This is a genomic window from Candidatus Tisiphia endosymbiont of Nemotelus uliginosus (assembly GCF_964264835.1).
In the GTDB taxonomy this organism is placed as follows: domain Bacteria; phylum Pseudomonadota; class Alphaproteobacteria; order Rickettsiales; family Rickettsiaceae; genus Tisiphia.
The window spans coordinates 1-230,686 of record NZ_OZ183485.1 but is presented as its reverse complement, the minus strand read 5'-3'; the positions used below and the strand labels follow the sequence as shown (position 1 = coordinate 230,686).

Sequence of the window (230,686 nt, the reverse complement as noted above, 5' to 3'; positions counted from 1 at the left end):
CAGTAGCAATTAATACTATGATTATCTCATTGCTTTATCGTTATACCCCGGAAGAGTGTCGTTTAATAATGATAGACCCCAAAATGTTGGAATTATCCGCTTATGATGGCATACCACATCTTTTAACGCCGGTAGTTACTGAAGCTGCGAAGGCAGTGGTAGCACTTAAATGGGCGGTCAAAGAGATGGAAAACCGTTATCGGGCAATGTCGAATATTGGCGTAAGAAACATAGCTGGTTATAACAGTAAAATCTCAGAAGCTATTAAGGCAGGAAAAGTCCTTGAGCGCACCATCCAAACAGGATTTGATCCAGATACTGGTAAACCAATTTATGAAACCATTGAAATCAATATGCAGAAATTACCGTTTATCGTCGTAATTGTTGATGAAATGGCTGATCTAATGTTGGTAGCTGGTAAGGATATAGAATTATCGATACAACGTCTTGCTCAAATGGCGCGGGCGGCAGGTATTCATATCATCATGGCTACTCAACGCCCTTCAGTTGACGTCATTACTGGCGTAATAAAAGCAAATTTTCCAAGTAGGATAAGTTTTAAAGTAACTTCTAAAATTGATAGTAGGACTATTCTAGGAGAACAAGGTTCTGAGCAGCTACTTGGAATGGGGGATATGCTATATATGGGTAATGCCTCAAAAATTAGTAGGGTGCATGGACCATTTGTTGACGATAAAGAGGTGGAAAAAATTACTGAATATTTAAGATCCACAGGCATCCCAGAATATATCTCAGCAGTAACGCAACAGTTAGAGGAAGATGAATCCAAGTTTGAGAATTTTGATAATGATGCAACAAGTGAGGAAGGGCTATATCAGAAAGCTCTACAAATAGTTCAAACAGAACGCAAAATCTCGATTAGCTATATTCAACGATGTTTAAGAATAGGTTATAATAAAGCGGCTACCATAGTTGATAAAATGGAACAACAAGGAGTCATATCCCCACCAAATCATGTTGGAAAAAGAGAAATATTATTACCAGAAAACTAGATTATGGAAATCTCACCCAATGATAAAGTCATTTTTTAACTATACCATAGTTAGAGTATATCTCATATTACAGCTTATTATTCGCGCGTCATTAAGCCTATATGCTTTATTAGAACAAGTAATAGGTTACTCTGATTTATTTGCCATTTTTATTGTTGGTATATTGAATGATTTGATATCGCTTGTTTATTTTCTGCCAGTAATATTAATTCTTTCTACTTTATTAGATAAATTTTTAAGCAAGTATAAAGTGCTATATTTAAGCGGCTGTTTTATTAGCTATTTTAGTATTATTACTCTATTTATTTTTATCGCAATTGCTGAACTAATTTTTTGGGATGAATTTGGTACTAGATTTAATTTTATTGCGGTAGATTATTTAATTTATACTCATGAGATTATTGGTACTATTAGGGAGTCAGTCCCTTATATTCCTATATCATTAGCTATTATATTACTGAGTTTGTTTATTAGCTTTTTCTCTAGGCATTATATAATTACTCAATTAAATAATATAAAAAAGCAAAATAATATTTATAGGGCGCTAATTTCATTAATACTAGCTCTTCTCGCTTTTAACTTATATAACCCTAATAAAATTAATTTTAGTGCTAATAAATATGCACTGGAGTTAGGAAAAAATGGTTATTATGAATTTTTTTCGGCTTTTTTTAATAATAGCTTAGATTATAATAGTTTTTTTCCGGTAATTGACAACCAGCAAGCCTTAAATATTGTGCGCACAAATTTAGCAAAGGAAGCGCCACTATTTCTTGATAATTCTACCATCAATCGCAGAATTACTGCTCGCTCTCCTAATATAGACAAATATAATGTGATTTTTATTACTGTCGAGAGCTTAAGTAGTGAGTTTATGGCAAAATTTGGCAATCAACAAAATATTACTCCAAATTTAGATAAATTAGCGGCAGAAAGCATATTTTTTACTAATATATATGCGGTAGGCACTAGAACAGTACGTGGTTTAGAGGCCATTACTTTGTCAGTACCTCCTACCCCTGGTTCTTCCATCATACGTAGGCCAAATAATCAATCATTATTTAATATCGCTACGATCTTTAAGCAGCAGGGGTATAATATTAATTTCATTTTTGGGGGATATAGTTATTTTGATAATTTACAAAACTATTTTCAAGGTAATGGTTATGACATAATTGATAGAAATAACCTAAAACGCGAGGAAATAAGCTTTGCCAATATTTGGGGGGTGGCAGATGAAGATATATTAAATAAATCTCTAGAGATTGCTGATCAAAATTACCAACAGGGTAAAGCTTTTTTTTCTTTGATCATGACTACTTCTAATCATCGTCCTTATACTTTTCCTAAAGACAGAATTGACTTACCCTCTGGTAGCGGGCGTAGTGCCGCTGTGAAATATACTGATTATGCTATTGGTAAATTTCTTGATATTGCTAAGACGCGTCCTTGGTTTGCAAATACTATATTTGTAATTACTGCTGATCACTGTGCCTCAAGTGCTGGCAAAACAGATCTTCCAATCAATAAATATCATATACCGCTACTAATATATGCTCCTGAAATACTCAAACCACAAGTAAATGATAACTTAGCGAGCCAAATTGATATCGCCCCCACTATCTTTGGGTTATTAAATTTTTCCTATAATAGTAAATTCTTTGGGCAAGATATATTAAATTCTGCTCCTAATAGAGCGTTTATTAGTACCTATCAATTACTTGGTTTTATGAAAGATAATCATCTAATAATTTTAGCTCCAAAAGCTCAAACTATTACTTATAAACTCATTGGAAACGATAGACAGAAAGTAAAAAATATTACAAGTTTAGTAGAGGAAGCTATAAGCTTTTATCAAACTGCTTATAATTTATATATTAAGAATGACCTGAGAGAATGACCATAATATGAGTAAAAGCTTTATATTTAAAATTAGTATTTTTCTCTCCATAATTTTTGGTATTTTCTATTGGACTTATAACCATTATCTGCAAGATGATGAGGAGATAATAACCATCTACCCTGACCCTGCGCCTACTAAGATTAAACCTGAAGAAAGCAGAGGAATAATAATTGCCAATACGCAAAATACGATTTATGAAAATTTACAGAAAAAGAAGATAGGCAAACAAATTGTGTTGCAGCCAGAGCCAGAAAAACCATTAAATATTAATCCTACCAAATCTCTGCGCAATGACGAAATTGACCCTATAGAGAATATTATATTGGAAATAGAGGAAATAGATAAAGCTATAACTCACAACCTAGATATTAAAGCAAAAGTAAAAGAAGGAGCAGGGCAGAATACAGTACCAACAGTTGGTATAAAAGAGAAAATTTTTGCAAGAGAAATGGTTACGGCAGAGATTAACCAGGTTAATCTTCCTAAAGCAGGGTTAAACATTATCAAAGTTGCAGAAAAACGTAAGGATTTTAGTGAAAAACAATTATTAAATAAGAAAAAAATCAACTATTATAAAATCCAGTTAGCCTCCGTTAAGACGGAAGTAGTGGCAAATCAAGAAATGGACAGAATCAAGAAAAAATACGCCAAACTGTTTAATAAAATACCATTATTCGTCCGTAAAATGCGCTCCGAGCAAGGAAATTTATTCTATTCAGTGATGGCTGGTAATTATGAAGATATAACGCAGGCTAAAGCAATATGTAAAAAATTGGATAATTCTCAAGGATGTTTAATTACTAACCGGTGATCTGATCTGCATTAGATATCACCATAAAAAAAACAATATCATAATCCTGAAAAAATAACATTTATGAACATTAAAGTTAATATTAAAAAGCTAGAACATGCCGCAGATATTTTACCTGTATATGCTACCAAGCATAGTAGTGGGATGGATCTAATTGCCGCCAATATTGAGCCAATAATTATCAAATCCAATAAGGTACAATTGGTTCCTACTGGCATTTGTATAGCATTGCCTGATTATTTAGAAGCGCAAATAAGGCCACGATCAGGTTTAGCTCTTAACCATGGGGTGACAGTATTAAATGCTCCAGGGACAATTGACGCTGATTACCGTGGCGAAATAAAAGTAATTTTAATTAACCATGCTCCCGAGGATTTTATAGTAATGCGAGGTATGAAAATTGCCCAAATGATTATTGCAAGGTACGAGCAAATATTATGGAATGAAGTAGATATATTAGATGACACAGCTAGAGGTGCGGGCGGATTTGGCTCAACTGGTAAATTTTAATGAGCCTTAAAGGTTAATAGAATATTTTAAGTTCATTAAGTAAGGCACAAGAGACATGTTATTATATATTATAGTACTCTCTATTACTATTGGAATCTTGCTATTGGCTTTATTAGCATATTTTTATTATCAGACTATTAAAATAAAAACTGAATTGAATTGTTTGTCAAATAGCTACCTGGAAATAACTCAGCAAAATCAACTGCTTCAGCAAGAAAAAATTACTTCTATACAAAAAATTGAACAATTAACTAGTAAGATAGAATACCAAAAACACGTGATAGAAGATTCCGAAAAAATTAGACAAGCATCCTATTTAGCAGCACAAAATAGTTTATTAGAGTTAGGAAACAAACTTTCGCAACAACTAATAGCAATTCATAAGAGAGAAAATCAAGAAGTCAGGGAATTAGCTGAAAAAAATATTGCAGTATCTGCTAACAAATTTAACAGCGAGTTTGAGCGCTTAATTAATATAGTAGGGGCGCTTAGTAGGGATATTGAACAATCGAAAGGAACTGTAGATATTATCAAACAATCTCTTCTTTCTCCATCAGGAGCCGGTTTACTTGCGGAAATTACTCTAGAAAATATTTTAAAATCTTCAGGTCTGCAACCTAATTTAGATTTTATTATCCAATATTCTGTCACAACTATAGATAATTTAAAACTGCGGCCTGATGCAGTAATTTTTTTACCAGCTGGTAATTTGATGGTGATTGATGCTAAAGCTTCCAAATTCTTAGTAGAACAGCAACAAGATAAAGGAAACCTTGGTAAAACCATGAATATCCATCTGAAAAACTTAAATAGTAAAGATTATGCAGAAAATATTTTAGCTAATTTACAAGATAAAAAAGAAGATTTTGCTAATATAGTGACCTTAATGTTTGTTCCTACTGAACAAGCGATTGAGAAGATTGTAGGAGCTGATCGTAACTTCTTACAAAAAGCCTGGGAAAATAATATTTTTCCCGTAGGGCCCAGTGGTTTAATGAATATGTTATCCTTTGCTAAGTTCCAAATTTCAGATTATCGGCGTTCGGAAAATCATAAGCTTATTATAGAAGAAGTAAGAAAATTATTAACTTCTATCTCTTCGCTTGCTGATTATTCTCAGAAGCTTGGTAATAATATTCAGCATATAGTCAATAATTATGATAAGTTTGCCGCTTCATTTAATAGAAATTTTTTAAGTAGAGCTAAGAATATACAAAAATTAGGGGTAGATATAGGTAAGAAGATTATCCAAAATCCTCTTGATCGCTATCAACTTGTCTCCTCCAAGTCTGAAATTATCGACGTTGAAGCAATAGATCCCTTAAATAAAATTGAAGAGTGGTAGATTTGATAAGCCAAATTTAGTATTTTTAGGTATGATATTGCATAGTACCCCACAGATTTTACAGGAGGGTTAAAATAATAAATTGAATAAGTGACTGAGAGTCACTAATCTCCGCTGAGAAACAAGCAACAGGAGGTATTAATGGACTCTCAATCACTATACCAAATATTATACATATTTTTAGATTGGCACCCAGCACGAATTAAAACATTTGCAGAATTAATTTGTGCAGTAGTAAAAGCTAAAACTGTGAGAATCAAAGAATTAGCACTGTATGTCGCTTCTAAAGGCAATTTGCATGCCAAGATTGTTAAAGTTGAGCGTTTGCTTTTAGAACAAAATATGTGCTTTATAAGTTTAGGGAAAATTATTGTTAAATTGCTCTGTCTAACAGGTAAAATTAGCCTTGCCATAGATAGAACCAGCTGGCAATTTGGTATTAAAAATTTGAATTTTTTTGTTGCAACTATCGTTTATGGTAATATTTCAATTCCTATAGCATGGTTGTTACTTGATAAAAAAGGCAACTCTTCTACTAATGAAAGAAAGAAATTGATTGAGCAAATTTTAACAATTATACCTAAGGAAATGATAGAGCTTATCCTTGCCGATCGGGAATTTGTTGGTGAGGAATGGTTGCAATATATGGGTGGAATCCAAAAATTACCTTTTGCTATCAGGCTAAGAAAAAGTGAGAAGGTCAAGCATTTCAACGGTGGCAAGATGAAGTTGAATAAATGTTTTGCCGATATGCAAATGGGTGACACTAAAACTATAGAAAGCAAAATTTACAATGGTATGGCAATTAAAATAACTTGTTTGCAATTAGAAAGAGAGCAACTATTTATTGCTAGTAATGTGCTTATTGGTGAATGTGCTTTGCTAGCATATAAGCAGAGGTGGAGCATTGAGCGACCTTTTCTGTCTCTCAAGTCATCTGGATTTAATATTGAAGATACCCACATTACAGATCAAAAAAAGCTGGAAAAACTATTTGCAATAGTATCTTTATCCTTAGCTATTTGCGTGCTTGCTGGTGACATTAAGAACAAAATTTATCCTATAAAGATCAAAAAACATGGTCGTAAATTATACTCATTATTTACTTACGGATTTGATTGGATAAAAGATTATTTTTATAACTCGTTAAGTGATACCCCTGCTATGTTGTTTTCATTACTACGAAAACACATTATGCATGCCTTTCAACTTCAACAATAAGTGTGGGGTACTATGATGATATTGTTGTAAAAGAGTTTAGCTTAAACTTACCTGCTATAACACGCTTTTTTTATGCTTTCTATTACGTCTTCTATAGTAGGTAAGGCTAATTTTTCTAAATTCACTGCATATGGTAGCGGTACATCTTTACCAGAAACGATCTCTATAGGAGCGTCTAGATAATCAAACGCATTTTTCATGACTAGACTTGCTATACTTGCCCCAACGCCTGAGAAAAACCAACCTTCTTCTATAATGACTAAACGGTTAGTTTTTTTCACAGACTCTATTATGGTTTCTATATCTAAAGGTTTTATAGTTCTTAAATCTATTACCTCACAATTAATCCCTAGTTCCTTTACGCTGCTAGATGCTTCTAATGCTAACTTAACTTGCAAAGAAAATGCTATGATCGTTACATCATCACCTTCTACCAGCCTTTTCGCCTCCCCAAATGGTATCGGTTCTACTGTGTCGGCTATTTCAAAACTATGACCATACAGAATTTCATTTTCTAGGAAAATTACAGGATTATCATCGCGAATTGCCGTCTTAAATAATCCTTTATGATCTTCAGCACTATAAGGCGTTACTACTTTCAGACCAGGGATATGACTATAACAAGCCGCATAATTCTGACTATGCTGAGCAGCCACCCTACTAGCAGCGCCATTTGGACCGCGAAACACTATAGGACATTTTATTATTCCGCCAGACATATAATGCGTCTTAGCAGCCGAATTAACTATTTGGTCCATTGCCTGCATTGCAAAATTAAAGGTCATAAATTCAACAATGGGCCGAAGGCCTGCGAATGCCGCTCCTACAGCAATTCCGGCAAAACCATGTTCGCTGATAGGAGTATCTATTACTCTTTTAGGACCAAATTGTTCTAATAACCCTTGCGTTACTTTATAAGCCCCTTGATATTCTGCTACTTCTTCGCCCATAATAAAGATTTTTTCATCTATTAACATTTCTTCTTGCATAGCATCACGCAATGCTTCACGTACGGTGATATGTAACATCTTTTTACTCATTAACATAAATATTAGTGTATAATTCTTTAGGATCAGGTAGAGGGGAGCTTTCTGCAAATTCTACGGCGCTAGCTACTATATCTTTTACTTTTTTCTCAATTTCTTTTAATGTTACTTCACTAGCATAATTATTGCTTAAGATTGTATTTTTTACTCGCAATAAAGGGTCTTGCTCTTTATAAGTTTCTACTTCTTCTTTAGTACGGTATTTAGCAGGGTCAGACATGGAATGGCCCCTATAGCGATAAGTATTTACTTCTAATATTATTGGACCGCCTCCTCCTCTGACAAATTCAGCAGCTTGCTGCGAATAATCATACATTGATTCTAATGACATTCCATCTGCTTTATATCCCTTAATACCAAAGGATTCACCTTTTTTATACAGATCTGTGATAAAAGTAGATCTCGCAACTGAGGTGCCCATAGAATATTGGTTATTCTCAATAATATATATTACAGGTAATTGCCATAACGCGGCGATATTAAAGGCCTCATAAACCTGTCCTTGATTCACTGCTCCATCTCCTAGAAAAGTGAAACAAATATTGGTAGTATTGTGATATTTTTCGGCAAAGGCTAACCCTGTCCCTATAGGGACTTGTGCGCCTACGATACCATGCCCTCCATAAAACTTATTTTTAAGGTCAAACATATGCATTGACCCACCCTTACCTTTAGAACACCCTGTTTCTTTGCCCATTAATTCTGCTAATACATATTTAGGTTCAGTACCAGCTAAGATAATATGGGCATGATCTCTATAACTGGTAATCATACTATCACCAGCTTGTTTCACTAAATCTATGCTAGTTATCACTGCTTCTTGTCCAATATATAGATGGCAAAATCCTCCTATTAAGCCCATACCATATAATTGGCCACATTTTTCTTCAAATCTTCTGAGTAATAACATTTTTTCATAAGATTCAAGATATTGAATATTATTTAATTTATATTTACCGGGAACAATCATCTATATACCGTATTTTTTATATAAAAGGGAAATATTAGCTTCTAGGCAGAAAATGTTGTAGAACCATTTATTAATCCATTTTCTAAGCAAAACAAGAGTTTAAGGAGCATATGCTAATTTATGTTTTAAGTTTACTAATTTAATGTGACAATTCACGCTGCAGGTAGCGTTTGCTACCTTCTTTTTAGCTAATGAATTTTCTTTAGGCCGCAGGGCAATATTTTGTAGAAATTCTTTTGTTTCTTTATGCAAATATTGAACTCTTACTTTGGTTATACCGCACCGTTTAAATCCTAAAACTTCGGCTGCCTTTTCTGAAACGTCTAAAATGCGATTTTTACAGAACGGACCTCTATCATTCACCATAACTATTAAAGATTTACGATTATTTAAATTGGTAACTTTAATTAAGCTAGGTAAAGGTAAGCTGGTATGAGCAGCAGTTAATAAATGCTTGTTATACCTATCGCCATTTGCAGTTTTCTTGCCATGAAAACCATCCTTGGCGCCGTACCATGAGGCTATACCAACCTGATCATAATTTATATCTTCAGTAGGTTGATAAGTTTTACCTTTAATACTATATTTTTTACCAATTTTATAGTGTCCTTTGTAATGAATATTCTTAGGGTCTTCTTTTGATAATTCTCTATAAGAACCAGGTTTCTTTCCTGTTGAACAAGCAGTAAGGGCTAGAGAAAGTATTAATAATAAAAAAGACCTAATATATACCATTTTCATTTAATCGTGCCTATTCTCTTCAATATTTTGTTGGATTTTAGCATGGCACACAACTCTTTCTACACCTTTTACTTGCGAAGCTATAATACTAACTTGTTCTAATTCTTCCTCAGACCTTGCCATACCAAATATATATACTACATCCTTCACCGTGACAATTGTATAATTAACAAACTTTATATTGCGGTTAAGGAAGGTTTTAGTTTTAATTTGGGTAGTAATCATAGTGTCACGGGTATATTGTCCTAAATCAAACTTATCACTCTTCTTATCAATGATTAACTCATTAATCACTTCTTCTACTCCGGCTATTGCCCATACCAGCTCGACAGCTTTTAGTGCATCATCTTCACTATCTATAATACCGGTAAACAGCACTCTAGCCTGTTCGACTTCTACTTTGATTTTAGTATATAATTCTCTAAAATTATTTTTTATGAAAGATGCTTTAATTTGTGCTGATATTTTCATATCATCCACTGTTTCTCCTAAGGTTTGGTCTTTAGCAGCTACTATAGTGGTGCTGGCGGCGCCAACAAACACGGCGGGAAGGCATCCCGTAAGACAAAAAGATAAAACTATTAAGATAATATTTGCATGTGGCATATGATGAGTAATTTGTTACGCTAGAATCAGGCTCATTCTAATAAATATTTAGAGTAAACACAACAAAATATAATATTATAGAGATTAATAGGGTGTTAATTCATGCGTTGTTACCTAATACCATTTACGAAAACTAATTATCTACGTTCGTCGTACTTCATAATCTTCTGCTCCTCACGTATACGTCTGTCACACTACTGGACAAAAATAGAAAATGGTTAAAAAAACATATTATTTTAAGTACAAAATGTTATTTTTGAGATAATAATTGCTAAAAACGAGCTTTAGCAGATAACAATTTTTGTACTTTTTCAACCATTTTCTATTTTTGTCCAGTAGTGTGATACGTCCGTACGCGCAGGTAGCGGGCACTCGTACTCCTAGTGCTAATTTAGTTCCCGGAAATGGTATTATAGCAAATTGCTTTCTTCACATTAGGTAGTTGTATTTCGGGATTCGTCGTGTCACCTAGATCTACTAGGTTCCGCGCGCCTTACCACTCATACTCCTGCTCCTACTACTGTCTTGAAAGCAACTTGGTATTAGTTAAAAATGATTGGCAATTCAGGTTAAAAAGATTATAATCGGACAATTCAAATTAATAGATACATATTATGGGAATGAGTTTCGCGCACTTATTAGTGATATTATTGATTATCTTACTATTATTTGGTGCCGGTAAGTTACCGCAAGTAATGTCTGAGCTAGCCAAGGGTCTTAAAGCTTTTAAAGAAGGGATGAAAGATATAGAGCACAAAAATGACAAGAAAGATTAATCTGTCTAGGTTCTATGAATATTTCTCTCTAATAATGGTTGATTTCTTTGTTATGTGCATTCTTGCATCCTCACAGACCTTGTATTACGCGGCAGTTCTGCGAGCGAAAACGTCTGTAAATCTACTCATCAGACCTCTTGCATAACCTAAAGATAATTGAGGAATTTTTAGGAAAAACGAAGTCGAGTACCGTAGCATACTTAAATTGTATGTGAGGAACGGAGATGAGTTTTGACAACAAAATTACCAATTAGATTAGGTTATGCAAGAGGTCTATTACATTTTTTTGGGGTTTCACATGTTCACCTCGCGTACTTACTCTTCCGCTCTGCGTGTTCGCCCCTTAAAATAAAATCCAACTCTTGAAATCCATTGAGTATATTATTACTCGTGCTTCTACCTGTGATAGAGCGGCAATATTACAAAATTATGTGCTCGTTAAATGATAGAGCCTGTACCCCCTTTCCACTGTTAGCTTATTAGGGTAGGGGGGCAAAACATTACTAACTATTAGAACTTAAATCCAACACCTAATGATACAACTAAAGGGTTGAGCTTGATTTTAGATGATACGCTGCGAGGACCTACTAAAGCGTTCTTATAATCAACTTTAGCTTTGAATAAATATTGTTTTATATCTAGGTTAATTAAAGTATCATCTTTAGCATAAAAATCTATACCAGCTTGTATTACTGGCCCAAAGGCATTTTTCATTTTAAATGCTTTAGATTTAGTTAACATATAGGACCCATGATATCCCGCTCCAACGTAAGGACTAATTGAGCCAAAAGGTGCAATATGATATTGCGCAAGTAGGGTTACAGGAATTGTATAGATTTGTTTTCTTTTGCCAATAGCCTTGATATTACCGTCATTATTAGCAGCAACATTTGCTAAATGATTAGCCTTAATACGTAATACATCAAAACCTAAAGATAATTCAGCAGCAATGTTAGTGGAAAAGAATATAGAGGTAGATGCCTCTACTCCATAACCAACTTCAGTAAAGCTACCAACTGCTACTGGATTGGGAACAATAGCGGAAGGGGGCGGCTTTGGGGTGCCTCTAGTTTTTATACCTGAAGCTCGGATTTTAAATATCAGATCTCCCTCATTCCCATAATAATCTATATTATCATTACTATTATCTTCATCTTGAGCAGCAAAACTATTAATGCTCACAAAACTTATCAATAAAAACACTATCAAATTTTTAGCGACTTTGATCATCATTGCAACCTTTCCTTGCTTTTAATATATTACTGTATTATACATACTCTTCCTGGCAAGAAAATCAAATAATATGTATAAATTTCTTGAAGCTTATAGTTCTCGGTGGTAATTATAGCACTAGTTTCTTCTGTATACAGAGGTTATTAAAAAAAAACATAGAAATTTGATATTACCAGTGACCTCGAATTAAGTTTATTGTCAATCCCAGAAGGATTATAAATAACAAAAACAAAAGGTAGATATAATGAACAATAAATTAACGAATTATTTTATTGGCATCGGGTGGTTTATATTAAGCTTATTAAGTAGCGCGACTAACGATATAATAGCAAAATACCTAGGAATTAGATTACATAGCTTTGAAGTGGCATTTTTCCGTTTTCTCTTTAGTGCAGTAACCTTAATACCGTTTATTGTATATTATGGAACACAAACTCTTAGAACTAACCGTCCATTCATCCATATACTCAGGGGGATTTTATTATTTTTTGGTATGACTTCCTGGACTTATGGGTTAAGTATTGCCCCGGTAACGACTGCTACGGTAATTGGTTTTGCTACTCCTCTATTTACTTTAAGTTTAGCAGTATTTTTCTTAAAGGAAGAAATTATTTGGCAAAGATGGGCAGTAACGTGCCTTGGTTTTATTGGTATTATCATTACTCTCAAGCCACATGCTACTGATTTTAATCCTCATATATTATTTTTTGTATTAGCAGCCATATCATTTGCAATGTTGGATATTATTAATAAAAAATTTGTCATAAAAGAATCAATGATTAGTATGCTATTTTACTCGGCATTGGTCACCTCTATCATATCGGTGCCGCCATCATTACTCTATTGGCAAACCCCAACTATAGCAGAGTTTATCTTACTATTTAGTTTAGGAGTGGGTGGTAGTTTAATCTTATTCTTCTTATTAAAAGCATTTTCTTTAGTTGATGCTACTGCTACGGCCCCTTATCGATATATAGAGTTGATGCTCTCAGCAGTAGCAGGATATGTCATTTTTAATGAGATTCCTGAACGGAATGTCCTATATGGGGCTTTAATAATCATTCCTACAACATTATTTATGATATATTCGGAAAAAAAACATATAACTCGATGAAAATAATATTCTAGATAAAAATAGACTTACTGCATAATGATAAATACAAAAACATTAAAAATTTATATTGATTAAAGGAAATATGAATAAACGTAAATTAGTTTTTGCTAGTGGTATAGCAAATGCATTTGAATGGTATGATTATGCATTATTTGCCCATTTTGCTCCAATAATAGGTATCAAGTTTTTTCCTGGCGATAGTTCTAGTGATTCCTTGTTACATGCTTTTATTGCCTTTGCTCTTGGTTATTTAATGCGACCAATAGGAGGCATATTCTTTGGAATATTAGGTGATAGATTTGGTAGGAAAACTGCTTTAAGTGCCTCTATATTTTGTATGGCGTTGCCAACAGCATTGATCGGCTTAATTCCTACTTATGATGAGATAGGCATTCTTGCTACTATCCTAATGATTTTAGCGCGAATGTTGCAAGGGTTATCAATGGGAGGAGCACTTACTGGCTCGATCTCATTCATTATTGAACATACTGAACCTGAATATCGTGGCTTTACAGGTAGTATATCTATGGCCAGTATTTGTGCAGGAATATTATTTGGTTCCATAATTGCTAGTCTAATTCAAATGATTTTATCGGTTGAACAATTTAATAATTGGGGATGGAGGATTCCTTTTTTACTTGGAATCTTTATTTTACTGGCTGGTCTTTATATCAAAAAATATACTAGTGAAACTCCTGTATTTCAAGGAATAAAGGTAGAGGGGACAATCTTAAAATCGCCTCTTAAAAAGGTCATATCTGGGCATTGGGTTGATATGTTAATCTCAATATTCATTAATTCTACCGGTTCGGTAATATTTTATTTACAGGCAATTTACTTAATGTCATTTTTAAGAATAAACCGTAATTTTAGTGATTCTGATGTTAGTAATCTAGCAAATTGTTGCTATCTAGTTATGATAGGTGCTACTTTATGTTCGGGGTATTTATCAGATATAATTGGCAGAAAACGATTATTTATTATTAACTTATTTCTAATTATTGTGATTACCCCATTTTTAATAAATATAATTGAAACTAAGGATTTTTATTTGATAATTGTAGCGCAAATTATCTTATCAATCTTAGCGGCTTTTTATATTGGACCTGAGCCTGCGCTGCAAGCTGAGATGTATCCGACAAATATAAGAAATACTGCCTTATCATTGTCATATAATATCGCAACTAGTCTTTTTGGTGGTACTACCCCTTTGGTCTTAGAATATTTAATACAAAAAACTGGCACTATTACTTCTGCCATTTATTATGTTATTACTTGTGGTATTGCTAGTCTAGTAGCGCTTGCTTTTTATAAGAATCGTGTAATATAGGTGAGTTGATTATTTAGAAATGTTCACAGCACCTAAATTTTAAAAGAAAATTTTGTGCATAATTTTCTAGCCATTTTTAGCAAAATTATCTATAAAATGAATAGCACTTATTATATTAAATGGTTTGGGTTCAATAATGACAATTTGTATATTGAACTTATAAGGGCCATAAAATAAGTATAGAATCAATTTTTTGTTAATTAATAAACTGTATTTGTATGTCAGAAGTAATAGCTAAAGAACAGTTAGCGCAATATATAAGTCAAATAGAACAACTTGAAGAAGAGAAAAATGAGTTGTCTACCGCAATCAAAGAGATATTTGATGCTGCTGCTTCTAGTGGGTTTGATAAAAAAGCTATGAAGGCTGTTCTTAGATTAAAAAAACTTGATAGAAATGAATTAGCCGAACAAGATGCAATATTAGATCTGTATAGACAAGCATTAGGTTTATAATTATATATTAAAAAATTTAGTGATGCAATTATATCCTTTAAGGCTTTTACCTGATAAAATCAACTTTGATTTTATCAAATTTACAAAAGTAAGTTATACTATCTCTATTATTCTCTCTCTTATCAGTATCATATGGATAGGTAAATATAAATTTAATTTAGGTATTGATTTTGCTGGAGGAGTGGTAATGGAAGTGCGTGTTGACCAGGAACCAGACTTAGTAAAAATGCGGGAAATTCTTAATAAACTTAAGATTGGTGAAGTAGCTTTATACAATTTTGGTACTAAGCGTGATTTATATATAAAGATTGGTAGTAACCAAGAAGGTGCGGTAATGCAAAATATTGATCAGATAAAATCAGCTTTACAACAATTTCCCTATAAATATGAATATCGTAAGATAGATTTTGTCGGGCCGCAAGTTGGATCTTACCTAATAAAATCAGGTATAACCGCTCTAGTGCTTGCTTTTGTTGCTCTAATGATTTATACTTGGGTGAGATTTGAATGGTATTTTGGGCTAAGTATCCTGGTCGCTTTATTGCATGATGTGATATTAAGTCTTGGCTTTATGAGTTTGACCCAGCTAGATTTTAACTTAAGCTCTATAGCGGGGTTGCTGACCATAATAGGTTATTCTGTTAATGATTCGGTGGTTATTTACGATAGGATTCGTGATAATTTGCGTAAATCACATCAGAAAATTACCCCTCAAATTATTAACCGAAGTATTAACGAGACTCTATCGAGGACTATTTTAACTGTTATTACAACTTTGTTAGCAAATTTGGCGTTAGTAATTTTTGGGGGAGAAGCTATCTATAGCTTTAGTGTATTAGTGTTTTTTGGTATAATAGTTGGGACATACTCCTCTATTTTTATTTCTGCGCCTATCTTACCTTTGTTTATTGTAAAGAAATTTCATGCTCGCGTAGGCGGTAAATAACCTTAAGTTTGTAATATGTTCACAGAACCGTAATAACACTTGAAAAAAACGTCTACGGTTGCTTTGTTAATTATAATGCCTGATATTTTTAATCTTATTATCTTGATTATACTATTTTTTTATTTTCTAATTAATGTTATATATTTAGCTGCATGAATACACAACAAAAATTACCTATATTACCAAGAGCAACAGCGATTTGGCTGATTGAAAATACTGCTTTGACATTTAAGCAAATAGCTGACTTTTGTGGAATTCATGAGTTTGAAATTAAAAGTATTGCGGATGGGGAGGTTTCTCAAGGTATTATGGGCTTAGATCCTATTGCAGGGGGGCAATTAACTAAAGAAGAGATTGTGCGTTGTACTAATGATGCGAATAGTAGTCTTAGAATTTCTACTAGTAATGCCTATGAACTAGTAAGTGCTAAGCGGAAACAGCAATCTAAATATACTCCTATTGCTAGGAGACAAGATAAGCCAGACGCAATATTTTGGTTACTTAAAAATTGCCCAGAGATTATAGATAGTCAAATTATCAAGTTAATTGGTACTACTAAGGCTACAATAGATACAATTCGTGATCGTAGCCACTGGAATATGAAAAACATTCGCTCCCGCGACCCAGTCTTGCTTGGAATTTGTAGCCAAATGGAATTAGATGCAGTAATTGAACAGATAAAGTTGACATCGCCGCTAGATAAGAGTCCTAAAGAATCATCTAATATAATATAGTTTGTTATATCGTACTTTAAATTACTTATAAACATAAACATCTTGTATAACTTAAGAAAAATAAAAGCATTTTCTACTTTATAAGTTATACAAGATGTTTATAATTCAATTAAATTGATTGATAAGAGTTAAATGAGTAAACCAAAATCTGTTTTTTTCTCTGCTATTTCAGGTAATATACTAGAATATTATGATTTTACTGTATATTCGGTATTTTACTCGGTTATTGGCAGTACATTTTTTCCAGTAAAGTCAGACTTTATCCGAATATTATTAAGCCTTGGTGTGTTCGCTGTCGGTTTTCTCACTAGACCTATTGGTGGTATATTTTTTGGCTATATTGGAGATAAATATGGGCGTAGAATCGCTTTAATTACTTCAATGCTTGGTATGACAGTGCCAACCTTCACTATGGGGTTAATTCCCTCTTACGCTGATATAGGGTTATGTGCGCCAATAATATTGGTCATAATGCGGCTTTTACAAGGACTTTGTATTAGTGGTGAAGGTGCAGGAGCTGCTATTTTTATTCTAGAACATCATCAGAATTTACGGCCGGGTTTTACGGCAGGATTAGTACACGGCTCCAATATCGCCGGCACATTAATTGCTACTATTATTGGAATCATTATTGAACAATATTTTCGTCACATAGATTTTGCTTGGCGTTTTGCATTCTTGCTTGGTGGATTTATGGGGCTTATAGGTTTTTATTTACGCTTGCGAGTAGCAGAAACACCGGTTTTTAAAATGTTAGCCCTTCAAAAGAAAACATTGAAGGCCCCTTTTGCTAATGTCGTTAAGACCGCGTGGAAAGCAATGTTTTTAACTTGTTGTGTTGGTTCAGTTGCTAGTAGTGTCTTATATTTAGTGAAAACTTTCATTACTGTTTATTATCATGATATTTTGCACCTTGATAAGACTACTGCCCTAGTATATCTATTATATACTTCTTGTATAGCTATGGTCACCATGCCATTATTTGGGGGGCTTGCTGATATTATTGGTAAATTCAAGATGATTACCTTAACAAGTATAGCTATATTGATCTTAGCTTTACCCACTTTATTTGCTATGTCATCACCAGAAATGTGGTGTCAAATTATCTCTTTAACTGTTCTAGGGTCGCTTGGAGGCGCAATCTCTGCTTCAGCCTATACATTCATCATAGCTTTATTTACTCCTGCACAAAAATTTTCCGGCGTGGCTTTTAGTTATAATTTAGGTATTGCGATATTTGGAGGAACGTCGCCTATTATCTCCAGTTGGCTTGTTAAACAAACGGGTTTATTTTATGCTCCAGCTTTTTATATTATGACTACTTCTAGTGTATTTTTGATAATTATTTATATTATGAGAAATGAAATAAGAAACATAATTAAAAAAGCTGCTTACTAGGTTCTGATACCATTTACGAAAACTAATTATCTACGTTCGTCGTACTGCAGGATCTTCTGCTCCTTACGTATATTTCTGTCACACTACTGGACAAAAATAGAAGATGGTTGAAAAAGTACAAGAATTGTTATCTGCTAAAGCTCGTTTTTAGCAATTATTATCTCAAAAATAACATTTTGTACTTAAAATAATATGTTTTTTTAACCATTTTCTATTTTTGTCCAGTAGTGTGATACGTCTGTACGCGCAGGTAGCGGGCACTCGTACTCCTAGTGCTAATTTAGTTTTGGGAAATGGTATTATATCTTATAACTATTTCTAACATATTTTTAAGATATCAGAACCTCAAAAAGTTTTTTTTAATTTATTCTAAAATGCTTATGTTTACTAATAGACAGAAAACTAGCAATTGGTTCAGCAGTTTACGTGATCAAATATGTATAGAGTTTGAAAAAATTGAGTTAGAATATAGTCAATTAAAGAATCTGGCACCCGCAAAATTTATGCGTTCCTCTTGGGATAGACCAGCGGGAGGCGGTGGCGTGATGTCGATAATGCGAGGGAATTGCTTCGAAAAAGTAGGAGTGAATATTTCCACAGTATTTGGTGAATTTTTGCCAGAGTTTAGTAAAAATATACCTGGTACAGAAAATAGTAGAGCATTTTTTGCTACCGGTATTTCGGTGGTTGCGCATATCAATTCACCTTTAATACCAGCCGCACATTTTAATACCCGTTATATTGAGACTGAAAATAGTTGGTTTGGAGGAGGAGGGGATCTTACGCCATTTTATCAAGATGAAGAGGAAAAAGTAACATTCCATAATGCTTTTAGGGTAGTATGCGATCAATATCATTCTTCTTACTATTCTAAATTTTCTAAGCAATGTGATGAATATTTTTATTTAAAACATCGCAAAGAGCGTAGGGGGGTAGGGGGAATATTTTACGATTATTTAAATACTGAAAATTTTGACAATGATTTTTCTTTTACTCAGGATGTAGGAAAAGCATTTTTGGCAGTATATCCTAAGCTTATCAGGCAAAAAATGTGGTTACCTTGGACAGAAGCAGAAAAAAACTATCAATTGATAAGACGGGGGCGCTACGTTGAATTTAATTTGCTATATGATAGGGGTACTATGTTTGGTTTAATGACAGGGGGGAATGTTGAAGCAATATTAATGTCCTTACCCCCTATAGTACATTGGTGAGGTTTTGATACCAAACGGCTTTCTTCACATTAGGTCGTCGTATTGCGGGATTCGTCGTGCTCACCTAGATCTACCAGGTTCTGCGTGGCTCACCACTCATACTCCTACTACTGTCTTAAAAGCAACTTGGTATGAGTTATGTTAAGAGCTAATTTTCGTTAAAAAAACAGCTCTTAACATAATTAATTTTTGTCTACAGAGTTTAGATTAATAATATAAGGATTAAGATTACCGATTTTAAAATATATTAGGTTATTTTGCAAAGCTAAAGGCAGGTATACTATATTAATATTTGATTCTAGTAACACTAAATATTCTTGCCGTTGATGAGAATTGATAAATTTTTCGGTATTAAAATTGCCTCGCGTCATATAGTCAATTTGATAGAGATGTTTGCCTATTTTTTGACAGTTTTTAAACTTAATAATTTCTTTCCCCCACCTAGCTAAGTTCCACTCATTATCCGTGACTTGATCAAAATTTGTACAAGAAATTATAATTTTTGATAATGTATCGATTTGTATATTATGCTCTTCTTCTAAACCTTCTTGCTTGCCTTCCGCGTGCATAGCCAAGTCTTTCAGACTTTTTGAGTATAAGTTCTCAAATGATATGACAGTAGCTATCACAGTATGTTTAGTTAGGGTAGCAATCTTATTATAATTATCGTCAGTTAATGAGGCATATAATGATTGATTAGTAGGACTTTGCAGAAAAATTGCAATATACGCGTTATTCTCCTCCTCAAGGCAAATAGGGGCAATAGATTTATATTTAGATAATTCCCCACCAGTCATGATAATATATTTTATCTCTGGCGAATCTATATATTTTGGTAGAGGTGTATTGGTGCTGATGGGAAAATGATAGGTGTCAATTTCATCAATAACGCCATGAATTTCTGCTGTCAATCTTGATAATTTGATAATAATAATTCTCATTTGGTAATGATAATGTAGGTAATGTAGGTTGATAAAATCTCCAGGATGGTTATTAAAAAGGCTAGCAGGAATAATGAATTTAAGAATTTTAGTTTCAGTAGAGGCATTTTTTAATATTAATTCTCCTAGTCTTATTGCGTCAAGGGATGACATAACAACTGGTAGTTTTAAAACGGGGATAGATTTATGAGTAAGATTTTCATTATTTACTCTACAAAAACCAGTATTATAGCTATTATTATGATTAATAAAATGTATTTCCAATTTACCAATAATATTAGTATTCGGAATAACTATTTGTTCCAAATAGCTATTGTCAGGGAGCTTCACGAGCATTTTAGTACTAATATGGCGCGGGATTTTACTGCTTCGTTTGTTGAGCTGGATATATTCTTGATAAGACGCAACTATATCAAAGAAATATATAATTCTTAAGGAATTGAGGATATCAATAGCTGTTAGTGCTTTATTAAATATTATCCCTTCTACACTTTCATCTAAGGTAGAAACATCAACAAATTTTAACGGGATATTACATCTATGAGATAATTCAAGAATTAGCGCAGCAAGGCTACAAGCACCAAACTTATTATTAACCCAGTGCCCTTTTGCCCATAATTTACTATCTCGCCAAATATTGCTATGTGGCCATGCTGGGTAGGGTCTTGCATCCCAAGTCCATAAAAACATTTGTTCTATATATTCTTGAGTTTTCCAATATTCAATAAAACTCCTGATACTTTTACGTTGAATGGATATATCAACTTCGCCGGTGGAATATCTTGGAAGTCCACTATCTTGGCATAAAGGATCAAAAAATATATTAGGTTGATTTGGGGCTTTATCGACTGAAGGAAAGCCAAATTCTGTAAACCAAATCTTCTTAGATTTTGGTTGCCATTCCGTTAAAGTGCCATCCGGATTACGATGATGATTTTCCCACCAATAGTTGATATTTTTCCAAGCATAATCTGGTGATAATGGTTGTTTGATATTATTCTCATCTATCCAATAATCATACCCTTCCCCTGATTGCCAACCTTTAATAATATCTTCAGATAAAATCCCAGAATGAGTTGTACGAGTTACCGGGAAATAAGCATCAATCCCTATAAAATCTATATGCTGCGAAGCAAATAATTTATCTAAATTATACCACCCACCTTTAGTATGGTGATATTCTGACCAGTCTGCTGCATAGGTCACGAGCACTTGGTCCTTAACAATTTCTTTCACTAATTTTGCTAATTTTAATAATTCATCTACTGCTGGAAAATGATTATTTTTATCCTTGATGCTTGTTAAGCCAATTAATTCTGAACCGATTACAAACGCATTAACATAATCTTTCACTAAACTTGCATAATGTAAAATAAAATCATTATACCCATCTGCTTTATTAAAAAAATCTTTCACTAGGTTAGCTTCTCCTGTGAGATGACCTCGCCAAGGTTTTTGGTCGATATCAAGAAAAAACATCGGATAAAACATGATTTGGTAATTTCTAGATCTTAATTCTTGTAAATAACGAATTAAGCTTGCATCATTAATGCTACCGCCATATTTAGGGCAACCAGCTTCATCTCGTGATATTAAGCGAGCACTGCTACGGCAATATTTACTGACTTGCCATTCTGTTGAATATGTTATATTACAGTCATTAAATTCTATCCCCGGCTTGATAGTGCATTTTTCAATATTTAAATTATCGCCAAACCAAGCTACTATGGGTGCTACCCACTTAATATTGGGGCAGATAATATTGAGCTGATCTAGATTATAAAGACTATTGGCAATATTGCGATAATTGTTGGAATTTATTGGCTTTTTACTGATAATTTCTCCTGTAGGCAGAGTAGTGGTTTGGTACTGTATTACTGTGTCATAAACGAATTCACCAGAGCCAGGGATGATATTAATGCTTTCCACTAGCTCTTCTACACTTACTCTTGGTGAACTATCTGGGATATTGGCTTTTCTGGTGACTTCAAAGGAAAAATTAGGGATAATATTATTAAAATCACTTAATGGTAAGTCTTCAAATACGGCGTAGCTTAAACCACGAAATGCTGGGGTGTTGCCAGTGCCGCAACTTCTTTCAATTAAGAGATCAGGTAATTGATGTTCGGAGCCCAAATATAATCTGAATTTATATTGCCCTAAGGTTAACAATTCATCATTAGCCCATACGCGGCTAATTTCTGCTACTTCTCCTTCACAAATACTCACAGCAAATGAAAAATAATATTCGCATTCGGTGATATTATGAATAGATTGCACCTTACTGCTATTTGCAGAATAGTGCGATGCAATATGGCAGTTTTGGACTTCTCTAATAGGGCTGGCCCAGATTATCTTGCCATTAACCCGGCTGGTGCCAAATATTAAAGTTATCGGTTGACCGTATACTGCTTTGGATATGCTAAAGCTTTCTTTGATGTTTTTAAAATGATAATATTCTTCCGGTGCATGATTTAAATGTTCTAAATAATTACCTAAAGCTTTACCGGCAAATCGGCCGATAGTAGATAATATTCCTCCGCCAAACATGTTTCCAATAGCGCTGCCAATCCCTCCTAAAATTTGCCCAAACATATTAATTTTCATAGTACCCCACACTTATTGTTGAAGTTGAAAGGCATGCATAATGTGTTTTCGTAGTAATGAAAACAACATAGCAGGGGTATCACTTAACGAGTTATAAAAATAATCTTTTATCCAATCAAATCCGTAAGTAAATAATGAGTATAATTTACGACCATGTTTTTTGATCTTTATAGGATAAATTTTGTTCTTAATGTCACCAGCAAGCACGCAAATAGCTAAGGATAAAGATACTATTGCAAATAGTTTTTCCAGCTTTTTTTGATCTGTAATGTGGGTATCTTCAATATTAAATCCAGATGACTTGAGAGACAGAAAAGGTCGCTCAATGCTCCACCTCTGCTTATATGCTAGCAAAGCACATTCACCAATAAGCACATTACTAGCAATAAATAGTTGCTCTCTTTCTAATTGCAAACAAGTTATTTTAATTGCCATACCATTGTAAATTTTGCTTTCTATAGTTTTAGTGTCACCCATTTGCATATCGGCAAAACATTTATTCAACTTCATCTTGCCACCGTTGAAATGCTTGACCTTCTCACTTTTTCTTAGCCTGATAGCAAAAGGTAATTTTTGGATTCCACCCATATATTGCAACCATTCCTCACCAACAAATTCCCGATCGGCAAGGATAAGCTCTATCATTTCCTTAGGTATAATTGTTAAAATTTGCTCAATCAATTTCTTTCTTTCATTAGTAGAAGAGTTGCCTTTTTTATCAAGTAACAACCATGCTATAGGAATTGAAATATTACCATAAACGATAGTTGCAACAAAAAAATTCAAATTTTTAATACCAAATTGCCAGCTGGTTCTATCTATGGCAAGGCTAATTTTACCTGTTAGACAGAGCAATTTAACAATAATTTTCCCTAAACTTATAAAGCACATATTTTGTTCTAAAAGCAAACGCTCAACTTTAACAATCTTGGCATGCAAATTGCCTTTAGAAGCGACATACAGTGCTAATTCTTTGATTCTCACAGTTTTAGCTTTTACTACTGCACAAATTAATTCTGCAAATGTTTTAATTCGTGCTGGGTGCCAATCTAAAAATATGTATAATATTTGGTATAGTGATTGAGAGTCCATTAATACCTCCTGTTGCTTGTTTCTCAGCGGAGATTAGTGACTCTCAGTCACTTATTCAATTTATTATTTTAACCCTCCTGTAAAATCTGTGGGGTACTATGAGATAAGATATATAAACGCTTTACGGAATAAGCTCCGTAGTTTTAGCCTTGTATGGATTGTATGGAATTTATGTTGAAACGACATACTGCAAGTGCGGGGTTTTGTTCCCAAAGTGGAATAATAAACTTATATAATAGACCTTTATAGTTGCAAATAATACCAAGTTGCTTTCTTCACATTAGGTTGTCATATTTCGGGATTCGTCGTGCTCACCTAGATCTACTAGGTTCTGCGCGCCTCACCCCTCATACTCCTGCTACTGTCTTGAAAGCAACTTGGTATAAAGTTAGCCAAGCTGATTTATAGAATCATTTAATCTTAGCCACAAACTGTCAGTGCTTTGTAAAACAATTTTAATGCTGGATAAGTAAAAAATAAAATATGAACTAAATTAAGTGTGAAATGAGTTAATATACTTGCTTCAATTCTTTTTGTCACTTTATATACCCAACCATATAACACTCCAGCAATTGTTGCCAAAAGTACATACTTACCTCCTCCAGGGAAATGAGCTAGACCAAAAAAGATTGCTGAAATTAGTAACGCTATATACTCAGAATATTGATATTTAAATTTTGTTAGGGATTCTTGTACAAACCCTCGCCACAGCGCTTCTTCAGCAATACATGTGAAAAATAAGTTATTAATTCCCCATATCCATAATAGTTGTGGGAATTTGAGTTCAAATTTAATATAATTAAATATAATCGATAAAATAATTATTAATATTATAGCAGGTACAATAATTGGTAATTCATACATTATTTGTTTAAACAATATTTTCCATTCTTGCCAAGAATTGACTAACTTTAGAGTGGTACCTAGGATAATTAGTCCTACCACTGCTTTGTCAAAGTTTAAATACATTGTGTAAGGTTTAGCATCAGGGGTAAATTGTACTGCATTTAGCACTAATAGATTATTAAATCCTGGAATCAAATGTGCTTGTAAAGCACAACAGAGTATCCACACTAAAGTCCATAAAAGATATTTTGGTGTGGAATTACTGCTTTGATATGTATTTACCAAATAATAAAGTAATAAAACCACAAGCATAGATATTAAATTAGTGATCCCGCTAAAAAAACAAGATACAATTAGAGAAAAGAAAAAAAATCCTTTCCATGGCTTGTAATTGATCTTATCTGGGATCCATAGTAAGAGAATACTAAAAAATAATGTTATATATGTAAAATATTTTAAATATAATGCAAAACCCACGCGAATTTTCCCACTAAATATTAGACCTCTTGCATAACCTAAAGATAATTGAGGAATTTTTAGGAAAAACGAAGTCGAGTACCGCAACGTACTTAAATTGTACGTGAGGAACGGAGATGAGTTTTGACAACAAAATTACCAATTAGATTAGGTTATGCAAGAGGTCTATTCAAATTAAGAATCAATTGCTTGGGTAAATGCCACCAGCATATGATTTGGTCCAGAAACGAAGTAGCAGCCTTTACTACAATTAAGGCTGCTATTAATAGCAATGATTGGTCTGCTAAGTAAGAAAATACTGTGCTTACAAGTCTTACAAAAGCAGCATAATGTCATACTAAATTGCTTTCTTCACATTAGGTCGTCGTATTTCGGGATTCGTCGTGCTCACCTAGATCTACTAGGTTCCGCGCGCCTCACCACTCATACTCCTACTACTGCCTTGAAAGCAACTCGGTAGTCAGTATTATATTGCATTTCCCATATATTATTTAACTGGAAAGTCAAAATAAGTATCGGGAAAAGGTTCATCTTTTAGAGTGTAGTGCCACCATTCTTCTTGATACTCATTAAAACCATGTTTTTTCATAATTGATCTTAAATAATTACGCCATTTTAAAAAATTTTGATCAATTATCTTACTATCGTGATGAGAGGCTGTATCAAGTAAATCAAAGGAACTACCCATATCAACAGTACCGTCGTCAAGATAAGGTACTATACTACCATCTTTCAACTTACGTTTTTCGAAGGCAATGCTTTTAAGTGGGCTATCTAGTTTTTTTATAGTTAAATCTACAGTACTACCACGGCTGTGACCGGATTTTTCGGCAACGTATCCTAACTTAAATACATCCTTTTTATCAATATTTGGGTAATATTTTTCTTTTTGTAATTGATCACTAACGTCCTTACTCCACCTTATAAACAGCTCTACAGTCCGCTGAGGACGGTACGCATCATAAATAACTAAAGAATATCCATCTTTTAGTAGTTCTTGTTGCACATTTGATAGCGCTTTAGCAGCGGCTGCCGATAGAATTACACGGTTTGCTTCATAGCCAACTAGTTTCCTGCCAATAAAATTTTCAGCTGAATGGTAACGAAGATTTTCGATAATAGTAGGATCTATTTCTTGTAAGTAAACAAAACCTTTTGGTAATTCTATAGCAAAAGAAGAATTGATAATAGCTATTAAGGAATAGAACAATAACAGCTTGCAGTACCTGTTCATTTTTATTTTCATATGATAAATTATATAATTTAATAACATCTACATTAAAATCAAAATAACACTTTCTCTATTAATAAGCAAATTAATCTATGTATAGCGGTTTGCTTTTGTTAGCAATACGATTAGTAATTAACTGCGACTATAAAGATTATTCGGTAAAAATTAAAGGTTAGATACAATTCAAGAACTATCAAAACTACTGCAGATTTGAACAAAGCCAAGTAATTATCATCTCATATGATCCTTATTAACAGCGCGGTGTCGTCTTGACTTTGATAGCATTTCTAGTAGTTTTTTGGTAAATTGAGATTGATTATGCTCTTTAGGATTTTGCACAATTCGATCATCATATCTGTTAATTTCCTGTTGCAATTTTTCTAATTGTTTTAACATTATAGTTCTTGACTTTAATTCTTCTTGATACAATTTAAGGTTTTCTATATTATGCTGCAGAGTTTCAATAGGATTAGCTATTACATTAGATTCAACATTTAAAGAGTTGACAACAAACTTAAGCGGGAGAGTGAGTAGTCTAAATGAATAAAATGATTACAGAATTATCAGAAATTAAACTGGTTGGTATTACTGCTGTTACATCCAATGCAGCTGAGATGAATCCTGAGACGGCAAAAATAGAAGCTGTGATGCAAAGATTTTTTGCAGAAAACTTGCAAGAAAAAATCACCAATAAAAAAACTCCTGGTAAAATATTTGCAGTCTATACAAATTATGAAAGCGATGCAAGTGGGGCGTACACCTATTTCCTTGGTGAGGAAGTCACTTCTTTTGATAAGAACAATGAAGAATTTGACACTCTTATTATTCCAGTGCAAACTTATGCAAAATTTACATCAAACCCTGGTCAAATGCCTAAAGTTGTTATCGATATGTGGCAAAACATATGGAAAATGGGAGTGCCTGATTTAAGTGGCGACCGAGCTTACATTGCTGACTTTGAAATTTATGACGAAAGAAGTAGAGATCCAAGCAATGCAATTCTTGATATCTATATTGGTATCAAGAAATGAAAAATATCATTGTAATGAAATACTGAGGCACTGCTGTAATAGTTCTGGATTTTCTAAAATTTCTGCCGGAACTTTCCAGTAAGACATTTTAATAATTTTATCCCTTTTCTTGTAAGAAAAAGGCTCGGAATCAAACTTTATCAAAAATTCCATTGCTTGATTACTAGCTTTAAAATAAAGTTCTTGTTTAGCAATTAAAGCAAAAATTTTGCCATTAATATAAAGGCCATATCCCCCAAACAGCTTGCGCGTTTTAACCTGGTATAGTGGACTTAATATATCTATTACATAATCTAAGAACTCATCACTTGTTATTTTTATGTTCACAAATCACTCATCGTAATTAGGGTATTTTCAATATTTCTGCAAAAATTCCGCATAAGACTACAAGGCAGTATTTATAGGATCTTTAGGTGTATTAGCCACATTTCAATGGATAAAGTTCAACTTAAACATGATATAATATTGTTTTTAAATGCCAAAAATAAAAACCTCTCTTTGCTTTTTTAGTATACTGCCTCTATAATAATCTTTGTACAAATAATTCTTAATATAAGAACAATGCAAATTAAAGTTAATATTATCGAATGAATAAAATATATTCTTCATCTACCTTAGCCTTGGCTGATTTATTACATGATGGCATGACTATTATGGCTGGAGGATTTGGTCTGTGTGGAATACCAGAAAATTTAATCAATGTTATATTAGAATCAAAGGTAAAAAATCTAACCGTAATTAGCAATAATTGTGGTGTAGATGAGTTTGGTCTTGGTATATTATTAAAGGCCCGCCAAATCAAGAAAATGATCTCTTCTTATGTAGGAGAAAATAAAAATTTTGAACAACAATATATCGACGGTTCTTTAGAAGTGGAATTAAATCCGCAAGGAACATTAGTAGAAAGAATTAGAGCAGGCGGGGCAGGAATTCCAGAATTTTATACTCGCACAGGAGTAGGAACTATAGTAGAAAATGGTAAAGAAGTACGAGAATTTAATGGTAAAAAATATTTGATGGAAACAGCTCTTGTTGCGGATTTAGCAATTGTAAAAGGCTGGAAAGCGGACAAAAGCGGCAATGTTATCTATAATAAAACAGCGCGTAATTTTAACCCAATAATGGCTAGTGCTGCTACAGTGACGGTTTGTGAAGTAGAAGAAATTGTGGAAACCGGTTCTCTTGACCCTAATAGTATTCATACTCCTAATATATTTGTAAATAGGGTAGTCTTAGGGGAGAAATATGAAAAACGTATAGAACGTAAGTTAACTAGAAAGTTACTGTAAAGTAGTTGATTACCTATATAAAATGTTGTAAAACAGGGATACCATAAATTTGTCAGTGAATTGTGTCAGCAATAATAAAATACATCGCATTTAGCACTAATTACTGCTCTAGAGGAAGATAAATTAATAATGGCTTGGTCTAAAGAACAAATGTGCCAAATAGCAGCACAAATGGAACTGAAACAAAATTTATATGTTAATCTGGGAATCGGAATACCTACAAATGTGGCCAATTATATTACGCCAGATATGAATATTATTTTACAAAGTGAGAATGGGATGCTTGGCATGGGTCCTTTTCCTTGGGAAGGAGAAGAAGACCCGGATCTAATTAATGCAGGCAAAGAAACTATTACTGCCATTCCAGAAAGCAGCTACTTTGATAGCGCCACCTCTTTTGCCATGATTAGAGGATCGCACATAGACCTAACTATTTTAGGGGCTATGCAAGTATCCCAAAATGGTGACCTGGCTAATTGGACAGTGCCTGGAAAAATAGTAAAGGGTATGGGAGGAGCAATGGATTTGGTAGCAAATGTTAAACGTGTGGTTGTGGTAATGGAACATATAACAAAGAACGGTAATGCCAAATTATTAAAACAATGTACTTTACCATTAACAGGTATTAATGTAGTAAATAGGGTAATAACGGATCTAGGTGTATTTGATATCACTAACAATATGTTGGATTTAATTAAAAAACCAGCAGACGTGAGTATAGAAGAAATAAGGGACAAGACCTTGGCAGAATTCACTGCATCATTATAGGTTCTGTGAACATTTTTATGTAATGAGTAGATTTATAGGCATTTTCGCTTGCAGCATCTCAGCGCCCTAGGGTGTATGTGAGGATTCGAGAACACAAATAACGACGAAATAGACCATTAGATAGAAATGTTTATAAAACCTAATTTAACTTTAATAATTAATTACGTATGCAAAAATATTTTCAACAAATTATAGGAATAATAACTCTCTTATTCTGTCTTAATAATCATGTTATTGCTATCAATAGGGATTATCCTCAGACCGAGGAAGAAAGAAAACTTCAGGATATGGGTTCTTTGGCTGGCAAAGAAGGTTTAACCTTTTCACCTAGTAAAATAAAGAATGAATCAACAAAGACTAAGGAGAGTCAAATTAATAAATATTTATGGCAAGCAGCAGTGGAAATATTAAATTTTATTCCTCTGGCTTCCACTGATTCTAATGGTGGGATCATTATTACTGAATGGTATAGCCCTAAAGAAAATAAAAATTTTAGATTTAAAATAAATATCGTTATTAAAGATAATATAATTAGCCCTGATTCAATTCAAGTTAGAGTATTTGAACAAACCCTTAAACAAGGTCAGTGGGTAGATCAGCATAATGCTTCCAATTTAGCGCTCAGTATTGAAGATAAAATTCTACGAAAAGCACGCGAGTTATATATTAGTGTTGAAGGAAAAGGATGAAATAATAGCATTTCTCGAAACTAAATTAGCACTTAGAGTACGAGTGTCGGCTACCTCCGCGTACATATTAGTACGTGAGGAGCAGAAGATCATGAAGTACGACGAACGTAGATAATTAGTTTTCGGAAATGGTATTATTTCTTAATAATTATAGTCAATTCAAGTTGGGCATTTTACTGTTAAACACATGAAAAATATTGATCAGAAGTGGCAAAAGATTTGGCACGAAGAAAAAGCTTTTACTACAATAAACGACAGCACAAAACCTAAATATTATGTCCTTGAAATGCTGCCTTACCCTTCGGGTAAAATTCATGTAGGGCATTTACGGAATTACTCTATAGGGGATTGTACTGCGCGTTTTATGAAAGCTCAAGGCTATAATGTACTGCATCCTATGGGGTGGGATGCTTTTGGATTGCCTGCAGAAAATGCTGCTATTAATAATAATTCTCATCCTAAAGAATGGACTTATCGCAACATCGATACTATGAGGAAACAATTACAGTCAATTGGTTTTTCCTATGATTGGTCACGGGAAGTCAATACTTGTGACCCAGCTTATTATCAACATGAACAAAAATTCTTTTTAGAATTATATGAAAGAGGACTAGCCTACCAAAAAGAATCATTAGTGAATTGGGACCCTGTGGATCAAACTGTGCTAGCTAATGAACAAGTAATTGACGGACGAGGTTGGCGTTCTGGAGCTATAATTGAAAAACGATACTTAAAACAATGGTTTCTAAAAATTACTAACTATGCTGAAGAATTATTAAATGAAATCCCAAAATTGACTAATTGGCCCGAGTCAGTAAAATCTATGCAGGAAAAATGGATAGGTAAATCTGAAGGTAGCAACTTTAATTGGTCTATTAAAGATAGTAATCATATTATTGAAGTATTTTCTACACGGCCAGAAACGATTTTTGGGGCAAGTTTTATAGCCATAGCTTATAACCATCCTATAATTGAACAATTAGTAGATAAAAATATTCAAATCCTCTCTTTTATTCAACAATGTGCTAATCTACATAGTAGTGTTGCAGTAGAAAAAGCTGAAAAAGACGGGGTCGTCACTAATCTCTCGGTTACCCATCCATTTAACCCTAGCATTACCTTACCTGTTATTATTGCTAATTTTGTTCTAATGGAATATGGAACCGGTGCCGTTTTTGGTTGTCCTGCCCATGATGAAAGGGATTACGAACTAGCTATCAAACTACAATTACCGATAAAACCAGTGGTTTCTCCTCAGAATATTGAGTTAAGAGTGGGGATGACTAATTTGGGTGCCTCTCTTCTACCTTACACTGGTGATGGCACAATGATTAATTCAGATTTTCTAAATGATCTAGATATTCATGAGGCTAGAACAAGAGTTATTAAAGAATTTGAGGCACGTAATATAGGTAAGCGTATCATTAATTACCGCTTAAAAGATTGGGGGGTATCGAGACAAAGATTTTGGGGTTGTCCTATCCCAATAATATATTGCTCAGTTTGTGGTATTGTGCCGGTACCGATCGCTAATTTGCCTGTAACGCTCCCAGACAATATTAAATTTGATGGACATGGTAATCCTCTTGATCTACATCCTACTTGGAAACATACTAACTGCCCAAAATGCCAAAAAGCAGCCTTTCGGGAAACTGATACATTGGATACTTTTTTTGAGTCTTCCTGGTATTTCACCCGCTATTGTGATAATTCGGCACCGAATATAACTAATAAAAACTCATGCGATTATTGGCTACCAGTGGACCAATATATTGGAGGGGTAGAACATGCGGTGATGCATCTTCTGTATGCTCGGTTCTTTACTAAAGTTATGAATGAGCAAGGATATCTTAGCGTGCGTGAACCATTTACTAGCTTATTAACGCAAGGGATGGTACTTCATGCTACTTATAAGGATGCTGACAATAACTGGCTTTATCCAGATGAAGTAGAAAAGCAGTCGGATAAATTGGTGAATAAACATACTGGGCAGCACGTATTCCAAGGGCGGGTAGAAAAAATGAGTAAATCTAAAAAGAATGTAGTGGATTTAGAAACAATATTAGCAAACCACTGCGCTGACGCTGTGAGATTATTTGTCTTATCAGATAGTCCTCCAGAAAAAGATTTTGAATGGTCAGCGACTGGCCTTGAAGGATGCACTCGCTTTTTAAGTAAACTTGCTAATATGGCAGCAATGCTAATTAATCATGACCAGCCTGTTACTTTGTTATCAGAAATTAACTCAAGTAAACTGCTCAAACTTACGCATTATACTGTCAAATATGTTACTGAGGAAATTAGGGAATTTAAACTCAATAAAGCTATAGCACGACTTCGAGAATTATTTAACGCATTATCCGGCGAGTTCTCTAAGGAAACCAAAAGAGATATTAACAGCGTTAAAGAAGGATTTGCTATCTTAATTCGGTTGTTTAATCCATTTATTCCTCATATTACCGAAGAAATTTGGCAAAAATTAGGGAATGAAGAGAGATTATACCAAATAGCTTGGCCTTCTTTTAACAAGCAGTTTTTAGAAGAAGAATCTTATATAATGGCGATCCAAATTAATGGTAAATTAAGGGCTACTCATGAATTTCATAATGTAACTACTGAAGACGAAATTAAGAATATTATATTTCAGCTAGAGCCATTAAAAAAATACTTAAATAACAGCCAACCACAGAATATCATTATCATACCCAAAAAGATAGTCAATATAGTCCTGTAAAGTAATCATTGCTTAAAAGTTAATATTTTAATAAAAAAGTTAAGATATTGCTTGCATAATATCTTGTATTTTACTATAATGCCTTCAAAACTATTATATGTTATAACAAACGTTAATAAATAAAGAGGTATAGAATGTTGGGATTACAAAGGCTACTAAGCCAAGGAGCTAAAGGATTACTATCGTCTGCAACAACTGGCTGGGCAGCAAGATCAATAGGGTCAAAAATGTTGGGGTCTACCGTAGAGCCGATAACTTCTAGGATTAAGGCGGCTTTAATAATTTCTAAAATTGGCTTAGGAGAAGCACAACCACAAACCTATAGATCATTACAAGAACAGGCTGAAAGCTACAAGTTGAATAAACAAGTAGCGATTGGTACTATTACTACTGGCAGTGCTATTAAGGCTATCACTACAACAAGCATACTAGAAAAGATGGTTTATGGGGGAATCACTGCTTTTGTCGCAGGTCTGTTCTTTAAAACAAGCAGAGATGATAGCGCTATGATTAAAACATATAAGGACATGTACCACGCTACCTCCAAAACAGTATGTATTGCAGAATCCAGTGTAGAAGTAAAAGAACCAAATGGACAAGTTGCTAAGTATCAATATGTAACTCTGGCGGATCAAAAAGGGCAAGATGTGTTGATTCAAAATCAACCCATGATTGGTAAAAGCCCTAAATTTGTAACACAACCCCTTACTGCAGAGGTTATAGTGCAGCAACAAAAAGACGGTGTTATTTTTGAAACTGGTAAATATAACTTGAAAGGAGGATATACAGAAGCCGTGTATGAATCACGAGGAGATACAAAATGCTATACTCCTGATTTGTATACATCAATCAATATGCCTATAGCTTTAACTGCAAGTGCTGGGGTACGGAAAGTATTAAATAGTCAATTTGATCCTCAGGATGTTGACGATGCATTAAATTTTATAAATACACTTCATTTCTTAAAAAATGAGCGTACAAATTATGAACAATCTTCTTCCTGTTTGACTAAATTTAAAGATTTCATAGGAATTAAAGGTAATACAACAGAACAATGGAATCAACGAGCAAATTACTTGGAAAAAATAAATGCTATGGCACATCAACTTCAGCTCTCTGAACAAGAGGATGATATTTCAGAAGACTATAGTAATAATTTTGTAAAAACCGGTGATATTAATCAAGAATATTACCAGAGAGAAGCAACTACTTTATCCGATAGCATATATTATGATGCCAATAATAGCCCAGAAGTAGCACCAACAGGGTTGAGTATGTTGGAAGCAGCAGACGCAGGATAGGAACTAGAAATTATTGAGGATTTGATACACATTACTTCTTCCAAACAATAATAGAGTTTAGAAGAAGTAATGCTATTTAGAAATTAAAACTTCAAGCACTAAAAGATTTTCCACAACCACAACTACCTTTTTGATTCGGATTAGTAAAAGCAAAACCTGTCTTAAATTTATCTTCTACATAATCCATTATACTACCTATAAGATACATTAAAGCTTTGGGATCAATCAGTATTTTCACACCGTGCACTTCTACTACTTCATCAAATTTATTCTTCTCAGCAGCGTACTCTATGTGGTATATTATACCCGAACAACCGCCAGACTTTACCCCAACTCTAATACCAAAAACTGGCTTATTAGGTTTAGCTAATAATAATTTAACTTGCTCTACTGCTCTATCAGTCAATGTTAAAATATTCTTATGCATAAGTATACTTAAGTTAAGTTTTTTTCTTTCTGTAATCAGCTATTGCCGCCTTGATCGCATCTTCTGCTAATAAAGAACAATGCAGTTTTACTGGTGGTAGGGATAATTCTTTAGCTATCTCAGTATTTTTTATTGAACCTGCTTCATCAATAGACTTACCTTTTACCCATTCTGTGACTAAAGAGCTAGAAGCAATTGCTGATCCACAGCCAAAGGTCTTAAATTTAGCATCAGTAATAATCCCTTCTTTACTCACTTTAATTTGTAGCTTCATCACATCGCCGCAAGCAGGGGCCCCTACAAGACCTGTGCCCACATAAACATCTGCCTTATCCAAGGATCCCACGTTGCGAGGATTCTCATAATGATCCATTAATTTGTCGCCATATCCCATCTTGTTCTCCTTAATTATATTTTTTGTCTCTTAAACCAATTTAGTGGGAGGCCCACTTGATCTGCTTCAAGTCTATTCCTTCTTGTACCATTTCCCAAAGAGGGCTTAAGTCCCGTAAGTTACCAATCTTAGATATGATTAATTTTACAGCATAATCTACCTCTGCTTGGGTAGTAAATCTTCCGATACCAAACCTGATGGAAGTATGTGCTAATTCTTCATCTACTCCCATTGCTCTTAATACATATGAAGGCTCAAGGGAAGATGAAGTACAAGCGGAACCAGAGGAGACTGCTAAATCTTTAATGGCCAAAATTAATGATTCGCCTTCAACATAAGCAAAGCTTAAGTTTAAATTGCCCTTATACCTAGCATTTTTATCACCGTTTAAATAAATGTCTGGTATTTCGTTATTAATATTGTCATAAAATCTATTAAAAAGCTCCTCTACATGCGCAGTATCTTTGTCCATCTCCGCTAAAGCTATTTCAGCACTCACTCCTAATCCAACAATTAAGGGAGTAGGCAAAGTACCAGAACGCATCCCTCTTTCCTGTCCTCCTCCATTAAAAATTGGTACTAATCGTACTCTTGGCTTCTTTCTTATATATAACGCTCCTACTCCTTTAGGGCCATAAATTTTATGCCCTGAAATACTTGCTAAATCTATATTATATTCATTAACATCGATTGGAATTTTACCATATCCTTGCGCAATATCCGAATGAAAAAACACTCCTCGTTCCCGACATATTGCTCCAATCTCTTTAAGGGGCTGAATTACCCCGGTTTCATTATTAACAGCCATAACTGATACCAACATAGTATTATCGTGTATAGCGTTCTTTAATATCTCTAAGTTAATTAACCCATTGGCTTGAATTGGTAAATATGTTACTTTAAAGCCTTCATCTTCTAGGTGCCTGCAAGCATCTAAAACACATTTATGCTCACTGACAGCAGTGATGATATGTTTCTTTTTACTCCCATAAAATCTGGCAATTCCCTTAATTGCTAGATTATTAGCTTCAGTTGCTCCAGAAGTAAAAATAATCTCTTTTGGGTCTGCATTAATGAGGTTTGCCACCTTTGCTCTTGCAATTTCTACTGCTTCTTCAGCTTCCCATCCGAAGGAGTGGCTTCTAGAATGAGGATTTCCAAATTTACTAGTAAAATAAGGTAACATCGCCTCTAATACTCTAGGGTCAAGAGGAGTCGTTGACTGGTAATCCATATAAATTGGTAATGATTTACCACTTGCTTTTACTTGTTCTCTTAATAGTTCTAGTTCATTCATGCTCAATTACTCTCAATAGCTAGAATATATTTCTTTAAATGCATTAATAAAAGTTATTACATCTTGGGTGGTTTGATCATAACTAAAGCTAACTCTAATTGAAGACTTCGCGTCCGTATCACTAAACCCCATAGCAGATAATACATGTGATTTACTTACTTTACCTGATGAACAAGCAGAACCTATGCTAACAGCTATCCCCTGTAAATCCAGCGATATTAATTTTGTATGCACCTCACCCTTTGAGAGTACCATAAGAGTAGTATTAGGTAATCTCGTGGCATTTTTTGAAGCTATAGTAAGGTTAGGGTATGCTCGCAGATTTAGTTCCAAATCCGCTTGCAGTTTGCTCATATTTTGGTATCTTTGCATTACTTCTTGTGCCGCTATTTCACTAGCGAAACCAAAAGAGGCAATTGCTACTACATTTTCGGTGCCAGGCCTAATATTTTTTTCTTGTCCTCCCCCTACGATCATAGCTTTAAGCATATGGTTTCGTCTCGCAATCAAAACACTACTACCTTGCATTCCTCCCAATTTATGAGAAGAAATAGTAGCAAAATCTAGCCCTAATTCTGGAATATTAACAGGAATTTTACCTACTGCTTGTACACAATCACTGTGGAAAATAGCGCCGTACTGCCTTGCAAGCATTGCTAACTCTTTGATATTTTGTATAACGCCGGTTTCATTATTTGCAAGCATGATAGAAACAAGCTTTTTACTGCTAGGGCTTGTCGATAATAATTTTGCTAAATGTTGAATATCAACAATACCATCGCTGTTAACGTTAATCACTTTAAAATTATCTCGATATTTAGTATGGGCAAAAATTGATAAATGTTCTATTCCAGAGATAAAAATTTCTCCATCCATATAACTATTGATCAACAGGTTATTACTCTCGGTCCCAGAAGAGGTAAAAATCAGTTCATATTCTCGGCTATTTATATCAATACCTACAGATTTTGCAATCTGCATTCTGGCAGTTTCTATTATATTTTTTGCAGAGCGCCCATTTGTATGAATCGAGGAAGGATTATATGCCCCGTCCAGTAGATTTATGACCAGCTCCTTAACTTTAGGATGTAGATGAGTAGTTGCATTATGATCTAAGTATAACATATTAGTTAACCTCCAAATTCAGGTTAGTTAATTTATACTAAATCTGTTTTATCATGTTTATTCGATACTAATACATCTGCTATTGAGATATTATTAAAATAATCCCTGATATGATTCCCTAAACCAAGCCATAAATAATGGGTATTACACTGTACTTTATTAGGCATACAGTAAATCTCAGGCTTACGCATACACCTAGTCATTTCAATATTCTCATCAACTGCATCAATAATATTAGAAATCTTGATGTCCCTTAAGGCTGAGTTAAGGACATACCCCCCCTTTGAACCTTTTACTGATTTCACTAAATTAGCTCTCCTTAACTTGGCAAAAATTTGCTCTAGATAATTAACAGGTATATGCTGATGCTGTGAAATTGCAGCTAAAGTAACCGGTCTGTCAGTCATTTGAGAGGCCATTTCTAAAATTGCCATTACGGCGTACCTTGCTTTAGTGGTCAATTGCATAGACAGATTATATTCGCTCCTTTTAACACTTTATAATATCCTACTAATTTAATCAAGTATTTTCTAACAAAAGACAATATTATACCCTAGAAGCAGTTGTGTTATGATAATAAAAGATGTAAAAGATAAAAGTTAGGATCGAGGGACAAGAATTACATCGCCCTGTTTTAGTTCTGTGTTCTACAAATTACTAAGATTTTATTGTAATTTATGGGAGATGTCTAATTCTGTATACGAAATAAGGAAGGGATGAGTAATGGGCTTTAAGAATAAATTGTTACAAAGCATCTTCTATATTATATTATGTTTCATGGTAATGGAGCCGGTAATAGCGGCTAAAGCAAATGATTTACGCAAGTTGCATATTAATTCAGATCATTTAGTCATTGATCAAGCGAAGCAGCAGGCTTGCTTTACCGGAGAAGTGGTTTTATGGTTCGAAGGTATGGTAGTTAAAACTACTTCCTTGCAAATTTTTTATAAAAAAGTGCATAATAAAACAGCTATTGACTATATAGTGATGCCCAACAAACTTATAGCTGAAAGAGCTCACACCCATGAAATATTAATTGCTGATTCAGCAAAATATTTAGTAGATACAGAAGAACTGATATTGTCTGGTAATATAATAATCCAACATAATGAAATTATTATAAAAACAAATAAATTAGTGTATTATATGAAACTTAATAAAGTGGATTTGTGAAAATTATTATTTAAGAGTGCGGATAATGAATAGGCTACAAGTAAATAATATTTCAAAATCTTATAATAAAAGGGTAATATTAAGCGATTTATCTTTATATTTACAGGCAGGAGAAATAGTAGGACTATTTGGTCCAAATGGCGCAGGTAAAACCACTTGTTTTAGCATTATTATAGGGCTAACTCATCCAGATAGCGGCACATTATTTTATAATGACTATAATATTACCCATTTACCTATTTACTTAAGAGCTAAATTTGGCTTCAGTTACTTACCACAAGAACCATCAATTTTTCGGGGTTTATCTGTAGGGGATAATATTAGGGTAGTACTAGAGATTTTAGAAACTGATCAGGAGATTATCGAACAAAAAACTTCGGATTTACTTAAAGAATTTTCGATTTTTCACCTCAAAGAATTATCAGCGATGGGGCTATCTGGTGGAGAAAGGAGGAGGTTGGAAATAGCAAGAACTCTAGCAGCGAATCCTAAGTTTATTATGCTTGATGAACCACTTGCTGGGATTGATCCTCTGGCAATTGAGGATATTAAAGATTTAATTTCTCACCTACGCGATCGTAATATTGGTATTTTAATTACTGATCATAATGTTAGAGATACCCTGAATATAGTAGATCGTGCTTATGTTATTTATAATGGTAAAGTATTATTAGAAGGTAATCCCCAAGAGATTGCTTCAAGCTGTCAGGTAAAAGAAGTATATTTAGGGCAATCCTTTTCTTTATGATAAACTGAATTCAGCCTAAATCAACGTGTTGATTAGTTTTCAGAAATGGTATAATAATGCTTACATCGAATAGTGCGTTAATCATTAAACTTCTTTTAAAACGCTACTCGAGATGGTAATTTTGACAATGAATCTAGGCTCAAAGCCTCACTATTACTGCCGTACACTGTGGTTTGAAGCGACGAGCCTTCTTCCAATTCCCTACCAGAAGCGATATCTAAAAGAAGTCTATTGTTGGATTTTTGCAAGAATTTGCTTAGCTATATTAGTAGGAGTCAAGCCAAAATAGGCATATAATTCTCTTGCAGGAGCAGAATGACCAAAATTATTTATACCGAAAAACATCCCATCTTCTCCAATAATTTGGTGCCATCCAAAGCTACAGCCTGCTTCTATAGCGACCTTAAGTTTGGTATTAGATAAAATATCGTCAATATAGGCTGCATTTTGTTTTAAGAATAATTCAAAACAAAATAATGATACTACCTTGATATTTAAGGTGTGTTCTTCAAGTAGCGCTTTTGTTGCTAAAGCAATTGCTAATTCTGAACCAGTAGCAAATATAGTAACGTCTGCTTTCTCCTTAGGCTTTGATGTTATTAGATAGCCACCTTGATTGACATTAAGATTGAATTTGGCCAATATTTGAGGTACCGCTTGTCTAGTTAACGCAAGAACAGAAGGTCCTTGTGTATGTGATAAGGCAAGGCTCCATGCGGCTTTTGTTTCAACATAATCAGCAGGCCGAAATAAAGTCATGCCAGGTAACGCTCTAAGGCTTGCTAGATGTTCAATAGGTTGATGCGTAGGACCATCTTCTCCTAAACCAATAGAGTCATGAGTTAAAATGTAAATAACTTGTTGTTGCATAAGGCAAGCTAGCCTCATACTAGGTTTCATATAATCAGAAAATACTAAAAAGGTGCCACCTACTGGCAGAAAGCCGCATAGAGATAAACCATTCATTATAGCAGCCATAGCATGTTCTCGGACGCCGTAATGGATATAATTTCCACTAAAATCATCTTTATTAATAGCGTGTGTTTTACTATTTTGAATATTGTTAGAAGGAGACAAGTCAGCTGAACCAAAAATAATTTTATCTGATTGTCCTGCTAATGCTTCAATAATTTTGCCTGATGAAGTGCGGGTAGCTTCATCCTGTGTGGGGGCAGAAATATTGTCAAGAAAGCTACAATCAATGTTAGGCTTAGCGAAATAATATTTTATATCCTCATTAATATTATCAAAATGCTTATACCATAGATCATAGCGTTCTTTATTTCTTAGCCATGCATCTTGCCACATCTCTTTTAACTCTTGCGGGATGTAAAATGCCTCGTCTTTAAACCGTAATTCTTCTTTCATTAATTTAATTTCTGCTGCCCCTAAGGGGGTTCCATGAGCGCTGGCGGAATTTATTTTATTAATGCAACCTTTACCAATTAAAGTGCGGCAAGCAATAAAATAAGGTTTATCAGAATTTTGCGCTTTACTCAATGCGACGTTGATATGGGCCAAATTATGGCCATCTATTACTGCGGTATTCCATCCAAAAGCTTTAAATTGCAGTATATGATCTTCTGCAGTCGTTAAGCTTACTGGACCATCAATAGTGATTTTATTATCATCAAATAAAACGATTAAATTATTTAGGCATAAATGGCCTGCAACTGACGCTGCTTCATAGCTTATCCCTTCCATTAGGCACCCATCTCCAACAATACAATAAATTTTGTGATCACTAATAGATTTACCTAACTTATTTTCATATTTTTTTTGAGCAATGGCCATACCTACCGAGTTAGCAAAACCTTGCCCTAGAGGACCAGTACTAGTTTCAATGGCCTCATATGCACCATATTCTGGATGGCCAGGGGTTTTTGAGTGAAGTGTACGAAATTGTTTTAAATCTTGTAAATGAAAATTCTTATAATTTGTTAAATAGTAAAAACTATACAATAACATAGAGCCATGGCCTGCTGATAAAACTAAGCGGTCGCGATTAAACCATGCAGGATCAGCTGGATTAAACTTAAGAAAATTAAATGTCAAAATAGTCATTACATCTGCCATGCCAAGTACCATACCAGGATGACCTGATTGAGCAAGCTCTATACTATCGCTCGCTAAAACTCTGATACAATTGCTTAATTGTGAATCTTTTAGTATTTTGTTAAACTTCATTATAATAAATATTGCCTTGATATGTTTAAAATAGGTGAAAAATTTTTATAAAAACTATATAAACTGATACAAAATAGACCTCAAGTAAAAATAGATATTATGACAGCAAAACTATTAATCGCTTTTCTGTGGATTAAAACATTATTTAGTCAATTATGGTTATCCATTAGTTCCATAAGATTTTATCAAGATGTATATAAGTTTTATCACGGTTATGGAACTAAATATTTATTTACTATATCTTTTTTGTCTTCTTTAATATATTGCTTTTTCATTTTGCATCATTTATTTACATTAAAAGATTATTTTACTGAGAATCTTGTAACTAAAAACGTTGCTACTATTGATTACATATTAAAGCAACTACCGGAAATATACTATGATGGACACAAAATTGTAGTAGACCAAAATGAGCCAATATATTTATTGGATCCAAATGGTAATAGAATTGCAGTGATAGACTCAAGAAACCAATTATCACATGGCGAAAAACTTAGTACCCCAATAATTTTTTCGAGTAACAATATAACTATTTCTACTATTGAGATGACTGATCATAAAAAGAGTAATGTTTCTATAGAATATTCTAAGTTATTAAATCGTAAAGCACAAACACTGACGGCAGAAGTAGTAAAGCAATATTGTGCTAAGATCGTAGATAGCGCTCCTAAAATATTTATTTACCTTATAACACCTTTAATAATAATTGTCGGATTTTGTTTTATTTTATTTGAAAAAAGCTTTACCATTTTATTAGTATATATCTTGACTAATTTTTTTGGCCTTAAATCTTCTATGCAAGTGTGTAGTAGAGTAGTGTTATTTGCTAGTGGTGTATCTCTTTTACTACAACCTCTGATTGTCTTATTTTTACCTGCATTAAATGGCATGATATTTTATATACAGATGTTTGCACACTTATTACTGTTTTTAGGACTTTTGAGAATACGTAATAATAATCATGCTGTATTATAACTTCAAGTAATGATTATGCAAAGATTGGCAAAAGTAATTAGTAATGCAGGAATATGCTCCAGACGTGATGCAGAAGATTTGATAAGAGATAATCAAGTGAAAGTGGATGGAATGATTATTACTTCACCTGCCATCAAAGTAACTAATATTTCAATTATTGAAGTATCAGGCAGAGTAATTCATCAAACACCACTGGCCCGTTTATGGCGATATTATAAGCCTGTTGGGCTCGTTACTACCCATAAAGATACGCATGATAGAAACACTGTATTTGCCAACCTGCCTGGTTTACCAAGAGTTATTTCAATAGGGCGATTAGATTTAAATAGCGAAGGGTTATTACTGCTTACTAATAATGGGGGTTTAGCACGACAATTTGAACTACCTTCTACTAAAATGGAACGTATATATAAAGTGAGAGCTTACGGCCGACCTGCGCTTTTATTACAAAACTATCAAAATATAACAATAGATCAAGTAAAATATTATGTTAAATCAATTAAATTAGTGAAAACCTCTAGTGCTAATAGTTGGTTTGAAGTGGCGCTTACTGAGGGAAAGAACCGGGAGATTAGGCGAATTTTTGAATATTTTGGCTTAAAAGTTAATCGGTTAATTAGAGTTCAGTATGGAGATTTTGTGTTAGGAAATTTGCAACCAAATGAGTATCAGGAAGTAGAACGTAGACAATTTATGCAATTCTTATGATTAGAATTATAGCTGGTAAGCATAAAAATCGCCTAATACCCACTTTAAAACACTCGAATTATCGCCCTTCTACTGCTAAAATTAGAGAGGCAATTTTTAGTATCCTCACTTCCGGAGAATTGGCTTGTAGGGGGCTATTTACTGGTAATGCTATGGTGCTGGATTTATTCAGTGGTACCGGTAGTCTGTCTTTTGAGGCGCTCTCAAGAGGAGCATGGCATGTAACATTAGTTGATATAAATGCTCATTATTTACGAACTGCTAAAGAATTTGCGGTGTTAATCGATGCAGTTGCGAATACTACTTTTTTAAATATTAATGCTTGCATTCTGCCAAAAGCCACTAAAGCATTTGATCTCGTCTTTGTTGATCCTCCATATTATAATAATTTGGTCATAAAATCAGTTAATAGTTTGAAAAAAGGGGGATGGTTAAAAGATGGTTCAATATTAGTGATAGAATTTGGCAAAACTGAAATATTTACTGATAATTGTTTTAAGTTGATTAAAGAAAAAATCTATGGAGATAGTAAATTATTAGTTTTAGAATATAGAGGTTGAGATTCGTGCATAGAATAACCCTTCTATTTGGAAAATTATAGTATATTCTTCGTCTTTCAAGGGTTGGATTTCATTGAGTATAATTGAGGTATATCACGTAAAATGAGTAAAATAAAAAAACAATATATCTGTACAAATTGTGGTAATACTAGCCCCAAATGGGCAGGGCAATGTTTTGATTGTGGGTTATGGGGAGTGGTGGAGGAAGAAGTCATTCATAATCTGCCATCAGTTAAATTAGGTAATAAGCTGGGAGTCGCGAGGCTTGATGGCGTAGTTGAAGAGAGGTTATATAATATCACCCCTATTCATGAGTTAAATAGAGTGCTGGGAGGCGGGTTAGTTGCTGCTTCCGTAACTTTAATTGGAGGGGAACCGGGTATCGGTAAGTCTACGTTATTATTACAATTAGCGTCTGCCTCTTTTCAAAAATCCATGAATTGTTTGTATATTACTGGTGAAGAATCAACTCAACAAATAAAGCTCAGAGCTTTAAGGCTTGGGCTTAATAATCCAGCTACCTCTATTTTAGCAGCCGTAAATATAGAAGATATTATTGCCACTATTGAAGCAAGTGAACAAAATATTGATTTAATAATCATTGATTCAATACAAACTATGGTCACGAAGGCTCTCTCCTCGCCTCCTGGTACGGTGTCACAAGTAAGGGCTTGTGCTAATGAATTAATCAGTTATTCCAAACATAATAATATTATCATGTTAATTAGCTGTCATGTTACTAAAGATGGTCAATTAGCTGGCCCTAAATTACTTGAACATCTTGTTGATACAGTATTATATTTTGAAGGAGATCATAATAGTCATTTTCGCATTTTACGTTCCATCAAAAACAGATATGGCGGGATAGGGGAGATTGGGGTTTTTGACATGACCTCTACTGGACTCCAAGAAGTGCCTAACCCTTCAGAATTATTTTTATTAAAAAGGGAAAAAAATGTTAATGGCGTGGCAGTATTTGCTGGTATTGAAGGTTCTAGACCGTTATTAATTGAGATTCAAGCCTTAATTGCGCCATCAACTATCCCTATACCACGACGTTCAGTAGTAGGGTGGGATTTAAATAGGTTATCGATGATAATAGCAGTACTTAATGTGCGGTTTAAGCTAAACTTATCCTGTAAAGAAGTATATTTAAGTGTTGCTGGGGGGCTAAAAATTACGGAGCCAGCTTCGGATCTAGCGGTAGCAGCAGCGTTAATCTCAGCAGCCACCAATAAAGCAGTACCAGAAGAAAGTGTTTTCTTCGGCGAAATTGGCTTATCTGGGGAAATAAGAAAAGTAAACGGCGCGGAAACCAGAATTAAAGAAGCAAAAAAGTTAGGGTTTAATAAAATAGTGTGTTCTAAGCTGGAAAAATTAGACCATGAATTAATGTACCCTATTAGTAATCTAAGAGAATTAGGGGCGTTTCTAGCAAAATGAATTTTCGGAAATGTTATTTTCTTATCATACTAGTTGGTAAAAAAAGAGAAATAATTAAGAAAAATTAATAAATCTTTATTATTTTAGTGCATAAGGTTTTATACTGTCAATATCTTAAAAAAATCAAGAGGTTATATGACCGAAAAGGATAGCACGGTTAACAAACTAATTGTTGCAATAGACCCAGGACCTCTCCCCCACCTAATAATGTTATTAGGTCTGAGCGATAAGGGAATAATTGATAAGAATGCACAGAATAAGTCAACAGGTAATACTATTTCCATAGTACCCCACAGATTTTACAGGAGGGTTAAAATAATAAATTGAATAAGTGACTGAGAGTCACTAATCTCCGCTGAGAAACAAGCAACAGGAGGTATTAATGGACTCTCAATCACTATACCAAATATTATACATATTTTTAGATTGGCACCCAGCACGAATTAAAACATTTGCAGAATTAATTTGTGCAGTAGTAAAAGCTAAAACTGTGAGAATCAAAGAATTAGCACTGTATGTCGCTTCTAAAGGCAATTTGCATGCCAAGATTGTTAAAGTTGAGCGTTTGCTTTTAGAACAAAATATGTGCTTTATAAGTTTAGGGAAAATTATTGTTAAATTGCTCTGTCTAACAGGTAAAATTAGCCTTGCCATAGATAGAACCAGCTGGCAATTTGGTATTAAAAATTTGAATTTTTTTGTTGCAACTATCGTTTATGGTAATATTTCAATTCCTATAGCATGGTTGTTACTTGATAAAAAAGGCAACTCTTCTACTAATGAAAGAAAGAAATTGATTGAGCAAATTTTAACAATTATACCTAAGGAAATGATAGAGCTTATCCTTGCCGATCGGGAATTTGTTGGTGAGGAATGGTTGCAATATATGGGTGGAATCCAAAAATTACCTTTTGCTATCAGGCTAAGAAAAAGTGAGAAGGTCAAGCATTTCAACGGTGGCAAGATGAAGTTGAATAAATGTTTTGCCGATATGCAAATGGGTGACACTAAAACTATAGAAAGCAAAATTTACAATGGTATGGCAATTAAAATAACTTGTTTGCAATTAGAAAGAGAGCAACTATTTATTGCTAGTAATGTGCTTATTGGTGAATGTGCTTTGCTAGCATATAAGCAGAGGTGGAGCATTGAGCGACCTTTTCTGTCTCTCAAGTCATCTGGATTTAATATTGAAGATACCCACATTACAGATCAAAAAAAGCTGGAAAAACTATTTGCAATAGTATCTTTATCCTTAGCTATTTGCGTGCTTGCTGGTGACATTAAGAACAAAATTTATCCTATAAAGATCAAAAAACATGGTCGTAAATTATACTCATTATTTACTTACGGATTTGATTGGATAAAAGATTATTTTTATAACTCGTTAAGTGATACCCCTGCTATGTTGTTTTCATTACTACGAAAACACATTATGCATGCCTTTCAACTTCAACAATAAGTGTGGGGTACTATGGGCAAAGATAAGCAAGTAATGCAATACATCAGCCCGCAATCAACAATAACCAAAAAAATCAAACATGAGTTAAACAATATAGTAGAAATACAAAAAAAGCAGGAGATATATAGGTAAGATGGTGGTACTTGAATCAGCAATTACATGATTTCATCACATCCAACTAATCCGCTATCTTGAACTTGATGTCTGATACAAAGAGTGTCTAGAGCTTCATTTTTTGGAGGAAAATCATAGTATTTCTCGTTGTTAATTTGGTCTGAGAATTGTATAATTATAGCAGTTTCTTGATTAAGGATTTCTTCATATAAACTTGCCGTAGAAGGCAACTCTTCTGGAGTAACAAATTCTTGATAAACCTTAATAGTATATTGCAGAATTTGTTCAATAAAGACTGAAAGTGTTTCGTCAATTAAACTACTGCTCTTAATGATTATTTTATCCTTCAGATTATAAGGCGAGAAAGATCCTCTATGTTTTATCAATTCACTTGTTAGATCAGATACTCCTTCTACTATTAATATATAAGCAACTTGGGTCATAAGAGGCAATAAACAAGGCAAGGCTTGTCCAGTCCTAAGTAAAGATAAACCGCTACTTACTTGTTTTTCTACATTTGAAAATGTTTTGGTAGAATGTTCTGGTATAATGTTTAACCCATATATATTTCCTAAACCAACATGTCCTAATTCCGCTACCTCAAAATTAGTAATTACCTCTTTGTTAGGATCAATTTTTTGAAAATATTCAGAGCTTTTACTGCTAATTACTACTTCTCCTGCAACATTACTGCTTAGAACCTTCATGAGTTCGTCTATATTGTTTTGCTGAACCTTTAAACATACTAATTTGGAGTATAAATGTTTTAATAACAAATTCTTGTGTAGTAATTCTGTTTGATAAACTTGTTTATTTTCACTGGAAGTAAATTCTTCTTGTATTACTTCTCCTTCAATTGGGACAATAGTACTTTCTTGGTCAGGAAATAACATTTTAGCTATTTGCTCTACTTGTTTTTGTTGGTTATAACAATATTTTGCAAACAACCATTTTATATTATATGGCATCTTATTACCTAAAGGGTCATCATATAATATGGTAATATGGTCATTATCTTTTGATAAAAAAATGGCTATAACATTGTCTATGTTCTCTATGTTTTGATTATTATTGCTCGTATTATAGTAGTGAATACAAAAAGGACTATTGTTGATGTCGTCTTGATATTGATTTAAAAATTCTTCTAGCTCTACTACATTATATATTTTATGAATAGCTCCCAATTGATCATATTTTTGTGACTTAAGGTGAAAATTGTCTTCACCCATAACTCTATACACTATTGAGGCTTTTAGGCTACTTTGGTTTAATATGTCTTGATTACTGTCTTTAGAAGATTCAGGTAATAATATTAGATCAAAATCATTATTGATTTTAAAGAACCCTTGTAGATAATTGGTTTCTTTCTCTAACAATCTTTTTGCTTTTTTAAGATACTCTCTAGATACATCTTTGTAATTTGCTTTGTATATTGATGATTCTGGTGCTTTAATAATGAACATCCCTTGAGTTATAGCAGTAAATATTGAGCTGAATTTCCTTATTAGATGCCAGCTACGTTCTATCTCCACTTCAAAGAGAGTTATATAGGTGCTGGGTAATATCTCTATCGTGCTACCGCTTAGAAAAGTAGCCTGTTTTAACGCATCCTCAACCTTAGTTAATTTATTATTGCGTAAATTATTTTTCTCTAAAAAATACTCCGCTTGTTTTATACTATGATAAGGATTGTGAATGATTCTCTCTACTACACTACAATCAGTTTTTATTCCATCTTTACAGATTTTTTTCCCCTCTATTAGAATCTTTGCTTCTTCTGTGAATTTTGCAAATACTTGCTCTGCTACAGTGTTGTGAGGAGAATATTGCTCTGATTTTTGCTTTTTTTCTTGTTTGATTGTTTCTAACTGAGGTAAATTGTCAGCTTTAAGCTCTTGCTGTTCCAACCAAAAAGCCCAATATTCTTTTAGATCTTCTAGTACAAAATGAAATCCTTCAATATGTTTATTCTTTTCTCGTAATTCCTGATACAAATTAGAAAAGCAATGAAATAATTCATCCTGAAGATCAAGTTCTACTACTTTATCTAAAATATTCTGGACTCTTAGTTTTTCTGTTTCATTTCTCAATCCTTTTACTTCAGAAATTCTAAGATCTGCTAGCGATTTTATTATACCTAAATTTCTAATCTCACTTTCTCTGATAATTAGTTGTCCACTGCCAAGGTCACCTTGCCTAGCTGTTCGTCCGAATGCTTGATCTTCCACTCTTTGGTTAGACGGAAGAAAACTAACACAAACATGTAATCCTCCATGTTGTTTTAGTTCTTCCGTTGTTTCTAAATCTGTTCCTCTGCCAGCTATATTAGTTGCTATGATTACATCTCTAGAACTTACCCGATCTTTAGTAATTTTTGCATCATCTTCATCAACATAAATTTTAATTGTATTAATAGCATTTTGATCTAAGCTTTTGAATAATTCTAAGCTTTGCTTGATTATTTTGACATCTTGAATAGTTTCACAAATAACTAGCACAGCTCTATTTAGGTTAATTTGTTCTAATATTCCAAGTATAATGCTATCAAGCCAATTACTATCCTTAACTATTATTCCAGGTAATTCCATAAATCTTTTTTCTTTATAAGTAGGAATTTCAGTATGAACTACCTTATATATTTCAGATAACAAAGACTTCTCAGTATTTGAACCTAAAGTACCTGTCATACCAAATATTTTATTACCATATTTCTTAATATAATGCATATTTGATACATGAGAGTTAGTAAGGGTTTCAGTGGTTAAATGTAAATTATGCTTTAACTGTAAAAATTGATGTAAGCCGTAAGGCCAAACAGTATTATTGAGATTTACTCCTGTATTCATGTAATCAACAGGGGTAATTGTACCTTCACCGTTTTTAAACTTGATAATATAGTGTTGATTCTCATGGCAAGCATATTTTGCATATAATGCATTATCAATCCATTTATCTAATTGTCTCTCTGCATATGCTTTGAGATATTTTGGCATTAAAATGGTATCTATAGGGTTAGACGCTTTTATTCTAGCTTTAATGACTTCTATTCTATCAGCGATAAATAATTCACTTGTGAGCTCTTGTTCTGCTTTATATAATTCCTGCCAAATTTTGATATATACATATCTGAGGCTCTCCATTCCAGAAAAAGGATTTGCTAGTTTAGCAATATGCCTACCATTATCTACTAGCATACTATCAACTTCATCTAGTATGACTGTGCCAAATTCTCTGTCCACACGAGTTCCATACCCTAAAAAGGCATCCTTCAAATAATCGAACTGAAAGTTGCTGATAGAACCATAGACAATATCTGCTCTATAGCATGTTCTTGGCCCTTCTGTAGCTTTTGTGTTACTGTTATTATCAGCAGTAATCTCGTTATTACTATAGTTATTATCCGGATTATTAGTCGCAACACTAAGGCCAAATAAACTATAAAAATCTTCTTTGGTAACTACTCCTTCTGCAGCTAAAATATTATTACTGGTTATAATGTCTACCTTCTCGCCCTGTAGCCGTTTAATAACAGCAAGTAGTGATGCTATAGTAGTTTTACCTTCACCTGTCTGAATTTGACATAACTTACCCTTATTATCTTCTGTACTTAAAAAAACTAAAACTGCTAATATTTGTGTATCTCTCAGACGATGCCCTCCAGTTATTAACTCATTGGCTCTATCCATTATAGCTATTGCTTCACAAATATCCTCACCATTAAGCTTATCTTTCTTACCACTAGCCCAATCACGAATCTCTTTAACCCCTCTATTGTCCCACCTCTTATAATATTCGACTACTCTCTGGTATTTTTCTTGTAATTTAGATATCTCAGCTTTATCATTGTGAATTCTAATATTATCCTCAATATCCTTAGTAAAAATTATTTCTGATAATAATCTCTCTAACGGTTTAGCTTCTGGGTCCGCTTTATATTGTGTTATCTTCGGAAAAACTATTGCATCAATATTTTTAGGATATTGCTCTTCTATTGCAGTAACTTGATCAAAAGTTTTATTAATGAGTCTTGTATTATTATTTGCATGATCTTTCTCTTCTCGTTTTTGAGCCCAAAGATTCGTCAACCATAATTCTAATTTAATGGGATTAAGTTCTAAAGAATTAGCTATTTCAGCTAATATTTTGGCTTGCTGTGCATTTTCTCTATTTAAGCCTAAATTATAAAATCGCTTACAAAATTCACTAAATTGACTAAAAAGAACAGGATAACTTACTACTAAATCTTGTATTAAATTACTTAGTGCAGTAACTTTATCAATGTTCTCCTCAATAGGTTGTTTTATATTTGTTATTATTGCATCTGTTACGGTTGGATCTTCTAATTCTATTATTTTCCTTTGTAGCTCTCTGATATATTTTGTAATTGCCTCATTATGTGTTTGGATATCAAAATCCATAATCTCTTGTAATTTTTCTTGAAATGTGTTGTTGATTTGACCAGAGTTTGGTTTAATCTTACTCTTTAAATCTTTTGCTGCATGTCTTTTCATTTAGCCTACTTAATTATTAACTAACATTTTACCTACTCACATGTAGAACAGTTCTTGAGAATTACCTATTAGATAATCATTTAATATGTAGTCTTGCTTTTCTTGCTTAAATAACTCAATAGGTCCTATTGTTAAATAGTTCTCTGTGCCTACAATATCATTTTTTGGTATTGATGCACTATCCATTTCTCCTTGAATCTCTTCAATATGCTCTTGAATTAATTCTATAGCATCTTGAACTATCTCAATACACGACTTAAATCTAACATCTTTACTTAAATTCCAGCCTACATGAAAACTATCTTGGGCTGCCTTATAAGCTCCTAAAGCTTGCTGATATTTCCCTAATATTTCCTCATAAGCTTCTTGATCAACAGCTAATGCATTAGCTTCCTCTTGTAGACCATAAGCTATGCTAGCTAATACAATACCTTCACTAAATAAATTATTACCCTCTATTTTTAAGCTTGTTATATCCAAGGCATGCTTATAAACAATATTAGTTGGGGATAATTTAACAGCTTCTTCATATAATTTTAGTGATGCTGCAAATTTCTGCTCTGCTTCTACCGATCTATCATTTAGTTCATCACTTTCAGCTTCCCAAGCTTCATTGCTTAATATATTTCCTTGGCTATAAGCAAAAAATGCTTTTTGTTCTCTGGTAACATCATTCTTGCTAGGATTATTACTACGATTTGTATTTAGATCTTTATCTTGTTTGAATAATTTTGTATCTTCCGTAGTTAAGGAGATTGGAGCTAGATATTTCATAGGATAAGAAGTACTTGCCAATGCTTCTATCGTTACATCTTTACTCTCTACTCGTACTTCTTCTTGCTCAGGATTGTCATATAGATCTTTAGGTAATTCCTGGTTATTTATATCACTATCCATTACCTCAACTAAAGTGTTATCTTTACTAACTAATTTCTGTTCTACTAACTTAGAATGGTAAGCTATAGACTCTTCCTGTGATAAGCGTTCGCCAGTTAAATATAACATGAAATTCTCTATTACCTCTGGTCCACAATTAGCATATTCTTGTTGTCTAGCTGGTAATTGTACAATTTGTAAGTCATGGTCTACAAATATTTGCTTTAACTTATCAGGTATGGTTTCATTAGACGGATCAATATAATATAGCTGCAGCTCATTATCTTGATCTTTAATACCCATGATTCCAGCAGCATGTTTGTTGTATAAATTCAGAGGAGCTAGTATTATCCTTGATTTAGTATCGGTCAAATCAGAAATCATTCTTTGTAGATTATTATAATTCTCTTGAAACACATAACCTTTTGCTATTATTATCTCTTCTAAACCAGCATTATTGATTCTTAATGCTAATATGTGCTCAATTGCATTCAGAGTATATTCACCAAAATAAGCGTTAATCCAACCAATGCTTGCCGCCTGCCTTAATCCTACACCTTGTAATCCAGAATTAGATTTTCGATAATTAAACCTTGGATCATTGGAAGTTGTATCTCTTGTTTTTCTGTTCTTATAATTACCTAAACCATTACCTGCTAAATCCTTACCAGTAGCAACTGGTAGTACTTTTTCACAATGTTGACATGAAGCTTGCATGACGATTTGTTCACTTTTTATAGTACTTGCTTTTCTATACCAAGATTCTGCCATATCTATCGTGCCCTTTATCTTTAACTCGGGATTTTGTTTCATATGTATACTTAGTGCATAGAAAAGTTTTTGAGCAGCACAGCTCTTATTGTATTCTTGTTTTGTTTCTTCACGATTGTATACATCATATATCTTACCCAGAGGTTTTCCTGGATCGATAAACTTAAAGTCCTTCTTCTGATCTTGATAGGCAAAATTTTGTGGTTCAAAGGTTCCTTGTGTGTAATCATTGTTTGAAATCATGACTTTCTGATGAGTATAAAATTTATTATCTCCAGATACAGTAATCATTTTAAATGTAGTCCCATTAGTAAACTCTACGGACAACACTCCCATCATCATTTCTTTTTTATCAGGATCACTACCAAAAGCTGGGATAATATGTCCCATACTTTTAAGTTTATTGGTTGCTGTTTTATTGATATCAAAATTTTCTGCTTTTTCTTGTGCTTTACTTAATTCATTACGGAAATTTGCAAGAGGAGTTTTTAATTCTCTTTGTGCTACTATCATATTTTTATGTGATGGATAATGTTCGTCCTCAAGTCGTCTACTTATACGCCCCCCAATTATTCTATCACTTTTTACGGTAGTACCTTGTAGATATTTATCTTTAATTGCTTTATTGTACTTTACACACTTTCCTAATGAGCTATAATATTCTGATACTTTGTTTGAGTCTTCAGCATATCTTTTTGCTTCTTCTAAGTCACTATTCTTTTCATATTCTTTTAAAAATGTCATAGTTTGGCCAAAACAAGCATCTTTTGTTTCTGCGGTTTGAGCTATGTTAATCACCTTCCAATTACCATCTGGATCTTTAATAACTGGAGCATAATGAGCTAATTCACCTTCTTCCCCTTCTATAATAGCTATTTTATAGCTTTCTTGCCCCGCTTTAAAGCCACCAATTGGTACAACTGTACCAGGTCCTTTTTCATGCTGTATTAATGTTTTTGACCCGTCAATATCCTCACTTACTACCTCTATATTTCTACCTGCTTGAGTAGCTGCCATTTTGATATGTAATGTTCCAGCAACCTTAAGATTACCACTTTGAATATTATCACAGAATTGTTTAAAAGTCGGTAATACCGCATAAATCTTACCGTCTTTTATCATCACATTTACATTAGACCCATGTTCTTTTTGTAAAGTTTCAACTGTCTCGCCTACAAAATTTGCCACTTCTGCTTTTAAGACACTTGGATTTTTTATGTCTTCTATTTTTATTATCTCACCTCTTAATTCAAGCGCTTTTTTCTGTCTTGTAGTTATTGGTACTATACTATCTGCACGTTGGTTCATTATAGCTATTTGAAACATTTCAGATCTGGAATCAATATGGTCTTGCAATTGTTCCATGGCGTTTGCAAACGGAGCAGTAATCATTTGCTGGATTGGTTTCATTGCCATATGTAGTAATGAACTAACTGCTGGCTGTAAAAAGCCATTCTTAATTTTTGCTTTAAAGGCAATATGCAACTTTTCTTGGGTTTTTCTTAAATCTTTAGATGCTTCACCAGAAAAAGAACAATGAACTTTATCTTGCGCTATTTGCATCTCATCAATCTTGAGAGTACCATTTTTCTGTTGTTCAGCTAAACTCTCTTCTATCCTTGCTAGCTCTACACCTAAATGATCGTAAAAATCATTATATATATTACACAACTGTGCAAAGTTTTTACTAAATTCAGCTACTCTTACTGTTTTATCTACAATAGATGCAATTGCTCCTAATAGTTTAGCTTTGCTATGACCTCTTCCTAAATTTTTTGCTGCTGTGGAAAAACCCTTTGTTATACTTCCCACTACACGTGATACTTGAGCAAAGATCTTATTACCTAGGGCTCCTGAGATCATCTGATTCAAGGATGATTCTATACATGTCTCTATACTTTGTTTAGCAACAGTAGTACCAAATTTATTATAAAGTGCATTTAGCTTATTTTCTATCGATACGGTTTTGTGATGATAAGCACTATCTTCTTTAGTCCATTTTTCAAAATATTGAACAAAATGAATATTTGCTATTTCCTCAATTAACAATTTACTGATTTCTTCTGTTCCTACAGTAACTGCTGCAGTGCCAATAGCAGTACAAGCCTCTACTATTACAGTTTTCATAATAGCTTTGGTTATTGCTGTTTTTGTTGCCAGACCAACCGCAAGCTTACCTGCTTGAGCTCCTTTTGATAAAAAACTACCTACCCCTACAGTCACAAGGGATATCATCAAACTTTGAACTTTATGCTGGCCATAAGATTTCCAACTAAAATTACCTTCTATACTAGCTTGTATTGCAAAAACTATATCTCCTATACCTTCTGCAATTAATGTTTGTGCTATAAAATGAGCTGAACCCCCAGATATTATTTCTAAAGCTACACCTGCAACAATTTGCGCCAATCCAACCATAGCACATAAAAAACAATCCCAATCCAATCCTTTATCTTCTTTATATTCTAATACAGCATCAAAACATATGTGAATATAATCCATAAGTTCGGGTGGTACTTCTCCCTCACTAAACATGGTTCTCAAATCCTTTGACTCTATTTTTATCTCTGGTAGGGTTTTTATAGTTCCGGCAACGTATTTGATGATATTTGTTATAGTCTCAATTTTTTCATCTAATTCTTTATTCTTTGATTCAGTACCAATACCTCCAGTGAAATATTCATTGGCTTTATGCCATGAATCGTCTTGTCTTTCTAATTGAAATACCTTCAGAACAACTTTTTCAATCTTACTCTTAATATAGTCTATCTTTTTTATTGGATCACTACTATCTTTCCAAGCATTTCTTCCAAGAAATTGCGGTACATACTTTGCTTTTCCTAATGGAAAATTGACCTTAGGAGGCTTAATAATATGTAATTCTCTCATTCTATTAAATAGTTCTTGACTACCTTTTGTTGCATCTTTTAGCACAATATTTTGGTCTGTAATCACACCATTTGCTTGATACATTCTCATTAATATTGTTTCTAATTCTGGGTTAATATCTTCTTGCTTTTCTTGCTCCATTAATAGGTTAAAGATTGATGTAGTAATGATATTAGCATCTGTTAATATCGCTCTTAAAATGTCAAATCCTTCTTCTTCAAGTGTAAAATCTTCTTTCTTTAATGGCTTATCTATATGTAGGTTAGATTTTAAAATTTCTGTGATTTTGCTTGACTTTTTTGCAAGACGAGAATCAATATTAAAATCCAATTGATCTATTTTGTGAATTGTATCTTCGTCATCATTAGAGTTTTTAAGATTAATAGTCTCTAAGTACTCTTTAATTTTGTCTATATAGGTACCGTCTTTTAGCGAATATTGGTTATATGAGTTTATTGCTTCAAATTTTACTTCAGTATCAAAACCAAGTTGTATCAGTAAAGCATCAAAGTTAGTTTTATCTATAGAAGAATCTTCTGATAGCTTAATTATTGTTTTAAGAGCACCTACTATTTCTTCTTTAGCAAATGATTGATTATCAAGCAATTCTATTATTTGACCGTTACTTAATTTAATCTTTCTATGACCTAAACAAAACTCTTTTATCTCAGCTTTTTGCCCAAAAAATATTGCCTCATTTTTAATCTCGCCAAATCTTTGCTCTAAAAATTTGTGATCTATGTTCAGTTTTGTATATACTTCTAGGTGAGTCAGTATGTTATTGATTTCTTTTTCTTGAAGTGAAGTGTTTCTCTTGATCACCTGAACTAACTGATGTTTAACTATTATATTGTTGCCAACGTCGAAGCCGAGTTGAGCTAGTAAAGCACTAAAGTTAGTTTTGTCTATAGAAGAAGAATTTTCTGATAGCTTAATTATTGTTTTAAGAGCACCTATTATCTCTTCTTTAACAAATAACTGATTATCTGGGTCTAGTTCTACTATTTGACCGTTACTTAATTTAATCTTTCTATGACCTAAACAAAACTCTTTTATCTCAGCTTTTTGCCCAAAAAATATTGCCTCATTTTTAATCTCGCCAAATCTTTGCTCTAAGAACGTGTGATTTATAATCAATAATTTACTAGTCAGAATGTTTTTAATCTGATCTCCTTTATCGCAAAACACTTGATGATCCAGTTGTCCTAATAATTTTTGCTCTATGTCCCCTGCTATTTTAATCACTTCTTCTACCTTAATCAGGGTTGATGTATCTTTTATAAATTTCTGTTTTGTATAGATTACAGTCTCAAAAGATGAAGGCTTTTTCTCTCTTTCTTTGTACCCCCATGATTTTTTTTGAGAATTAATTAATGAATGCACCAAATCATCTAAAACTTGTTCTTTGCAATAATGAAACACATCAGGAAATGCTATAAGTTCACTATTGGCTACTGTTACTACCTCATTATTGATATTCAATTTCTTGAGAATTTGTCTTTCTGAAACAACTTTCGCATCTAGCAAGGTTTTTAGTATGCTTTTATATGACTCATATGGGGCAAGAGAGTCAACATTACGATAGGTAACATAGTCTCCATGGGTCTGTATAAAACTAATGGCGTTGCGTTTTACGTCTGCAGATAACTTTAATGTTTGAAGCGCACATTCTTGCTTTTCTCGATCTTTAATGACCACCTTACTAGCAATAACGCATTTCTTACTGATTCTAAAATCTTTTATAATATCATACTGATCATTTAATAACTCATCAAAAACCTTTTGTGATTGATCTCCTGCTATACCAGGAGCATTAAAAGAATCGGAAGATATTTCTGAACCTACAGCTGAGTTAATTGCATTTATGTGTACAGACAATATTTGTGCTTCACCCTCATTTTGTTTAGCAAAACAGTTAGATTCTAATCCTTTACCTTGAGTTCTAGCAACTTCATTAATTGTTTTTAATATCTGATTTCTTGATAAAATCTTGCTTCTATCCTCTTCAAGCATTCTTAATGATTTTTTGAGAGCTACTTTAGCTTTTACTTTTGCATCAAAACCACTTCCTTCTTTACGAATTATACAAAATGCTTTATAGTAATAAGCTATACTAGCAAATGATGAATGCTGCTCTATGATATAATTAAAACAATCTAAAGCTTCAGAATATTGCTCATTATCTAAATATACACGACCCAGTTTGTTTAATTCTCCAGGCTCTTCAATTAATCCATATTCATTATCTAATTTGTTATTTATTTCACTTGCAAAAACTTCATATTCCTTTAAAACTTCACCATTTCCAGTCTCATGGATCTTATCAAACTTATCACCCATTTTATTTAACCAGATGGCCCACTTATTTTTTAAACTATCTATCTGTAATTTGAGAGGATCCTTCGATGTCTTTTGTTGCTTGAACTTGTATTCACTTTGCAATTTACTTTCTACAGTTTGTTGCAATTTATTAAACTCACCAAATAATTCATCTTCTAATTTTATTTTTGGTAACTGTTCTTTTTGTACAACTGCAAGTCTCTTAGTCTCTTCTTCATTTCTCTCTTTCTTTAACTGAGATATATCAATATCTTCGCCCTGTTTTCTAGGATCAAATACTATGTACGTAGCAGTACCTTTATTACCTGCTCTTGCTGTCCTACCGAAAGCTTGTTTTTCTATTCTAAAATTTTTTGGCATATATGATAATATAACATGCAAACCACCATTTTCTTCAACTTGCTTACTGACCTCTAGATCTGCACCCCTACCCGCAATATTTGTTGCAATTACTATATCTCCAGCTTCTAAACAGGATACATCAAACTTTTTGTACGCCCTATCGTACTTGTAAATTTTATATTCGTCAGGCTTATATTCATTAGGATTATTAAATTTCTTTCTTACTTTCTCTTCTATGCATTTTAAGTCAGATATATTGTCACAAATTATTAATATAGCTCTTCGACTATCATCTTTTTTACTCCCATGTTTAGCTTTAGATTCTTTTTGATAAAACTCTACATCTTTTTGACCCTTTGTTCTTGCTGCATCAATATAATCTATTTCTTCTCTGATCTTACTAACTGCAATATTCGCTTCTTCAAGTTTTTCTTTGGCTTGATTATGCAATGTTACTATATTAAGTTCTCGCACTTTAGTTTTAAAATCAGCACCAAATTGTTCTATATCGTATTCTGGAACACTATCACTACTTTTAGGAAGAAAAGTTAAAAATTGCTCTAATATTGTAGTTAACTCATTATCTGTACCAGATTCCTTCAATGTACTAATTTCATCACTTATTCTCTTTATATTGGTCTTAAACTTATCCAATATAGGTTTTTCACAAATTTTGATAACCTCATTACTTGTTCTCTCCATCGCTTCATAAATTTTAATCTTATCTTCACATTGTACCTGTTGTAGGTCTAAGACTTTTTTTGCCTCATTACGAATGTTATAATCTTGTATTAATTTTTCTAATGATTCTTGCTCTTGTTTGAGCTTCTTTTTCATTAATTCACTATATTCTTGGGTATATGTTAATTGTTGACCCATATTCTCATCAATGTTCTCTAGAATGTTCTGTAGCCATTCTTCAGAAGTACCAACTATTGATTCCGATTCAAAATCATATTCAAAACGATATGTTTTAAACCTTGGGATCTCAAAAAAATCTATTCCATACACATCACTAAGTAGCTTTCTTTCTTCAATATCTCCTACTGTACCTGTCATACCATATAAATTCTGATAACTTTGAAAGTAACCAGCATTTGAAATATATACAGCCTTTAAACTTTCGTCACTTAATTTACCACTATGTTTTAATTGTATAAATTGATGTAATCCATTACTCCATTTGATCGAAGTTTGTTCAACCCCTGTATCCTTATCCATTATTATTACTTCATTCTGCTTTTGTGACTCTACATCACCTATTATATAAGCATTATCTTCTTCTATGTATTTCGCATCATAAGCACTTTCTATCCATGTTTTAAGATTCATTTGTACAAAGTCATACAAGGTACTAGGTATTAGAACTTTAAAATCATCTTCTTGTGGTGAACTATTATTATTTTCAACATTACAAATGATTTTGTTTATATATTTTATGATTTTTTGAACATTCTCTTCACTATAATATCTTTCCTCTCGACTATTTACTGCGGCCCAAATATGTATAAATACATCTCTCAAATGTCTCATATCTGTGATATTATGTGATATATAAAGTGTCTTAGCAGCATTATCTATCATCATACTGTCGACTTCATCTAATATCAGCACATCGCCTAAACCGCTTCCTCCCCTAATATCCTTTTTAAAAAATTGACTTAATAGAATATCTCTTTGAAAATAACCAGTTTCACCATATATTATGCTACAACTTTCATATCTATTCTTTCTTTCTTGTTCTCCTGTATCTGCTTTCTCACATATTTCATCACAATTATTACTAGCTTTTAAACCAAACATCTCAAAAAAACCTTGATACCCTTCTTTTGTTCCTGGTTCTCTTACCTGAGAATCTCTTATAGCTAATACTTTTGAACTAGTTACTATATCTACTCTTTTACCTATTAATCCCAAGCATGTTGCCAACATCACTGTTATTAATGTCTTACCTTCACCTGTATAAACATTTCCTAATCTACCTTTTTTATTATTATCATCTAAAAATAACAGAAGAGACATTAATTGGGTATCTCTTGGCCCCTTCGGATGATGATCATAGATCTTTACAGCTTGTATGATCACTGATATTATTTCACTTATAGTCTCAGTTGATTCAGTAGAGCTCCATGAAAACATTTCAATATGTTTAGGACTGTTTTTAAAGTTCTGTGCCCATTCCTTAATCTCTTGCTCTTGCCATTCGTTTATATTTTTAGGTTGTTCATGAATTTTTGATTTTTTATTCAAATTCCGTGCTTCTGCTAATAATTTTTCAATTAATGTTTCATCTTCTCCTTCTCTTGTATTTTCCAGACAGAGCTTTATCGCGGCATTGATTCCATCAGAGTTTATCTTATCTCCTTCTTTCATTAAGCCTAATAACTGTTTTATTGGTAACGCTTCTCCACCTTCTGGTTCATTATTTGAAAATAATTTTTCCTCCCATTCATTTAAGTGTTGTGAAAGTTGTGCTATTGCTTCACATTTATATGACCTATAAATAATTTTGTTTAAAATAAGGTTTAATTTTTTAATGTTGTAATTGTTAGAATCTTGCTCCTTTGCATCAAGATTTTTGATTTTTGCAAATAATGCTGCCAGTAGGTCTTTTCCTTTTTCTTCTTTAAGTTGATATAATAAATCAACTGTTTTACCTTTCTCTTTATTTCTGCATTGGTTAAAAGTTGTAGTATTTAATTCATTTAGAATTATTGCTTTTTCCAGAAAACTGCTCCATAAAGAAAGATCTTTATCTTCCAAGTCTCTAAAGAAATCTCGACGTAGATATGCCTTACTTTTTATAACCAGCTCTATAATCATTGGTAAATTATCTAAGTTCTGTTGTCCTCGTGCTTGCAAAATAAATATTTTACAGAAATCATTTATCTCTGCAAATGCTCTGGTAGATAGGATAAATTTTAGTTTATCTATAGCGTTCCTAAGTTTTTTGTTATCTCCTGCATCTACCTGGCTAAATAATAAATTTACTGTAATATTCTGTTTATTGCTGGATTTTATAACATGATTAACTGTTGTTAAATCGTCTACCTGCACAAGAGAGTATATAGATTGTTTAATTTCCTCTAATGTAGAAAATTTAGCTATATTATTACAAATTAAATCTAAGGTATTTAGCGCTTCATTTACATTACCTTTTTCTTCATGAAAGAATCTAAATGCATTTAGAATATCGGCTATTTGAGTTGCACCGTGATCTTGATCTGAGGTTTTTGACAATATTAGATCTATAACTACATTTAACCTCAAAGCAATTAACTCCTCTGCCCACATTATAATTGGTGATCCATTATCCGCGTCAAAGATCTTTTGTATTGAATTTATTATTGGATTTGTTGTAGGTTGTTTACTGCATTGTTCTAATAATTTTTTTATTTCTTCATCTAGCGTTTTATCTACCTCCTGTTGTGCCAAGTTATCAATTTCTTCTTTTTGGCCTGTTATCCCAAAACTTAAGAGTGCTTTTACATGCTCTTTCTCTTCACTATACAAGAATTGCAGAATATGACTTAAATCAACTCCTGTAATTTCTCCTTGTTCTTTTTGAACAGTTTTTATTATAAAATTCGTTTTTTCTTCGTTGTTTTCAGTTTCCAACCATTTAGAGGTATATTTTATAAAACCTGTAACTGATATATTATTATATAAACGCTTCAACGCTGCTTGAATATCCGTTTTTCTTTGCTCTATATCTTCAGTATCGGCAGTAACATTTAAAATTTTGTCTAAAAACAGATCATAGTATTTACATATATGTTCTCTGATATAATACTGAATCTCTAGTAACAATATTTGGCTGTTATTTTTATCTTGAATGATTTCTTTTATTTTTGTGTTGTCTACTTCTTGTTCTTGTATTGGTAGGCTAAATTGATCTAATCTATCTTTATGATAGTTCTTTACTAATTTATTAATAAAGTTTTTATAATCTACCTTCTTATTACTACAAAAACTATCAGGTAATTGTAATAATAATTTAAGATGGATTATTTTATCTTCATCTTTTTCTTCAGTGCCAAATTTAGCAAAAATATCTTTTAATGTAGAGTTTACTTCGATATCAAGGAGGTCATTAATAAAATTTACTTCTTTTTGTTCCAAAGATTCCTTAATTTCTTTAATCTTAACCTCCTGCTGTGATGTATCGTCAACCCTATGGGAGGATATTAGTAAAAATGGCGATCGATTTAAGTTCGTGTTAACACAAGTTACTAATTGTTCTAAGTGATCGATAAAATCTTTATGGCTTTTTTTTCTTTGCGCACTCTGAACAATCTGCCACACGTTAAATGCGTTTATGATAGATTTTTCTAACAGTATAATAAGCTTTTTAGTTAACACTTCTTCTTTGGGATTTGCTTGTTCTAGAGTATTTTTTTTATCCTCTAATACTTTATTTTTGTATATTCTTAATATGTTCGTTGCAAAAGATTCTAGATCTGTATTGGTTTCTTTGTTACTTAACTCACGAATTAGACTTTCCAAATGTTCTTTAGTAAATTTTGGGTCATGTTCTTGTATAATAAGACTTAATTTTTTAAACTTATGCTGTTCTTTTATTTCCGTGTTTGATAAAATTTTCTCCCACGACAATTCTTTTTTGTTAATTTTTTCGATAAAAGCTTCTACATTTAGTTCTCCATCTATCAAACCATTTAGTATAATCTTATTTTTTTTCTGGTTTATAACTGTTTGGATGGAAACAATACTAACCTTGTTAGTCTCGGCTAATTCCTGTGGTAAGTGTTTATTTACAGAATCATTTAAACACTTAAAAAATTCTTCAGAATCTTTAGTAGGTACTACTACACTTCTTAACCATATAATTTCTGGTATACTGTCTTGAAGTAGTTCATTTAATTTTTCTCGTAAAAAATTATTTAGTGCTAATTGTTTTTTAACTTGATCTTCTTCCTCACTAAATAATCTAAATCCAGATTCTTTATATGTTTTATATATTAACGTATTCCTTAACGATTTTAGCTTTGATACCAGTGCTGTGTTTAATTTTTCTCTCTCTATGTCCTCATTATCTTTATTGTTAATTTTTCGCTCTTGTATTACATCTGCATTAAATAAATCTATGGCGATTCTAAGCTCAGAAATAACCTCTTGATCATATTTATCATTAATCATTAAATATTTAATGATGTTATAATAATCACTTAGAAATTTGTTGATTATATCTTCAAAAGCCTTGTCGCTCTCTAGATGTTCTTCTCGTAACAATAGGTAATATATGAGATCTTTAGTAATATTGACAAGGTTTTTTATATTTTTATTAGAGTTGTATGTATCTATTGCAGCTTTTAATTGACTTAATTTATATTTCTTATACTGTATAGACAGTTCATTTCTATAGTCTTCTATTGACTTTTCATAAGTGGCTTGCTTTTCCTTTAAAGAATTTATATCTTCGCTTAACCTGTAATATTCTTCTCGATCAATATTGACAATGACCGTCTTGTTTCTAAAAAATACTTCTTTTCCTTCCTGTTCTTTAATTCTGCCACTATTATCAAATAAATCCTCTAGTTTAATTGTTTGTCCGGTTTGAGTCTCTCTTCTATAATCACTTTTCGTCTCCAAAGAACCGTCTATAATCTTTTCAAGATGGTTTAGAATATTTATTGGTAAATTGCTACTAGTAGCAAATACTAATGCATTAAGCGTTTCTGATATTTTGTGCTCAATATATTCTGCTTTTTCTCCATCTTTTAATGTTGAGTCCTCAATAATGCCAGTAATACCTAATTTTAAAGTATTAAATTCTTCCTTTCTTTTTGAATACGATATATCTTCTGCATGTCCTTCTGCTACTAACCTATCAAGTTTATCTAAATATAATTTGATTATCTTAGTATAATTCTCCTTATTGCTTTTATCCAATATTCCACAATATCTACCAAATTCTTTGGCGATACTATTTTTAATTTCTAAAACTTCTTTATATTGCTTTTCTTGATAATTGAGTCTATCCTCAAACAGCTCGGTTATCTTTTTTAGTTCTATATGATCTGCGCTGTTTAATATAAATGCCTGCAAAAAATTTATTTTATCTCTCTTATTTTCTGCAACTGATAAGTCTGCTTTGTTACTTAAATTATTAATTGTTTCATATATACTCTGGCTACTTAGTTTTCCAACCTCAGTCATATTATCTATATGGTATTCTAACTCTTCTAGGTTGAGATTATCGTCTTCAGATGTACAGTATGCTTCTACAATGCCTAATATGATCTTCTCTTTTTGATCTAATACGTTCTCCTTTTCTTTATCTAAACTAATTCCCTGTTTTTGAACAAAGTGTTTCCACTGTTTTGATATGATCTGTTGTTTTAATTTTTCTAGTTCAGTGCTTATTGCGCTGATATCTCCTGCCTTATCTACTCCAACTTTTGGAATTGAGTATGATTGTGCTTCTAACTGGTGCAATATCTGGTCATAAAATGTATGGCGATGATAATAATTAGAAGAAAATCTTTCCAGCCCTACTACCATAGACATAATAAGATAATTCAAGCTACTACTAGCACCAAATCTATTTTCTAAAATATTTAATTCTTTAAATATAGTTGCTATTTTTTCATCACATAACTGATTATATTGTTCTTCTAATTGATAATATTGTTCTTGTGATTCTATATTGTTCTCTGAGTTTGTGTTTTGACTATAATATCCTTGCAATTCTTTAGATATTTCTTCTATACTTTTTGAAACGCTACTATCCAATATCTTTTCTTCTATATTATAAATTAATGACTGAAGTGTTAAAAACTCTATTGTCTTATAATCAGTTAATAACTTAATTTTATCTTCATCACTTGATGATGGTAATAGTGAATTAATAATTTCCTCTATTTTTCCTTCTTCTGTTCTTACAGTACTCAAGTCAATGTCTTGGTTATCTTTCTTCAAAGCCTTGGTTAAAATATCCTTCTTATACCTAGCACTCTCTATCTTATTTATCTTTCCTTGTAATTCTTCATTAACTGCTTGTATTATTAAAGATACTTGATTGTTATTTTTTGCTTGCGTTTTTATAACTTCTAATATCAAACCTTGTACATCTTCTGCTTCTAATTCTCCTACTGACTCATATCGATTCTGTATTTTGGCTGTCCAGTCCTTTAATATTTCGTCTATTTTTTCATTGAAATTATTTTCCTCACCCAGAGATATCTTTTGCTCTTTTGTATTATCTTGTTCTGAAATGATCGCAGTTGCAGCAATCACATCTTTTTCAATAACTTCTATTTTCTCATCTAATGCTGCTATTTTACTAAGTATCTCAGATGTTGAGTCCGTTAGTATTTCTGACTCTTGTTGCAACTGTTTTGGTTGGGAAGTTACGGATCTTAATGGCGTTATTGTAGGTTGTTGTGCTTGAGGAACTTCTCTAGTATCTGTTGTTGCTTTCATTATTAAATACTTCACAATTACTATTTAAAAATCTCGATAGCCAGCTTTTCAAGCATAGCTTTTTATAATCCAAAACAATTGATCATTTTACATATTCGGGGTAAGGCTAGACATAGGTAAAAATATAATTAGTTATATAGAGATTACAAATTAGAGGATAATCAAGGTTACCACATTTATTACAAAAAGGTAACGTAATATTTACGAACTTATCATAAAAATGTTTTATGTAATAGATAATTTTGTTAAATTTTTAAGCAACATAAAAATAATTATTACTTTCTAATAGATTATTACTACCCTACGCAAAAGTCATGAATTTTCCTAAAATTCTTAACAATTAAGATAAATTTAACAAAATTATCTATTACATAAAACATTTTTATGATAAGTTCGTAAATATTACGTTACCTTTTTGTAATAAATGTGGTAACCTTGATTATCCTCTAATTTGTAATCTCTATATAACTAATTATATTTTTACCTATGTCTAGCCTTACCCCGAATATGTAAAATGATCAATTGTTTTGGATTATAAAAAGCTATGCTTGAAAAGCTGGCTATCGAGATTTTTAAATAGTAATTGTGAAGTATTTAATAATGAAAGCAACAACAGATACTAGAGAAGTTCCTCAAGCACAACAACCTACAATAACGCCATTAAGATCCGTAACTTCCCAACCAAAACAGTTGCAACAAGAGTCAGAAATTGAAGATGATAATACAAATTCAAAGTCAGGACTTGATACTAGAAATGAAAAGAATGATAAGTATTTAAAAGAAGCTCCGATCTTATATTACGCAAGTAAAGCTGGCTTATTGCCAGAAAATTATCAGCAGGATCAAGACTTAATATTGACAAAAGGATATGTTTATAATCAGAAGAACAACACCTTAAGGCGTCATGATAGCGCTGGAACTAGGTATTACAATAAGAATGATGAAGAAACAAGAAGAGAGAAATTCTTACTAATATATGAACTTAAGAAATTGTATTTAGAGAAAGAAGAAAAAGAACAAACCCAAAAATTGCAAAAGGGAGAATTTTACGATAATAATTTAGTAGTAGAAGATAATAGTTCACAGAAAAAATCGCTAGAAGAAAAGGTAAAATATATCGATAAGATAATTGATATATTAAATGAGCAAAACCCTAATTACGGCCGTTCTTTTGGAGAACAAGTCAATAATTTTATCAGGGTTTCGCAAGATTTCAAGCATTTGTTAAATGACTTCAGTGACATAGAGTGGAACGAACAAGTAGTAAAATTTACACAATCCCTTTTAGAAAGTACGCGTTTTTCAGAATCCGCAGAAGTTGAAAATGTTATAGATTTAAATAAAGAGAAACAGAGGAAATGTATTACACAATGTATAAATATTGCGCAATCTAAAGATTTTGAAATAGAGATAGAGCAATTAAAGAATTCACAAGAATATAGAGAGTTGAGCAAAACCAAATCTGAGGAATTTGTCGGAGGCTTAATAAGAGATATAAAACATAAGTCATTAGTAATAAGAAAAGAACAAATAGAAAGAGAGTTAAATAAAACAAAATTTATAGAAGAAGAAATCAGAAAGAAGCAAGATGAGATACGAAAAACACAAGAAGGCTTTAGAGAAGAATATCAGATATCACAGGAAGACGAAAAGAGATATGAAAGGTTACTGAAAGCACAACAATTAACAACTAACCAAGAATATAGATATGGATTGAGTAAAACCAAAGAGAAGACAGAAGAAGATAAGCTTAAAAGTGGGATAAGGCATTGTAAGTATGATGAAGTATGTGAAGTAAAAGATGTAAAAGACATTACACAAACAATAAACAAAGAGTATTCGAGAATTAAAACGAAAGAAGAAGATATAGCAAATAAAGAGCAAGAAGCAGTAAATTTACGAGAAGATAGAATACCTACTTTAGAAGAAGAACGTGATTTATTGCAAGTAATAATAGAAAAACTAAAAAGTAAATTAGATCAATTAAGTAAGCAAACCAAAAAATATCAAGATTTAGAACAACAAGAGCACAAAAACATTACTAAGATAGAAGCAGATAATGGACGTTATGAAGTAGAAATAAAGGCTCAATATCAAAAGCTGAGTAATGTGCTTACGAATATTGAAGAGTTAAAAACAGATATTGGGGAACTTAAAATTGCAAAAAATGCGGTAAGAGGAGAGGAAGAAAGCGCATTTAAGGAAAGAATATTTGATCAAGTAGGGGGACAAAGATCAGGTAATTATAGTCCAGACGGATATTGTAATCATAAATCTTGCCCTGCAACGTTGCCAGGAGAAACAAAATGTCAGTATAAAAATGCTGTAAAAGATGCAGTAAGTTGTTCGATCAGTAAATTTCCATCACTTGTTTCTAAAGAAGAACTTTTGGAGCATTTATCGGGTTATAAACACTCTGCAGTAGGTGATGCTAGGCACCAAGAGGATTTATTAATGATCCCTAAACATGTGTATGATAGTTATAAGGAGGTGCAAAATATAATCAAGAAAAGAGAGGATGAATATCAAGCTCAAATTACAGAAAATGAAAGAAAACAACAGATCAAGGAAAAAGAGCGAGATGACCTTAGGGAAAAAATTATAATAAAAGAAAATGAACTGAACGACAGTAATATAGCTTTTAGTACAGCTGAAAGAGAGAAAGAGAAACTTATTCGTCAAAGAGATGAGAATGATAAGCAAATTACTTTAATAAACTACTATATAGAGACAACAAACACTCTACAATCATCCGTTATTGAAGAAATTGACAAGAAAGAAGAAGAAATAAGCGAACTTATACATAATATTACAGACAAGACAGAAGAAATTAATGAAGTAGAAGCAAAAATAAACAAAGAAGGCGAATATAACCAAGTCCTTGCGTTATCTGAAGTAAGGTGGAGATATAGTCAATATGAAAAAATTATTACTAATATTGGTAGCTTAGAAAAGCAGAAAAAGGAGCAAGAAAGATTAGAGCAAGAAAAAAATGTAATAAACGAAAAGTTAGAATCAAACTTAGTAAAAAAAAAGACTCTCAATTCTAGCCTAAAAACTAAAAAAACAGAGATAGAGAAAAGTTTAACCACCATAGAGGAGTTAGTACACAAGAAAAACGATTTGATTGCAGAACGATCTCTGTTAGAAAGAAACAGTCAAATAGGATTAGTAAATACCATAGAATCATGTCGTAAGGAAGTTAAGTCAATAGAGAAGCAGCAAGAATCTGCAATCAAGGAAGTGAACAAAGCTAGAGCAGAAATAATAAGGAGAGAAATATATAAAACGCTTCCTATTATGTCCAAAGGAACAACTAAGAATGATGAAGATTCTCTAGAAGATGTTGGAACAGCAAATCAACTATACAAAAAGAGAAGATACAAAAAGTGTCAAGATGTTTTTAATAAAGATAGTCAGACGTGCAAATATTTTGATGCATTGGACATTATTATAAAAATATTATTAGAAACTGACTCTAAGAGCAGTAATGAGATTTTTACTAAGTTAGAAAGCAAGGGCGACAATTATAAAAATCATGTTCTGTTAACACATAAAACAGATCTAGAAAATAGCATTAAAATTATAAAAGATAAAATAACAGAATTTAACCAGAAAATTAAAGAAATAGAAGTTAAATATACAAATGAACAAAAGCCAATTAATAAACACATAACTGATGCTAAAGAACAATTAGCTCAAAAGAAAAAACTTGATGGAATGATTATTGTAAAAAATCTAGCTAGTCGAACAGAGGAGCAAGATAAAAAAAATGTACAAGACAATCTAGATGCTGGTGTAGATTGTGTGGTTATTGAGCAGAAGGAGATCTATACCAGTAAAAAATCAAAGATGAATATTAATGAATTTATTAAAGAGATTACTTCAGGGTATGATCTACCAATGGATTTAACATCTGAGGTTAAAAAATTGTTAGATTCTCGTAAAGCTGTGTCAATAGAAGCAGTGTTATTGCAGAAAAAAGATACTAATCAAAAGAAATTATATAAACTTTTAGTACATTATTTTGACAAAACATACTTAAAAAAGAAGCTCGAAATAGTAGAACAATTAAATAACCAAGCAGTATTAGAAGGTAACACAAGAAATATTAGGAGAGAGATAGAAAGAATTGACAGAGAAAATGAACAATTACGCTGGATGCAAACTAATCTTGAACACGTTCTGGATCCTAATGCCCAAGAAATAGAAATATTGAGTTTGGTAGGTCAGGAACTAGTACCACTCATAGCAACCATAAGAGGTGAGATAAAAGATTTTGAGAGGATGAGGGCTTTATGTGTAGAGTTATTGGAAATGGCAAAGCAAGAAAACGAAGAAAAGACAAAAAAGATTAAGTCTGATGCACAGGAAATAAAAGATCTAAAAGGTCCAAATAAGATAGTGGATCTCAGTGTAGACTCTCTTTATGATATAAAACCCAAAATCTTAAAAAACCGCTTAAAAATTGGGCTGCAAACTGAGCTTCAAACTAGGATCAATAAGCATAGAGACTGTATAGGTGATGATTCCTGTGATTTTTATCAACAGGTTGTAACATTAATAGATAATACAATACAAGAAATTCAGAATAATAAAATCACTCTTAGAGCACCTGAATATAAAGTATCTACAGATAATCAGAATAGATTAATAGAGCAATTAAAAATAAATGAAGGACATTCTAAAAAACATGAAAAAGCTCTTAAGCGAATTGTTGCATATGTTGCAACAGAATATGGACAAGAAAGAGAAAAAGCGCTAATCAGGCACCAAACTGAGATCAAAACATTAGAATGGAAGATAGCAAAGATCGAGTTCACAAAAGATGCAAGCACCCAAATATTAATCCCAGAATTAGAAAAACGAATAGAAGAAATAAATAAATTTCTTACCTTTAGTAAGGATATGTCATTTGTAGACGAACACTCAGTTAAAGAAGATACCTCACAAAAAGAATTATCAGAGTATAAAGAAGAGAAATTTAAAGCGTTATTTAAACACCAAATGGATGATTTAATATCATGTATGAAGTTAGTATCGTCTAGAATTAAATTACGCGACATTGACAAAGAATTCTTAATTCAGGATGAAGCGATCAGGTCAATAACAAAGTTCAGTCTTGATGTATTTAAAGAATATTACGATGATTTGAATATTGTTAATTTTTCAATTGATACTCTAATCTTAAAGTTAGAGCAAGAACTAAGTGAAGAACATCAAGAAAGTAGAATAAAAGCTTTAATGAAGAAAAAAACAACAAAAATGGGAGGAACAGAGTACCTATTAAAAAAAATATCGTGGATTTTTCAGCAGAACAGAGAAGAGTACAATGAATTATTAGATCCTGAGAAGATTTATTATAAAATATTGTTGGCAGAAAGTCAGAAAAAAGAAAAAATAGAAGAAGCTTCTTTAGAAGTATTGCAAAAAGAATTGTCGGATTTGGAAATTCAGAAAAAAGAATTATCCATACAAGATAACTTCCTTTTAAGAGAAGAGTTAGAAAATATTAATACTTGTGTTCGATATATTGAAAATACCAGAGAAGTAGCTAATTTAAGAAACAGAATAGAGGAGATAGATGATTCTAGAAGTAATAAAGATGATTATTACTCCTTTGATATGGATAGCAGAAGAATATGCGTCAGGTTGCTCAATACAGACCCAATAGAGAAGTCTGTAGAAATCAAGGAGATAGATAGAATTCGTAACTATATTACAGAACATAGTAGTAAGTTGCTTGAACAGAAAGTACTTAAAGAGGTATACAGCCAAGAGTTAAAAGATGAAGTAGAAAAAGAGTTTAAAGGTAGTTTTATAGCCATCCAGAGAAAATTATTAGTGAAAGGAATATCGTTATGTGGATATGATACCTTTGACAATGGTGAACCATTGGATAAAATTAATGGGTTTATTTCAGTGATTATAGGAGTACTAATTGGAGAAAATAGTTTATATCAAATAGGAAGTATAAACGAAGCAAGTAGAAGAGTGGGGGAATGGACAAGAAAAATCAGATTAAAATATAATGAATTTAGGCTATCTAAGGAAGTTACCGAGCAAGAGCAGGTATGGTTTATAACAAACGCAGTAAATAAAGAATTCAACAGTGATAACTTATTTATCAATCAAATAATTATAATCAAAAATCAACAAAATAAAACAATTTCTTTTGGTGTTCAACAACATCAACAGAGTATTACATTACTAATGCATGAGGCTAAACGTTTTGTCCTTGTTCCACGAGATAAGATTAAGGTATATAAAGATGATATTCAAATAGATGTCAGTATGAGAATAACGCACATACTTGCAGTATTACAAACTGAGGAAGATTTATTTAAGTATTTATGCCATAGAAGATTACAAGATATATTGAGAGTAACATTAGAACATTCTAAGAAGCTAGCTGAAGATTATAAAAGAGAAAAGAGTAATCTTGCCAAAATATCGTCATTAAAAGATTTTAATGCTTTGTTTTGTAATATGTTAGAGTTAACAGATATTCCAGGATCTTCAAGTGTTTTTTTATTTGCTTATTTGGCATATTTAGAAAAATTAGAAAATAGTATAACAAACGATGATTCGCAAGAGAAAATAGCAAGATTAAAGATTGTTAAAAATTTATATGATAAAGCGTTATTTACGATCATTAAAGCAGAACAACAAAGAAGACAAAAGAAAAATGTAACTCAGTTTAAAGAATCAAGAGAAGAATTGTACTTAAAGGAATTAATAAAAGATAGAGAAGGAGAAATAGCAGTATTGTTGCAAGAGATCAATAAGCAGGAAGAAAATATAGAGAAAGACCAGAACGTAGTAAATTCGCTGTTGTTCGAAAAAGAAAATACTAGAGATCAGTATCAGGAAAAGATAGAGCAATTATCAAACATTACCATAGATTTAAAAGCAAAATTAAAATCCACACAAGAAAGAATAAGAGAACTAAATAAAAATCAGGAAGAAAACCAGGAACAAATTAAAGAAACACAAGCAGCAATAGTAAGATTAGAGACAGCCCTAGCAGAAGTAGAAAAAGAAAAAAAACTTAAAGAACATGATAAAGAAGCACTTGAAATAGAGATCACAAATTTAAAGGGACGAAAAGAAGAATTAGGGAGTGATTTAAAGAGAGTAAATGCAGAAAAAGAAAGAAAAGAACAAGAAGAAGCTGAAAAGAAAAAAGAAATAGAGGTAGGTAAAGATATAGTACAGTTAATTCAAAACTTGCAGTTGATTTTAACTACTGCAAAATTACAATCAAAAAAGGAGGAGATTAAAAAAAGTATCTATATAAGTAATAATTTAAGCGCATTACTTAAAGAATTGCGAAAAGAATTAGAGGTCCTAGTTGTTGATGAAACAAATTTTTGGCAGCAATTAATTGTAGGGATAAATTATGAACAATTGCAAGAATATCTTAATAGCGATAAAAAAATTGCCGGTGAATTACAACATAACCTTGTTAATAGACTTAGAGCGGTAATAAGAGATGCAGTAAACATTGAATGTGAAATTGTTCAAGAGTTGGTAAAAGGTAAGCCTATCAAGAGATTTAAAGTTTTAGCAACCAATGTTAACTATCAAGAGATACATAGTAAGGTTAAAGAATATGTAGAGAAAGAACTACACTCTACTGAGGCAAGTAGAGGACTAAATTTTAAAGGAGATGTATTATATTCTACAGAATATGGTATTACTGGAATCAAAGATCTGCCTAGTGAATTAAGAATATTAATAGAAAGAAGGATAGAATTACATTATAGAAGTGAAGAAGTGGAATCTAAGAAGAATGCTAAGTTTACAGAAGCTGTTAAGATAATAAATGAATTAAACATAGATTATAAAGATATAGTAAAATGCTATGTAGACGAAATTGAGATAATTGCTAGTAGTAGATTTATTTTAAACGATTCTCCTTCATATCCTGGAATTGATCTAACTATTAATGCAGTAGATATGGAGTGTGTTGGTGAGAATTTAACACTGGATACCTCTGGAAAATCTGGTGCTAAATTTTGTTATGATGCATCTGATGGACGGAACAAAAGATCCAATGGTCAACCTAGAGGTGATAAAGGTTATGATGGGTATGATGGAGAACATGGTGATCATGCTGGTAATATAGTTATCAAAGTTGAAAATGCAATAAAAAATTTGCAAGCTTTAACATCGATTAAGGCAAATGGAGGTAATGGAGGAAAAGGTCAATTAGGTGGTAACGGCGATGAAGGATTAAAAGGTAGAGATGGCAAAAATGGGGAAGCGGCAGATACTAAAGGCTTGGGTGGTGGTCAAACCACCATTGGGTTTGGAAGCCCTGGTATACCAGGTGGTCGTGGAGGGGCTCCTGGGAATACTGGTCGACCCGGACTAGGAGGTAAAGAAGGTGTTATTGATATTACACCTAAGGTAGGAAAAATAACTTGGGGAGAAATAAATCCAGGGCAAGATGCAGATAATATTTTAGATAAACTTAAGCCAAGTGGAGGAGATGGAGGGGAACCTGGACTATATGGAATGGACCAAGTTAGAGATAAAAAGAGCTTTTTCAATAAAACAAAAACATTTTATACAGTAATTGACAGAGCTGCTCTTATAGAAAAACATCCAAAATTTAGAGATCAAATAATAGCATCTGAAAATATTACTAGCACTAATCGTGGAGCGTTGGCAGGTCTTACATTAAGTCTTGTTGTACCAGTTGTTGCTATACCGGCTGCTCTTTTACTAGTATTAACTAGTTCTAGAGTGTCATATGAGGAAGGGAATAATTCTACAGACTACCGAAATAGGGGTCGAAATCTTAAAAATAAAAGAGGAAGGAAGAATGAAGAAGAAGCAAGTCTTAGAAGTGACTATAGAACTCCGCAGCAAGATAAGAGGGTAGCGATAAATATTGACAGTTTATATAGCAAATTAAATGAAAAGAAGAAAGAGGAGAAAGAAATAACTGGTGAAGTGCAGCATAAGGAAAATATTTATGATTTAATAGTGGAGCAAGAAGAGATAGTAGGCGATATTGAAAAATGCACACAAGAAGCAAGTAATATTCAGGGTGAGATGGAAAATATTGGGCTGGCAATAGAAACTAAAGATCTAGAATTAGAGAAAATTCGTGGAGATATAGCATCATTACAGAACAAAGAATTAGCTCTTGATAGCGAAAGATTGAACAAAATTAACCAAGTAATCAAAGCAATAACAGAATCTCAAAATTTACGAGATAAAAAAGGAGAGCTAGGTTTGGATATGGAGCAAGCATTAGCTAAGTTAGCAAAGTATAATGTTTTAGGAGAAGAATTTTGTGGTAATAAGGAAGATCTGATAAGAATTATTGATGAATATTTAGAGGCTGTAAGAGCGCGTTTAAAGAGCAATAGATATGATTTAAAGTTTCTGAAAAAAAATTTTGTAGCTAAAGAGTTAGATATCAAGATTTTAAGTAAAAAATTGGAGGATTTACATCAAGAAAGATTAGCACAAATAGTAACAGAGGCTGAGATAGATCAGGAGATTGAAGAAGAAGCAGAAACTCAACATGTAGAAGAAATTACCAATGTTATTGATCTGGAAGACAGAAAGGTTTATTTAAAAGCTAAATATGACAATAAACAACAAATAAATGAGGATTCGTATGTTGTAACAATAGAAGAACTTCTGGTAGAATGTATAAGAATCGTATCATTCAATGCACAAGATCAAAATGTATCAGAGAATATATCAGATATAGAATTTATTTTAAAGCAAACTGTGAGGCATTATAGATCTGGAGTTTATAATGAATTAAAAGTTGAATCAATAATCGAAGAAATTAGGAAAAAAAGTGAACAAGCCAGTTTTATAAAGGGTGATTTAAAAAAAATTATAGAGACTTATAAAAAAGAGATAAACAAAATAAGAACTATCAATAATATAGATACTTTGAGTACTATTGAAAGAAATTTAATACTAGATCATTTAAAGAAAATCAATATTCGTCTTGAAATTGATCATTTAGCAAATTTAACTGATGATAAAGCTATAGAAGCATTTGTATTAAAAATGATGAAGGTAATAGATAAAGACGAAGAACAAGAACATAATATTGCAAAAAAGCTACAGATAAGATTTGATGGTCAACATTTACTTGGTAATGATAAATTAAAAGATGATATTGAAACTTTGATTGGCTTAATAGAAGATAGGAAGACATTTTATTTAGAAAAATGTGCAATTAACTTTACGCCAAAGTCTACTGTGCAAACTGAGTGTGAAAAAACAATGTTAGCTTACAATCAACAGCCAAGTCTCGAAAATTTAGTATCTCTAGTCAGGCAGTTTAAGACACAACTCTCAAGCATGGAAGGTGAAAATCAAGAAAATCAATTTGATACAGAATATTTACCTAAATCTGTAGAAGGATTTATCTCAGCAGTGGTAGAAAATATTAGATATCATGGAATATTAGTACTAAATAATATTATAGAAAATGAAAGCAGAAATAACAAAGGCAGTAATGAGTTGCAGCAAGAAAATTTAGTTGAACAAATGGAAAGTATTAGAAATAATATCAAAGATCTTAAAACTATTCATGTAGTAATCTCTAAAATAACAGCATTAACTCAAATAATAGAGAAAATAATCGAGATACTAGCTCTGTTTAGTGAAGCAGTTAAAAAATTAAAAGATGGTATGAAGTCTAAGAAAGAAGCGAATAGAGCAATAAAATCTTTAGAGGCAGTAACAAAAAAATTAATAAAATATATAGATATAGGCTCTGACAATAAATTTAGTCAAGTAATGGAGCAGGTTGCTAATGACTATCTAATTGCTACAAAATCCGCCTTAGATATAGAAGGTGTACAAGATATTAGTGAACAGCTTGACCTCGAAGAAGAAAGAGTTATAAGCAGAAGTACAAGACAAGAGCAGCATGATGATACAATAGCAGGTAGTAGCACACAATCTGCGCAAATAATTGAAACGTTATCTAATTCTGGATTACAAGGTGTAGGATTAAGGCAGGCGGCAAGCATTGGTTGGATTAACGCTTATTTTGGTGAATATACTCTGAATGCAATTGAGCACATATTAGCATTAAGAATCAATAATGCTGGTTTAGAAGAGATAATAATAGCAAAAGGTTATGTGTTTCAAGAGAATTATAATAATCTACAAAGAATGATTTCTGATTTGACCGATACTAAATCAAGGATAATACTAGCTCCTCTGAATTTATACAACAAACATGCTGCTGGAATCATGGGTATTAAAGATCAAGATAATGAGCTGCAGCTATATTATATTGATCCGTCTAATGAAACCATACCTGATAAGTTAAAGCAAATATTTGTAGACCATGACTTACAAATTGTACAATTACCAGCTAGACAACAAGAATATGCTAATTGTGGACCAGAGGTAATAGAGAATTTCATGTTATATTTAACTGGCGAACGCTTATCACAGGAAGAGTCTATAGCTTACCATTCTAAGTTAGTAGAACAGAAATTAGTTAGTAAAGATAACACTTTAGTTGAGGTAATGGATAGTGATATAAATAACCAGGAATTACCTAAAGATCTATATGACAATCCTGAGCAAGAAGAAGTACGAGTAGAGAGTAAAGATGTAACGATAGAAGCATTGGCAAGTACTTCTTATCCTATGAAATATCTAGCTCCAATCTCCTTAACTACGGAAGATACAAAATTATTCAAACAAGATAAAGATCTAAATACAAATCGTAGTAATAATCCTAGCAAGAATGATGTTACCAGAGAACAAAAAGCATTTTTTGCTTATAGCCAAGGAAATATATTAAGCAATGAAGCTTGGGAAGCTGAAAGTGATGAACTAAATGATAGATCGGTAGAAGCAGAGCAGAAATTTGCAGCATCACTAAAATTATATGAAGAAGCTGTTAAATTATCCCCAACTAATATTGTTTATAAGCATGCCTTGGATATAACAAGCTTAAAAATAGAGGGTAATAATTTATTTAGTGAAGGTATTGTATTAGCTAGCATAGCTTATGGTCTACAAGAGGAAGCTAATGCATTAGCTGTTGATCAAGAAGCTTATGAGGAAATATTAGGGAAATATCAGCAAGCTTTAGGAGCTTATAAGGCAGCCCAAGATAGTTTTCATGTAGGCTGGAATTTAAGTAAAGATGTTAGATTTAAGTCGTGTATTGAGATAGTTCAAGATGCTATAGAATTAATTCAAGAGCATATTGAAGAGATTCAAGGAGAAATGGATAGTGCATCAATACCAAAAAATGATATTGTAGGCACAGAGAACTATTTAACAATAGGACCTATTGAGTTATTTAAGCAAGAAAAGCAAGACTACATATTAAATGATTATCTAATAGGTAATTCTCAAGAACTGTTCTACATGTAAATATATGGTTGTGTAGTTCGTAGACATCCTTTCAATAGTTTGTAGAGGTCAAGTTAGAGTGTTGAAAAACAGCCATTATAAATTCAAAAATTAAGTGTAACAAATAGAATTTCCAAAAAAGATTGTTTAAAATCTATGGATTTAAAGTAAGCGTTTGTTGCATGTAATAAGTCATGATCTCAGAAGGCATGACTAGTAATCTTTTGCGTTCAATATTGTTGATATTGACTCCATCACGCATGGTGTTAGAGCCATAAGATAGGCTTTCTTGGGTTTCTAGAGTTTCTTGCTCGCCTAGCATAAGGGCGGATCTGTGAGCTGTTTGTTGATCACTGACTCGGAAGATGAATTTGCTGTTGAACAAGTCTAACATAGAAGCAGAACCAGCTGGGCCATAGATTTCTTCTAGTTGGTAGATATTCTGCAGTCCTGCCACAAAACAGCCACCATATTTACGGCTTTCAGCTAAGGCAGTTGGTAGAGATGGTATTTTTTGCAGTGCTGGTAATTCGTCTAGAACGAACCACATATTGTTATTGTTTGTGTTAGTAGGCCTATCCATCAGAGCCTTGATAGCAATGCTGATCCATGCCGAGATTAGAGGGCACAAGGTAGATCTTTGATTTGGTGAGGCCGTGATAAATAACCAGCCAGTCTCGAGTGGATTTGTGAACCATTTTCTGATACTAAAATTACCACCTAGCTGCAGGTGCTTTAGGGCAGCGATATTTTTACTAACAGTGGCCTGAATACCAGCAGAAGTTTCTGGGGCACTATTGCTAATAATACCAGCCACTGCAGTATTTTTAAATATTCTAGCGAATGCTTTATTATCTGAATAAATAATCGTATTAACCAGTTTCTTAATATCTTTGCTATCTTTATATAGTTGCAAACCTTCAGATAATACTAACTCAGCATTTTTGGCAAAAAAATCATCTGCTCTAGGATTATAGCTACTAAAACTGCTAGCTACATCGTCAAAGTCAGAAATTGCCTGGCAATCATTCCAGGGAAGCCAATGCTGGCTGTTTTTCTCAAAAGGATTCAGCAATTTATCTATTTTAGGATTAAAAAATCTCTCAACAAAGGTACCTGTTAAATCAACAATAATAGCACGCTCTTTTTGCGCTCTAATTTGAGGTAATAGCTCGTTGAGCGTATTAGTCTTACCAGTACCAGTTGTGCCTGTAAGAAGGAGGTGCTGCCTTTCACTGCTCTTAACTAAAGGCAGACCAGCAAACTTGATATTTGAAGCTTTTTTAGCCTTTTGCAGCATTTTCTCTAATACTTTGGATTCCACAAAATCCATACCTCTAATTTTACTTGCTGCTACAGAGTTTCGCCCCTGGCAATAGCAAAAAATTATTGCAGCTATTGTTCCTAAACTAAAAACTATCAGCCCTTCCAGCCAAGCTGTATGCAGTAAAAATTGCTTAAGCTGATAAATCCTGGCTCCATGATTCGTTACATACCAAAATTTATTTACAAACTCCTGTGCGTTGCAATCCACCCATGCGTGCTGTTCAAGATAATAAAAGTGGATACCTATTTGCTTGATAGGATAAAAATGCTCACCTATAATTAGTTTTAATTGAACATAACGTTCAATGATCAAATAATATAAACTAACTAAATATAATTTCTGGGATATTCGCCATATTAACCAAAGTAAAGCTAACAACAACCCTACCACAAAGACATTGTTACTTCCTTGACCAAACATTCGAAACTGATGCGCTACAACCTGCGATCCTCTAGTGAAACTATTTTGGTTTTGCTGATTCACAAGAATAAATACAATACAACAGAGTAATAAATTATCATTTTTGTAATAACTTATTAGCCTTATTAAAGCTTTCTATAGCTTGCTGATATTTTCCTAATTTTTCAAAAATTATCCCTCTGTTATAATATGGTAGTGCAAAATCAGGTTTATATTTAATGGCTAAATCAAAATTCTCTATAGCTTTCTGATACTTCCCTAATTCTAATAAAGACAATCCTTTATTATAATAGCTTTCAGCATAATTAGGTTTATATTTAATGGCTAGATTAAAATTTTCTATAGCTTCATGATGCTCCCCTAATTGGGCCAAGGAATATCCTTTCTCTAAATAAGCTTCTACAAAATTAGGTTGATATTTGATTGCTATATCATAATTTTTTATTGCTTCATAATGTTTCTCTAATTGTGATAAGGAATATCCGTTTTCTAGATAACTTTCAGCATAATCAGGTTTACATTTAATTGCTAAATCAAAATTTTCTATGGCATTTTGGTATTTTTTTAATCTTTTAAAAGCTATCCCTTTATCATAATAGGTTTGTGCAGAATTGAGCTTAGCGTTGTCAGTTGTATTATTATGTTCATGATCTTCCTGCCATGCTGCTTGTTTAATGTTAGTTTCTTGCTTCAAAAATTCTTTAATATCAGCGTTAGCTGTATTACATAGTAACAACAATATAACTACAAATAATTTTCTTATGGTATTCATCATAGTACCCCACACTTATTGTTGAAGTTGAAAGGCATGCATAATGTGTTTTCGTAGTAATGAAAACAACATAGCAGGGGTATCACTTAACGAGTTATAAAAATAATCTTTTATCCAATCAAATCCGTAAGTAAATAATGAGTATAATTTACGACCATGTTTTTTGATCTTTATAGGATAAATTTTGTTCTTAATGTCACCAGCAAGCACGCAAATAGCTAAGGATAAAGATACTATTGCAAATAGTTTTTCCAGCTTTTTTTGATCTGTAATGTGGGTATCTTCAATATTAAATCCAGATGACTTGAGAGACAGAAAAGGTCGCTCAATGCTCCACCTCTGCTTATATGCTAGCAAAGCACATTCACCAATAAGCACATTACTAGCAATAAATAGTTGCTCTCTTTCTAATTGCAAACAAGTTATTTTAATTGCCATACCATTGTAAATTTTGCTTTCTATAGTTTTAGTGTCACCCATTTGCATATCGGCAAAACATTTATTCAACTTCATCTTGCCACCGTTGAAATGCTTGACCTTCTCACTTTTTCTTAGCCTGATAGCAAAAGGTAATTTTTGGATTCCACCCATATATTGCAACCATTCCTCACCAACAAATTCCCGATCGGCAAGGATAAGCTCTATCATTTCCTTAGGTATAATTGTTAAAATTTGCTCAATCAATTTCTTTCTTTCATTAGTAGAAGAGTTGCCTTTTTTATCAAGTAACAACCATGCTATAGGAATTGAAATATTACCATAAACGATAGTTGCAACAAAAAAATTCAAATTTTTAATACCAAATTGCCAGCTGGTTCTATCTATGGCAAGGCTAATTTTACCTGTTAGACAGAGCAATTTAACAATAATTTTCCCTAAACTTATAAAGCACATATTTTGTTCTAAAAGCAAACGCTCAACTTTAACAATCTTGGCATGCAAATTGCCTTTAGAAGCGACATACAGTGCTAATTCTTTGATTCTCACAGTTTTAGCTTTTACTACTGCACAAATTAATTCTGCAAATGTTTTAATTCGTGCTGGGTGCCAATCTAAAAATATGTATAATATTTGGTATAGTGATTGAGAGTCCATTAATACCTCCTGTTGCTTGTTTCTCAGCGGAGATTAGTGACTCTCAGTCACTTATTCAATTTATTATTTTAACCCTCCTGTAAAATCTGTGGGGTACTATGGGTATTCATAATTTTTTATCTGTTTTTAATTTATTTAAATATTAATTTCCATTATCTTTTTTATTATCTAAAGGTAAAGTTATATTTCTCTTTTTAATAGCATCGGTACTTAAACCAATATTATCTGCTATTTGTTCAACAGTTCTAACGATTGTTGAGTTACTGGTTTGATCAAATTGCTCTTTTAATTTGTTACTACCATCCTTTATATCCAAAGTCATAACTCCAAGACCTACAGTTCTAGCTCTTTCATCTTCGGATAATTGATTATCAAGTATTTCACCTACATTTTGACTATACAATTTTTTGCCTTTATTTAAATCAGATTTTACTGATTCGGCTAATGGTTTTGATACCCCTGTGCTATCTGTAACAATAGCTTGCTCCCGCAATCTGTTATTTGTTTCTAGGTAGTTGGTTTTCAGCTCATCTTGTGTTTTCATTGGTATATTGTTAATAGTAGACTCAATGGCTTGTAGTTGCTTAACTTGCGTTTGACTATTATTCCAATCATTTTGCGGCAATGGGTTAGCTACTTCCATTGTTTCTTGGGCTATTTGCATCGCTTCATGATTATGAGTACTTGCCCATCTGGCAGCTTGCTCTTTACTAGTAATTCCTGGCATCTTTTTCGCAATAATTGCCTGTAATACCGGTTCATTCATGTTGCGATCAATAGTAGCAGAGTGACTATCAACATAATTCCTTTGATGGGTTAATTGTTGCATTGTTTGTGTTGTTTTAGCTATTTCTCTGGCAACTGATTGCTGTTCATTCCAGGTACTGCTTAAATCTTGACCAAGCGATTTAACTTCATCACTAGTAGTACTAATCCTACTATCTTTTTGAGCAGATTTTACCTTTTCTAAGGCATCATTATAAGCTTTTTGTTGAGTTGCTGATGTGTCATGGCTTGCTAATTTACTGTCAATACTATTTACCCCTGTACCTGCACCAAAACCTCCTAATTTTATCCCTAAACTTGCGTTTGTGTTAGTAGCGGTTTCTTTTCTCTCACTGCTCCCATAATTTTCATTAAGGGTTTCTCCTGCTAAGATCGATTCTTTGATTGCTTGATTTTCACTAAATGAAAAACCTTTAATCATTGAATCACTTTGGGCCCATTTTAAGGCAAGGCTTTCGGATTGTCTTTGTTCTTGAGAATCAAGTTTACTTGACCTATTAGTTAATGATCCCATTTTACTTTGAGCAGTCATAAATTGGCTTTGCAGGCTATCTAACCAAAGTTGTGAAGATCGAAAATTAGTTACTAAAGAATCAACAGATTCAGTGATAAATTGTCTACCGCTATCAGTATTAGTAACCCGCATACCTCCATCATCAATTATTCCAGCTCCCATTTGCAGCGATGGAGCTAGATTTTGTTGATCTATTGTGCGGTTGCCGATATTGTAGTTATCCATAGAAATATTATTATCGGCAATATTAGCTCCTATACCACCTGCCACGGCAACTGGTGAGAATTGGCTGGCTAAAGTGGTGGTAGCGTGGGCGCAAGCTTTGAGTACTGCCCAGGATAACATCGGTACAGAAGCAGCTAGCATCTGGAATGTAGCGTAACTATGCAAAGTCATTTCAGCAAAGCTACCTTGCGATAAAATGCTTAAACCGCTTGCCGCTAGAGAAGTTGATTTGCTAGCTAGGCTAATCATTCCTAAACAATGGATGATGGTAAAGAATACTGGCCAGCTGGCAACCCAGATTATCATCAGTAACCAGGTCTTCAAGATATTAAAACCTCCAGGAAGCATCGACATCGGGAAAACAATAAAGATCATACAAATGACCAGGGCAAAGAATACTGACTGCAAGATTGGCATAATGTTTGCTGCCATTTCTCCTGCTACTAAATAGGAGAATGATTGTTGAAATAAACCTTTGGTGGCATTCATGCTGACTAATTTCGAGTAAATCCTAGTGAGTGAGAATTTCTCCCGCCAGTCGTCATAGGATTCCCGATTAGCATTTAGTAACATTGCTTGTTTCATCCAACTGTGAATATCTGTTTGTTCTTTCTTTAAGTATTTTAGTGTATCTGAAGTCATCGCTTTTAGCCGGTAATTTAACATCTGGGGCCTATCAGATTGCACACCAATAGCTGAAGCAAATTTTGTCAGTAATCCGTTATGTAATTCTTTATGGATAGCGGCTTTAATCAAAGGAGTTGCTTGCCGGCAAGTTTTAAAGAGAATGCCAGAATTAGTAGGATCTCGGTAATAAATACCAAAATTATTGGGCATATTTTGCTCGATAAAAGCAATTATATCATTAGTTTTTTGGGCTTCTGCTTTCTTGCCTAAAATATTACCAATAATATAAGGTTTCATGAAACATTGCCTTAAGAATTCCTTGCTGTTTGTTAAGGTTATTGGATCTTGTATTTGAATATCTCTAATTTTCCCTACGGCCTTTGCCCCAAACATAATCCCGGTTTTTCTGATATTTAACCCCTCATCAGGTGGCAATAAATGCTTCTCTAGCATTTCTGACAGAGAGTAACTGATTCTGGACGATACTGAACTAAAAAAAGCTACCCCTGCAGGGATATTATCAATTTTTACTGGGGCGCTCATCGATACTTCATCTTTTAACCAAATAGTAGCTTTGGGGGCAAACAAAAAGATGAATATGAAGAACGATGGAAAGAACCATTCCATGGCAAATATCCCGATATTACCTTTAAAAATTGCCCGAGTCCCAGCCCAAATACCGCCTACCGTAAGAGCAAATTTACCTACTGGCGTAAAATACTCACTATCGGAAGCAAATACTCGTCCTATGCCGTTAAAAATCTGCCACAAGATGTCTCCTCCACCAAAAGTATGTATTACATAATCCATATCATAGTACCCCACAGATTTTACAGGAGGGTTAAAATAATAAATTGAATAAGTGACTGAGAGTCACTAATCTCCGCTGAGAAACAAGCAACAGGAGGTATTAATGGACTCTCAATCACTATACCAAATATTATACATATTTTTAGATTGGCACCCAGCACGAATTAAAACATTTGCAGAATTAATTTGTGCAGTAGTAAAAGCTAAAACTGTGAGAATCAAAGAATTAGCACTGTATGTCGCTTCTAAAGGCAATTTGCATGCCAAGATTGTTAAAGTTGAGCGTTTGCTTTTAGAACAAAATATGTGCTTTATAAGTTTAGGGAAAATTATTGTTAAATTGCTCTGTCTAACAGGTAAAATTAGCCTTGCCATAGATAGAACCAGCTGGCAATTTGGTATTAAAAATTTGAATTTTTTTGTTGCAACTATCGTTTATGGTAATATTTCAATTCCTATAGCATGGTTGTTACTTGATAAAAAAGGCAACTCTTCTACTAATGAAAGAAAGAAATTGATTGAGCAAATTTTAACAATTATACCTAAGGAAATGATAGAGCTTATCCTTGCCGATCGGGAATTTGTTGGTGAGGAATGGTTGCAATATATGGGTGGAATCCAAAAATTACCTTTTGCTATCAGGCTAAGAAAAAGTGAGAAGGTCAAGCATTTCAACGGTGGCAAGATGAAGTTGAATAAATGTTTTGCCGATATGCAAATGGGTGACACTAAAACTATAGAAAGCAAAATTTACAATGGTATGGCAATTAAAATAACTTGTTTGCAATTAGAAAGAGAGCAACTATTTATTGCTAGTAATGTGCTTATTGGTGAATGTGCTTTGCTAGCATATAAGCAGAGGTGGAGCATTGAGCGACCTTTTCTGTCTCTCAAGTCATCTGGATTTAATATTGAAGATACCCACATTACAGATCAAAAAAAGCTGGAAAAACTATTTGCAATAGTATCTTTATCCTTAGCTATTTGCGTGCTTGCTGGTGACATTAAGAACAAAATTTATCCTATAAAGATCAAAAAACATGGTCGTAAATTATACTCATTATTTACTTACGGATTTGATTGGATAAAAGATTATTTTTATAACTCGTTAAGTGATACCCCTGCTATGTTGTTTTCATTACTACGAAAACACATTATGCATGCCTTTCAACTTCAACAATAAGTGTGGGGTACTATGGTTAGAGATATATTAATTAAAGAATTAAAGCCTGGGCAAATAGTGGTTATGGATAATATTAACTTTCATAAAACTTCTAAGGTCAAGGAGTTAATTGAATCAAGAGGTGCAAGTATCTTATTCTTACCTACTTATAGCCCTGATCTTAATTCTATAGAGCATTATTGGTTTAAGATTAAAAATAAAATTAGAAAAATTGCTAATAACTTTGAAATATTTGATAAAAAAGCTTCTTCCTTCATGGGCTTTATTGCTTTTGCTTCCCTGATCCTGTGGCTAAGATAAAGGTGCACACAACCTAGGATGTTCTAATTCTAATTTTTGTAGAAAATTGATGATATAATCACCATTTACCTTAGGATTATCTGTGCTAACTAATTGTAAATCAGTTAAATTAATCGCCCCTATTACATGCTTCCTTTTCCAACCACTAAATGTTGGTAAAGTTTTATCTTGATTCTTTCTTATCCAACCACAACGTGCTTTTGTTTGATACTGAGGATGCACACTATCCATAAAATATATAGCTTCTTTAGCCTGAAGATTCCCTTTTAACAAACTATATTCTAACTTAAATAATTCTTGCTTATCTACATCAAGTCTGCCTGGCACAATCTTGGGCTTTTTATATACAAAATCTAATCTGCTCAATAGCTTTGTTACTCCTGCTATTGTATAGGTAACACCGTATTTTCCTTCTATGTAATTGCTGATATCTTTTGCATAAACATAATTACACACTTCTAAATGTTCTATTAATTCTTTTTCTGCCAAAGTACTTAATTTGCTTGTGCTACCGCCGTTAGCTGTCTCTAATTTATTAAATTTTTGATAATCTCTTAAGTGTTTTCTTATCGCTTCTTCACTTAATGATAATGCTTCCGCTATTTCTTCATAGCTCCAACCTTTATCATACAGCAAAACTGCCTTAATTCGATCGCACACTCTTCTATCTCGCTCATTACCATGACGTGATTTCAGTGATACTCGCTGCTCAGATGTTAAAATATTCCTCATAACTTTATTCTAACTTCTTTCAATCCTTCATTTATAGCTTAGATCAGTAGGATACAAACAAGGTAACATACCAAAGGCATAATAGATATGCACACTTGGAGATACATATAGTGTCAGCACCTTAACGATTTATGCCATACTAGCAGTATACTCTTTTTATTTGCAGAAATCTTGAACAAATTTTTTAATGCAGTGTTAGAAAAGCTTAACTTATAGCCCATGGTAAAATACAATAAGAATTATTTATAGTGTAATTTAATTGACTTTTGTCAACATATTGTTGACCTATCATTATAATTTTGTTTAATATAAAAATAGAGAGCCATATTATCTTTAAAAGATTGATCAGAGGTTCGATAATCATCCACTAGGGCGCACCATTCTGCTAGTTTAGTACATTTTACGAATGCATCGAATTAGGGACGTAGCATCAAGTTCAGCTTCCCGTCTTTTAATTTCAGGTTCGAAAATAGCAAATTTAGCAATTTACGTTTTTTTGTGGCAGTCGAACCTTTGAAGTCTTCTCCAGCCCCGGAGGTTAGCTCTACTAGGTTTACAAGACATTTTGAGAATTTATCGTCAGCTATGTCATGATTCTCTATTTCCCGAACAATGTCTTCACGTTTTTGGATTAATTAGACTTCTTTCGAAACTCTACTGGCGATGGGTAATTTGGATAAAATGAATCTAGGCTCCAATCCTCACTACTACTGCCGTACACTACGGTTTGAAGCGAGGAGCCTTCTGCAAATTCCCTACCAGAAGCGAGCTCTAAAAGAAGTCTAATGTATTAATAGAGAGTTAATTTATACAGTTCCACTATCTTTCCATAGTGCTTTTAGGTTTTTTACTAGAACTGGGAGTCATGCTAGAATCAAACTCAGTATTAGCAGAAGTGGCAGGGGTGTCAGTATGATACCTTTTAAGGGTTGCACCTATTTGCCTTAATTGCTCTTTTTGCATTGGCGGAAGAGATAATGTTGTATTAGGAATAACATAAGCATTAGCACTAGCTGAGCTAGCAGGGGGATACTTCTTACGAGTTTTATCTACTTTGGTTTCTATTGGTAGTGTGGGAATGTAAGTTGGATTTTTTACAAGTTCCTGATATACTGTTTTAAATTGTAGAAGTCAAGATTTGATCTTACAGACCCCATAAATTAACTTATTAGATTGTCAGATAAATTTTGACTGTCAGATAAGTGTTCAAGATACAAGATCTCATTATTTTTTTCAAACGCTAATTTTTTACTATCTTTAAAGGTTTGCATAGGCGTTTTACCATAACAATACTTACCAGAATGAGGACGTTCGTTATTATAATAACGTAACCAGGTATCAAGATCTTTTTGCAATTCAAAAAGTGAATTGTAAATCTTTTTACGCATTGCAGTATCATAAAACTCATTTTTCATGGTTTTATGAAACCTCTCACATATCCCGTTAGTTTGAGGGGAATATGCTTTTGTAACGGTGTGTTCTATTCCTTCAATACTTAAAAACAATTCAAAGGCATGATGTTCTATATTTCCTTTATATTCAGTACCACGATCAGTTAATATACGTAGTATAGGAATACCTTGTTCTTCGTACCAAGGTAGAACTCTATCATTTAACATATCAGCAGAGGTTATAGCTGTTTTGTCTGTGTATAATTTGGCATCCGTCACCCTGGAATAGCTATCGATAAAAGTTTGACCATAAACCTTACCTATTCCTTTAAAGTTGCCAACATAGTAAACATCTTGACAACCAAGATAGCCTGGATGTTCTGTCTCTATTTCCCCATGTGCCTCTTTAAGATTCTTACGATTCTCCAAGACACGTAATTGAGCTTCCGTAAGTATAATGCCATCCTGAGCCATTTTAGTTTCTAAAGCTACTAGCCGTTTCTTAAGATTATTGAGATCGTTCCTAAGCCAGATAGATCTAATGCCGCCGGGAGATACTAAAATCCCATCTTTTTTTAATTCGTTCGATACACGAAGTTGACCATAAGCGGGGTACTCTATTGCCATGTCTAATACCGCTTTCTCTACAATAGGATCAACTCTATTAGCCAATATGGGTTTCTTACGGCTTATTTCATACAAGGCTTCATCGCCACCATTCTCATATAATTCCTTGAATCTATAATAACTATCTCTGCTATACCCCATTGTCTTACATGCACTAGATACATTTCCTAAGCTTTTTGCTAGTTCAAGTAATCCTATTTTTGGTCTTATTATTTTCTGATTTAAATTCATTTTAATCTCCATTTAATAATTTGTTTATTTTACTAAATGTAAGATTAAATCTCAACTACTTCATTTAAATATTGGCGAGATATCGCCCACAAACTGCTGCACTTCCCGATTAACCTGACTATGTTGTCCTGGCTGCAACTCCTTTATTGTTTTCTCGCACCTTACAAGTCTTTCTTCGTGGCTAGGTGCGCCCTTTATATACTGAATTAAGCTTTTCGCTACCGTCTTTTGATGACCTTTCTGTATTATTGCCTCTAGTGCGGTTCGCCCCTGGGTATTTTTAATATCTAAAGAAGCGCCCTTAGTAATTAATTCGTCAGTTATAGTAAGTCTTCTTTTATGAACCACATGTAAAGCAGTATTGCCTTGGCTATTTTGATCATCTACATTACTACCTTCAGCAAGTCGGTCTTTTAACTGACTAATATTGCCTCTCTTTGCGGCTAAATATAAAGTTAGCTTATCCTTAGGTTGCACTGGTATTGGAGGAATATAGTCTGGATCTATTTCAAGTCGCTGCTGTACTTTTCCAAATGTTGGCAAGATATTGCGCACAAACTGCCGTACTTCCCGATTCTTACTATGTTGTCCTGACCGCAACTCCTCTATTTTTTTCTTGCACCTTGCAAGTTTTGCTTGGGAGCTAGGTGCGTCCTTTATATACTGCATTAAGCTTTTCGCTACCGTCTTTTGATGACCTTTCTGTATTATTGCCTCTAGTGCGGTTCGCCCCTTGGTATTTTTAATATCTAAAGAAGCGTCCTTAGTAATTAATTTGTCAGTTATAGAAGGGGTCGAGTGATGAGCCGCATGTAAAGCAGTATTGCCTATGCTGTTTTGATGATCTACATTAATACCTTCAGCAAGACTTTTTGTTAACAGACTAATATTGCCTGCCCTTGCGGCTTCATGTAAACCTAGCTCAGCCTTAGATTGCGCTAATACTTTGATTGTTGGAGTATATGCTTGATTTGCTGATGTACCCGGAATATTAATACCTTTTTGGCGTCTAGCACTTATACTAGCAGGCGGTTGATCTAACGCTTGTACTGTCCCCACATCTTCCTGAGGTTCTCGCAACGTTAAAGTAGTAGGAACATCACCTACATCACCACCACCCAGCGTTAATGTCCATGCTATATCGTTATATCCCTTACTTTCTGCCAGGGCTGAAGCAGTAGAGCCATCTTGAGTTGTAATATCTTTATCAGCTCCAAGCTCCACTAATTCTTTTACCGTATCAATATGACCTGCCAAAGCAGCTAAATGTAAAGGAGCCATCCCTTCCTCATCTTGAGCATTTATAGAAGCATTTTTCTCTAGTAATCTTCTTATTACCTCATTATTTCCAGCACGCGCTGCAGAATGTAAAGGAGTGCGTTCCCTACTATTCACAATATTCGGATCAAGTCCACTGTTCATTAAAGTGTTTACTAAATCAATAAGTCCTGCACTGGCTGCAAAGTGTAACATAGTATTATTCTCTTTATCGTCCGCATCTTTATCCATTATTGGAAGAATTGAATGTAAATCAAACGCCTTCTTATCTTTATTGTGTAAATTTAATAACATTTCAGAGGCCTCACGACTAAGACTCTGATCTGGCTTTAGCTTTATTGATTGAGAAATTCCATCTTCATCTTTTATTAAAATTTTATATATTAACTCTAATTCTTCCTTCTTTATAGAATCAATTATGCCAGCATCAATGCACTTTTTTAATAATGTACTTAATTTATTTTCAATAACGCAATGTAAAAACTGAGAATTATCTGATATTTTTGTAGAGTTTAATATCTTTAGCTCTTGGCTATCAATCATACTTTGCTGTTGAAGTTTCTCAAAAAACGTCAAATCTTTTGGCTTGCTTACAAGCTGTGATGATGTCACATTCCTATACCCGGCCTCTTTCATATAACCCGTCCACTACAAAATTAATAATTCTCACCGCTTTAATTTATGTTAACACATATAGTCAATTATCTAATTATGTTTTACGAAAAACTTTATATCTATTAATATATAATATCCTATATTTCTAAAAAATGTTAAGATTTCTTTAGGAAGAGTAAAATTATGTAATTGACTGATGTTAATTATGGAATAAGTACCACAACTAAATTTTGGAGTAGGTGCAATGCCCAAAGAACAAGGTGTTAATAGTAAGGTTGAATTACAAGCCCTAAGTAGTTATAAGAATAATGAGATCGAAGAAAAAGCCAAGGAATATGGCTATAAAGCAGCTAATTTACAAGAATTAATGCGTCTTGTTAAAGGATTTAAGAAAACTGAAGAATATAAAACTCTAGTTGAACTCTATGGAGAAATAGAAATAGACGTACCGGCTTTTCAGCCTATAAGTTCAAGTGTCATCATAAGCCATTTAAATCAGCATGCTGCAGGGTGGAGAGGTTTATGGGAGGCCTTTGAAGAGACTTTTATCCATCAAAAAGACCAAAATGCTTTAGGTGAAGAAAGTCATAGTACCCCACAGATTTTACAGGAGGGTTAAAATAATAAATTGAATAAGTGACTGAGAGTCACTAATCTCCGCTGAGAAACAAGCAACAGGAGGTATTAATGGACTCTCAATCACTATACCAAATATTATACATATTTTTAGATTGGCACCCAGCACGAATTAAAACATTTGCAGAATTAATTTGTGCAGTAGTAAAAGCTAAAACTGTGAGAATCAAAGAATTAGCACTGTATGTCGCTTCTAAAGGCAATTTGCATGCCAAGATTGTTAAAGTTGAGCGTTTGCTTTTAGAACAAAATATGTGCTTTATAAGTTTAGGGAAAATTATTGTTAAATTGCTCTGTCTAACAGGTAAAATTAGCCTTGCCATAGATAGAACCAGCTGGCAATTTGGTATTAAAAATTTGAATTTTTTTGTTGCAACTATCGTTTATGGTAATATTTCAATTCCTATAGCATGGTTGTTACTTGATAAAAAAGGCAACTCTTCTACTAATGAAAGAAAGAAATTGATTGAGCAAATTTTAACAATTATACCTAAGGAAATGATAGAGCTTATCCTTGCCGATCGGGAATTTGTTGGTGAGGAATGGTTGCAATATATGGGTGGAATCCAAAAATTACCTTTTGCTATCAGGCTAAGAAAAAGTGAGAAGGTCAAGCATTTCAACGGTGGCAAGATGAAGTTGAATAAATGTTTTGCCGATATGCAAATGGGTGACACTAAAACTATAGAAAGCAAAATTTACAATGGTATGGCAATTAAAATAACTTGTTTGCAATTAGAAAGAGAGCAACTATTTATTGCTAGTAATGTGCTTATTGGTGAATGTGCTTTGCTAGCATATAAGCAGAGGTGGAGCATTGAGCGACCTTTTCTGTCTCTCAAGTCATCTGGATTTAATATTGAAGATACCCACATTACAGATCAAAAAAAGCTGGAAAAACTATTTGCAATAGTATCTTTATCCTTAGCTATTTGCGTGCTTGCTGGTGACATTAAGAACAAAATTTATCCTATAAAGATCAAAAAACATGGTCGTAAATTATACTCATTATTTACTTACGGATTTGATTGGATAAAAGATTATTTTTATAACTCGTTAAGTGATACCCCTGCTATGTTGTTTTCATTACTACGAAAACACATTATGCATGCCTTTCAACTTCAACAATAAGTGTGGGGTACTATGGTTAATGATAATAATAAAATATTATTTCTTTCTTCTTTAAAATGGATATTAATTATAGGATATTGCAAATTATGCTGATTTATGGCAACAGCATACTCATTGGAGGCTAAATTGATAAGATATTTAACTTGAGTGGGTTACTAATATTTGATTGATATAAGTAGTCACCTGATCCTGCCAAAAATTTGCTAATTTCTCTAAATCTGGTAAGGTTACTGACATTTCTAAGCGATAAGGCTTAATTAAATCTAGAGGTTTAAGTACTCCATATAATCCTGAGATAATCAGTAAATGATCTTGTGAAAAGTTAATTTGTTCTTGAGTAAAATTTTGTTTATCAATGTTTTGATAAACATCTCCAGTATAAGCGAGTACCGCTTGCTTAGAAACCTGGTTGTCAAAATTCTGGAATCGCTCATAATTAAGTTCAGCAATTTTATCACTCATCTTCATTAATTACTTAATCTGATTTTTAGATAAATCTTTACATATTTGTAATAAATGATGAGTTTTCTTAGTAAAATAATATTGTGTTGCTGGTGTGCTAATTGTTGCATGCAGGAAATTCTGAGACTTTGATGGAGAAATAATACTGAGCATGACGATTTATCTTAAAGGAGCAGAAATATTCGACTTCTTTCCAAACTCGCTTCTGCTGGTAATTTGTACGTCGATTCGGTGCTCAAATCCTCACGTACATTTAAGTATGTTGCGGTTTGAAGCGAAGAGTCTTCTTCAAATTCCCTACCAGAAGCGAGTTTGGAAAGAAGTCTATTATATAATCCCTATTAGACTTTCTGCATAATTCGAAAACAGTTGATTAGGAGCAATAACAAGGAGATACTTTTGAATCTTTATATCACTAAATTAACTGTTTCTTGGCAATGCTTGATAAGACTAAAGTTTATTCAATAGACACTTTTAAGAATGTTCTCCTATTAAATTTGGTAGTAATTCGGGACGATATTCAAAATGCATTGTGTCATAATGATACCAATGCCCTCCCCATATAAAACCTTCTTCATTAAAAGTTTGAATAATAGTTTGAATAATAGTTTCAGGGATTGTATTTATTGTATTTCTGTAAGAAGGAAAAGAATTAGCATCTATATCTTCTTCTCTTACATCTACCTTAATACTATCCAGATTATGTTCTTTTTGATAATCCCATAACCAATAATTGGATTCCGCACTAATACCTATAGTCATCCCAAATGAATGAGCACTAAGCCTATTAGTGCCAGCAATCTCTCTCCAACAAAATGTTCCTCCAGGATTATCCAGATATTGTTTTATTTGCTCATCTGTTAACACAGCTTCTAATTTAGAAGAGATAGATTCTATTTTATTTACAACATTATTTATTTTTGTTACCTCTAATTTTATAGAAGCATCATCCTCACACTTGCTTTTCAAAACGTTTGGTAACCATTTAACTTCAACTAAATTATTTTTTACTTCTTCTCTGTTTGTGCCATACATCTTTTTAAAAAATGGCATATAACGAATCCTACCCGGATCATAATCCACTACAGTTTGAGCTTTAATTATACCTTCCTGTCCGGGGATATATGCTATAGAGATTTGATCAAGAATAACAGGATCATTTAATTTTTCCTGATAATTTCTCTGCTCAATTTTACTGAAAGGAACTAGTAGCTTACTTTCTGTAATATTCACTGGCATTTTAGTACCATCTCTCCAAATAATCTGAGTTTCGGTAATATCAATTATATGTTCTGAATAAGCTTTTTTAAAAATATCATGTTTAGCCATATTTATATTTTCCCTATAATATTAATTTATAGAATAGAACAATTATCAGTTTCTCCTAATGTAGCAATTGTATTGTCTTCAAGAAATACTCTGCAATCTCCTGAAATATTTGTAGGCCCATCAGGAAAAAGAGTTGTATATTTAGTGTCAATGCGATTCAGCAATTCACTTAAGGAACAAGATTCATGTAGAGGTTCTACAGCAGTAGGACGTAAAATATAAATACCAGTGTTTATTTTTTCAGCTTTATCACGTAAGTTGTAATCATATGTACCTCCCCCTAATATTTTATTTTTGAGAGAGTCTATATCTCTATTAAACTGTACAGTAGTAACTTGGCTCCTACCATCAGGTTTAGTGACAATAAAAGCGGTATGGCCTTTTACAAGATAAATATCTCCTTCTTGAATTAATCTCAACTGACTATCCTGAATATCACCGCTTAAACAGGTGATCGCTTTATAGAGATATATAGGGTCTGGCATTCCCCCTGCTGCTCTACTCGCTTCATACGCTCCCTGCATGTCAACAGTATTTATACCTTTAATTTGAGTAGTAGTCAGATAGCTTGCTTTACCTACTGCAGTAGAACAAAATCTTCAGGACCAAATACTAATTGCTCAGCAAAATAACGGTGTGCTCCATATTGATAATCACCAAAAAGTGTCATACCCTTTTTGGTAGCAAAAGAATAGGAGGTAGAGACAAGATGATCAGGTAATTCATATCTACTATCCAAAAAAGGAAAAAACGTGGCAGCTCCAGTTAAGTTATCTTGCTTCCTATTACAGCTAGAAACAATATCAGCAAGCAATACTGAACTAACTGAAGGATTTTCGTTGCCCCAATACTCCGTAGTGCTCGGTGATTGTAAAGCTGGTAGTTCAGCAGGATGAACTACATTAGATAGTTTATGATAGAATTTACCTGTTGTTATTTGTGTTATTAGCCCTTCCCCTTGATCATCAATCCATCCTTTAGCCATATTAAGTTGCAGAGGAGTTTTATTAGATTTTATAGGATATCCTATCTGATTTAACCCTGGACCTTTTAAGTACTCATTTATTGATTTACTAGTTTCGCAGCGTGTAGAAATATTTTGTGAAAATTGCTGCACTAGTTCCCTATCAGAAATATCAGGGTGATCTTGACGATATTCAATAATAATTTTCGATAATTTATCCTGAGTAGATTTTGTTGCCAATTGTTTTGCTCTAGCTTGTGCTACTATATGAGCAATTTGTCTTGTATTTACCTCAAACATTACTTCCTCCTATAAATTTTAGGTTTAGTATTCCTTGTATCTTACTAACATTAACTAGATAGTATCTATTACGCACTTTGTTATAATTTTTTTATTTTAGTATGGTTATCAAGTTAACATCGTAAACATTATGAAACAATATGAATATTTTTGCTACTAATATTTGCCCGATAATATCAGCATATAATTTAGATGATAAGCGTCTAATTAAAATGGTTCTTGAATCGGCACAATTACTAAGCACCGCAATATTCCTAAATAGTAATATCGTGCACCATGATATATATAAACCAACTCACCAAAAACATCCGTGTACTATTTGGGCTTCTTTAAACAGAACTAATTGGAATTGGCTTTTTGAGCATTTTCAATCTCTTTGCTCTGAATATACTTTCCGCTATAATAAAAAGCATAAAACTGCACAGCTAGTACTTATTTTAGCAGAGTACAGTAAATACCTTCCTCATAGTAGCAAAATAACACCTTTTCCGAATTGTACTAAATCCAAAACATTACAAGTTGATTTTACTAATATTACAGATATACATGAGGCCTACCAAAAGTATCTTACGACGAAGTGGCAATATGATCAAGTAAAACCTAAATGGACTAATAGATCTGCACCCATTTGGTATAAATAATGGTCCATAAGGAGAGATCCGTATCTCGAAAAACGGTGGTTTTCATTAACAAAAAATTCTAGCCAAAAAAATCACCGTGAGGCTAGCAAATATGTTGCCATTCTTTTTTTCTTCTAAAGAATTTTTATAAGATTCAGATAGAGGCCCATTGAAAAAACACCAGAAATAGGATTGACAAATCTCCCAGAACATGTAACGCTGGCGTTTACTGAAAAAGGCGTATCATGATGTTTATCATTTGGTCCCAAGTACTCCCAAGATTTGCAACAAGGGAACAAAACAATCCTATTATTTATCATTACAATAGTTTTGCTACATAATCTTTATAATTATCTCTACCCTAATTGATCATCATTAGGAAATATTATACTACCACTTAATTGCCCTATTACTGTCCGCATCATAGGATTATTATTAAGCTCTTTCTCAACACCCTCAAAAACCTCCACTATTTCTGCTGCCCAACGAAGGTCTTCTAGGGGATATTGTCTTTGTATTTCCTGCCAGCTATCCACATGACTCAACAATAATCTTATTAAAATTCTTTCATCGGCATGTTGCTCAGTATCTTGTGTTACCCTATCAATTACCTGTAATAAATTGAGTATTTTCTCTTTTTTGGCAAAATCAGATAAAATATCCTCTAATATTGTTCTATAATGAATTTTTATCTGTAAATTTTCTGCTAATTTATTTTCTTTATTATCTATGGTCATTATTGCTCGATTATTTAATTAATTGCCATCCTTTTCTACTATTCATTTATACAAATTTCTACTATTTTTAGTGCCCTACTCTCTTGCTCTACTATAGCCGGGGCAAACTTGATACCAAACTTGCTAGTTAGTGTGCCAAATTGGTCAAAATATATCTTGTATTTGAGCATTCTTTCTAATTCTAGTGGCTTACCAGCAATTAATATTATTTTATTCTCGACATTACTCACTTATTCATAATTCGCTGCTATCTCTTCCTTTCTATTATCATCTCTCTGCTCATTGGATGATATTAACTTAGTGAGATCGATATATTATTTTGCTTTTGTTACACCTGTTATTTGAAGGAAAATAAGATGGTATAGCAAGATAAAAATATAATTTAAAGTCATTAAAATACCACCTCAAATTTTATATTGCTTAAACCCCTGTGCTGATTTTAGGGTATGCTTCTTTCCTTGCCTTAATCTTCGTATCCATTCGGCCCTTACTTAGGTAGAACTGGAATTTATTATTGAGGTTACGTGGGCATTATTTACATTAATAAATGTAAACCATGAGCTATAGCTTAGATCAGTAGGATACAAACAAGGTAACATACCAAAGGCATAATAGATATGCACACTTGGAGATACATATAGTGTCAGCACCTTAACGATTTATGCCATATGTTGCGGGTCAAAAAGATTAACTCAACCAGACACCCTACAACAGGGGGATTACCCGGTTTAATAATGGTTACGCCAATTCTTAGCCCTGCATTTTATCTCATGAATCTCCTTACTATAGTTACCTCATGCCCATCCAATGTGTTTGAAAAGATTCTAAAAATTGTTCTAGAGAATTTTTATACAATTTATTAATTCCGCCTGCGCCAGCTCTGCCGCCTCCTGAAGGGAATAAGCGACAAAGGTCGCCAGCGCCCGTTGGTTGATCTAATGGCGCTCTGACTGAGACAAGATAATGATCTGCTCCAATATCTACTAAAATCGCAACTGGCTTAGTCTTGTATTGCTTTACTAAATAATTACCTAAGGTCCCATATACTCTTCTAGCCCATGGGAGGTTAGGTAAAAGGATAATATAATTTTCTTGACTATTTTCCTCACAATAACTAAGACCTAATTTTAAATCTTCTCTAGCGCATTGCGCTAAACGTTCTCCTATATCTGTTTGTTGAAAAAATGTGATAGGATCCTTAAATTCTTTTGCTTTATGAAGTATGGCAATGGGGTCAATGATTAAATCATTGAAACTTTCACCGTAAGAGTTATAATTTATCAACTTGCCTATATTAGTCAGGATTGAAATTTCTTCTTGAGATAAATTAAGGCATTGGCAATAATGTAATGCTGCACCATCTATATTATCTCCAAATAATCCAACAATAGCCCATTTGAGTAGCTCTGGTTTATTAAGAAGCTTGTATACTATTAGAGCAGTATTAGTATTAGCAGCAATATCTATATTTGAGGTAAAATTTGGATATTCCAATAATAATTTTTCTTCTCCGTTACCATGATGATCAAACCAGCACATCTCACACTTATTATCTAGCATTTTCTTTACGCTATCCATATTCTTAGCCAACTCTATATCACAAGCTAAAATCTTTGCGTTCCACAATGTTTCGCCATGACGTAATAAAGTTTGATCTCTTTTATGGCCAGTAAAAAAATTATCAATAATAAAACCACTATGAATAAACTGTACCACTGCAGCAATGCCATCTGCATCTCCGTTAAAGAAACAATGATACGGTGTTTTTTGACTCATATAATGCTATATTTTGTATTGATAAAACCTGCTTTTTCTAAATAATCTAAGATAAGATCTACATTATCTTTAATATCAGTATTTTCAGTAGAAATTACTAATTCAGCATCTGTAGGAACTTCATAAGGGTCACTAACTCCTGTAAATTCTGGAATCAGGCCACGCCTTGCTTGAGCGTAAAGCCCTTTATAATCCCGCCGTTCACAAGTTTGTAAAGAAGTGTTAACATACACTTCAATAAAATTGCCAACTTCTGATACCATTTCTCGCACCTTACAGCGTGCTGCTGCGTACGGGGCTATTGGTGCGCAAATCGCAATGCCTCGATGTTTGGTAATTTCACTAGCGACGTAACCAATACGTAAAATATTAATATCCCGATGCTCTTTTGAAAATCCTAATTCACTTGATAAATTTTGCCTCACTAAATCTCCATCTAATAAGGTAATAGACCTTCCTCCTATTTCCATCAACTTGTGTAATAAAATATTAGCTAAAGTAGACTTACCAGCCCCTGACAAGCCAGTAAAAAATATTGTCAAGCCCTGTTGTGATCTTGGTAAATATGTTCTATATAATTCGGATATTACCTCAGGAAATGAAAACCATTTTGGTATTTCCTGACCTGCGTGGAGATGTTTTCTAAGTTCAGTACCAGAAATATTAAGGATCTCTTGCTTATCTTCTACCTGATCAATAGGATAATATTTAGTTTTAGAACGTACATACACCATTTCTTGGAACGGGATTATGGTAATACCTAATTCACCTTGGTGTTGTTGTACTAACTCTTGGGCGGCATATGTATCATAAAAATCTTGCCCTGCCGCATTCTTACCAGGGCCTGCATGGTCACGCCCTACAATAAAATGGCTACAACCATAATTTCTTCTAATAATAGCGTGCCAAAGAGCTTCTCTTGGTCCTGCCATTCTCATAGCAAGTGGCAGTAAGCTTAAATAGGTACTATTTAGTGGGTAGCGAGTAAGTAATTTTTCATAACAACGAACACGAGTATAATGATCCACATCTCTTGGTTTAGTTATTCCGACAGATGGATGGAGCAGTAAATTGACATTATGATCTTGCGCTGCTCTTAGCGTTAATTCGTAATGCGCTCTATGCATAGGATTGCGTGTTTGAAACCCCACTATTTGGGTCCACCCCAGTTCATTAAATAACGCACGTAGTTCTTGCGGGGTATGGCGCAGATGAGTAAAATCATGATAGGTTGGTAATGCTAAGCCAAATACTTCTCCCCCGATATACACTTCTTCTGTAACATTCAGTAAATAGCGACTCCTGGATGAGTGTCATCAATTGTGCCAAATACCTTAAATGCTTCCACTAACTTATTCGGTTTCCATATATCATTAATTTTGAGTATAGCTAATGGTATATTTTCAGAATTTCTTAATATAATTTCATCCTCTAATTGCAGCTTAGCAGCAAATGATAAATTCACATCTAAGGTAATAGGGACAGACCATAAAGTGCCATTAGCTAAGCGCATCTCAGTGATTGTTGTTTCGTAATCAGACTATTCATAAATCCTGTTAAAGGAGAGAATCCCCCATTGAGCAATAGTTCTAAATCACATGACTGACGCTGGGTTAGAATATGTGAATGGCTAGTAGGTAGTCTTGATTGATAGTCAATATTTTCTATATTTGTAATATAACGTTCACATAGTATCCCTCCATAAGGTCCGATTAATCCTGTATTAAACCTAAAATCTTTTTTGACCACACTGTTATTCCTTGTGATTAAATAAAGGGTAATATTTTTTATTCAATAGATTGGTACTAGTGTGAGCAAGAAGAATATTTTGTTTCCAACTAATTTTATTCCATACATGTTCATGAAAATAATATAGGCAAATTTTGGTTACTATTTCCGATAGGCTGATAGTAATAGCAAATGTTACTTCGCCGTTCACTAAAAACGAAATCACAAAAGTGCCAAACGTGCCTGTCATACGCCAGGTTGTCGCTTTAATAATGCTACTTTTATGAGGCTCCTGCATAATATTAGTTAATATTCAAAATATTAATGATAATCTAACTCAAAACATCTACAGATTAATTTGATATATATTAAAAAATATTAAGTAATATTTAGTATATATCGTAGTAAAATTAACACTATCTATGTCAAGGTTCTGATATAGCATAAATGATTTGGGTAGTGAAATTATATAGGAAATAAGGTATAAGTAATAAGGCAAGACTATGCCTCAAATAAATAGCGTCTCTCAAAGCGAGACTAAACGTCCTTTAATGCTACCACAAAAACTTAAGATTATGCCATTTGAACCAGAAATATTGCTCATTAATGGCGAGCATCCCATTAAATGTCAACAAGCTTTGTATTTTAATGATCATTTCTTCATGAACAAATTGATCCCCTTATTTCCTCTACTACAAGCTATTGCTGCAAGAAGCACAAAACTACCCTCTAAAGTACAGCTGGCTATTGCACTCAATAATGAAGAGCTGGCTGTAAAAATTAGTTAATACAATATAGTAAAAAATTAACTACTTGAGAAAAATAATAAAATCTTCTACTATTTTACAGTAGCAACTTAACTAACAATCAAATTTTTAATATGCTGCATCTTTTCAGAAATATTGTAAGTTTGGTAATATTCTGACTTACACTCAGAATTTGGGCTATCACTTAGCAGGAAGAGCTGGTTGATAAATAAAATATATGCTAGGGAGAAGTGCGCCAAAAAGCGTTTATTCGTGTAATTACTGCAATAAAAAAATAACTACACTTAAAAGGAAAATGAAATGTCCAATAAAGAACTATATAACAAGAGAAAAGAAGAAATAAGTCAGGATATATCAAGTTTTGCTACAAAAAATGGTTATTCAATGGGAGAGGAGGGGATAATAATAAAAGATATTGAACAAATAGCAGATAATGTTCAACCTATTAGTGACACAGATAAAATTTTAGCTAATGGATTGCGTCACGATTTTGATGAATACTGCTCACAGGATGGTAGAATGAGGATGCAGGACGAGAAAACACAAGAATTAGGAAGGATTTTTAGTAAACTAACTGAATATATCACCCCCGAACGTCAAGCACTTATTAATAATGCAATAAATGGGGGGATACGACAAACTAATATTGGTATTAGCAAACAGCATCAATTCCCGGAAGGAGAAGCTGCAAGATGGGGTGTGCAGAACAAAATGTTTAAGGACATAATGAAAATAATGACAGATAATAATTTTTCTAATCTAAAGTCCCTAGAAACTAGGGCAATAGTAGGAGAGATAGATGAACTAGTGCATAATAATAGTCCTATGTCAAATGAGGAAATAGTATCTATAAAACACCGATTATCTTCTAATCTATATAATTTATTAGAGCCTGATCCGAATCCAGGACCGGGGTTTGTAACAACCAGTCAGGCTATGGTTAATCAAATGGTTAAGGTATTTGTAGCAGGAGCAAAAAATTCCACACTAGAAATACAAAAGTTGATTGAAGACGGATTAACTGACGGATTAACCGCTCTTGGTTTTCAACCAAATAAAGCTATGCAAAATCCACCTGACATTCCTAGTACATCTGCAAATCTAGGATCGAATATGACTATATCTTCTAATAACAACAGATTCATTAACACTCCTAGCCCAATAATTAAAGATACAGATAAGATTCCCCAAATAAATTATAGTACTAACAAACCCACTACAGGCATTTTTACAAGATTAGGAAATATCGGAAAAAGAATTTGGGGAACTGTTCAAGAACACCCGGTAAGATCTTTGTTGATAGCTGGAGGTGCAGTTGGAGCTGTAGTTCTGTGCGCTATATTTGCACCACCATTAGCAGTTCCTTTAGCTGGTGCACTCGTAGGTGTGGGGGTGGGAAAATTCGCCTACGATGAGTATAAAAATAACCCAATGCCAGGAGAACATAAATTAGGAGAAAATCTTCCACAGTCTGGCTCCCCTCAACTACAGTCGAGTCGTGGACCTGCACTATCTCAAGGGAATAATAGTGTTGTGAACAACCCTTCAGTTACCCCTAATCCCACTTCTTCTTTGGAAGCGCAGAATCGTACTTTTGGAGATTTAAATAAAAAATTATCCTACGCAGAGCAAAACTTTAGCATCCCCACACCACCACCTACTCCCTCACCAACCAACAAGAATTCTCTCTCACAATCAGGTGGTAAGTCAGGGAATAAGCGATGAGGTGCCATTTAGGTAAGTTGGTTCTGTCGCATTTGTAAGTGAGGGGGGATTTGGCATTAAAGCACTCAGGTTAGAGATATTATGCAGCCATTAGCATTTAATTTTTACAAGTGGTTTTTTTCACTTAAAGAATCTATCGTCTATAAAACTGATATAGATAAGCTAAAAATAAATTTAGGTGTTGTCGGCTATGATCTAGAAATTGTTAATACTTAAATAGTGCAAAATCAATATAAGGTTAGCATTCGGGCTAGAATATCTGTTTATAGTTTATTTTATTGAAATTTATGTTCAAATATATAAACTAAATTATCATAATAATTAAGTCTCCAATGGTTTATAATAAAGATAATGCAGCAGAATGTTTGCAAGCAATTGATAGATTTATTGGTTTTAAAATTACTATAGATATGTTATATCTAATAGCTAGACTTTTTCGGTACTAACATTCTTTTTTTCTATCATGGCTTGAATTCTATTATAAAAATATAGCTAACCGGAAAAGGTTTTAGGCGTCGTTATTTGACTACTTCTTATATTAAAAAATCATTGCCATTAACGAGCGTTATATACTTATTTTATACTTCCTATTAATTATGACCAAAAATAATAATTTAAGTCTTACATCTAGGCGTATCCAACTTTATTAGTTGTTTCCATGAGACAACAGAACAGCTATCAGGTTTGTATTGAGGCATGCAATATTGTGTGTAGGTAGATATTTTTTCTATCATCAGACACTGCTTAAAATCCTTTACTTGTAAATATTTCGGTGGCAATGACCAAATCATATGCTTACAACATGCACATCCAGATAATATTGGCATGCACAGTAAAGCTAAGAGCACAGTTTTTTGTATCATATTTTACTCTCTGACTGTGGTTATTCTCAGTATATGACCTGGAAGTTAACATAAATTAAGATGATCAAGGTTCATATTGTTATTATGTAAACGGAAGAGATCCACAAGTTTTTCTTCGTTTAATCACGGATAAGATTATGTTATCAACATCAAGTTGATCTTTGCAGGAGATAATTTTGTATCCACCTAGATTGGAGTCAAGTTTACCCCACCAGCAAATAACATCTGTAGATCCGAAGAAGTTTGGTTGAATGTAAGATAGAAAACATTACGGCTGTTGAAGTATGGAAGGTATTGACCAGGGCGAGTCGAAGAAAGAACAACAATCCCCTTATAATTTTTTAGCTATTAGTTTACTAGATGTTTTCTCTGGCACACTCAGATTAAATGTTAACTACTAACTCTGCTTTATCACTAGTTCTTTACAATTTGTTATACTATCCATCTCTCTGGAAAAAAGTAAATCATTAAATTTAATAATCACTATTTCTGCAGTAGTGTAAATTATGTTTTCATCCATAAGATGCCCTCCTACAGTTTTACCAGTTTTATCTGATATAGATATATGCAAATGCTGTCCTTCTAGTCCTATAGTTCCTACTAAAGATACAATTTCAAACTTATCTTTATACATTGTTGCTTCTTTTTCATTAGCTAAACGAAGATTTGCTTGTCTTAAGCTCCCTACCCCTGTAACTATAGCTCCAGCTTTAATGGAATTGTTAATCACAAATTTATTTATTTCTTTCTTAAGATCTTGCCCTGGATGTATACGTATAGCATAAAAATTAACATTATTACTCTTTGCAAAGGAGGTGATCATATTATTTATAATCCCTACACTACCAACTTTATCACTAGCCATAACATAATTTTTAGAAAAATTAGAAAAAAATGATAATAAAATCATTGATAATAAAAGAATTTGAGGCTTTAATAACATATTATCCTTCATCTTATTGTGCAAGGCTGCTGCTTATAGCACCTTCTGCAATTTTAGCGATACGTTGTTTTTTAGAGTGTTCTAGATTAGCAAGTTTAGTAATAGTAGATAAAGGTTTAGTAGCCATAAAACAGAGTCTAATATTAATATATGTATATTATCATATTAATGGAGAGGAGGGTAGAAAAAAGTAGATAAGAGTTTGTTTATCTTAATGAGTTTTGCTTGCATAACTTGGGTGCCCAAACCCATTAAAATAAACAGGAGTAAGCGGGAGAAGTAACTAGTGATCTAAAGGGAGCAGTAAAACCAAATCGTTTTCTCCTAAAAGGATTGTTAATTTATACGAAGTTACAACGTAATTTTACCCATCATAGCTTCGTAGAAATTAACAAAAAAGCCTACGGCAGCAAGGAATAAGTTATGTGGATTTTGATGGAAAACTTAGGAAGTTTCCCACAAGTCCATATAACCGACAAGTTAGGTCTTGGGATATACAAGTTTGTGAGCAGTGGGTATATAGTAATAATTTTAGGAAGTCAGCCAGCTTATTTGGGGAATGCTGGCGTCCTAAAATTATTACAGTGTGATGCTAACTGAATCTGTTTGCGTTCATCTCTTAGAAGTGAAGTTAATGCCCATAGACCATGAGTAGCTAAGTTATGCTGAGCAGGTCTATGAGCTTACATAGCCAGCTAGTCCTTGAGTTTAGAGTGGTAAGCGCATTATTTTGTACCCTTGCTTTTCTCTCCCTTCTTGTCCTCTTGGCTTTACCCATTGTCTGTTAATCTTTACATTGAATCCCTTTACCAAAAAGCCCTTGACCCCCCGGCGCTAAACTATAATAAGCGGAAGTTAGTATAGAAGCAGGATAGGGAAAAACTCCTAAAAGTGCCAACACTTTAATTTTTCCCATTTGCCAAAAAAATGGCAAATAACTTGCAGTTGGCTCTCGTTGGAAGGAGGAAATAACAGAGAGAATTTAATTAGTAAATAACGAAAGATCAGCAAGAAAAAATAAAGCAGAAAGGCTACCTTTCTGTTCGCAGTAGATAAGTAATATTGAAGTTTACTGGTGGTGCCCATACAACAAGCGGTATTAAGGGATCAACTAATACACTTTAATTTTCTAGAAATGCGTGGCTACAGAAAGCCGCTACACCTATACTATTATATTTAATAGATTTGCGGTATAATGAGTAACGTGTAAAACTAATTACAACTCGCAAATAAATTACTACTTATGGCCGTTACTAAATTTCTTGATCCTAAAAATGATGTTGCATTTAGGCGAATATTCGGCTCGGAGAAGAATAAAGATATTCTTATTCACTTCATTAATGATGTGCTGGAGCTTAAAAATGGTGAGAGAATTAAGGAAGTAACTTTTTTACCTACTATCCAGGATCCTGAAATTGCTTCAAAGAAGCAAAGCATAGTAGATGTGTTATGTAAAAATGAAAATGGCGTGCAAATTATTATTGAGATGCAAGTATCTCCCCAAGAAGGTTTTGAGAAGCGAGCTCAGTATTACGCAGCTAAAGCCTACTCACGGCAGTTAAATAAAGGCAAAAACGAAGGAGCCAGATATATAGATCTTAAAGCAGTAATATTTATTGCTATTAGTGATAATATAATCTTTAAAGATAAAGTGTTCTATAAGTCTGATCATATTATTTTAGATAAAGATAGTTATGCTCATGATTTAAAGGATTTTTCCTTTACCTTTATTGAGCTACCAAAGTTTAAAATCACTGATATAAATTTACTGACTAATATAATTGAAAAATGGTGTTATTTCTTTAAGCATGCGGATGAAACTAGTGAAGCCGACTTACGTAAGATCATAGGATCTGATCAAGTAATAGAAAGAGCGTACGAAGAATTAAACCAGTTTAACTGGACAGAAGAAGAATTACTGACTTATGAGCAAGAGACTAAACGGATTATGGATAATCAAGCAGCAGAAGACTACTTGATACAAACTGCTAAAGCTGAAGGTATACCAATCGGAGAAGCTAGAGGTGAAGCTAAAATGATAAAAATGATGAGAGATAATGGTTATTCTATTGAAGACATCGCTAAAATGACAAGATTATCAGTTACTAGAGGATAAATGAATTACTAAAAAATATTGCTAATATACAAGAAATATCAGACAGCCTAACTTGCAAAAATATTGCTGCCTGATTTTTAACCTCTGTCAGATTAAGTCTTGACTAGCACACTCAAAAGTAGAATATGCCAATCCCAAATTGGGCATTGACCATTTCTCAGCTTGATATTTTTTCCCTAATCGGTTGCATTTTAAAGCTTAATTTAATACCTGACACAGAGTTAAACGCACACTCCCCGTAAGCTAGTTATCCACTAATGACAAATCATCCTTCACTACTTGCATCTTGTCCTAATAAAGAAGGAACTTTTTGGTCTTGTGATTCTTGAGCAATGGATCCTACACCTTTTTGGCTTGCACTTGCTTCTAGTATGTCTTTTACTTGTAATTGGGATAGATTAGCATTCAATTCTTCTACTTCTTCTGGCCCTTTAATTTGCTGTTGATGCCATTGCTTCAGTTGAGCAATAGATTGTTCTATACCACCCACTGGGTCCCATGTGTCTAATGCTTGTTCGTTTCCTTCTACTTCTTTTAGTAATACTTCCCGTGAAGGAGTCCCTATTTTTGCTCTTTCTAATTCTATTAACTTCTCATTGTATCTCTTACATTGATCTTCATCATCTTCCCCCTTACTTATATATTTTATTATTGCCTCTACTACTATATTAGAATATTGCTTCTTAATAAAGTGCACTGGGGTTAGTTCATGTGTATTTTTTTTATCTAATATGGCCCCATTTTCGATTAATAATGCAGGTATTTCTCTAGCGTTATTAATAAATTGATCTGAAGAATCTTTAAGTGCTTTATTTTCTGAGCTTTTCATCTGTTCTGGTGGAATTAGTTCATATTCTACTCCCTGAGGGACGACTTTTTGTATTACCCCAAACTTAGAAACATTACATGACATTAATAATACTTGATGACATAGTGCTAAATGAAGAGGGATCTCTTCATTTAGATCTTTTTTATTTATATAATTAGGCTTTTCTTGAACTATTTTCTTTACTTCTTGCAGATCTAATAAATTTATTGCCTCATTTAAAGGATTATTCATAGTATTATCAAGTAATTCTATTATTTTTTCGTCATTAAACTCTATAGCTAACTCCAAAGCTGTTTTACCACCTTGATTAGTTATCTGGTTTAAATTAGACTGCACCGCTGGAACCAAAATAAGTACTCCCACTAACTTATAATATTCTGGACGTAAAAATGCTTTCTTCATTGCCTGCATTACAAGAGTATTACCCTTTTGATCATCAGTCATATTTAAATTAAAATCAACACTAGTGCTCTTTTCTTCAAGCAATTTTGCTATTTCTTCATTAGTATGTTTTGCATCCATTAGTTCTTTAACAAAAGCTAATAATTTTTCAATAGTTTGATTTTTTTTTATCCTCAAATTGTGTCAACTTTTTATCAATAAATTCTCTTGGTAGTGGCATAATTTTATTATCTTAATTATATTGCTTAATAGGGTACTGGTTTGTGGTTCTTGTATTTGTATCTTAACTTCTACAAGTACATCACACCTTATTGACCTGACATTCTTGTTTATATTCCTCATAATTATAGTTTAACTTAGTTCTGTCACATTTGCAAGTGTAGGTTTATCTGAATTCAAAGATTTTAGCTTAGGATTTAGGTATCAACTAATTTTTGCAGCCAATTCTCCATTATTTTAATGCAATAGCCAGCTGCTATTTAGGTGGTAGTTTTGTGCTTCTGGTAGCAATTACTATGTCATAATAATTTTAGGACGCCAGCGCCCCACAAATAAGCTGGATGGCTTCCTAAAATTATTACGGTGTTATGGCTAACAGGATCTTTTCGCTTTCACCTCTTAGAAGTTGAGTTAATGCCCATAGACCATGAGTAGCAAGTTACGCTGGACAGGTCTATGAGCTCATATAGCGAGCTAGTCCTTGAGTTGAGATGGTAAGCCATTATTTTTTTGTTCTGTATTCCTTCTTCTACCTTCTTGCCTTATCAGGCATTTGTTAGCCTTTACGTTCGTGCCCCTTCACCAAAGAGCTCTTGAAACCGCCTCAGCTCTAGACTATAGTAAGCGGAAGTTTAGCATAGTAGCAGGAATCAGTATAATAAAAGCAATTATTGCTGGCGAAAGATATGCAAATAAATTAGCTACACTTAGAGATCCACATATAAAAAGTGATGTTAAAACCATTGTCAAAACACTAGAGGGAGATTACCGTAAAGAGCATCTTATAGTATTAAAGCAAGAATTAGATATTTATGAATTTTACCTAAAACAAATTAGTAAGTGTGACGAAGCGATAGAAGCATGTTACAAAGAATTTGATAAACGTGGTGGTGGTGATTTAACAAATAGCAAAAAGCAACGCAAGAACAAAAACTCCCCAAAATTTGATTTACAACAATCACTATATAATGTAGTAGGAGTAGATTTTACCGCAATTCCGGGCTTAAGTGAGCTCAGTGTACAAACGATAGTATCGGAAGTGGGCTTAGAGATGGACAAATGGAGTACAGAGAAACACTTTACATCTTGGCTTGGTTTAAGTCCTACAAATCAAATTACTGGTGGTAAAGTATTTGATACTAGAACAAAGAAAGTAGAAAATAAGGCAAGTATGGCTTTTAGAATGGCTGCTCTTAGCTTAGGTAGAGGTAAATCAGCACTAGCAGGATTTTATAGACGAATCAAAGGTAGAGCTGGTACACCAAAAGCTATTACTGCTACAGCAAGGAAGCTGGCATGTATGTTTTATCGCCTACTAAAATATGGTAAAGATTATGGCATAAATCGTTAAGGTGCTGACACTATATGTATCTCCAAGTGTGCATATCTATTATGCCTTTGGTATGTTATCTTGTTTGTATCCTACTGATCTAAGCTATATGTAGAAAAGGGAATTGAAACTTATGAAAAACAATACCAAGAAACAATGGTGAAAAACCTACAAAAACAGGCAACAAGACTGGGGTTTAGTGTGGTTAAAATAGAACCTTCTTTAAAACCAGTTTGTTAGGAGGAGAAATCTTTAAGATTTTCTCTGATAATTCAACTCTAACTATTGATGATAAATTACTAATAGTTGGATAAGCAGAACCCATTACTGACCCCCCCCTCCTAAGAATGCAGTATACATGGCTAGAAAAATGTAAAGTAAATAGTGCCTTTGGAAAAATTATGGTAGATAAAAAAAACATTTATCAGTAGTATTATCGTATGCTTGTTCAGCTATCAGTAATAAATAGGAGTAGTAATAAACTTGTTTAAGATATACCACCAACATGACAGAATCATGTGCAATCATTCTCTTCTAGAACGAAGCTTGGAGCTCTCTACTTCAACAGTTCATATAGAACACGATAATATTACCCTCTACGTTAATACTTTCTTGGTAAAGAATAATGATATTATTACCCTAGCTATTAAGGCTAATAAGAACAATACAAATGAAATACGAATTATCCCTCCAGATATTAATGAATCTATCACTATGAATTTAAATAATAGTGATTTAAAGGCCTTAATTATAAGCGAGTATAGCTATCCCCTAAGATTATACCTTCATTTTACTTTTAAACCTCCTGTATTAACAATGAAATATGGTAGCCAAGTAGTATTACAGTACTCCAACACTAACAAATTTGATACTATTGAGCTAGAGGATTATGCAATGTTAACTTTAACTAAAAATTCGATATTGAGTATAAATAATTTAAAATTATCTAATTCATCTATAGTGGAGCTAGAGCCAACAGCAGAACTGAATATCAGTTATAGGGAAGGCTACTACCTCCACTTAGAATCCAAAGATGGTATTCTGAAGTTTGATGGTGCTCTTTATAATACATTATATAATATGTTTTTGATAGAATATGGACATAGTAAAGATATTACTCATTTTAAGGATAACATAGAGTTATTAAGTGGTGAGAATATTATTGACTCCAGCAGTTCATGATTCTGCGTCTAGGACTAGTGTTAAAAATGGGCCCTTCTAACCTCCCCTCAGATCCCTAGTTAACTCTCCCGCTTACTCCTGTTTATTTTAATGACTTTCATTTCAAATACAATTAAATCCATCCAAGGCACTGATAAAGTTGCAAAGGAAATTATTTTCCACTCAAGAAATGATGTTCAAACATTTGAAGAAAGTTAGTCCTCATCTATTCGGTACTAGTAAAGATCAGTAAATTTGTTTTGCAAATATCGTATATTCTTAAAATATAATCTCATAAAATATCTTGTAAAGACTTAGTGAATAAGCTAACCTAAATTTAGGTTAAGTTGTTACTTAACTTAAATAGTTCTAATAAACAAAGTTTAACAAGAATATTAGGAGCTAATTATGCCAGATAAAGACATCAATACAACGATCAAAACAGAAGCTACAACAATAGGACAAAGTGTTAAAGATAAAGCGCAACAATTTGGAGAATTGGGAAACTATAAAAGCACACCACAAAATAAAAATATATCGGTTGCAAAAGGGGTAGAATTATATGGTGGTGGCAATGTCCATGGCAAAACAATTCCAGGCAAATCGCCAATTAGTAGATAGGAAGAACCTTTTATATATTGAATAAACTTGAATTAAGGTTTTATCAATTAAGTGTGTACATTATAGAATTTAGTATTCCTATATTTAAAATAGACTTCCTGCACAAGACGAAAATAATCAACTTATGCAGGAAGTCTAATAGGAATTAGATAATGTTTCTGCTCCTTTAAGATAAATCGTCATGCTCAGTATTATTTCTCCATCAAAGTCTCAGAATTTCCTGCATGCAACAATTAGCACACCAGCAACACAATATTATTTTACTAAGAAAACTCATCATTTATTACAAATATGTAAAGATTTATCTAAAAATCAGATTAAGTAATTAATGAAGATGAGTGATAAAATTGCTGAACTTAATTATGAGCGATTCCAGAATTTTGACAACCAGGTTTCTAAGCAAGCGGTACTCGCTTATACTGGAGATGTTTATCAAAACATTGATAAACAAAATTTTACTCAAGAACAAATTAACTTTTCACAAGATCATTTACTGATTATCTCAGGATTATATGGAGTACTTAAACCTCTAGATTTAATTAAGCCTTATCGCTTAGAAATGTCAGTAACCTTACCAGATTTAGAGAAATTAGCAAATTTTTGGCAGGATCAGGTGACTACTTATATCAATCAAATATTAGTAACCCACTCAAGTAAATATCTTATCAATTTAGCATCTAATGAGTATGCTATTGCCATAAATCAGCATAATTTGCAATACCCTATAATTAATATCCATTTTAAAGAAGAACGAAATAATAAATTACAAGTAATAGGTATCAATGCTAAAAAAGCTAGTAAGCAGGTAATGAAATATCCTCTGCAGATTGAGTAGAAAATATTTTATAGGCTTGTATGTAGTACATTGATTGCCCCATAATACCTACGGTCATAATATAACGTTCATATAGATTCAGCAATTCCCTATAGGTTTGACAAGCCTGATACCTAAGCCTAATTCAAAATTTATTTTTCGCACTGTTTTATTAGTAAAACCTTGTCCCTCTGCTGTTTCTAGAAGATTGCTAGCGAGAATTGCTGATATAGATTATATTTAGTAGATATTGTATTCTTTGACTCTGACATATAGTTTTATTCTTGTCATTTATTTAAAAAAAGTGATAATCTCAGATATACTATAATATAGTGACTTAAGTGTAATAATTTTAATTTTTCTAAAACAGATGCGACAGAACCTTTTAGAAAGCTTAAGGAATTGATTTAATCGTTTTGTTATAATTATGAATTATAATTATAACACTAGAAATATTAAAAAAACTTCTATGCTAGAGAATAAACCAACAAATGCTTTACCAGAACAGTCATATGACAAAGAAACTTTAGAAAAAACTAAAGATATTGTCGAAATTATAAACTTACTTTCTCATGATCCTTCTCCAATAAATATAGCTTCATACAAAGCTCAAATATCTTCATTAAATTTCACGGACCAAGAGTTATGGACAATATCAAATAAAATCAAAGAAATATTTTCTGGAGATAAGAATAAGGAATTAAGGGAGATTATCGATCTCCCTCTTTTTGATCGATTAAATGATCAACGCAAAAAAACACTTATAAAAGAATTAAGTAATACAAAAGTAGATGTTCATGGTAAATCTGTAGCAAGGCCTAGGCAAAAAAATGTTAGGCAAATGCTAGCTGATAAAGTAATTGTTCCACAAACAGACTTTCTAGCAGGAAAAGCAAAAAAAGTTGGCGTATCTACTGGCTATATTACTGTTGATAAAGCAACAGGACATACTTTCATTTTAAAGCACTTTTATAAAAGTCATGATGATTGCTTATTGTTAGCAACGGAAAAACGAGGTCAAGCTATTATCGATAGAAGAGATGCCATACACGAACTTATTGGTTCTACTATGTATCAGTTGTTATTGTATGATCGCACTCCTAAAGAAGCATTAGTTACACCAGACGAATCTCATCCAAACTCACTTTATATTCGTTCTAAATTTTTTGAAAATGCTATAAGTCTTTCAGAATTTTCTGGTGTAAAAGATGCTACCTATATTAGAGCAAATAATACTAATTTACAAGTATTAGAAGGATTTGAAAAAGTAATTGCTGCCTGTCATATATTAGGAGAAGTAGATTATCATGCTGGCAATTTGATGATACAAAATGATAGAACCGTAACTAAAATAGATCATGGAAGATCTTTTATGGCATTTCATCAAGATTTTGCTGCTATGGTTGAAGCAACAAATGCATTGTTTTCAAACCTTGGTGTCAACTATAGCAATGCAATTAAAAACGGTAATTTATCTTTTAATATTAAGAAATATAGTGAATCATTAAATCAAATGATTCATCAGATAGATGAAAAACAAATAGAGGCTATAATAAATCAAAAATTTGATGAATTAAAAAAAGTTGGATTTGATCCAAAAGACTTAAGTACTGTTTTTCGATTTGAAAGAAATAATGTGTATCACATTGGTCCTTTTAATGATTTTAATGATTTAGGAATATTTTATAAGAATAAGTTAAAAGAACATTTCAGTAATATGAAAGAGATAGCCAAATCAGTAGATATAGTAAGCAAATTTAGTAATGTCTCTACTAAATTTCAAAACGGTGAGTGGCTGGAAGCTTTTGCTAATTCACCAATAAAAGACCCAGTTGCTTATGCGGCTCATCATAATATTAAAATTGAAGGAAAAAATGCCTTAGATTGGGCTAATGAAAATAATTATCAAATTAAAGTTTATGATGGATATACAGAAAAATATACTCAACAACAACAATGGGAAAAAACCGCTAATGAAAAGTGGCAAGAAAAAACTATTACTGCTATAGAGATAGAAAAAGATATAACAAATCTAGATCCTAGAGAATATATCACAATCACGGAAAAACGACTTAAACTTGTTGAAGATCAATTAATTTCTATAGCAAATAATCTTAAAAAGGAACGAAGGCAAATTCCTAAAAAAGAAATAGCAGGATTATATGATAGGTTATTAGATATACTAAAAAATGAAAAATACCTTACTGAAGAAGAATGCGATAATATTAGAAAAGATAAAATCTATGACCAACATATCGTTGATACAACGAAATTAGTGAATATAACTACTACTAACACTACTCCCATACCTTTTATAGATAAGATCCGTTATAGGATAGCAAATTTTTGTAAAACAATATCTCTATCTCGCCTATCAAATTATTTAGTAAAACAAATTTCTTCTAAAAACTTAGAAATCATTTCTTCAGTAGAAACTGCTATTCGTGATAGTACAAAATTTAAAGAAATATTATTAAAACCTAGAATAAGTAAAGAAAAAATTAATAACATAAGAAAAACTAGCTTGCAAACGACCAGACAAAGATAATACTAAGCAATAGTTGTGTTATCAAACATAGCATAGTAATAAGAGATTTTATCTAAGTTGCAATCAACTATTACCACACAATAAAAGTTTTATAGAAGAATACATTTTATTATTTGTATAAAAATCTGCTACACTAAAAGACATCTTTCAAAAGGTAGACTTTCTAATTCAGGTAAGATTTTACGACATGGCATAGTTTCCTGTCTCAACAAAAGGTCCTTTGATAAGACAACAGATTTTTATTCCAAATTAATAGAAATATTGTATAATCTACCCATCTCAAACATCAAACTATTATATTCTCAACTTCTATCTAATAAATGAGAAAATGTCAAAACTAGTTGGATATGCCAAAATTAATAGTCATAAGCAAAATTTAAAATTGCAATTTGATGCTCTTGAAAAAGCAGGTTGTACTAAAGATAACATATTTACAGATAAAATATCAGGAGCTAAAACAGTTAGGTCAGGGTAGAAAAATGCTTAATTAAATTAGAATTAGGGGATATATTCTTATGCATTTGAAGTCTAATATTTAAATCATTTGAGTATAGGATAGATAAACGATATCTCCAGTTGAAACTGAAGTTATAGGAATAATATGGATTTCACTAAATATCACGAGGGGGCAAAATTAATTATTAAGGATATTGCATTAGATGTTCAAGCTATTCACAAACTTTTAGAATACTTAAGACATCATCGTGAAGTTATAACTTTAACTCTATGGGAGAGTGATATTGGTTATACAGGAGTACAAGCTTTAGTAGACTCTCAGTATCTAACCAATCTAATTAGCTTAGATCTCTAAGCCATAACGGAATTAGTGATGTAGGAGTAAAAGCTTTAGCAGCTTCTGGATACTTAAGAAATTTGACTAAGTTAGTTCTATATTATCACGATATTACTGATGAGGGGCAGAGGCTTTAGCAAGCTCCAAGAATCTAACCAATCTAACTAGGTGTTTAGTCTCAGAGTGTGATGGTGTATATTATAAAGAATTACCATCAAAAGAGGAATTATGGGACAAATACTACATGGCTACGCCAAAACGACAGAGACAACACGTTGCACAATACAAAATAGTCAAGAAAGCCTAAAGGCTTTGGCAAAATTTTTTGATAAATTATTGCCTCTAAAGAGGATTGTTCCTACTATTCTGAAGCCTTTTGTTAGAAAAGTTCAAATGACCCTGTAAAAGACTTAAATCTCTTAAAGGTCTAACTCCTTATGAATTTATTATAACAATATGGCAATCTGATCCAAATAGATTTATTATTAATCCTAACCATCACACTCTGGGACTAAACACCATACCATTTCCTAAAACTACATGAGTACTAGGAGTATGAGTGTCGAGCGCCGGAGCGTATACACTAATCACACTACTGGACAGAAACGTTAAGTAGGTTGAAAAAGATATAATTTAAGCAGTTTTATGATCAGGAGATCAAAAAATTGCTTAGAACGACTCATAGTACCCCACAGATTTTACAGGAGGGTTAAAATAATAAATTGAATAAGTGACTGAGAGTCACTAATCTCCGCTGAGAAACAAGCAACAGGAGGTATTAATGGACTCTCAATCACTATACCAAATATTATACATATTTTTAGATTGGCACCCAGCACGAATTAAAACATTTGCAGAATTAATTTGTGCAGTAGTAAAAGCTAAAACTGTGAGAATCAAAGAATTAGCACTGTATGTCGCTTCTAAAGGCAATTTGCATGCCAAGATTGTTAAAGTTGAGCGTTTGCTTTTAGAACAAAATATGTGCTTTATAAGTTTAGGGAAAATTATTGTTAAATTGCTCTGTCTAACAGGTAAAATTAGCCTTGCCATAGATAGAACCAGCTGGCAATTTGGTATTAAAAATTTGAATTTTTTTGTTGCAACTATCGTTTATGGTAATATTTCAATTCCTATAGCATGGTTGTTACTTGATAAAAAAGGCAACTCTTCTACTAATGAAAGAAAGAAATTGATTGAGCAAATTTTAACAATTATACCTAAGGAAATGATAGAGCTTATCCTTGCCGATCGGGAATTTGTTGGTGAGGAATGGTTGCAATATATGGGTGGAATCCAAAAATTACCTTTTGCTATCAGGCTAAGAAAAAGTGAGAAGGTCAAGCATTTCAACGGTGGCAAGATGAAGTTGAATAAATGTTTTGCCGATATGCAAATGGGTGACACTAAAACTATAGAAAGCAAAATTTACAATGGTATGGCAATTAAAATAACTTGTTTGCAATTAGAAAGAGAGCAACTATTTATTGCTAGTAATGTGCTTATTGGTGAATGTGCTTTGCTAGCATATAAGCAGAGGTGGAGCATTGAGCGACCTTTTCTGTCTCTCAAGTCATCTGGATTTAATATTGAAGATACCCACATTACAGATCAAAAAAAGCTGGAAAAACTATTTGCAATAGTATCTTTATCCTTAGCTATTTGCGTGCTTGCTGGTGACATTAAGAACAAAATTTATCCTATAAAGATCAAAAAACATGGTCGTAAATTATACTCATTATTTACTTACGGATTTGATTGGATAAAAGATTATTTTTATAACTCGTTAAGTGATACCCCTGCTATGTTGTTTTCATTACTACGAAAACACATTATGCATGCCTTTCAACTTCAACAATAAGTGTGGGGTACTATGATAAAGCACATATTTTGTTCTAAAAGCAAACGCTCAACTTTAACAATCTTGGCATGCAAATTGCCTTTAGAAGCGACATACAGTGCTAATTCTTTGATTCTCACAGTTTTAGCTTTTACTACTGCACAAATTAATTCTGCAAATGTTTTAATTCGTGCTGGGTGCCAATCTAAAAATATGTATAATATTTGGTATAGTGATTGAGAGTCCATTAATACCTCCTGTTGCTTGTTTCTCAGCGGAGATTAGTGACTCTCAGTCACTTATTCAATTTATTATTTTAACCCTCCTGTAAAATCTGTGGGGTACTATGTAATCATCCATATTAATATGATCTTCTTGTAGAAATCTATATACAGACTTTATTTTTGAATCTAATAATATATCACCTGCTATTTCTTCTGCCATATTTTTATATTTGCTCCCTCGGCATAATATTAATGATTTTATTATGCCTTTAAACGTATTTAGCCTTGAATTTATCATCCTAAAATGATTATATAATAATTCGGTTAGTAACATAGAGTACCTCAGATTCTTTTGTATTCAATCTAAAATACTCTATTTGCTAGCCTTTGCAATCACCTCCTGCTTTCTGTCCAGTAGTGTGAGAGACGGCTACGTGAGGAGCAGAAGATCATGCAGTACGACGAACGGAGATAATTTAGTTCCCGGAAATGGTATAAAATAATTTTGTCCTATTAACTGTATAGCATTTTTCATAAATTATTTGTTATTACCTTCCAAGTATTTTTAATATAGGTTTGATCAACTGACGTAACCATAATGGCAGCCTCAGCCAAATATGACACATATAGAATCGAAGTGCTGATCGTAACAAAAATATTTGAAAAAAATAAGTAATATAATTATGAAAAATATACTTTGGACTAAATAATAAATCTTTCATAAAAGTCATTGGAATATAAGGATTTGTTGTTAATTGTATATAGGTCCGATTATGTAATTCTTCTAATAAAGTACGTCCACAAAAAGCAGAAAAAGCTTCATATGAATAATCATCAACTTCTACTAAATCTCTTTTTGCATTTGCAGCTATCTTTTCCAGTAATTTTATATCTTTAATAGAGTCAATCACTGTATTGATATTTGAAAAATCTTTTTCTAGCGGAATATAATGTACCCAAGACTTCATAATCCCAGAATAGTGTCCTATGAAACCAATCATAACAGTACCCATAGCTGCTGCTTCAAATACCCTTGGAGAAATAGGATTAATTAAGTACTTGCCATCTATATCTAATAGATAGCGGTTTTTAATTTCTCTAAAAGTAATTTTCTTATTTTCTTCGCAAGCTTTTTCAACTTCAAGTTCAATATTACCTGAGAAATCTATAACACTTGAACCACTTTCAACACATAAAACTGCCTTACTATTTATTAGTAAATTTAGCCACTCATCGCCATAAACACGATCATATTCTTCTACGGAAATATCTAAATTCAAAGATTTAGAAAGTGAATTATTTACAAAACTTTCTCCTATATTAATTTTTTCTTGTCCTAGATAACCTAGCCAGAAAGGAGGGCGACGAGTACGATAACTTATATCAATAGGTCTTGAGTTTATAGGAATTGTCATTTTTGTACGCAGATTATTTGAAACATATCCCGCTAAAACTGTTTCCAAACGAGTATCAGGCAGAAATTTTTTTGGATAAAGAGTTTCTAAAGTAGAACCCGAAGCAAGTGAAAAGATAACATCAATACCTATTCGTTTTAAAATCTGAACTACTGCGTTAACACGCCTATATTCATCATGCATCCAAATGCATTTTAATCCTAAAAAACGTGACAGAAGATTAATTGAACTCTCGCTCAAATAGTGATAATCCGGATCACTTAAGTGAAGACTGTAATGAATACCAATTGCATCAAAACGACTAAGATTAATTGTATTAGGGATATTTCCGATCATTGATATTTCCCACACTTTCCAACCAGGCATCTGTATTAAAGAATCAATATGCTCTAATATAGTGTCAGCATTTGTGCCCTTTGCTGGACGATTACATAATAAGAGAAAATGTTTCATTAATGTAGTCTATCTTTTATACGTTTACAAACTAGTTCTACTCCTTGTTCTAAAGTTATTTTAGGTGTTACCCCTAATAAATCCCGCTGCCTCTCAAGTGTAGGCCGTTTAGCTAAAGTCATTCTAGGGGGAAGATCAGTTATGTGTATTAAATCTTTACTCGTACCACAAGCTGCCCTAATTATTTCAGCTAGCTCATCAATCGGACGAATATCAGGATTGCCTATATTAATCACAGAAAATTTTTTGACGTTAGCAGCAGCCTCAATAGCACGCACTGCATCTGACACATGTAACCAACCACGAGCACTACCTTTATGTACTTGTATCTCTTGTCCAGATGCAAGGTTAGTCGCAAATCTAATCATTGCTGATCTATGATTACCTAACTCTTCTTCTTCATCATACACCATAAATGGTCTTAATATTACCGCACTCAAACCATATTGTGTTACTTCATATTCAACAAGCGATTCACTGAGTAGCTTAGATAAACCATAACGATTATTAGGTCGTGGTGTTATGTCTTCAGACATAATCTTTATATCAGGACCATAAACTTCTGAGGTTGAAAAGTAAACTAAATGAGCCTTTACTCTTTTTGTAAGGTTAAGTATATTTTGAGTGCCAGTAAGGTTTACATCAATAGCTAATGAAGATGCTTGTTCACAAGTAACACGACTTACCATTGCTGCAAGATGAAAAACTATATCAGGTTGCCAATCAAAAGCTGATACCATATCTGTGGTATTTCTGATATCAGCCATTACATAATCTTCCTCAGAAGCTGGTTTATGATCAATTCTAAGCACTTGATATCCTAAACTTCTCAGATGTTTTACTAAAGGTTTCCCAATATTCCCCTCTGAACCAATTACCAGGGCTTTTTGTTGTTTCATATGCACAATACCAATCATTTGAAGTTGTTAATTAAAGATTTTATTAGTTGTTTCCATTTATTAGGTATAATTTGCTTGATAAATGTTAGAATACTATAGCTTCTATTACTAATAGCATGAGGATTTCTAACAATAGTCCAAGAATATGGATCTTTGACTTGTAAGAGTTTTTGCTCCAATTTAGACTGATTATGCAAAGATTTGCTTATGTCGATGTGTTTCGCTTCTTTTATATTATTTAGGATGACATCAACTCTACGCTCAATCTTTTGAAGTAAATGATCAAATTTTAAGTCATAATCTTGTACTGCCGCTGCTCTAAGACGTTTATCAAGAGCATGTTTATCATAACGTTCTTTGGCAGCGTGTTGTATCTTTTCTTTAAATTCATCAATTGTTCGAGCGAAATGAAATACGTGAGAATAAGGGAATAATGCTTTTATTGGAACAGTTACAACCGGTAACCCAGCAGCTAAATATTCAAATGATTTTAGAGGAAACGATCTTTCAATAATCCAATCTTGTTCAACAAAAGGAATAATACCTACAGTAGATCTATAAAAATATTTACGTAGTTCTTCCACTTTCAACAATCCCAAATATTTAACATTTGGATTTTCACATAATTTTTGCCAACCTAGCTCATTAAATACAATTTTACCACAAAACCAAAACTGCCAGGTGGACATCTCTTTTGCTAATTTATCCAATAATTCATAGTTTAATTTTGAATAAATATTCCCTTGATAAAACACTATCTTGTTTTTACGATTTTTTTTAATTTTAGATATCGTGACATATTTTGAGTAAAAATGATAATCACAACCATTAGTGATAATAATACTATCATTTTTATATCCTATATTCTTATAGAAACTTTCATTTACACCTTCTGAAACAGAAACTAATAAATCAGTTCTTTCCATTGTTAATTTAAACATTTGCAATGGTATATTTTCAGTAATCCTCATTGGAGAATCGATAGAAAAATAATCTTCTGTACCATGAAAAATACGTAAAGGAAAGTATTTATTTTCCAAATATTCAGCAAAGTAAGAATTATAATTCCAAATTAAAGGCTGCAGAATATTTTTTTCAGCCAGTGCCTGATTTAACAAATCATATTGTTTTTGTTCATATTGACACCATAAATGCAAAATATAAAAATTATTTAGCTCTACAGTCTCATAGTAATATGACAATTCTACCAAATCAGGTTGGACAAAAATTACAGGAAGATGTCGTGAAAATCTAGAAGCATAGTGGTAACGATTGCTCCTAAGTTCTGTATGCCAATTGGACCATGTTAACATAACAACAGCATCAAAATAATTTGTTAATATATTAGTTTTTTTCATAAAGTTATAAATTCATTTATAAATTAAGGCTGTATCGCATCTACTAAGACTTTAGTAAATACATACGACAAAGCCCTCCAAAGTATCTTGAAACTGATGCACAACTAGCGCTTCTTGCTCTTTAACCAATAGCACTTTCTTCCGGAAATCTATTAATTTTCGCTAACAAATAATCAAAAATGTTACTTTAAACAGAAAAATTCACAAAACCTAATCCTACTATTATAACTGTTTTATATTGGCCTGGCTATATTAAGGTTACCGTTGATTTTCTGAGGTTGAAAAGTAAACTAAATGAGCCTTTACTCTTTTTGTAAGGTTAAGTATATTTTGAGTGCCAGTAAGGTTTACATCAATAGCTAATGAAGATGCTTGTTCACAAGTAACACGACTTACCATTGCTGCAAGATGAAAAACTATATCAGGTTGCCAATCAAAAGCTGATACCATATCTGTGGTATTTCTGATATCAGCCATTACATAATCTTCCTCAGAAGCTGGTTTATGATCAATTCTAAGCACTTGATATCCTAAACTTCTCAGATGTTTTACTAAAGGTTTCCCAATATTCCCCTCTGAACCAATTACCAGGGCTTTTTGTTGTTTCATATGCACAATACCAATCATTTGAAGTTGTTAATTAAAGATTTTATTAGTTGTTTCCATTTATTAGGTATAATTTGCTTGATAAATGTTAGAATACTATAGCTTCTATTACTAATAGCATGAGGATTTCTAACAATAGTCCAAGAATATGGATCTTTGACTTGTAAGAGTTTTTGCTCCAATTTAGACTGATTATGCAAAGATTTGCTTATGTCGATGTGTTTCGCTTCTTTTATATTATTTAGGATGACATCAACTCTTTTAATAAAGTTTTGATAGGAATATTTGGGATTTGCTGCAATTTCACTATAAGCATTACTAATAATTGTAGATACCTGTATTGAATCCTTAAGGCAAGCAACTATTTCTGCCATATTACTATGATCTTTTTTTAGAGGTACAAAATGTCTCCAAGGAGTTAAGATACCAGAATATTCTCCTTCATAAAGAATACATAAAGTTCTAAGAGCTATAGCTTCAAAACATCTAGGAGAAATCTGGGCAAAATATATTTTATCTTCTAGATCAGCAAAGTAATGTCTCCTATAAAACTCATAATCATCTAGTTTTAGCAGTGCCTGCATAGTTTCCACATTAGCAGAGATTTCACCAGTAAAGTCACATACACTTGATCCACTTTCTACCCCAAGCACAGCGATAGAATTTTGCAATAAATTAACCCATCTTGCGCCATATAGACGATCTCTTTCCTTATAAGAAATATTACAACGAAGCTTAAAATATTTCGCATCTTGTAAAAATTTATCGGCAATTTGCCATTTTTCTAAACCAAGACGTCCATGCCACAAGGGATATTTCCGACCACGATAACTAACATCAAATTTACGATGCTTAAGCGACAGTGGCTTATAAGCAAGGAGTGCTTCAGGGACATAACCAGTTAATACATTAATAAATTGAACTCCTGGAAGTATATAGGGGGGATAAACTTGTTTAATTGATTCTTCTGGTATGCAGGTAAATACCACATGAAAACCTATTTCCGCAATAAGCTCAACAGTGTGATTCACAAAACGATATTCGTCTTGGAGGAAAATACCTTTTATACCCTGAAAAATTTTGAGTTTATCTTTAGTTTTAGCAGATACATATGCATCTACTGCAAGAAAAATAGAATAATGTATTATTACTACATCAAATTCTTCTAAAGAGAATCTATCAGGAATATTTCCTTGATTTTTAACAAGAGTACTACATACAACTATATCGTGAATTGAGTACAGTGTAAAAGCATTAATGTGATCACTGACCATAGCTGCATTATATGGTTCATAATTACATAACAGAAGAATTCTCATTTAGATTTTTCCTATTTTATTGACCTTACAGTGTTAACCTTTTTAATGTTTCTGCAATTTTTTCTGATGCTCTGCCATTACCAAAAATTTCAAACTTTTCTGTTGTATTTGCCCTATTTTCTATCGCCACAGCAAAGTCTGCTAAATGAAATTTATAAGAAGTAAAATTTGATTTACTAAAAGTTCCTACAACCTTTTGCCATCCTAGTTTTTCTATTTCAGGCCAAGGAGTAGTATTTAAGAATACATAACATGGAATATTGGCAAAAAATGCTTCTTTTTGTAAACCACCAGAATCCGTTAACACCAGTTTTGCACTACTGATCAAACTCATCATTTGTATATATGATAAAGATTCTTCTAAATGCACTTTTGGATGGCTAGCAACTGTTGCATACAAACCATACTTCTTTAGGTTGCGTTTTGTTCTTGGATGCAGAGGAAATACAATATCAGTATCTAATGATATTAACATTTCACATAAGTTTTTAAGGCTAAGAGCAGAATCTACGTTTTCTTGCCTATGAAATGTACATACAAAATAATCAGTATATTTTGTATTATATTGCAATTGGGTAAATAAAGGGGCTTTATCAATATAAAGATCTAACATTACGTCCCCTGAAAATATTATTTTGCTCTCAGCAAGCCCTTCTCTCTTTAAATTAGTAACTGATGTTCTATCAGGAGCAAATAAAATATCCGCACTATGATCTACTAAAATCCTGTTATACTCTTCTGGGATAGTGAGATCTCCTAGACGAGGGCCTGCTTCAACATGAGCAAGTTGCATATAGAGCTTCTTTGTAGTAATTGTCGCAGCTAACGTGGTATTAGTATCACCATATACAAGAACTATATCAGGTTTTTCATTAATTAGGATTGATTCCAGCTCTTTAATACATTGTGCAATAAACTGTGAATCGGATAAATTATTAATATTTAAATTATACTTTGGAATATTTAACTCAAGCTCTTGGAAAAATAGATCTCTCATATTAAAGTCAAAATGTTGGCCTGTATTTACAACAGTTTCTATGCACCCTACTTTTTTCAATGCTTGTGATACACAACAAGACTTGATAAATTGAGGACGATTACCAAAGATTGTTAATATTCGTTCCATATTTTATTTTCCTAATTCGGATGATATATACTACTCTTTTCCCTAGAATAGAATCCTTTAATATATGAGAAAAATGCCAAATTTTTGTATTATTTCCTATCTGCACATTTTCATCAATATAATCCGATATTGCAGATAACAAGCCCAAAGAAGCTAAAGTTTTGATATGGTTTGCACCCCAATATCCGCAGCCTATTACACCTATTCCCATAAATTATGCTTTAATTATTTTAACTGATGACTGGATATTAAAACTAGATGCAACATTTCTAGTATCAACAAATATTTTTGAATTATTCAATATTTTTTGATAATCAATTCCTGTATGATTAGTCAACAAAATAACAGCGGCGTACTTAGAAAAATCAATTTGTTCAAATATGAGACTATGATATTTTTTGTTATTAAGTTCTACTACAGGAATATACGGATCATAATAGTCAATAACAGCACCTCGATTCTCCAGGATATTCCATATATCTACACTAGCGCTAGCTCTTATATCTCCTATATTTACTTTATATGACAAGCCTATAATCAGGATATTTGAGTGACATAATCCTTGCAATAGATACTGATCTAAAGCTTTTGCTGTTTGATTCACTACATAATGCGGCATAAGCTTTATTATTTCTCCACTTAGCTCAATAAATTTAGTGTTTATATCGTATTCATGAGCCTTATACGTTAGGTAAAAAGGATCTATAGGTATGCAATGTCCTCCTACCCCAGGTCCAGGATAAAATGGCATAAAACCAAAAGGTTTAGTTTTGGCAGCTTCAATCACTTCCCATATATCTATATTCATTTTATCAAAAATCATTTTCATTTCATTTACAAAAGCAATATTAATCAAACGAAATGAATTTTCAAAAATCTTAACGGCTTCCGCTACTTTACAGGAAGAAACAACATGGACTACCGAAAAAAAAGAGCTATAAAAACGCTGTGCAAGTTCAACTGCATCTTGGTTCATCCCTCCAACTATCTTAGGAATTTCCACAGTATTAAACGTCACATTACCTGGATCTTCTCGTTCTGGAGAATAAGCTATAAAAAATTCGTGGTTTTCATTAATGTTTTGTTGGACAATAGGAAGGACGATTTCTTCAGTAGTAGCAGGATAAGTTGTTGATTCAAGAAGTAATAAAGTGGTTTTTTTTAGATATTTACTAATAGTACCAAATGACTTGATTATATAACTTAAATCTGGTTCTCTATTTTTGGTTAAAGGGGTTGGCACACAAACTACAATAATATCACAACGACAAATTTCTTCAAAATTTGCAGTAAATTCTACTGTATGTTTTAGCATATCTACTACATCATCTTCTGTTACAGTGGTAATATCAGATTTACCGTTTAATAGATTATCAATTTTTTTGTGATTAATATCAAAACCTATCACCCTGAAATCTTTTGATACAATAGCTCTTACAAGCGGCAAACCTACATATCCAAGACCTACTACCCCAATTATTGCAGTACGATTTACAATTTTATCTATTAAAATATTCTTCATGCTTTTTTTTATTTCTACCAGGTTTATACCTTATCGAAAGTGTTAACAAGTAATTAGGCACTCAATATTTATTCTGAGTACTGATTTAGGTTCTATCATACAAAAATAATATCACTTGCCAATTATTTTTTTATATAATTTCTTAGGGCTATTTGAACGCAAAAATTAGAGTTGCAAAAGTGATAACAAATAAAATAAACGGGTGCGGTACAAATTATTTGATAAGATTAGGTGAGACACGACTACACTCAAGAATCTATCACGAAGCAGATCAGAACTAAGCATACAGGATAGAATAACCTCAACTAGCCGTGCACTAGGATGTATGTGAGAATTCGAGTCTAGGGTCGACTCACAAATTACCATCTCGATACGACTTAGGCAGGAAGCCTAATTGATTTTATTTTTTATATAAGAACTGTTATTAAAATATGACCCAAAAAATAATAAACTATATATTACGAATGAATATAAGCATTTAAACGAAACTTCTGACCAAAAAATCGATAAAAGTCTACTTGAAGAAAATTGAGTGCTCAAGAACCCTACCATGATAATACCGTCTATAACAGCCCCTACCACTAAGCTAATAAAATTCCTGGCATTAAAAGAATAAGTTGGCTTTAAATACAATAAAATGCTGGTGCTACCGTATATTGAGGATAAAAGCGATAAGAAAGATCCACCTACCACCATTGGGATAACTCTGCCATCTATATAATAATCAAAATTCCATAATACAGCAAAACTGGCTATTATACTTACCCCTAATCCTATTATAGCACTTTTTTTATTATATAATTCAGTAATAATATTGGCAGTTAATGCTAAAAATATAAATATCAAAGAACATTCAGATATCTTATTAAAAAAATTTAACAAATAAGTAAAGGTGCCTAGCAAAACCATTAATAATGCTAACCCCATATTGTTAATATTGCTCATAACTTTCCTCCTAAAACAAGTTATTATATTAGGTTCTGTAAACATTTCGATCTAATGGTTGATTTTTGTTGTTATTTTCGTTCTCGAATCCTCACATACACCCTAGTGCGCTGCAATTCTGCGAGCGGAAATGCCTATCAGTCTACTCATTACATAAACATGTTCACAGAAACTAGTAGTTTTTTTTATAATCTCTATAATATCAATTATAATTTTTAAATACAATACTTCTCTAACTTCTCAACTATTATTACAGCTGGCTTTCGACGAGGCATTCTTATACCAAATTGCTTTCTTCACATTAGGTCGTAGTATTTCGGGATTCGCCGTACTCACCTAGATCTACTAGGTTCCGCGCGCCTCACCACTCATACTCCTACTACTATCTTGAAAGCAACTTGGTATTACCGCTATAGCTCTGTTTGTTTAACTTGATCAGAGCATTATACTTTTAATTTTACTTAAAGCCTTATAAATAACAGCATGTAAGTAACGCCATATTTGTTTGAAAAAACCTACTTTTTCAATTGACTCTTTAGCGAGCAAAGCTATTTCTTGCGTATCATCATTAGTAATCACCCTTAATGTTCCTACTATTTCTCCTGCCTTTATCGGGGCAGAGATAGGAGAGTTGAAATTTATTTTACTTTCTATTTTATCTAGTCCTGAGTGGGTTACTAAGACGTTCACCTCATCCGCTACTATTATTGTCACTTTGTCCTCTACACCTAGCCAAACCTCAGCTTCCCCAACTACATCCCCTTTATTATAAATCTTCTTAGTAGTGAAATTTTGCTTTACCCAATGCAAGAGTGCTAACGATTCTGCCGCTCTTTGTTTCATAGAAGTAAGGCCATTAATAACCATAATATAACGCCGCGAATTATCTATAAAAGATGCCGCCATACCAAATCCCCCCTGATCAGTATGACCAGTTTTAATGCCATCACACCCTAAATTTTTATATAATAAGGGGTTACGATTTCCTTGGGTAATAGCCTTGCCTTTCTGATCTTTACCAAAAGTAAAATATTTCTCACTATAAATAGGGTAAAACTCTGAATGATTTTTAATTAACACTCTTCCAAGTAAAGCTAAATCATATACTGTACTATAGTGATTCTCCTCAGGCCATCCACTGGCATTCATAAAATGCGTATCCCTCATCCCAATTTCTGTGGCCTTTTGATTCATACTATCTACGAAATTCTCTTCACTACCCGATAAACCTTCAGCCGCTACAATACAAGCATCGTTACCTGATTGAATAATTATCCCATATAAAATATCTTTTAAATTGACTAGCTCACCAAGAGGCATAAAAGATTTAGAGCCTCCCATCTTCCATGCCTTTTCACTCACAACAAACTGGCTGTCAAATGTTACGTCTCCTTGTTGAATTTTATCCTCAATCAGATATGAAGTCATTATTTTGGTCATTGAAGAAGGAATCATCCGCTCGTAAGCATTTTTTCCTAACAAGATCTTGCCTGACAAAAAGTCTATTATGATTACTTGTTTAGCACTCGTCTCTACTGCGGTGGTATTAGGATAACGTATAATATCTGCAATAATATTATTTTGTTCTTTTATTAGATTTGTTTGCAAAGTAGCTTTTGCCTTTCCTGCAAACGTACAAAATATTATTAAAAAAAAGAGCAGATTTGGCGTTAATAATAATTTTAATAATCTATTATAAATACTATTCATAGGTGTTAGTGGAAGCTTTTAATAATTAAATATAGCATATAGCTTTATACGAGATACAATAATACTTATTCTAAAAAAATAAAGGGTAAATTATATATTCTTAAAATGCCAATTATTTTATCAAAAGTCATTGTTATATTAAGATTTACTACATAATAAAACAATTAAAGGTTTATTTTCTTTAACAATTTTACGTTGTCTGGTAGGACATTATGACTAATATGTCTAAAAGACTCTTATATAAATTAATTTCTTCATAAAAGTTAATTTTGTTTTGATTAGTCAAATCAATTTAGATATAACTTAAATCATGATTTAATTAAAAGTGGTAATTCTAGCGAGATGGACCACTACCAATTAAACAAATAAGTATCAACTCAATGAGGTAATTATGTCTAAAAATGTAAGTGATGAAATCATACAAAAACAACATACAGATAAAATAACAGCTACGTTTGCCGGTTCTGAGCAAGTAGGAAAAATATCTCAACATATCAATGATATTACAATGGCTTTAACAGTACCTCGAGAATATAATCGTATATTAGAACTTTTACGGACAATAGATAAACCATAGTACCCCACAGATTTTACAGGAGGGTTAAAATAATAAATTGAATAAGTGACTGAGAGTCACTAATCTCCGCTGAGAAACAAGCAACAGGAGGTATTAATGGACTCTCAATCACTATACCAAATATTATACATATTTTTAGATTGGCACCCAGCACGAATTAAAACATTTGCAGAATTAATTTGTGCAGTAGTAAAAGCTAAAACTGTGAGAATCAAAGAATTAGCACTGTATGTCGCTTCTAAAGGCAATTTGCATGCCAAGATTGTTAAAGTTGAGCGTTTGCTTTTAGAACAAAATATGTGCTTTATAAGTTTAGGGAAAATTATTGTTAAATTGCTCTGTCTAACAGGTAAAATTAGCCTTGCCATAGATAGAACCAGCTGGCAATTTGGTATTAAAAATTTGAATTTTTTTGTTGCAACTATCGTTTATGGTAATATTTCAATTCCTATAGCATGGTTGTTACTTGATAAAAAAGGCAACTCTTCTACTAATGAAAGAAAGAAATTGATTGAGCAAATTTTAACAATTATACCTAAGGAAATGATAGAGCTTATCCTTGCCGATCGGGAATTTGTTGGTGAGGAATGGTTGCAATATATGGGTGGAATCCAAAAATTACCTTTTGCTATCAGGCTAAGAAAAAGTGAGAAGGTCAAGCATTTCAACGGTGGCAAGATGAAGTTGAATAAATGTTTTGCCGATATGCAAATGGGTGACACTAAAACTATAGAAAGCAAAATTTACAATGGTATGGCAATTAAAATAACTTGTTTGCAATTAGAAAGAGAGCAACTATTTATTGCTAGTAATGTGCTTATTGGTGAATGTGCTTTGCTAGCATATAAGCAGAGGTGGAGCATTGAGCGACCTTTTCTGTCTCTCAAGTCATCTGGATTTAATATTGAAGATACCCACATTACAGATCAAAAAAAGCTGGAAAAACTATTTGCAATAGTATCTTTATCCTTAGCTATTTGCGTGCTTGCTGGTGACATTAAGAACAAAATTTATCCTATAAAGATCAAAAAACATGGTCGTAAATTATACTCATTATTTACTTACGGATTTGATTGGATAAAAGATTATTTTTATAACTCGTTAAGTGATACCCCTGCTATGTTGTTTTCATTACTACGAAAACACATTATGCATGCCTTTCAACTTCAACAATAAGTGTGGGGTACTATGCAATGTTACAACTAATATAGGTATTTTACAAGAAGCTGGTTGCAAAGAGCCGTGGATTATTGCTATGGATTGCCTACCATCAAAATACAGAGTACTTGATTATGGGATGAGATGGGGCATAGAATGTATGTTTTCTGATTTTAAATCACGAGGATTTTCTATAACCAAAACACATTTACAGCATGAAGATAGGATTGAACGTCTTATTTTAGTACTGACTGTTGCTTTATTTTGGGCTATCTCTACTGGGGCTATATCTTCAAAAAAAACTTTATAGATCCACAATATCACTATTTAAACAGGGCTTAAGATTCTTATTACATGCCGCTCTCAACCTACCTGAAATACCTAAATTATGGCTCTATAAATATTCAGTCGGGTGGTAACGTGCCAAATCCATTGTTGCATCCTCGAAACTTCAATTTTTAAATTCTTACCAGGAATTAATAAATCATTTCTCTTACAAAAAATCCCTGATCGCTCACGTTTAACTGTAATACACTGTGCCATTCATAACAATCATCTGCTAATTTTACCATTGTTTGAGAGATTTAATTATAGTAGAATTAGGTTTGGGTTGCAATCGACTTGTACCGTCATAGAACTAAATTTATTAAGGTATTTACAAGATTAATGACATTTGATATTGAATTTGAACAAGATATAGTAAAATAGGATATTTATGAAGAGATATATTGTAGCTATAATTTTTTTATTAATACAAAACAACGCCTGTGCCAGTTTCTTGTTGCCGGAAGATTTTCCGGTCTACATTCGGAAGATGGCGGAGTAATAAATTGGCCCGTGTCGGGATCTAAGGAAGTAATTTTACCGACGGTTAATTTTTACGGTAAAAGACGGCTGTTATATAGCTTGCTATTCAAAGGATACTGAGCACGCCGTATATAATAACGTAATCGGGCAAATCAGGTTTAAAGGAGAATATAAAAGGGACAATAACAGTTCGATTTGTATACCTGCTAATGATAATACTCAGGATACTACTGCAGAAAATTATTTCAGTAATATGTGCGCAAAATATTTCCCTACCGCATGCTCTAATTCCTCAAAATGTTGGTCGGGCGGCGAAACAGACTGGTTCGGCGAGACCGTTCAAAACCAGGGGCAAAGTTAAATTTTGCCCCTGGTTTTGAACGGTCTCCTCTTGATAGAGCATTTTAATCGAAAAATAGTGGGAATTTTGCAGATAAAATACGCATAAATCAAGCTATAAAAAGTTCCTTCACACAGCCTAGTGAGGCTCTATTCCTTGTTCTAACATTTTTTTGAAAAGCTCTATTTTTGTAGGCAGCTCAGTTAAGGATACACTTGTTACATTACTAGCAAATTCAGTTAATATATTAACACTGGTGTTAGTTATTTCCGCTATAGCTGGATAAATAAAGAATTTTAATATGGAGCTAGTTGAACTATTGATAGATTCTGGCTGGGGATCATTCGACTTATTCGAGTATAACTTAATATCATTATTACCGATTGAAATTTGGACTACTCCTTCTTTTAACTCTACAATTAATAGTGCATGCCCTGGTAAGACGCCAAGTTCACCTGCGGTCCCAGGTAGCGTTACCATCAGCGCTTCCTCATCAAATAATATGCTCTTTGGCGTAATGATTTTGACTCGAAGGATTGGATTCATTTAGTTACTCTTACCAATTTTGTCGTGGAGCTTTTCGCCCTTAACTATAGCTTCGCTAATATTACCGACCATGTAAAAAGCTATTTCTGGTAAATGATCATATTGCCCTGCTACTAATCCTTCAAATCCCTCAATAGTGTCCGTTAGGCTGACAAATTTGCCAGGAGTTCCAGTAAATACTTCAGCCACATGAAATGGTTGGGATAAAAATCGTTGTATCTTTCGCGCCCTTGTCACAATTAATTTATCTGCTTCTGATAGCTCATCCATTCCTAAAATGGCTATTATATCCTGCAAAGATTTATATGTTTGTAAAATCTTTTGGACATCCCGAGCAACGGTATAATGCTTTTCACCAACAAGCAGTGGATCTAACATTTGAGAACTACTATCAAGAGGATCTACCGCTGGATAAATCCCAAGTTCAGCAATTTTCCTATTCAGTACGGTAGTTGCATCCAGGTGCGCAAAAGAAGAAGCAGGGGCAGGATCAGTTAAGTCATCAGCCGGAACATAGATAGCTTGCACTGAGGTAATAGATCCATGTTTAGTGGAAGTAATACGTTCCTGTAATTCTCCCATATCAGTTGCAAGCGTTGGCTGATAACCCACTGCTGATGGAATTCTTCCTAACAGCGCAGATACTTCGGAACCAGCTTGGGTAAACCGAAAAATATTATCTACAAAAAACAATACATCTTGCCCACCATCTAAATCTCGAAAACTTTCCGCTATAGTTAGACCCGTTAGAGCAACTCGAGCACGAGCGCCTGGTGGTTCGTTCATTTGGCCATATACCAGGGTAACTTTCGATTTTTTAGGATCCTGCAGATTAATTACTCCGGAGGTAATCATCTCATGATAAAGATCATTACCTTCTCTAGTTCTCTCTCCAACACCTGCAAACACAGTATATCCACCATGCGCTTTAGCTATATTGTTAATAAGTTCCATAATCAATACTGTTTTTCCTACACCAGCCCCCCCAAATAATCCAATCTTGCCTCCTTTCACATAAGGCGCTAACAGATCAATTACTTTAATCCCTGTTACTAAAATATTTTTATCGGTTGCTTGATCAACAAACGCCGGAGCTGACTTATAAATTGAAGAAAAATTAGCAGAATGAAAATCTCCTTGCTCATCAATCGGGTCGCCAGTTACATTCATTATTCTACCAAGAGTTTCTAGGCCAGTAGGTACTTTAATACTATCTCCTGTATCCACTACTATTTGACCCCTGATTAAACCATCGGTGGGGTGCATAGCGATGCACCGCGCAATATTATCTCCTATATGTTGAGCTACTTCTAATATTACTTTATTACCATTATTATCGCATTCCAGCGCATTTAAAATTTTTGGCAAATGATTATTATCACTAAAATGTACATCAACGACCGCTGAAATAATTTGGACAATTTTACCAATATTGTTACTCATATATTCTCTTCAATAAATTCAGTAAATTTACGTCTAGCACCTATTGCCGTTGCTTCATACCAAGTTGCTTTCAAGACAGTAGTAGGAGTATGAGTGGAGAGGCGCGCGGAACCTAGTAGATCTAGGTGAGCACGACGAATCCCGAAATACGACGACCTAATGTGAAGAAAGCAACTTGGTATCACTATATCGCTCCTACCCCTGCAATAATCTCAATTAGCTCTTTAGTAATTATGTCTTGTCTAGACTTATTAAGTTTTAATGTTAAATTCTCAATCAACTCATTGGCATTTTTTGTAGCATTATCCATCGCAGTCATTCGAGCTCCTTCCTCACTAGCTCTACTATGGAGCAACGCATAATTAATTTGAGCAGTGATATAAAGTGTAAATAGGTTAAATATTAGATCTGCTCCTTCGCATTCATAGCTTAAATATTTCTCTTCTTCTGATCTGAACTGGCTAACCACAGGAAATATTTGTTGCTTAAAGGGTAATTGTACCATAGCATTTTTACATTTATTAAAATATATTTGACAACTACTTATTTCTGCAGTTTCAAGCATCTGCATAAATCTTGCTTTAATTTTAAACAATAAATCCTTGATATGCAATTTGGGGAAATCAAAATAACTGTCTATATACAAGTTGTATTTCCCTTTGAGGATATCGTACCCTTTTTTCCCTATTACTATAATTTTTATTTTCTTACCAGAATTTTGTAAATTTTCAATATCAGTTTTTACTAACTTAGTGACTAGAAAATTAAAAGACCCACATAAGCCCCGCTCGGAAGTGACGACTATTAAGAGGTGTAATTTACCCGAATTGTCTAAAAAAAATTTTCTATCTTTGTCAGCCATATCTTGCAGATTATTTTCAGTCGCTATATTACCTATTATTTTATGCAGTGTTTCAATATAAGCTTCAGAGTTTTTAACTAGATTCTTTGCTTTGGTAAATTTAGTAGCGGACACTAATTGCATGGCTTTAGTAATCTTTTGTGTCGTCTTAACACTTTTAACACGCGATCTTAATTGTTTTAAATTACTCATAACTCCTTAAACTTATGTAGATAAAAAGTTTTTTATAAATTCTTCTAAAAAATTTTTTAACTTTTGTTCTATTGCTTCAGTAAGTTTACTTTGCTCTTTAATAGCTATTAACATATCTCTATTACTAGTCTTTAGTTCTTGCAATAATTTACCTTCAAATTCTTGTACTCGCTCAATAGGGATACTATCTAAGTAGCCCTTTACTCCAGCATATATACTTACTACTTGCTCTTCTATAGGAAAAGGATGGTATTGATTTTGCTTTAATATTTCGCTTAATTTAGCCCCATGGTCAATTAACTTGCTTGTAGTAGGGTCCAAATCTGAACTAAATTGGCCGAAAGCGGCTAATTCTCTAAACTGTGCTAAATCTAACTTAGCTGTCCCTGCTACTTGCTTCATAGAGTGTACTTGTGCTGCTGATCCTACTCTACTCACTGACAATCCAATATTAACCGCCGGTCTGATTCCTTGATAAAATAGCTCATTCTCTAGAAAAATTTGCCCATCTGTTATGGAAATAACGTTAGTTGGAATATATGCTGACACATCCCCTGCTTGTGTTTCAATAATTGGTAAAGCGGTAAGAGAGCCTCCTCCCAATTCATCCGATAATTTTGCAGCTCGTTCTAATAACCGAGAATGTAAGTAAAACACATCTCCTGGATAAGCTTCACGTCCTGGAGACCTACGGAGTAACAATGAGATTTGCCTATAAGCAACTGCATGCTTACTTAAATCATCATAAATAATTAAAGCATGCATACCGTTATCACGGAAATATTCACCAATACTACACCCACTATAAGGTGCAACATACTGCAAGGCCACTGGATCAGAAGCAGTCGCTGCTACCACCACTGTATATTCCATTGCCCCAGCATCCTCAAGTTTTTTGACCACTCCGGCTACTGTCGATCTTTTTTGGCCGATAGCTACATAAATACAGTAAATTTTGTTTTTTTCATCTCCCTCAAGATGAGCTTGTTTTTGATTAATGATTGTATCAATAGCAATAGCAGTTTTGCCTATTTGTCGGTCGCCAATGATTAGTTCTCTTTGACCACGGCCGATAGGTATTAAAGCATCAATTACTTTAATGCCAGTTTGAACGGGTTGATTAACACTTTTCCTAGCAATTATTCCGGGCGCTTTTTCTTCTATATTACGATAGATATCTGTAATAATTGGGCCCTTACCATCAATTGGGGTCCCTACTCCATCTACTATTCTGCCTAATAAAGTTTTACCGACAGGTACTTGTAAAATTTTTTTAGTTCTTTTGACTTTATCTCCTTGTTTGACTTCCCAATCATCGCCTATCAGTATCACACTTACCGAATCGGTTTCAAGACTAATAACAAGACCTTTTATCCCTGAGTCAAATTCAACTACTTCTCCGGCTTCAACTTTATCAAGACCATATATTTTAGCAATGCCGTCTTCAACGGTGATCACTTGTCCTATTTCTTCTAAATTACTATTATAACTAATATTCGCAATTTCGTTTTTAAGTATTTCTGCAATTTCAACAGCTTTTAATTGTTTGGTAGCCATTAGTTTATTTACCTAAAATTTATATTTTACTCAAGTTTAGTCTGTATTAAGGTTTGATTTATTTTTTTTAAGAACCCTGCAATAGAATAATCTTTTACTATGCTATCATACTGGAAGATAATTCCCCCAATAATAGTTGAATTTACCTCAAAATTTATAGCAACTTTTTGATGAAAATTCTCTTCTAAATATTTTTGTAACCAGATTTTTTCCTCGGGCTGTAGTAATTTAGAAGAGGTTACTTTTATTATTTTAATATTACGGTGTTTATTCATTAAGTCCTGATATAATAATACGATATTTGGTAAAATTGACAGGCGTGAATGTTTTAATAGTATTAGTAGCAATTGTTTTACTATTAATTCTGTATTTAAGTTTTTAGTAATTGACTCAATTAAGGCTAGTTTATCTTGATATTGTGCTATAGGTGATAGCATAATATCTTTAATTTTTGGATTACCTTGAATAAGCTCATCAATATTCTTAATTTGTGCTAATATTTTTTCTTCTAAAGCAGCAGCTATAGCATTCTCAAACAACGCAGAAGTATAATTTTGTACTAATTTATTATCAATCATTTGTTTATACCTATATCAATCCCTGTTAGCATATTACTTCCTCACTTATAAGTACCGCAAACCGCAAAAAGTTATTATGGGAATTTTAGATTTATATCACATAATTACCACAAATTGTACTAATTACCTACAAGCTATCCATCTAAATATTATTAGACAATTATATAAACACTATGTTATCTTTTACATAGTTAATAAAAATTAACTATGTATCAACAAATCTGCTGGTTGTTTTACAAACTACTGATTAATTTTCAAGATATGGTTGGATGGATAAAATGTTGCAGAAAAAAATCACAAGGAATTAAAAGGGTCCTGTACCAAATATAGGACAAGCAGTGATTAGTAAAAAGAAAAATATGCAATTTCAAAATTAAATAGAGGGTAATCACCTCCGCTTTGTATTAGACTTCTTTTAGAGCTCGCGTCTGGTAGGGAATCTGAAGAAGGCTCTTCGCTTCAAACCGCAGCATACGACAGTAGTAGTGAGGATTTGAGCCTAGATTCATTGTCCAAATTACCATCGCCAGTGGAGTTTCGAAAGAAGTCTATTAATAATCTACTTTCAGGAAATACAGCCCGCATGCTGGGGCTTTAATGCCAGCCGCCTCCCGTTTTTTAGCCTCTAGCGCTTTTTTTATATCCTCTTCCTGCCATATATTACGTCCTACTAATACTAAGCTACCAACAATATTTCGTACCATATTATGTAGAAATGATGGGGCTGAAAAATATAATCTTATTTCATCATTTTCTTGCGTGATTATTAAGCTAGTTAAAGTTTTTACCGGCGATTTGGCTTGACAATCTTTGGATCTAAAAGAACTAAAATCATGGTATCCTATAAGATAAGCAGCACTTTTTCTCATCGAATTTATATTCATAGGTTGTTTTATCCACCAAGCACGGTTTAAATCGATTATGACTTGCCCAGCTCTGTTGATAATTCTATATACATAATGTCGCGCTATAGCCGAGAACCTTGCATGAAAATCTCCCTCTACTATTTCACATTTAGTAATTCCTATATTATGAGTTCGAACAAAATGATTAATTGCTTCCATCACTTTATAAGTAGGCATTAATTTTGTTAAATCAAAATGTGCGACTTGCCCTATTGCATGTACCCCTGCATCAGTTCTGCCAGCCGCATGAATAGTAACGTTTTCACCGGTAAATTTATAAACACCTTCTTCTAATATTTGTTGAATTGAGATAATATTGGCTTGCCTTTGCCAGCCTGCAACCCCAGTCCCTAAATATTCTATGGTAATTTTATATCTATGGGAATTTATGTTCATCATTTATCTAGAAACTATCCTGCATAGGCGGAGTCAGAGTTATTATTGTGTTTTTTAGAACCACTTTGAAAACTACGAAGTTTTTTAGATCTAGTGGGATGTTTTAGCTTGCGTAAGGCTTTAGATTCTATCTGTCTAATACGTTCTCTTGTAACGTTGAATTGCTGGCCTACCTCTTCTAGCGTATGATCAGTAGACATTCCTATGCCAAATCTCATTCTTAACACCCTTTCTTCCCTAGGAGTAAGGCTTGCTAACACCCTGGTGGTGACTTCACGTAAGTTTGACTGGATTGCAGCGTCTAGGGGCAATATAGCATTTTTATCTTCAATGAAATCCCCTAGATAGCTTCCATCATCATCCCCGACGGGATTTTCTAAACTAATCGGTTCCTTAGCTATCTTCATTACCTTCCGCACTTTATCAACTGGCATAGAAAGACGCGCTGCAATTTCTGCAGCGGTTGGCTCATAGCCTAGTTCATTAAGCATTTGCCTTGAAGTACGAATAATTTTATTAATAGTCTCAATCATATGGACAGGAATACGTATAGTTCTTGCTTGATCTGCAATAGCTCTAGTAATAGCTTGCCTGATCCACCAAGTAGCGTAAGTAGAAAATTTATACCCTCTTCTATATTCAAATTTATCCACAGCTTTCATTAAGCCAATATTTCCTTCTTGAATCAAGTCTAAAAATTGTAGGCCTCTATTAGCGTATTTTTTAGCGATTGAAATTACTAGACGTAAATTAGCTTCGATCATTTCTTTTTTGGCTCTATGGGCCTGTCTTTCACCTTTTTGAATAGTATTGACTAATTTTTTAAACTCTATAATAGGTAAGCAGGTAGCTTTTTCAATAGCTTTTAATTCGTTAATTATTTGATCAGTGGCCTCAGATTCATGAGTAATAAAGTCTTTCCAACCAAGATTTTTACTTTTTAGCATCTGCTTTTTCCAATTCTCATCAATGACCACTCCCATATATTCTCCTAAGAAACTTTGGCGGCTTATGTTATATTTCTCCGCTAGTTTTAGAAAATTACCTTCTTTTGCTATTAATTCTTTATTAACGCTATACATTTTATCTAAAATTTCTTCAGTTCTTTTAGAATTAAAGTGAATACCAGAAATTTCCTCCACTAATATCTGTAAATTCTTAATATATTGCTTATTATCCTGTAATTCTTTTGCCTGTGGATAATGTTCATAATGTTTTTTTGCCTCAATAAGCAATTCTTCGGAAACGTTAGAAATTCTTTCCATACGTTCAATTATACTAGGGAGTAACTGAGTTTCAAGCGCCGCTATGGTTAAACTATTAGCTTCTTCATGTTCTTCGCTATCTGTTTCTATATCACTTTGACTTTCTTCAGAATGATTATCATGTTCCATATTAGCTTCTAAATCAATTAAATCGCGAAGTAACATTTTCTCATTCACCAAGTCTTCACGCCATTTAATAAAGAATTTCATTGACACTGGATTTTCACAAAGAGATTTAATCATGATCTCCTTGCCTTCTTCAATTTTTTTAGCTATTTCTATTTCGTTTTCTCTAGATAACAACTCAACTCCCCCCATATCTCGTAGATATAATCTTACTGGGTCATCAGTTGTACCTAAAGTCTCTTCTTCTTGTTCACGATCGACATTATTAGCTAATTTAAATTCTTCATCTACATTAATATCTAATTTGATTTCATCAACATCGGCTTCTATAATATCAACCCCTGCTTCAGAAAACTTAGATATTACTTTTTCTAGCTCATTTACCGATATATTCTTAGTAACTGGAATAATTTTATTTATGTCATAATAAGTTATGCCAGCACCCTTTTCTTTAGCCTTCTTCATTAAGTGGACAGCTTTATCATCTTGGGTCTTAACATTTTTTTTGATATTTTCCGCCATAATTTATAAACCTTGGGTCAATTAGTGAAAGATTCATTGAGATTATCAAGTTCTTTTGAAATTTTTATAATCTCTTCGCGATATAGTGTAGCCTTTGTTAGTGCGTCATCGGAGCCAGTGTGAACAATAGAGGTATATTCGTGTTTTAACAGTACTAAGTGATATTTTTTATATAGTAATTGCCATAGTAAGTATGGGTCTATATAATTTTTATTGAATGTTAATTCTAAAAATAAATTATTGGAGTGTAATAATATTAAAAAAGTATTATAAAAGCTAGTTTTTTCTATTAAGCTCATAATATTTTCATTATCAAATATCGCATTATTAACCACCTCTTCAAAATACCAGTCACGAAAATTGCTTAGAATATTATTTTGAAAATTTAAAATTAACAAAAAATCTTTTACTTCTTGTTTGGTAATTATTTCAGGGAATTTTACCATCATGATAATAAAAACTTGTTCTAATATTTCAGTTTCTGAGTAGGCAGGTCCTGAACATTTAATATTTGTTACCTTTGAATTTTTTATATAATTTTTGTTAGGGTGCTTAATTAAATTTTGCCATATTTGATCCTTAAAATATCTGTAATAGTGAGTACTTAACAGCTTATCTTTAATTTGCTTACAATAATTTTCTAGGTTTCGTTCCAAAATAGCTTTATTTTCTGGGGTAGCAAAATTGTTGCCTTGATATTCAAAGTGCCAAATCATTTCAGAAAGATTAATTCTTTGATTTAACAATTGACCAAAAGACTCAGCTCCTTCTTTATTGATAATATCATTAGGATCACTTCCCGTAGGTAAAAGGATGAAAGAAACTTTTTTACTGCCATTAATTAATGGTAGAACTAAATTAATCACCCGTTTTGATGCTTTAACTCCTGCCTCATCACCATCTAAACAAATGATTATATCATCAGCAGCGCGCCATAATTTTTGGATATGATTTTCAGTGATAGCAGTTCCAAGGCTTGCTACTGCTTCTTTAAAACCTGCTTGATAAAGGGCAGCAACATCTAAATACCCTTCAACTAATATTGCAAAATTTTGCTTGTACGCTGCATTGATAGCGTAATTCTCTCCGTATAATATTTCATTTTTTTGAAATATTATAGTTTCAGGAGAATTCAAATATTTAGGTAAACCATCATTAATAATTCGACCTCCAAACCCCACTATTTTATCATAAATATTTTTAATAGGAAAAGTTATACGATTATAAAAAATCTCATATATAGTGCCATTTTCGCGCTTACCTACTAAGCCTGCCCTTTGTAGCTTTGACCAGGCAACCGATTTCTGCTCAAAAAATTTTTGTAATGCTTGACCCGCAGGTGCAAAACCTATAGCAAATTTTTCTATAGTATTGTTATTTATTCCGCGTTTGCCTAAATATTCCAAAACTTCTGGGGTGAGTTGCGACCTAAAAAACCTTCCAGCTATTTCTAAAATGTCAAATAATTCCTCCGATTCTTCATATATCTTTTGTTCTGCTACAGTGAGTTTAGGTAACTCAATACCATAATCATTAGCTAACTTAATGGCAGCTTCTTTATAAGATAAACCTTGAGTATTAGAGACAAATTTTATTACATCACCATGAACTGAACAACCAAAACAGTAATAAAATTTTTTGCTATCATTTACTGTAAATGAGGGAGTTTTTTCGATATGAAAAGGACATAAACCTAAGTAATTACCGGATTTTTTAGTTAAGGCTACTTTCTGCCTCACTATATCTGAAACATTAATTCTATTCCTAAGAAGGTCATAAAATTCTAAGGGAATTTTCATAAACCTAAAATAAAGTTAAAGATCACAGTGGAAAAACAATAAGAAAGAGGGATAGATAAATTATCATTTATAGCGAATTCTTTTGAATAAAACTCACTAATAGTAGTAATGATAGAACTAATAATAATAATAATAAAATGAGTATGGTAACCTATAAAAAAATATACTATCATGCTAATAAAAATTGCGGAAACTAAAAAGGCAATAGAACCTTCTATAGATTTGCCATTTTTAAGTTGCGTACCAATTCTAATACCAATTAATGCAGCAAGACAGTCAGAGATTATTAATATAAACCATGAAGCAATAGCCAGCCCCTTTGAAAATAATAAGGCCGTTAAAAAAAATCCAACTATCATAAAGGTACAGCCACTTAACGTAAATGTGCCACTCTGCTCACTAGGGCGCATAAGTTTTGAGCAAAACTTATCTATATATTTTCTGATACTTAAATCATAATGCCTGGCAGTATCTAAATATAAGACACATACTGCAAGTAGGAATAATAAGATAGTAGCAACGAACTTGGACAAGAATAAATAAATAAAAGGTACAACTAGGCCATATAGATGAAAAGTCTTGCGTTGCACCTCGAAATTATAAACTTCAGTTTGCATAAGAACCTGAAAGGCTTGTTTGACAAAATTTCACACTATAAATATACTATAAAACTTAACTTAGACAAGACAATTATTATTATGGCAAAATTTCCTATTACACATAAAGGGTTCGATAATCTAGAAAAAGAACTAAAACATCTTAAGCATGTAGAACGTCCTAAAGTGATTGAAGCAATAGCCACGGCCAGGGATTTTGGTGACTTATCCGAAAATGCAGAATACCAGGCTGCACGTGAGAAGCAAAGTTTTATTGAAGGACGTATCTTAGATCTTGAAGATAAAATTGCCAGAGCTGAAATTATTGACACTTCTAGACTTACGGGGGATAGTATAAAATTTGGGGCAACCGTTAAGCTAGTTGATGATGAGACAGATGAGATAGTGACATATCATATTGTTGGGGAATACGAAGCTGATATTACTAAAAAAAGAGTCTCCATAGTTTCCCCAATTGCTAAAGCTCTTATTGGCAAAAAAGTAGGAGATGTAGTAGAAGTGATCACTCCTAAAAGTTCAAAAACTTATGAAGTGTTAGAAATATTTTATAAAGAACTAGAACTCTAACATTATATACTGGACGGGTGCCCATTAGGGGCCAAAAAATGATTTTTAAAATTCCTAATTATGGTTCAATTTACTACTTTATCCGGTCTTTCGCAATATGAAGACACAGTAAAATTAATGGAAGATAAGGTTCATCAAATAATCAATAAATTAATAGAAGGAATGGTGTATTTAGTAGAATATCAGGATATCTATACTGCGGGTACTAGTTTTAAGGAAGAGGAATTGTTAAACTCTAGAGAGATACCGGTAATTTACACTGGCAGAGGGGGAGGGTTTACTTATCATGGATGGGGTCAAAGAGTGATATATCCTATACTTGATTTGTCAGCTCAAAAATGTCAAAAGGATTTAAAATTATATATTCGATTGTTAGAAGAATGGATTATCAGCAGTCTATCACATTATGGAGTTAAAGCCTTTACTATAGAGAATAAAGTAGGTATATGGGTAGAAGAAAATGGTAGTCCTGCAAAAATTGCCTCAATAGGAGTAAGAGTTAAAAAATGGGTAGCATATCATGGTATCGCAGTCAATATTTATCCAAATCTTGAGAAATTTGATGGGATTATTGCTTGCGGGCTGAAAGAATTACCAATAACTTCTTTAAAAAAACTTGGGGTTGATGTAACATTAGAACAATTTGACCAAGTGATTGAAAATAATTTTTGTAAATTTTTATAGGTAGTAGAACTATGGAAGAGATTAAAGGAATATATGACAGAAAACAGGCTATTGCGGCTTTTAAGTTCAGCATAGATGAAATGGAGGAACAAAAATTTGTCCTTCAAAAACCGTGGTCTAGCACCATTAATATAGGCAATTATTCCTCTTTAACGGCAGAAATTCTAACTCCTGGTTTAAAATTATTATATGACACTCTTAAAATAGATGACGATTCTTCACTAGCAGATTTAAAAATCAACTGTTCGAAGCGCCTCTTACAGGATATTGAGGCACATACTAATAATCCAGAATTTTATCAGGGAGAAGGTACGCCAGTTTTTAAGCCTGCATTTTATGATGAAATCAATCAGTTGGAGAATTCAAAATCAGATCCGCGGAAGAACTCACCCTTCGATACACTAACCGGATTTTTGTATTATTGTTCTAGCTCTCGAGTAATTAAATCTCCGCAGTTTATTTCAGCTAAAATGTTACTTAAATTATATGAAGAAAATGTTACCAAAGATTCTTTAAAGATGAGTTTAGAAACGGAGCTCAAGGAATATAAAGCAAAATACCAACAACAAGTGGAAGTAGATATTGGTAGTGCTACAAATCCTACAAAGTACCCTGGGAGAGATGCTATCTTATTAAAAGATCAATTTGGTAAAACTCAATTAATTGATATGGGAGAATTAGCAAAATTACCCTCTTTAACTGGAGAACAAAAAGATTTTATCAAAACCAGTTGGCAGCAAGGCACATTTGGCTCAGGCTGGTTTGCTATTTCTTGCTTTAGCAAGGATTTATTAAACAAAATATCCACAGCTTATCGCCCAGAGAAAGATACAAGTGCACATGTCGGGCATCTGAAATTTGCTAGTAATAATTTTTTATTAATTGATCTTTCTACCGCAAGTGAAGTTAAATTGTACAATCAATGCGGTGTGCAAGTCAGAAAGGAATTGGACAAGGATGTAAATGATCATGAAGTGAGTCAGGATGTCAATAATAATGAGGTCCATAATTTAATTGATTGTACTACCGGAGTGTTAGAAGTTGATATTTCTAATTTAAAAAGTAAAGAATTTACGCCTGGTTGCGCATCAGGGCAGCCAAAAATTAATGTTTATATATCTGCATTTGATCCCAAGATAGATTTAAAGTTTCCAAAAGATGTGGTTACTGAGTCATTAGAAGCGGACCAAAAAAGACACGAACTCACCCAATCCTCTACAGAAAGCTGTCTGCGTGAAATAGCGACAAATGGCAAGCATAAAGATAAGGCAATTAATTTACTAACAACTTTGCAAGGAATAGAAGAGGCAGAACAGTTAATATTAAGCACACTCATACCGCAGCAACATAGTCAAGTTGTACAACAAGTAATCAATATAAAAGATTCCCCTAATGCAGCTGAATTAATATTTTGTACTATAATAACATCTGATTTGTCTAATGAAGAGAAGCAACATTTCTTAGAAGCTTTTACTATAACAAGGGAGGATGAGAATTTTTTTACAGAGGTAATAACAAATTTAGCCGCTGAATTAATAGCTAAAGCCAAATTTCAAGAAGTGGTACAAAAAACCGAGGGGGCAGATAAGTTAAGTGAACAATATATGAAATTCATTGCTCACATTTCAGCTCCTAACAATTCCTTGGATAAAGCAGATATTGCTCAAAAAGATAACATACTCAGAACACTAGGCTCTCAAATCTCACAAATAAAAGAATCCCAGGAACACCATTTTGTGCAATATCATGATGGACTAGAGCAAGCATTAGCTGTTCAAAACTATGTGCATCTCGAAACTAATCAGGAGAAACAGGAAAAGTTTGCCACTAAGCAATTAACAAAATATTGTGAAGGTCAAACTATAAAAACATTAAATGAATCTGAGACTAATCGTATATCAAATGCATTAATTTCTATATTAACCCCGATCTGTAAAAACGATAAAGAACAAAAAGATCTTATAAAGAATGCAGATCTAATAGTTAGAGAATGCGCGCGCTATGGGGGAATAGGTATGAGCTTTGGTCAAAAGTGGCATGCTTATATTATAGACCCTATAAAAAGGTTATTAGGGCGCGCAACAGAAATGCCAAAATTCTTGAAAGAGAGCACAGCACTTATTGCTGCTACCCTACCTAATAAGCTAGCAACAAATAAAACTCTAATAAGTGATATGATTACAGAACAGCAGCGCTATGATAAACTCTCTGTCCCCCATAAAGAGAGCCGGGGTAGGTGAATATAGCGAATTGATAGATAAAAATAGAGGCGATCTTACCACCCGACTTAAATTGCTAGAAGTAAAAAAGCGTGATAATATGATCTCCAAATATAATAATCATTGGAGAATAAGATGCGAATATTTACTGGAGGAGTAGCTCATATAGCAAAGGTAATTGAAGAGGATTTAGGTAGTCGAGTTACTGGTTTGCATAAGTCGCATATAAGTGGGATTGCTGATTTGGCAGCATCTGCATTAAGCTGTAGCAGCGTCAATAGTGGAGAGTGGATTGCGGTATTGCCCCGTAAGACAGGAGATGTTAAATCGAAAGAAAGGTATATTAGTAGATTGTTATCTAACTGTTTGATAGAACCTAAGCCGGTTATGCATGGTTTTGTTCCGGAAATAATTACGATGGCCGCTAGCAAAGAAAAGACTGCTATATTGATATTGGACCAAAGTAAAATATCCACTAATTTTGAATGTTTGATGATTTCGTTGAGAGTTGGTGAAAGAGCCATGCCAATTGCATGGAAGGTTGAAAAAACTCAAGGAGCCATTGGCTTTGAGGTGCAAGAATCATTAATCAAGGATGTAGCTAAAATGATACCTGAAGGTGTTAAGATCTTGCTTGCAGCCAATCGGTTTTATGGTACACACTCGTTAATTAATTTATGTCAATCTCTTGGATGGAGCTATCGAGTAAGACTTAAATCTAATCTTATACTGATGCAAGAAGGAGGGGAAATCACTACAGGTGATGCAGTCAATATGAAGCTGACATCTTTAGAAAATCAAACTTTTCACAATACCAATGTTACAACTAATATAGGTATTTTACAAGAAGCTGGTTGCAAAGAGCCGTGGATTATTGCTATGGATTGCCTACCATCAAAATACAGAGTACTTGATTATGGGATGAGATGGGGCATAGAATGTATGTTTTCTGATTTTAAATCACGAGGATTTTCTATAACCAAAACACATTTACAGCATGAAGATAGGATTGAACGTCTTATTTTAGTACTGACTGTTGCTTTATTTTGGGCTATCTCTACTGGGGCTATATCTTCAAAAAAAACTTTATAGATCCACAATATCACTATTTAAACAGGGCTTAAGATTCTTATTACATGCCGCTCTCAACCTACCTGAAATACCTAAATTATGGCTCTATAAATATTCAGTCGGGTGGTAAGTATAATTATATTGTTTACTTAATTAGGAGAAGGGACTATAGTTTGAATAGTGATAGCGTGCAGTTGGTCGTTATCCATTATTTGAGCCAGAGACTTTTTGACCATTTTGTGCTGATTAATAAGACTTACTCCTATAAAAGCTTCGTCTTCTATTACTAGAGAATAATGATCCTGATCCCCCACATAATCAGTGATGTTTATTTTTGCATTTGGAAAAGTATCGCGTATAATTTCTTCAAGCCTTTGAATAGATATTGCCATCTTTTACTATCTGTATATAAGTATTAAATATGCAAAATATACCAAAAATTTACAATCTACAATCTTTAAATTTTTTACGAAATTGCCACTTAAATATTGGTATCTTAGGAGGCTCATTTGATCCGGCTCATATAGGACATTTACTGATCAGTGAACAGGCTATAAAAATATTAAATTTAGATTATATCATTTGGTTAGTGGCGCTTCAAAATCCTTTAAAAAAACAATATAAACTGGATATCTTTTCTAGAAGTGTTAATGCAGCGCAAATAGTAATACATCCAAGGATTTTAGTATCTTCAGCCGAATATGATATTGGATCAAATAATACTTATACCACTCTTCAGAGACTTAGAGAATTATTCAGTACAATAAATTTTATTTTTCTTATGGGTATTGATAATATAAACAATTTCCATAAATGGTATAGGTACCAAGACATACCTAATTTATGTAAAATTGTGGTTTTTGATAGACCAAATATCTTGGGCCGTTTGAATGTTAATCGTTTTATTACAGACGTTAAAATAAGTATTGATACAACAATAAATAATAATATTACAATATATCGTGGAATTATGTCGGAAATTTCATCCTCATTGATCCGTGCAAATCTAAAAGAGTAATTATGCTAGAAAATGTTGAAACATTGAAAGAATTTATAGTGCAATGCTTAGAAGCTAAAAAAGCTGACGCAATAACCATAATGGACTTAAAAAAAGACACAACATTAGCAGAATATATTATTTTTGCTAATGGCCGCTCCACTAAAAACGTTGGAGCCATCGCAGAATATGTAGCTTTGGAATTAAAACAACAAGCGGGTATTAATGTAAATATTGAAGGACTTGGGAAGTCAGAATGGGTATTAATAGATGCAGGCAATATCCTAATTAATATATTTTATCCAGAAGTTAGAGAACATTTTAAATTAGAAGAGATGTGGAAGCAAAAGAATTCAGCCCTATAATTTACAGCAATTAATTTATGGCTGGAAGTAGGAGAAATATATTTATCATAAGCCCGTACTTAAATGAAAAAATAATTAACTTGTGCTAGACAATTGTTAGTTTTTAAACTAAATTTTTGTTACATTTTTAATAACAAGTATATTAATTAATATTTCATTATCAGGGCACGGGCGTCTCTTAGATGGTTGTTTTATGGTAAAATTTAGTATAAGCAAGTTATACCTAGGTTGTGTAAAGGAAATTTTTATAGAAGCGATTTATAGAGCATTTTCATCAAAAAATAGTAAGAATTTTCAAGAATAGTGTACTTATTTCAAAAAATTTCCGCTATTTTGCAGATAAAATACGCATCAATCAAGCTATAAACATTTCCTTCACATAACCTAAATCACTTGAATAATCAAAAAGTTAAAAGCTACTGGCAAAACCACTGCAATAGTAGCTTTTTCCTTATTTGATCACCAGTTTGATACAACAATATTTCTTTACTATGTCAAACTGAAGTTAAAAATTTAAGACCTTAATTCAACTGACTTATAAAACAATTAATAAATATCAGGCTTGTGTAAAAGTCGAAAACTACTTTAGACCTCTTGCATAACCTAAAGATAATTGAGGAATTTTTAGGAAAAACGAAGTCGAGTACCGCAACGTACTTAAATTGTACGTGAGGAACGGAGATGAGTTTTGACAACAAAATTACCAATTAGATTAGGTTATGCAAGAGGTCTTTTGTATCCCAACTATTTACCGCCTATCTATTTTATAGTCTTAAAACAGATAGAGTATATAGCGCTGGCTAGGGAATCACTTACTCTTTTCTAATTTAAGGTAGTTATAGTATGAATAAATTAAATAGTTATTTTGGAGATAGCAACTATAAGTAATATATACTATTTTGAGCTTATATTGCCTCTATTCATTTTGACATAGAGTATAACAATATTTAAAATGAGGGCATCCATAAACCCCTGAAAAATGAAGAAGTAATTTTTGAAAAGACAATAATATATAACCAGCAATTGGTGTATCAAATAACAAAGGTATAAATGAACGAGCATATCCTGATCAATGTCATAATTTTAATAGGAACTGCTGTATTTGTAGTAGCATCACTTAAACGTCTTAACTTAAGCCCAGTGTTGGGTTATTTAATTGCAGGTGCTACCATTGGTGATAATGGTTTTCGAATTGTCACATATGATCAAACCAAATTATTGGGAGAATTAGGGGTAGTATTTTTACTGTTTGCAATAGGCTTAGAGTTATCTTTTAAGAGATTGAAAGTAATGAGAAGGTATGTATTTGGACTTGGTTCATTACAGGTACTAACTACTGCGATAATTATTGCTGCTGCTGTGGTGTTAATTAACGGTAATAGTAATGCTTCTATTATTATCGGCGGCGGCCTGGCTTTATCCTCCACTGCTCTAGTAATGCAAGTGATAGAAGAAAGTCGTAGCCAATCAACTCAACATGGACGTATTGCTTTATCGGTGCTATTATTGCAAGATTTGGCAGTAGTCCCCTTATTAGTTATCGTCCCTTTACTTGCAGGCAATAGTAAAGCTTCATTAATTTCAGCTTTAGGAATAGCCTTAGTGAAGGCAATTATTGCATTGCTCGCTATCTTTATAGCTGGCAGGTTATTATTAAGGCCATTATTTACTTTAATTTCCTCAGATAATGGGGATGTTAATGAACTGCCTATTTCTATGACTTTATTAATAGTCTTATCTGCTGCTTGGGCTACTGAATATTTTGGTTTATCCCTTGCTTTAGGAGCATTTGTTGCAGGAGTTTTGGTGGCAGAAACAGAATTCCGTATGCAAGCGGAAGAAAGTATATATCCTTTTAAAAGTTTATTACTTGGATTATTTTTTATGACAGTAGGAATGAAAATTGATGCCTATGAAATATATGCCCAAATTTCTACTATCCTTACTTGCTCTTTAGCTTTAATAATAGTAAAAACCTTAATTATCACTGCCTTATGTATTTTATTTGGTTTTAATAAAGGAGTTGCTTTACATGCTGGGTTATTGTTATCGCAAGGGGGAGAATTTGCTTTTATCTTGTTTGGATTAGGCAAAGAAACAGGGATTCTTGAAGAAAGTATTGCAAATATCCTGTTATTAACAGTCACCTGTACTATGGCTTTAACTCCCTTACTGGCAATGTTTGGGAAGAAACTATCTGAAAGGTTAGATAAAGGTTTAGGTAAAACATCTCTGCAAATTATAGAACTTGGAGCAAGAGATTTAACTAACCACATAATAATTGCAGGTTTTGGTAGTGTAGGCAAAATGATTGCATTAGTACTAGAAGCTGAAGGTATTAATTATATCGCGCTGGATGTCAATGATGATATTGTAAAAGAAGAAACCGCTAATGGTTTTCCTGTTTTTAAAGGTGATGTGTCCCAAATTGATACATTAAAAGCTGTGGGAGCTGAAAGAATTTTAGCGCTAGCTCTAACAATGAATAATCATATTACTATTAAAAAATCTCTCAGGACCATCACCAGCTCTTTTCCTGATCTTGAAGTTATTGTCCGGTTAAAAAATTTACAAAATGCTAGAGAATTTTATGATGCGGGCGCTACTACTATCATACCGGAAAATTATGAAACTGGTTTACAGTTAGGAGGGACAATTTTAAAGTTTATTGGGATTAGCGAATATGAAATCAACCGTATTAAAGGACAATTCAGATCTGGTAATTATGTAATAGCTAAACGAGATGATGCGTTAAGCGCCTTAGAAGAAAATGAGACAGAAACCTATTAAAACTCATTCAGGTTTAGCCAACCAAATAATCAATATGTTGTACAAATTATTCATGTTCCTTTGGCAAAGATTATATTTTCGTGCGCCAATTTGCGCCATTTTAATTGTTATTCCTATGTTAGGGATAGCTGAAAACAGAAAACTTGCTCTCCCACGCTTTGCTTCCATAAAATCTAACGAAGTAAACGCTAGGGTGGGTCCTAGTATAAAATCCTCTATAGAATGGGTATTTATTAAAAAAGGTGAACCCATAGAAATTATAGCAGAATATGAACAATGGAGGCAAATACGGGATATTAACGGAGAAGGAGGGTGGGTACATTCAAGTGTATTATCTGGCAAAAGATCCGTGATTATAATTAGCCCCTATATAGTAAACATCACTAAATCACCTAACGATACACATAAGATTAAAGCTAAAGTACATAGCAAAGTCCGGTGTTTAGTTAATAAGTGCCAAAATGATTATTGTCAAGTAAGTTGTAAAAATAAAACAGGATGGCTTCCTAAATCAGCTATATGGGGAGTATATAAGACAGAAAACTTTTAGGCTGTGTGAAGGAAAAAATCATTAGCCAAATAAAAATACTAACCAGATTATAAAACACTTCAATATATTCAAATTATATTAACCTCACTGCCTAGATTATTGTAGCTATACTCGATGAAAATCAAGAGTTGCGTTGTCGTCCTTCAGGGTTCAAGGTAGCAACGTACTAATATGTACTGCTTTTGCTCCTTGACCCTTTGGCTCCTGCTACTATAGTCAATTCAGGAGAATTTGGTGCTAGGCGCGATGGAGCGAAGCCTATAGATAATAGGCGAGCGACGAGTAACGACGTCACCAACTTCTCATCAATTGACTATATCTTGATTTCTCTTCTGTCCTACCTCTATACTGCTTTCGTAACCTCACCTTTAAATTCAAGTGTCACCAACTAAATACCGCAGGCTATATTATTAAATTAATATTAATTAACAAATTAATTTGACATTAAGAAAATTTCGACCTATTAATCGTGCGACATTAAACTATAAGTTATTTTAAGCTTTAAAATATAAGGTACGTAATATGAAGAGTTATTTTAATAGAGGCAACAAACTCAATGCATATCAGCAAACGAAATCTTTTGCGCCAACATCGCCGACCAACCATTATAACGCAAAGATCATAGTACCCCACACTTATTGTTGAAGTTGAAAGGCATGCATAATGTGTTTTCGTAGTAATGAAAACAACATAGCAGGGGTATCACTTAACGAGTTATAAAAATAATCTTTTATCCAATCAAATCCGTAAGTAAATAATGAGTATAATTTACGACCATGTTTTTTGATCTTTATAGGATAAATTTTGTTCTTAATGTCACCAGCAAGCACGCAAATAGCTAAGGATAAAGATACTATTGCAAATAGTTTTTCCAGCTTTTTTTGATCTGTAATGTGGGTATCTTCAATATTAAATCCAGATGACTTGAGAGACAGAAAAGGTCGCTCAATGCTCCACCTCTGCTTATATGCTAGCAAAGCACATTCACCAATAAGCACATTACTAGCAATAAATAGTTGCTCTCTTTCTAATTGCAAACAAGTTATTTTAATTGCCATACCATTGTAAATTTTGCTTTCTATAGTTTTAGTGTCACCCATTTGCATATCGGCAAAACATTTATTCAACTTCATCTTGCCACCGTTGAAATGCTTGACCTTCTCACTTTTTCTTAGCCTGATAGCAAAAGGTAATTTTTGGATTCCACCCATATATTGCAACCATTCCTCACCAACAAATTCCCGATCGGCAAGGATAAGCTCTATCATTTCCTTAGGTATAATTGTTAAAATTTGCTCAATCAATTTCTTTCTTTCATTAGTAGAAGAGTTGCCTTTTTTATCAAGTAACAACCATGCTATAGGAATTGAAATATTACCATAAACGATAGTTGCAACAAAAAAATTCAAATTTTTAATACCAAATTGCCAGCTGGTTCTATCTATGGCAAGGCTAATTTTACCTGTTAGACAGAGCAATTTAACAATAATTTTCCCTAAACTTATAAAGCACATATTTTGTTCTAAAAGCAAACGCTCAACTTTAACAATCTTGGCATGCAAATTGCCTTTAGAAGCGACATACAGTGCTAATTCTTTGATTCTCACAGTTTTAGCTTTTACTACTGCACAAATTAATTCTGCAAATGTTTTAATTCGTGCTGGGTGCCAATCTAAAAATATGTATAATATTTGGTATAGTGATTGAGAGTCCATTAATACCTCCTGTTGCTTGTTTCTCAGCGGAGATTAGTGACTCTCAGTCACTTATTCAATTTATTATTTTAACCCTCCTGTAAAATCTGTGGGGTACTATGCCCGATCTTGTATAGTGTTGTATATTTCCTTCTGACACATTATCAATGCTTCTGTTACTACTTGCTACTTCTGCGCTTATGCTACCCGATGTTGCTTGTAGTCCGCCAATAATTGATCCGGCTAAATGGCCAAGACTGCTAACGCCGCCTTGCATAATGGCAAATGCTAAAAATGGTATGACCATTTGCAAACCTGCTGCTACTGTTACTATAGTATCGACATGATTTAGGATGGTGCTGCTACTGCTAAAGCTGAGCATTAAACTAGAGCCAGTCTTTAAATTGCTATAAGTACCCATAATCATATTAATAATGGCATTTAAGGATGGCCATAATTGTAGGGAAGCAACTAAAGTCAAATAGGAGGTGTATTTTACTATACCACCACTAAAAATTAACAAAGGTACTAAAAACATAAAAGAGGCATAGACTATGCACTTTATTACTACCAGTAACATTGGTAAATATAAGCTTGCCATATCACTTGATAATAGCCAGCTACTTTCTTGATTAGTTCTAGCACGTGCTACTGCATAGTTACTGGCGGTATAATCAGAGATACTGTTAATCATCATTTGCTGACGTAGGATATCACCTGCTTTCTGGCTACCTCCATATAGAGCGCTAATATTTTTCTCAAATATACCGTGCTATGGCAGATTTTGGCACGCCATAATCTGCACTATTGCTTGCTAAAGCAAATTCAGTATTAGCATTTTTGGCAATTACTCTGTTGGTTTCTCCAGCAAAATAATTTTCAAAGAGATTTGCTGCGTCTTTACAAGTAACATTACGCACATCACCTCCCACCCGCAGGTAAAGACGAGTTAAAGTACCAGCCTTACTGCTTACTAATTTCCAAATATCTGGAGTATCTATTAATTGTTTAGGAGTAAACTGGTAGCCTATCATTGCTGGTAATACCACACATTGCTTGATAAAAGAACGCATATTTTCTACAAATTCTGGATCTTTAATCCGAACTTGCCGTAATTCCTTTTTTAGCCGGGCACCAAATAACATCCCATAATTATAATAAGAAAATATCGGTAGGGTAGAGCTGCTCAGCGCTTCAATGGGCGCATATACTTGTTCAAAACCAAGAGTGACCAAATGGCCAAATTCTTCCAATATGCCAACAGGTAGCGCAAAAGCCATCGGAATATTATCAACCTTGCCTATTTTTTTACTGACATGATCTTTAATAATCATTGCTGTTGTAGGTAGTAATAAGGCGTTAATTAGCACAATCATCCCCAATATTTTCAGTACATATGCCCGCCATACCATATTACTATTACTGTAAGTCATACGCACGCAGTAATAACAGCCAGTCAAAATACATAAACTATTGACTAAATCTGTATAAAACTCACTGTTACGTAACATTGCCAGGCCATTTAATACATAGTATAAAGCATCGTAATAACCGTAAGTATGTATGCTCAAGTCAAGTTCCATAGTTCTTTACCTATTATTTATGTTTTTCTCAATTTCTAATCTATTATTAGCCATCCAGTTCATTAGTGGACATAAACTCCTGAAACTTCATCTCAAAGTACTTTTCCTCTTGTAACATTCTCATCTTAGTTTGTTCGATAATATTATAGCGCCTAAAAGCATTTTCTCTGCTACTGACCAAGAAACTGATGGTATTATTAACTTCCTGCTCAAAGTTGGTAAATACCCCGATATCGGCAAGTTGCAAGTAAGACAGCTCGGATACTGCTTCAGAAGTTTGTTGTAGTAATTTGGTCAGATAATTAGTTATAACGTCATAACATAGGCTTTCCACAAATTCAGCCATGCGAACTGTCAAATAAGCGCTATCAGCGTTAGTAGCCAGTTCTCTTTGAATCTTATTAGTGAGTGGGATAGATGATAAGGCAATTAAGCTCTCCTCTTCTTCTGTAAAGTTGCCATTATTGGCTTTTATTTTTTTCACCATAGAAACCAACATCTCATTAATACTGCCATATAATGTATCTTTAGCGGATAATTTGGTTTGGGCTTTTTTGGGAAGTAAACATAAATTTAGCTCATCACACTGATATAGTTCAAGCATAACATTGCCGCTTCTGATGCCAATAAAGTCTTCTATTAAGTCTTTATTGACTAGCGACTTTTTATGACTTATAGAGCGGCGTCCTTCAGCATCTTTTGTACCAATAATAGTGCCTGAAATGCTCATCAATAATTCTTTAAAACTAGTTGCATCACCGCCACTACTTGCTTTCTTGGTCAGTGCTTTCCAGACCAAGTTAAAACTATCACCTAGTAAACTTGCCAGCTCCTTATTGGTTTTAGTAGGATCTCCATTATCTATTTTAGCTTTATCTCTAATATCGGCCATATCACTGCCACCCTTTGACATTACCAAGTCACTTTGGCGGGTAAGCTCTGCGCCTTTATTGATTCTGCTTATGATACCATTACTGATCTGAGTAGCCATATCGCAAGAATTAATATTGAACTGGTTAATATTTCTTTGCATTTGTTCTAAATAAGTCATAATATTTTCACATTGCGGACAGATGGTTTTAATCGCCATAATTGCTGCATAACCGCCAACATTTTGGACTATCTCTTTCAGGAATCTCTCCATAGCAGCACTTTTAATAAATGATAAGGCCCCAGCTCTTAAATCAAGTTGTGCTCCACAAGGCAGCCCTCCAAGTTTGCAGGTAGGAGCTTGAAAGTTAATAAGCTGTAAATCTTCTATAGGCGCTGACTTAAGTAGCACCGATCCACCAACCATATGGCCTGCTAATTGATCTTGTACTATCGCTGATTTCGTTACATTACTCATAGTGGAGCTTGGCATAACGCTGTTAATTAATTTCTCAATGCCGGCATAACTATTGCTGCTTGTAAGGATCAATACTAACCACACTGTAACTATTATCCGAACTAGCTTTATCTGAACCAAATTCTTAATTGCCATTTTCTGTTACCTTAAAGTTATTACCTGGATTATTTTTCTGGCTATTGGGATAAGTGTTTAAGTATTCAACAGCAAATATTGCCGCCTCTTCCAGCTCTGACATTGATGCTGCACCTCGCATTAACTCAACAGTTGATCTTGCTATCATTAGTAACTGCGACAATTGTTGGAACCTTCTGTAAGTTTAACTGTTCAGCAAGAGACTTATTTTGATGGGTTTTAAAAAATTGACTCTTGCTACTATCCAGACTTATTGCTTCTACCTTAAAGCCATATTATAGCACTACTCTACCGCTGATACTAAGACCGGCTAAGGATACGCCATCACCACCGCTAAAAAACATAATTTCTTGCTCTGGTACCTCAATATCGCTATGTCCAGTTTTCTGAATAATTTTTTGCCTCACTTCAGCTAGCACTGCTGGGCTATTATTAAATATTGCAAATCTATCAGTAGTATTTTGAATACCGCCATAACACATTCCCCCATCTCTACCTCTACCAAGCCACCAGTGATCTGGCATCTCATGATGAGCTAGGCGAATAGTTGTTGGCTTTAACTCTCTGGCAGTTTTTTGTACACATTTTACCTCTATCTTATCAGTGCACTGATATTTATTACGTAATTCTTCACAGATAATCTGCTCATACACCGTATCTCCTTTATGTCTCTCAAGTGCTGTATCAAGCTGAAGATAATATTGCGGCTCTATTAGCGTATCACCTTTGACCTGCTTACAATCAATATCTAACTTTTTTAATAAGGCAATTAATCCTGCCATCATTTTTCCTGTGCCTTCAGCTACTCTAGTTGCATCTTCTTGATGTTGCATCATGCCAGGTTTAGAGTAATCCACTAGATATTCATTAAGCCAATTTTCTTTGAGAGATTCTCTTATTCCAGCATCTTCAAGCTCTTCTGCCCTGATGTTACTGAGTTCTGCCTCTTTAGCTTTTACCTGAGTACTACCTACTAAATCATTAAAACCAGCCTTAATCTCCACTCCTTTTACTACAGCTGCTTGTTGTTCTTCTAACATTTGCGTAAATCCTGGATAATTATCAATATTTTCCGTAAAGAAAGGGTCTATCTTATTAACATTAGTCTTAGTAGTTGGATCCCGATATTCAGCCTTAGCACTAATGCTGCCTAGCAGTAACATTATCAATATTCCAATCCTTAGCCATCTAATAGTTTGTTGTCTAACTGCTATAAATCTAAATCTTGGTTTGTTATTAACACTCATTTTTCTAATAACCTCTTAGCTTCTTGGGATAAATCACCATTAGCGGCAAATTTCTCTAAAGCTACTTTTATTCCTATACTGCCAGTAATCTTATCGTAAGTAACCTTGCTAGATTGTTCCCCTAAACAATCTTCTTCCTTGATCAATAAAATCGTCGGCACAGTGGAAATAGCAAAATAATCAAAGGCTTCATCATCTATTTGCATACTACCAGCTTCACCATTTTCTGATATTGTCATTACTAGTTTTGCTAATTCCTTAAAACTACCCTTTGGCAATCCCTTAAATACCAATGTCCCACCATACTGAACTACCTGCCTATGATACTGGCGCAGTAAATTTTCGGGCATCCCATTACTTACAAATACTTTTACCACTGCTTTAGGATCAACAAACTCATTAGCTACTAATTCTTGATCAGCTAAATTCTTAGCTTGTTGTTTATTTTGCTGAGCATCTAATTCACCCAGCTTTTGCCACATAGCGTTTCTGGTTAATATTTGTCCTGCGTTTCTGGCATCCTTACCCCAGTTCAGTTGTTCATCTGTTGGTTGTAAATTCTTCACTTCTTGTAGTAATTCATTGCTTGCTGTACTTGTGCTACTAGCTGCATTACTAGCACAATCGTTAATTGTCTTACTTACATCTTTTGCATAAACATTGATGTTGCTACTGATAGTTACTATAGCAAGTAGTAAAACTTTCAAAAAAAACAGCAGTTCGTTTTTCGCCATACTACATACCCCCAATCTTGTCCTGAATCTGGATATTCTTTAAACGTTGAATACATCATATCACTAAGTCCAAGTGGCCAACAACCAATCCCGCTTGATGTTGATTTTGGATTCACCATCTGTAGCTTATATTGACTCTTTTTTATCTTTAACGCCCTGGATTTACGGCATAGTTTACCGCCACCTGCTACCTGAGTATTTTCACTAGTAGAAGTCTCCTGCGCCAGTCCAATACGGTGCATCTTAGCAATTATTCTAGTAGCTAGCAGGCTACTATTTTGTACCCCGCCAACATGATCAGCATTAGCACCACTAAATGGATACATATTACCCCAGCAACCAGCGCACCAAAACATACTATCAAGCGGTATCCTAGCTGTGCTACTTGCACAATCTAAGCCGCAAGCTGCTTGGGCTATAGGGTTTGCAAACAAATAGCTTTCTGGATTTAGCAAACTCTGCAACTTCTCATCATTCCACGTAACATCAAACTCACTCATATAAGCCACATCAAAGGTAGACTGCTCTAAACAGATGAAATCAGTAATCAGCTCTAACCAGTAAATTAACGGATCAATATAATAATGCACGTGATAGAAACTATCATGCACATGCCTATCATCATATCCCCTATTAAAACTACTAATTCTTTTTACATCAGATCCAAGAGAAATCCCGCCAAGGTTAGTCAGACAATAAGGTGTTCGTGTAACATCAATTAGTCTTACTGGCTCCCAAAATCCTATGGTGATACCTGGGACCGGAATATTTGCTCTTGGACATACACAAATAGGTGATGATGGGTTTTTAGTGTCTCTTTTTTTCGGTATTAATCCACCACCGATATTAATGACATTGCCTATGCTGATGGGCATTATGCAGCTCCAACAAATATCAGTAATTGGATTAACAAAATGTCCCTTACAGGTAATATTTGCCTTTACTGAAAATGGCATAAAAATTGCTATGATCAGTAAAATAATTTTTACTTGAGTAGGAGATTTTGTAGTTACCCTTAGGCTCAATGTTTTGTTATGTATGCTACTTGTCATATTTTTTAATCGATCTTAATTTCCCTTACTCTTAAAACTTTTCCTTCCTGCTCAATTATTGCTGGTACTTGCTCAATTTTAAATTTAGTTGTTAAAATTCCTGCTTGATCAAAATATACTTCTCGACCCAGTTCCTTCTGTAAATCAAGTGGCCTACCAGCTATTAATATTAATTTATCTTCTTCCTTGACTACACCGCTACTTTGTTGCTGCTTAAACCACTCTATTTGCATTCTATCTTTACCATCAATAAATATTAACTTCTTCTCTAAACTCATGTGATCTAGTGGATTAACTCTGGTACCTAGCGCATAAAGTAGCGTGCCATCTGGTAAAATAATATCCTGCCTTACTATATAGCTTGGTTCATAGATAAAACTTTGTGCTTTTTGGGTACGCTTGATATTGGTAACAGCTACTGGCTCCTCTATTCGAGTTCTAGCAATTTCTAGCATTTTGCTTTTCTCCTGTTCTATATTGACTAACTGCAGTTTTCTTTGAATCATTGTTAAAAATCCTTCTTCTTGAACCTTAAAAACCGTTCCATATCTACCAAAATCCTTAGCCATAGTTATTTGTGGCAGAATTACTAAAATCATGGTTAGTATTATTTGTTTCATTTATATTTTCTTCAAATCTTTACCAATCTCTCTCCACTTTGCCGCTATTTCTGGTTTGTTAGTAAGTAACTTTTTATTTGCTAGCAACAGGCCATAAAGAACATCTACATCCTGTGGATGTAAATAATCTAAACCTGCTTTTATTACCAAACCTCCAAGTAGTATCTTTTTTCTAGTATCTTGTTTGCGTGCTAAATCATTAGTATGGTGATTGGGCATATGGTATTTGTTTGTTTTGCTATAAAACGGATAGTGCATTTTCATTAAACTCCTCTATCTTTATTGGTTATTGTTGATCAGTGGTAACTCGCCATATTTTTTTGCTAAAGCTTTGACAGCTTCATCTTTGCTAAGTCCTTTACGTCTTGCTTCTAGTAAATATTTAAAATCAGCTGCTTCTGTTGAGTACAAGCTTTGCGAGTATGGATCAAGTGCTAGCCTGCCCACAACTTTTAAGCCAGTAGAGATCAGCAGCATTTCTGCATATTTACCGGGCAGCAAACTAATAGATTCAATTAACGGCAGCATATCTTTAAAGCCTGCTGATTGGCTAAATGAAGTTAGTCCTTTCTCATCTTGTTTTAATATTACCGTCCAGGCGCTATTTTCTAAAATACTCTTACGCTCATCACTTTTTTGGAAATCAGTAAAATTTTGCACACAAATCACTAATGAGCCGCCATATTTTCTCACAGTTCTGCCAAAGCTTTCTAAGAATTTGGCCGAATAATCTAAAATCATCCAAGCTTCATCAACTATCAGCAAAAATTGCTTTGACCGTTCACTAGTTAAAAACTGGATAGTTACTTGCATCAATACTACCTGGAGTATTACCGCTAGTAATACTGGATCATTCTTAACCTCCTCAAACTCAAAAACAGTTAGTAACTCTTGAAATGACGCAGCTTTGCTGCGCGCAAAGAATTTACCATGTACTCCTTTTTCAGTATAAGGGTATAAAGTCTCGGCAAGAGCTTGCGCTGTACCTACCCCTTCTAGTTCGGCTAACACTTTAGCAAGTTTGGTAATATCAAGTAAACTGCCATATTTCCCTATCGCTTCACTTATTGCTCGCTCAATGATCGCTTCCTTATGAGCATCCTTGCTAATACCACACATCGCACTTATAATGCTTTTGGCATAGATGATACTGTCTTTCGTAACAAAATGATCGCCTATCTGTAATATCTCTATTTTTTGCTCTAAATGAGTTTGAACTTGAGCTGTAACCTGAGTACTAACAGTAAGCATCTCAATTTGTTCTAAGGATAAGCCAGTAACTGATCCTATTTCCCCTAAATTACAGTTTTGAGCCAGCATAGAAAGAGCCTTAGCATGTTTTGTGCCACTACCGGCTATTTGGGCAAAAGGATTTAACGAAATATTATTATGCTGATTGAATCTAATCGTTTCTCCGCCAATTAACTCACAAATATTTTGGTAACTACCACCGATATCTAAGATAAATACGGAAAGCTGTTGTGCGAGCATTGAGGTAGCCAGTTCCTGCAAAAATACTGACTTACCAGAACCAGATGGTGCCATTACAGCTACATTGTAATTACCAGCATTAATACGTACAAATGGGTTCCAGTTAAATAACTCACCTCTACGTCCTAATAATAGTACACCGCTTTGCATCACTCCCTTCCACTCACCATGGATTGGCAGCTTAGCTATTACTTCTTTACCTTGCGCAATCTTAACCAACTGAAAATGCTGCAAATAGTTCCAGCTAAGCTGCTGCTGCATTGGCAATATCGAGAGCATTGCTGGTAATTGTAGATTTTTGTTGACTTGTAATTGGAAGTCATAGGTATTATACAAACTAGTTAAGCATTCCTGTGCTATCTCTATTTCAGCTTCCGGCGCAGTAATCATTATTTGCAGACTTTCTGTCAAGAACTGCTGGCCATTTTTAGCTTGAGCCATTATTTCTTGCCATTCTAGAGCTTCTTTTTTTAAATTAGTATCATGCCTGGCATACCATTGCTCTGCAGCATGAATGCTTCTATGGCCTCGTGCCAAAATCTTTGAGCTTTGCGTTTTACTGACATTATTAGCTACGGTATAGCTAATGATTAACCTGGCTGGTAGGCCATAATCACCGTTTGAGCCAAGTAAATTAATCATCTCAAGTAAAGACCATTGTTTTGGCAGTATAGTTGGATAAAAACATTTAGAAACTAACTTATTAGATACTAACTTGTGTGGTTTTAAGCTATTATCGTTATCAATACTATCTAGATGAATTAGACTATCTTCTTTAACAATAGTTCTTGATAGTGGCGTCAATATTTGACTAGCTAAAGGATTGATTGGATCATATTGATGACGGACTCTTTCTTGCATTGTCATCTGAGCTATATCAGCGGCGACAAACATCAGATCCTGCGCATCACATATACGGGGAGATAATTTTATTGATTGCAGTTTTTTCACTAATTTGCCTTGGAAAGCCACTATTTCTTCGATAGCTCTATTACTAGCATCACTTTTTTTGCTAAAAGAGACATATATCCGAAAATCCCGAGCCATTCTGCCATCTGATTTAACAAAATCTTTGGCACGTTTACGGACAAATTCTTTGCGAAATGCTGTTAATTGCTGTAACATCTGATTCGGATTATTTCTAGCATTACTCCATAATTCTAACTTCTGCTCTATATTATGGCTGGCAATCAGTAAAAATTGTAAATAGCAATTTACTGGTAATTCATTGTTAAAAAATAGGCTTAAGTTCTTCTCCAAATTAACATCTGAGCCAACTATCAAGGATATTTCCAACATGAACCCTATGACGTTATGCGCATTAAAGAAAATATTACATTTAGGGTCAAAATATCGATAGCTTAAATACTCAGCTAAAGATTTTGCTCCTTTGGTATTGTTGTTGATGTGTTCTTGCAATAGCTTACCACTTCGAGATGATCCTTCAGCAGGAACGGTAAGACCGCAAATATTACCAATATTTTGTAAGAAATTATCTATGTTCATATGATCGTCTAATTTGCCTTATTTGATATATAATAAGTTGCCGTCTTTAAGTATTTTCTGATCAGTTTCTTGCTGCAACTTTATTTTATGCACTGTATTAGGTTTAATATTAGGTTTTTCTGCAAAGGCTCTAACATAGCAGTATCTTCCTTTACATTTTGTCCTGTCCTTTAATTCTACTTCAGCAATTTCTCCGCTATTAATTCTTTGATCAACTATGCTTAAGGGCACACAATTTAAACCACGCGCGTCTTTGCAAGCAAATGATGAACCATAACTACCGCAGCTAGATAAACTCAATAACATCGTCAGTAACAAGCTGGGTAAAGATATTCCTTGCACTACTTTGCTTCTTATTGTTATGATCATTATCACTATTCTCCCTGTCATTATTCTGCTCTCATAATTTTTACTTGCTAGCTTTGCTTATTTTCTTTCCTGCTTAATTTTTTTATGGGTACTGATCTCTCCGACAAAAAAGCCTTTCATAAAGATAACATCTACCTTTACACCGCCAGGAATAGTTAGCACCGGTGACATACTCTCTGCCATTTTTAAATAATAATCAGCTATTTTCTCAGAAACATTTGAGACTCCTGATAAAGCACCGCTACTTACCATATCCTTAAAACCTTTCTGCTGCGTGGCAACTCCAAAGCTGGTGATGCTCATACTATCTTGACCTTTACTACTTTGGCTTAGGCCGCTAATCACTCCGCCCACAAGAGCATTTTTAATATGTTTACTACTAGTAGCAATCACGGTACCTTTAATGCCGTTCATCCCATCTGGCCCATGCACCGTGCCAGCTATGTTACTGGTAGTAACTAGCTGGGTGGTAGGGTCAATACAGACCATTTTTTCTGCCCGAATAATTGCTCGCTCACTTGATAAGTCACCGTAGCTGCTACCTAAAATGCGGCAGGTAGCAATATCAAGATTAAAGTTTTTTGGCAAATTGCCCCGCTCTGTTAGTCTAATTACTACAGAAGTAGCATTCTCATCCGGGGCATGTAAGGCGGTAGATACCGCAAGACCACCAAGTAAGTAGCCACTAACATAAGAGGTTTCTGGTATGTAAATCTTAGCATCTTTTGGTCTATCAAATTCTATTGCATTAGTTAAATTGATGGCGCTAATATTTGTCTCATTAGCCAAATCTTTAATATTGCTTCTGCCTTCTTCATGAATTTGCCGCATTATTTGGTACTTGCAACAAGTCATCAAGTACTTGGAAGTAATCATTGAAAATAATCAGTTACTACTTGATGCTTTAGCTGGGAAAACTTAAGGTTAAATTTTTACTAAAATTATTTATCATTGTTTTTTAAAGGCTTGATACATAATTAATAACACAGAAGTAGTGTCATTAAAAATGCCGAGTTGCTACATATTTAACCTTAAATATTGCAGTTTACGTTTTTGTTTAATTGTAGCAACTTGCTGACGTTTGAGTCTTACAGATCCTTGTATCTTTGGTGTTGTATACTCGAATTATCTTACGAAATTGGAACATAAAACAAAGGGTGAGAGCGTGCGTAAATAGTAGATATGTTATAGAGTTTTGCTGTTGCCCCGAAGTTTTGCGAAACCAATGCTTCAAAAGAGTATATCTATGGTTGCTATTTAATTCATTGCAATACTATCTTTCACTGGTTATCAAGGGTAGTATGCGTTTAAAATAGCCAGCAGCAACATATAAAAGATTGCTTTCTTGCTTGTTTAAAAATTGCAGTTTTAATCCTGAATAATCTATGTTATAAGTACAGATTGTGATTAAGCCAGTAGCTGATAAAGTGCCGAGTATGCAGCAAAGTAGCAGGTTAAGCGGTGAGTTGAAAAGTACCTTGTCAATTATGATAGTGACAGGTTTGGTACGCCAACTAATAACTCTGTTGATTAATTTATAAAAAGCTAAAGAATCATGTACTCCTTTAGCTTGGATAATTTTTAATATGGTTAGCTTATTCTTTTTGCTGACAGCAACAATATCTTGTCTGAGTTGATGGCTAGCAGGACCATAAGGTGGCTCCAGAAAGATTATTGCTTTTTTATCTGTTTTGCTAGTCATAAACGGTCTCTCTTTTTGGTTAAACTTAAAGTTTTTAAGTTTTGATCACCTAGGTACCTAGCTTATGATCCTTGGTGATCGGGGAGTTAAGAAAACCGTCATAGAACGATCATAGTAGTTTTTAGGCTATAATAAACCTTGGACATATACTACTATCTCCCCGACCATAACAGTTGGGGATTACATCTTTTTTTGGCTGATGAGACCATCTATGATTTGGAGTTCTTACGCCCCAGAATGGTTTTATGACCATTCCAACTGTGATTCTAACCAAATTTACCAGCAAGTCAACTTGATTTCCTAATTCCAAAGAATTAGCCATGAAGGTTATTGTGTAAAAATAAAATCCTGAATTCCTGCGTTAGCTTATAATATCTGTGTAATAACGTTTGTAGCCATTTTTTATTACCAACATTTTTCTCCTATCCTAAAAAAGATAAGTTCAACCAGTATTTTTATAACGGAGCATAAATCCTGTAACAATAAATAATCTCTAGAGAATGCGGTTAAAGTAAGGTTACAGTAGATATGGAAGCAATATGATAGTGATGTCTAAAACCGTGCATCATTTACTGAATAATTTAAGTGGTGCGGCAGAGATACGTTTTAATGTCGCTACACATTTTAATTAGAAACATTTATTCAATTATATTTTGTTAATAATTCGTTATTAATAATTCATTAGATATTCTTTTACCATTAGACATTGAGTATTTGATTGTAATAGTGCTAATATTAAAATCTTTATATAAACTTCTAATAAAGCTGGTATCACTGTTAGAAATCATAAGTTTCACTCCTTTATCACTTAATTCTTTAGCAAAATTCTTCAGTCTTATTTGGTCATTTTCACCAAACGGTAACCTGGTATAAAAACTCTCACCTGATTTATGATAAGGTGGGTCAAAATAAACAAAATCATTGGCTGTAGGTTCAATAAATGAGAAATCACTTGCATAAATTATAGTGTTTTGCAAAAGATTGCTACATTGTATGGTAGTAAAATGATTAGATTTATGATACTTTCTTGTAGAATAAGATACCTGTGCTTGATCATGTTTATTTACTCTATATATTCCCCTAAAAGAATATTTATTTAAATATAAGAATCTTGCAGTAATCTCTATCGGATCATTGCTATTAATATTATTATCTCTAACTTGATAATAATATTCTTTACTATGTTTTAGCTTATATGACTCACATAGTTCAATAATTTTTGCTGGATCCTTTTTGACAGCATTATAGCTTGTTACAAGCTCAAGATTGATGTCAGATAAAAAACATTTCTTGAATTTATCTTTTACTTGAAAAAACAGTGCTCCACCGCCAAGAAAAGGTTCATAATAATTATTTAAACCTAGCGGAACGTGCTCTAGTAGTTGATCAACAATTTTTCTTTTCCCTCCTACCCATTGAAAAAATGGACTAATAGTAGTTGTTTTGTTCTTCCTAAAAGTTTCCTGCATTATTTCACTTCGTTCTTTAATTATTTCTAATTCTTCTTTAATAGAAGAATAGAACATTAATTAAAAACAAATAGTTGTCATTGTTACCTATAACAGAAAAAACATATGCAAAATAGACTTGTTCCAAGCTCTAGATTACTGGGCCTAAATAACTGATATTAATTTTATCGTAAAGATTGCTAGATAGATAAATTCTGATAACATAACCTATACATTTCTTCTTCTATTTGTAACATTTTAGGTATTTTATTGCTAAAATACCTACTAAGAGTGATAAAGCTTTGAAAATACTCTGCCACTATCTTTCTTACTTGCTTAGAAGATTGAAATTTTAAAGTCTGCATATTATGAAATCTATCAAGCAGCTTAATTAATAAAATGTCATATTTTTTCTGATACCATAATGATTGGATCATTTCTATTGCACTAATTTTTCGATCTGACTTCACCCTAGTTAAATCTTCAACTTGCATTGCCACAACGTGGCCAAAAATTTTAGCAATCATTGCTTTGGTTAGTTCTGTATCTTCAATTACATCATGTAATATTGATGATACTATAATATCAGTTCTAAAAAGATAATCAGAAATCATATAAGCCACTTCTAATGGGTGGGAATAATAAGGTTCACCTGACTTTCGCATCTGCTTGCCATGATATTTTTTGGCGTAATAAATAGCTTGTGTTATCTTATTAATATCAACTAGCCTGATTACTTCCGTATTTAATTGAATAAGTTTATCAAGTAGTCTATTTGAGTAATAGCATGGGGCAAATTTTGTTTGCCAATTGTCAATATCTTGCATAAAAATATCTTAATATCTAAAATTCTAGTATATACTAAAAATTTCAGATGCTGCTAAGGATTTATTGTATATCATAAACTTTTTTAGCAAAATTATCTCAGATACTAGGAAGGCATTGTTGTATGAATAGGTAAAAAGAGGTGAGTTACAAACACCTTGATATTTTGTCGCTACATAACTTGTTTTGCTATTTCCTCAGCATTGATATGAGGTACTGTAATTTGTACACTATTTTGCATTGATAATTCAGGGCCTATGCATGAAAAATTTTCTTGACAGAAGTAATAAGGTATTCTACTGACATAGAGTTTTTTCTCATTATACTTTTTATGCTCTGTTTTGGTTTATGTTTTACTTTTTGTAATATGTTCAGAGCCCATTTTCTTAATAAGATTTTCTATAGTAGCTACTCTTTGCTCTATTCTTCTATGAACTTTATCATTATTTTCATTGGTCATTTAGTAATTATCTGGATCCCTGAAGTAGGTTTTAACGTCTTCATGTAACATTCCTTGGTTACCTTTTAAAAGATATAACATAATCACCATCTTGGTTTACAATTTATTCGCATATATCTCTTTGAGCTCCCATGTCATCTATTGTTATAAGATGGTATTTATAGGTTTTGTTCTAATTAGTCCTTGAATCATTAGGTATTTATAGTTAATATTTTTTAATAAATGGAATTATTTTGTCAAAACGTGAGGAGAATGAAGCTGTTACCCTATAATAAATGTATCACACTATTATGCTACTACATGTTAATCAGTTATTTTTCCTGTACTTATGCTACTGCTCAAGATACTTTCATTTCCTCTTGTGATAAAATCCCTATAGGTTATGAAGGGAAAGTATTTAAAATAAAAACTGATTATCCTGACAAGATTCATAATGTTCAAAAACCATGGGAATCAATATCTTTTAAGCAAGAACCAGAGAAATATGCTTATGCTATTATAAATTACATATATGAAGGGAATATAAATTGTGATTTTGATTTATACTGTAATAAAATATCAAATTGGTATCATGCACCTTGGATGCATTATGGATTAACAGGCAGAGAATTTGTCAGAGGGTTAACGCGAGAAAAATCTTTAATACCAAGCCAATTACATATTAATCAAAAATCTACTTTTCAAAATTGGGCAATTTCAATTGTTAATGAAATGGGGGCATATACTTATGGACAAGTATGGAAAAACGTTAATAAACCAGATATTAAAAAAGGAATTTTCCTAAATGGTACAGTTAGTGCCAAGATAATATTTACAGAAGCAACGCCGATAGAAGTGCCTTATCTTAAAAATAGTGTAGAATGGATTGCATATATTAATCAGTCTGGTAAAGGAACTCCGAAAGACTTTAAAATATTACGATTACTTCAGATTGATTTTTTTGTAAAAGATAAACGATCTAAAGAAACTGGATGGGTAGCTGGAACATTTATATATGATAGTAGTGTAAATAATATCAATCCATGGTTCAATATCAAACTAATAGGTGTTAGTTGGGGAAATGATCCAGATTATTCCAGCATAGATTACCAACAAGGAAAAACATTATCTGAATCGTGGGTTTCTGATGAAAATAGCAAGCATTTAGGATATTTAGGTAGATTAGCTGGTCCAGCTGATAATAAAAATTCTTCTTGCTTATCCTGTCATAGTACAGCTCAATATCCCGAAAGATCCTTATCAGTACCTGTGATGAAAGATATGACAGAAAAAGAAATAGCTTATTGGTTTAGAAACCTCAATTCTGAAGCTTTTGATAAAGAATCATTCAATTTAGATTATTCTAAGCAGTTGAGCCATGGTATTATACATTTTTATAAAGCCCAAACTAATAAAGATCCTACAGGATGTAATAATTTCAATTTACCGTAAATATGTAGTGGTCTAAAATGCATGATTCATAGAGATTGTTTCAATTTAGAGACATTCTAGAATGTCTCTAAATTGATAGATTACAGAGAACCTGTTTAGGGTGGATAGCTTATCATGAAATAGAAAATTTTTTATGTGTAGCAGTGGTAGGTTGCTTAACAGACATTTGGCTAGAAAATACAAAATCAATTAATTGATGTTGGTGATGAACCCCAATTTTGTTTTTAGCATTTGCTATATGTTTTTCTGCAGTTCTATATGATATGCCAAGTCTACTAGCAATATGTTTCTTAGGATAGCCAAGAGAAGTCAGTATCAGGCATTCCATCCCTCGCTGAGTCAGAGTAAAACATTGATTTAGATATTTTACATTAATTTTAGGTGTTTTCATAATAGTAGTATAGTAGTTGATAATTTTGTTGTTACCATTTTTAGTTAGTGTGTGATTCTGGAAATAATTCTGCCAAGCTATTTTGGCTAAAAACTTTTACGGATAAATTCTGGTATTTGATACTATCCAGCATTGTATTAACCTTACGACTAACAAAGCTAATAAAACTCTCAAACCATGCAAAATGGTTAATGTAATATCTGATAATTTCTGAATTGTCACTAGCAGGTAGAAAATAAAATCCTTCAATTTTATCTTTTGTTCTTCTGTAAATCACTAAATTATTACCCGTTGCCTGATTGTAAAATTTTTGCAAGAATTGGTAGCTGGGATTTTTGCATTTAGTGCTATCAATATTCCTGGTGCAAAAGCCTATAGTTGTACCATTGCCTAAAAACTGACGATAACCAAATTCTCTGACCTTGAAGTTAGATAGATCCACCAATTTTGCTTGTAATACATTTTTTGCTGAATCAGTAAAAATTTGCTCATTCTCACATATTTTTAAAACTTTAGGGATTTCCGCCATATCCGTAAGAACTGATCTATGTTCGCTTGCAACAGTTTTGTTCATATTTTTATTCTAATTGCTGTAATTAGTGACAGTATGACAAGTTTTTTGCCTTAAGCAATAGCCATTTCATTACATGAAACGGTATTTTGCCTAAAAAGGTGAGCAATAAGCTAAATAATAGCTAGAATTATTTCATACTATGAAATTCAGCAATAGCGTTTGATCTCTGGTATGAAATAAGCAAATGACCTTGGAGCTTCTAGTTTGAGTTTGTAAACACGTGCTACGACTTGCTCAATTTTTTGGTAAATAAAATCTTTGCTAATACCACTTGCTAGCCATTCTAGAATCAATAATTTATCTTCTGGTAACGGCATATCATGCTTATTAAACAGTGTTTGTAACTTTTGAGTTAATTCAGCTATTTCTGTTTCTACTAATTTTGCAAGCTCAAACGATTTATCCACATGCCTATCTATATCATCTAATCTTAAATCAATATTTTTATCTTTAGACGCGCCCGCGCGTAGGCATTGCGATCGCATATGCGGATTTGATGCGACCGCATATACGCTCGCATCCTTAAAATTGTTATTTTGGAATTCCTGAAATGGCAAACTATCATTCGGTCGTTTAGTCCATCTCTTTGAGGCATTTAAAGAATTTTGTTGTGATATCTGCACAAGTTTTTGATACTCTTTTTTCAACTCTAGATGAGTAAAGGTTTTGTCAGAAAAAATGAAAAAATTTTGCAAAATTTTTTTATAATTTTGCCATTTTTTTGATGAAATATGTAAAAAATGTGCCAGTTTTTGGTCATTATTTGGTAATTTTCCGCCACTTATCCACATATGTTCAAGTAGCCTAATGTAAATACCTAATTCGTCATGTGCAAGTAAATTAGTACCATAGAGAAAGGCTGATAGAGAAAAGGGTTTGCTTTGAGATCGTAACATCATAAACTCCTAATAATTTCATAAAATTTAGTTGGTTAAAACGCCTAAAAAAATGCTAAAAATACAAACTGCAAAAAATTTGCTAAAAAACCTTTGAAAAATCTCAAAAAAATCCAAAAAAAATTGTAAAAAAATCTAATTTTTACCCTTTATCCACAGGTTAAAAAAGTTATTCACACTATATCCACATGGTTATACACATACTTATACATAGTTTTTGTGGGTAATTTTATGTTATTTATTACTGAAAATTAAGGAATTTTATTTAGATTAATTGTGACTATAGGTAGCAAATTTGAGAATTAATTTCTAAAATCCATGGCAGATTTTTGCTTAATTTTTCTTGCTGCTAATGCCTGCTCAAAAATTTTGTCTGAAAGTTGGTAGAAGTCATTTGCTGTAACCGAGCCAGATGTAACTAGATAAATTTTCTGCATTACAGGAAGTCTAGGTATTACCCCTTCATACATATATTTATGTACTAGGCTTGCATCTTTCCTTATTTTTTTAGCAAATTCTTGTATTGATAGTCTTTGGATTTCTAACCATGTAATTAACTGCATAAAACTATTTGTCTTAAGGTTATTCATCCCTACTAGAAAAACACTATTAATCATCTAAATACACAAAATTTAATAAAAATTTCATAATATGAAATTTTTTGTCTCTACTTAAGGGGAGAACATAGAGCCTTACAGGTAATTAACTGTTTCATTCCATGAAATGGGGGTTGCAGGACAAGAAAAAATAGTTAACAGTTATGATATAAAGATTAAACAAATGCGGAATGTGTATTATGCAAAATGCCTATATGCGCCAGATAATACAGGAAATAGATAATGATCAGCGCTTGCCTGAAGAAATTTATGCAGCAATCGTTACTAGACTAAAAATTATCTCTAAAGATAAGCTTACTGCCCAAGAAGCTCATACGGCAGCTAGAAACTTAATTGGCTTTTGTCAGGAAATTATTAATTACAAAATGACAAAGCACAGAAAGGAGAAACAAACAGTGCAGGCTTCTCAAAATAATAATAGCAAGAATATGACTTATGGCTAAATCCAGAAAAAGACACACTTAAACAGAAATGCTAATAGCTAATAAAAACCAATATAGATAAAAAAGCATATATTTGAGGCTGTCGTATAATAATCAATAGATAAGAATTTACTTTAACAGGAAAATACTAAAAAGTACTGTAAGAGGCTCTAAATGATTAAAAACGATATATTATTAGTTAACAAGCATAGTACCCCACACTTATTGTTGAAGTTGAAAGGCATGCATAATGTGTTTTCGTAGTAATGAAAACAACATAGCAGGGGTATCACTTAACGAGTTATAAAAATAATCTTTTATCCAATCAAATCCGTAAGTAAATAATGAGTATAATTTACGACCATGTTTTTTGATCTTTATAGGATAAATTTTGTTCTTAATGTCACCAGCAAGCACGCAAATAGCTAAGGATAAAGATACTATTGCAAATAGTTTTTCCAGCTTTTTTTGATCTGTAATGTGGGTATCTTCAATATTAAATCCAGATGACTTGAGAGACAGAAAAGGTCGCTCAATGCTCCACCTCTGCTTATATGCTAGCAAAGCACATTCACCAATAAGCACATTACTAGCAATAAATAGTTGCTCTCTTTCTAATTGCAAACAAGTTATTTTAATTGCCATACCATTGTAAATTTTGCTTTCTATAGTTTTAGTGTCACCCATTTGCATATCGGCAAAACATTTATTCAACTTCATCTTGCCACCGTTGAAATGCTTGACCTTCTCACTTTTTCTTAGCCTGATAGCAAAAGGTAATTTTTGGATTCCACCCATATATTGCAACCATTCCTCACCAACAAATTCCCGATCGGCAAGGATAAGCTCTATCATTTCCTTAGGTATAATTGTTAAAATTTGCTCAATCAATTTCTTTCTTTCATTAGTAGAAGAGTTGCCTTTTTTATCAAGTAACAACCATGCTATAGGAATTGAAATATTACCATAAACGATAGTTGCAACAAAAAAATTCAAATTTTTAATACCAAATTGCCAGCTGGTTCTATCTATGGCAAGGCTAATTTTACCTGTTAGACAGAGCAATTTAACAATAATTTTCCCTAAACTTATAAAGCACATATTTTGTTCTAAAAGCAAACGCTCAACTTTAACAATCTTGGCATGCAAATTGCCTTTAGAAGCGACATACAGTGCTAATTCTTTGATTCTCACAGTTTTAGCTTTTACTACTGCACAAATTAATTCTGCAAATGTTTTAATTCGTGCTGGGTGCCAATCTAAAAATATGTATAATATTTGGTATAGTGATTGAGAGTCCATTAATACCTCCTGTTGCTTGTTTCTCAGCGGAGATTAGTGACTCTCAGTCACTTATTCAATTTATTATTTTAACCCTCCTGTAAAATCTGTGGGGTACTATGAGAATGCTTAGACTCTCAGGTTACTCAAACGCCATCTGCAATAAAATCTCAAGAGGAATTATATGAAAGATTCCAACAACAAATAGAGTAAAAATCACAAAAAGCAAACGACCTCTTGCAGATTTTCAGGCAAGCAGTACAACAAAAGTCTTTTATATTAGCTTACGCATTGTATGAGCAGTTACAAACCCGCGGATTTTTAGAAAATCAATTAAAATTTACTACTCTAAATAATTGTATCATAGCAAAATTTAATCAACAAGATTTGGTAAGAGTGATTGAGTCATTCAATATAGATATAAAAACGCTGCGCACTGACATGCCACTAGAAAATGGTATATCGGCATCTATGACCACTACCTCTGTTATAATTCCTTATATTCAAGAACTTTGGCAGACTGATATTGATAAAGCAAAACCTTTATGGCACTACTTTATTGCACAAGGTTTACCGTGTCAAGCCGAGACTAGCTATAATCATGCTTTAATAATATCTATGTGTTCTACAACCATTAATTTAAATTTTATAAAAGTATTATTAGAATCAAATGTTGTGGATATCAATACTGTAATAACTTCTAAAACAGATAGTACATGCAAGGTTGTTAAAACTCCCTTTTCTGTTGCTGTAGGCAAAGCAAATTTTGAACTACTATCTTTATTACTTGAATATGGAGCTGATCCCTACTTAGCTATTAATATAGCTCGCTCTATTGTGAAGTTGGAAGACAAACCCGAAATCAAGTTAGTTGTCTCTTCAGGTTTAGCAGGCAATTTACCAGTAGAACAAGACCAAGAAGAATATTTAAATAAGCTAGATGAATTTATAGAAAATTTCTTTTTAGCGAAATTAGAGACACAAGAGAATATAGCCCAAGCAAGACAAGTAAGTTCATCTATAAAACCACAAAGTGAAAAAGAAATATCAAATGATGACGGTGCAACCTCCTTACAAAAGGACAATACATCTGTTGCAGATTTTACTCCAACAGAGAAGGTATTGGTCCTTGATCAATATATTAAGTATAAACAAGATGCCCAACATAACCCTAAACTAGCTGCAAGAAAAATATTAGAACATAAATTTGATGCTTTGTTATTACAGTGGATTCAAAACAATGACGCACGCTATCTTGAAACGTTAAATGCACTATTAGAAGAAAACCCTCAACTGAACACTTATTATGCTACATGCTTATTAGATAGGCATGTACCAACTGTCCTTGTTAATGAAGCTTTTGCTGCTAAACCGGAATTATTACATAAATTTTATACTTTAAAAAAGAAATTAAATGGCAGTACAGAAAAAGGAACTGAGAGTTTAACATTACAAAAAGAGATTTATAAGGTGCAAGGGCATTTTACCAATAAAATTTTTATCAAAATTCCTCAGGAAACTATAGAGGAACTAGATGTATTAGACCCAATTTATAAAGCTAAAGTCTTAAATCAATTACCTACCCTGCAATTTATTAAAGCCGACTCAAAGGGTATGTCAGGTATTAAGAGTTATTCTGGGTGCTATAAGCTAAAAATAGCTCAAACTGATAAGAATCTATACGCAACACAACGTTATTTAGATCGAGATGGTAATATTTTAATTATTTTTGATAACTTGGCTGACCATACCCATACTCCATATAAGGGTAGTATTACCACTACTTATTGTGATTTTACAAAAACTATATACACAATAGAGACGGATCTTGATGTTACAAATCATCATAATACGTATCAAGATACCAATGCAGAAACATTATTGGATAGTAGTATGTTTATACATACTACTGAAACCACTATACTTGGAGGAGCTTAAATGTCGAACGTCAAGTATTTTGCATACTACCCTACAATATTAAAGATCGGTAGTTGGGGTGCCATTAATATATATGGTCTCTCCTAATAATAGTTGATTAGATTGGTTGAGATGAATTGCTTCATTATATGGGAAGCATTGAGGACTATAATTTTTGAATTGAATATCATCTGCACCACAATCGCTAGCTGAATCATAATCACTATCATTACTTTCTGGATCGCTATCTGCTTGTGCGGGGTATTCAAATGTAGCATCCAGATCAATTCCTTCATCTAGTGAAGTGATAGAGGAGGATTTAGGGCGTGCGTTACCACCAGATATTTCTGCCATTGTATCCTGTTCTTGGTACCTTAGCTGCGGTTTTATATCCCGTCTATCAAAACAATCTTGACCCAAAGCAATAACATCAGTATTTAAGCTACAGGATTCATCGGTTGTAGAAGTATTTATTTTTAATTCTAACGGTTTTTCTGTTGTCTTTCCTATTGTTTTAAGGCAGCTATGCGCTTTTTCTAGTGTAATACTTGTTTTAATATCTAGCCCTTCTTCTTTGGTAGTAGTAAATTGATTGTGTAAGGATTGGGCTTGGTTTTGTTGATAATTAGGAAATCCTTCGTTAATGGAGTCGAGCGTTTTTATCAAACTATTAACTCTAGCTAGCATAAACTTACTAGGCATTTCTTTTAGGTGAATAGCATTAAATGCTTTTTTCAATGAGGAATATGTTTCTAGAGAAAAATCAGTTTTTAATTTTAAAAGATCTACTTCTATAGAATTGAGTTTGTTATTGTAAAGTTTAATTTCTTGAGTGTATAAACCCCCTTTTAATTTATTAATTAATTCTCTAATCTTACTATTTTCTTCCTTTAAAAGTGGGTTCTTTTCCATAAGCATTAATTCTTTCAAAGTGCCAAAGATCCTTATTTGTGAGTAACTTTTTGTGGAGTCGCTTGTTTCTTTTATTATAAGATTTAGTAGGTTTTCTTGATATTTCTTTTCCATTGTCTCTAAAAAGGCCTTAGAGGATTTGTTAGGATAGAACGACATTTTGGGTAATGTGTTAAAGAGACTTACAGTGCGTTTTGCTAAAGAAAAGATGTTTTTTGGGTAAAAAGGTCCTTTAAATAAATTGTAACTAAACATAAATAATTTGCTTCTTTAAAATTAATAATATAGTAGATTATGTATTAAACTATAGAGCTATATAGAATTATATTTTTAAATAATTGATTGAAAAATTTAAAGGTTTAGAGAGAAAGAAAATATTACTTTTTTTAAATCTTCTTCATAAAGAATGAATAACATTTTTCATTAAATTGTGTAATCTTAATCACACAGTTAAACATAATTTATACTTATTTTAATTTAATACATAAATATCTTTACAAGCGAGGCATTCTAAACGATAAAAAAATTGTGTCAATAGTTTATATTTATAAATAATTTTGTAATATAGCTCCTTCGAGTTATGTTTTGCTGACAAATTTTTTAGTGGCGTTATAAAACGGGAATTGCTACTAAGCAATTACCCTAATAGGAATACCGACTTTTAATAAATTGTTGTTTAAAAGATTATTAGAGGATGTCTTCAAAATAATTTAATTTTCTGATAAGATATAAAAAATATAATACTAGAAGAGGAGATTATGGAGAGTATCTTATATCCTGATGACTTAACGGAGCAGGAATACGAACTTATAAAAGATCAGTTACCATACTTTAATAGAGGCAGGCCAGCAAAATACGGCTGTAAACATATATTAAATGCTATATTCTATTTATTAAGGACTGGCTGTTCCTGGAGACATTTACCAAAGGAATATGGGCCATGGAAGACAATATATACTTACTATAGGAGGTGGAAGATATCAGGAGTATTTGATAAACTGTATCATTTTTTACGAGATAAATTTAGATCTAACCTAGATAAGTTAGAAGGTAGTGTAGGTATTGTGGATAGCCAATCTGTTAAAATAACTGATAAAGGAGGAGAACATGGGTATGATCCTGTAAAGAAGGTAAATGGTCGTAAGAGGCATATTGTAGTGGATAATCTGGGCTATCCTATGGAGGTGTTAGTTACTAGTGCAGACATTAATGATAGAAATGGACTAATGGAACTAGCTTTAAAACTACAAAATAAATTTCCAAATCTTAAAAAAAATCTATGCTGATATGGGGTATACAGGACAAAAATTAGCTAATTATTTACAAAATTTAGGTATTGAATTATCAATTGTTAAAAGACCAAAAAAGTGGTTTTGGTGTGCGGCAGATACAGAACCACCTGAGATCCCAAGTTTTATACATCTTGCTAAAAGGTGGATAGTAGAAAGAACCTTTGCTTGGATTGGTAAATATCGCAGATTAAGTAAAGACTATGAGTATAATATAGATAGTTCTGTTACTATGATATTTCTTGCATTATCCTGTAATTTGATCAAAAAAATGGCTAAGGATATCAGTAATTCATAATTTGAAGACATCCTCTAATTGCAGACAAGAAAGAATTTACTCAAGCGGTGGAAGAATTGTTAGTGAAAGAAAAATGCATTTTACCAACTCCAAGTCAATTAATGCGTAAAGTTTTTAAGCTTTATAATCAGAAACAATCCTAACTCCCACAGACCCATAGCCAACATCAATCAATAGCTGCCACATCTACTGAAATAACATTACCATTAAGTATTACAGGGTAATGTATTATTTCTTGAGGTGATTCTAAGCTATAATAATTAGCTATTGTTAACCACTTAGTATCTATATTATTCGCCACAAATGCCCTCAAGTCAGGATTGAATTTATTTTCTTCATGTTTATTTAAACACTGTATTATCAAATCTTTTATAGGGCTATCAGGAACTACTGTACTTAGCAATGATATTTGTTCATAAATCATTGGACTTTTTAACATTAAATATTCTATCAGGGAAATTTGTTCTAGTACGCTATCAAAATGATTCTGTTTGTGCATTGTTTCCAATATTAAGGTACCATCTTGTGCATATTTTGGTAATTGTTCAAAAAACTCTTTCGTATTTTGTAGACGTTGTTCTTCTGGCATATTACTGTTTTGGTTCTCCAATTTAGAATAATGCTCCAATAAACGCATAACCATAGATTTAGGCAATGTACTAAGATTTCTTTCAGGAAAACAATATAAAAATAGGTTGGGTTCTATCACTTCGCAATATGCACTTATCACGTCTAACGTCTTTTTATGTTTCGTGTATAAGTTTAACGCAAAAGCTTTATGCTGGACTGGTAAAGAATTAAAATAATACTCTCTAAATAAGTACTCTGCTAGTTCGTGATCCTTTAGCTGTAAACTAGCCAAATCTTGCATCTTGTTCGCTATCTTCACCAACTGTTTCGATGCTGAATTTTCAATCGAGGAAATGTAATAGTAACTATTATCATTTGCTAGCCCCCTTGATAGATTTGGTTTAGCAGCATTTTCAAGTAACATTTGCGTTATTATAGAACCGTGATGTACTTCAGGTATTAGCAATGCTAATTGCAGTGGAGTAGTTGCGTGATTAGAAATAAAATCCTGCGTCTCATTCATGTAACGACTCAAGACATAATATAATATCGCTCCAACTCCGGTAAGACCAATAGTTATATAATTCATGGGTATAGTACAAACAATTCTATTATGATAATCCTGATCCTTAGGTTCAGCATTATCAACAGCACGATGCAGAAGAATAAGTTGGTCTCCACCGAAACAGTAATCATTAACTATAGCTAATATGGTTGGGGTCATAGTACCCCACAGATTTTACAGGAGGGTTAAAATAATAAATTGAATAAGTGACTGAGAGTCACTAATCTCCGCTGAGAAACAAGCAACAGGAGGTATTAATGGACTCTCAATCACTATACCAAATATTATACATATTTTTAGATTGGCACCCAGCACGAATTAAAACATTTGCAGAATTAATTTGTGCAGTAGTAAAAGCTAAAACTGTGAGAATCAAAGAATTAGCACTGTATGTCGCTTCTAAAGGCAATTTGCATGCCAAGATTGTTAAAGTTGAGCGTTTGCTTTTAGAACAAAATATGTGCTTTATAAGTTTAGGGAAAATTATTGTTAAATTGCTCTGTCTAACAGGTAAAATTAGCCTTGCCATAGATAGAACCAGCTGGCAATTTGGTATTAAAAATTTGAATTTTTTTGTTGCAACTATCGTTTATGGTAATATTTCAATTCCTATAGCATGGTTGTTACTTGATAAAAAAGGCAACTCTTCTACTAATGAAAGAAAGAAATTGATTGAGCAAATTTTAACAATTATACCTAAGGAAATGATAGAGCTTATCCTTGCCGATCGGGAATTTGTTGGTGAGGAATGGTTGCAATATATGGGTGGAATCCAAAAATTACCTTTTGCTATCAGGCTAAGAAAAAGTGAGAAGGTCAAGCATTTCAACGGTGGCAAGATGAAGTTGAATAAATGTTTTGCCGATATGCAAATGGGTGACACTAAAACTATAGAAAGCAAAATTTACAATGGTATGGCAATTAAAATAACTTGTTTGCAATTAGAAAGAGAGCAACTATTTATTGCTAGTAATGTGCTTATTGGTGAATGTGCTTTGCTAGCATATAAGCAGAGGTGGAGCATTGAGCGACCTTTTCTGTCTCTCAAGTCATCTGGATTTAATATTGAAGATACCCACATTACAGATCAAAAAAAGCTGGAAAAACTATTTGCAATAGTATCTTTATCCTTAGCTATTTGCGTGCTTGCTGGTGACATTAAGAACAAAATTTATCCTATAAAGATCAAAAAACATGGTCGTAAATTATACTCATTATTTACTTACGGATTTGATTGGATAAAAGATTATTTTTATAACTCGTTAAGTGATACCCTTGCTATGTTGTTTTCATTACTACGAAAACACATTATGCATGCCTTTCAACTTCAACAATAAGTGTGGGGTACTATGTAAAGTATTACATACCATTGGATCTTCTTAACCCAATGTTATTGGCTGAGATGGGGAGACTATTATGCAACGCTATAACAATAAATACTTGTATATTAAGAAAGTTTATTATAATATGATTTATATACCGGTTTTTACGGTCTATACAAATATTAATTTAACACTATATAAATTTAGTAGGTTATAATGTTTAAAGAAATTTTTCGCAAAGTACGTTATGGTGGAATTAAAGCTTTAATCACTAAAGACATCTTACCTTATGCAGCACAAACAGGCAACGTGCCTTTAATGGACCATTTCCTTACTAGAAATAATATAAACAATCAAGATACAACAGGTAATACCGTATTGCATTATGTAATAGAAAATCAGCATAAATATCAAGAAGGGGAAGTACTTCATACTGTTAAAGAGCTATTAAAGTGGGACGCAAAACTTGATATCGTTAATAACGGTGGCAATGCCCCCTTGGATGTTGCTGGTGCTAATTTTAATTTTTCTATTATAGAATTGCTACAACAACATGGTGCTGAAAGTAGTAAACCCGATTTATTCCGTGCTCAAGTAAAACACCATGAGTCGGAAGTGAAACGTAAGCTAGCTTTTTATAAAAAGCTAGAAGATTTGGTAGCGCATGACCCTAAAGCCTCTAAGTTAGACCAAACTAGTGCTCAGCTTGCTGACAAGCCTTTAATAGAAAAAAGTACTCGACACGTTCATTGGGCAAAAGAAATACAAACTTTTAAGAAGTTAGTAAGTGTAGCAGCAGAAGCGCCAGCCTCCTATGCTGTTATTAGTAAATCACTTAAACCAGGTAGTAGACAACTAAAAGGACTCTGTCGTGTTTAAGTGAGGCTATATACTAGACTTCTTTTAGAGCTCGCTTTTTGGTGGGGAATTTGAAGAAGGCTCTTCGCTTCAAACCGCAGCGTACTTAAATGCACGTGACGCTTTGAGCCTAGATTCATTATCCCAATTACTAGCTCGAGTAGAGTTTCGAAAGAAGTCTACTCTTTGCTTTTCAAGAGTTGTTTTTCATTTCATCGGGGGTTTCGCTATGCTCACGTACTTGCCTTCCGCTCTGTGCGCCTACCACTTAAAATAAAATTCAATTCTTGAAATCCATTGAGTATAGCCCACGGTGGTCTCATGAACAAATGGTATGGGTTCGTAACTGACATGCAATCTCTAAAATGATGATTTGTTGGATGTGGAATATGAACTTGAGATAATCAAGCCAGAAGAAAATTAAGCAACTATATCAATCTGATATTGCAGAGCCACTTCCTTGCCACAAAAAGCTATGCAGATCTTGAGGATCTTCTTAACGTGGTTATAATCTTTTATTTTAGTATCATATCTCTTATTATTGATTTGTAGCAAACCAGACTTAGCTGCAGATTCTAAATCTTCTGCAACTTGCGAGACCTTATATTCAATGATAATTGCGCTTTCTGCTCTGCCTAGCTGTGGAACTAAAACAATATCAGCTCTGCCACTGCCGGTCTCTTTCTCACTATCTATGATATAACTCCCGGCTAATGTATGGACTAAACCAAGCATAAAACCACTGTAAAAAATTTCAGCTTTTGCTTCGCCTGTTTGATAGAAACTGGTGGCCCCCCGCAATAATTCCTGGAGTTTTTGTTTAAACTCTTCTATCTTACCAGCAGGCAGTAAGCTAGCAAAAGGATAATATAGAGAACTATCCATCTGTAACTTATTACTTACCCATTGTAGTAACCTAGCTTTATAGATATGTCTTACCTCCCTATTAGGTATAGATAGTTCATATAAGCCTTCCTCGTGGTCTAAGGTGGCGGGATTTAAATATCCACTAAATAATAATAAGCTAAATAATCCGGTACGAGTGCTAATATCACTGAAATTAATCTGTTTAGTGATAGGCGAAGTGATATTTTTACTGGTAATTAAGTTCTGTAAATCTTCCTGCATCTCATCTGACAATAATGCTTTATCAACCAGCCCCGTTCCCCCGCTATCTAGCCAATAATGATCAAGCTTACCTCGACTTGCTAAACACTGCATTATTGACCATGGATTGTAGATTATTTCTCCGCCAAACGTATACCCATTATACCAATCTTTAATTTCCTCAGCTCTCGTTTTTGTTGGGACGATAGTGAGTAAGTCATCAACTTCTGTTTGAGTAAAGCCATAGAACTTAGAAAAATCTTCATCTAATAAACTATATTCACGGACATTATTCAAATCTGAGAACAAGTTAGCTTTAGCAACTCGCAGGATGCCGGTAATTATTCCTTTTTCTAAGTATGGGTTAGTTTTTAGGGCGCTACCAAACATACCGCGGAATATTTTTAGAACATTTTCAAATTCTTTTGCTTGATCACCAAATTCAATATAGGCGCTATTGATCGGTGTATCATACTCATCAATTAATATGTATACTTTCTGACCGAAATGCATAAAAAGTAATTCACTTAACAATCTTAAACTAATTTTTAGATCATCAGTGCTTAGCTCTCCTGTAAAGTATTTCTTCAGCTCTTTTTTTTGCACCTCTTGTAGTACCCCTGTATTTTCTCTTATATATCGCTCTAAATATTGGTGCTGTAAAAATAAACCTATGACTTGTCGTCTTATTCCATTCTCAATTTCCTGGTAACTACTACCCTTAACATCCTTGAAATTTACGGAAATAACTGGAAATTGACCTTGACGTTTTATCGCATTTGCAGTACTGGCAATTTTTAAAGGTTTAAGCTCTTTAGTTTCATCAAAACCTAAATCTACTGTACCACCAATAAATAACTTGTTATTTAACTTCTGCTCGTTCGGTAAAGGCTTGCCATCTTCATCTACCTCTATTTCAAAGAACTTCTGGAGCATATTCATATTCAAGCTCTTACCCCAGCGCCTTGGACGGGTAATTAAAATTACATCCCCACTATCTTCTAGCAATTCTTTGATCATCAAGCTTTTATCAACAAATACATCGCTATTTAGTAATAAGGTTTTAAAATCATCAGTACCTACCCTCATTCTAGGTAGCTTATTACCAGCTGAGAAGGGGGTAATAGCTTGATGTATTGAATTAATATCAGAAAGGTTAACTGTCATATTAGTTGATTATTCTTGAGGATTATTCTAGTTTTTTAAACTATAAGAAATTATAGCATAAATACATTAGACCACTAAGTAATTTAAGAAAATAATTTATTGCTATAAGTTTGTAAGGCTTGCAGCAATGTGTTGTAGTCTAATTATTATGATCCGTGCTGCTTGGCAATTGCATAGTGTATTTTGTGACTCAGTTGTTTTCCAAACATTAACCTTGTGAAATGTAAGATCTGCTTTAAAATGTCCTACTGCTACCTTTTTTAGATGCCAATTTAATTAACTTGAGGATACCATACTCTATATTCGATTTTTAATTGTATATTCATAACTCGCAACGAGTTAATAGTTAAGATAACTTAAGACCTACCATAGAAATTATCATAGTAGTAATAAAGAAAATGCGCATAATAGAGTATGGTTCATGAAAATATATTATTCCTACTATGACTGTTCCTATAGCTCCAATACCAGTCCATATAAGATAAGCAGTACCAAGAGGTAGTTTATCGAGAGTTTTACTCAGACAAAACAAACTCAATATAGCAAAAATAATAAAAGCTATAATAGGTTTTACTTTGGTAAATCCATCTGACAATTTTAATGATATAGAAAATCCTATTTCGAATAATCCTGCAAGTATAAGTAGCACCCAAGTTGCTAGCATATTGTTACCTTTATTTAATTGATGTATCAACAGTTTAGAGGACAGTGTTTATTAGGCAGGTCTAGAAATGACTTGAGGCCCTTCAAAGGCAGGGGCAAGATTTTTTTATTTTAAGTTGAAGTCTCAAAATTCATTTCCCAATTATATGGAGAGCGGCCAATATTCAGTTGCTTAGCAGCAGCGGATGGAGAGAGACTTGTTTCAATAGGCTTTTTTCGAAACTCTACTGGCGATGGTAATTTGGACAATTCTACTTATACTACTAATTACTAACCCAACCCAATTATTTTATTACAAACTAATTAAGATTTTTATAATAAAATTCTTGTATATATTAATAAAAAATCTTATTATTTTAATAATAGAGACAAGACCAAGTTTTTTTTAATAGAACGACCGACATTAAGTTAATAGATATTATCGCAATATTGCTAGTCTATAAGGCTTTTTATCTTCCAAACATATTATAGGGAATTATCAACAGTCTACTAATTTTTTATTATGTTACCTGCATATAGGGCAAAAAGCCATCGGAATTTTGAAGCAAAACGAAGTAGGATACCTGCACGTACATGGACGATTGTTACTCGGCGGAAGGCCACGTTTTGACAAAGAATCACTAACTAGATAGAACTAGTGCAGGAAGTCTATTACTTGACGTTAATCGTAATTAGCCCTAACTTGAAATCAAGATCCTGCCCTTGCTGGATCAAGAAAACAATAAAGATACCTTTATAAAGGATCGTTCCAATTTCATTGGCGCCTATTGTATTTACTACTATCCCCTGGGAATAAATTTTTGTTTAAGCATTTTAAGCAGAATATTATCAAAAATATAGGGAAATATTATAGAAATAGCCTGCTATTACAAAAAATAATTACCGAAAACTAGCCCTCAACGGAAGGATATAAAGTTTTCTTTACTCCCCGAAAAAAACCAGAAGATAATTTTAGGTATCTCATATTATGCTTGGCTTTAGAAATCCCATAATCTAAATATTACCTTTATGCTCGTTAAAAGTATTGATAAGGTTAATGAAAACAAATTACAGGAAGCTATTGCGTATATTATATCTCATGGTCATGATACTGCGTATCCTTTAGAGATTGTTAAAATTCTTTTAGCAATCTACCCAAATCATAACACGGTGTTAGCAAGTTTATTATCTACTATCCTTTCCTCAACAGATTCCTCTATCATTAGTTTGTGCCTGCAAGAAATTGCGGACCAATATGGTATAGAAATCACCAATATAATAGAAGGAATTCTGAAGTTATCAACAATTAATTACTTACCTTATAATATAACGCAAGCACAGAAATTTTTTGACTCTCTACTATCTATGCCTCAAGAAGTAGCTGTGGGAGTATTATTTATAAAGCTAAGCCACTTGTTACATAATATTAGTATATTTGCTGTAAATTCTTCTCAGGAAAAATATACTATTTTTGCTTTAGAAATAATGGAACTTTATGTCCCCTTAATGGCGAGAATGGGACGAGAAGATGTGAAAATTGAGCTACAAGAAATTTGTTTAACAATCTTGCAACCAGATACTAGAGAATATATTTTAAGTCATCTGCATACTGTTTGCGGTAAAGGCGGTAAAGATATAAAAGATTTAATTAATCAAATTATCAATTCGTTATGTAATAGTTTAAAGGCTGAAGGAATTCACGCAAAAATATTAGGGAGAATCAAAACTCCTTACTCTATTTGGCTAAAAATGCTCCAGAACAATATTAATATAGGACAATTATATGATATTTTAGCATTTAGGATTATAGTGGATAATATAGAGCAATGTTATCAGACCCTTGCTGTCATTCATACTCACTATCAAATTGTGCAAGGCCACTTCCAAGATTATATTCGCAAACCTAAGCCTAATGGTTATCAATCCCTACATACTATAGTTATTGGCCCTACCAGCAAAAAGATAGAGATCCAAATCCGTACTCGCACCATGAATGACGTAGCACAGCATGGCAAAGCAGCACATTGGCAATATAAAAAGAAATCAGTACTATTTAAAGACACGATAAATATATATCATTCCCTGTACCAAACAGCGTACTTACCCCTCATGAATATCCTGAAAATCCAAACTCGTGATAGGGAAATAAAACAACGTATGCTCAGGATTTATAAATTTGAGTTATATAAAGATCTGGGAACAGTAAGAAATTTAACAAGCTGCATTTCATTTAATGATAATACGACTAATATACTCCAAAATAGTCACAATATTAACCTGACATTACTAGAACCTAATGTTAAGTCATCTTGCAATCATGGGTTATTTAGCTTGAGTGATATAAGTGCTGGTTTGAGCCTTGATAATATGTTTCCACAGGTTACTTATCAGCTAATAATATATCAGTTTAAGACGCTTGATTCTGATAGGAACTTACTATTGGATGCGTCATCAATAACAACATATATACCTAATGAAAGTGACGTTATTTATGATCCCCCTCTTAGCGTAAAATGCACTACTAAAACGGAGGTGTATGAATTTACTGAACAAATTTCTAAACCTTTATGGAATACTGAACCACTAATTAGAAATGTACAATATCACCTTATAACAATTCCTCTCAATAATACCACAACTCGTGGAAACTCTGATTATTCTTCTATAATTTCCCTAGCCGTAGCCCAATACTTAAATACAGATCTACCAATATTGTTGAGCAATGATGAGGAATTAGATACTTTACCTATATTAAACAATAATTTACTAGATAATACCAATATTAATCCATTATGTGACAATGGCCTTAGCCGGGTAACCAAGGCAGTACAACATAAAAATAACGAAGAGGTGAAAGACTTATTAAAAAATCCTGAATTTAATCCCAACGAAGGAGGTACCTTTATTCCTGCAAGTCGTACCTTTAATAATATATGGCCTGAGTTTTTGTTGGCAGTTTACTTAGGAGATGAAGAGATTATTCAGGCTTTTCTTAACCATCCCAAAATAAACGTTACGCAGCACAATCAAAATTTGGAAACAGCTTTGATAATAGCAGCTCTAGCAAGTAATATAGAAGCGTTTCAATTATTAGTTGACTACTTCAAGGCGAATTGGCAACATATTTTTCAAAATAATATAGAACAATTCCAAGAATATGTTAATTGGCAGGAGAGTAATTATCATAGTGCTCTTTATTACGCAACAGATAATTATTTAACGGGTGCTACTGATAATCCTGCAATCATTCAAGCATTACTTGAATGGAAGGACAACCAACAGCAGCACTTAATCAGTATACAAGAGCAACAGTTATTTACTGTGCTAGTGCTACAGGCATTGGGATTAATAAGCTATACACCAGAGGTAGAAGAGAATGAAAATTATGACAAATACGGAATAACTGCATCTTATGGAGAAAATCCAGATAACTTATACAAAGTTCTAGAAAAGTTTTTGACTCTGAGAGGTATAATAGACCATATAAGCCTCACGTCTACTATTGAGAATAATTTTAAAATCCATTTTGCTTCTCTCCTGGATATTAATGAGCCTGATGATCATGGTAATACTCTGTTAATAATTGCGATATTAAAAGAAGATATAAACACTGTGAAATGTTTATTACAATTTCCGGAAATAGATATTAATAAAACTACTTCTATTCCAACAGCACTAGGTATGCATGATAATAATCCACCATTTTTATTCGCAGTAAGCATAGGAAATGTAGAAATTATTCAGGAATTTCTCTCCCATCCCCAAACAGATATTACTCAAACAAATCAAGATCATGAAACAGCTTTGATAATAGCGGCACAAACTGTGAATGTGGAAACATTTATATTATTAGCACGTCATTTTAAAGCTCATTGGCAAGATATTTTTGACAATAATATAGAAAAATTCAGAGAATATATTAATTGGCATGATAACAATTATGCTAGCGCCCTTTCCTATGCAACAGATCATTATTTAATGGATGTGCACGATGATCCGGCAATCATTCAAGAATTGATTGAATGGAAAGATCCCCAACACTCACCTTTAGTCAGCATCCCAGAACAGAAGAAGTTCTGGGCACGCTTTTCCGATCTGGATGAAGGATATACATCAATGGACAATCCTGAATCTCAGGAAGAAAAGATCTCTCAGGGAGAAAAAGTATCTTGCCTTCACAAACTAGCAGAGCAGTGGGGTGTATTAAGAGACGATGATATACCTAAGACAGCTAATCAAATAACCGTTCAGGACCTTATGGATATTGAAAGGGCTGCTAAAGAAGTAGCAGAATTTTACTTAAGAGAGTTATGGCGTGAGGAAGAGCGTATAAAACAGATAGGCGATGATGATTATGCGGCGTGGGGATAGAGATGTGACTCTTAAATGCTATAACGTACCCTGCACCCTACTGATTCTAAGATATGTATCAGATTATTACGTAGCAGAAGGCCACGTTGTGAGGGTAAAATCATCAGCTAAATTAGACCTCTTGCATAACCTAAAGATAATTGAGGAATTTTTAGGAAAAACGAAGTCGAGTCGAGCTGCGTACTTAAATTGTACGTGAGGAACGGAGACGAGTTTTGACAACAAAATTACCAATTAGATTAGGTTATGCAAGAGGTCTATTGATTAGTGCAGGAAGTTTTGGAATTATCGCAGGATTCTAATAGAGTGTATTAAAACTACAATCTTAATATTTCTTAAGTAATTTGTTACATTATTTTATGGTTATATTAGGAATCAGTTGTAAAAAGTGCTTTAATTCATAGAAGGGTTATATCCAGTAAATCTGACTATCATCTTTGGCAAGAAAGATTAGTGAATAAATTGTTATTTTATATTGCGGGAGAAAGCAGGAAATAAGAGCATAAATATAATAAAAGAGGAAAATATTATGGGAATTATAACTAAGTCACAACAAATTACCACATTACAACGTCCTACCTGGTTGTACAACGCAGGGATGATGAAGGGCATTGAACACGATCGCCAACATTTGGGTATTATTCTGGACACAGAGCAGGTCATTAAAGTACGGCAGACAAATAAAGACTTTAATGAGAAACTGAATTTGCGGTTGCTCAATGATGGTAGCAAAACAGAAAGCTCGACCTCCTTTGGTAGCGATTGGGTGGAAGTTAGTGCTAAGGCGGCGTCAGTGCCGTTTATTGATACTCCATATACCGCTAGCCCACATAGCACTATAATCCCGGCGGTAGAATTCGAATATCCAGATACAGCCAAAACCCTGCCTGTGTATCATAAGGGAGAGAATGAAAGTGAGTTTTTCGCTCTCTGGGACCGCACAAGTGCTGAATTCGGTTTAGTAGACTCAAAATATGTCATTATTTTGGTGCCTAGCATCGACAAAGACTACTTAAAGTCTATGGAGAAGGTAGAGAATATAGATGGACTAATTGATCATTATGCAAATATTTTGACTTTCTACAATGAGTGTGCTGGTCTCTCGTTTGAACCGCAAAGACCTACTGATCTTAATATCGCTAACCGTTATTTTATCAAGGCCGATAAAGATGCTGCAGCTGCTTCTTACCTCAACTATTGTACGGTGATATGTTCCTCTTCTATCAGCGCCTTCTGGCTCAACCCGGATATTACAAGTGTTGACTACTGGGGCCGCCTCCATGAACTTGGCCATAGCGACGAGGGAAATTTTGCGTCCAATTATTTCAATCGTACTGAAGTATGGAACAATATTTATGCTGCCTCCTATCAGAAGATGACGTTGGGAGACCGCAAATACAAAGAAGTAGGATGGATGCGCGATCCGAGATTAGAGAAAGACATCCCCGATTTTATTAACACTGGCAAGCCATTGAATGAATGGGACGCACTAACCAAGCTTCATTTTATGATGATGATGGTAGAAAAAGCAGGCTTGAATGCCTTTACGCACTTCAACCAGCAATATCGCCTACTCAGCAATAGTAGCGACTTTATAAGGGAGAATCATGAGGTACTCGATATGCTTTCAGAAAGCTTTGCTGTTGCAGGAAACCAAGTAGACGTAACACCGTTTGTGCAATTAGTAAAAGGTTACATCACACCGTTCCAGCGTGACTATAATAGTTTTAGCCATGCCAAAGCTGTTTACCCGCTAAATCAGCTAGTGCAGGAACCTAAGCTGACTGAGTTGCAGCAAGAATTGCATCTGATCACCCCCTTTAACCTAGTGGACGTTCAACAATTGTGGTTTTCTGGAATAAAGAATCATGTGAAGCTGCGGCTGAACATTGATGATTTCAGGCAAATTTCTGGTGAAAATCTGGTCCTGTGGGATGGGGGCCGTGAAGCAGCTGCACTGCCCATCAACAGTCAGGATCTAGAGTTGAATAAACTGCCAATTGGTGTTTACACTATGCGCTTGCCAACCGGTAAAGGCAAGAAATACGATATACAGAATCACTACCTAGTAGTAAAACAAGATGACCACAACCAACAGCAAGTGGATTTTGTGCCTAAACTCGGTTCACCACTGATGGCCCAGAAAATTGAGTTTACGGGTTTGGGAGCCTGGGTTGTTGCCAGTGTGTCAGTGGATCACGTCAAACGTATAGTCACAATAGATTTTATCAGTCCAGAGGTAGATGTCTATTATCCGAAAGAGCGCTATGTAGAAGTGACAGTATGTAATAAAGATAATACGGAAAAGATGTTTAGCAAAACTATGTATGGTGTCAATGATAAGAACGTAGTGAGCCACGATGAAGTGCCATTCTCTTACGGTGATCAAATTAAGATCTTTTACTTGGGAGGAGCAGAGCATGTGCGTTTGATACCTCCTGCTGAAGGTGTGCTCGTTAATAATCTCAAAGCTACTAATATTCTGGAGATCACGCCAAGCGGCTTAAAGAATGAGATACTGGGCAAGGATTCGCAAGATTCATTGCTGCCACGTCTGGAGAAGGCAGCAACCGCGGTACGCAGCGATCCAGTAATGCTTAATGCTAGCTTTGCTGGTCCCAAGGATGACATCTATTTGGCAATTGATACCTTTACCAGCCCACAACGTGAAGAATTGTTAGAGAAATACGCTGATTGCATTTCGACTAATAACACCGCACCAAGCGATAAACTGACTGTCCAGAATAGTAAAAAAATTAATTTGGTTCAGCTACAACAAGACTTAGAATCACATAAACATGAGCAGGCTATCTCTGCTATGAGCCAAGCCAACTTTAGTAACATTTTGCCAGCTGCCACAACGCCACTACTAGATGTGCTAGGCTCAACCCAGGGTATAGATATGGCCCCGACAATGGAGCTATAATAAGACATAATACAAGCCGCAATTCCGCTAGTAATCTTCTGGAAACAGCAGAGGGACAAGGTATTGCTGATAAAACAGTGGGCAAATTAAACTTCGATTCTATCGCATATATAATGACAACAGAACAAATGGCACTCGTTTATGAAGCTGTTTGTGAAGTGATGGGAATGGATGTATGATACCAAGTTGCTTTCAAGACAGTAGTAGGAGTATGAGTGGTGAGGCGCGCGGAACCTAGTAGACCTAGGTGAGCACGACGAATCCCGAAATACAACGACCTAATATGAAGAAAGCAATTTGGTATCAGGTTCTCTATTCAGATTTATCAACCATTTTTTCTGGAATGTTAAAAATATTGATAATGTGTTTGAATTGTGCGGTGTGCACTACAAGGAGTCACTCTTATTACAAATTACAAAGACAGAATCGTAAAGTTTAGTAATGATCTTACTTGTAAATTCTTTACTTATATATTATTATTAAAAATAAGCGGGGTCAATGTAAATAATGAGATAAATTATGAGAGTATCTAGTAAAGGACAAGTAACAATACCTATAAACATGAGAAGTAAGTTTGGGTTTCTGCCAGACACTGAAATTGATTTTATAGAACAAGAAGATGGCGTTTTAATAAAAAAATATCAAAATAACAACAATAGAGGCAATAAATTGTTATTGCATATGTCTGGAAAAAGTACTGTGAAGATGTCTACTGATTCAATAATGAAATTAACCAGGTCATGATATTAATTGATAGTAATATATTATTAGATATTTTTACCTATGACGCCAATTGGTATAGTTGGTCTTCTACCCAATTATTAAATCTTTCTCAATTTCATGAATTAGTAATTAATGATTATATATACACGGAAATTTCTGTAGGTTTTGAGAAAATTGAAGAATTGGAAGAAGTATTAGATACAAATTGTAAAATGGTGCCTATACCTAAAGAGGCTCTTTTCCTAGCTGGAAAAGCTTTTATGCACTATAAAGAAAATAATGGTAAAAAAAATTCTGTGTTACCAGATTTTTTTATTGGAGCCCACGCTTCTATATTAAACATACCTCTTCTTACAAGAGATATAGCTCGTTATAAAACATACTTTCCTCAGTTACATCTTATCTCTCCTTAAAGGATATTAACCTCGAATTGGCGTAAATTGCCAAGTAACATACCCCTATTGTGGTTTTGTCACATCTGCGTATATATGTTTTATGTGGTTTTACAAATTTCAGGCTATTTTATGTATCCATTCACGACTCCGGCAGGAATTCAATCATCAGTCTATTTTTATTCAAATAATCCACCTTAAAGGTGCGAAAACTACAGTTTTAAATTTAAAAGTCTTATACAAAATTATTTTAATAGTTGCATTTCTGCCAGGGTCGTGAATGGATACTATTTTATCATTTGGTCTAAGATTGTTTTAACAGTCTCTCCATTTAGGGTGTTTTGATTATTGAGTATTAAATTTGCTCCTTGGAAATCGTTTCCTATCTCTTCTGCTTTTCCTCCTAGAATTTTTGCAAGAAAATGTTCTACTAGCGCATGATATGATAAACTATTTTCAGGTCTAGCAAAACCGTGCCCTTCATCTGCATATAAAGCATAGATTACAGGGATTTTTGCTTGCTTCATAACATTCACAATCTGATCTGATTCGGCCTGTTTTACTCTAGGGTCATTGGCTCCTTGGGCGATCAATAAAGGTTTGGTTATTTGAGCGGCAAAAGTGAGGGGGGAGCGCTGCCTTAAGAATTCTTTGTCTTCCTCAGTATCCCAAGGTCCAATAGTTTTTTTTATTCTATTCAGTGCTGGCTCCCAATAGGGAGGTATGCTTTGGATTAAAGTGAAGAGGTTGGAAGGACCCACCAAGTCCACTCCACAGGCAAATATATCAGGGGTCATGGTTAAGCCTACCAAAGCGGCATACCCTCCGTAGCTACCACCCATAATAGCAATTTTATCCTTATCTGTAATATTATTAGTTATAGCCCAATTAACGCCATCAATTAGATCATGATGCATTTTATTACCCCATTCCAGGTTGGCGGCATTAATAAACTCTTTGCCAAAGCCTGTGGAGCCACGATAATTGATACTAAGGACAGTATAGCCTCGGCTAGCTAGCCATTGGTGTGTCATATTTAAACTCCATACATCTCTAGCATTCGGACCACCATGTACATAAATAATTAATGGAGATTTATGACTTGGTTTATTAGAGTCATCTAATATGGTACCAGCAGCAAACGTTACATAGCTTACTAACTTCAGCCCATCGCGAGATTTAATAATTACTGGATGCATTTTGAGTAAATTATAATGCTCAAGTTCAGCACGGTTAGTAAATAACAACTCAGCTTTAGTAATATGGCGGTTATATTTATAATATTTTATAGGTGCATCGTCACTCTCATATGCTATTAACCATATAGAATCGTCTAGAGTTCGGCTAATAATATGTAAATTACCTTTATTATGGTTTAAGAGATACTTGATATCTTTGTCAATAGCTTGATCAAGTATTTGATAGGTAGTTTTATCATAATTAATCGCTACCGCTTGTACATTATAAGAGGTTGGGTGGGTAGTAAGAATTGTTATATCGACAAGGTCGTTTTTAGCTATTATGTTTTCTTCGCCTGTCAAGAGATTATAAAGCTTAAGAATTGCGGTATTATGACTTTGACTGTCAAGAAGATAAATATTATTATTTGTTTGATCAAATCCTGCTATGTAGGTACTGATTGCATCTTCCATAGCAACTGTCATAAAATGTTCTAATTGTCCATCTTTTACTTGATGATATTCTACCCCTCCATCTGGAGTAGGAGAAACAACGAAACGTATTTGGAGATTATTATCAGCAATTATATCAGTGAAACCATCATTCTTAAAAATGAGTTCTTTTTTTAAAGTGGTTAAATTTAATTTATACACATCAAAATATCTCTTATCACGATCATTTAAACCAATTAAAATGTCGTTAGGATACTGAGAACTGACTCCTATTAACTGCGTCCTGACCTCTGCTTTAGGAGTAAGGAGGTCATTTTTTTTAGTTTCGATATTATATTTATATAATCGATAATTCTCATCGCCTTTTTCATCTTGCATGTAAAGAATATCTTTATTATTGCGCGCCCAAAAATGGCGATAAATTCTACGTTCTTTTTCATTAGTGATCGCCACTGTTTGTGTAAGATTATTTACATCAGTAAGATAGATATTTAATACTCCATCTTTAGGCGCTAAGTAGCTTAGATATTTGCCATCAGGACTAAGTTTAACATCGATTTTATCGGGGTTACCAAATAGTACTTTTCGTGGAATAAGAGTTGGAGTAGAGGTAGAAGAAAATACGGGTACAGTCATAAAAGAACTCATTATTAATAGGGTTAAAGTAGTGAATATTATTAATTTCTTCATAATGTCTCGCAATTAAGTATCATAATATGTTCTATAAATTTATCTCTTGCATGTAATTGTTGTTGGTTATGCAAAAGGTGCCGGTTAAAAAAATATGTTGTCAAAGTAAAAGCATTTTTCTTATCATTAGCGGAAATTACTCCTACTTTGGAGAGTAAAAATTGGGGTAGGGTAAGTAATTTATCCTTATAAGGTAATCCCGCTGTTAGACTGACTGCCGAAGCTGACTTAGGGGAAACGTAATATAGATCTTCTCTCTTACCGGTCACTACACATTTACTTAAGTTTAATCCATAACCACCTTCTTGTAATATGGTTAATTCGAGTTGAATATATTCTTCAAAAACAAAATTTTTTACTAGATTATCTAAATATTTTTTTAATACTAGAAAAAAAGTATTATGTGGCTCACGTTCATGAAAAGTAAGTTTAATAAGGTTCACAATTGAGTTAAAGGCATATAATTTAGTCTTATTAGTGATTAAAAGTCCGCTGTAAGACTTGATTAATTCACATTTAGCTGTTCCTAAATGTTCTTCTAGTCTGGCTTGCCACAGGAAATCCACGATATTTCCTTCTTGATAAATAGAATGTGATTTTTTAGATATTCCTCTTACTACAGCGGAATATAATCCATGTTTTTCAGTTAATAGGGTAATGATTATAGCGTTTTCTTTTAAAGGTCTTTTAGCAATTATGATACCTCTGTCTTTTAAATTCATATTAACTTTCTAGCAAATTTTAGAAAATAATTGATCATAAATTGATATTATTTATCATTACTTTTGTAATTTGGCAAGTTGTTGTCAGATATAATCCTTAAATTTTTTGTAATCTCATATCACGATATATTTGCGCATCATCTTGCCATAGCTCCCGCACTTTGATAAATAAGAAAAGATGAATTCTACAATCAAAAGCTTTTTGCATTTCTAATCTAGCGTTATAGCCTATTTCTTTAATTTTAATACCATTTTTTCCAAGAATAATAGATTTATAAGATTCTTTAGTGACAATAATTACCTGACAAATTTTTATTGATAGATCGTTATTTTCTTGCCAGCTTTCTGTGTGAACAGTTAAATTATAAGGAAGTTCTTGATGAAGTTGGAGAAATAATTGTTCTCTAGTTACTTCAGCTGCTAAAAAACGCATAGATAAATTAGTAATATCATCTTTCTCATATAACCAAGGAGCAAATTTGGCTTGTTGTTGGAGAAAGTCTAGTAATTTATGGATATTTTTACCAGTACGAACAGAGATTTTCAATGTATTAGCATTGTTGTAAGCTTTTAGAGACTTGTCTATTGTCTCTAAATATTTAGAAGGTATATCAATTTTATTTAATAAGAAAAGTAAATTTATTGGTAAATTTTGTAATTTTTTGAGTATCTGTAAAGTAACCTGGTCAATATTTTGGGTGCTATCTAATAGCATTAACACTAAGTCTACTCCATGCAAACTGGACCATGCACATCTTACCATTGCCTTTTCTAATTGTTTTTTTGGTTCGAATATGCCAGGAGTATCTAATATTACTAACTGTGTATTTTTTATAGACACTATGCCGGTAATAATAGTCCTAGTAGTTTGTACTTTAGGTGTAACTATGGAAATTTTTTGGCCAATTAATTTATTTAATAATGAAGATTTACCTGCATTAGGTTTCCCAATGATAGCAATAGAAATAGATTTTTGTTGATCCTGTTCTGGCGTTGTAGAGTGCTCGGGGCAATTTTTTCGTGATAAGAGCTCATTTACAGGATCTGTTTTTAACATGTTAACTAAATCACTTTGGCTATATTTAGGTTAAGGATATTAATTAATTTCCGAGCTGCTTCTTTTTCTGCTGCTTTTATTGTAGGCCCTATACCGGTCTGGTGATATTTCTGGAGAGAGCGATCAATATCATATAATTCTACTGTTACTAAAACAGTAAAAATAGGTGAGTGCGATAGCCCTTCTTTTTTTATTAGTGCATATAAAGGCTTGCTAGAGCCATTTTTTTGCACTAATTCCTGTAAAGTACTCTTAGAATCATAATCAGTTAAGTCAGTAATAGATAAAAAGTCGTGCCACAGCTTGTATAATATTATTTTAGTGTTTTCAATATTACTATCAAGGTAAATTGCAGCAATTAATGCTTCCATAGCGTTTTCTATATTATTCAGGTTGTTCCTACCTCCTAAAATTTCTTCTCCATTAGTCATGATAATATAGTCAGATAAATTGAGCTTAACAGCAATTTTACAAAGTAACTCTTTAGAAACTAAGTAAGATCTAAGTTTGGCTAACTTTCCTTCATTATAAGTCAGATGATTTTTAAATAGAATTTCCGTAATAAAAAAATTAATTATTGAATCACCCAATAATTCTAAGCGCTCATAGTTTCTTTGAACTCCATATTTTGAGATATGTTGTTTTAGGGAAGGGTGACTTAATGCTTCAATTAATAAATCCTGATTACTAAAATTGTAACCTAGCGCTTGTTGGAGTTTCTCAGGAGAAGATAAACTTCCACTAGGTTGTATGTTGCTCATTTTAACGCGTCATGCTCAGGTGTTACTTGGGGCTCTTCTAATAGAGGCTTGAATAGCCGGTGAAATCTAATGGAAGTAATCCAATCACCCACGCGCAACCATGAGTGGATATCAAATATTTGGTCTATTAAGGCTATATCATTTTTCCATAGTTTTTCTTTAGTAGAAAAGATAATAAAACGAGCTTTAGCGATAAAATTGTCCAATGGTACATATCCTAGAGCCATTCTACTATCACTGGATTCATCTCTATTATCACCAAGAAAAAAATATTTTCCCTCTGGTACTTCAAATACTGGCGCTTCCTCTATTACACAATTTCGGGCCTCATGTAACTTGTAAGAAAAATAACTCACTCCATTTGGTAAGGTTTCTATAAATTTTTTATAAACTTTCCCAGATTCACTCTCATACATCCCGGCAGCTGCACGTTTTATCGCTTTACCATTGATATATATTAAATCATTAATTATTTGTATTTTATCGCCAGGTAAGCCAATTAATCTTTTAATGTAACGGATATGCATATTATTAGGAGGACGGAAAATAATGACATCTCCTCTTTGAGGCTCAGACTTCAATATCCGTCCACTAAAAAGATTTGGACTAAATGGGAGAGAATATCTACTATATCCATAAGAATATTTAGTAGAGAAAATATAATCATTTTCTAATAAGGTAGCTTTCATGGAGCCGGACGGAACAAAAAATAGTTCCATAACAAAAGTTCTAATCAATAGTGCAAACAATCCTACTAAAATTAAAGAGCAGAAATTATGTATATAAGAGGTATTAGTAGTCTTCATAGCGTGTAATTAAATTATCTTATTATTTTATTTGGTGTGAATTTAAAAATAAACTCTTTCCATATATTATAGCGTTTCGGGTCTAAATTGTGAATAGGGCTTGCTTGCCATACAGCTCGTACAGCGCTATCTGATAGGGCATTACAAGCATTACCGGATATGTTAGGGCATATGGCTTCTTTAATTTTTACTTCCTGTATACTACTATCTGGATTAAGAGCAATATACAGATATATCTCTGCTTGTGCAATATTTTGTACTCCAATAGGAATATTCCAATGTTTTTCTATTTGTTGCTTTATCAAAGATATTTCAGTAATCGATAAGGCTAAGGTATTATCATATGGTCCTTGAGAGTCATATTGTTCTAAATTTTCTTTTGGTCGTGCTTTATTAATAGTTTTAGCCTTCGTGCCTTCAGATGATTGTTCTAAATTTTTCAGCAATGAATCTAGATCGGTTTTATCAAGAATTTTCTTTTTATCTACCAGTTTATTTTCTTTTACCGGTTCAGGTTTGTTTTCTTTTACCGGTTCAGGTTTGTTTTCTTTTACTGGTTCAGGTTTATTTTCTTTTACCGGTTCAGGTTTGTTTTCTTTTACCGGCTCAGGTTTGTTTTCTTTTACTGGTTCAGGTTTGTTTTCTTTTACTGGTTCAGGTTTGTTTTCTTTTACTGGTTCAGGCTCACTTTGGAGTATTTTTTTAGCCGTTTCATTTTCTAATGCTTTGTCATTTTGTTTGATTTTATTAGGTACGTTTGCTTTTGTCTTGATTGGTAACATCTCAAAAACTATGACTTGCTCTTCTGGTAATGTAGGAAATAAGGAAGGTAGGCCAAATAAAAAGAAATATATTATTATCAAATGTATTATAATAGAACAAATAAAAGAAATGGAAAAAATATCAATATTATTTTTCATTTGATTTAATATTTGAAACTAATGCTACTTTAGTGAAGCCTGCAGCGTGGATTTCTGCTACTATTTCCACTACTTCACCATATGATACATTTTTATCACCTCGCACAAAAATTCTAGCATCTTTTTTCTCTTGAGTAATAGTAGCAAGTTTATTAGCTAAATTTTTTCTGCTAATTTTGCTTTCGAATAAATATAATTCTCCCTTATTATTAATGCTAATAACTAGCGGTTCGTCTTGCCCTGCAATGGGGCTAGAGGTAGTGGTAGGTAAATCTACATTAACGCCCGTTACTAACATAGGGGAGGTAATCATAAAAATAATTAATAATACTAACATGACATCCACAAGAGGGGTGACATTAATTTCACTTACTAAAGATTTTCTAGCTTTTTGATTATTTGATTTCAGTAAACTAGAGGACATTACATTTTCTCCTCATCTATTGCTCTGGTTAGGATAGTATTAAGCTCATTAATGAAATCATCTATTTTATTATGAAGTCCACCGATCTGTGCAGAAAGATAGTTGTAAAAAATAACAGCAGGTATCGCTGCAAACAAGCCAATCGCAGTAGCAAGTAAAGCCTCTGCTATTCCAGGCGCTACGACTGCAAGAGAAGTATTTTTGGAGGCGGCAATTGATTGAAAACTATGCATAATTCCCCAAACGGTCCCGAATAATCCTATAAAAGGAGTACTAGAAGCAGTAGTTGCTAAAAAGCTAAGATTTTGTTCTAATCTTTCTATTTCACGGTTTTTGACCAAATACATGGATTGGACAATGCGCTCTTTATGACTAATTTTAAGATGATCACTTAAATTTTTGGAATTTTGACGTTTACATTCATTCATTGCTGCTATAAATACGGCAGAGAGAGGGTTATTGATGCTCCTCTTCACTGCTTCATAGAGTTGATCAAGCACTACTCCTGACCAGAAAGTAGCTTCAAAAGTAGCAATACGCTTTTTTAAGCTGGATAAATTGATGAGCTTATCTATAATTACTGCCCACGCCCAAATTGAAGCAATGATTAACAGTAATATTACTGATTTCCCTATAATATCCGCCGAAGATATCAGAGATAAAATAGAGGAATTGCTTTGTGAGGTAATGTCTACAACGTCATTGATAGTATTAGAAGCAGTCATGAATATAATTAACTAAAGTTATACAATATACTATATCTAGCATTAATTATTATTTTTGCAAGAGAGTTATTTTGTTATTTTAGGGTATTTCATTAATGTGCAACTTACACTTGCAGAATTTGTTAGTCAGTTTTCAAATTGCGTAGCTATTGCAAATTATGTGAAATTTGTGGTTTGGTTTTCTTAATGATAATTTTTTGCCTGCTTACCTTTCGTAAGCTTATTATCTGCTACTCTATTGGCTGCCTCATCTATCCTTTCATTAGTAGCATCATATTGATAAATGAAATCTTTAATTACCGGCACAATGAATTTATTAAATTTACTACCACTAAAAGTGCCATAATGACCAGCTCCTTCTTGAAGGTGATACCTTTTCATAGAGTCAGGAATATTACAACATAATTCTAAGGCAACTTTAGTTTGCCCAACTGCAGCGATGTTATCTCGTTCTCCTTCTATGCCAAGTAAAGCGCACTTTGTTATATCTTTTAAATTGATTTTACGGTTTTGTGATATTAATTCTCCTTTGGCTAGAGCAAATTCTTTGAATACTTCATGAATAGTTTGTAAGTAAAATTCTGCTGTCATATCCATAGGGGCTAGGTATTCATCATAAAAAGCTATTGTATGATTAGCTTCGGTAATATTTCCGTCTAATAAATTTTGTAATAATTCTAGGTGAGAATTGGTATGTCTTGGGATATCCAAGCTCATAAAAGCCATTAGCTGTAGGAAACCAGGATATACTTTTCTGCCATAACCCGGGTAGTTAATGGGGACGGTAGTCGTCATTACACGACAAAACCAGTCCATGCTTTGCCTAGTTGCTAGGTTATCCACTGCCGTAGGATTCAGTCTAGCATCAATTGGGCCGCCTATTAAAGTCATAGAGCTTGGTACATGAATATCATTATTTTGAGAGAGTATGCTAATAGCAGCAAGTAGAGGAATTGTTGGCTGGCATACTGCGAGTGTATGTAGATTAGGACCTAAGAGAATTAAAAATTCAATAATATAATCGATAAAATCATCCAAGTCAAATTTCCCCTCCTTAAGAGGTACCATATTGGCGTCAACCCAATCAGTAATATATATATCTACAAATGGCAATAATCCTTTGACTGTATCTCGTGCTAAAGTAGCATGATGTCCTGCCATAGGAGCTAATATTAATAATTTAGGTAAGGTTTTAGTGATTCCTACTTTGCGGAAATGTTTTAATTGACAAAATGTTTTAGAAACAATTACTTGTTCCTCAATGACATATGATACACCATCTACCATACATTCATTAATATTAAATTTTGGTTTTTTATAATTTCTGGTTATTCGTTCAGTAAGTATTAAATATGCTAGCATAATGTTGGCAAACCCTGTATTGTGAAGAGGGTTTTTATGGTTTATTAACCACTCTTTGAAGATTTGTATATTCATCCGAAAGGGAATAAGTGAAGTTCTGTACAGCTCAAGCATATTATAATAATTACTCATAATTTTTATCCTTAAAATATTACTATCGTGAGATCTACTACATTACTAAATAAATAATATATTAGCTAATATATTATAAATAATACAGTATCTTATCATTAAACTTAATTATGTTTAATAAAGTCAGGCTTTAATAATTTAATTTTATTAATATTACGTGATAATAATATAGCAATGCACATTCAAATGAATTTTATGATGATATTTTAGAGATGAATAAAAAAATTATTGCCTTAGTTGGTCGACCTAATGTAGGGAAATCCACCCTTTTCAATCGTTTAGCATTGAAAAAAAAAGCAATTATTCATGATTATGCTGGAGTAACGCGGGACCGGAAATATGCTGATGCTACATTAGGGTCATACGAGTTTACTATAATCGACACCCCGGGATTAGAAGAAGCAGAAGAGGGTAAATTAGCAAATCGTATGATGCAGCAAACAGTAGAAGCAATCAAAGAGGCAGATTTACTGTGTCTTATTGTAGATGCTAAAGTAGGGATAGTACCGGAGGATAAATTTTTTGCTAATTTTATTAGGCAATATGAAAAGCAGGCCATCTTAATCATTAACAAATGTGATGGAAGATTTGATTTTGCTAAAGAATATTATAAATTAGGTTTTAATTATTTGGTTCCTCTTTCTGCGGAGCATGGGCTAGGAATGGCGGATTTATATGAGGCAATAACTGAAAAATTAGAATTTGCAGAAGTGCCGTTTGCGTTAAGCGATCCGATAAAAGATAATTATTTACAAATAGTCGTTAGTGGCAGACCTAATGTAGGAAAATCTACTTTTATTAATGCTCTTATTAATCAACAAAGATTACTAACGGGCGGTGAAGCAGGGATCACTAGAGAATCTATAGAAATTAATTGGGAATATCAAGGTAAGAAGATAAAATTAATTGATACTGCAGGGTTACGAAAGAAAACTTTAGTTACTGAATCTTTAGAAAAATTGTCAACTTCTGATACCATTAATAGCATTAATTTTGCTAATACTGTGATTTTAATGGTTGATGCACGCTCCCTGTTAGCGCAACAAGATCTCAATATTGCTAACTATGTGATAGACCAAGGTAGAAGCTTAATTATTGTAGTTAACAAATGGGATCTAGTTGATGAGAAGAAGAAAGAAGAATATCAAAAAGAGCTACTTTATCAAATAGATACTTGCCTACCACAAGTGAAAAATATACCGATAGTATATATGTCCGCCTTACAGAAGCAGAATATCAATATGGTCTTAGAGGCGGCTATAAAAATTTATGCTTTATGGAATAAAAAAATTACTACTAGTAAATTAAATGATTGGTTAAGTTTTGTAACGCAAGATCATCCTTTGCCTCTCCAAAAAGGTGGAAGGCGAGTAAGAATTAAATATATGACTCAAACTAAAACTAGACCACCAACATTTAAGCTATTTTCTAATAATCCAGAAAAAATTACTGATAGCTATACTAGATATCTGGTAAATCAATTACGTGAGGCCTTTGACCTACCAGGGGTACCTATAAGATTCAATTATATTAAAACTGAAAATCCTTATGTGAAATAGTGGTGTAAATAATTTTAAATTGTTAGGTTGTGTGAAGGAAATTTTTATAGAAGTGATTTATAGAGCATTTTAATCAAAAAATTTCCGCTATTTTGCAGATAAAATACGCATAAATCAAGCTATAAAAATTTCCTTCACACAACCTAGAGCCTCATTTCCTGTCACTTCACAATATAGTGCACAAGAAGGGTATCTTCCCCATCTGCGGTACCATATCTGCTGGTTCAAAATCACTAAATGAAGTTTGAGTAAATGCATCTGTTCTTAATGTAAGCTGTGTATCGTCGTTATGAACTAGCGTTGGTATAGAAAATTTTGGAGCCGGAGGTTTTGCTGCTGATGATATTGTTTTTATCGATATCTTGCCTATTAATTTTTTTCCCTCTTCGGATGGCTTATGAGATCTAATAGCCGCTTTTAAAGTGTTATATTGGTCGCATTCACTGCGAAACTCGTATAGGGTATCAGCATTACTCGGTGTAAAAACAGCTTGAAATTGTGTAATATTTGGGTGATTTGCTAAAACATCACGTAACTCACCCATAAAATTTGTTATATGGTTTGCGGGTTCCATAAATATTATGCTATTTTCTTCTGAGTTGCTTTGGCTTATTAATGCGTTAACTAGCACGCAAATATTGTCACCGCAGTTTCTTGCCTCCTCCTTATCATAACAATGGAACCGATGAATCTTAGGGACCCCATGAAATATTAAGCTATTTCCTATAGAGGGTAATTTAGTAATATCTACTCGTATAAGCTCATCTGCAAAACATAAATTATATTCCAGATTTTCACTCTGTGCTCTGGCTATATAGGTACCAAAGGTCTGGCACTTTTCTTCTAGAGTTTTCTCCCCTCCCCAGACTTCTCTGATGCTCGAGACTTCTCTAACGCTTGAGGACTGTTTTCGTGATTTAGACATAATGATCTCTTTATTAAATAGTTGAGTATATTTTAGCAGATAATTAACTATTTAATAAAATATTAATTGTGTTGTCAACTATTAATTGTGTCGTTAATAGAATTTATTAGATATACTTAAATATCCCATGCTATAGGATAGGACAAATAATATTATTATAGCCTACCCATTTCTTGGTTATTTTATTAATCAACGAGTAGGTTTCCCTCTCCTGCTAGACACATTGTCTCCTGCAGATTATCTGTTTGGGTGGATGCATCAAAGTTGTGAGAAGGTGTCTCTAGGTTTATATGGTATATATTCATTTCCTTGTTTGTTAGAATAGTGAACTTAGATATGGCACGCTCTAAAGGATCAAACTGAATTTTATTGGATTGAGAGGTAATTGCTTGTTTGTTGTACGTATCATGCCATTGCTTTAGCATATACTTATGCTGCGTATATTCCGTGTCCTTAGATAACATTATAACTCCTGATAAGTTATCTTGACCTGGAGCGTAACTTGAGATTAGCTTATGAAGTAGTCGGCACTGTTCTGCGCCACAGTTTTGGCTTGTCTTCTGAGACAAATAATCACGGTGATGACCCTCAGGTATACCATACACTTTAAAAAGACTGGGTTTATCAGGGCTAATCAAGAGCTGCAATTTTAATATCAATTCCCCTGTGTCTTCTTCAAATTCCCTATCAGACATGAGTTTCGAAAGAAGGCTATTATTCGAAGGAAAAGTCACCCAGCATAAAAGAGTAGGTTGCTCCTTTAAAGTGTCGGTCAGGACCTTGAAGGTGGTGCATTTTTTCTCTACAGTATCATCTGGTAATTGATATATTAGATCTAAGTGCCCGGGCTCAAAATGACGGCCCCACAGCTTCTCGTGTAGCGTCTCCAACACCGGCACCCATACCTTGTTCTACTGCCGCATCCACTCCATTGGATCTGCGGGTGTAAAACACTGTGTTATTGTTTTCCATATAGACTTAGGCATATACTTCTCCTTGATTAAATAGTTAATTAATTTTTTAATAAAATATTAATATTTTGTTGTCAATAGAATTTATTAACTAACTAATCGCAAGAATTCTAAACAGAATTTGGCTTGACTTTAGCTTACCTTCTGATAGCATCCATCAGGTAGATTTAAGCTCTTTCGTAAGAGAACATTTGATCAAATTTACTTGAGAATAAACATGGCTGGACATTCAAAATTTAAAAATATTCAACATCGCAAAGGTGCGCAAGATAAGAAAAGAGCAAAAATTTTTACTAAGTTGGTGAGAGAAATTATTACTGCCGCTAAAATGGGAGTGGATGTTAATAATAATCCTCGTCTGCGCAATAGTATCATTGCAGCGCGTAGTCAGAATTTACCTAGGGAGCGAATCGAGAAAGCGATAAGCTCCGCTAATGATTCTAATAATCACGAGAATTATACTGAGATTAGGTATGAAGGTTATGCGCCGTCGGGGATTGCCATCATAGTTGAAGCTTTAACTGACAATAAGAATCGAACGGCCGCTGAGGTAAGAGCAGCTTTCACTAAATTTGGTGGTAATTTAGGGGAAACAGGTAGTGTTAGCTATATGTTTGATCACATGGGAGTAATTAGGTATCAAACCCAAGTTGACTCGCCAGACTCTATGCTTGAAGCGGCATTAGAAGCAGGAGCAAAGGATATGATTTCTGAAGAAGAATGTTATTTAATTTATACTGATATTGAAAATTTTGCTCAAAGTCTTGAAATATTAACTAGTAAATATGGAGAACCAGCAGAATCTTATATTAGCTGGGTTCCTAAAAACCTTATTACTATAGATAATAAAGATAAAGCAGAGAAGCTGCTAAAATTAGTAGATCTGCTAGAAGAAAGTGATGACGTACAAAATGTATTTGGTAATTATGAATTATCTGATGAAGTGTATGAACAGATGAAGGATATTTAAATGACTTGCCAAATTATTGTATTAGCGGCCGGCAATGGGCATAGGATGAACTCTGACTTACCAAAAGTAATGCATCAAGTTGGAGGTAAGGCGATGATTGAGAGAGTGCTAGCGAACGCCCAAAGAGTAACAGATGATATTATTTTAGTGCATTCTGCTCAGTTGGAACCATACATTGTATCTTATAGAGATATTTGCAAATTTATATTACAGCCAAGGCCGCTTGGCACAGCGGATGCAGTTTATGAGGCGTTAGAGCTAGTGGATGATAAGAAAATAATAGCAGTACTTTATGGAGATAATCCTTTGATTACTCCTGAAATTATCAATGAGTTACTAGATCATTTGGCCACCACTAATTCCTCTGTCGCTACTTTATGTTTTGAACGAGAAAACCCTGCTGAATATGGTAGGATTATTACGGATCCATCAGGTAATTTTATCAAAATTGTGGAATTTAGAGAAGCGACCAATGAAGAAAAAGCAATCAAGATTTGTAATTCTGGAATTATGGCATTTAAACCTGCTATATTACGGAAATATTTACCATTAGTTTTGCAGCAGCACCCTGATCAATTAACAGAAGTATATTTAACTGCTATTGTAGAAGTTGCTAAAACTAAAGGGGAGCAGGTATCTTATTTATTATCTCAAGCTGATAATTTAGTACTTGGAGTAAATACTATGCAAGAATTAGAAGATGCGAACAAAACGATTGCTCATTTTGAAACGCTACTAAATTAATTAATTGAAGAGAGAACAGACATTATGACAAGTGCAATATTATCCTATCCTGAGGTAAAGAGTCTAAATGAATGTAATAAATTAGTAGTATTTTTACATGGACTTGGTTCAGACGGTAATGATTTGATAGGGTTAGTGCCTTTCTTAGCGCCTGAATTGCCTACTTGTCACTTTATGTCTCCTCATGCGGTTGAACCATTGCAAGGCGCGGCGTACGGTAGGCAATGGTTTCCTATCAATGGCTGTAGTCCTGAATTATTGGCAAGGAACGTTAAGTTGCTTGAAAATCTCATTCAAGCCAAACAAAAAGAATTAAATTTGACTAATCAAGATACTATTATTATTGGTTTTTCCCAAGGTACTATGATAGGTTTATATTTAAATTTCTTGCAGAAAGAACCATTTTATGCGGTTGTAGGATTTTCTGGTAGGTTAATTCTACCTCCTGAATGTATAAACAAAACTACTCCCATTTGTTTAGTACATGGAGAATTAGATGATATAGTTGAGGTCAGTAGGATGGAGGAGATTATTAAGTATCTACAAAAGTATAACATACCTTACAGTAGTTATAAAATACCTAATCTTATGCATACTATTGATTCACGGGGATTGACATTTGTTCTTAAATTCCTAAAAGAACGTTAAAATCTACCAACTTTTTAAATCATAAGACTATACAAATTAAATAGAAGGATAAATTAATGAGTATCTTTTTAAATAAATTATCTGAGGTCGATAATGCAATATATCAAATTATTAATGAAGAAGAAAAACGTCAAGATGATTTTATAGAATTAATTGCCTCAGAGAATTTTGTTAGTCCAGCCGTATTAGAGGCTGCAGGATCGATTCTTACTAATAAATATGCTGAAGGTTATCCTGGAAAACGGTTTTATAATGGTTGTTCTCAAGTAGATCAAATTGAAAATCTAGCTATTGAGCGTGCTAAAAAGTTGTTTAATTGTAAATATGCTAATGTCCAACCACATTCCGGTTGTCAAGCTAATCAAACCGCATTTTTAACATTATTAAAACCTTATGACACTATCCTGGGCATGTCATTAGATACGGGCGGGCATCTAACGCATGGGGCCCGCCCTAGCCTATCAGGCAAGTGGTTTAACGCCATTTCTTATACTGTTAATAAAGAAACTTACCGGATTGATTATGAACAAGTAGAAGAATTAGCTTTAAAACATAAACCGCGATTAATTATTGCTGGATATTCTGCTTATACGCGGCAATTAGACTTTGCTAAATTTAGAGAAATAGCAGATAAAGTGGGAGCATATCTACTTGCAGATATTGCACATATTGCTGGCCTAGTAGCGGTAGGAGCACATCCTAGCCCGTTGCCTTTTGCGCATTTAGTAACTTCAACTACTCATAAAACTTTACGAGGCCCACGTGGGGGCTTAATTTTATCAAATGACGAAGAATTAGGAAAAAAAATAAACCTTGCTCTGTTTCCTGGGTTACAAGGAGGACCTTTAATGCATATTATTGCTGCAAAAGCAGTGGCATTTTTAGAATGTTTAAAACCAGATTATTCAGTATACATAAAACAAGTCATTGCTAATGCTCAGGCTTTAGGTAACATTGTCATGAAAAGGGGGTATGATATTTTAACTCAGGGTACTGATAATCATATGATATTAATTGATTTAAGGAAATATGGCATTACAGGGAAGGTAGCAGCAGATTCGTTAGAAATGGTTGGACTAACATGTAACAAGAATACGGTACCGTTTGATCCTACTTCCCCTTTCATTACTTCTGGTATTAGGTTAGGAACCCCAGCATGCACTACTAGGGGATTTAAAGAAAATGAATTTTTAGAAGTTGGTGAAATAATATGTGATGTACTAGACATATTAAAAACTAATCAAAATATTCATGAATCCCAGGATATAATACGCAGGCGAGTGGAACATTTGGTCAGTAAGTTCCCTATCTATAAACGTAATCCTGCAAAAGTAATAAGCCAGTAATTTTTCTCAACACAATCTAGCATATATAGTATAGTTAATATACAAAAGGCATAATAGAGATGCCTACTTGAGTATACATACGTGTCAGCATCTTAACGATTTATGCTCTACGTGGCTATCCTCTCGGCCTTTAGGGCATGTACGCCCAGCCAATTCTTGAAGTTCCGAGAATATATGTTACTTACGCGCCCACCCCTCCTGGCAAATCATATCCAACTCTTAAAATCCATTGAATATAGAGTGGCAAGGTAAGCAAAATAATTGTAAAAGGAATGTGACTTATATACCACAAATGAAATTTCATTACTGTCAATAATAACAAATTATTAAAATTTTTCTAGAAATTTTTCATTAAACAACCTTTAATATATTACAAAATGATTGTATTTGTATATCAAATATATAACATTACTAACTTAGTGAATAGTTAAGTACAGGTAAATAAAAAAGCAAGCCCAGGGTGACGCTGAGGTCATATGCCCCAGATAAAACATCTATTCTTAATTAACTACTATATTATGCCGTTGCTTAATAATTCTTATTGCACTTTGAAATAATCAGTACATGCTCGCCCCCCTATTGAATATAGAAGTTTGTAATTATTTTAACCGGGATAAGGATGTTGAACACCAGGAAATAATACAGTTAATAGAGCGCTGTTAAGGAACTAACTTAGTTCCTCTTTAACGAAAATGGAATTAGCTAGTTATAAGGATTTTGAGAGTTATAAAACCTTAGGATACTGAATAAATTAGGAAATGGTAATATTCTTTCATGTCAGAGTTTAATTCAATAAATCTCACTTTTAATTTCAGTTAATTACCAACCAAATTATCAACAATAACATAAAGGGAGTTTTATGAGAAAATCAATTAGAAAAAGTAAAGTGAAAAGGGTAGAACAACAAAAAGAACATGATATATCGCTTGATTCTATTAGTACAGTGGCCTCAGAAAGTTCAAGTAGTTCTGGTGTTAGTAGTACTAAGTCTTCTCCTCAAAAAGATAAGGTTAAGGTAGAAGCAGATCTTTCTGCGGTACATAAGGCTATTAAGGCGCTATATGGTACGCCGACTGGTTATAAGCGTGTCTTAGATTATAAAACTGATACTACAGGATATGAAAAAATATTGGCAAGTAACCCAGAAATAGCGAGTGATAGTAACAAAGATTTGTTAGCAGGTATTAGAAAATATAAATTATTGTCTAATTTACAGGGCGGAAATAGTAAGAAAGCACATGCTAATTTAGTAAAAGTAGAAAATATTTATAAGGATAAGCCGGAAAACCTTTTAGAATATTATAAATCTATCATTTCTGAAGTGAGTGAAACTGAAAACTCAAAAAGTCCGTTAAAAGTTATAGGAGACTTTATACAAAAAAATATTATTCATAAACTTGCCACTCTAGGTATTAGCTTACTGGAGACATTAACAGAGCAGTTAGAAAGTTTGCTAAATGATGAGAGACTAGATGTTGAGGCAGCTAAAAAGGTAGTACAAGATATTGAACAATTTATACAAAATAATTCCGCTCATATTCCAGAGGAGGATATGACCATTATAAAGGCAAATTTTTGTGATTTATTACAAGATTTAGCCAGTCAATGTATGGAAGATAAGCAATATCACGATGTTGTAGAGTTCTTACGGAAAGCTCGGGAGTATAGTAATCAAGAGGAGACAAATCTAGAAATTGCTACAGAATTAGGTGTTGCTTACTCTTTGCTGGCTAAGGAAGGAGTAGGGGCAATAGGTGATTCTGAAGAGACTACTTGGGAGGTTCAGGCAATCAATGAATTTGAGGTGGTTCTTAAGGCCAACCCTAATGGTAGAGAATGGGAGCCAGCAATTTGGCCATGTGTAGTGCAAGCCTATTGTAAAATAGGGGAGTATGAGGAGTGTAAGAAAATTGCTACTCAATTTATAATTTGGTTGAATAAGTCTGGGGAGGCAATTGATTCATATTATGAAAACAGAATGGCGGCAACTTTGTATAAATGTGGTCAGGAATTTGCCAAACAAGACAATTATAAAGCAGCTATAGATTGTTATGACAAGGCTATTATATTAAAAATTAACTTCCTTGACGCTAAAAAGGCAATATTAGAGCTGAATAAAGTTCAAGATAAAATTGCGCCTACTGAGATATTACACATTATTGACAATGCCGAACACACTTTCAAAGACTTGCAAGAATTTTATCAAAGTGAGATTCCTTTGGTTAAACTTGAGGCCTACTGTAAATTATCAAACTTTTTAGAAGCTAAAGAATATGCTGATGGTTTAATCTATAAGAATGCGTCTAAAATCTTACAACTCTCTCCTATCTATACTAAAATATCCCATGGATTAGTGAATACACATCCGGATTTAGCAAATGAGGCGCAGAATATTATTAGTTTAAGTAAAAAATTAAAACAAACTAAGGATATTGTTAAGATTTTGCTTGAAACACCAGATCAGATAGCCGAAAAGCTATCGCCTATCTTAACCGAAGAAGAACTAGGGGATTTGGTGCGATTGCTTACCTATACTGCCACGCCGGTGCCAGCACCAAGAGCTCGCACAACAGATCATACAGAGCAAGTGAAAGAGCTGCAGGAAGAGTTGCAAGCTAGACTAAATAATGATGAGCATAAGAGTATATATCCAGATTTGTCAGAAATAGCATCATCTGCATTAGGGGAAGTAGCAGAACTTAATGGAGCTGGTTAATATATACTCGGTGAACTTCAAGAATTGGTGTATCGTCGTTGTTCAAGTTCTCAGATGCTCACATACATAAGTACGCTGCGCTCTGAGACTTGAACACTCCTTGCTCTTCTTGAAGTTGACCTTCGTCTACCAACTTTTCATCTGCGCAGTATACACCTTTCAATTTGAGTTAAGAGCTATCTCTTCGGCTTTCAAGAGTTGTTTTTGCGTTTTATTGGGATTTTACCTATGCTCGCCTACCTAAGTGTCACACTACTGGACAAAAATAGAAAATGGTTAAAAAAACATATTATTTTAAGTACAAAATGTTATTTTTGAGATAATAATTGCTAAAAACGAGCTTTAGCAGATAACAATTTTTGTACTTTTTCAACCATCTTCTATTTTTGTCCAGTAGTGTGACCTAAGTGTAGGCTCCGCGCTCACATCCTTTAAAATAAAATCCAACTCTTGAAAGCAAGCAAGTGATCTGTCCACACTTTTCCAGGCAGTATTTCACGCACATTTTTGCATTTTTTCGTATTTTACTGGAGATAGATAATCATCTATTGAATGTAATGTTATATTTTAGCAATCAGGTGTAAAACCGCTTTAAACCTGATCGTTTCTATATATTGTTCTGAAATTCGATGTAATTTGTTACATCGAATTCAGGTTAAACTAGGGACGTCGTTGCTCGTTGTTCACCTATACTTCTCTGATATGAATTTGCATGCGTCGTTATACCATTTCCCAAAACTAAATTAGCACTAGGAGTACGAGTGTCGAGGACCGGAGCGTACATACTAGTACGTGAGGAGCGGAGATCATGAAGTACGACGACGTGATGATTAGTTTTCGGAAATGGTATTACTTGTCGCTCGCCTGTTATTTATAGGTTTCGCTCCATCGCGCCCTAGAAGCAAAAATCATCTGAGAGGAGTATAGTAGTTCTAGGCTTCGCGTTTTACTCCCTAATTCATCTTAATGGACTATAGCCACGTCACTGTTGTTTACTGACCCCATGTTTAGTTTTATTCCATTTAAATGGAATAAAACTAATTTCCCATATAGCTTTATAGCCTGCTATAGTATGTAGTAAGAAGTAACACGGCCATAATAATAAGGCTATAATATCTAATATTTTAAAGTTGTTAATTTTATTTTTTTTAATCAATAAAATAAAAAATGCACTGCCATAAAGATAAGAAAAGGTAAAGAATGTGTTAATCACCCATAAATAATGAATTATTGAAAAATTATTAATTTTGATAATTATTATTAAAAATGGTAAGAAACAAAAGCTATAAGAAGAAAATCCTACAAAGATTAAAATTACTATTATATGAGTTAGCTTAAATTTTTTACACTTATCTTTCTGTGCTAAAAATACTAAAAATATTTGGAAGAACCCCTTGATCCAACGAGACCTTTGATGTATCCAACTTATGATGTCTATAGGGGACTCTTCGAATGTGTAAGAATCTATAATAGATACTTTATAATTAAATGATGACAGTCTAAGTCCTAAATCCGCATCTTCAGTGACATTATATGCGTCCCAAAATCCTACTCTTTGTAATATCTCTAATTTAAAATGGTTGCTTGTCCCCCCAAGTAGGACTGGTAAACTCATTAGGCTTAATCCTGTTAATAAATATTCAAACCATATGCAATATTCTATACTAAAAAGCTTGGTAAGTAAATTTTCGTTTTCATTGTAAAAACTAAGCTTCGCTTGCAAACATACATACTCGTCTGGCAATGTTTTAAATTCTATGACTGCTTTAAGTAACTGATCGGGGGCAGGGCGATCTTCTGCATCATATATTACCACATATTTTCCTTTACAATATTGCATTGCATAATTCAACGCTTTAGGTTTAGTCCTAGGCAAACTAAACGGGACTTTAATTAAATGCATATACGAGGGTAAAGTGGATAAGATGCTTTCTTGACCCATGGCAAGATCATCCGCTTCAATAATAATTTGAACATCTAATTTATTTTTAGGGTAATCTAGATTTAAGATATAATGAATGATCGATTTTAACTTATTTGATTCTTTATATAAGGGTAGTAAAATTGTATAGATGGGTAAGTGTTGACAATAATAGTTTACAATATGGTGCTTTCCCCATATTACTTTTTTGTAGTAACATTTTGGTATGCAAGAACTGAGTTGACAAAATTTTGGAGGATTAATAGGGTAACACGGGGCGTGATTTGACTCTATAGCTGCGCTTTTGGGTTGTTGGTGCCAGTGGTTGGAATAATTTAAGGGTATATTTTGAGCAATTATAACTCGTTTAAATAATATAAACTTTAAGATATTTTGTGAAAAATAACACAATATGTTAATTGTATGAAACAAATGCTGAAAATTTATAAATATACTAAAATATATTATTAAAAATATAAAGATCTCCTTAGTATAATTAATATTTCTTGTAACTATATTGCCTGTAGCAAATTCAAGAAAGTGTTTTGCTCTAATAATATTTAAATGACTAAAATTTTGTTCTAGAATTTGGTAAAAATCTTTTTTTCTCACTAACTGAATATTGGTATTATGTATTTTTGTTCATAGTACCCCACAGATTTTACAGGAGGGTTAAAATAATAAATTGAATAAGTGACTGAGAGTCACTAATCTCCGCTGAGAAACAAGCAACAGGAGGTATTAATGGACTCTCAATCACTATACCAAATATTATACATATTTTTAGATTGGCACCCAGCACGAATTAAAACATTTGCAGAATTAATTTGTGCAGTAGTAAAAGCTAAAACTGTGAGAATCAAAGAATTAGCACTGTATGTCGCTTCTAAAGGCAATTTGCATGCCAAGATTGTTAAAGTTGAGCGTTTGCTTTTAGAACAAAATATGTGCTTTATAAGTTTAGGGAAAATTATTGTTAAATTGCTCTGTCTAACAGGTAAAATTAGCCTTGCCATAGATAGAACCAGCTGGCAATTTGGTATTAAAAATTTGAATTTTTTTGTTGCAACTATCGTTTATGGTAATATTTCAATTCCTATAGCATGGTTGTTACTTGATAAAAAAGGCAACTCTTCTACTAATGAAAGAAAGAAATTGATTGAGCAAATTTTAACAATTATACCTAAGGAAATGATAGAGCTTATCCTTGCCGATCGGGAATTTGTTGGTGAGGAATGGTTGCAATATATGGGTGGAATCCAAAAATTACCTTTTGCTATCAGGCTAAGAAAAAGTGAGAAGGTCAAGCATTTCAACGGTGGCAAGATGAAGTTGAATAAATGTTTTGCCGATATGCAAATGGGTGACACTAAAACTATAGAAAGCAAAATTTACAATGGTATGGCAATTAAAATAACTTGTTTGCAATTAGAAAGAGAGCAACTATTTATTGCTAGTAATGTGCTTATTGGTGAATGTGCTTTGCTAGCATATAAGCAGAGGTGGAGCATTGAGCGACCTTTTCTGTCTCTCAAGTCATCTGGATTTAATATTGAAGATACCCACATTACAGATCAAAAAAAGCTGGAAAAACTATTTGCAATAGTATCTTTATCCTTAGCTATTTGCGTGCTTGCTGGTGACATTAAGAACAAAATTTATCCTATAAAGATCAAAAAACATGGTCGTAAATTATACTCATTATTTACTTACGGATTTGATTGGATAAAAGATTATTTTTATAACTCGTTAAGTGATACCCCTGCTATGTTGTTTTCATTACTACGAAAACACATTATGCATGCCTTTCAACTTCAACAATAAGTGTGGGGTACTATGTTCCTTAATATCAACTTGTTTATTTAATTCTGTATTTAGCGTAGTCAGTTTATTGATTAATCTATCACTATAAGCACAACGTTCAAACTTTTCTTGCCACTGATTTATATCTTCCATATCCCACTACAATTATAAGTTAGTTTAAGTTTATAAAGTTATTATTCAATAGACTTCTAATGCTACTCGAGATGATAATTTGCAGTCGATTCGGTGGTAAAATCCTCACATATAGCCTTTGTTTTTTAGCTGGCGACAATTGAATTTAAAGGTCAGGTTGCGCGAAAGCAATATAAAAGAACACGTAAGCACAACAAAAATCCTGCAAAATCAAGTGTCACCAGCTAAAGAACCTAAGGCTAGACATTTAAGTACGGTTTTGCGCTCCGACTCTCTTTCAAATTCCTGAGCTTATAGAGCGAATCCTCCAAGAAGTCTATTGTCCAGTAATTTTAAAACGCTTGTAGAAATAGTTAAAGATAAAGCAACTTTAGATTGAATCATTAAGTACCAAAAACTTATTATATTCATTTGATCTCAAGAATTGGATGTTATTTGCCAACGGTAGGGGCGCGAAAGTAAATTAAGTAGAAAAGTTCACAGAGCCTAACATAAAGGAAGTGTTTAGAGCATGATTATATGTATTTTACCTAAAAATAGCCGAAACTTTTTGTAACAAGTTGTTACTTCTTCTATTTTTTATAGAAGTTAGGAATTTGAATTATTTAACCAATGACGGCTATAGGCATAAAAAGAAGGATTTTTGTAATTGTCTTTTTTATAAGTTAGTTCCTTACCTTCCAAATCTACAATATTACCACCATTAGCTCTAATTAATGCATGACCAGCCGCAATATCCCACTCCATAGTGGGACCAAATTTAGGGTAAATATCACATTTTCCTTCAGCCACTAAACATAATTTAATAGAGCTAGGAATACTTACTACTTCTGTAATAAGATGTTTCTCAAGAAAATTCTTAGTATCTACGTTGGAGGAGTGAGAGCTTAATACTGCATTACAATAGCTTTTTGGTAAAGTGCTAAGTTTTTCTTCTATACCATCCTGCTCAATTCTTAAAAAATTATTATGATCTGTATAATATAACTTACGTATTGTTGGCTGATAGATTAAGCCAATTGTAGGTGTACCTCGTTCTATCAAGCCAATATTTATTGTATATGTGCTATCTCCTTTTATATAGCTTTTGGTTCCATCAATTGGATCAATCAACCAAAAACTATCTGCAGTTAAGGGTGCTATCTCTCTCTCCTCACAAATTATTGAAATATTGGGAGCTAGTCTCGTTAAGTTATGATATATCAATTCACTAATTTCTATATCAGCGTTTGTTACCGGAGAATTGTCTTCCTTATAAGACACCTTTAACCCTATCTCCCTTTGAAGCAAGGCAATTTCACCAGCTTTAATAATTAAATTTTTTAAAGATTCAATTAATCTCTCCATTGATTATTATATACTCCTGTAGGTTGCATAGTTGATAACATATTTTAAGCACTTATATTTCTCCCTGCTGGCCGGTTAATCAGTATAATGATCGAATATATTGTGTATACTCATACTGATTTGTCCTATTATACTCAATTCTTTGACTTCAGGCGGTGCAATCTCTATCTCTGGATATGCAGGACGTGTTTGGAATAATAGTTCTTTAATATCGTATTTATTAGTAAAATTTGCTAAGGTAGCATAGTATTTGTATAGTTCTGCTGCGAAAGCAGCTGTTTCAGAATGTATCGCAGCTACATCTTGCTTATTCCCAAAGCCTGCCCCTACTACTTTAATACTATACCCATCTAACTGATATTCCTCTAATGTGACATTTACTGCTGTAGCTGTCGCCAATTCTTGTCGTTTAATATAAGGTTGGTTACTTATCAATAAAATACTAAAATCTTTTTGTTGGCCGAATTCTCCATTAAGAATTTTGTCAATAAAACGCTTTGCAGCATCGCGTGCCGTACTAATAGTATTAGGTCGTTGATTATCTATAGATATAGTATTTACTATATCAGCTTTACCCTTAAGAAAGCTATTTATTAAATCAATACTCATTAAACTTTCTGTTAGCTTTTTACTGAAAGAATTTGCATAATTAGGGTAAATTCTTCCAGGCAAAAAGCCTACAGGAATTTCTTCAGATTGTGTATATTCAATAAATGGCTTAATTGGATTTAGGATAATATTATTCTTATCCGCTAATAGTTTTATATACTCTTTGCCTTCTTTGGTGCGTTCAGAATCTTCGCCTACGGGTAAAGCAATGTCTAAACCATTAATATCAAGCTTTTTATTATAAGCATTTAACAGTTGTTGGTATATTTGAGGATTAATACCATCGAGATTAGCCCATAAAGGTCTTTCTCCTGCCAAGACTATAGTATCTCCTGTTATTTTGATTTGCTCTATTAATTTATTATAATAAATTATACGTGCAAATAAACCAATTCGTGAGGCGCCTGCAATCCACCCTTCGTCATATTGTTGGATTTTAGGGAAAATTTCATCAATAAGCTCTAATTCTCTAACCGCTTTAATATATTGGTCTTTATTTTTATCCATCCAGTCTTGAGATGAGAGTTCATTTCTCTCTTGTCCTACCTTACGGTTAAAAGCATTTTGTGATACATATAGAATCCACGCTTTTACATCTTCTACTTCTAGTTTAGTACTATCTTTGAATAAGTTTTTCCGTAATAATTTAGAATTAAGCTGACTTATATCCCCACGTTCGGGATTAGCAATATTCAAGCTGTGCATAATAGAATAAAATGCTTCTTCAGGATGCCCTGTTTTATCAAATAATAATAAATCATTCCATAATTTAGTTGGATTTAAATAGCCAGCTAAATAAAAAATTTTTAATAAAGCTTCTTGCTGGACTGTATTTAGTGATAATTCTTTAGCCGCTAATTCAAATTTAGAAGGCATTGCTGAATGTTTGTGAAGCCCGTAGGTCAATCCTAGAGGTATTCCGATAAGGGAGGCAGTCAAGAATGCTTTAGTCATAGGTCTAATCATAGGATACCGCTCTTTATTATTTAGAGTAATTATTTAAGTAGGCTGCAGCTCTAAGTTCCGTGTCTCCTACAAATTCCTTACCAAAAACGAATTATGCAAGAAGTTTAATAATTAAATTAATTTAGTTCATAAGCCTAAAGTTTTGGGGTTACTGTATTTCATCCAAATATCAATTAACAATTTAGTAATAATTATTGCAGAGAACATAGAAGAGATTATACCAATAGTTAAAGTAACTGCAAAACCTTTTATCGCTCCACTACCAAATATGTAAAGCAAAAGCGCTACTATTAAAGTTGTGATATTAGAATCCAGAATCGTTGAGAAAGCAGACTTAAATCCTATATTTATGGCAAATAAATTAGAAGTACTTTTAGCTACTTCTTCTCTTATTCTTTCATATATAAGTACATTAGCATCTACTGCCATGCCAATTGTCAATATTATGCCAGCAATACCGGGTAAAGTTAAAGTAGCTTGGAGAAGAGATAATAAAGCTATGATATAAAGTAAAGCTAATATTAGCGCTAAATTAGCAAAAACTCCTAAAATTCCGTACGACCATACCATGAATATTACTACGCTAATAAAACCAATGATTCCAGCTCTTATACCTGCCTCTATAGAATCTACTCCAAGGTTAGGGCCAATAGTTCTTTCTTCTATTATTTTTAACGGAGCTGGCAGGGATCCTGCTCTTAATAGTAATGCTAATTCATTAGCTGATTCAACGGTAAAATTCCCCGAAATTATTCCGCTCCCCCCAAGAATGGGTTCATTAATTACAGGAGCACTTAATAACTTATTATCAAGTATAATAGCTAGTCTTTTGCCCGGATTATTTTTAGTGATTTCTGCAAATAATTTACTTCCTATATTGTTAAAAGCAAACATTACCACGGGCTGCGAATTTTGATTAAAAGAAGCTTGAGCATTAGTTAATTGATTGCCAGTAATAATAGCTTTTTTCTTAATAGGGAGATAATATTCTGTTTGATTATTTTCTCCCTTAACTAAAATTGTGCCAGTGGGCATAAGGCTACCGTTGGGTTGTGCTGAATTAACAGTTTCATCTACTAAATGAAATGTTAATTTTGCAGTTTGACCAAGGATATTCTTAAGTTGTTGCGGGTTGTCTTCTCCAGGTACTTGTAGTAAGATATAGTTATCTCCTTGCCTTTGTATGTTTGGTTCTTTAGTGCCGGTGTTGTCAACTCTCATTCTGATTATTTCAATTGATTGAGCAATAATTTTATCATGCAATTCTTGAAGCTTTGCATTAGTGTAGGTAAATTTTATATTATTATCATTATCTTGCACGATAATTTCTTCGTCTATTTTACGAATAATTTTTATTACCCTATTTAATTGCTCTTTATTTCGTAATTCAAATTGTACAGCATGATCCTTTACTATAAGATTTTTGTATCCTATTTTTTCTTCCCGTAAACTTTTTCGCAAATGATCACTTAAATTTTCTATTACTTCATTTAGAAAAATATTAAAATCCACATCCAATAATAAATGCGCTCCTCCATTTAAATCAAGACCTAGTTTTACTTTATGGGGTGGCAATAATTTGGTACTTATAGTAGTAAAGTTAGGTAGAGCATAAACAAAAGCTATTATTGTACATATAATAGAAAGCCATATTTTCCATTTAGGAATATTTTTCACCGTTTATTATCCTTGCTTTTTTTACTTTTAATGACCTCTTGTTTGGTATTACGGCTAATAATATCTAAGATAGCAGATTTTAGCATTTTTATCCGAACATTTTCAGCTATTTCTAATTCTATGATATCGTTAGCATCACTCACTTTACTTACTATCCCATAGATACCGCTATTAGTCACTATCTCTTCTCCTTTCTTAACAGTTGAAATTAAGGAGCTTTTTTCTCGTTTCTGCTTCTCTTGAGGCCTAATTAAGAAAAAATAAAATACAACAAAAATCAATATCAGAGGTACCATACTTGACAAGGCAGAGTATGGGGAAACTTCAGTTGCTTGGGGTGGAGCTTGTTCTTCTTGTAGTGATATTCTATCGTTATCGGCATAGGCTCTGTCTAAAAACATATAACTCTCCTGTATTTTACTTACTGTTCTGATGCGAGTTCAGGATAATAAATTATCTAGAATTCAGTGATATATTCATTGACTTTCAAGAATTGTTTTTTCATTTTATCAAGTATTTAGCTATGCTCATGTATTAGCACGTTACTTCCGTACTCACCTCTGTCAAATAAAATCCAATTCTTAAGATCAAATGAGTAGCACTCCAAGGGGGCATCTTTCCTTATTTCATTAGATAATTTTGGGTAAGAATAATTATTTTTATCCACAATTGCAATTTCTTTTGATTAGTAATTCCTTTCTGAAGCACCCTTACACCAGAATTTAGCTTTGCAGTATAAGTTGGTTATGATTCTATTTCAATAAATATTTTTTCGTAATAGCCCTATATTTTTAAGGTGTCCACAAACTTTTGCAAATACTGACCGTGGTAAAATTTCAACCGTAGAAATTTCAATATATTTATTAGCTTGTAATTTAAGAAAAAAGGAAGGAGAAGAAAATTCTGGCCCATCTACCTCCCTAGCAATACGAACAAAATTACCTATTATATAGCTATTACAATAATCATATTTACAGATCATTCTTTTTGCTAGCTTATTAATATAAGTATTATTTTTTGAAGTATAAGTAAGAGTAAGAGCAATACTAAGCATTAATCTTTGGCGATGACTGAAAGGAATATCTGAAGCTAAGATAAACTCAACAATAAAGTTAGAACGTAGAGTTTTATCAATATTTTTATTATGCCTTGCCAACATTATTACTAAACTAATAATACCTATAGTAATTAAATCAGGCTTCATTAATATAGGCTTAATAATTTCTATATAATCTTGAATTTTACAATTATTTTCATCAAAATTTACTAAGGTCTTAATTCTTTCATAAATAATATTTTTTTGTTGTTCTTGAGCAGGAAGGTGATAAAATCTAACCCCTTCTTTTAGACCATAATTTGAAATTATCACTTTTTTAGAGACAAAAATATTTAACATAGCTTTAGCTACTATAATAGCATTAAGATTTACCTTGGCTTCATAGTGCATTTTAGCTTTACTACTATTAGAGGACAATTTATCTAGATATAATTTAAATTCCTCATAATCTATCTCCAGATTATGCAAATTTTTAAGAGGATACCGTATAAACTTCATGTACGAACGCCCAATTAATCTTAGAGCACCTCCTATCAAATATACATTAGGAAAGTATAAGGTCTCAAATTCTTGTTTGATAATTTGACTAATTAAGTTAATATCATTTAAACAATTTTGGGTAATTAAGCTGGTTCCAAGAGGGAGCGATTTAAAAACACTTACTTTTTTATCTTTGATAATTGCCAGTTCTAAGCTCCCCCCTCCAAGATCAGCAGCTAAACCATTGGCGTCATTAATACCTGAAATTAATCCTATCGCTGTAAGATATGCTTCACGATTACCAGAGATAATTTCAATATTAAATTTTCTTTTAATAATTTTTTTGAATTCTTCTGCTTTTGGATGATCTCGCAGGACGGCGGTAGCAACGCATTTAATATCGGTTACGGCTAATCTATCAAATATATGAGTTAAGTATTGGACTAGTGTTAAGGTAGCTGCGATGAGCCGCCACATTTAAACAGGGAATTCTTTAATCTTTTTTTCATACTCTGGTTGGCAGTCTACGAGTGATAATTTTGAATATATTTCAAGTGATTGACGACTATCATGCCCCGAATAAGGTTGGATTAATGCATCATCCACGCCTTTTTTCTTCATCCATGTAAAAAGAAAATGCCGTAATTTATGTGGTGATATTGAATTCTCAATGCCAGCTTCTTTTGTGTAATTCATTAATATTTTCCTAATACCTCGATCAGAATACGGTTTCTTCCAACTAGATTCAAATAGGTAAACTGTCTTATTTTTCTTTGCACTTTCAATGTGTACAGCTAATACTTCTGTAAATGCATTAGGAAACGGAACTATTCTATCTTTACTACCCTTTCCGTGGTTAATTCTAATTTGACAACTATCTAAATCTATATCTGATATTTTTATTTTTACCAATTCCGATACTCGTACCCCAGTATAAAGTAACGTCTTAATAATTATTACATGCTTCATATTTCTTGATTTCCATACAGCCTTATAATACTTACTAATTTCCTCTTCTGTTGGTACATAAGGTAATTTCTTTGTGGTGCTATTGTCTACTGTTATATCGAGTTCTTTACGAATATGTCTAAATAATTCTCTCAAGTAATTATAATCTGGTTGTTCCTTTTTTAAATCCTTCAAAAAGTATTTGGCTTTTTCTCTTACAGGAGTACGGTTTATTATTGTCATCGGTAATACCCCGACCCAGCTTGCGAATATATTAATATACGTTGGTTAAAATCAATTGGGAACAAACCGTATGGATTAATATGCGTTGAAAGTAACGGTGTTAATGCCCTGTAATCTTCAGGAGTCAGTTTGTTTCGCCAGTGAGGCTCAGATAATACTTGCTGAATAAGAAGAGTATTAATATAGACAATACAAGCTTGTAATAAATGTAGACATAATATTGATAATTCTTGATCACCAATATTGTTTGTTGTGAGCTCTCCTAGTTTCCCATAGAAAATAAAATCCATTATATAATTTAAGCGTTCTACTACATTCAACCCTTCATTGATTTCAATTCTAAGATATTCTGAATCTAGGTATTTACATAGGAAAATACTTTTATTTGCTTTACCAATTTCTAACAAAGTTCTATATACAGGATGTTCGTAATTATTATTACTAAAACGTTTTACTAATACATCAGGTTCTACAATACCCAATTTTAATGCTACAAGATGTTTAACGACTTCATTGTAATTCTCCTCAATTAATTTCCAATTGATACCACCTTTAATTATTTCAGAAATATATTGGTATTTCCATTTATCTCCAGATGCAACCCCATAAAGTTTTTGTTTATTTATTGCTTTTAATCTAGGTAGTAAATCAAAATCAAGTAAGTAGCTAATAGCAAAACCTATCACACTTTGACCATGAGTATCAACAAATACTCTGTTCATGTTCATCTCTGTATCATGATCAATTATACCTTTAATCATTGATCCTACTTCTGAAGATGAACAACTTTTTAATTGTGAATAAATACATAATGATTTCTTATCAACATGCCAATAAATCATTACTCCTCGACCTTGATAACGGTGATGCCACTCATTAATAAGATTTTGATCCCAACTACTTATCTTTGTTGAATCGCATGCTACTGATGTTGTTGCTTCTCCCCAAATATCTGGATTACGTATTTTGAGAATATTGTTAATAATTAGACGAATAGAGTTTCTAACATTTGTAGCATTAATATACCTCTTCTTAATATAACGTAAATCGCTGTAATTAACATCACCATTGGCAATACTTATTCTCTTCAATCCTGTATTGCTACCTATACCATATAAACACAATAAAAGTCTTTTTCTAAGGCCTGACGGTTCAATACTACTACTTTTAGCAATAGTTTCCATTTGCTGTGTAAAATTGGTAAGTAGATCAGTTTCTTTTAAAATATCAATAAGGTTTATACTTGACCACCTACCTGTAATTTCCTTTTGTAGTGCAATGATGTTATTTGGATCTTTTTGTGCTTCTGATGGGGTAATAGTAATATTCTTCCCAACAGTACTTGTCTTGATTTTAACAAGATTATTATTAGGTATTTTGCTATTTAGATTTTCTAAACCCCTTTCTAAGGCATTTTGTAACTTTGTAATAAACTCCTTATCATCTAAAGGTAGACCAAGTTCTTGATAATATTGTTGCTTTTTTTGTTCAAAATCTTTTGGTATATCTTCTTCAGGATTTCTATATCGATAACTTCTTTTAATCCATATTGCTTTGAAGTTTAAAAAACGCTTCAATTCTTCTAAAACGGCAAGCTCATAGTTATATTTATTAACTTTAATCACATCTTTATCTACTTGAACAACCATTGGATGCCAATTTGTAGGTATTATACCTTCAATAGGCGGCTCCGTTTCATAATACTCTGAGTCTGATTCATTCCAGTACTTATTAATAAATTCAACAGCTTTTAAAATCGGTTGATAACTAGAGTTATCTTCTTTTAACTGAAAAGTTTGTAGTATTGGTAGTAGTGTGGTTCTACTTCCATACGCATACTTTGAATGAATCTTATTTTGTACCTGTTGTTGATACCATTTACCGCGTTGCTGTAAATCAGTAATTATTGCTTCTAGTTTTTCTTTAGAAACTTCAGGGTAAATCTTATCTTCAATTGTACTTTTAGGATTGTTAATTGATAAAGATGCTAATTTCTCTAGAATATCAAATTTTCCATCAACACGCTTAACCTCCTTTACAATATAGTTATCTACGTATTTTTCAGAACTAGAACGCATACGTTTTATAAGCTTAATTAATGTATCAGCTAAACTATCTAATATTAGCTGCAATCTTATATAACAGAATATTGCCATAGTCGCATATTTTGCCACAGGGCTAAACTCTAAAATATTACTAGGCGATAAAGCCATGATACGATCATAATATTTCAGCAGTAATTTTCTATCTACTAAATCTACAATCGATTTGGGCAAAGTAATTTGTTTTAATAAAGCGATCTTATCCAAAGCAAAATTAACATTTTTTAGCCTAACCCCAGGTATATCATTTTTTAACTCTGATAATTCTATAATACCATTCTTTGACTGTTCGCTTTGTTCAAGGATTTGCTCAATCAAATAACAGTTATCTTGACTTAAACTTTTAAATATCTTTTCAAGAAATTTTTGTTCAAATTGATGCTTTGCTGAAGCAACATAACGATCCAACTGTTTTTTCTTGAATAGTACAATTTTATTTTGGTCAAAAAATAACCTAGTCTGCTCCATTAATAATTCATTAGATGGATAATGAGGTAGAATATTATTTGTTAGATATTCTGTAAATATTAAAACATCATTATTATTTGCTTGGCGATATCCCAAATATTTTCTAATATCCTGATGATATCTTTCGGCTGTTCTACCGCTCCAATTAAATTTTGAAAGAATAGACTCTTCAATATCCAACTCTGAAGCAATGGCTGATATTAATTTTAATGATATTGGTTTTTCTTCTGCTGCAGGGAATTTAATGTGAGACCGAAAATAAATTAACATTACTCCAAAAGCTAGTTGATTGATTTTACCAGTTTTTGTGTTGCATAGATTAAAATCTTCTAATGATAGTAAATTTGACATATATTATTTTGTATATTCCTAGAATACCTAATATCGGTACTATTTACGAACAATACTACCTATAATTAAATATTATGAGCTATATCTTTTAATATAAATATCAAAAAGTGTCAACAATATTCTTTTAGGAACTTAAAAAGTTAGAACTTTGCATTAAATGTGGCGGCTCATCGCAGCTACCTTAACACTGGTCCATTTGTAAGTGAGGGGGAATTTGGCATTAAAGCACTCAGGTTAGATGCAACAGAACTGTATGGCTGTGGTTGTATAAGAATTGTAGAAAAACTTGATCTAGTTTTCTAAGACCATCTAAGTTATTTAAGTCAGTAAAATCTAAGCTAAAAGCAAGATTCATACGTAATATATGACATTTTTAGCCAAATACCTATAGGCCAAATAACTTAACACTGAACCAATCATAGCTACAATAAAGGATTTGAGGATCATAAATATATCAGGCATATTTCCTTCTGTTACCAAATATTGCAGTGGCCTTATAACAATAAAGACTGGATTGATTTCAAAAAATATTCTTTTGGATTCGGGCACTAGAGAATATGGATATACTATTGGTATAGTCCAATATACCACATTTAAAATTAAGTTTAATAGTTGCGGAACATCACGTATATATGGTGTTAAAAATGCAAAAGCGATAGAAGCACTCACTACACAAATTATTAATGGCAACACAAGTATTGGTAAAAAAATTATCCATATAGAAAATCTTTCGGGATATAAAATGATAAAGGCTATATACATAGATACAAAAGAATAGGCTAAAGTATAAACTTGCACTAAGCTATCAGACACTGGAAAAATTGTCCTAGAAATTACTACCTTTTTTATAATGCTAGAACGAGCAATTATAGAATTTGACGTGATATTTAAACTACTAACAATAAATACCCAAAATGGTAAGGCTCCTACCAAATTCATAATTAATTGTTCTTTGGGCAACTTAAGTAAAAAGCCAAAAAAATATGATATTATTATTATCTGCACAAAAGGCTGAATTAACCCCCATAAAGAACCTAAAAAAGAATCTTTATTTTGCCGAGTGATAGCAGTTTGTGTTAATAATATAATTGACTGCCAGTATTTTTTAGAGCAAAGGTAGCTTAGCATGTTAGTAATTTCCACTATTATAAATTTTTAGTATAGCATCTGGATTACCATCTGCTACCACACTACCTTCTTTTAATAAAACACATCTATTACAATTATCTTTTATGATATTTTCTTGATGACTAACCAATATTAAAATTGGCGTATTTTGCAGCTTATTTTTCATAAAATTAGTAGATTTTTCAATAAAATGACTATCACCAGTAGCAAACACTTCGTCTAGCAGAAGAATATCTGCTTCTTGAAAAACAGATACGGAAAATGCTAATCTTGCTACCATTCCTGAGCTATAATTTTTTATAGGTAAATCTATTTTTACTCCTAGCTCAGTAAACTCTATAATTTCTTCTTCTAATTTTTTACTATATTTACTTAACATATTATTATAGAGCATAAGCATTTTAATGTTTTCTCTACCAGTTTGCTCTAATTCAACTCCTACTCCCATTTCAATGATAGCAGCAAAATCCCCAGATACTTTACGTATTCCAGATTTTAAGGGATAAATACCCGCTATAACCTTAAGGAGAGAACTTTTTCCTGAACCATTATTTCCTATGAAAGCTACCTTTTCTCCTTGTTGACAGGAAAAATTTATCTTATTTAAAATGGGAATTGAGGAAGGAAATATTTTTCCTCCTTTTATGAAAAACTGTTTTAAGCTTTCTACTCGTTGTTGAGTATTTATCCCTTCTACATATCCGTTAATTATATCGATAGATGCTGGTTTATAACTCATTGTTAAATTTGATTTCCTTGACGATAAGCGAACTAGTGTAACCTGAATTTGATACAACTTTGTTATAGCGAATTCAGTAGTAATATATCTAAGAAGAACTTATATCTTTATTGAAGAATTAATCCATTCTTTAATAGTATTTTTAGGTAATACGCCTGTTTTAGTAGCAACATTTTTTCCGTTTTCAAATAGTATCATTTTTCCATACGTGCTTATTGATTCATTCGTACCTCCATTTTACTCCCTCGTAAATATGTTGCTATTTCATTATAGGGTTAGTTTTTATTTGAGGCAACAGTTATCAACGGGTTCGATTTTACTTGAGGCAATGCGCAATACAGGCCTATCTGAACTCATTTGTTGGTAAAATATCAGTTTGCAACTTTTCATTTGCTTGCATATCGAAATACATACCTATTAAAACTAAAAAAATACCCATCTGGAGTGAGTACAGAGATATGATAAAGCTGATCTCAGGGAAACTATTAGATGCATAGAGTATTAGCGTTCTTGCAAAAAAAATGCAAAATAATGCTAAATTAAATATTCCTAAATAAAAAAGTGGTGCTATTAAACTGAAATCTTGAATTACATATTTTACAAAAATTCTTTTCAAAAATAACTTAAAAAGAAGTATAGGGAGTGTGGTAAAGACCCTGCTTATTTTCATTTTCGATTCTTCGCCAACGCCATAAATAGGAGCCATTATACAGTCGGTAACTCGCATATTTGCAATATTTAGCTTGACCAATAAATCATTGGGTTGCCCATATCTTTTGTACATCTTATCCCAATCTATTGCTTGTAAAGCTCTAAGATTAATAGCAGTATAGCCATTTTGGGCATCACTGATTCGCCAATAGCCTGATGCTATTTTTGTAAAGAAAGAAAGAATCTGATTTCCAAAAAATCTTACTTTAGGAATAATATGATAAGCATTTGGATATTTTAAACGGTTTCCTTTTGTGTAGTCAAAAGCATCAGCTACTATTGGATCAAGTAACTTTGGCATTTGACTCGGTTCCATCTGAGCATCACCTGCCATCACAACCGTTATATCAATATTGTTATCTCTAGCCCATTTATAGCCACTAGCAATTGCTCCACCCACTCCTTGATTTTTCTCATGCGTGATCAGATGTATTCTTTGATCAGATATAGATAATTTTTTAATAACAGAATTTGTTTCATCTGTGCTGTTATCATCAATTATTATGATATGATCCATATAATTAGGCATTGTATTAACTACTTTACCAATTTGCTTTGCTTCATTAAAGCATGGTACAACTACCGCTATCAATTTATTTTTATACATTTTTAATTTGCTTCAAATATATCAATCTTTAACTGAAGTGGTTTGTCTTTAGCAGTAATAGACAATGTTAGCACTGCCTCATTATCACCTTCTAAAGTAGGAGTTTTAACTCTAAACTTTGTAGATCCATTATGAGTAAAATAGGCGTAATTATAGCCATTTGCGGTTGCAAGCAATGTATAAAAATTATCTGAATCTTTTGACATTTGTATAACATCTACAAGATATTCAGTATTTTGCTTTAGATTAACATAAGTATATTGATTTTTAATCAATATACTAGTTTTTAGTTTTTTAACATCACTTTTATTTAGCAAAGCGTAGTTAAGCCTATATAGGGTATAATTTTGTTCTGTAACAACAATTTCAGTATAAGCATGATTAGCTAGTAATTCATTAAAAGCAGATTTATTCACGATAAAAGGCCTATAACTTGCCGTAAAAATATATTTTACTTTATCTATTTTTAAAGCATTATAGAGTTCTTTTGCAGTAACGATATCAAAATATCTCACTGTTGAATCATTAAGATAAAAATTAATTTTCGCATTCTGTACTTTGTCATATAAGTCACTCCTATCAAATGCAAAAACCACTTCATCATTATTTAAATTCTTAGTTAAATATTCTGCAATTTTTAAAATACTTAAATATTGAATCCTATATTCTAATTTTTTATGAACAAATAATCCTATAGAAATAGAACAAATAATAAACAATACTGTAAGAAAAATCAGTAATTTTTTAGGTGGTGAATTT

General features: G+C 33.1%; 186 protein-coding genes and 3 pseudogenes (1 of these 189 cut by a window edge). 77 read left to right on the top strand and 112 right to left on the bottom strand.

What is annotated here, in order from left to right; translation table 11 throughout:
• From ACFELV_RS00955 to ACFELV_RS00930, 6 genes are all read left to right on the top strand, one after another.
• On the top strand, nucleotides 1–1,013 hold the end of the coding sequence (locus tag ACFELV_RS00955; RefSeq protein ID WP_375326359.1) for an FtsK/SpoIIIE family DNA translocase. It extends 1,216 nt beyond the left edge of the window; 1,013 of the gene's 2,229 nt are visible here — the last part of the coding sequence; its start codon lies beyond the left edge, outside the window; the stop codon is at nucleotides 1,011–1,013.
• 19 nt (nucleotides 1,014–1,032) lie between these two features.
• On the top strand, nucleotides 1,033–2,913 hold the full coding sequence (locus tag ACFELV_RS00950) for an LTA synthase family protein (protein WP_375326358.1): 1,881 nt from the start codon (nucleotides 1,033–1,035) through the stop codon (nucleotides 2,911–2,913).
• A gap of 7 nt (nucleotides 2,914–2,920) precedes the next feature.
• A complete protein-coding gene (locus tag ACFELV_RS00945) occupies nucleotides 2,921–3,727 on the top strand; it encodes an SPOR domain-containing protein (RefSeq protein ID WP_375326357.1) in 807 nt (268 codons plus the stop codon).
• 63 nt (nucleotides 3,728–3,790) lie between these two features.
• On the top strand, nucleotides 3,791–4,237 hold the full coding sequence (dut, locus tag ACFELV_RS00940) for a dUTP diphosphatase (protein ID WP_375326356.1): 447 nt from the start codon (nucleotides 3,791–3,793) through the stop codon (nucleotides 4,235–4,237).
• A 55-nt stretch (nucleotides 4,238–4,292) separates the two neighbouring features.
• Nucleotides 4,293–5,582, top strand: coding sequence for a DNA recombination protein RmuC (locus ACFELV_RS00935; RefSeq protein ID WP_375326355.1), 1,290 nt, complete (start codon nucleotides 4,293–4,295; stop codon nucleotides 5,580–5,582).
• A gap of 141 nt (nucleotides 5,583–5,723) precedes the next feature.
• Nucleotides 5,724–6,803 (top strand): IS4 family transposase, encoded by a 1,080-nt coding sequence (locus ACFELV_RS00930; RefSeq protein ID WP_375326208.1) that lies wholly within the window; start codon nucleotides 5,724–5,726, stop codon nucleotides 6,801–6,803.
• 47 nt (nucleotides 6,804–6,850) lie between these two features.
• Here the strand turns inward: ACFELV_RS00930 and ACFELV_RS00925 are convergent, their stop codons facing one another.
• The 4 genes and pseudogenes from ACFELV_RS00925 to ACFELV_RS00910 all read right to left on the bottom strand — a co-directional run bounded on the left by ACFELV_RS00925 (nucleotide 6,851) and on the right by ACFELV_RS00910 (nucleotide 10,166).
• Nucleotides 6,851–7,831, bottom strand: coding sequence for a pyruvate dehydrogenase complex E1 component subunit beta (locus tag ACFELV_RS00925; RefSeq protein WP_375327479.1), 981 nt, complete (start codon nucleotides 7,829–7,831; stop codon nucleotides 6,851–6,853).
• 4 nt (nucleotides 7,832–7,835) lie between these two features.
• Entirely contained in the window at nucleotides 7,836–8,819 is a 984-nt protein-coding gene (gene pdhA / locus ACFELV_RS00920) for a pyruvate dehydrogenase (acetyl-transferring) E1 component subunit alpha (protein WP_375326354.1), read from the bottom strand.
• Nucleotides 8,820–8,918: 99 nt separating this feature from the next.
• Nucleotides 8,919–9,533, bottom strand: a pseudogene (locus tag ACFELV_RS00915) (septal ring lytic transglycosylase RlpA family protein); the annotation flags it as partial.
• A 27-nt stretch (nucleotides 9,534–9,560) separates the two neighbouring features.
• Nucleotides 9,561–10,166, bottom strand: coding sequence for a BON domain-containing protein (locus ACFELV_RS00910; protein WP_375326353.1), 606 nt, complete (start codon nucleotides 10,164–10,166; stop codon nucleotides 9,561–9,563).
• Nucleotides 10,167–10,780: 614 nt separating this feature from the next.
• Here ACFELV_RS00910 and ACFELV_RS00905 point away from each other — a divergent pair.
• Nucleotides 10,781–10,942, top strand: a complete 162-nt coding sequence (locus ACFELV_RS00905; protein ID WP_375326352.1) for a Sec-independent protein translocase subunit TatA — start codon at nucleotides 10,781–10,783, stop codon at nucleotides 10,940–10,942.
• A gap of 510 nt (nucleotides 10,943–11,452) precedes the next feature.
• Here ACFELV_RS00905 and ACFELV_RS00900 read toward each other — a convergent pair.
• Complete coding sequence (locus ACFELV_RS00900; RefSeq protein ID WP_375327478.1) at nucleotides 11,453–12,172, bottom strand: OmpW family outer membrane protein; 720 nt, start codon at nucleotides 12,170–12,172, stop codon at nucleotides 11,453–11,455.
• Between the two features lie 247 nt (nucleotides 12,173–12,419).
• Between ACFELV_RS00900 and ACFELV_RS00895 the strand changes: the two genes are divergently transcribed.
• The 7 genes from ACFELV_RS00895 to hemF all read left to right on the top strand — a co-directional run bounded on the left by ACFELV_RS00895 (nucleotide 12,420) and on the right by hemF (nucleotide 19,366).
• Entirely contained in the window at nucleotides 12,420–13,289 is an 870-nt protein-coding gene (locus tag ACFELV_RS00895; RefSeq protein ID WP_375326351.1) for a DMT family transporter, read from the top strand.
• Between the two features lie 82 nt (nucleotides 13,290–13,371).
• Complete coding sequence (locus ACFELV_RS00890) at nucleotides 13,372–14,619, top strand: MFS transporter (RefSeq protein ID WP_375326350.1); 1,248 nt, start codon at nucleotides 13,372–13,374, stop codon at nucleotides 14,617–14,619.
• A 218-nt stretch (nucleotides 14,620–14,837) separates the two neighbouring features.
• Nucleotides 14,838–15,074 (top strand): DUF2312 domain-containing protein, encoded by a 237-nt coding sequence (locus ACFELV_RS00885; RefSeq protein WP_375326349.1) that lies wholly within the window; start codon nucleotides 14,838–14,840, stop codon nucleotides 15,072–15,074.
• A 22-nt stretch (nucleotides 15,075–15,096) separates the two neighbouring features.
• A complete protein-coding gene (gene secF, locus ACFELV_RS00880) occupies nucleotides 15,097–16,020 on the top strand; it encodes a protein translocase subunit SecF (protein ID WP_375326348.1) in 924 nt (307 codons plus the stop codon).
• A gap of 152 nt (nucleotides 16,021–16,172) precedes the next feature.
• On the top strand, nucleotides 16,173–16,754 hold the full coding sequence (locus ACFELV_RS00875; protein WP_375326347.1) for a cell cycle transcriptional regulator TrcR: 582 nt from the start codon (nucleotides 16,173–16,175) through the stop codon (nucleotides 16,752–16,754).
• A 132-nt stretch (nucleotides 16,755–16,886) separates the two neighbouring features.
• A complete protein-coding gene (locus tag ACFELV_RS00870; RefSeq protein WP_375326346.1) occupies nucleotides 16,887–18,152 on the top strand; it encodes an MFS transporter in 1,266 nt (421 codons plus the stop codon).
• 380 nt (nucleotides 18,153–18,532) lie between these two features.
• Nucleotides 18,533–19,366: an oxygen-dependent coproporphyrinogen oxidase gene (hemF, locus tag ACFELV_RS00865; protein ID WP_375326345.1), complete on the top strand. Its 834-nt coding sequence runs from the start codon at nucleotides 18,533–18,535 to the stop codon at nucleotides 19,364–19,366.
• A 182-nt stretch (nucleotides 19,367–19,548) separates the two neighbouring features.
• Here the strand turns inward: hemF and ACFELV_RS00860 are convergent, their stop codons facing one another.
• The 5 genes from ACFELV_RS00860 to ACFELV_RS00840 form a co-directional block, all read right to left on the bottom strand.
• Nucleotides 19,549–22,914: a glycoside hydrolase TIM-barrel-like domain-containing protein gene (locus ACFELV_RS00860; RefSeq protein ID WP_375326344.1), complete on the bottom strand. Its 3,366-nt coding sequence runs from the start codon at nucleotides 22,912–22,914 to the stop codon at nucleotides 19,549–19,551.
• 12 nt (nucleotides 22,915–22,926) lie between these two features.
• Nucleotides 22,927–24,006 carry an IS4 family transposase gene (locus ACFELV_RS00855; protein WP_375326208.1) on the bottom strand — a complete coding sequence of 360 codons (1,080 nt, stop codon included), beginning with the start codon at nucleotides 24,004–24,006 and terminating at the stop codon, nucleotides 22,927–22,929.
• A 420-nt stretch (nucleotides 24,007–24,426) separates the two neighbouring features.
• Nucleotides 24,427–25,080, bottom strand: coding sequence for a CPBP family intramembrane glutamic endopeptidase (locus tag ACFELV_RS00850; RefSeq protein WP_375326343.1), 654 nt, complete (start codon nucleotides 25,078–25,080; stop codon nucleotides 24,427–24,429).
• Nucleotides 25,081–25,816: 736 nt separating this feature from the next.
• Complete coding sequence (locus ACFELV_RS00845) at nucleotides 25,817–26,575, bottom strand: M15 family metallopeptidase (RefSeq protein ID WP_375326342.1); 759 nt, start codon at nucleotides 26,573–26,575, stop codon at nucleotides 25,817–25,819.
• Nucleotides 26,576–26,791: 216 nt separating this feature from the next.
• A complete protein-coding gene (locus tag ACFELV_RS00840; RefSeq protein ID WP_375326341.1) occupies nucleotides 26,792–26,956 on the bottom strand; it encodes a hypothetical protein in 165 nt (54 codons plus the stop codon).
• 143 nt (nucleotides 26,957–27,099) lie between these two features.
• Between ACFELV_RS00840 and ACFELV_RS00835 the strand changes: the two genes are divergently transcribed.
• Nucleotides 27,100–27,591, top strand: a complete 492-nt coding sequence (locus tag ACFELV_RS00835; protein ID WP_375326340.1) for a GyrI-like domain-containing protein — start codon at nucleotides 27,100–27,102, stop codon at nucleotides 27,589–27,591.
• A 6-nt stretch (nucleotides 27,592–27,597) separates the two neighbouring features.
• Here the strand turns inward: ACFELV_RS00835 and ACFELV_RS00830 are convergent, their stop codons facing one another.
• Nucleotides 27,598–27,918 carry a TfoX/Sxy family protein gene (locus ACFELV_RS00830; protein WP_375326339.1) on the bottom strand — a complete coding sequence of 107 codons (321 nt, stop codon included), beginning with the start codon at nucleotides 27,916–27,918 and terminating at the stop codon, nucleotides 27,598–27,600.
• 260 nt (nucleotides 27,919–28,178) lie between these two features.
• On the opposite strand from ACFELV_RS00830, the gene ACFELV_RS00825 reads away from it, so the two are divergent.
• From ACFELV_RS00825 to ACFELV_RS00805, 5 genes are all read left to right on the top strand, one after another.
• The gene (locus ACFELV_RS00825) at nucleotides 28,179–28,880 is read left to right on the top strand and encodes a CoA transferase subunit A (RefSeq protein ID WP_375326338.1); all 702 of its coding nucleotides are present in this window, start codon (nucleotides 28,179–28,181) and stop codon (nucleotides 28,878–28,880) included.
• Between the two features lie 129 nt (nucleotides 28,881–29,009).
• Nucleotides 29,010–29,648, top strand: coding sequence for a 3-oxoacid CoA-transferase subunit B (locus ACFELV_RS00820; protein ID WP_375326337.1), 639 nt, complete (start codon nucleotides 29,010–29,012; stop codon nucleotides 29,646–29,648).
• A 167-nt stretch (nucleotides 29,649–29,815) separates the two neighbouring features.
• Nucleotides 29,816–30,337, top strand: a complete 522-nt coding sequence (locus ACFELV_RS00815) for a DUF3576 domain-containing protein (protein WP_375326336.1) — start codon at nucleotides 29,816–29,818, stop codon at nucleotides 30,335–30,337.
• Between the two features lie 187 nt (nucleotides 30,338–30,524).
• Nucleotides 30,525–33,071, top strand: coding sequence for a leucine--tRNA ligase (gene leuS, locus ACFELV_RS00810; protein WP_375326335.1), 2,547 nt, complete (start codon nucleotides 30,525–30,527; stop codon nucleotides 33,069–33,071).
• A 134-nt stretch (nucleotides 33,072–33,205) separates the two neighbouring features.
• Nucleotides 33,206–34,372 carry a hypothetical protein gene (locus ACFELV_RS00805; protein ID WP_375326334.1) on the top strand — a complete coding sequence of 389 codons (1,167 nt, stop codon included), beginning with the start codon at nucleotides 33,206–33,208 and terminating at the stop codon, nucleotides 34,370–34,372.
• Nucleotides 34,373–34,463: 91 nt separating this feature from the next.
• On the opposite strand, the gene ACFELV_RS00800 is transcribed toward ACFELV_RS00805, so the two are convergent.
• Genes ACFELV_RS00800 through ACFELV_RS00780 form a run of 5 tightly spaced genes read right to left on the bottom strand, consistent with a single transcriptional unit; the run spans nucleotide 34,464 to nucleotide 38,082 of the window.
• Nucleotides 34,464–34,799, bottom strand: coding sequence for a HesB/IscA family protein (locus ACFELV_RS00800; protein WP_375326333.1), 336 nt, complete (start codon nucleotides 34,797–34,799; stop codon nucleotides 34,464–34,466).
• Nucleotides 34,800–34,812: 13 nt separating this feature from the next.
• Nucleotides 34,813–35,193 carry a Fe-S cluster assembly scaffold IscU gene (iscU, locus tag ACFELV_RS00795; protein WP_375326332.1) on the bottom strand — a complete coding sequence of 127 codons (381 nt, stop codon included), beginning with the start codon at nucleotides 35,191–35,193 and terminating at the stop codon, nucleotides 34,813–34,815.
• A 40-nt stretch (nucleotides 35,194–35,233) separates the two neighbouring features.
• Nucleotides 35,234–36,490, bottom strand: coding sequence for an IscS subfamily cysteine desulfurase (locus ACFELV_RS00790; protein WP_375326331.1), 1,257 nt, complete (start codon nucleotides 36,488–36,490; stop codon nucleotides 35,234–35,236).
• 12 nt (nucleotides 36,491–36,502) lie between these two features.
• The gene (locus ACFELV_RS00785) at nucleotides 36,503–37,615 is read right to left on the bottom strand and encodes a cysteine desulfurase family protein (protein ID WP_375326330.1); all 1,113 of its coding nucleotides are present in this window, start codon (nucleotides 37,613–37,615) and stop codon (nucleotides 36,503–36,505) included.
• Between the two features lie 32 nt (nucleotides 37,616–37,647).
• Entirely contained in the window at nucleotides 37,648–38,082 is a 435-nt protein-coding gene (locus tag ACFELV_RS00780) for an Rrf2 family transcriptional regulator (protein WP_375326329.1), read from the bottom strand.
• Nucleotides 38,083–38,338: 256 nt separating this feature from the next.
• On the opposite strand from ACFELV_RS00780, the gene ACFELV_RS00775 reads away from it, so the two are divergent.
• Nucleotides 38,339–38,788, top strand: coding sequence for an LptA/OstA family protein (locus ACFELV_RS00775; protein WP_375326328.1), 450 nt, complete (start codon nucleotides 38,339–38,341; stop codon nucleotides 38,786–38,788).
• A 25-nt stretch (nucleotides 38,789–38,813) separates the two neighbouring features.
• Nucleotides 38,814–39,536, top strand: a complete 723-nt coding sequence (gene lptB, locus ACFELV_RS00770) for an LPS export ABC transporter ATP-binding protein (protein ID WP_375326327.1) — start codon at nucleotides 38,814–38,816, stop codon at nucleotides 39,534–39,536.
• A gap of 228 nt (nucleotides 39,537–39,764) precedes the next feature.
• Here lptB and tkt read toward each other — a convergent pair whose 3' ends face one another.
• On the bottom strand, nucleotides 39,765–41,723 hold the full coding sequence (tkt, locus tag ACFELV_RS00765; RefSeq protein ID WP_375326326.1) for a transketolase: 1,959 nt from the start codon (nucleotides 41,721–41,723) through the stop codon (nucleotides 39,765–39,767).
• A 99-nt stretch (nucleotides 41,724–41,822) separates the two neighbouring features.
• Between tkt and ACFELV_RS00760 the strand changes: the two genes are divergently transcribed.
• From ACFELV_RS00760 to ACFELV_RS00735, 6 genes are all read left to right on the top strand, one after another.
• The gene (locus ACFELV_RS00760; protein WP_375326325.1) at nucleotides 41,823–42,698 is read left to right on the top strand and encodes a DUF1189 family protein; all 876 of its coding nucleotides are present in this window, start codon (nucleotides 41,823–41,825) and stop codon (nucleotides 42,696–42,698) included.
• A gap of 15 nt (nucleotides 42,699–42,713) precedes the next feature.
• On the top strand, nucleotides 42,714–43,406 hold the full coding sequence (locus ACFELV_RS00755) for a pseudouridine synthase (protein WP_375326324.1): 693 nt from the start codon (nucleotides 42,714–42,716) through the stop codon (nucleotides 43,404–43,406).
• Nucleotides 43,403–43,966 carry a 16S rRNA (guanine(966)-N(2))-methyltransferase RsmD gene (gene rsmD, locus ACFELV_RS00750; protein WP_375326323.1) on the top strand — a complete coding sequence of 188 codons (564 nt, stop codon included), beginning with the start codon at nucleotides 43,403–43,405 and terminating at the stop codon, nucleotides 43,964–43,966. Before ACFELV_RS00755 ends, rsmD begins: the two co-directional genes overlap by 4 nt.
• 102 nt (nucleotides 43,967–44,068) lie before the next feature.
• A complete protein-coding gene (radA, locus tag ACFELV_RS00745; RefSeq protein WP_375326322.1) occupies nucleotides 44,069–45,409 on the top strand; it encodes a DNA repair protein RadA in 1,341 nt (446 codons plus the stop codon).
• Between the two features lie 135 nt (nucleotides 45,410–45,544).
• A complete protein-coding gene (locus tag ACFELV_RS00740; RefSeq protein WP_375326321.1) occupies nucleotides 45,545–45,736 on the top strand; it encodes a hypothetical protein in 192 nt (63 codons plus the stop codon).
• Nucleotides 45,737–45,791: 55 nt separating this feature from the next.
• Nucleotides 45,792–46,871 (top strand): IS4 family transposase, encoded by a 1,080-nt coding sequence (locus tag ACFELV_RS00735; RefSeq protein ID WP_375326208.1) that lies wholly within the window; start codon nucleotides 45,792–45,794, stop codon nucleotides 46,869–46,871.
• A 155-nt stretch (nucleotides 46,872–47,026) separates the two neighbouring features.
• On the opposite strand, the gene ACFELV_RS00730 is transcribed toward ACFELV_RS00735, so the two are convergent.
• Nucleotides 47,027–51,496: a hypothetical protein gene (locus tag ACFELV_RS00730; RefSeq protein WP_375326320.1), complete on the bottom strand. Its 4,470-nt coding sequence runs from the start codon at nucleotides 51,494–51,496 to the stop codon at nucleotides 47,027–47,029.
• A 36-nt stretch (nucleotides 51,497–51,532) separates the two neighbouring features.
• Nucleotides 51,533–66,157, bottom strand: coding sequence for a hypothetical protein (locus ACFELV_RS00725; protein ID WP_375326319.1), 14,625 nt, complete (start codon nucleotides 66,155–66,157; stop codon nucleotides 51,533–51,535).
• A gap of 600 nt (nucleotides 66,158–66,757) precedes the next feature.
• Here ACFELV_RS00725 and ACFELV_RS00720 point away from each other — a divergent pair.
• Nucleotides 66,758–78,547 carry a hypothetical protein gene (locus ACFELV_RS00720; protein ID WP_375326318.1) on the top strand — a complete coding sequence of 3,930 codons (11,790 nt, stop codon included), beginning with the start codon at nucleotides 66,758–66,760 and terminating at the stop codon, nucleotides 78,545–78,547.
• Between the two features lie 133 nt (nucleotides 78,548–78,680).
• Here ACFELV_RS00720 and ACFELV_RS00715 read toward each other — a convergent pair whose 3' ends face one another.
• The 4 genes from ACFELV_RS00715 to ACFELV_RS00700 all read right to left on the bottom strand — a co-directional run bounded on the left by ACFELV_RS00715 (nucleotide 78,681) and on the right by ACFELV_RS00700 (nucleotide 85,102).
• Entirely contained in the window at nucleotides 78,681–80,273 is a 1,593-nt protein-coding gene (locus tag ACFELV_RS00715; RefSeq protein ID WP_375327477.1) for a type IV secretion system DNA-binding domain-containing protein, read from the bottom strand.
• 97 nt (nucleotides 80,274–80,370) lie between these two features.
• Nucleotides 80,371–81,048, bottom strand: a complete 678-nt coding sequence (locus tag ACFELV_RS00710; RefSeq protein WP_375326317.1) for a tetratricopeptide repeat protein — start codon at nucleotides 81,046–81,048, stop codon at nucleotides 80,371–80,373.
• 12 nt (nucleotides 81,049–81,060) lie between these two features.
• Nucleotides 81,061–82,140: an IS4 family transposase gene (locus ACFELV_RS00705; protein ID WP_375326208.1), complete on the bottom strand. Its 1,080-nt coding sequence runs from the start codon at nucleotides 82,138–82,140 to the stop codon at nucleotides 81,061–81,063.
• Nucleotides 82,141–82,282: 142 nt separating this feature from the next.
• Entirely contained in the window at nucleotides 82,283–85,102 is a 2,820-nt protein-coding gene (locus ACFELV_RS00700) for a conjugal transfer protein TraG N-terminal domain-containing protein (RefSeq protein ID WP_375327476.1), read from the bottom strand.
• A gap of 103 nt (nucleotides 85,103–85,205) precedes the next feature.
• Between ACFELV_RS00700 and ACFELV_RS00695 the strand changes: the two genes are divergently transcribed.
• On the top strand, nucleotides 85,206–86,285 hold the full coding sequence (locus ACFELV_RS00695; protein ID WP_375326208.1) for an IS4 family transposase: 1,080 nt from the start codon (nucleotides 85,206–85,208) through the stop codon (nucleotides 86,283–86,285).
• Nucleotides 86,286–86,585: pseudogene (locus ACFELV_RS00690) on the top strand (transposase); the annotation flags it as partial. It abuts the gene before it with no gap.
• Here the strand turns inward: ACFELV_RS00690 and ACFELV_RS00685 are convergent.
• From ACFELV_RS00685 to ACFELV_RS00670, 4 genes are all read right to left on the bottom strand, one after another.
• Nucleotides 86,577–87,317, bottom strand: coding sequence for an IS630 family transposase (locus ACFELV_RS00685; RefSeq protein WP_375326316.1), 741 nt, complete (start codon nucleotides 87,315–87,317; stop codon nucleotides 86,577–86,579). The pseudogene ACFELV_RS00690 and the gene ACFELV_RS00685 overlap by 9 nt on opposite strands.
• An 819-nt stretch (nucleotides 87,318–88,136) precedes the next feature.
• Nucleotides 88,137–88,280, bottom strand: a complete 144-nt coding sequence (locus tag ACFELV_RS00680) for a hypothetical protein (RefSeq protein ID WP_375326315.1) — start codon at nucleotides 88,278–88,280, stop codon at nucleotides 88,137–88,139.
• 197 nt (nucleotides 88,281–88,477) lie between these two features.
• Nucleotides 88,478–89,566, bottom strand: coding sequence for an IS481 family transposase (locus ACFELV_RS00675; RefSeq protein WP_375326314.1), 1,089 nt, complete (start codon nucleotides 89,564–89,566; stop codon nucleotides 88,478–88,480).
• 60 nt (nucleotides 89,567–89,626) lie between these two features.
• Nucleotides 89,627–91,480, bottom strand: a complete 1,854-nt coding sequence (locus ACFELV_RS00670; protein ID WP_375326313.1) for an ankyrin repeat domain-containing protein — start codon at nucleotides 91,478–91,480, stop codon at nucleotides 89,627–89,629.
• A 223-nt stretch (nucleotides 91,481–91,703) separates the two neighbouring features.
• On the opposite strand from ACFELV_RS00670, the gene ACFELV_RS00665 reads away from it, so the two are divergent.
• Together ACFELV_RS00665 and ACFELV_RS00660 are read left to right on the top strand one after the other, a co-directional pair.
• Nucleotides 91,704–92,078 carry a hypothetical protein gene (locus ACFELV_RS00665; RefSeq protein ID WP_375326312.1) on the top strand — a complete coding sequence of 125 codons (375 nt, stop codon included), beginning with the start codon at nucleotides 91,704–91,706 and terminating at the stop codon, nucleotides 92,076–92,078.
• A gap of 68 nt (nucleotides 92,079–92,146) precedes the next feature.
• The gene (locus ACFELV_RS00660) at nucleotides 92,147–93,226 is read left to right on the top strand and encodes an IS4 family transposase (RefSeq protein WP_375326208.1); all 1,080 of its coding nucleotides are present in this window, start codon (nucleotides 92,147–92,149) and stop codon (nucleotides 93,224–93,226) included.
• Between the two features lie 138 nt (nucleotides 93,227–93,364).
• Here the strand turns inward: ACFELV_RS00660 and ACFELV_RS00655 are convergent, their stop codons facing one another.
• The 4 genes from ACFELV_RS00655 to ACFELV_RS00635 form a co-directional block, all read right to left on the bottom strand.
• The gene (locus ACFELV_RS00655; RefSeq protein WP_375326311.1) at nucleotides 93,365–93,694 is read right to left on the bottom strand and encodes a YaaA family protein; all 330 of its coding nucleotides are present in this window, start codon (nucleotides 93,692–93,694) and stop codon (nucleotides 93,365–93,367) included.
• 468 nt (nucleotides 93,695–94,162) lie between these two features.
• Complete coding sequence (locus ACFELV_RS00645) at nucleotides 94,163–95,017, bottom strand: M15 family metallopeptidase (protein ID WP_375326310.1); 855 nt, start codon at nucleotides 95,015–95,017, stop codon at nucleotides 94,163–94,165.
• 26 nt (nucleotides 95,018–95,043) lie between these two features.
• Nucleotides 95,044–95,541 (bottom strand): hypothetical protein, encoded by a 498-nt coding sequence (locus ACFELV_RS00640; RefSeq protein ID WP_375326309.1) that lies wholly within the window; start codon nucleotides 95,539–95,541, stop codon nucleotides 95,044–95,046.
• Nucleotides 95,542–95,594: 53 nt separating this feature from the next.
• Nucleotides 95,595–96,281: a hypothetical protein gene (locus ACFELV_RS00635; RefSeq protein WP_375326308.1), complete on the bottom strand. Its 687-nt coding sequence runs from the start codon at nucleotides 96,279–96,281 to the stop codon at nucleotides 95,595–95,597.
• Between the two features lie 140 nt (nucleotides 96,282–96,421).
• Between ACFELV_RS00635 and ACFELV_RS00630 the strand changes: the two genes are divergently transcribed.
• The gene (locus ACFELV_RS00630) at nucleotides 96,422–96,922 is read left to right on the top strand and encodes a pyrimidine dimer DNA glycosylase/endonuclease V (protein WP_375326307.1); all 501 of its coding nucleotides are present in this window, start codon (nucleotides 96,422–96,424) and stop codon (nucleotides 96,920–96,922) included.
• A 335-nt stretch (nucleotides 96,923–97,257) separates the two neighbouring features.
• Here ACFELV_RS00630 and ACFELV_RS00625 read toward each other — a convergent pair whose 3' ends face one another.
• The 7 genes from ACFELV_RS00625 to ACFELV_RS00595 all read right to left on the bottom strand — a co-directional run bounded on the left by ACFELV_RS00625 (nucleotide 97,258) and on the right by ACFELV_RS00595 (nucleotide 101,440).
• The gene (locus ACFELV_RS00625; RefSeq protein WP_375326306.1) at nucleotides 97,258–97,638 is read right to left on the bottom strand and encodes a hypothetical protein; all 381 of its coding nucleotides are present in this window, start codon (nucleotides 97,636–97,638) and stop codon (nucleotides 97,258–97,260) included.
• Nucleotides 97,639–97,676: 38 nt separating this feature from the next.
• Complete coding sequence (locus ACFELV_RS00620; protein ID WP_375326305.1) at nucleotides 97,677–97,868, bottom strand: hypothetical protein; 192 nt, start codon at nucleotides 97,866–97,868, stop codon at nucleotides 97,677–97,679.
• A 559-nt stretch (nucleotides 97,869–98,427) separates the two neighbouring features.
• Nucleotides 98,428–99,414 (bottom strand): hypothetical protein, encoded by a 987-nt coding sequence (locus ACFELV_RS00615; RefSeq protein ID WP_375326304.1) that lies wholly within the window; start codon nucleotides 99,412–99,414, stop codon nucleotides 98,428–98,430.
• Nucleotides 99,411–100,685: a bifunctional sulfate adenylyltransferase/adenylylsulfate kinase gene (locus tag ACFELV_RS00610; RefSeq protein WP_375326303.1), complete on the bottom strand. Its 1,275-nt coding sequence runs from the start codon at nucleotides 100,683–100,685 to the stop codon at nucleotides 99,411–99,413. The genes ACFELV_RS00615 and ACFELV_RS00610 overlap by 4 nt, the downstream gene beginning before the upstream one ends.
• A gap of 14 nt (nucleotides 100,686–100,699) precedes the next feature.
• Nucleotides 100,700–100,927 (bottom strand): hypothetical protein, encoded by a 228-nt coding sequence (locus ACFELV_RS00605; RefSeq protein ID WP_375326302.1) that lies wholly within the window; start codon nucleotides 100,925–100,927, stop codon nucleotides 100,700–100,702.
• The gene (locus tag ACFELV_RS00600) at nucleotides 100,918–101,163 is read right to left on the bottom strand and encodes a hypothetical protein (protein ID WP_375326301.1); all 246 of its coding nucleotides are present in this window, start codon (nucleotides 101,161–101,163) and stop codon (nucleotides 100,918–100,920) included. Before ACFELV_RS00600 ends, ACFELV_RS00605 begins: the two co-directional genes overlap by 10 nt.
• A gap of 4 nt (nucleotides 101,164–101,167) precedes the next feature.
• The gene (locus ACFELV_RS00595; protein ID WP_375326300.1) at nucleotides 101,168–101,440 is read right to left on the bottom strand and encodes a DUF2061 domain-containing protein; all 273 of its coding nucleotides are present in this window, start codon (nucleotides 101,438–101,440) and stop codon (nucleotides 101,168–101,170) included.
• Between the two features lie 205 nt (nucleotides 101,441–101,645).
• On the opposite strand from ACFELV_RS00595, the gene ACFELV_RS00590 reads away from it, so the two are divergent.
• Entirely contained in the window at nucleotides 101,646–101,930 is a 285-nt protein-coding gene (locus ACFELV_RS00590; RefSeq protein WP_375326299.1) for a type IV secretory system conjugative DNA transfer family protein, read from the top strand.
• A gap of 279 nt (nucleotides 101,931–102,209) precedes the next feature.
• Entirely contained in the window at nucleotides 102,210–103,634 is a 1,425-nt protein-coding gene (locus ACFELV_RS00585; RefSeq protein ID WP_375326298.1) for a hypothetical protein, read from the top strand.
• A 1,260-nt stretch (nucleotides 103,635–104,894) separates the two neighbouring features.
• Here ACFELV_RS00585 and ACFELV_RS00580 read toward each other — a convergent pair.
• Nucleotides 104,895–105,440 carry a PPC domain-containing DNA-binding protein gene (locus ACFELV_RS00580; RefSeq protein ID WP_375326297.1) on the bottom strand — a complete coding sequence of 182 codons (546 nt, stop codon included), beginning with the start codon at nucleotides 105,438–105,440 and terminating at the stop codon, nucleotides 104,895–104,897.
• Between the two features lie 1,243 nt (nucleotides 105,441–106,683).
• On the opposite strand from ACFELV_RS00580, the gene ACFELV_RS00575 reads away from it, so the two are divergent.
• Nucleotides 106,684–107,556, top strand: coding sequence for an Rpn family recombination-promoting nuclease/putative transposase (locus ACFELV_RS00575; protein WP_375326296.1), 873 nt, complete (start codon nucleotides 106,684–106,686; stop codon nucleotides 107,554–107,556).
• Between the two features lie 265 nt (nucleotides 107,557–107,821).
• Here ACFELV_RS00575 and ACFELV_RS00570 read toward each other — a convergent pair whose 3' ends face one another.
• Nucleotides 107,822–108,964, bottom strand: coding sequence for a hypothetical protein (locus tag ACFELV_RS00570; RefSeq protein WP_375326295.1), 1,143 nt, complete (start codon nucleotides 108,962–108,964; stop codon nucleotides 107,822–107,824).
• 595 nt (nucleotides 108,965–109,559) lie between these two features.
• On the opposite strand from ACFELV_RS00570, the gene ACFELV_RS00565 reads away from it, so the two are divergent.
• The 10 genes from ACFELV_RS00565 to ACFELV_RS00520 all read left to right on the top strand — a co-directional run bounded on the left by ACFELV_RS00565 (nucleotide 109,560) and on the right by ACFELV_RS00520 (nucleotide 118,134).
• Entirely contained in the window at nucleotides 109,560–110,357 is a 798-nt protein-coding gene (locus tag ACFELV_RS00565) for a transposase (protein ID WP_375326294.1), read from the top strand.
• 462 nt (nucleotides 110,358–110,819) lie between these two features.
• Complete coding sequence (locus tag ACFELV_RS00560) at nucleotides 110,820–111,518, top strand: hypothetical protein (protein ID WP_375326293.1); 699 nt, start codon at nucleotides 110,820–110,822, stop codon at nucleotides 111,516–111,518.
• 387 nt (nucleotides 111,519–111,905) lie between these two features.
• Entirely contained in the window at nucleotides 111,906–112,118 is a 213-nt protein-coding gene (locus ACFELV_RS00555) for a hypothetical protein (RefSeq protein WP_375326292.1), read from the top strand.
• Nucleotides 112,119–112,446: 328 nt separating this feature from the next.
• Nucleotides 112,447–112,953, top strand: a complete 507-nt coding sequence (locus ACFELV_RS00550; protein ID WP_375326291.1) for a YaaA family protein — start codon at nucleotides 112,447–112,449, stop codon at nucleotides 112,951–112,953.
• Between the two features lie 406 nt (nucleotides 112,954–113,359).
• A complete protein-coding gene (locus ACFELV_RS00545) occupies nucleotides 113,360–115,480 on the top strand; it encodes a hypothetical protein (RefSeq protein ID WP_375326290.1) in 2,121 nt (706 codons plus the stop codon).
• 328 nt (nucleotides 115,481–115,808) lie between these two features.
• Nucleotides 115,809–115,955, top strand: coding sequence for a recombinase family protein (locus ACFELV_RS00540; protein WP_375326289.1), 147 nt, complete (start codon nucleotides 115,809–115,811; stop codon nucleotides 115,953–115,955).
• 126 nt (nucleotides 115,956–116,081) lie between these two features.
• A complete protein-coding gene (locus ACFELV_RS00535; protein ID WP_375326288.1) occupies nucleotides 116,082–116,291 on the top strand; it encodes a hypothetical protein in 210 nt (69 codons plus the stop codon).
• Between the two features lie 11 nt (nucleotides 116,292–116,302).
• On the top strand, nucleotides 116,303–116,410 hold the full coding sequence (locus ACFELV_RS00530) for a hypothetical protein (protein ID WP_375327475.1): 108 nt from the start codon (nucleotides 116,303–116,305) through the stop codon (nucleotides 116,408–116,410).
• Between the two features lie 91 nt (nucleotides 116,411–116,501).
• Nucleotides 116,502–116,678, top strand: a complete 177-nt coding sequence (locus ACFELV_RS00525) for a hypothetical protein (RefSeq protein WP_375327567.1) — start codon at nucleotides 116,502–116,504, stop codon at nucleotides 116,676–116,678.
• A 376-nt stretch (nucleotides 116,679–117,054) separates the two neighbouring features.
• Nucleotides 117,055–118,134 (top strand): IS4 family transposase, encoded by a 1,080-nt coding sequence (locus ACFELV_RS00520; RefSeq protein WP_375326208.1) that lies wholly within the window; start codon nucleotides 117,055–117,057, stop codon nucleotides 118,132–118,134.
• Here ACFELV_RS00520 and ACFELV_RS00515 read toward each other — a convergent pair.
• The 12 genes from ACFELV_RS00515 to ACFELV_RS00460 all read right to left on the bottom strand — a co-directional run bounded on the left by ACFELV_RS00515 (nucleotide 118,125) and on the right by ACFELV_RS00460 (nucleotide 129,588).
• Nucleotides 118,125–118,361: a hypothetical protein gene (locus ACFELV_RS00515; protein ID WP_375326287.1), complete on the bottom strand. Its 237-nt coding sequence runs from the start codon at nucleotides 118,359–118,361 to the stop codon at nucleotides 118,125–118,127. The genes ACFELV_RS00520 and ACFELV_RS00515 overlap by 10 nt on opposite strands.
• Before the next feature lie 55 nt (nucleotides 118,362–118,416).
• Entirely contained in the window at nucleotides 118,417–118,671 is a 255-nt protein-coding gene (locus tag ACFELV_RS00510) for a hypothetical protein (RefSeq protein ID WP_375326286.1), read from the bottom strand.
• A gap of 214 nt (nucleotides 118,672–118,885) precedes the next feature.
• A complete protein-coding gene (locus ACFELV_RS00505) occupies nucleotides 118,886–120,088 on the bottom strand; it encodes a hypothetical protein (RefSeq protein WP_375326285.1) in 1,203 nt (400 codons plus the stop codon).
• Nucleotides 120,089–120,204: 116 nt separating this feature from the next.
• Nucleotides 120,205–121,104, bottom strand: a complete 900-nt coding sequence (locus ACFELV_RS00500; protein WP_375326284.1) for an NAD-dependent epimerase/dehydratase family protein — start codon at nucleotides 121,102–121,104, stop codon at nucleotides 120,205–120,207.
• 14 nt (nucleotides 121,105–121,118) lie between these two features.
• Nucleotides 121,119–122,462, bottom strand: coding sequence for a glycosyltransferase (locus ACFELV_RS00495; protein WP_375326283.1), 1,344 nt, complete (start codon nucleotides 122,460–122,462; stop codon nucleotides 121,119–121,121).
• A gap of 258 nt (nucleotides 122,463–122,720) precedes the next feature.
• Nucleotides 122,721–123,071, bottom strand: a complete 351-nt coding sequence (locus ACFELV_RS00490) for an NAD-dependent epimerase/dehydratase family protein (protein WP_375326282.1) — start codon at nucleotides 123,069–123,071, stop codon at nucleotides 122,721–122,723.
• 14 nt (nucleotides 123,072–123,085) lie between these two features.
• Nucleotides 123,086–124,387, bottom strand: a complete 1,302-nt coding sequence (locus tag ACFELV_RS00485; protein WP_375326281.1) for a hypothetical protein — start codon at nucleotides 124,385–124,387, stop codon at nucleotides 123,086–123,088.
• A gap of 25 nt (nucleotides 124,388–124,412) precedes the next feature.
• Nucleotides 124,413–125,513, bottom strand: coding sequence for a non-hydrolyzing UDP-N-acetylglucosamine 2-epimerase (wecB, locus tag ACFELV_RS00480; protein ID WP_375326280.1), 1,101 nt, complete (start codon nucleotides 125,511–125,513; stop codon nucleotides 124,413–124,415).
• The gene (locus ACFELV_RS00475) at nucleotides 125,485–125,724 is read right to left on the bottom strand and encodes a hypothetical protein (RefSeq protein WP_375326279.1); all 240 of its coding nucleotides are present in this window, start codon (nucleotides 125,722–125,724) and stop codon (nucleotides 125,485–125,487) included. Before ACFELV_RS00475 ends, wecB begins: the two co-directional genes overlap by 29 nt.
• A gap of 3 nt (nucleotides 125,725–125,727) precedes the next feature.
• On the bottom strand, nucleotides 125,728–127,035 hold the full coding sequence (locus ACFELV_RS00470; protein ID WP_375326278.1) for a nucleotide sugar dehydrogenase: 1,308 nt from the start codon (nucleotides 127,033–127,035) through the stop codon (nucleotides 125,728–125,730).
• A gap of 390 nt (nucleotides 127,036–127,425) precedes the next feature.
• The gene (locus ACFELV_RS00465) at nucleotides 127,426–127,980 is read right to left on the bottom strand and encodes a VUT family protein (protein ID WP_375326277.1); all 555 of its coding nucleotides are present in this window, start codon (nucleotides 127,978–127,980) and stop codon (nucleotides 127,426–127,428) included.
• Between the two features lie 435 nt (nucleotides 127,981–128,415).
• The gene (locus ACFELV_RS00460) at nucleotides 128,416–129,588 is read right to left on the bottom strand and encodes a D-alanyl-D-alanine carboxypeptidase family protein (RefSeq protein WP_375326276.1); all 1,173 of its coding nucleotides are present in this window, start codon (nucleotides 129,586–129,588) and stop codon (nucleotides 128,416–128,418) included.
• Between the two features lie 493 nt (nucleotides 129,589–130,081).
• On the opposite strand from ACFELV_RS00460, the gene ACFELV_RS00455 reads away from it, so the two are divergent.
• From ACFELV_RS00455 to ACFELV_RS00445, 3 genes are all read left to right on the top strand, one after another.
• Nucleotides 130,082–130,267, top strand: a complete 186-nt coding sequence (locus tag ACFELV_RS00455; protein ID WP_375326275.1) for a hypothetical protein — start codon at nucleotides 130,082–130,084, stop codon at nucleotides 130,265–130,267.
• A gap of 96 nt (nucleotides 130,268–130,363) precedes the next feature.
• Nucleotides 130,364–131,443 (top strand): IS4 family transposase, encoded by a 1,080-nt coding sequence (locus ACFELV_RS00450; protein WP_375326208.1) that lies wholly within the window; start codon nucleotides 130,364–130,366, stop codon nucleotides 131,441–131,443.
• Nucleotides 131,421–131,735, top strand: coding sequence for a hypothetical protein (locus tag ACFELV_RS00445; protein WP_375326274.1), 315 nt, complete (start codon nucleotides 131,421–131,423; stop codon nucleotides 131,733–131,735). The genes ACFELV_RS00450 and ACFELV_RS00445 overlap by 23 nt, the downstream gene beginning before the upstream one ends.
• A 975-nt stretch (nucleotides 131,736–132,710) precedes the next feature.
• Here the strand turns inward: ACFELV_RS00445 and atpC are convergent.
• The 9 genes from atpC to ACFELV_RS00400 all read right to left on the bottom strand — a co-directional run bounded on the left by atpC (nucleotide 132,711) and on the right by ACFELV_RS00400 (nucleotide 143,380).
• Entirely contained in the window at nucleotides 132,711–133,118 is a 408-nt protein-coding gene (atpC, locus tag ACFELV_RS00440; protein ID WP_375326273.1) for a F0F1 ATP synthase subunit epsilon, read from the bottom strand.
• Nucleotides 133,119–134,561 carry a F0F1 ATP synthase subunit beta gene (atpD, locus tag ACFELV_RS00435; RefSeq protein ID WP_375326272.1) on the bottom strand — a complete coding sequence of 481 codons (1,443 nt, stop codon included), beginning with the start codon at nucleotides 134,559–134,561 and terminating at the stop codon, nucleotides 133,119–133,121.
• Nucleotides 134,562–134,745: 184 nt separating this feature from the next.
• On the bottom strand, nucleotides 134,746–135,615 hold the full coding sequence (atpG, locus tag ACFELV_RS00430; RefSeq protein ID WP_375326271.1) for an ATP synthase F1 subunit gamma: 870 nt from the start codon (nucleotides 135,613–135,615) through the stop codon (nucleotides 134,746–134,748).
• Between the two features lie 12 nt (nucleotides 135,616–135,627).
• On the bottom strand, nucleotides 135,628–137,172 hold the full coding sequence (gene atpA / locus ACFELV_RS00425) for a F0F1 ATP synthase subunit alpha (protein WP_375326270.1): 1,545 nt from the start codon (nucleotides 137,170–137,172) through the stop codon (nucleotides 135,628–135,630).
• 26 nt (nucleotides 137,173–137,198) lie between these two features.
• A complete protein-coding gene (gene atpH, locus ACFELV_RS00420; RefSeq protein WP_375326269.1) occupies nucleotides 137,199–137,750 on the bottom strand; it encodes an ATP synthase F1 subunit delta in 552 nt (183 codons plus the stop codon).
• Between the two features lie 551 nt (nucleotides 137,751–138,301).
• Nucleotides 138,302–139,051: a tRNA pseudouridine(38-40) synthase TruA gene (truA, locus tag ACFELV_RS00415; RefSeq protein ID WP_375327474.1), complete on the bottom strand. Its 750-nt coding sequence runs from the start codon at nucleotides 139,049–139,051 to the stop codon at nucleotides 138,302–138,304.
• Between the two features lie 14 nt (nucleotides 139,052–139,065).
• Nucleotides 139,066–140,964 (bottom strand): RNA polymerase sigma factor RpoD, encoded by a 1,899-nt coding sequence (gene rpoD, locus ACFELV_RS00410; RefSeq protein WP_375326268.1) that lies wholly within the window; start codon nucleotides 140,962–140,964, stop codon nucleotides 139,066–139,068.
• 17 nt (nucleotides 140,965–140,981) lie between these two features.
• Nucleotides 140,982–142,763: a DNA primase gene (gene dnaG / locus ACFELV_RS00405; protein ID WP_375326267.1), complete on the bottom strand. Its 1,782-nt coding sequence runs from the start codon at nucleotides 142,761–142,763 to the stop codon at nucleotides 140,982–140,984.
• Nucleotides 142,760–143,380: a hypothetical protein gene (locus ACFELV_RS00400; protein WP_375326266.1), complete on the bottom strand. Its 621-nt coding sequence runs from the start codon at nucleotides 143,378–143,380 to the stop codon at nucleotides 142,760–142,762. The genes dnaG and ACFELV_RS00400 overlap by 4 nt, the downstream gene beginning before the upstream one ends.
• A gap of 78 nt (nucleotides 143,381–143,458) precedes the next feature.
• Between ACFELV_RS00400 and greA the strand changes: the two genes are divergently transcribed.
• The 4 genes from greA to ACFELV_RS00380 all read left to right on the top strand — a co-directional run bounded on the left by greA (nucleotide 143,459) and on the right by ACFELV_RS00380 (nucleotide 147,942).
• Nucleotides 143,459–143,947, top strand: coding sequence for a transcription elongation factor GreA (gene greA, locus ACFELV_RS00395; protein WP_375327473.1), 489 nt, complete (start codon nucleotides 143,459–143,461; stop codon nucleotides 143,945–143,947).
• 60 nt (nucleotides 143,948–144,007) lie between these two features.
• Entirely contained in the window at nucleotides 144,008–144,631 is a 624-nt protein-coding gene (lipB, locus tag ACFELV_RS00390) for a lipoyl(octanoyl) transferase LipB (RefSeq protein ID WP_375326265.1), read from the top strand.
• Nucleotides 144,632–144,642: 11 nt separating this feature from the next.
• Nucleotides 144,643–146,871 (top strand): hypothetical protein, encoded by a 2,229-nt coding sequence (locus ACFELV_RS00385; RefSeq protein WP_375326264.1) that lies wholly within the window; start codon nucleotides 144,643–144,645, stop codon nucleotides 146,869–146,871.
• Between the two features lie 114 nt (nucleotides 146,872–146,985).
• Nucleotides 146,986–147,942 carry a transposase gene (locus ACFELV_RS00380; protein ID WP_375326263.1) on the top strand — a complete coding sequence of 319 codons (957 nt, stop codon included), beginning with the start codon at nucleotides 146,986–146,988 and terminating at the stop codon, nucleotides 147,940–147,942.
• 128 nt (nucleotides 147,943–148,070) lie between these two features.
• On the opposite strand, the gene ACFELV_RS00375 is transcribed toward ACFELV_RS00380, so the two are convergent.
• Nucleotides 148,071–148,313 (bottom strand): BolA/IbaG family iron-sulfur metabolism protein, encoded by a 243-nt coding sequence (locus ACFELV_RS00375; protein WP_375326262.1) that lies wholly within the window; start codon nucleotides 148,311–148,313, stop codon nucleotides 148,071–148,073.
• Nucleotides 148,314–148,342: 29 nt separating this feature from the next.
• Between ACFELV_RS00375 and ACFELV_RS00370 the strand changes: the two genes are divergently transcribed.
• From ACFELV_RS00370 to ACFELV_RS00355, 4 genes are all read left to right on the top strand, one after another.
• On the top strand, nucleotides 148,343–148,939 hold the full coding sequence (locus ACFELV_RS00370) for a nicotinate-nucleotide adenylyltransferase (protein ID WP_375326261.1): 597 nt from the start codon (nucleotides 148,343–148,345) through the stop codon (nucleotides 148,937–148,939).
• A gap of 2 nt (nucleotides 148,940–148,941) precedes the next feature.
• Nucleotides 148,942–149,283: a ribosome silencing factor gene (gene rsfS, locus ACFELV_RS00365; RefSeq protein WP_375326260.1), complete on the top strand. Its 342-nt coding sequence runs from the start codon at nucleotides 148,942–148,944 to the stop codon at nucleotides 149,281–149,283.
• Nucleotides 149,284–150,333: 1,050 nt separating this feature from the next.
• Nucleotides 150,334–152,073 carry a cation:proton antiporter gene (locus ACFELV_RS00360; RefSeq protein WP_375326259.1) on the top strand — a complete coding sequence of 580 codons (1,740 nt, stop codon included), beginning with the start codon at nucleotides 150,334–150,336 and terminating at the stop codon, nucleotides 152,071–152,073.
• A 52-nt stretch (nucleotides 152,074–152,125) separates the two neighbouring features.
• Entirely contained in the window at nucleotides 152,126–152,623 is a 498-nt protein-coding gene (locus ACFELV_RS00355) for an SH3 domain-containing protein (RefSeq protein WP_375327472.1), read from the top strand.
• A gap of 635 nt (nucleotides 152,624–153,258) precedes the next feature.
• Here ACFELV_RS00355 and ACFELV_RS00345 read toward each other — a convergent pair.
• From ACFELV_RS00345 to ACFELV_RS00265, 17 genes are all read right to left on the bottom strand, one after another.
• Nucleotides 153,259–154,338, bottom strand: a complete 1,080-nt coding sequence (locus tag ACFELV_RS00345; RefSeq protein WP_375326208.1) for an IS4 family transposase — start codon at nucleotides 154,336–154,338, stop codon at nucleotides 153,259–153,261.
• A 55-nt stretch (nucleotides 154,339–154,393) separates the two neighbouring features.
• Nucleotides 154,394–155,068 carry a conjugal transfer protein TraG N-terminal domain-containing protein gene (locus tag ACFELV_RS00340; protein WP_375327471.1) on the bottom strand — a complete coding sequence of 225 codons (675 nt, stop codon included), beginning with the start codon at nucleotides 155,066–155,068 and terminating at the stop codon, nucleotides 154,394–154,396.
• Nucleotides 155,069–155,075: 7 nt separating this feature from the next.
• The gene (locus tag ACFELV_RS00335) at nucleotides 155,076–155,900 is read right to left on the bottom strand and encodes a conjugal transfer protein TraG N-terminal domain-containing protein (RefSeq protein ID WP_375326257.1); all 825 of its coding nucleotides are present in this window, start codon (nucleotides 155,898–155,900) and stop codon (nucleotides 155,076–155,078) included.
• A 46-nt stretch (nucleotides 155,901–155,946) separates the two neighbouring features.
• Nucleotides 155,947–157,383 carry a conjugal transfer protein TraH gene (locus ACFELV_RS00330; RefSeq protein WP_375326256.1) on the bottom strand — a complete coding sequence of 479 codons (1,437 nt, stop codon included), beginning with the start codon at nucleotides 157,381–157,383 and terminating at the stop codon, nucleotides 155,947–155,949.
• The gene (locus ACFELV_RS00325) at nucleotides 157,373–157,531 is read right to left on the bottom strand and encodes a hypothetical protein (protein WP_375326255.1); all 159 of its coding nucleotides are present in this window, start codon (nucleotides 157,529–157,531) and stop codon (nucleotides 157,373–157,375) included. The genes ACFELV_RS00330 and ACFELV_RS00325 overlap by 11 nt, the downstream gene beginning before the upstream one ends.
• Entirely contained in the window at nucleotides 157,509–157,631 is a 123-nt protein-coding gene (locus ACFELV_RS00320) for a hypothetical protein (protein ID WP_375327470.1), read from the bottom strand. Before ACFELV_RS00320 ends, ACFELV_RS00325 begins: the two co-directional genes overlap by 23 nt.
• A gap of 27 nt (nucleotides 157,632–157,658) precedes the next feature.
• Nucleotides 157,659–158,630 (bottom strand): hypothetical protein, encoded by a 972-nt coding sequence (locus ACFELV_RS00315; RefSeq protein WP_375326254.1) that lies wholly within the window; start codon nucleotides 158,628–158,630, stop codon nucleotides 157,659–157,661.
• A complete protein-coding gene (gene trbC / locus ACFELV_RS00310; protein WP_375326253.1) occupies nucleotides 158,627–159,364 on the bottom strand; it encodes a type-F conjugative transfer system pilin assembly protein TrbC in 738 nt (245 codons plus the stop codon). Before trbC ends, ACFELV_RS00315 begins: the two co-directional genes overlap by 4 nt.
• On the bottom strand, nucleotides 159,334–160,416 hold the full coding sequence (gene traU / locus ACFELV_RS00305; protein WP_375326252.1) for a conjugal transfer pilus assembly protein TraU: 1,083 nt from the start codon (nucleotides 160,414–160,416) through the stop codon (nucleotides 159,334–159,336). The genes trbC and traU overlap by 31 nt, the downstream gene beginning before the upstream one ends.
• A 5-nt stretch (nucleotides 160,417–160,421) precedes the next feature.
• Nucleotides 160,422–161,036, bottom strand: a complete 615-nt coding sequence (gene traW / locus ACFELV_RS00300) for a type-F conjugative transfer system protein TraW (protein ID WP_375326251.1) — start codon at nucleotides 161,034–161,036, stop codon at nucleotides 160,422–160,424.
• Nucleotides 161,037–161,300: a conjugal transfer protein TraD gene (locus ACFELV_RS00295; protein WP_375326250.1), complete on the bottom strand. Its 264-nt coding sequence runs from the start codon at nucleotides 161,298–161,300 to the stop codon at nucleotides 161,037–161,039.
• 15 nt (nucleotides 161,301–161,315) lie between these two features.
• Nucleotides 161,316–164,033 carry a TraC family protein gene (locus ACFELV_RS00290; RefSeq protein ID WP_375326249.1) on the bottom strand — a complete coding sequence of 906 codons (2,718 nt, stop codon included), beginning with the start codon at nucleotides 164,031–164,033 and terminating at the stop codon, nucleotides 161,316–161,318.
• 18 nt (nucleotides 164,034–164,051) lie between these two features.
• Complete coding sequence (locus tag ACFELV_RS00285; protein WP_375326248.1) at nucleotides 164,052–164,402, bottom strand: hypothetical protein; 351 nt, start codon at nucleotides 164,400–164,402, stop codon at nucleotides 164,052–164,054.
• 57 nt (nucleotides 164,403–164,459) lie between these two features.
• The gene (locus ACFELV_RS00280) at nucleotides 164,460–165,233 is read right to left on the bottom strand and encodes a TraB/VirB10 family protein (RefSeq protein ID WP_375326247.1); all 774 of its coding nucleotides are present in this window, start codon (nucleotides 165,231–165,233) and stop codon (nucleotides 164,460–164,462) included.
• A gap of 442 nt (nucleotides 165,234–165,675) precedes the next feature.
• A complete protein-coding gene (locus tag ACFELV_RS00275; RefSeq protein WP_375326246.1) occupies nucleotides 165,676–166,104 on the bottom strand; it encodes a hypothetical protein in 429 nt (142 codons plus the stop codon).
• A 656-nt stretch (nucleotides 166,105–166,760) separates the two neighbouring features.
• Nucleotides 166,761–167,573 (bottom strand): DNA adenine methylase, encoded by an 813-nt coding sequence (locus ACFELV_RS00270; protein WP_375327469.1) that lies wholly within the window; start codon nucleotides 167,571–167,573, stop codon nucleotides 166,761–166,763.
• Nucleotides 167,574–167,752: 179 nt separating this feature from the next.
• Nucleotides 167,753–168,379: an HD domain-containing protein gene (locus ACFELV_RS00265; RefSeq protein WP_375326245.1), complete on the bottom strand. Its 627-nt coding sequence runs from the start codon at nucleotides 168,377–168,379 to the stop codon at nucleotides 167,753–167,755.
• A 710-nt stretch (nucleotides 168,380–169,089) separates the two neighbouring features.
• Between ACFELV_RS00265 and ACFELV_RS00260 the strand changes: the two genes are divergently transcribed.
• On the top strand, nucleotides 169,090–170,268 hold the full coding sequence (locus ACFELV_RS00260; RefSeq protein WP_375326244.1) for a hypothetical protein: 1,179 nt from the start codon (nucleotides 169,090–169,092) through the stop codon (nucleotides 170,266–170,268).
• A 112-nt stretch (nucleotides 170,269–170,380) separates the two neighbouring features.
• On the opposite strand, the gene ACFELV_RS00255 is transcribed toward ACFELV_RS00260, so the two are convergent.
• From ACFELV_RS00255 to ACFELV_RS00240, 4 genes are all read right to left on the bottom strand, one after another.
• Nucleotides 170,381–170,659 (bottom strand): helix-turn-helix transcriptional regulator, encoded by a 279-nt coding sequence (locus ACFELV_RS00255; protein ID WP_375326243.1) that lies wholly within the window; start codon nucleotides 170,657–170,659, stop codon nucleotides 170,381–170,383.
• Between the two features lie 40 nt (nucleotides 170,660–170,699).
• Nucleotides 170,700–171,233 (bottom strand): hypothetical protein, encoded by a 534-nt coding sequence (locus ACFELV_RS00250; RefSeq protein ID WP_375326242.1) that lies wholly within the window; start codon nucleotides 171,231–171,233, stop codon nucleotides 170,700–170,702.
• 146 nt (nucleotides 171,234–171,379) lie between these two features.
• Complete coding sequence (locus tag ACFELV_RS00245; RefSeq protein WP_375326241.1) at nucleotides 171,380–172,129, bottom strand: DUF1376 domain-containing protein; 750 nt, start codon at nucleotides 172,127–172,129, stop codon at nucleotides 171,380–171,382.
• A gap of 302 nt (nucleotides 172,130–172,431) precedes the next feature.
• Nucleotides 172,432–172,746 carry a hypothetical protein gene (locus ACFELV_RS00240; RefSeq protein ID WP_375326240.1) on the bottom strand — a complete coding sequence of 105 codons (315 nt, stop codon included), beginning with the start codon at nucleotides 172,744–172,746 and terminating at the stop codon, nucleotides 172,432–172,434.
• Nucleotides 172,747–172,925: 179 nt separating this feature from the next.
• Between ACFELV_RS00240 and ACFELV_RS00235 the strand changes: the two genes are divergently transcribed.
• Nucleotides 172,926–173,189, top strand: coding sequence for a hypothetical protein (locus tag ACFELV_RS00235; RefSeq protein ID WP_375326239.1), 264 nt, complete (start codon nucleotides 172,926–172,928; stop codon nucleotides 173,187–173,189).
• Between the two features lie 201 nt (nucleotides 173,190–173,390).
• Here ACFELV_RS00235 and ACFELV_RS00230 read toward each other — a convergent pair whose 3' ends face one another.
• The gene (locus ACFELV_RS00230; RefSeq protein WP_375326208.1) at nucleotides 173,391–174,470 is read right to left on the bottom strand and encodes an IS4 family transposase; all 1,080 of its coding nucleotides are present in this window, start codon (nucleotides 174,468–174,470) and stop codon (nucleotides 173,391–173,393) included.
• A gap of 216 nt (nucleotides 174,471–174,686) precedes the next feature.
• Between ACFELV_RS00230 and ACFELV_RS00225 the strand changes: the two genes are divergently transcribed.
• Complete coding sequence (locus ACFELV_RS00225) at nucleotides 174,687–176,387, top strand: hypothetical protein (protein WP_375326238.1); 1,701 nt, start codon at nucleotides 174,687–174,689, stop codon at nucleotides 176,385–176,387.
• Nucleotides 176,388–176,426: 39 nt separating this feature from the next.
• On the opposite strand, the gene ACFELV_RS00220 is transcribed toward ACFELV_RS00225, so the two are convergent.
• Nucleotides 176,427–177,533: a hypothetical protein gene (locus ACFELV_RS00220; RefSeq protein ID WP_375326237.1), complete on the bottom strand. Its 1,107-nt coding sequence runs from the start codon at nucleotides 177,531–177,533 to the stop codon at nucleotides 176,427–176,429.
• A gap of 503 nt (nucleotides 177,534–178,036) precedes the next feature.
• Here ACFELV_RS00220 and ACFELV_RS00215 point away from each other — a divergent pair.
• Nucleotides 178,037–178,564 carry an IS5 family transposase gene (locus ACFELV_RS00215; protein WP_375326236.1) on the top strand — a complete coding sequence of 176 codons (528 nt, stop codon included), beginning with the start codon at nucleotides 178,037–178,039 and terminating at the stop codon, nucleotides 178,562–178,564.
• Between the two features lies 1 nt (nucleotide 178,565).
• Entirely contained in the window at nucleotides 178,566–178,865 is a 300-nt protein-coding gene (locus ACFELV_RS00210; RefSeq protein WP_375326235.1) for a transposase, read from the top strand.
• Between the two features lie 166 nt (nucleotides 178,866–179,031).
• Here the strand turns inward: ACFELV_RS00210 and ACFELV_RS00205 are convergent, their stop codons facing one another.
• Nucleotides 179,032–180,159, bottom strand: a complete 1,128-nt coding sequence (locus tag ACFELV_RS00205) for a hypothetical protein (protein ID WP_375326234.1) — start codon at nucleotides 180,157–180,159, stop codon at nucleotides 179,032–179,034.
• Nucleotides 180,160–180,257: 98 nt separating this feature from the next.
• On the opposite strand from ACFELV_RS00205, the gene ACFELV_RS00200 reads away from it, so the two are divergent.
• Both ACFELV_RS00200 and ACFELV_RS00195 read left to right on the top strand, forming a co-directional pair.
• Nucleotides 180,258–181,337, top strand: a complete 1,080-nt coding sequence (locus tag ACFELV_RS00200) for an IS4 family transposase (protein ID WP_375326233.1) — start codon at nucleotides 180,258–180,260, stop codon at nucleotides 181,335–181,337.
• A gap of 201 nt (nucleotides 181,338–181,538) precedes the next feature.
• Entirely contained in the window at nucleotides 181,539–182,201 is a 663-nt protein-coding gene (locus ACFELV_RS00195; RefSeq protein ID WP_375326232.1) for an ankyrin repeat domain-containing protein, read from the top strand.
• 399 nt (nucleotides 182,202–182,600) lie between these two features.
• Here the strand turns inward: ACFELV_RS00195 and ACFELV_RS00190 are convergent, their stop codons facing one another.
• On the bottom strand, nucleotides 182,601–184,454 hold the full coding sequence (locus tag ACFELV_RS00190; protein WP_375326231.1) for an AAA family ATPase: 1,854 nt from the start codon (nucleotides 184,452–184,454) through the stop codon (nucleotides 182,601–182,603).
• A 346-nt stretch (nucleotides 184,455–184,800) separates the two neighbouring features.
• Nucleotides 184,801–185,118, bottom strand: a complete 318-nt coding sequence (locus ACFELV_RS00185) for a DMT family transporter (protein WP_375326230.1) — start codon at nucleotides 185,116–185,118, stop codon at nucleotides 184,801–184,803.
• A gap of 1,007 nt (nucleotides 185,119–186,125) precedes the next feature.
• On the opposite strand from ACFELV_RS00185, the gene ACFELV_RS00180 reads away from it, so the two are divergent.
• The 4 genes from ACFELV_RS00180 (at nucleotide 186,126) to ACFELV_RS00165 (ending at nucleotide 193,529) form a co-directional block, all read left to right on the top strand.
• Nucleotides 186,126–189,467: an ankyrin repeat domain-containing protein gene (locus ACFELV_RS00180; RefSeq protein ID WP_375326229.1), complete on the top strand. Its 3,342-nt coding sequence runs from the start codon at nucleotides 186,126–186,128 to the stop codon at nucleotides 189,465–189,467.
• A 529-nt stretch (nucleotides 189,468–189,996) separates the two neighbouring features.
• The gene (locus ACFELV_RS00175; RefSeq protein WP_375326228.1) at nucleotides 189,997–192,393 is read left to right on the top strand and encodes a M60 family metallopeptidase; all 2,397 of its coding nucleotides are present in this window, start codon (nucleotides 189,997–189,999) and stop codon (nucleotides 192,391–192,393) included.
• Nucleotides 192,394–192,912: 519 nt separating this feature from the next.
• Complete coding sequence (locus ACFELV_RS00170) at nucleotides 192,913–193,137, top strand: AbrB/MazE/SpoVT family DNA-binding domain-containing protein (protein WP_375326227.1); 225 nt, start codon at nucleotides 192,913–192,915, stop codon at nucleotides 193,135–193,137.
• Nucleotides 193,134–193,529 carry a type II toxin-antitoxin system VapC family toxin gene (locus tag ACFELV_RS00165; RefSeq protein ID WP_375326226.1) on the top strand — a complete coding sequence of 132 codons (396 nt, stop codon included), beginning with the start codon at nucleotides 193,134–193,136 and terminating at the stop codon, nucleotides 193,527–193,529. The genes ACFELV_RS00170 and ACFELV_RS00165 overlap by 4 nt, the downstream gene beginning before the upstream one ends.
• 266 nt (nucleotides 193,530–193,795) lie before the next feature.
• Here ACFELV_RS00165 and ACFELV_RS00160 read toward each other — a convergent pair whose 3' ends face one another.
• From ACFELV_RS00160 to phaZ, 9 genes are all read right to left on the bottom strand, one after another.
• Complete coding sequence (locus tag ACFELV_RS00160) at nucleotides 193,796–195,829, bottom strand: S9 family peptidase (protein WP_375326225.1); 2,034 nt, start codon at nucleotides 195,827–195,829, stop codon at nucleotides 193,796–193,798.
• Entirely contained in the window at nucleotides 195,826–196,551 is a 726-nt protein-coding gene (gene recO, locus ACFELV_RS00155) for a DNA repair protein RecO (protein WP_375326224.1), read from the bottom strand. The genes ACFELV_RS00160 and recO overlap by 4 nt, the downstream gene beginning before the upstream one ends.
• Before the next feature lie 97 nt (nucleotides 196,552–196,648).
• Entirely contained in the window at nucleotides 196,649–197,608 is a 960-nt protein-coding gene (gene era, locus ACFELV_RS00150; RefSeq protein ID WP_375326223.1) for a GTPase Era, read from the bottom strand.
• 5 nt (nucleotides 197,609–197,613) lie between these two features.
• On the bottom strand, nucleotides 197,614–198,369 hold the full coding sequence (gene rnc / locus ACFELV_RS00145; protein ID WP_375326222.1) for a ribonuclease III: 756 nt from the start codon (nucleotides 198,367–198,369) through the stop codon (nucleotides 197,614–197,616).
• The gene (gene lepB, locus ACFELV_RS00140) at nucleotides 198,366–199,175 is read right to left on the bottom strand and encodes a signal peptidase I (protein ID WP_375326221.1); all 810 of its coding nucleotides are present in this window, start codon (nucleotides 199,173–199,175) and stop codon (nucleotides 198,366–198,368) included. The genes rnc and lepB overlap by 4 nt, the downstream gene beginning before the upstream one ends.
• A gap of 14 nt (nucleotides 199,176–199,189) precedes the next feature.
• A complete protein-coding gene (locus ACFELV_RS00135) occupies nucleotides 199,190–200,095 on the bottom strand; it encodes an energy transducer TonB (protein WP_375326220.1) in 906 nt (301 codons plus the stop codon).
• Nucleotides 200,085–200,519 carry a protein TolR gene (tolR, locus tag ACFELV_RS00130; RefSeq protein ID WP_375326219.1) on the bottom strand — a complete coding sequence of 145 codons (435 nt, stop codon included), beginning with the start codon at nucleotides 200,517–200,519 and terminating at the stop codon, nucleotides 200,085–200,087. The genes ACFELV_RS00135 and tolR overlap by 11 nt, the downstream gene beginning before the upstream one ends.
• The gene (gene tolQ, locus ACFELV_RS00125; protein WP_375326218.1) at nucleotides 200,519–201,244 is read right to left on the bottom strand and encodes a protein TolQ; all 726 of its coding nucleotides are present in this window, start codon (nucleotides 201,242–201,244) and stop codon (nucleotides 200,519–200,521) included. Before tolQ ends, tolR begins: the two co-directional genes overlap by 1 nt.
• 183 nt (nucleotides 201,245–201,427) lie before the next feature.
• Nucleotides 201,428–202,756 carry a polyhydroxyalkanoate depolymerase gene (gene phaZ / locus ACFELV_RS00120; RefSeq protein WP_375327468.1) on the bottom strand — a complete coding sequence of 443 codons (1,329 nt, stop codon included), beginning with the start codon at nucleotides 202,754–202,756 and terminating at the stop codon, nucleotides 201,428–201,430.
• 194 nt (nucleotides 202,757–202,950) lie between these two features.
• Here phaZ and der point away from each other — a divergent pair, with 194 nt between their 5' ends.
• The gene (gene der / locus ACFELV_RS00115) at nucleotides 202,951–204,297 is read left to right on the top strand and encodes a ribosome biogenesis GTPase Der (protein ID WP_375326217.1); all 1,347 of its coding nucleotides are present in this window, start codon (nucleotides 202,951–202,953) and stop codon (nucleotides 204,295–204,297) included.
• Nucleotides 204,298–204,463: 166 nt separating this feature from the next.
• Here der and ACFELV_RS00110 read toward each other — a convergent pair whose 3' ends face one another.
• Together ACFELV_RS00110 and ACFELV_RS00105 are read right to left on the bottom strand one after the other, a co-directional pair.
• A complete protein-coding gene (locus ACFELV_RS00110) occupies nucleotides 204,464–205,222 on the bottom strand; it encodes a hypothetical protein (RefSeq protein WP_375326216.1) in 759 nt (252 codons plus the stop codon).
• 185 nt (nucleotides 205,223–205,407) lie between these two features.
• The gene (locus ACFELV_RS00105; RefSeq protein ID WP_375326215.1) at nucleotides 205,408–206,115 is read right to left on the bottom strand and encodes a hypothetical protein; all 708 of its coding nucleotides are present in this window, start codon (nucleotides 206,113–206,115) and stop codon (nucleotides 205,408–205,410) included.
• Between the two features lie 295 nt (nucleotides 206,116–206,410).
• Here ACFELV_RS00105 and ACFELV_RS00100 point away from each other — a divergent pair, with 295 nt between their 5' ends.
• The 5 genes from ACFELV_RS00100 to ACFELV_RS00080 all read left to right on the top strand — a co-directional run bounded on the left by ACFELV_RS00100 (nucleotide 206,411) and on the right by ACFELV_RS00080 (nucleotide 212,617).
• Entirely contained in the window at nucleotides 206,411–207,163 is a 753-nt protein-coding gene (locus ACFELV_RS00100) for a YebC/PmpR family DNA-binding transcriptional regulator (RefSeq protein WP_375326214.1), read from the top strand.
• Nucleotides 207,164–207,907 (top strand): NTP transferase domain-containing protein, encoded by a 744-nt coding sequence (locus ACFELV_RS00095; protein ID WP_375326213.1) that lies wholly within the window; start codon nucleotides 207,164–207,166, stop codon nucleotides 207,905–207,907. It begins immediately after the preceding gene.
• Nucleotides 207,908–207,931: 24 nt separating this feature from the next.
• Complete coding sequence (locus ACFELV_RS00090; RefSeq protein WP_375326212.1) at nucleotides 207,932–208,555, top strand: alpha/beta hydrolase; 624 nt, start codon at nucleotides 207,932–207,934, stop codon at nucleotides 208,553–208,555.
• A 56-nt stretch (nucleotides 208,556–208,611) separates the two neighbouring features.
• On the top strand, nucleotides 208,612–209,901 hold the full coding sequence (glyA, locus tag ACFELV_RS00085; protein ID WP_375326211.1) for a serine hydroxymethyltransferase: 1,290 nt from the start codon (nucleotides 208,612–208,614) through the stop codon (nucleotides 209,899–209,901).
• A gap of 859 nt (nucleotides 209,902–210,760) precedes the next feature.
• Nucleotides 210,761–212,617: a hypothetical protein gene (locus tag ACFELV_RS00080; RefSeq protein ID WP_375326210.1), complete on the top strand. Its 1,857-nt coding sequence runs from the start codon at nucleotides 210,761–210,763 to the stop codon at nucleotides 212,615–212,617.
• A 982-nt stretch (nucleotides 212,618–213,599) separates the two neighbouring features.
• Here the strand turns inward: ACFELV_RS00080 and ACFELV_RS00075 are convergent.
• Nucleotides 213,600–215,150 carry a glycosyltransferase family 2 protein gene (locus ACFELV_RS00075; protein ID WP_375326209.1) on the bottom strand — a complete coding sequence of 517 codons (1,551 nt, stop codon included), beginning with the start codon at nucleotides 215,148–215,150 and terminating at the stop codon, nucleotides 213,600–213,602.
• A 132-nt stretch (nucleotides 215,151–215,282) separates the two neighbouring features.
• On the opposite strand from ACFELV_RS00075, the gene ACFELV_RS00070 reads away from it, so the two are divergent.
• Nucleotides 215,283–216,362, top strand: coding sequence for an IS4 family transposase (locus ACFELV_RS00070; RefSeq protein ID WP_375326208.1), 1,080 nt, complete (start codon nucleotides 215,283–215,285; stop codon nucleotides 216,360–216,362).
• Here ACFELV_RS00070 and ACFELV_RS00065 read toward each other — a convergent pair.
• From ACFELV_RS00065 to ACFELV_RS00030, 8 genes and pseudogenes are all read right to left on the bottom strand, one after another.
• Nucleotides 216,321–216,494, bottom strand: a complete 174-nt coding sequence (locus ACFELV_RS00065; protein WP_375326207.1) for a hypothetical protein — start codon at nucleotides 216,492–216,494, stop codon at nucleotides 216,321–216,323. The genes ACFELV_RS00070 and ACFELV_RS00065 overlap by 42 nt on opposite strands.
• A gap of 588 nt (nucleotides 216,495–217,082) precedes the next feature.
• Nucleotides 217,083–217,841 (bottom strand): 3'(2'),5'-bisphosphate nucleotidase CysQ, encoded by a 759-nt coding sequence (locus tag ACFELV_RS00060; protein ID WP_375326206.1) that lies wholly within the window; start codon nucleotides 217,839–217,841, stop codon nucleotides 217,083–217,085.
• A 75-nt stretch (nucleotides 217,842–217,916) separates the two neighbouring features.
• Nucleotides 217,917–219,326 (bottom strand): hypothetical protein, encoded by a 1,410-nt coding sequence (locus tag ACFELV_RS00055; RefSeq protein ID WP_375326205.1) that lies wholly within the window; start codon nucleotides 219,324–219,326, stop codon nucleotides 217,917–217,919.
• 216 nt (nucleotides 219,327–219,542) lie between these two features.
• Nucleotides 219,543–221,093 carry a protein translocase subunit SecD gene (gene secD / locus ACFELV_RS00050; RefSeq protein WP_375326204.1) on the bottom strand — a complete coding sequence of 517 codons (1,551 nt, stop codon included), beginning with the start codon at nucleotides 221,091–221,093 and terminating at the stop codon, nucleotides 219,543–219,545.
• Nucleotides 221,090–221,494 carry a preprotein translocase subunit YajC gene (gene yajC, locus ACFELV_RS00045; protein WP_375326203.1) on the bottom strand — a complete coding sequence of 135 codons (405 nt, stop codon included), beginning with the start codon at nucleotides 221,492–221,494 and terminating at the stop codon, nucleotides 221,090–221,092. The genes secD and yajC overlap by 4 nt, the downstream gene beginning before the upstream one ends.
• A 356-nt stretch (nucleotides 221,495–221,850) precedes the next feature.
• Nucleotides 221,851–223,086 (bottom strand): annotated as a pseudogene (locus tag ACFELV_RS00040) (Ppx/GppA family phosphatase); the annotation flags it as partial.
• Nucleotides 223,087–223,107: 21 nt separating this feature from the next.
• Nucleotides 223,108–223,821, bottom strand: coding sequence for a tyrosine-type recombinase/integrase (locus ACFELV_RS00035; RefSeq protein ID WP_375326202.1), 714 nt, complete (start codon nucleotides 223,819–223,821; stop codon nucleotides 223,108–223,110).
• On the bottom strand, nucleotides 223,818–226,742 hold the full coding sequence (locus ACFELV_RS00030) for a Tn3 family transposase (RefSeq protein WP_375326201.1): 2,925 nt from the start codon (nucleotides 226,740–226,742) through the stop codon (nucleotides 223,818–223,820). Before ACFELV_RS00030 ends, ACFELV_RS00035 begins: the two co-directional genes overlap by 4 nt.
• A 159-nt stretch (nucleotides 226,743–226,901) precedes the next feature.
• Between ACFELV_RS00030 and ACFELV_RS00025 the strand changes: the two genes are divergently transcribed.
• Nucleotides 226,902–227,045: a hypothetical protein gene (locus tag ACFELV_RS00025; protein WP_375326200.1), complete on the top strand. Its 144-nt coding sequence runs from the start codon at nucleotides 226,902–226,904 to the stop codon at nucleotides 227,043–227,045.
• Between the two features lie 48 nt (nucleotides 227,046–227,093).
• Here the strand turns inward: ACFELV_RS00025 and ACFELV_RS00020 are convergent, their stop codons facing one another.
• The 4 genes from ACFELV_RS00020 to ACFELV_RS00005 all read right to left on the bottom strand — a co-directional run.
• Complete coding sequence (locus ACFELV_RS00020) at nucleotides 227,094–227,870, bottom strand: ABC transporter permease (RefSeq protein WP_375326199.1); 777 nt, start codon at nucleotides 227,868–227,870, stop codon at nucleotides 227,094–227,096.
• 1 nt (nucleotide 227,871) lies between these two features.
• Nucleotides 227,872–228,609 (bottom strand): ABC transporter ATP-binding protein, encoded by a 738-nt coding sequence (locus tag ACFELV_RS00015; RefSeq protein ID WP_375326198.1) that lies wholly within the window; start codon nucleotides 228,607–228,609, stop codon nucleotides 227,872–227,874.
• Between the two features lie 343 nt (nucleotides 228,610–228,952).
• Nucleotides 228,953–229,927 (bottom strand): glycosyltransferase family 2 protein, encoded by a 975-nt coding sequence (locus tag ACFELV_RS00010; protein WP_375326197.1) that lies wholly within the window; start codon nucleotides 229,925–229,927, stop codon nucleotides 228,953–228,955.
• Nucleotides 229,928–229,929: 2 nt separating this feature from the next.
• A partial coding sequence (locus tag ACFELV_RS00005) for a hypothetical protein (RefSeq protein WP_375326196.1) occupies nucleotides 229,930–230,686 on the bottom strand: 757 nt, incomplete at its 5' end.

What these genes read in the sequence shown, in the direction of transcription:
- ACFELV_RS00725 (WP_375326319.1), bottom strand. Translation starts at nt 66,157, where the DNA reads ATGAAAGCAACAACAGATACTAGAGAAGTTCCTCAAGCACAACAACCT.
- ACFELV_RS00820 (WP_375326337.1), top strand. Translation starts at nt 29,010, where the DNA reads ATGGCTTGGTCTAAAGAACAAATGTGCCAAATAGCAGCACAAATGGAA.
- ACFELV_RS00275 (WP_375326246.1), bottom strand. Translation starts at nt 166,104, where the DNA reads ATGACTAGCAAAACAGATAAAAAAGCAATAATCTTTCTGGAGCCACCT.
- ACFELV_RS00345 (WP_375326208.1), bottom strand. Translation starts at nt 154,338, where the DNA reads ATGGACTCTCAATCACTATACCAAATATTATACATATTTTTAGATTGG.
- ACFELV_RS00675 (WP_375326314.1), bottom strand. Translation starts at nt 89,566, where the DNA reads ATGAATTTAAATCAGAAAATAATAAGACCAAAAATAGGATTACTTGAA.
- ACFELV_RS00805 (WP_375326334.1), top strand. Translation starts at nt 33,206, where the DNA reads ATGTTGGGATTACAAAGGCTACTAAGCCAAGGAGCTAAAGGATTACTA.
- ACFELV_RS00215 (WP_375326236.1), top strand. Translation starts at nt 178,037, where the DNA reads ATGGAGAGTATCTTATATCCTGATGACTTAACGGAGCAGGAATACGAA.
- ACFELV_RS00235 (WP_375326239.1), top strand. Translation starts at nt 172,926, where the DNA reads ATGCAAAATGCCTATATGCGCCAGATAATACAGGAAATAGATAATGAT.
- ACFELV_RS00875 (WP_375326347.1), top strand. Translation starts at nt 16,173, where the DNA reads ATGAATACACAACAAAAATTACCTATATTACCAAGAGCAACAGCGATT.
- ACFELV_RS00135 (WP_375326220.1), bottom strand. Translation starts at nt 200,095, where the DNA reads ATGAAAAATAATATTGATATTTTTTCCATTTCTTTTATTTGTTCTATT.
- ACFELV_RS00645 (WP_375326310.1), bottom strand. Translation starts at nt 95,017, where the DNA reads ATGGCTAAACATGATATTTTTAAAAAAGCTTATTCAGAACATATAATT.
- ACFELV_RS00335 (WP_375326257.1), bottom strand. Translation starts at nt 155,900, where the DNA reads ATGGAACTTGACTTGAGCATACATACTTACGGTTATTACGATGCTTTA.
- ACFELV_RS00755 (WP_375326324.1), top strand. Translation starts at nt 42,714, where the DNA reads ATGCAAAGATTGGCAAAAGTAATTAGTAATGCAGGAATATGCTCCAGA.
- lptB (WP_375326327.1), top strand. Translation starts at nt 38,814, where the DNA reads ATGAATAGGCTACAAGTAAATAATATTTCAAAATCTTATAATAAAAGG.
- ACFELV_RS00095 (WP_375326213.1), top strand. Translation starts at nt 207,164, where the DNA reads ATGACTTGCCAAATTATTGTATTAGCGGCCGGCAATGGGCATAGGATG.
- ACFELV_RS00175 (WP_375326228.1), top strand. Translation starts at nt 189,997, where the DNA reads ATGGGAATTATAACTAAGTCACAACAAATTACCACATTACAACGTCCT.
- ACFELV_RS00020 (WP_375326199.1), bottom strand. Translation starts at nt 227,870, where the DNA reads ATGCTAAGCTACCTTTGCTCTAAAAAATACTGGCAGTCAATTATATTA.
- ACFELV_RS00280 (WP_375326247.1), bottom strand. Translation starts at nt 165,233, where the DNA reads ATGCGGCAAATTCATGAAGAAGGCAGAAGCAATATTAAAGATTTGGCT.
- ACFELV_RS00660 (WP_375326208.1), top strand. Translation starts at nt 92,147, where the DNA reads ATGGACTCTCAATCACTATACCAAATATTATACATATTTTTAGATTGG.
- ACFELV_RS00330 (WP_375326256.1), bottom strand. Translation starts at nt 157,383, where the DNA reads ATGGCAATTAAGAATTTGGTTCAGATAAAGCTAGTTCGGATAATAGTT.
- ACFELV_RS00775 (WP_375326328.1), top strand. Translation starts at nt 38,339, where the DNA reads ATGGGCTTTAAGAATAAATTGTTACAAAGCATCTTCTATATTATATTA.
- ACFELV_RS00855 (WP_375326208.1), bottom strand. Translation starts at nt 24,006, where the DNA reads ATGGACTCTCAATCACTATACCAAATATTATACATATTTTTAGATTGG.
- yajC (WP_375326203.1), bottom strand. Translation starts at nt 221,494, where the DNA reads ATGTTTTTAGACAGAGCCTATGCCGATAACGATAGAATATCACTACAA.
- lipB (WP_375326265.1), top strand. Translation starts at nt 144,008, where the DNA reads ATGGTTCAATTTACTACTTTATCCGGTCTTTCGCAATATGAAGACACA.
- ACFELV_RS00545 (WP_375326290.1), top strand. Translation starts at nt 113,360, where the DNA reads ATGAATTATAATTATAACACTAGAAATATTAAAAAAACTTCTATGCTA.
- ACFELV_RS00515 (WP_375326287.1), bottom strand. Translation starts at nt 118,361, where the DNA reads ATGGACTCTCAATCACTATACCAAATATTATACATATTTTTAGATTGG.
- ACFELV_RS00910 (WP_375326353.1), bottom strand. Translation starts at nt 10,166, where the DNA reads ATGCCACATGCAAATATTATCTTAATAGTTTTATCTTTTTGTCTTACG.
- rnc (WP_375326222.1), bottom strand. Translation starts at nt 198,369, where the DNA reads ATGAGCAACATACAACCTAGTGGAAGTTTATCTTCTCCTGAGAAACTC.
- ACFELV_RS00950 (WP_375326358.1), top strand. Translation starts at nt 1,033, where the DNA reads ATGATAAAGTCATTTTTTAACTATACCATAGTTAGAGTATATCTCATA.
- ACFELV_RS00015 (WP_375326198.1), bottom strand. Translation starts at nt 228,609, where the DNA reads ATGAGTTATAAACCAGCATCTATCGATATAATTAACGGATATGTAGAA.
- ACFELV_RS00185 (WP_375326230.1), bottom strand. Translation starts at nt 185,118, where the DNA reads ATGCTAGCAACTTGGGTGCTACTTATACTTGCAGGATTATTCGAAATA.
- ACFELV_RS00010 (WP_375326197.1), bottom strand. Translation starts at nt 229,927, where the DNA reads ATGTATAAAAATAAATTGATAGCGGTAGTTGTACCATGCTTTAATGAA.
- ACFELV_RS00635 (WP_375326308.1), bottom strand. Translation starts at nt 96,281, where the DNA reads ATGTTTGAGGTAAATACAAGACAAATTGCTCATATAGTAGCACAAGCT.
- ACFELV_RS00500 (WP_375326284.1), bottom strand. Translation starts at nt 121,104, where the DNA reads ATGAAACAACAAAAAGCCCTGGTAATTGGTTCAGAGGGGAATATTGGG.
- ACFELV_RS00720 (WP_375326318.1), top strand. Translation starts at nt 66,758, where the DNA reads ATGAAAGCAACAACAGATACTAGAGAAGTTCCTCAAGCACAACAACCT.
- ACFELV_RS00790 (WP_375326331.1), bottom strand. Translation starts at nt 36,490, where the DNA reads ATGAATGAACTAGAACTATTAAGAGAACAAGTAAAAGCAAGTGGTAAA.
- ACFELV_RS00835 (WP_375326340.1), top strand. Translation starts at nt 27,100, where the DNA reads ATGAATAAAATGATTACAGAATTATCAGAAATTAAACTGGTTGGTATT.
- tolR (WP_375326219.1), bottom strand. Translation starts at nt 200,519, where the DNA reads ATGTCCTCTAGTTTACTGAAATCAAATAATCAAAAAGCTAGAAAATCT.
- hemF (WP_375326345.1), top strand. Translation starts at nt 18,533, where the DNA reads ATGTTTACTAATAGACAGAAAACTAGCAATTGGTTCAGCAGTTTACGT.
- atpC (WP_375326273.1), bottom strand. Translation starts at nt 133,118, where the DNA reads ATGAATCCAATCCTTCGAGTCAAAATCATTACGCCAAAGAGCATATTA.
- ACFELV_RS00265 (WP_375326245.1), bottom strand. Translation starts at nt 168,379, where the DNA reads ATGCAAGATATTGACAATTGGCAAACAAAATTTGCCCCATGCTATTAC.
- ACFELV_RS00685 (WP_375326316.1), bottom strand. Translation starts at nt 87,317, where the DNA reads ATGAGGAATATTTTAACATCTGAGCAGCGAGTATCACTGAAATCACGT.
- ACFELV_RS00580 (WP_375326297.1), bottom strand. Translation starts at nt 105,440, where the DNA reads ATGTTATTAAAGCCTCAAATTCTTTTATTATCAATGATTTTATTATCA.
- ACFELV_RS00550 (WP_375326291.1), top strand. Translation starts at nt 112,447, where the DNA reads ATGAAGATGAGTGATAAAATTGCTGAACTTAATTATGAGCGATTCCAG.
- ACFELV_RS00065 (WP_375326207.1), bottom strand. Translation starts at nt 216,494, where the DNA reads ATGGAAGATATAAATCAGTGGCAAGAAAAGTTTGAACGTTGTGCTTAT.
- ACFELV_RS00380 (WP_375326263.1), top strand. Translation starts at nt 146,986, where the DNA reads ATGCGAATATTTACTGGAGGAGTAGCTCATATAGCAAAGGTAATTGAA.
- ACFELV_RS00585 (WP_375326298.1), top strand. Translation starts at nt 102,210, where the DNA reads ATGTCCAATAAAGAACTATATAACAAGAGAAAAGAAGAAATAAGTCAG.
- ACFELV_RS00930 (WP_375326208.1), top strand. Translation starts at nt 5,724, where the DNA reads ATGGACTCTCAATCACTATACCAAATATTATACATATTTTTAGATTGG.
- traU (WP_375326252.1), bottom strand. Translation starts at nt 160,416, where the DNA reads ATGACAAGTAGCATACATAACAAAACATTGAGCCTAAGGGTAACTACA.
- ACFELV_RS00295 (WP_375326250.1), bottom strand. Translation starts at nt 161,300, where the DNA reads ATGAAAATGCACTATCCGTTTTATAGCAAAACAAACAAATACCATATG.
- ACFELV_RS00205 (WP_375326234.1), bottom strand. Translation starts at nt 180,159, where the DNA reads ATGACCCCAACCATATTAGCTATAGTTAATGATTACTGTTTCGGTGGA.
- ACFELV_RS00695 (WP_375326208.1), top strand. Translation starts at nt 85,206, where the DNA reads ATGGACTCTCAATCACTATACCAAATATTATACATATTTTTAGATTGG.
- ACFELV_RS00760 (WP_375326325.1), top strand. Translation starts at nt 41,823, where the DNA reads ATGACAGCAAAACTATTAATCGCTTTTCTGTGGATTAAAACATTATTT.
- ACFELV_RS00445 (WP_375326274.1), top strand. Translation starts at nt 131,421, where the DNA reads ATGCCTTTCAACTTCAACAATAAGTGTGGGGTACTATGCAATGTTACA.
- ACFELV_RS00640 (WP_375326309.1), bottom strand. Translation starts at nt 95,541, where the DNA reads ATGCAGGGAGCGTATGAAGCGAGTAGAGCAGCAGGGGGAATGCCAGAC.
- rpoD (WP_375326268.1), bottom strand. Translation starts at nt 140,964, where the DNA reads ATGGCGGAAAATATCAAAAAAAATGTTAAGACCCAAGATGATAAAGCT.
- ACFELV_RS00290 (WP_375326249.1), bottom strand. Translation starts at nt 164,033, where the DNA reads ATGAACATAGATAATTTCTTACAAAATATTGGTAATATTTGCGGTCTT.
- iscU (WP_375326332.1), bottom strand. Translation starts at nt 35,193, where the DNA reads ATGGGATATGGCGACAAATTAATGGATCATTATGAGAATCCTCGCAAC.
- ACFELV_RS00715 (WP_375327477.1), bottom strand. Translation starts at nt 80,273, where the DNA reads ATGTTTGGTCAAGGAAGTAACAATGTCTTTGTGGTAGGGTTGTTGTTA.
- ACFELV_RS00250 (WP_375326242.1), bottom strand. Translation starts at nt 171,233, where the DNA reads ATGAACAAAACTGTTGCAAGCGAACATAGATCAGTTCTTACGGATATG.
- ACFELV_RS00260 (WP_375326244.1), top strand. Translation starts at nt 169,090, where the DNA reads ATGAAGCTGTTACCCTATAATAAATGTATCACACTATTATGCTACTAC.
- ACFELV_RS00845 (WP_375326342.1), bottom strand. Translation starts at nt 26,575, where the DNA reads ATGAAAATAAAAATGAACAGGTACTGCAAGCTGTTATTGTTCTATTCC.
- ACFELV_RS00055 (WP_375326205.1), bottom strand. Translation starts at nt 219,326, where the DNA reads ATGCCTTCTAAATTTGAATTAGCGGCTAAAGAATTATCACTAAATACA.
- ACFELV_RS00630 (WP_375326307.1), top strand. Translation starts at nt 96,422, where the DNA reads ATGAATATTTTTGCTACTAATATTTGCCCGATAATATCAGCATATAAT.
- ACFELV_RS00240 (WP_375326240.1), bottom strand. Translation starts at nt 172,746, where the DNA reads ATGATTAATAGTGTTTTTCTAGTAGGGATGAATAACCTTAAGACAAAT.
- ACFELV_RS00735 (WP_375326208.1), top strand. Translation starts at nt 45,792, where the DNA reads ATGGACTCTCAATCACTATACCAAATATTATACATATTTTTAGATTGG.
- ACFELV_RS00525 (WP_375327567.1), top strand. Translation starts at nt 116,502, where the DNA reads ATGGGACAAATACTACATGGCTACGCCAAAACGACAGAGACAACACGT.
- ACFELV_RS00520 (WP_375326208.1), top strand. Translation starts at nt 117,055, where the DNA reads ATGGACTCTCAATCACTATACCAAATATTATACATATTTTTAGATTGG.
- dut (WP_375326356.1), top strand. Translation starts at nt 3,791, where the DNA reads ATGAACATTAAAGTTAATATTAAAAAGCTAGAACATGCCGCAGATATT.
- ACFELV_RS00555 (WP_375326292.1), top strand. Translation starts at nt 111,906, where the DNA reads ATGCCAGATAAAGACATCAATACAACGATCAAAACAGAAGCTACAACA.
- ACFELV_RS00200 (WP_375326233.1), top strand. Translation starts at nt 180,258, where the DNA reads ATGGACTCTCAATCACTATACCAAATATTATACATATTTTTAGATTGG.
- ACFELV_RS00360 (WP_375326259.1), top strand. Translation starts at nt 150,334, where the DNA reads ATGAACGAGCATATCCTGATCAATGTCATAATTTTAATAGGAACTGCT.
- ACFELV_RS00170 (WP_375326227.1), top strand. Translation starts at nt 192,913, where the DNA reads ATGAGAGTATCTAGTAAAGGACAAGTAACAATACCTATAAACATGAGA.
- ACFELV_RS00535 (WP_375326288.1), top strand. Translation starts at nt 116,082, where the DNA reads ATGGATTTCACTAAATATCACGAGGGGGCAAAATTAATTATTAAGGAT.
- ACFELV_RS00165 (WP_375326226.1), top strand. Translation starts at nt 193,134, where the DNA reads ATGATATTAATTGATAGTAATATATTATTAGATATTTTTACCTATGAC.
- trbC (WP_375326253.1), bottom strand. Translation starts at nt 159,364, where the DNA reads ATGGCGAAAAACGAACTGCTGTTTTTTTTGAAAGTTTTACTACTTGCT.
- ACFELV_RS00210 (WP_375326235.1), top strand. Translation starts at nt 178,566, where the DNA reads ATGGGGTATACAGGACAAAAATTAGCTAATTATTTACAAAATTTAGGT.
- atpH (WP_375326269.1), bottom strand. Translation starts at nt 137,750, where the DNA reads ATGATTGATAATAAATTAGTACAAAATTATACTTCTGCGTTGTTTGAG.
- truA (WP_375327474.1), bottom strand. Translation starts at nt 139,051, where the DNA reads ATGAACATAAATTCCCATAGATATAAAATTACCATAGAATATTTAGGG.
- tolQ (WP_375326218.1), bottom strand. Translation starts at nt 201,244, where the DNA reads ATGACTGCTTCTAATACTATCAATGACGTTGTAGACATTACCTCACAA.
- ACFELV_RS00800 (WP_375326333.1), bottom strand. Translation starts at nt 34,799, where the DNA reads ATGCATAAGAATATTTTAACATTGACTGATAGAGCAGTAGAGCAAGTT.
- ACFELV_RS00730 (WP_375326320.1), bottom strand. Translation starts at nt 51,496, where the DNA reads ATGAAAAGACATGCAGCAAAAGATTTAAAGAGTAAGATTAAACCAAAC.
- ACFELV_RS00030 (WP_375326201.1), bottom strand. Translation starts at nt 226,742, where the DNA reads ATGTCAAATTTACTATCATTAGAAGATTTTAATCTATGCAACACAAAA.
- rsfS (WP_375326260.1), top strand. Translation starts at nt 148,942, where the DNA reads ATGCTAGAAAATGTTGAAACATTGAAAGAATTTATAGTGCAATGCTTA.
- ACFELV_RS00935 (WP_375326355.1), top strand. Translation starts at nt 4,293, where the DNA reads ATGTTATTATATATTATAGTACTCTCTATTACTATTGGAATCTTGCTA.
- wecB (WP_375326280.1), bottom strand. Translation starts at nt 125,513, where the DNA reads ATGGAACGAATATTAACAATCTTTGGTAATCGTCCTCAATTTATCAAG.
- ACFELV_RS00700 (WP_375327476.1), bottom strand. Translation starts at nt 85,102, where the DNA reads ATGGATTATGTAATACATACTTTTGGTGGAGGAGACATCTTGTGGCAG.
- ACFELV_RS00575 (WP_375326296.1), top strand. Translation starts at nt 106,684, where the DNA reads ATGGCCGTTACTAAATTTCTTGATCCTAAAAATGATGTTGCATTTAGG.
- ACFELV_RS00780 (WP_375326329.1), bottom strand. Translation starts at nt 38,082, where the DNA reads ATGCAATTGACCACTAAAGCAAGGTACGCCGTAATGGCAATTTTAGAA.
- ACFELV_RS00510 (WP_375326286.1), bottom strand. Translation starts at nt 118,671, where the DNA reads ATGTTACTAACCGAATTATTATATAATCATTTTAGGATGATAAATTCA.
- ACFELV_RS00785 (WP_375326330.1), bottom strand. Translation starts at nt 37,615, where the DNA reads ATGTTATACTTAGATCATAATGCAACTACTCATCTACATCCTAAAGTT.
- ACFELV_RS00375 (WP_375326262.1), bottom strand. Translation starts at nt 148,313, where the DNA reads ATGGCAATATCTATTCAAAGGCTTGAAGAAATTATACGCGATACTTTT.
- ACFELV_RS00355 (WP_375327472.1), top strand. Translation starts at nt 152,126, where the DNA reads ATGTTCCTTTGGCAAAGATTATATTTTCGTGCGCCAATTTGCGCCATT.
- ACFELV_RS00035 (WP_375326202.1), bottom strand. Translation starts at nt 223,821, where the DNA reads ATGACAATAATAAACCGTACTCCTGTAAGAGAAAAAGCCAAATACTTT.
- ACFELV_RS00370 (WP_375326261.1), top strand. Translation starts at nt 148,343, where the DNA reads ATGCAAAATATACCAAAAATTTACAATCTACAATCTTTAAATTTTTTA.
- ACFELV_RS00665 (WP_375326312.1), top strand. Translation starts at nt 91,704, where the DNA reads ATGCCCAAAGAACAAGGTGTTAATAGTAAGGTTGAATTACAAGCCCTA.
- leuS (WP_375326335.1), top strand. Translation starts at nt 30,525, where the DNA reads ATGAAAAATATTGATCAGAAGTGGCAAAAGATTTGGCACGAAGAAAAA.
- ACFELV_RS00905 (WP_375326352.1), top strand. Translation starts at nt 10,781, where the DNA reads ATGGGAATGAGTTTCGCGCACTTATTAGTGATATTATTGATTATCTTA.
- ACFELV_RS00595 (WP_375326300.1), bottom strand. Translation starts at nt 101,440, where the DNA reads ATGCAGGAGCCTCATAAAAGTAGCATTATTAAAGCGACAACCTGGCGT.
- ACFELV_RS00945 (WP_375326357.1), top strand. Translation starts at nt 2,921, where the DNA reads ATGAGTAAAAGCTTTATATTTAAAATTAGTATTTTTCTCTCCATAATT.
- ACFELV_RS00270 (WP_375327469.1), bottom strand. Translation starts at nt 167,573, where the DNA reads ATGCAGGAAACTTTTAGGAAGAACAAAACAACTACTATTAGTCCATTT.
- era (WP_375326223.1), bottom strand. Translation starts at nt 197,608, where the DNA reads ATGTTAAAAACAGATCCTGTAAATGAGCTCTTATCACGAAAAAATTGC.
- ACFELV_RS00470 (WP_375326278.1), bottom strand. Translation starts at nt 127,035, where the DNA reads ATGAAGAATATTTTAATAGATAAAATTGTAAATCGTACTGCAATAATT.
- ACFELV_RS00110 (WP_375326216.1), bottom strand. Translation starts at nt 205,222, where the DNA reads ATGTCTAAATCACGAAAACAGTCCTCAAGCGTTAGAGAAGTCTCGAGC.
- ACFELV_RS00870 (WP_375326346.1), top strand. Translation starts at nt 16,887, where the DNA reads ATGAGTAAACCAAAATCTGTTTTTTTCTCTGCTATTTCAGGTAATATA.
- ACFELV_RS00490 (WP_375326282.1), bottom strand. Translation starts at nt 123,071, where the DNA reads ATGAAACAACAAAAAGCCCTGGTAATTGGTTCAGAGGGGAATATTGGG.
- rsmD (WP_375326323.1), top strand. Translation starts at nt 43,403, where the DNA reads ATGATTAGAATTATAGCTGGTAAGCATAAAAATCGCCTAATACCCACT.
- der (WP_375326217.1), top strand. Translation starts at nt 202,951, where the DNA reads ATGAATAAAAAAATTATTGCCTTAGTTGGTCGACCTAATGTAGGGAAA.
- ACFELV_RS00900 (WP_375327478.1), bottom strand. Translation starts at nt 12,172, where the DNA reads ATGATCAAAGTCGCTAAAAATTTGATAGTGTTTTTATTGATAAGTTTT.
- ACFELV_RS00505 (WP_375326285.1), bottom strand. Translation starts at nt 120,088, where the DNA reads ATGATCGGAAATATCCCTAATACAATTAATCTTAGTCGTTTTGATGCA.
- glyA (WP_375326211.1), top strand. Translation starts at nt 208,612, where the DNA reads ATGAGTATCTTTTTAAATAAATTATCTGAGGTCGATAATGCAATATAT.
- ACFELV_RS00070 (WP_375326208.1), top strand. Translation starts at nt 215,283, where the DNA reads ATGGACTCTCAATCACTATACCAAATATTATACATATTTTTAGATTGG.
- ACFELV_RS00060 (WP_375326206.1), bottom strand. Translation starts at nt 217,841, where the DNA reads ATGGAGAGATTAATTGAATCTTTAAAAAATTTAATTATTAAAGCTGGT.
- ACFELV_RS00450 (WP_375326208.1), top strand. Translation starts at nt 130,364, where the DNA reads ATGGACTCTCAATCACTATACCAAATATTATACATATTTTTAGATTGG.
- ACFELV_RS00885 (WP_375326349.1), top strand. Translation starts at nt 14,838, where the DNA reads ATGTCAGAAGTAATAGCTAAAGAACAGTTAGCGCAATATATAAGTCAA.
- ACFELV_RS00615 (WP_375326304.1), bottom strand. Translation starts at nt 99,414, where the DNA reads ATGAGTCAAAAAACACCGTATCATTGTTTCTTTAACGGAGATGCAGAT.
- ACFELV_RS00190 (WP_375326231.1), bottom strand. Translation starts at nt 184,454, where the DNA reads ATGACAGTTAACCTTTCTGATATTAATTCAATACATCAAGCTATTACC.
- ACFELV_RS00655 (WP_375326311.1), bottom strand. Translation starts at nt 93,694, where the DNA reads ATGAAGATGAGTGATAAAATTGCTGAACTTAATTATGAGCGATTCCAG.
- ACFELV_RS00590 (WP_375326299.1), top strand. Translation starts at nt 101,646, where the DNA reads ATGCCTCAAATAAATAGCGTCTCTCAAAGCGAGACTAAACGTCCTTTA.
- ACFELV_RS00605 (WP_375326302.1), bottom strand. Translation starts at nt 100,927, where the DNA reads ATGCGCTTAGCTAATGGCACTTTATGGTCTGTCCCTATTACCTTAGAT.
- traW (WP_375326251.1), bottom strand. Translation starts at nt 161,036, where the DNA reads ATGAAACAAATAATACTAACCATGATTTTAGTAATTCTGCCACAAATA.
- ACFELV_RS00540 (WP_375326289.1), top strand. Translation starts at nt 115,809, where the DNA reads ATGTCAAAACTAGTTGGATATGCCAAAATTAATAGTCATAAGCAAAAT.
- ACFELV_RS00220 (WP_375326237.1), bottom strand. Translation starts at nt 177,533, where the DNA reads ATGTTTAGTTACAATTTATTTAAAGGACCTTTTTACCCAAAAAACATC.
- ACFELV_RS00925 (WP_375327479.1), bottom strand. Translation starts at nt 7,831, where the DNA reads ATGTTACATATCACCGTACGTGAAGCATTGCGTGATGCTATGCAAGAA.
- ACFELV_RS00385 (WP_375326264.1), top strand. Translation starts at nt 144,643, where the DNA reads ATGGAAGAGATTAAAGGAATATATGACAGAAAACAGGCTATTGCGGCT.
- ACFELV_RS00325 (WP_375326255.1), bottom strand. Translation starts at nt 157,531, where the DNA reads ATGATAGCAAGATCAACTGTTGAGTTAATGCGAGGTGCAGCATCAATG.
- ACFELV_RS00860 (WP_375326344.1), bottom strand. Translation starts at nt 22,914, where the DNA reads ATGAAAATTAATATGTTTGGGCAAATTTTAGGAGGGATTGGCAGCGCT.
- ACFELV_RS00230 (WP_375326208.1), bottom strand. Translation starts at nt 174,470, where the DNA reads ATGGACTCTCAATCACTATACCAAATATTATACATATTTTTAGATTGG.
- dnaG (WP_375326267.1), bottom strand. Translation starts at nt 142,763, where the DNA reads ATGAAAATTCCCTTAGAATTTTATGACCTTCTTAGGAATAGAATTAAT.
- ACFELV_RS00465 (WP_375326277.1), bottom strand. Translation starts at nt 127,980, where the DNA reads ATGAGCAATATTAACAATATGGGGTTAGCATTATTAATGGTTTTGCTA.
- ACFELV_RS00705 (WP_375326208.1), bottom strand. Translation starts at nt 82,140, where the DNA reads ATGGACTCTCAATCACTATACCAAATATTATACATATTTTTAGATTGG.
- ACFELV_RS00670 (WP_375326313.1), bottom strand. Translation starts at nt 91,480, where the DNA reads ATGAAAGAGGCCGGGTATAGGAATGTGACATCATCACAGCTTGTAAGC.
- tkt (WP_375326326.1), bottom strand. Translation starts at nt 41,723, where the DNA reads ATGAAGTTTAACAAAATACTAAAAGATTCACAATTAAGCAATTGTATC.
- ACFELV_RS00815 (WP_375326336.1), top strand. Translation starts at nt 29,816, where the DNA reads ATGCAAAAATATTTTCAACAAATTATAGGAATAATAACTCTCTTATTC.
- ACFELV_RS00455 (WP_375326275.1), top strand. Translation starts at nt 130,082, where the DNA reads ATGTCTAAAAATGTAAGTGATGAAATCATACAAAAACAACATACAGAT.
- ACFELV_RS00625 (WP_375326306.1), bottom strand. Translation starts at nt 97,638, where the DNA reads ATGACCATAGATAATAAAGAAAATAAATTAGCAGAAAATTTACAGATA.
- ACFELV_RS00890 (WP_375326350.1), top strand. Translation starts at nt 13,372, where the DNA reads ATGAATAAACGTAAATTAGTTTTTGCTAGTGGTATAGCAAATGCATTT.
- ACFELV_RS00740 (WP_375326321.1), top strand. Translation starts at nt 45,545, where the DNA reads ATGACCGAAAAGGATAGCACGGTTAACAAACTAATTGTTGCAATAGAC.
- ACFELV_RS00680 (WP_375326315.1), bottom strand. Translation starts at nt 88,280, where the DNA reads ATGCAAAAAGAGCAATTAAGGCAAATAGGTGCAACCCTTAAAAGGTAT.
- lepB (WP_375326221.1), bottom strand. Translation starts at nt 199,175, where the DNA reads ATGAAGACTACTAATACCTCTTATATACATAATTTCTGCTCTTTAATT.
- ACFELV_RS00895 (WP_375326351.1), top strand. Translation starts at nt 12,420, where the DNA reads ATGAACAATAAATTAACGAATTATTTTATTGGCATCGGGTGGTTTATA.
- atpD (WP_375326272.1), bottom strand. Translation starts at nt 134,561, where the DNA reads ATGAGTAACAATATTGGTAAAATTGTCCAAATTATTTCAGCGGTCGTT.
- ACFELV_RS00195 (WP_375326232.1), top strand. Translation starts at nt 181,539, where the DNA reads ATGTTTAAAGAAATTTTTCGCAAAGTACGTTATGGTGGAATTAAAGCT.
- ACFELV_RS00180 (WP_375326229.1), top strand. Translation starts at nt 186,126, where the DNA reads ATGCTCGTTAAAAGTATTGATAAGGTTAATGAAAACAAATTACAGGAA.
- ACFELV_RS00090 (WP_375326212.1), top strand. Translation starts at nt 207,932, where the DNA reads ATGACAAGTGCAATATTATCCTATCCTGAGGTAAAGAGTCTAAATGAA.
- secF (WP_375326348.1), top strand. Translation starts at nt 15,097, where the DNA reads ATGCAATTATATCCTTTAAGGCTTTTACCTGATAAAATCAACTTTGAT.
- ACFELV_RS00100 (WP_375326214.1), top strand. Translation starts at nt 206,411, where the DNA reads ATGGCTGGACATTCAAAATTTAAAAATATTCAACATCGCAAAGGTGCG.
- ACFELV_RS00475 (WP_375326279.1), bottom strand. Translation starts at nt 125,724, where the DNA reads ATGGGAATAGGTGTAATAGGCTGCGGATATTGGGGTGCAAACCATATC.
- ACFELV_RS00255 (WP_375326243.1), bottom strand. Translation starts at nt 170,659, where the DNA reads ATGAAAACACCTAAAATTAATGTAAAATATCTAAATCAATGTTTTACT.
- ACFELV_RS00840 (WP_375326341.1), bottom strand. Translation starts at nt 26,956, where the DNA reads ATGTTAAAACAATTAGAAAAATTGCAACAGGAAATTAACAGATATGAT.
- ACFELV_RS00160 (WP_375326225.1), bottom strand. Translation starts at nt 195,829, where the DNA reads ATGAAGAAATTAATAATATTCACTACTTTAACCCTATTAATAATGAGT.
- ACFELV_RS00495 (WP_375326283.1), bottom strand. Translation starts at nt 122,462, where the DNA reads ATGAAAAAAACTAATATATTAACAAATTATTTTGATGCTGTTGTTATG.
- atpG (WP_375326271.1), bottom strand. Translation starts at nt 135,615, where the DNA reads ATGAGTAATTTAAAACAATTAAGATCGCGTGTTAAAAGTGTTAAGACG.
- ACFELV_RS00825 (WP_375326338.1), top strand. Translation starts at nt 28,179, where the DNA reads ATGAATAAAATATATTCTTCATCTACCTTAGCCTTGGCTGATTTATTA.
- pdhA (WP_375326354.1), bottom strand. Translation starts at nt 8,819, where the DNA reads ATGATTGTTCCCGGTAAATATAAATTAAATAATATTCAATATCTTGAA.
- atpA (WP_375326270.1), bottom strand. Translation starts at nt 137,172, where the DNA reads ATGGCTACCAAACAATTAAAAGCTGTTGAAATTGCAGAAATACTTAAA.
- recO (WP_375326224.1), bottom strand. Translation starts at nt 196,551, where the DNA reads ATGAATTTAAAAGACAGAGGTATCATAATTGCTAAAAGACCTTTAAAA.
- ACFELV_RS00710 (WP_375326317.1), bottom strand. Translation starts at nt 81,048, where the DNA reads ATGATGAATACCATAAGAAAATTATTTGTAGTTATATTGTTGTTACTA.
- ACFELV_RS00080 (WP_375326210.1), top strand. Translation starts at nt 210,761, where the DNA reads ATGAGAAAATCAATTAGAAAAAGTAAAGTGAAAAGGGTAGAACAACAA.
- ACFELV_RS00245 (WP_375326241.1), bottom strand. Translation starts at nt 172,129, where the DNA reads ATGTTACGATCTCAAAGCAAACCCTTTTCTCTATCAGCCTTTCTCTAT.
- ACFELV_RS00315 (WP_375326254.1), bottom strand. Translation starts at nt 158,630, where the DNA reads ATGAGTGTTAATAACAAACCAAGATTTAGATTTATAGCAGTTAGACAA.
- radA (WP_375326322.1), top strand. Translation starts at nt 44,069, where the DNA reads ATGAGTAAAATAAAAAAACAATATATCTGTACAAATTGTGGTAATACT.
- ACFELV_RS00400 (WP_375326266.1), bottom strand. Translation starts at nt 143,380, where the DNA reads ATGCAAACTGAAGTTTATAATTTCGAGGTGCAACGCAAGACTTTTCAT.
- ACFELV_RS00285 (WP_375326248.1), bottom strand. Translation starts at nt 164,402, where the DNA reads ATGATCATAACAATAAGAAGCAAAGTAGTGCAAGGAATATCTTTACCC.
- ACFELV_RS00485 (WP_375326281.1), bottom strand. Translation starts at nt 124,387, where the DNA reads ATGAGAATTCTTCTGTTATGTAATTATGAACCATATAATGCAGCTATG.